The sequence below is a fragment of the Paludibaculum fermentans genome (genome assembly GCF_015277775.1).
Lineage (GTDB): Bacteria > Acidobacteriota > Terriglobia > Bryobacterales > Bryobacteraceae > Paludibaculum > Paludibaculum fermentans.
Map to the genome: position 1 here is coordinate 1,441,406 of NZ_CP063849.1, position 230,686 is coordinate 1,672,091.

Below are 230,686 nucleotides of genomic sequence, written 5' to 3' on the forward strand. Positions count from 1 at the left end.
GACAGCATGACGGCACTAGAACGGTTTCGGAGTTATCTGGAAGCGGTCGAGAAGCGCTTGCGTTGGAAAGCCCTGGCCCGGGGTGGCGCACTGCTGGCGGTGCTGGCGCTGGCCGCCACCGTGAGCCTGGCCTACATTGCAGACCGCTTTGCGTTCTCCGACAACAGCCTGTTCTACACGCGGCTCACGCTGTTTCTGGCGGTCGCGCTGGGTCTCGCGTTCTGGCTCGTCGTGCCCCTGTTGCGCTTGAATCGCAGGGAAGCGGCGCGAGCGGTAGAGGGCGGGGAAGCGGGCTTTGAACAGCGCGCCCTGACGCTGGAACAGAGTCAGGACGACAATCCTTTCTCGGAATTGCTGGCCGAAGAGGCCCTGCGGCGAGCGGAACAGGCGCCGCCGTGGCACCTGGTGAGCGGCCGTCTATTGGGCGGCCTGGCCCTGGGCTGTGCGCTCGGCATAGGCGTGCTGGTGTGGTTGACCGTCGCGGGTCCCGGCACGCTGGGTTACGGCGCGCATCTGCTGTGGGCCGGAGCGCCGCGTCCGGGCGCGGGTCCCATCTACCAGATTCAGGTGAAGCCCGGCGACGCCAAGGTGCGGCGCGGCGGCGACCAGGTGATCGAGGCGCTGCTGCTCGGGTTCGACACACCCGAAGTGACGCTGCGTGCCCGGCCGGCTGGATCGGCCAAATGGGAGACGCTCCGCATGGAGCCGAAGCCCAGCGGCGGCGGCTATTCATTCCTGTTCGCAGGCCTGGCGGAGAACCTCGAGTACATGGTGGAGACCTCGAAGATGCGGTCGGCCATCCATCGGCTCACGGTGATCGACCTGCCTGCCGTGAAGCAGCTCCGCGCGGTTTTCCACTATCCCAGCTTCCTTGGCATCCCGGTCGCAACGGTGGAGCCCGCGGGCGACCTGCGTGCCGTGGAAGGCACGGATGTTGATTTGCATGTGACGACCGACCGGCCGTTGACCAACGGCGTGCTGATCATCGACGACGGCTCTCGCATCTCCCTGGAGGCCGAATCCGGTAATACGCTGATCGCGAAGGTGCCCATCCGCAAGGACGGCATGTACTATGTCGCCGCCATCGAGGACGGAACTCCGGTGCGCCTGACCGAGGACTACTTCATCGAAGCCAAAGCCGAGCGCCCGCCCGAGGTGAAGATCTCGAAGCCGGGCCGCGACGCCAAGGTCAGCCCGATTGAAGAAGTCACCGTGGAACTCGAGTCGTCTGACGATTTCGGCCTGAATGACATGGAGCTGCGCTACTCCGTCAACGGGGGCGCTGAAAAGAGCGTACCGCTGCTGCGGCAGAAGGGCGTGAAGGACGCCCACGGCTCGACGACCATTTCGCTGGAAGACTTCAAGCTTTCGCCCGGAGACGTGGTGGGCATCTACGCCGTGGCTCGCGACGCCAAGACCACTACGCAGACGGACATCTTCTTCCTGGAGGCGCAGCCCTTCGAGAAGGAGTATCAGCAGTCGCAGACCGGTGGCGGAGGCGGCGGCGGGGGCGGGGAAGACCAGCAGGGCGAGATCGCCCAGCGCCAGAAAGAGATCATCGCCGCGACCTGGAATCAGATCAAGAACGGCGGCTCCCGGGCTCAGGCGCAGGAGAACGCTCAGTTTCTCTCGGGTGTTCAACAGAAGCTGTCCGACCAGGCGAAGTCCCTGGCGCAGCGCATGCGCAGCCGCGAGTTGGCCGGCACGAACGAGGAGTTCCAGAAGTTCTCGAAAGAGATGGACCTCGCCTCGGCCGCGATGAATGAGGCCACTGGCCAGTTGAAGAGCCAGAAGTGGAAAGATTCGCTGTCGCCCGAGCAGAAGGCCCTGCAGCACCTGCTGCGCGCCGAGAGCATGTTCCGCCAGATCCAGGTGGCCTTCGGCCAGCGTGGCGGCGGGGGCGGAGGGGGCGGCGGCCAGATGCGCGACCTCGAGAGCCTGTTCGACCTGGAACTCGATACGGAGAAAAACCAGTACGAGACGGCGCAATCGCGCAACTCGCAGGAGCAGCGCGAGAAGGAAGTCGACGAAGCGCTGAAGAAGCTGGAAGAGCTGGCGCGGCGGCAGCAGGAACTTGCCCAGCAGCAACAACAGCAGAAGCAGCAGGCGTTCCAGCAGCGCTGGGCGCAGGAGATGCTGCGGCGCGAAGCCGAGGAGCTGCGCAAGAAGATGGAGCAGTTGCAGCGCGGCGAATCGCAGCAGGGGCAGCAGGGTCAGCAGAGCCAGTCGCAACAGGGTCAATCGCAGCAAGGCCAACCGCAGCAGGGCGGATCCTCGGGTCAGGCGCAGCAGGGCCGTTCGCAGGGCCAACCGCAGCGCGGCCAGCAGGGGTCCAGCGGACAGCAGCAGCAGAATGACCAGCGCATGGCGCGGGCGCAGCAGCAATTGGATCGAGCCCTGGACGACATGCGGAAAGCGCAGTCGGAGCAGGGGCAGAACAGCACCGAAAGTGCGCAGCGCGCGGCGGAGCGCATGAAGGAAGCGCGCGACATGGTGGGCGGCATGCGGCAGCAGCAGTCCGGCCAGCGCATGGACGACCTGACCAACCGCTCACAGCAATTGGCCGAGCGCCAGAAGCAGTATGAGAACCAGATCCGGCAGATGTACCCGGATGGGGTGCCCGCTCCGGGCGCGCGGCCGCAGCCGGGGCAGAACGCTCCGACTCCGCAGACCATCGAACGCCTGGCCCAGGAAAAAGAGGCCATGGAGCGCGAATACAAGCGCTTGGAACAGCAGATGAAGGATACCGCTCGCGCGATGGACGGCTCGCAGAAGGGTGCGGCCTCGCGGCTGCGGGATGCCTTGGGCGAAGCGCAGCAGAGCGAGTTGGGCCTGCGGTTGAAGTTCGGCTCAGAATGGGTGCGCCGCGGCCTGGGTCCCTACCTGCCGCCGCGCGAAAAGGTAGTGACGGATTCGCTCGATAAGCTCAGCCGGCAGGTGCAGGAAGCGCGGGATCTGGCGCAGCGCGGCCAGCAGGCCGGCGAAGGGCGTGATCGTACAGAGCAGGCCCTGAATCAACTGGAGCAACTGCGCGGCCGGATGCAGGGCCAGTTGCAGCGCGGCCAGCAGGGGCAGCAAGGGCAGGGCCAGCAGCAGGGGCAGCAAGGACAACAGGGTCAGGGTCAGCAAGGCCAGCAGGGACAACAGGGTCAGGGGCAAGGCCAACAGGGACAACAAGGCCAGGGTCAAGGTCAGGGCCAACAGGGCGGCGGCCAGCGTGGTGGCGAGGGTCAGGCGGGCGGCGGCCCCGGCACCCGCCAGATGGGCCGCGGCTCATTTGGCGGGATTGACCGCGGGCATCAGCCCATGGGTGTGCAGGACGAGTATGGCGCCATCAACGACGGCCGGCGGCAATTCGATCCAGGACCCCGTTCCAGCCAGCAGGGTCTGGAAGGGACGTACGACGAGGCCCTCCGTCAATTGCGCCAACTGCGCCAGGACGATGGCGCCGACGACGAAACGAAGGCCGATGTCGACCGGCTGATCCGCGACATGCAGCGGTTGGATCCCCGGAAACTGGGCGACAACCCAACCCTGATGGGCCGCATTGAACTCGGACATCGTGCCGCAGATGGAGCAGTTGGAGCTGCGGCTGCGCAAGCAGTTGGAGAACGGTCCGTCAGGCGGTCAGGTGCGCAGCGGATCCCAGGCGAAAGCGCCGGCCGGCTACGGAGACGCCGTGGCGGAGTACTTCCGCAAGTTGAGCCGCGGCAAGTAAAGCGCCGACGTCCTGATCGAGCCCGCTGGGGGCTGTGCGGCGATGCCGTGCAGCCTCGGGGCTGAGGCACCTCGTCTCCTTGGGTAGGCCGAACCTCGATCGTGCGTGCACGCCGCTGACAGGTCCACACGGCTCTTCGCCGCATGGCCACGAGCCACAATCGCAAGCATCAATAACAGGATTGGAATGGAAGAGGGGCGTGCGGCCAGCGGCTACTTGCTGACCGTCACGTAGAACGCCGGCGAGGTCCGTCCGTCGATCGAGACCACCAGGGGCAGGGAACTCGAGACCGGTGTTGATGTCGACAGCGAGAACTGCACCAGATAGCTGCCCAGCACGGCGGGATTCACGATCACGGACTGTACGCTGTGATCGGCGATCCCAGGGGAAGTCACCGTGATCCGGCTGGGATCGATGGCCGAAACGCCGTCGCCCAGGTTCAGCACCAGCAACTGCAGCGTGTCGCCCGGATGGGCACCAGCCGAAGCGGCCACCATGGTGCCGAGAATCGATTGCACCGCCAAAATGCTAGGCGGCTGCTGATCCACTTGCACCACTGTGGGCAACGCGCTGACGCCGTCCACAACCAGTTTCACGATGGCCGGACCCAGCGGGAAGCCGTCGGGAATCTGTACCGTAATCGTATTATTCGGAGTGACGTAAGCTTGCGCGATCCGGTCGTTGCCTGTGCGGTCAGTCAGCACAGCCGTGACCGTCGTCGGTCTCGCATTCGCGAGATTGACCATCGGGAGCACGGCCTGCCCGCCGGAGTAGATGCCACCCGTCATCGCGGATGCGGCCACGTACAGGGGCTTGGAGTTCGGCAGAATCTGGAACCCGCCAGTCACATTGCTCAGCAACAGGCCGCTGCTCACCGTGAGCGCTGCCGGACCCGCCGTCGCCTGCGGGGAAATGGTGATCGTGGCCACCGCTTTGGTCCCATTCATCGTGTAGACCTGGCGTACCGTCACATCGCTCGAACCAATGCCCAAGCTGGGCAGCCAGTTGTCGAAACTGGTGTTCACGCCATTGATTTCGACGATCGTCTCAGTGCCCGCGGGGACTGCGGTGGGTGCCACGTTGATCTGGGCAAGTGCCGGTGTGTCATACACATAGGCAGGAGAGTCGACGCCGTAGATGAACAGCGAGCTCTGGCCGTCGGGATTGAAAGCCGCCAACACTGCACGGTAGCCGGCCTGCGCCGGCGGCGGAGCGATGACCAGCTTGCCATCCTGGGCCGATACAATCTTCGCACTCACGCCATCCACCCAAACCGTTGTCGAGGCGCCCAGGTTGGCGCCGGTCAGGGTGAGAGTCCTGTCGGCATTCTGGGTCACGCTTTGGATGGCCGGCGGCAGTTGCTGCATAAACTGGACGCCTGAGGGAAGAATATAGCTCTCCCCGTTGTAGTCGAAGCGAAGATGACGGGGGCCCTCGGACGAGGCGGGATTCAACCGCAGGTCGGCGATGAGGAACTGCGAGGTGTACGGCGACGTAGTGACCGTTTCGAACCCGTTGATGGACGAGACGGTGAGGCCCACTCCATTCATCGGCAACCCATTGCCGGCTAGAACAGTGCGGCCGATCGTCTTGCCCAACAGCAGCGTCGCCGGCTTAACCGCCGTGTACTTGCTGTTGTTCTCGCCGTAGTAGAAGTAGCTGTAAGTCTGTACGCCGAAGAGGGTTACACTGGGTCGCGGATTCACTGCGACGTTCACGCCATCGGTCGACTGGCCGGCGGCCACCTGATAGGGCTGCTGCGGGTTGGAGGTGCCGGGCGCGAAAGCGAGGTCGAAGGCGCCCACCGGCATCAGGGACCCGGAAGGATCCGTCGGCAGAATCACGTTGACGGGCTGGATCTCGCCCTGGACGGCTGGCGGCAGGCTATGCGCGTAGACATAGTAGGTGCCGGCCGGCACGCCCTCAATCCGGTAAGTTCCGTCGGGATACGTCAAGGCGCTGATGGCCTGGCGGTTCGGAGCCAGGGCGACGACCGAAGCCAGATTCACGCCGGCTCCGCCCATGCTCACGCGGCCCGTGATCACGCCTGTGGTCGCTTTAAACTTGTCGTTGGGGTACAGGACCGAGATGCCCGCTATGTCATCCAACCCGAGCGGCTTGCTCTTGGTCGTGGTGCGCGTCACTTCGGTCGACATCACGCTGGAGGTCCAGGTGTGTTGCAGGCCGAGCGTATGTCCAAACTCGTGGACGACCGGCAGGAAGAACGATTCGGCCCAACTCGGACGGTCGGCCGACATGGATTTGCGCAGCATCAGGACAGCGCCGGTGATCGGGTAGAACGGCCCGTTGGGGCTCTGCACCGCATCATTGGCGATGGTCGGGACGCCGTAAGCGATCATCCCTGGAGGAATCTCGTCGGAGAACTGCACCTGGATGCCCGGTGCGTTCATCTGTGTCCCCGCCGTGAAGAGCCCGCCGAAGGAGAGTTTGATGTCGGACGTGCCGACTCCGTTCCAGACAGCCGCGGCGGAGCGGATCTGGCTGATGACGGCCGCAAAACTGTCTCCGCTGGCCATCTGAGTCGGGCCATTGTCAGAGATAAAGAACGGAACCGTCTTGTTTTGTAGAGCGTTCAGGTCGTAGTGCGCGTAGACCGGGGTATAAGGAGCGCCGCCCGCCTGGAACCGGACCCAATGGTAGTAGGCCGGTGCCAACGTACCGAAGATCAGGGCCAAACCCGCCGCTGCCGCCCAACTCCGCATTCTCATCGGGTCACCGCCTGGCGCGCCCGTAACCGCAGGTTGCTCAAGCTCAGCTTGAGCCCCGAGTCGGTGCTGGGTTGACCATTGGCATCAACCACTTGCGCGTCTTCGATGGGCCCGCGCAACAGCACCGCCTCCGCAGTGGTTGCGCTCATTCGAACAGAAAGGACACCCTGGCTCAAACCGATGATGTACGGCGTGCCGCTGGGGCTCACCCAGACAAACACGACATACTCCCCACCCACTTCCAGGGCAGGGGCGCCAGCAATGCTCTGCCGCCGGCCATTGATCACTCCGCCGGGCACATAGACTTCCGTCGTCGAGGTGGTGGAAACGCCCTTGATCCATTCCGCCACCTGGACACGGTAGACGGTATAGATCAGGCTGCCGCGCTGGACCGGAGCCGCGGAAAGAACCTTGCCGCGCACAATGGACGTCGACTTCTCGACCATCTGATCGACGGTCAGCCGTTCCAGCGTCGTGGCGCCCAAGCCGGTGGCCACAAGCAGAGCCAACACGGATTGGAGAATTCTTGCCATAGGTTACGTCTCACTACCAGCAAGCCACATGCCAACGGGTAGATCAATCAAATCAATTGCTTAGGAGAGGCCTTCCCAGGCACCTGAGTCTGGAGGACACAGCGGGCGGGCCAGCTTGTCTCAACTTTGGACGGCTATGCGCCATCCTGGACCACCAGCACCGGAACACCGACAGCGTGGCGGACCTCGTTGATGGTGGCTCCAAAGACCAGATCCTTCAAGCCTTTATGGCCGTGCGCGCCCATTACGATGAGATCGGGTTTGCATTCCCGCGAGAAGCGGACAATGGCCGACTTCGGGTCGGTCGCATGCACAACGGTCAGCTCCACTTCCAACCCCAGTTGCTCCACTGAAGACCTGAGTTGCATGAAATACTCACGGCCTTTCTCCACCTCGGCCGTCTCCGCCAGGGCGCCATAGACCTGGCTGGTGACACCTTCTTCCACGTGCAGCAGGTGGACTTTGGCGTGATGGGCTTTGGCCAGCGCCGTGGCATGAGACAGCGCGACACGGTCGAGGCGGGAATGGTCCAGGGGGACCAGGATATTGCGGTACACCGGCGGCTTCAGCAGGTCGAGCGAAGCCTCCGGCAATTGGACGGAGGAGCCTTGGCGGAACGGGGCAAAGGCAACCCAGCCCAACAAGCCCACCAAGCCCAGGGCGAGGGGCAGCGAGATGTACCAGGGCCAATCCTGCAAGGTATTCCAAGCCAGCCAGAGGTTCAATCCAATAATGATCACCGCGCACGACCAGGCAAGGGCTTTCACCCAGCCGGGGCTCGTGAAATTCCCCATCTGCCGCTTGTCCGAGGTGAAGCGGATGAGCGGAATCACCGCGAACGGCAGTTGCAGGCTGAGCACCACCTGGCTCAGAATCAACAACTTATAGGCGCCATGGTCGCCGGTCCACCAGATGGTGAAGACCGCGGGCACAACGGCTGCCGAGCGCGTGATGAAGCGCCGCAGCCAGGGCCGCATGCGGAAGTCGAGAAAGCCCTCCATCACGATCTGGCCGGCCATGGTGCCGGTGATGGTCGAGGACTGGCCGGAGCAGATGAGCGCCACCGCAAAGACTACACCCGCGACGGTCGTGCCCAACAGCGGAGCCAGCATCTGGTGGGCCTGTTGGATTTCGGTCACCACGACGCCGTTCTTAAAGAAGGTAGCCGCCGCCATGATGAGGATCGCCGCGTTCACCAGCAACGCGCCATTCAGCGCGACGACGGAGTCGATCAGGTTGTATTTGCAGGCGGAGCGCTTGTCCCGATCGCGTTTGCCGATCGTGCGTGTCTGCACCAGTGACGAATGCAGATAGAGATTGTGGGGCATCACCGTCGCCCCCAGAATGCCGATGGCGACGTAGAGGCTCTGGTCATTTAGGCGCGGGATCAAACCCAACGCGACTTCGTGGAAATTCGGCTTGGCCAGCAGGACCTCAAACAGGAAGCAGCCGCCGATGATGGTGACAAAGGCGAGGATGATGCTCTCAATCACCCGGATGCCGTAGCGGTTGAACCACAGGACGAGGAGGGTATCCAGGGTGGAAAGCAGCACGCCTGCAATCAACGGCAGTTTGAACAGCAGGCTGAGGCCGATGGCCGCGCCCAGCAGTTCGGCCAGGTCACAGGCGGCGATGGCAATCTCACACAGGATCCAGAGGGCATACGAAATGCGCTTGGGATACGCCTCGCGGCAAGCTTGGGCCAAGTCCCGGCCGGTGACGATCCCGAGCCGTGCACTGAGGGTCTGCAGCAGGATCGCCATCGCGTTCGACAGCAACAGTACCCACAGCAACTGATAGCCGAAGCGGGCGCCGCCTTCGATGTCCGTTGCCCAATTGCCCGGATCCATGTAGCCCACGCTGACCAGGTAGGCCGGTCCTGCAAAGGCGAACATGCGCCGCCAAATCGACGGGTGCGCCGTCGTGACCGATGAATGAACTTCAGAGAGAGACTGTGTCCCGGACGAGTCCATGATGAAATTTAGTCTAGCCTAAAACTAACCTCCACGCAGCAGGCACGTTACCGCTTGCGTTTGGAAATAACCAGCGCGGCCAGCGCCGCCAGCAGCGACCCGAAGGACAGCGCGCCCCCCAAAATGACGCTCATGGGACGGTAAACGAACTCGATGTTATGTGTGCCGCTGTCGCAGACGACGCCTCGGACCAGGCCATCCACCTCATGGATGGGTGTTGTCTTGCCATCCACTTTCGCCACCCAGCCGGGGAAATAGGTATCGGCCAGGACGACCATTCCGCGGCAGCGCAAAGTCGCGGCCAGTTCGATACGGCCGGAGTTGTAGGAACGAACCCAGACTTCATCCTCGCCGCCGCACTCGGCCACCTGCGGCGGGGCCTCGAAAACAAAGGCCTTCCTGCCCAGGTCCGGAGACAACTTGTTCAGTTCGGCCAGAGTTTGAGTCCGGTCGGTCAACTGGGTAACCTGATGCACGGCGAAGGCGCGCGGCAGCACGTCCGGGTTGTGGAAGACCTTCAGGCCGGAGGAGCCGGTGAAGACCTCGTCCTTTTGAAATTGCGTTGGAGCTTTGCCCACTGCGTACGAGATGCCCATCAGGCGCTTCACCACGGGTTCGTGCGTTCCGAGATTCTGGACGTTCTGGGTCAGGCTGGCGAGGTAGCCGCCTGCCTGCGGAATGCCGTACCAGTCGCCAAAATTGTAGGCGATCGCCTCGCTGTCGATGTCGACTCGGGGCAGTCCCGGCTGCTGACGCAGGAAGCGGGCGATGTCGCCGTGCTCCCGCATCGAGTTCAGCCGGGCCATGCGTTCCTTTTCAAACACATGCGGCTGATAGAAACTGTTCTGGCTGCTGACCTCCACCACGAAAAGGAGCAACGCGCAGAGTGCGGCGGCACGCCAGCCGATCTGTTGCTGGCGCAGGCCCTGCAGCCACAGGGCGAGCAGCAGGGCGGCCAGCCCGGTCATCAGGCTGCGTTGTTCGCCGTTCGCGCCCGGCATCCCCTGGACACTGATCAGGGCGAAACGGGTAGCGAAGACAAGGACGCCCAAACCCACTGCGGTGAGGGCGGCGCGGCGCAGCCAGGGGCTGGCCTGTTCACTGAAAAGAGCATTCAAACCCAATGCCGAGAGGATGGAAGCTCCGAAGCCGAACAGGAAGATGGCCATCGAAGCGCTGCGCGCCTTGTCGACCACAGGCAGCAGGCTGTAGAGTAAGCCGTGCAGCGCGTTGTAGTTAGCCAGTGAGTAGAGCAACCCGCCCAGGGCGATGGCGGCGAACAGGCGCGTCTCCCAACGCTTCCAGACCAGCGCGATGGCCAGCAGGGCCAGGCAGAGCGCGGCGACGCCCACGAACGGATCGGAGTGAACGTTCCAGCCTGGAAAGATCACGCCCAGGAGGGCCGCCGGGTTCAGGCTGTACTGCATATGGACGGTGTAAGGAACCTTCTGGTCCCAGGTGACGACATCGGGCGCGCCCACCCAGCGGACCGAGAGTTTTCCATACTCCTGCGCCGGCAGAATCTGTACCGCGGCCGTCGACACCGCCAGGCCCCAGAAGAGGACAAACGCGGCGGCCCACTGGCGCGGATTCAGCCGCAACCGGGAGGACAGGAACCAGATCCACGAGGCGGCGCAGCTCAGTGAGACGAAGATGGGGATCTGGTGATGCCCGCTGAGCCAGGCCATGCCCAGGAAGAAGCCGGCCAGGATCGAGTGGACCCAGGGACGGCGGCCGCGCATCGCGCGGATCATATATAGATAGACCAGCGGCGCCCAGACGGCTCCGTTGATCATTTGAGGCCACTCCGTCACGCCCAGCCAGCCGGAGAGCGAGAAGACGGCGGCCCCAAAGACGGAGGCGGCGCGGCGGCACGAGAGTTCGCGGCACAGTTTGTAGGCGAACCAGGCCGCCATCAGGTGAATGATGACGAAGTACCAGTGGAGGTGGATCTGCTTGATCCAGCCGTCGCGCAGGGGCAGGGAAAAGAGGAGCCAATTCAGGGGGTAGGCAACCCCGGGCTGAGCCTGGGCCAGCAGCGGCTGTCCGCCGAACAGGTTGGGATCCCAAAGCGGGATGTGGCCTTTGTGCCATTCACCGGCCTCGAATTGGAACCACGGCAACACCTGCGAAGCCGTATCCTCGCCCCCCAGCCAGGTGTACTGATCAGTGAAAACCAGCCTCCAGTAGAAGCCGGTAATGACGGCGATGAGCAGCACAGCGGCGGCCCAGCGGCTCAAATCCGGGGCAGCACTGAATGGAAGTGGTGGTTCTGGATCAAGGTGGTGGTTTTCGGCCATGCCGCGGACTCCGGCGCGTCGGGGTAATTATAGCGAAATCAGTGAGTTGTGTTTTGGATGGCAGATTGCATATGGTGAAAATGAGGGCGAAGGAACCTCAGGCGATGAAACGCTGGTTGCTGGCACTGATCATACCGGGCATATTGCTCAGTGGAACCGCACTGGCTCAGCAGGAAGGCCCGCCTCCGGGGCAGCAGGAAGACGAAACGGCGGAAGGTCCAGGCCGGGGTGTGGCGCGCGTCAGCCTGCTGAATGGAGACGTATCGGTACGCCGTGGAGATTCCGGCGACTGGGTGGCGGCCGCGATCAACGCTCCGTTGCTGGCGGAAGATCGCGTGATGACGGGCCCGGGCGCCCGCGCCGAGGTTCAGCTCGACTTCTATAACCGGATCCGCCTGGCGGCCGATACGGAAATCCGTCTCTCGCAGTTGGACCAGGGACAGTATCAGATCCAGGTGGCTCGTGGCTTGGTCACCTTCAGCGCCTTGAAAGGCAGCGATGCCCAGATCGAGATCTCCACGCCGGGCGCCGCGTTGCGGCCGTTGGCCAACGGCAACTATCGCATCACGGTGAATCCTGACGGGATGGCCGAGTTTACGGTCCGGAGCGGGGAAGCCGACATCGCTTCCGTCAAGGGTGTGCAGCGCCTGCGTCCCGGCCGCACCATGCAGGTGCGTGGGGATGCGAACGACAGTGAGTATCAGTTGATTGGTGCGATTCCGAAGGACGATTGGGATCAGTTCAATGAGCAGCGGGATCGGGACCTGGCGCGTACCTCGAACAATACGTATCAGTACGTGAGCCGTGACGTGTACGGCGCCGAAGATCTGGATGGCTATGGGGAATGGGTGGATATCGCCCCCTATGGCTGGTCGTGGAGACCGTATGTGGCTCCCGGCTGGGCGCCCTATCGCTACGGCCGGTGGGGCTGGATGGATTACTACGGCTGGTCGTGGGTCAGCTACGATCCTTGGGGCTGGGCTCCTTATCACTATGGCCGCTGGTACAATGCCGGCGGACGCTGGTGCTGGTATCCGGGTGCGCGCGTGGGCGCCCGTCATTATTGGAGCCCTGCGCTGGTTGGGTTTGTGGGTTGGAACAGCTACGGCGGTTTCAATGCCGGCGTCGGCTTCGGGTGGGGCGCGGTGGGCTGGATCCCGCTGGCTCCGTTTGAGCCGGTGCATCGCTGGTGGGGCCGCGGTTACTACGGCAACTACCGCAATCCGGTCAATTTCTACAATCGGTCGACTTACGTGACGAACGTCAATGTGACGAACATCTACCGCAATTCGCGGATCGAGAACGGCGTCACGGTAGTGAATGGCAGCGACTTCAGCCGCGGCTATGCCGGACGGCCGATGCGCGCCGGGGCCGCGGAGTTGAGCCGCGCTGATATGGCGCGGGGCGCGGTGCCCGTGGCCCCGACACGGGAAAGCCTGCGGTGGAGCGACCGTGAAGTGAACTCCGGCTATGTCCAGGGCCGGGCGGCCTCTACAAACCAGGAGCGGTTCTACACCAGGAGGGCAGCTCCGCGAGTAGACCGGGTGCCCTTTGAGACGCAACGCCAGACGCTGGAACATGTTGCGACGCGTGGTATGGAATCGCGCTCGAATGCCGGACGGTCTGCAACGGCAGCGGAGCCCGCACGGGGCGGAGCGAACCAGGAGCCGCGGTCTGGCGCGGGGGAGGGTCGTGGTTGGCGGCAAACGACTGAGTCCAATGGCTCCGGCCAGAAGTCGCAGGGCGCCGGGAATGAGTGGCAGCGGTTTGGCGATCCGAGGATGAGCTCGCATACGGCGGCGGAAACCACGGGCGGCGCAAGCCGCACGGCGGAGCCCTCGAATACCCGGCCGGCGGAGCAGGAATCGAACCGGACCAATACGGGCGGGTGGCAGCGCTTTGGGGATCCGGGCAGCCGGACGGGTGCAGCGCGTTCCGAGCAGTCGACGGGCCGGACTTCAGACTCTGGCGGTGCGTCGCGCAGCACGGATTCGTCGAGACAGGCCTCGCCGTCACCACGTTGGTCGACGGGCGGCGGATCGACGCGGACAGAATCGCCCAGGGCGGATACGCCTCGGAACAGTGATCCGGGCCGGTCGTCCGGCGGTGGAGCCCGTAGTGAATCGCCCCGGGTGGAGACCGCACGGCCCTCGAGCGGCGGCGGTGGTGGACGGAGCGAGTCGCCGCGCACGGAAGCTCCTCGCAGCGCGCCGTCTTCGTCAGGGGATCGCGGCGGTGGCGAATCCAGGCAGGCTTCGCCCAGCCGGAGCGGCGGTAAGGGCAACTCCGATTCCGAACCGATGGCGAGCGGCAACTCGGCCTTCGGATCTGGCTCGACGGCGGTAGCCGGAGGCGGGTCGTTTAGCGGGAACAGCGGCGGCTTCGGGATGAGCTCGACACCCCGTTCCGAAGCGGAGCCGCAGAGTAGCGGCTTTAGCGGGAACAGCGGCGGGTTTGGGTCGGGTGCGACTCGGCAGTCGATGGACAACTCCAGCGCTTATAGTGGCAACAGCGGCGGGTTTGGCATGGGGTCGATGCGGCAGTCGTCGAGTTCGCCCAGCTTCGGTTCGTCCCGCGGCGGCAGCAGCACCTCGCATAGCGGCGGCGGGTTCAGCGGAAACAGCGGCAGCTTTGGCCGGAGCAGCGGCGGAGGCGGGGGCATTTCCCGGAGCAGTGGTGGTGGAGGCGGCGGACGCAGTGGCGGCGGCGGCCGTGGCCGGTAGATTTTAATCAGACTGATTGCGAGATTCCCTCAGGGGCCGGCGGCGGGCGCAACCTGCGGGACCGGCCCATTTTTTTTTGGTTGCTGATTCTGTCCGTCTAGGCCAAGGTCCTTTCGGAGGCGGGCCCATCCTGGGCGATCTCCGTCTATCGTTAGTTGACATAATAACGTTTATCGGAAGTTGAGTATCAAGTGGGATAGCCCCTACTCACTTCGTAGAGTTTCGGCCGGATCGATCCTGGACGCACGGAGGGCTGGGGGGAGTCCGGCGGCTGCGGCGGTTGCGGCTAGGATCAGGATGGGTGCCGCTAGCGACGCCGGGTCTGTCCCCTTTACGTTGAACAGCAGCTTCTCGATCAGCCTTGAACTCGCTATTCCGGCTAACAGCCCGGCTGCTCCTCCCAGCGTCAGCATCCACGCCGCGCTGCCGGTGACCGATTTCACTACTTCACCCGTTTGGGCTCCTAAGGTGATGCGGATGCCGATCTCGCGGCGCTGCAGCGTTACCGATGAGTTCAGGGTGCCGTAGAGGCCGATGGCCGCCAGCACCAGCGCGATCAGCGCGAAGAACGCTGACAGACTGGCCAGCAGCCGTTCACGCACCAGGTGCCAGCGCACGAAGTTCTCCTGGACTTCGATGTTGCGGACCCGCAGGCCGGAGGACGCACCCTGAAGGGCTCGCCGCAGGCCCGGTGCCTGGGCCAACGGGTCGGACGCCGTCCGGACCAGCAGCGCCGCGTTGTCTCGCGAGCCTATGGGGACAAAAACTGTCGGGCGAAGGGGTTCCCGCAGATCGCCATACGCCGTGTCCCGAACGACCCCGATGATCTCCACCGGCACGCGTTTGTCCTTACCCTGCAACATATGGACGACTTGGCCCGTCGCGTTGGCACCATGGAAATAGACGCGGGCGAACATTTCATTCACGATGCCGGTCCCAGCGACAACCTGACCTGCTTCGTCCAGGCGGGGCGCCTCGTCGCCCGGGCGGAAATCCCTGCCGCTGATCATGCCTATGCGCATGGTGTCGAAGAAACCAGGGCTGACACCCAGGAAGTAGGGCGATTTTCTGTTGTCGTCCGCACGGCCCGGCACGCGGACGGCCGCCGTCCAGTGGTTTTGCGAGAGCAGCGGCCAGCCTGCGGCCGTGGCGGAAACGACGCCCGGCTGCTCGCGGAGCCGGCCGGCGGCCTGCGCCCAATCCTGGCGCGTGGCGGCACTCGTGTTCAACACCAGTACATGCTCGGGCGAGAAGCCAAGGGGCAGGTTCGAGAGTTTCTGGAACGTGGCGGCAAAGAGCCCGGCGATGAATAACACCAACACGCTGAACGCCGCCTGGGCCGCCAGCAGCGTGTTCATCGCCGGCCGCCGCGTTTGCGTGGCCCGGATGCCTTTGAGTGCCTGGATGGGATCGGCCGCGGAGGCACGCAATGCCGGAATGAGACCGAACAATACACTGACGGCCAGCGCCAAGGCGAGACTGAACGCGAAGTCCCTCCACCCGGTATGCAGGACCATGCGCACCGGATCGGCCGGAACCCGCAACAGGCCCGTGACGGCGGGTGCACCCCATTCGGCGAAAAGCAGCCCCAGGCCGGCGGCAGCCACGGCGATCATCAAACTCTCGATGAGCAGCAGTTGCAACAACCGGCCGCGGCCGGCTCCGATGGAAACCCGCAACGCCAATTCCCTGGCCCGGGCTTCCGCCTGGGCCATCAGCAGGCCGGCGACGTTGGCGCAGGCCACCAACAGGACGAGCACTACCAGCGTGCTGAGAATGAGCAGCGGCCGCCGGTATTGCCTCTGCAGATGAGACGCGCCGGCGGCGGCGGGCTGCAGGAGAACCCGCTGGTTGAGCATGTTGTCGATGACACTCTGCGGTGTCCCGGTGTGGAGGGTCTTGATACGCTCCTGCTGCTCCGCGGCGAAAACCTGTTGCAGCGGCTGCCGGATCTGTTCGGCGGTCAAGCCCGGACGCGGACGAAGCCAGGTTCGGAACCAGCTCCAGCCGGGCTGTTCAAGGCTGTACGTTCATGGTCGCGGGGACAAAGAGATCAGTGACTTCGCCGGGTTCGGTGCCGGTGAAGCCCTCCGGGGCGACCCCGATGATTTCGTACTGCCCGCCGGCCATGCGGAAGGTGTTGCCGACGGCTTTCGGATCGCGCGAAAAGCGGCGGGTCCAATAATCGTACGAGATCACCACTACCGGGCCCGCGCCAGGGGCTCGATCATCGTCCGGCATCAGCAACCGGCCCGCTGCCGGCTGTAGCCCCATGATGGTGAAGAAGTTGCCGGAGACGAACTGGCGCCATGCCTTTTCCGCATCCTGGTCCGCGCCGAACTGGAGGTCCTGGCGTGAGGTCATTCCGACCACCATGAGATCCGCCTGATTCTTCAGGGTTTCTCGGTAGCGGAGGAAGGTGGGATAGTCGAAATCGTCCATCGTGTCCGGACGGCCCTCGCGGTCAACAAAGGTGGTCTCGAGGTAGAAGAGCCGGTTCGGTTCGGAGACGGGCAAGTTCCTCAGGAAGAGAGCGTCCACCAGACGGAATGATGTGGTGGTCGCGCCGGCGGCCAAGGCGAGCGACAGGATCGCGGCGGTGCTTGCCAGGGGGTGCTTCTTCAGTTGCCGCCAGCCAAAGACGATGTCCGACCCGATGGCGGATATCGCCGGAAGTCCGAACTGGTCGCGGTACGATTCCTTGACGGATTCGATGGGGCCGAAGTCGATTCGGGCCTGCCGGCGGGCTTCCTCCGGAGACAGGCCGCTGAGGATGTAGTCCTCGGTCGACTCTTCGAGGTGAGCCTCGAATTCCCGGCGCATGCGCTGCTCCTGGCGGTGAGCGGACAGGAACCCGGAGACGCGAGAGAACCAGCGGCGGAGCGGCCTCATGACAGGTCTCCGGCCGTCACCTTACAGAAGCGGCTGATGATGGCCGCAGTCTGGTCCCAGTGTTCGGTCTCGGCCTGCAGTTGCCGGCGGCCGGCTTCGGTCAGTTCGTAGTAGCGGGCTTTGCGGTTGTTCTCCGACGTGCCCCAGGCGGAAGCGATTGCGCCTTCCTGTTCGAGTTTCAGGAGCAAGGGATAGAGTGTTCCCTGGTTGACGAAGAGCAACTCGCCGCTGATCTGGCTGATGCGGCGCGAGAGGCCGTAACCGTGCAGCGGCCCCAGGACTTCGAGTGTCTTGAGGACCATCAAGGCGAGGCTGCCTTGCGGAACGTCGGTCCGGTTTTGTGATTTCGGGTCTCCATTGGGTAACCAACAAGAAGCTTATTGCTTCTCTATTGGGAAAGCAACAGGAGACGTTGTAACAAGTTTCCGGCGAGCCGAACGGGCTATCCCAGCTGGCCGTTGAGCCGGGCGCGGAGCAAGCCTGGCACATCGCTGGCGTGTTTCACTTCAATCACTTCGCAGCCGGCGGCGCGGCCGCTGGCCATGCCCGGACCGGAATCCTCCAGCACGATGGCCGAGTTGACGCCTAGCCGCTGCATGGCGGTCAGGTAGGGTTCAGGATGTGGTTTAAGGTTCGTGACCTCGTCGCCGTAGACAGTGGCCTGGAAGCAGTCTAAGATCTTCTCTGCCTTCAAGATCGCGCTGATCTCTGATGTAGCACTGGAAGTAACGACAGCAAGTGGAATGCCGCTAAGATCTTGCAGCAGCGCTTTGGTCTCGTCCGAGACGATATTTCCGCTGGTCGCCCGTTCCGCAAATAGCTTTTTTTTCAATGGATAAGTGGGCCACAGTTCATCCAATGGCCGAGGTGGAATCGAGACTCGCCCCAGCGCTTCGAGGAAGGCTCGGTCCGAGATGCCGATGCAGTTGGCGCTGTAGGCTTCCCACGAGATGGAGACGCCCAGTAGTCTGCAGGGCCTCGTTCCAGCAGGCCCAGTGGAGCGGTTCAGTGTCAGCCAAAACCCCATCGAAATCGAAGAGGATAGCTTCTATTTGTGAATGCATTTCATGAAGCACTATTGGAAGCGGATCGACCGAGTCATCTGCTGGAAGACCGGCTCCAATTTCGCATAATCCGGTTCTGGGGCAACAAAGACCAGGTAGAAGAGCGACGTGCCCCGGTCGATGGTCACCACGATGTCAACTTCCCTGGTGCCCGCGTACGGCGAGTCCGAGCCGAGCTTGGTCACCAGCGCCTTGGATCCGCCGATGGTCACCTGTTGCGGCTGCTCGACCACTTTCATGCCCGCGTTCTGTTGCGCCATGCTTTGGAGCAGTTTTTGGGTGTCCTGCTGGAGATCCACTTTCTGACCCGAAGGCGCCTGGGCGAGGTTCACCATCACGCCGTATCCGATGAACGACTGGACGCGGCCTTCCGCCGGCGCCAGGGTGAGTGAGTTCTGTTCGGTGGTCTCCTGCCAGTTGGACGGGTAAGAAAGCGTGAGGCCGTTCGACTGGGCGGTTTTCATGGAGGACGAGACCGGGACGCTGGCCGGCTTTTGGGCGTTGGGCAACTGGGCAGGGGCCGTCGCACCTGCGCTGCTTCCCTGCCCCTTGGCGGCCTTCTTGGGGGCGGCCGGCAGTCCATCGACGAAGGCCTGCATGCGCTTCAGGTCGCCCATCTGGGAGCTGTAGGGGCCGCGGGCCATGTAGGGCAACTGGTCCTCGATCGCCTTGACGCGATTGCCCGGATTCGGGTGGTCGGACATGAACTGGGCGAACTTGCTGCTGCCGGACTTCCCCATTTCGGCTTCGAGCTTCTCGAAGAAGCGAGCCAGTTCCAGGGGGTTGTAGCCGGCTTTGGCCATGGTGTGCGCGCCGAGCAGATCGGCGTCACTTTCGGCGCCCCGGGAGAATTTCAGAAGCACGGAGTTGGCGCCGAGGCCGATGCCCAACTGGGCGAGCTGACCGGCCAGGGTTCCGCCAGCCACCGCGCCCGCGAGCATCGCCGGCAACTGAATGAGCTGGGCCTTGGAGGCCTGGTTCGTACCGTGACGCAGCACCACGTGAGAGAGCTCGTGGGCGAGCACGCCGGCGATCTGGGCTTCGTTATCGGCCGCCTTGATCAGGCCGGTGTGCACGAACATGGGTCCGCCGGGCAGAGCGAAGGCGTTGATGCTGGGTTCCTGCACCACTTTGAAGAAGTAGGGGTAGTCGTCCAGGCCGCCCTGTTTCACCAGGCGTTCGCCGATCTTGTTGATGTAGTCGGTCAGTTCCTTGTTCTGCACAACGGTCATCTGCTGCTCGACCTGTTGCGCGTACTCGCGGCCCATCTGGACATCCTGCTCTTTGCTGAAGAAGTTCGGCCAACTCGGCTTGGGTAACTTCCTTTGATTGGCAGCCAGTAGGACCACTGCGGTGAACAGGGATACAACCATCAAACGTCTACGCATCGGCACCCTCTCCTTTCGATGCTGGCATAATGATTCTATGACGCCTACAGAAAAAATATGGCACAACGGGCGCTTCATTGGCTGGGATGAAGCGAAGATTCACGTCCTGTCGCATGTCGTTAGCTACGGCAGCTCGGTATTCGAGGGTGTTCGTTGCTATGAGACTCAGAACGGACCTGCCATATTCCGACTTCGTGAGCACACCCGCCGCCTATTGGATTCAGCCAGGATCTACAGGGTTCCAGTCGACTTCTCTCTGGAACTTCTGGTTGAGGCTCAAATCGAGCTTGTACGCGTCAATAAGCTTCGTTCCTGCTACATCCGTCCCATTATCCTGCGCGGCTACGGCGGCGTGGGGGTGCTGCCCGTGAACAATCCCACGGAGGTCTATCTGGCCTGCTGGGAATGGGGCAAGTACCTGGGCGAAGACGCCATGGCGCAGGGCGTGGATGTCTGCATCTCGTCCTGGAACCGGATTGCGCCCAACACCTTGCCAACACTGGCCAAGGCCGGCGCGAACTACATGAACTCGCAGTTGATCCGCATGGAGGCGCACCACAACGGGTACGCCGAAGGCATCGCGCTCGACAGCGAGGGCCGCGTGAGCGAAAGGCTCGGGTGAAAAATATCTTTCGTGATCCGCGACGGCAAGATTCACACGCCGCCGCTGGGCTCCAGCGTCCTGCCGGGCATCACACGGGACACCGTGGTGACTATCGCGCAGGATCTGGGCCTCCCGATCGTGGAGACCGTCATCCCCCGGGAGATGCTCTACATTGCCGACGAAGTGTTCTTCACGGGCACGGCCGCCGAGGTCACGCCCATCCGTTCGGTCGACCGCATCCAGATTGGCGCAGGCCATCGCGGACCGATCACGGAGAAGATCCAGCGGGCTTTCTTTGAGCTCGTCGAAGGCAAGTCGGAAGACAAGCACGGCTGGCTCACTCCGGTGCCCCAGCCCGTGGAAGCACAGTAGCCAAACATGATTCGGGCCGCGAACCCGATCCCAATGTCAACCTCCCCCGAGATTTTCTTTTGTGGACTTGGCTCGCGGCCGAACAGTCTTCACTCTAGTGGGTTCACCCCCCTTGTGGGAAGGCTTTTCCACCTGCCTCCGAACCCTTTTCAACAAGAAAATCCGCTTTTGTTTTCAGGTGGTTGCAGGAGCGGCCGTGTGGACAATCTGTGGATAATACAAAACAGCCATGAAATGTTCCGGGTTTGACGCCAACCGGGGCGCCGCTGTCGAGATCACGGGCAGCGCAGTCCTGCAGAGTGTGGAAGAGTTCGTCCGTACACCGGAGGGACTGAACCATGTGGCTCCGGGGTTTATCGACATCCAGGTGAACGGCTTCGCCGGGGTCGATTACTGCTCGCCCACCGCTTCGATGGAAGAGATCGGACGGTCGCTGGACCTGATCTTCTCGACGGGTACGACGCGCATCTTTCCTACCGTCATCACGGGCGGACGGGAGGAGATGCTGGGTGCGATCCGGAACCTTGCCAAGGCAAAGCGTAGTTTGAAGTACGGGCGAGCGCTGGAAGGCTTCCATATTGAAGGTCCGCACATTTCACCGCACGAAGGAGCACGGGGCGCGCATCCCCTGCGCCAGGTGCGGCCTCCGGACACGGAAGAGTTCGACCGCTGGCAGGACGCCGCGGAAGGCAACGTACGGCTGGTGACGGTATCGCCGGAGTGGCTCGAGGCTCCGAAATATATCGAACATGTCGTAGGCACGGGCGTGGTGGTGAGCATTGGTCACCTGGACGCCAACGCCGAACAGATCGATGCGGCGGTGCGTGCCGGAGCGACGCTTTCCACCCACCTGGGCAATGGCGCCCACGGCATGCTGCCGCGCCATCCGAACTATCTGTGGCACCAGATGGCTGACGACCGTCTGGCGGCTTCGTTCATTGTCGATGGGATTCATCTGGATAAGAGCTTTCTCACCGTGGCGTTGCGGTCGAAAGGACTGGAGCGCGCCATCCTGATCACCGACGCGGTGATGCCCGCGATGTGCGAGCCCGGACCTTACATGCTGGGCGAGGTGGAAGTGCAGTTGCACCCAGAGGGCAAAGTGACGCTGCGCGACGATACGAACCGCCTGGCGGGCAGCGCGCTGCGGATGGACGCCGGAGTCGGCAACCTGATGAAGATGTGCGGGGTGACGCTGAGCGAGGCGATCACCCTGGCCACCCGCAATCCGGCGCGAGTGGGGCGCGTGCCTTTGCGGCAGCGCGGCCTGCAGCCCGGTGAGCGGGCCGACGTGGTGGAGTATTCGTACGACAAAACGGCCAAGTCGATCCGGGTGTTGAAGACCTGGCTCGACGGAGAATTGGTTTTTTCGGCGTGATTCGGCTGGCTTGGAGTTTCGGGCTATTGGCGGCGGCGCAGGGGGTATTCCTCCTGTGGCGCGGATCGCCCATTGTTCGTTCGGACGTGGGACCTGGCGGGGACCTGCGCTATGGGCTGGCGGTGACACTGCTGGCCATCCCGGCCCTGCTGCTGATGCAGTATTTCCGGCTGCCATTGCTCGCCGGCGGCGTCTTCAGTGGCTTCTGGCTGTTGCTGATTGCCTTGCTGGTTTTGGAAGCCTTGGCGGGGAAGCCGCTTATCTATTAGGCGCGGCGTCGCGGATATTCGCCGGGGCGAGAGTCCGCATTAATTCGTCAAGCTGGATGAGGTCCGCCCGATCCTACTATTGACCGCTGCTCTTTTCATGTGGTACTCCTCGGTCGGTCTTCGCCAGGGCCTGGTGGTTTCATGCCTGAATTAGGGAACCGCTGCTGCAGTCCGAAATATCGCAGATTCACTGGACACCTTCTCATCGCGCTGTTGGCAGCGAGTTGCGGAGGGGCGCCTTCCCGAAAATCATTGACGGTTGCATACGGCAGTGCTCCGCCGATGGTCGGCATCGACGCCGCGGGCAAGCCGACCGGGTTTGCGGTGGAGATGCTGCAGGAAGCTGCGCGCCGCGAAGGAATTGCTCTGGTCTGGAAGCTTGGCGGTTCGCGTACAAAGAACGAAGAAGACCTGACACAGGGCTCCCTCGACCTGATTCTTACGGGGTATTCCACGCCCGAGCGGCGTAAGCGCTTCTTTGTTTCGTCGTCCTGGTGGTCGACGGAAATCGTCATTCTGACCCCGACCTCGAGCAACATCCGCACGACCGGCGATTTGAAGGGCAAGCGGCTGGCCATGCCGTCAGGCCCATTGCCGACCCTGGCGGCCGTCTTCCAGGGCTCTGAGATGATGCCGGAAGGATCGGCGGTCAAAGCAGTGGAAGCGGCGTGTCAAGGCCGGGCGGACGCCGCCATCATTGCCAATATCTTTGTCCGCGATCTGTTGTATGCCGGTGATTCGGCGTGCCGGGGCATCAGTTTACAGACCATCGATACGAAACTGCAATGGGAGTACGCGCTGGTTGCCCGGCATGCCGTGGCGCCGGAGGTCCAGGCTCTACGCGACCGGTTTGAGGAGATGACCTCGGATGGGACGATGGCGGCGCTGGCTGCCAGCTATCCCGTGATCTCCAGTCGCTATGCGGCGCGCATGGCCGGGGCCATGCGGGACCGCTACTACCTGACGGTGCAGCGGATCCTGATCGGTGCGGCACTGTTGATCCTGGTGCTGGCCGCGATCGCCATTATCCGGTTGAATGATTCGCGGCGAAAGCTCGAGCTCGCCAATCAGGCGCTGCAGCGGGACCTGGAGATGCGCATGCGCGTCGAGCGGGCACTGCGGGAAAGCGAGTCCCGCTTCCGGACATTGTTCGAGAACGCTCCGCAGGGCGTGATCGAGTTCGGGCAATCGGGCGCCATTCTGTTCGCCAATCCGCGGGCCGCCACGATCTTTGGCCGGTCGTCCGAGAATTTGGCACGGATCAAGTTTGAGGAGCTGTTTCCGGAGCGGTTCCGGCCGGCGCTGCCGCGGCTTGCCAGCGGTGCTGTCCAGCCTCGTGACCTGCAGGGACTCACGATTCTGCGCCAGGACGGCACGGAGTTGCCCGTGGAGCTTTCGGCTGCGCCCATTCGTGCGAATGACGAGGACCTCACGTTGGTATTCCTCCTGGATATCTCCGATCGAATGTCACTGGAGGCCCAACTGCGGCAGGCACAGAAACTGGAGAGCATCGGCCAACTCGCGGGCGGCGTGGCGCACGACTTCAACAATCTGCTGACCGTGATCGGCGGGAACACCGACCTGGCGCGGATGTGTATGGAATCGAACGAGCCCGCCGGCCCCTACCTGGACCAGATCGCGCGGGCGGCCACTCGCGCGACTTCCCTCACCCGGCAACTGCTGTCGTTTGCGCGGCGGCAGAAGGTTCAGCCAGCGAAGATGAACGTCAACGACGGGCTGCGGGATGTGGCGAAGATGCTGCGCCGGCTGATCGGTGAAGACGTTTCACTCGAAATGCTTCTTGAGGCCCGCAAGGCGCTGACGTACGCCGATCCCGGACAGTTCGAACAGGTGATTGTGAATCTGGCGATCAATGCCCGTGACGCCATGCCGAACGGCGGACGGCTGGTGTTGCGGACTTCGGACTTCCATCTGGACCCAGGCAATCTACACGAGCTGGCCGGACTCTCCGCGGGCGACTACCTGTTGTTGGCCGTCAGCGATACAGGCGAAGGCATGACGCCCGAGGTGATGACGCACATCTTTGAGCCCTTCTTCACGACGAAGGATGTCGGCAAAGGCACGGGACTGGGGCTCTCGACCGTCTATGGCATCGTGAAGCAGTGCGGCGGCTTGATCTCCGTGTATAGCGAACCGGGGCAAGGTACCTCGTTCAAGATCCTGTTGCCGGTGCTGGAGACTGACGTGGGAGAGGATGAGCGTGCGCCGGAGGCCCACCGGATTCTCAAGGGCAGCGAGACGATCCTGCTGGCTGAGGACGATGAAGCAGTCAGGAAGTTTGTTTGCGGTCTGCTGCGGCTGCATGGATATCAGGTGGTGGAGACGGCAGACCCGAATTCGGCGCTGGAAGCGGCACGCCAGGCAACCGGGCCCATCCACCTGCTGCTGACGGATGTCGTGATGCCGCACATGAGCGGGTTGGAGCTGCGGGCGCGGTTCAGCGACTTGTACCCGGGCGTCCCGGTGTTGCTCATGTCGGGCTACTCGGCGCGCCTGCGGACACAGCCGTTGGACGCACCTTCCATCGAGAAGCCTTTCTCTCCGGCGGCGCTGCTGGGCAGGATCCGCGATCTGCTGGATGGCGTGCCGGAGTCCAGTTCCGGGCATTAACCTTGCCAACTGCGCCAGTAATCAGGATCCTCCACCGCCTGCCCGCCTTCCAGCACACGGATCGGATTCAGGCCATCCAGCATGACCGCGTACTCGTCGGTATGAGTCTTCTGCCTCTGATTGGCTAGAGCCTTGGGGTGGGGCCCATGGTGAATGCCACGCGGATGCAGCGTCGCCATGCCGGCGCGGATGTTGTCGCGCGAGAAGAAGTCGCCGTCGTGATAGAAGAGGAACTCATCGTAGTCGGTATTGCGATGGAAGAACGGTACGCGCAGGGCGTCGGCGTCCTCCTCCAGGGGCCTTGGAACAAAGCTGCAGACGACGGCGCCGCTCGTCACAAAGGTTGTGTGGACACTCGGCGGCAGGTGGGCCCGGTGGCTCATCACCGGACGAATGTCGCGCAGGTTGATCTTCCAGGCGGTCAAGTCGCCCTTCCACCCGACCACGTCGATGGGATTCCAGGGGTAGAAGACGCTGGAGTATTCGCCGTCGGCGAGAATGCGGACCTCCCATTCGCGGTTGTCGTCTAGCTGCGGAGCGGGCTCGGGCACGACGATCACACCGGGGTCGTAGAGGGCGTGCTGTCCGATGAGCCCCTTCTCGGGCTGCTCAAATTCTCCTTTGGACTCGACCAGCAGGAAGAAGTTGTCCGTGGACTCCGGCACCATGCGGTAGGTGACGGCCCGTGGGATGACCAGGTAGTCGCCGCGCTCGAACGGCAGGGGGCCGAAGTCGGTTTCGACTGTGCCCTGCCCCCGATGGACAAACCACAGCTCGTCCCAGTCGGCGTTGCGGCAGTAGTACGGCATGGGCGCGGGCCGGCGGGAGACGGAGAGGCGGACATCGGCATTGCCCAGGAACGGCAGTGGGACGCCGCGCGGGTCCGTCAGGTCGCTAGGCTTGGCCTCGTTGAGATCGAACTTGTGGGGCCGCAGCGAACCTTCGAAGCGGATCCAGCCCGTGGGGGGATGGGCGTGGTAGAGGTGGGCGGTCTTGCCGAAGAAGCCCTTGCGTCCGTGCTCCTCTTCGAATGTGCCCTCGGGGATTCCGACATGCGCCTGGTTGGGGACTTTGCCCTTTTTGAGTGGATACATGGCTCAGTGGCAGCGGTCAGGCGCCGGTTTTCGGCGGTCAGTGCTGGAACACGTCGATGACTGCCCAGGCTGACAGCCGGTAGCGGAAGGCTGATCGCTGTTTCCGCCCCTCCTTTGTGAAAATCCTAGCACTCTCCAATTGACACCACAATGAGGTGGTGCTACTTTCAAGTCAACAGAGAGGTGCTCGGGATGCTCACCACGACCGCTGCTCCGTTCATCGAAGATGCTCGTGCCCGCGACCAGCTCTTCATCCGTCAACCGTACGAACTGTATAGCGAAGAGAATCACGCGGCGTGGCGGTCTCTGTATGCCCGCATGCAGCCCAGGTGGGCGCGGTATGCGAATCCGCACTTCCTGGAGGGGCAGGCGTCACTCCGGCTGGATGCGTCCCGAGTCCCTCGTTTGGAGGACGTGAACCAGTTCCTGGCGCCCTTGACGGGGTTTCAGGCTCGCGCCGTCAGCGGCTACGTTCCTCCGTTCCTGTTCTTCGACTGCCTGCGGCGGCGGGAGTTCCCGACCACCGTGACCATCCGGTCGCTGGACTCGCTCGACTACCTGCCTGAGCCGGACATCTTCCACGACATCGCGGGCCACGTGCCGATGCACACGCATCGGGACTTTGCCGAGACGCTGGTGCGGTTCGGAGACTGCGCCCATACGGCCGCCGGGATTGCGGCTGGGATCCATGACGAGAATCTGCGCCTGGAGCGCCTGTCGTCGATTGTGAAGGCCATGGCGCGGTTCTTCTGGTTCACGGTGGAATTCGGACTGTTGCGCACACCCGGCGGCCTGCGCGCCTACGGCAGCGGACTGCTGAGCTCCCACAGCGAGCTGCCGCATGCCCTCGAGTCCCCCGAAGTGCAGCGGAGCGAGGCCTGCCTGGAGTGGATGATCCACCAATCGTTTGCGATCGATCACTTCCAGCCTTTGCTGTTCGTGGTCGAAGGATTTGAGCATCTGTACGAGCTAGTGGGTAAGCTCGAAGAATGGATGCTGGCCGGCAAGCTGGATCACGTGGCTCCTGGCGAACCCGCGCTCTCGCTCGAGGATTTGCGCAGCTTCTACTGGGCCTGACCACGGCGGCGGCCCAGTTCCGCCTGTCTGACCAGACGCTGGAGGTCAAGTTCCAGAGCAACCACATCGTTTCGCTGGAATCGTCGCCGAAAGGCGGCCATCTGGTGGTGCGGACCCGGGATGGCCAACTGGAGCGCACAGTGGAGGCGGGTTCCGGTTTGAAGGATATGCGGCGGGTGGAGGTGCACGATTTCGCGTTGACTGGCGACGGCACGCTGCTGGTTTCAATGGCCGCGCTGTATCCGCTGGGCGCGAGTTCGCGGGTCCTGGCGCTATATCCCCTGCAAGGGGAGCCGGGCTTCCTGACACTGGATGCCGTGTTGTGTTTCCGGCTGGCGTCGGACCCGGCGACGGGGATCTGGTGCCTGGGTCCTGGCCTGGAAGAGTCGCTGTTCCACCGTCTATCGGGACCGGCTTCCGGGCCGTGGGGGATCCTGCCTCGCAAGAGGGTGCGGCTGATCGGCTCGGATGCGGACGAGCCCCGGCAGGCGCATGAGACGGGCCCCGCCGGTTCGCCCGCGATGCTGGCGGAGGCGGCCGGGCACATGGCCGCCTGGGTCCCGAATGCGGCAGCTGTGCTGGAGTTCGACACGAAAACTTCGGAAGTGGTGACGTGGCCTGTTCCGCTGGCGCAGCAGGGCAAGTCGCAGATGTCGTTTGCGGCGGCGCCGGACGGAGCGATCTACGGGCTCATGCCGCAACGCGGCCGGAATGAGCTGGAGCAGTTGGATACACCCTACCGGCTGATGCGGCTGAAGCGGGACTCGGGGACGTGGGTGGTGGTGCCGGGCACGCCGGTGGTCCCGCGAGGGGCTGTCCTGGCGGGCGTGGACGGGCCTCGGGCGGTGATCTGGAAAAGGCCAACGCGGACGGTGGAGTGGGTGCAGATCCGGTAATCTCGCCGCGATCCGCGATTTATGCCCTACCGCGCGCCCTGGTGCGCCGCTTCCACCGAGATGTTGTAGTCCGCCAGGATCGTGCCCGTGGCGCGCTGGAGGGCCGCCCGGGCCTTCACATACGCTCCTCTGGCCGCCACTTCCGTCGACCGGGCCTGCGCCAGGAAGCTCTGGAACTGGATCACCAGGTAGCTGGTCGAGGCGCCCACCTCAAACTTCGCCTGCTCCGCCTTCAGTGACTCTTCCTGGTAGACGCGGGCCTGGATCGCCGCTTCATAGGCCGCCTTGGCGCGGCGCTGGGCAATTAGAGCGTCTTCCACTTCCAGCCGGGCCTGATTGCGCAGTTGCTGTTCACGGATCTTCGTCTGCTTGAACTGGATCTCGTCGCGAGCCACATCGGCCTGCGCCACACGGTTGCGCATCGGCAGGTCGATCTGGAGGCCGGCTCCGTAGGACGGGTAATCCCGACGAAAGATCTGTCCCAGCGCGCTGGCGTAGCTGCCGATGAAGGTCGAATCGGGTGTGACGGCCACAGGATTCACGTCGCCGGCCAAACCGTTGTTGGTGGCGAAGGCGACGATGTCCACCTGCGGCTTCAGCGCATTGCGCGAGCCTTTCAGGGAGAGTTCCGAGTTGGCGATCTGCAGCGCGGCAGTGGAAAGATCGGGGCGGTTTTGCGCCGCGATGCTCACCAGCTCCGGCGATTCGCGGTTCTCTTCCGGCGGCAGGGCGAGCGTACCCATAGGGATGATGCGGGCCTTGCGGACGATGTCGTCTTCCGACCCGCGGCGCGTCAGGACCGTCTTGACGATCACTTCCTGTTCTTCCAACAAACCGCGGGCGCGTTCGAGATCGAGACGTGTGGAGAAGACCTGCGCGTTGGCACGAGCCATTTCCACCGTCGCCAGCGCGCCTTCGTCCACTTGCGCCTTCGTGTCGTCGAAGAGCTTCTGGGCGAGGCGCAGTGTCTCTTCCTTCACCTTCACGTCTTCATACAACGCGACAAAGTCGTAGTAGAGACGGGATACGCCGTAAACCGTGTTGATGAGTTGCTGTCGAAAGAGCAGGTCTGCGATCTTCTGCTCGTTCTCGGCCTGGCGCTGGAAGCGGCGGTTCACGCTGAAGCCGGCTCCGCGCAGCAGGGGCTGGGTGACGTTCAAGGTGAGGGCCGAGGCGGTGTAGGGGCTATAGCTGCCGCGAATGGAATTGGTGGTCTGGCGCAGGTTCGTGAACGCCGCACTGACGGCCGCGCCGGAGCCGAAGCCTTGCCGGTAGCCCAGGCCCGCTGAAGTGTTGCCAGTGATCAGATTGGGCGCACCCGCCACGGCCAGGTTGGTCTGCGGAGTGCTGAGATGCGAATAGTTGAAATTGCCGCTGAGGAACGGATCGAAGACCGGGATCGCGCTGCCGGTGGAGAGCGCGGTCGCGCCCGTAATGCTGAGGTTGGTCTGAACCACGCCCAGCGCCCCCACTTCCAACGGATTCGTGGAAACCGAGGTGCCGGGAATAATGCGCGACGAACTGGTCAGCAACTGGCTGGTGGGGCCGCCTACGCCGGCGGGCATCTCTGAGAGGTTCAGGGAGAGGCCGCGCGTCAGTCCCCCGCCCCGCGTGCGCAGCAGGTCCGTATCCGCCGTGGCCCGGGCATAGCGCTGGATCTCTACGTCCAGATTGTTCTCGATGGCCAGTTGAACCGCGTCCTCGAGCGTCAGGTAGAGATTCCCGGCTCGCAGCAGCTGTTCAAAGCGCGGTGAGTTAGTGAGGACAGGAGCTTGCCGCACCGGTGCGAGATAAGGCCGTTTGAAGGTCTGCAGCACACCACCGTCGCCGGCGAACAAGGTGCTTTGCGCCAGCAGGCACACGGCGAGCCAAACTGTCGATTGCCTGGGGAGTTGCATGCGTTTGATGGCCACCTGCTCAGCGCTTGGCGCCGTCCTCTTTCAGCTTCACGGTCTTCACCTTGACGCCCTCCTGCACGGAGTCGTTGGCGTTGACGACCAGCGCCTGGCCCTCTTCCAGACCCTTGATGACTTCGAGCTCCTTGCCGAAGTCGCGGCCCACCAGGATCTTCTGGAAGTGGATGCTGTTGTCCGGGCGGACGACGGCCACCATGGTCCCTTGGGGCCGGATGAGCAGCGTGTCGCCGGGGATGATCAGCGGAGGATTGACGCGGCGGATGCTGAGCGTCACCTGCGCGTACATACCGGGCAGCAGGGCTGCATCCTGGTTGGGGATCTGCACCTCAGTGAGCAGCGTGCGGCTGGAGGCATCCAGCGCGCTGGAGGAGCGGGCGACCTTGCCGTGGAAGACGCGGCCGGGCAGGTCGGCTACCGCGACCTCCGCCTCGACACCGGGCTTGATCACGTCGGCATACGCCTGGGGCACGTTGACGAAGGTGCGGAGCGTGCCCATCTGGGCGACACGATAGAGGAGCGTCTGGCCGGTGCTGATCAGGGCTCCGACATCCACATTGCGAAGCGTGATGATGCCGGCGAACGGAGCGCGCACCTGGCGGTAGCCCTGCACCTGGTTCAGGCGCTCGAGATTGGCCTTGGAGGCTTCGATATTGCTGCGGGCGGCGGCCACGGCTCGCTCCTGGGCACGGGCGAACGCGCTTTGTGCCTGGAACTGCGCCTGATAGTTGTCGTTGTCCTGGCGGGAGACGGCGCCTTTGCCCAACAGGTTGCTCCAGCGCTGGGCCGTGATGCGGGCCAGTTGTTCATTGGCGCGGGACTGCTCCAGGCTGGCGGTGGCCTGTTCCAATGCGGCATACGACTGCTGCAGCGCGGCCTTGGCCTGCTGCACCTGGTTGTCCAGCTCCGGAGCTTCGATCTCGGCCAGCAACTGGCCTGCGGACACGCGGTCTCCGATGTCGACCAGACGGCGCTTCAAGTATCCATCTGCGCGAGCCAGGATCGGCGCCTCGGTGACCGCCTGGATGCTGCCGGGCAGGTCGAGATCGATCGCGGTGTCGCTACGCTTCGCCAAGGCGGTGCTCACGGTGGGGCGGGCTTCCGTGTCGGCCTTGGTCTCGGCGGTGATCGATTCGGTGCGGCGGACCTTGGGCAAATAGCCTGTCGTGAAGCCGACCCCGAGGAGGATGGCGGCCAGGATGGCAATTCCAAGTACGGCTTTGGAGGACGGACGGCGGCCGGGGCGCACGTTGTGATCGGTGGCGTCGGCGGCGCGGGCCGCGCGCTCTTTCAGCTTTGCGATCTCGGCTCGCAGCAGGGCTTCACGCTCGGCTGCGACGGGGTCGTGGCCGTGGTGTGCGGTCTTCTGTTCGCTGTCGGGCATAACTCTTCGCTTCAGGCTTGGCCGGATTCCGCCGGCAGCTCGCCTTCGTGCTCCTCAAAGAAAATCGTCTCGTCGTAGTTCACGGGCGGGGTCTTGCGCAGGGCGCTGTAGATGACCGGGACCACCACCAGGGTCGCAATTGTTGCCACCGTCAGGCCGCCGATCACCGCGCGGCCAAGCGGTGCATTCTGTTCGCCGCCTTCGCCGATGCCCAGCGCCATGGGCAGCATGCCGATGATCATGGCCAGGGCGGTCATCAGCACAGGCCGGACGCGGGTCGCACCGGCGGAGAGAGCGGCCTCGCGGGCGTTCTTACCCACCAGGCGTTCATCATTGGCGAAGACCACCATCAGGATGCTGTTCGCCGTGGCCACACCGATACACATGATGGCGCCCATCAGCGAGGGGACATTGAACGTGGTCTGCGTCAGGAACAAGGCCCACACGATGCCGGCGAACGCACCCGGGATGGCCATCAGGATGATCATGGGATCCAACCAGGACTGGAAGTTGACGACCATCAGCAGGTAGACCAGGGCGACCGCGCCCAACAGGCCCACGCCCAGGCGGAAGAACGAGTCCTGCATGGTCTTGTACTGCCCGCGCACGTTGATGCCCATGGCCTTCGGCAACTTCTTTGCCTCTTCCTCGACCACTTTCATCACCTGGTCGCCGACCCCGCCCAGGTCGCGCCGGTCGACGTTCACGAAGACGTCGACGACAGGCTGCACGTTGTAGTGGTTGACGATGCCGTAGGTACGGCCCCGTTCGACGGTCGCCAGGTTCGAGAGCAACTGCGTGCGATCGGCCTGGGCACCCGGATTGCCGTAAGCCAGGGTGTTCTTGCCCGGGCTGGCGCCCAGGGAACCGGGCGTCAGGGCGGATGCGCCCGCCAGCGAATCGGTTGTCGTAAACGCCACGCTGTTGGTGGCCGACCCAATAGGCGTCCGCATCAGGTCGTCAAGCGACAGGAAGCGGTAGATCGGCGTCTGCACGGCGACATTGTAATTGATGCCGTTGGCAAAATTAAGCCACTGGTTGGGCGCCACCTGGCCGCTGGAGCTCAGAGAGATGAGCAGGCTGCTGGAAACGTCGCGCTGCGTCAGCCCCATCTGTCCGGCCTTGGTGCGATCGACGTTGACCCGAATCTCGGGGCTGTCGTCCGTCTGGTGCAGGTGGACGTCGGCGCTGCCTGGAATGCGCTCGATCCGCTTGGCGATCTGGCGCGCTACCTGGAAGCTCTTGACGGGATCGCGGCCTGTCACCTGGATATCGATCGGCGCCGGCAGGCCGAAGTTCAGAATCTGGTTGGTGATGTTCGCCGCCTCAAAGAAAAAGACCACGTCGGGGAAGCGTTCGGTCAGGCGCTTGCGGAGCTTCTCCGTGTACAACTCCACCGGTTCATGCTTCTCCTGGTTCAAGGAGATGAGGATTTCGCCGTCGTTCGTCCCGATAGTGGGGTTGTCCCCAAAGGCCAGGTTGAAGCCGCCATTGGGCAGTCCGATGTTGTCGACGATGGTGGTGAGTTCCTGCGGCGGGATCACCTTGCGGATCTCTTCCTCGATGTTGGCGAAGATCAGTTCGGTCTGCTCCAGCCGCGTGCCGGAAGGTGCCCGGGCATGCAGCCGCATCTGGCCCGAGTCGATGCTCGGGAAGAAGTCCCGGCCCACCATCGGCGACAGGGACAGCGAGAGCACGACAAAGACCGCGAAGACCGCGCCGACGATCTTCTTGTGATCCAGGGACCAGTCCAGGAACCCCGTGTAGCGTTCGCGGAAGCTCTCGAAGCGTTGGTTGAAGGCGTGGTGGACGCTCCAGATGATGCCCTTGCCGCCCGTGGCGTGCTCACCATGCTGGTAGAGATGCGCTTCCTGGCCAAGCAGGTGGTGCACCATGGTGGGCACCAGCGTCCGGGAAAGCAGGTAGGACGCCATCATCGCGAAGACCACCGCCAGCGCCAGCGGCGTAAAGAGGAACTTGGCGACGCCGGTGAGCAGCAGGACAGGCACGAAGACTACGCAAATGGACAGGGTGGATACAAATGTCGGGGCCGCAATCTGCATGGCGCCGTCCAGCACTGCGCGCGTCAGAGGCTTCTTCATCGCGAGGTTTCGATGCGTATTCTCGATCTCCACCGTGGCGTCGTCGACCAGGATGCCGACAGCCAGCGCGAGGCCGCCCAAGGTCATGACGTTGATCGTCTGGCCCATCAGGGACAGCATCGTCAGGGACGACAGGATGGAGAGCGGGATGGAGATGGAGACGATGAGCGTACTGCGCCAACTGCCCAGGAAGATCAGGATCATCAGGCCGGTGAGGATGGCCGCCATCAGCCCTTCCTTGAGCACTCCGTCGATGGCGGCGCGCACGAACACCGACTGATCGAAGAATTCGCGGACCTCCAGCTCCTTCGGCAGCCCCGCAAGGATCTTGGGCAGCGCGGTCTTCACTCCCTTGACGATATCCAGTGTGGACGCCTGGCCGTTCTTCATCACGATGAGCAGCGCGCCGCGCGTACCGTTGGTGCGCACGATGCTGGTCTGGACGGCATAACCGTCGCGGACATGGGCGACGTCCTTCATGTAGACCGTGGCGCCGTTCACGGTGCGGATGGGCAGGTCGTTCAGTTCCTCCAGCACGCGCGGGCTGGAGTTCAGTCGGACCTGGTATTCGCGCTGGTCCAGCTTGATATTGCCGGACGGCAGGATGAGGTTCTGCAGGTTCAGGGCGTTTGAAACGTCGAGTGCCGAAAGATTCTTAGCGTAGAGAGACTGCGGGTCCAGATCGACCATCACCTGCCGGAACCGTCCGCCGTAGGGCAGCGGCACGGACGCGCCTTGCACCGTCGCCAGCTGCGTGCGGATAAAATTCAGCCCGAGATCGAATAGTTCCTGCTCGCTGAGGGTTTTACTACCCAGACCCAACTGGAGGACGGGCACGATGGAGGCGTCGTACTTGAGAATGCTGGGCGGGAAGATGCCGGGCGGCAGCCCGCGCAGCAGGGTCTGTGAGATGGCCGTCACCTGTGCAATCGCCAGGTCGATCTTCACGTTCGGCTGAAAGAAGATGCGCGTGACGGAGACACCGCTGTAGCTCTGCGACTCGATATGCTCAATATCGTTGACAGTCGTGGTAAGGGACCGCTCAAAGATGGTGACGATCCGCTTCTCCATCTCCTCCGGCGGGATGCCGTTGTAGGTCCACACGACACTGACGACGGGAATGTCCACCGCGGGGAAGATGTCGACGGGCATCGACACGATGGCAGAGCAGCCCAGCAGCACGATCAGCATCGCAAGGGCGACGAAGGTATACGGACGACGGAGCGCGAGCCGAACAATCCACATTTAGGTTGCTAATCCGACGGAAGAATCTCCGGAACGATACTGCCGGATCTGGCAATACCTATCTGGTTAGATACTAGTCTCCCGTCCCGGGTGCTGAATGTCATGACACCCAGGAGCTAGGCACCTCTAGCCAATTCGAGCTATCAGGATAAGTGGATGATTCCGCGCTGCAGGGCAGAGGTGGCCGCCTGGGTGCGGTCATCCACTCCTAACTTGTTGAGAACATTCTTCACATGATTCTTTACGGTGTACTCCGCAATGCGCAGCTCGTAGGCGATCTGCTTATTGCTGAGCCCCTGGACAATCAGCCGCAGGACCTCGGTTTCCCGGACACTCAGGTCCGCTCTGGGGAACTGGGCGGCAAGTGCCGCCGCCACCGAAGCCGGCAGGTAGGTCTGCCCGGCGTGGACGGCCCGGATGGCCTTCAGCAACTCGTCGTGCAGCACTTCCTTGGTCAGGTAAGCCTGCGCGCCGCACTGCAGCGCGCGGCGGATGTCTTCGTCCCCGCCGTAGGTGGAGAGCGCCACGAAGCGCGCGTTCGGCCACTCACTGCGGATGGAGGACATGGCCTCGAAGCCGGTCATGCCGGGCATGCGGATGTCCATCAGGGTGATATCCGGCCGGAACTGCCGGTGGAGTTGGACGGCGTGCGTTCCATTCAGCGCCTCGGCCACGACGGTCATGTCGGATTGCATGGCGACAATGGTCGAGATGCCGACCCTGGCAATGAGGTGGTCTTCGGCAATCAGGATGCCGATCCGTTTCGGATTGGGGCTCTCGGCAGGGTTCATGTGAGGGGAACTGTCACTTCGATTGTAGTGCCCGCGCCGGGCGCCGTTTCCAGCCGCAGGGTGCCACCGGCGCGCTGGGCACGTTCCTGCATGCCGAGCAGGCCGAAATGTCCGCCCGCCGAGAGAAAGGCGTTATTGGGGTCGAACCCGCTGCCATCGTCGGAAATACGGAGCCTCAACGAATTCCCTTCCCGCCTCAGCGCAATGGTGGCGTGCGTGGCTTCCGAGTGCTTCAGGGCGTTGTTCAACGCTTCCTGGGCAATCCGCAACAGTTGCTGCTCGGTCTCCTTGGGGACCACCGGCAGATTCGCTTCAGCCTGTACGGTGGCCTTCAGGCCGCGGCCGGCGGTCATCATGCGCGAGGTCTGGGCCATGGCCTCGGCGAGGGTTTGCCCTTCGAGCGCCTGGTCACGGAGATCCATGACAGAGCGGCGCGCCTCGGTCAGGCTATGGTGGGCCATCTTCTGGGCGAGGTTCAGGTATTGCGCGGCCTGGGCGGGATCCTTGGGCAGCAGCATCGAGACCGCCTCCAGTTGGGAGGAGATGCCGACATAACCCTGGGCGAGGGTGTCGTGGATCTCACGCGCCAGGCGGGCCCGTTCCGCCAGGACCAGCGAGAACCGGTGGCGCTCCTGCAGGATGCGCCAACGGCTGATGAGCCACAGCACCAGTGCGATGCCGGCCGCCAGGGACCAGCGGAACCACATGGTCTCCCAGGGATGCGGCGTGCGGCGGAATGAGAACGAGGCCATTTCTCCAAGCACCGCCCCGCGGCTGTCGCTGGCACTCACCACGAAGCGGTAGCTGCCCGAGGGCAGCGTGTTGTAGTTGGCGACACGCCGGGCGCCGGCCTCAATCCACTGCGCGTCCAACCCCTCCAGCTTGTAGCGGTAGCGCACCGACTCAGGCGCGGCCAGGCGCACGGCGGCATAGCGGAACTCGATGCGGTGACTGGTAGGCGGCAGGATCGCAAACGCCGTGGGCACGAGATCGGCTCCATCCACGCGAACTTCCACCACATGCGCGGGCGGGGGCGCCGGTTCCGATTGCAGCCGTTCCGGACGCACCGCGGCCAGCCCGGCTACCGTGGGGAACCACATCCGGCCGTCACGGCTGCGCCCTCCTCCGCTGGAGGCCGGCCAACCCGGAGCGCAATTCATGCTCTTCAAGCCTTCACTGATCCCGAAGACGGCCACCGGCAGGCGCGCCGCCGGGTTGTGCACCAGTTCCTTGATCTTGGCCTTCTCGACTCGGGCCAGTCCGCGCGTGGTCGCCAGCCATAGCCAGCCGGAGCCGTCGTCCGTCACGTGGGCGACGTTGTCGCTGGGCAGGCCATTGACGGCGGAGCAGCGCCAGAAGCGGCCGTCGCGGAAGAAGGCGAGTCCGCCGCCGGCCGTTCCAATCCAGATCGTGCCGTCGTCATCCTCGGCCATCGAACGGATCTGGTTGCTCGACAGGCCCTGTTCGACGGTGATGAGTTCCGCGTGGCCATCCCGCCAGCGCCAAAGACCGCTGCCGAACGTGCCGGCCCAGCGGGAACCGTCGCGGGCGGCCAGCAGCGTAATGACGGCGTCATTGAGCAGTGGTCCACCGGCGATGGGGTTCGCTTCCTTCCCCTTCGCCAGCTCCACGACACCTTTGTTGGTGCCCAGCCACACCGTGCCTGGGGCCACCTCGATGGCGTCGAAGACGTTATGCCGGCCAACCGTATCGCTCGGCATGTAGGAACTGGCCACCCTGCCGCCCCGGATCCGCGTCAGGCCGGCGCGCGTGCCCACCAGCACCTCGCCATCGCTGGTTTCCCGCAGGCAGAAGACTTCGTTGCTGGGCAGGCCCTGGACCGGCGTATATCGCGATTCCACCAACCGACCCGCGCCGCCATCATGGAACCCTACCCAGATCGCGCCATCCCGAGTCTGCATCACCGTCGTCGGCTGGTCGCTGGGCAGCCCCTCGTTCTTCCCAAAAACGGCGAAGCTCTGGTCCCGGAAGAGATGCAGCCCGCTGTTCGTGCCCACCCAGAGATTCCCGTCGCGGTCTTCATAGAGGCACCAGACCCATTCGCCTGAGCGGAAGACGGGTTCTCCGACACTGTCGATGCGGCTGCCCACCCGGCGGCAAAGCCCGCTGTTCGTGCCAATCCATACGGACCCGTCGCGATCGTGCACCAGGGCTCGGACAAAGGTCGCCGGCAGCCCGTCGGCGGTGGTCAGCAGGCGCCGGCGCCCGCCTTCGTTCAGCAGGACCCCGTTGGTCCCGCCCGCCATCAACTGGCCGGAAGCATCCAGCGCCAGGCACAGCGTGATGCCACCGGAGAGCGAACCGCCCTCAGTGGTCTCCTGAAACCGGTCGTTCTCAAAAACACCGATCGAACCGAAGCCCGCCACCCACACGCGGCCCGCTGCGTCGACAATCGCCGCCCGGACGCCCTGGGCCGGGATCCCGTTCTCCTGGCCGAAGCGCGTGAACTTGCCGTCGCGATACCGGCAAAGCGAGAGACCCGCCGCCACCCAGACCGTACCGCGGCCATCTTCGTGAATCGAGGTGATGAACGCGGCAGGAACGCCGTCCTTGGCTCCGAAGATGGTGAAGCGGCCCGCATGGTAGCGCGCCAGTCCGCCCGCCGTGCCGATCCACACTGAGCCGTCGCGCGAGGCCCACAGCGCAGTGACGAGATTGTTGGGCAATTGACCCGCATCGCGCGTGTAGATCGTAAACTCGATGCCATCGAAGCGCGCCAGCCCCTCTTCCGTGCCGATCCACAGGTAGCCGTCGCGCGACTGCGCCAGCGCGCGGATCGTGTCCTGCGGCAGCCCTTCCGCCTGGCTCCACTGGCGGTGCGCGTACTGGCTCATGTGGCGCTGCGGGTTGAGCCCGGATACCGCCGGCAGTATGCACAGCAGAAGCAGCGTGAGGCGAGTCAGGACCATCTCCCTAAGAGTGTACCGTCCCTATGCCTTCCCTCCAGCCCTCCGCCGTGATAGTTTGACGGCATGATCGTGACTGCACGTGCGGATATCGATGAGTTCCTGGCGCTGCCGCGCATCGCCCTGGTCGGGCTTTCCCGCGAAGAAAAGCACTTCAGCCGGATGGTCTACAAGGAACTGCTCAGCCGGGGTCGCGACGTGGTGCCGGTGAATCCGGAGGCGACCGAAATCGCGGGTGTCGCCTGTTTTCCTGACGTCACCAGCATCCTTCCCGCCGTCCAGGGTGCCCTCATCATGACAGCCCCCGCGGTATCGGCCTCGGTCGTCGAGGATTGCGCCGCGGCCGGGGTCCACTTTGTCTGGCTCTACCGCAGCGTCGGAGCCGGTTCCGTCAGCAACGACGCGCTGGCTGCCTGCGAGGAACTGGGCATGCGCGTGGTCAATGGCGAATGCCCGTTCATGTTCCTGCCCAACTCGGGCTGGATCCACGGTTTCCACCGCGGCATCCGGGGCCTCATCGGTCACCTGCCCAATTGAGCAGCCGTGCAACGCAGCCGCTGGTTACTCCGCCACCTGTGCGCCCACCAGTGCGCTGAGGTGGATTGAGATCTCGTGAAGCGTGGACGATTGCGCGGTGAGTTCCTCGGAGGCCGAAGCGCCCTCCTCCGCACTGGCCGCCGTCGATTGCGTCACCCGCTCCATCTGGCTAATGGCCTTGCTGATCTGCTGCACGCCGCGAGCCTGCTCCGCGCTGCCCTGGTTCACCTCGTCGATCAGCGTCTGCACGCTTTGCGATTCCGTCGTAATCTCCTGAATCGAACGGACCACTTCATCCACTTTGGATTTGCCGCTGGTGGATTTGTGGATCGAGTCCTCAATCAGCGCCGCCGTCTCCTTGGCCGCCTGCGCGCAACGTTGCGCCAGGCTGCGGACTTCGTCAGCCACCACCGCGAAACCCATGCCCGCTTCCCCTGCACGCGCCGCTTCCACCGCCGCATTCAGGGCCAGGATGTTCGTCTGGAAAGCAATCTCGTCGATCACCTTGTTGATGCGCGAGATCTTGCCGCTGGAATCACCGATCTCTCCGATCGCCTTTACCATCTCGTCCAGGGACCGGTTGGTCAGCTTGAACTTCTCCTGCGACTTCAGGGCCAGTCCCGCCGCGGAGCGGGTATTCTCGCTGTTCCTGATGGCCATTGCACTGATCTGCTCGCTGGTGGCCGAGGTCTCCTCCAGCGACGCGGCCTGCTCCGAGGCGCCCTGCGCCAACGTCTGGCTCGTCGACGACACCTGTGAGGCGGCACTCGCCACCTGGCTCGCGCCGGCCGCAAGCCGACCGATGAGCTCCTTCAATTGCCGGGTGATGCCGCGCACGATGAGAAAGGCCGCCAACACCCCAAGCCCGACGGTCAGCAAGCCCATCGTGAACGTGATGCTCCGTTCGCTGGCCGCCCCCGCTACCGCGCTACTCGCAGTTCTATCGCCGTACGCCTGGTTCCACTGCGTTCTTTCGGCGATCGTTTTGTGCAACTGCTGGAACTTGGGGTCCGCAATCCGCATGTAGAGGTCGTGGGCCTCGGCGTTCTTCCCCGTCCTGCTGATGACCTGAACCTGAGACCAGCTCTCCAGATAGCTCTCGACGACCGGCCCGATCTGACTCCAGGCGGCCCGGTCTTCCTCCTGGGTGATCGCACGCGCGTAGGCTGCCGTGGCCTTCGCGATATCCCGCTTCACTTCCTCGTTGCGTGCTTCCACCGCGCTCATCATTTCAGGCGACGAGGTGGCTATATGCTTCCAACAGTTGCCCCGGAATTCGAACAACGCCGATTCCAGTGCGAGGGACTGGCTGATCCCCGGGATCGAATCATCGCGCAGCGATCGGATGCTCGCCTCGGTTAGGTCCAATCCCCACAATGAGACGGCCGCCGTCAGGACGGTGGCGCCGATCAAACCGGCACATGTCCATCCGATCTTCTTTCCAATGGTCATGGTGTTCCTCTTACCTACCCCGCAGTTCGCAGCACTGGGCCGAGCCTGGCCTGGCGGAGCATCCAGCTCCGCCGCCTGACAAAGCGCCCAATGTCCACTTCGGCGGGAAGACGCGAGGTCTGAGCGAAAATGCTCAGCCAGCGGAACAAAAACGCGCCCGAACCCCGATCGGCCTCAATCGGGCCGTCTTTCGATATGGCTATGTGTAGGTTTGCTTACTTCGCGGCCCGCAGGCCCGCTGCCGTCTTCTCAACGTCTCTCATCACGCGCAGCAGGTTGCCGCCGTAGATCTTGCGGATCTCTTCCGCCGAATAGCCCTTCTCCAGCAGCTTGCGCGTCAGGTTGGGCCACTTCGAGACGTCCTCCAACCCCTCAGGCACACAGCCCACCCCGTCGAAGTCGCTGCCCAACCCGACATAGTCCGCGCCCACCAGGGTCTTCACGTGATCGATTTGCGCCACCACGTCGTCAATCGTGGCGCGCACCGTCTTGCTGCTCAGCTCGGCGAAGACCTTCTGCGCCGCGGCCTGCCGCTCCTTGGGATCCTGGATGTCGGCAATCTTCTTCTGGATCTCCGAAACCTGCGCCGCATCCAGCTTCGGAGTCGTATTCGCCGACTTCTGCGACAGGAAGTCGCACGCGAAGTTGATCTGCACGACGCCGCCGCGCTTGGCCAGCGCCTTGATCATGTCATCGGTCATATTGCGCGGCACATTCGACAGCGCCCGGCACGACGAATGCGAACTGAACACCGGAGCCTTGCTCGCCGCCAGAGCGTCATAGAACGTCTGGTCGGACACGTGCGCGATGTCGACCATCATGCCCAGGCGGTTCATCTCCCCCACCACCTGCTTGCCGAACTCCGATAGCCCCTTGTTGTCGGTCTCGCCCGATGACCCGGCCCAACTGAGGTTCTTGCTGTGCGTCAGGGTCATGTAGCGGACTCCGAGGTCGTAGTACGTCCGCAACAGCCTGACATCATCCTCAATCGCGTGTCCGCCCTCAATCCCGATCAGGGCGGCAATCCGGCCTTTCTTGCGGGCCGCGACGATCTCGTCCGCCGTCGTGGCAAACACGAAATCGTTGGGGTGTTTGCCGATGATGTCGAACCGGATGGTATCGATCATCTGCAGCGCGCGGTGGGCCGACTGGTGGCCCTCCATGAAATTGGTGCCGACATAGGCGGCGAAGAACTGCGCCCCCATGCCGCCCTTCTTCATGCGCGGTACATCGGTGTGTCCGTCGGTGGAGGCCAGGCCGATGTCGAAGCCTTCCACGGTCCTGCTGGTGACGTCGTTGTGGGAATCGATGAGGAGCGCCGAGTTGTGAACTTTCATCACTTCGGCGTCGGTGAAGGACTTCTGCTGCGCCGCGGCCGTGCCCGTCCCGAAGGACAGGCACAGCGCGGCGATCGGTAGGAACTGCGTCGATCGCATCAGTTCATCTTAGAAGATGAACTTGAGGGCCAGCTGCACATTGCGGGGTTCGCCGAAGCCGAGGCCAGGCGCGCCCGAACCGTTACGCGTGTTCGTGATCAGGCCGAAGCTGGTCGAAGAGCCCAGCGACGAACCCGGATTGGCATAGTTCGCGCGGTTGAAGAGATTGAAGATCTCGACGCGGAACTGGGTGCTGATGCGCTCGGTGATCGAAGTGTTCTTGAACACCGAGAAGTCGAAGCTGCCGAAGCCCGGTCCGCGAATCGCGTCGCGGCCGATGTTGCCGAAGGTGCCGTTCGCCGGACGGGCGAAGGCGGCGGGATTGAACCAACGGACAGCCGTGCCGCTGGTGGGCTGCACGACATTCGCGAAGGGATCGCCGACGACGTCGACACGGTCGCGCGAATCGGCGCTGCCGCTGACGTTGGTGCCGGCCAGGATGTCCAGCGGTTCGCCCGTGTGGGCCGTAATCAGGCCGTTCACCTGCCAGCCCTTGCTCAGGCGCTGGAGGCGCTGGCCGAACTGCGGCACATCGTAGGTGACATAAGCGGTGAAGATGTGGCTGATGTCGAAGCTGGCCGGACCGCGCTCCTTCGAAAGGTCATAGCTGTTGGCCGGCAGCGCGTTGCGGACGTTCGACCCGTTGTCGATCGCCTTGCCAAACGTGTAGTTCGCCACAGCCGTGATGTGCTTCAGGCGCGTCACCCGCAGCTGGCTCTGGAAGGAGTGGTAGTTCGAGTTGCCGATGGAGTTCAGCTCGTTGATCGAGGCCAGCGTGGGATACGCGCCGTTATAGGGGCGGCGTTCCTGGGTGGTACCGGTCGTGCCGGGCACCGGAGCGTTGATGTTGCGCAGCAGCGACAGGTGATGACCGGCGCTGCCCACATAACCGCCCTGCACCATGATGTCGCGGCTCAACTGGTGCTGCACGTTCAGGTTGAAGTTCTGCACGTACGGCACGCGGAAGTCCTGGCTCACCGAGAAGACACCGAACGGAGGACGCGGGTTGGTAGCGCCAAAGATCGGGTCATCCTTCACCAGCGTGAAGCCGCTGCGGATGATCGAGTACACCGGATTCGGGCCGCCCGGATTGGCATGCACGCCGGCCGCGCCGCCATTCGGCACGCCCGTGTTGGCCACGATGAAGTTCAGTGGCGGAACGTCGTAGAAGAATCCGTAGCTGCCGCGGATCACCGTCTTGGCGCTCTTGCCCGGCGTATAGGCGAAGCCGAAGCGCGGAGCGAAGTTATTCAGGTCCTTCGGATACAGGCTGCCGAAATCGACGCCAGGCGTCACGAAGCCCTTCCCGGGGATGAAGTTCGTGATCGTATTCTTCTCGTCGGAAAGCACGCCGTGGTAGGTGTAGCGCACGCCGAAGTTGAGGTTCAGCTTCGAGTTCACCTGCCAGTTGTCGTGCACCCACCAGTCGAAGGAGTTCTGCCAATAGTCGCGCTGCAGTTGGCCGCGCACAATCTGTGCGCCGTTGTTGCCCGTCACATAGCCGGCCAGGAAATCGGCCAGCGCCTTCTGGCTGGTGCTCAGGGTGCCATCGGAGGCCCAGGGACCGGCGGTGCCGTCAAAGCTGAAGGAGCCGCGCTTGTTCGTGTCATAGAACACGTCCAGCCGCGCCCGGCGGTATTCGCCGCCCACCTTGAGCTGGTGTGCGCCCAACGAGAGGTTCAGGTTGGAAGTGATGTGGCCCGTGGAGTCGATGCGGCCCAGGGGCTGCGTGGCGCTGGCGCCGGCAAAGCCGCTGATGCGCATCGTGGGCGAGCCCTGCAGCGTCGATTCCGTCACGCCGGTGTTCAGGCCGAGCGCGATGGGGTTAGCGCTGGTGTCCAGATCATTGAACACCTGCAGGAAGTAATTCACACCCAGCGTGGTCTGCAGCACGGCGCGCGGCGAGAAGATGTCGTTCAACACCACCGACATGTTGTGCATGTGGCTGGGCGCCACCTGGAAGTATTCGCGGTACGGCACACCGGAATCGGCGATCTGCGTACCCGTGCCGCCAAAGTAGCGGCCCGCGATCGTGTGGTTCGACGTAAAGCGGTGGTCGATCTTGATGATCCCGTTGTAGCTGTTGTAGTCCGCCGAATCGGCGGCCACGAAGTTGTTGGCGGTCGCCGGAGCGTTGTTGTAGCGCGACGGCCACAGTGAACGCAGGCTCGTCGACACCGGATTCACCGCCACGCCATAGCGGTTCAGGATGCTGGTGGCGTCCGCAATCCACGCGTTCGAGGGATGCGTGTTCAGGAACGACAGGCCGGCCACGGCCTTCTGCGCTTCACCCGTGACGAAGAAGAACGTCTTGTCCTTGATCACCGGGCCGCCGGCCGAGAAGCCGTACTGGTCGTTGCGGATCTTGCGCTTTGCACTGCCCGGCGTGGCGAAAGGCGAGTTCGCCGCGAAAAACTCGTTGCGGTTGAAGTAATAGGCGCTGCCGTGGATGTCGTTGGTGCCGGACTTGATCACCAGGTTCACCGACGCGCCGCCGTTGCGGCCGGATTCGGCGCTTGCGTTCGACTGCACCGCGAACTGGTCAATCGCTTCGATCGGCAGCAGCGTACCGGCGATGCCGGCGACGCCGCCCTGGTTCACGGCGCTGGCGTTGTGGAACGCATCGTTGTTGTCGGCGCCGTCAATCTGGTAGTTGTTGCCGGAGGTGCGCATGCCGTTCACTGAACCGGACGAAGGCGACACACCCGGAGCCAGCTTCAGCATCTGGCGGAAGTCGCGGCCCATCATCGGGACCTCGGCGACAATCTTCGGACCCACCACGCCGGTCAGCGCGGAGGAGGTGGTTTCCAGCGTGGCTGCATCGGCCGAAACTTCCACTACGGCGGCCTGCGTGGCGACGCTCATTTGCAGTGTAAGATTCGTTACTTTCGAGACACTGACTTCGATGTTGGCCACCTTGACCGTGGAGAAGCCGGCCTTGGTCGCGGTGAGTTCATAGATGCCCAGGGGCAGGTCGGGCAGCGAAAAGTCGCCGGCCTGGGAAGAGAGTGTGGTGCGCTTCAAACCCGTCGACGGGCTGTTCAACTGCACCGAAGCATCGGGCACTGCGGCTCCAGAGGCGTCTGTCAACGTCCCGGAGATGGCTCCTCGGAATGTCTGTGCAGGCATCAGCGCGGCGAGCGCCAACGCCAGAGAAAATACACCCTTGGCGTACTTGGGAAGACTCATGCGGTAAACCCCTCAGCAAATTCAGTCGGTGTGGTTTAGCCTGCGTGGCTCAACGGAGACAGCGCTGGGGGGCGCCTCGTGGCGCAAATCCCGGAAGCAGGGCAAGACTGCCTGTTTCCAAAGATTAACATCCCGCAGGCGGCTGGGGGTATTAAAAATTTCTATTGGGCGAATGTGAAGCGTCCCGACCAGATGCGTTGATTTTCATCGACTTCTGGTTGATACATGTAAACCTGAACGGGGACGATTCGCCCGTCCCGCAGCGTCGCGGTGCGGCGCAGCCGGACAAATTCGTCACCCTCATAGGCGTCCAGATCGGCCAGCAAGGCAGGCGAATCCGGCAGTTGAGCCAGTTGTCCGTGGACCCAGGCCGCTTCGCCGTCCAGCGGATCCTTCATGCCCGGATATCCACCCAGCGTGTACAACCGGCCAGGTACTTTGGCCTCTGAAGGCTGGCCGCACGCCCGCCAAAGCCGCAGCGACCATTGATTATCGACCCCGGACATCAGCGTGCCGTAGACGAACAGGAACTCGGTCTCGAACGTAGCCATTTCTCTTGGAATGCGGACCCCCTGGCCCGCGGCCGATCCCCTGACCGGCTCTGCACTTCATTTGACAGGTACCACAAACCGCACACCCCGCCCAACCCGCCATTTCTTCCTGTTTCGCAACAAATGTAATTCAGACCATTTCGGATCCTTCATTTTCCAGCTATCATAGTCCTCCGGATGCATAGTCGACGAGCCTTTTGTTTCATCGGGGTAAGCCTCGTCCATGCACGCGCTTTCACGCCGCCCCTGAACCCGTCCGACCGCAAATCCTTCCGCTCCTGGTTCACCTGGCTGGCCGAAGCCCTCTATCAGATGCCGGAGGCCCGCCGCCCTCGCGAGGTGGCCGACTGCTCCGCCCTGCTCCGTTTCTCTTACCGGGAAGCGCAGCGGCCCCACACCGCCCAATGGGCCTCGGAGATCGGCCTCGACTGGATGCCCCCGTTGCCGGAGCTCAAGCACCCCACCCGCGAATCCGCCTTGTTTCAGGTGGCCTCCGGAGCCATGCGGCAGTTCGCCGACGCCGAGCACCTGATGCGCTATAACACGCGCCTCATCACGCGCGACATCCATCTCGCCCAGCCCGGCGACCTGCTCTTCTACCGTCAACTGGTGCCCAGCCAACCCTGGCACAGTATGGTTTTTTTGGGCCCCAGCAGCTTCGAAACGCTGCGGGAGCCTTGTATCGTCTATCACACCGGACCGTCGCGCAACGATCGCGGCGAGATCCGGCGTCCTACGCTCTCGCAGCTGCTAGGACATCCCGAGCCGCGCTGGCGGCCGTTAGCTGGCAACAGCAATTTCCTGGGTGTGTTCCGTTGGAACGTTTTGTGTGAATCGGATTGAATCTATGCGTCTCGGTTATTGCCTGGTCCCGTTAGCCCTTCTGGTTTGTAGCGCTCCGGCGCAGGAGGACGAAGGGCGCATCTATTTCTCGTTGAACTCCGACCATCCCGTGCGGGCTGGCGAGTCCATCCCGGTCCGCGTGCAGGCACAAGGCATTCGCAGCCTCGACTTCCGCCTGTACCGCGTGAACGATCCCGTCAAATTCTTCCGTCAACTCGACGAGCCGCACCGCTTCGGGGGCGCCATCCGCCCCACGCCCAAAGCGCGCACGCCCATCGAAAAGTTCGCCGCCTGGAAACACCGCTGGCATGCCCGGGCCCGCGATGTCGTCCGGCAGCAGTTCACGCCCGACAACCGCCACAGCATCCGCGCCGCCATGCTCAAGGAGCCGGCGCCCGCCGAAAAGAAGAAGGCCGGCGCGAACAAGGGCGAGGAGTTCGCCGGAGTCTCCGTGCTGAACCCCCAGCAACTGGTTCGCTCCTGGACCCAACCCATTCAGACGCCCAACCGCTGGGAAGCCGCCACCGTTCCGGTGGAATTGAAGGACAAGGGTCTTTACGTCCTGGAAGCCACCAACGGCAAGCTCCAGGCCTATACGATTCTCTCCGTCACTGACCTCGCGATCATCACCAAGACCACCCCCGGAAAACTACTCGTCCGGGCGGTCGACCGCGTCACCGGAGCGCCGCTGGCCAATATCCCCATTCAGGTGTATGACAGCGGCACCCGCCAGGATATCGCGCGTTCCTCCACCGATCCTGACGGGCTCCTCTCCGTGGACGTTAAAGAGGTGTCCGAAGAGGGCGCCGTCGTGCTGGCCCACCGCGAGAAGGATTTTGCCGTCACCACCGTGGGCGGTTACAGCCTCTCCACCGAACGTGGACGCAACTTCATGGGCTACGTGTACACTGACCGGCCGGTGTATCGCCCCGGCCACCCGGTGCACTTCAAAGCCATCGTCCGCAACACCATCGGCGCTGGCTACCAGATCCCCGACCAGTCCGATGTCCAGGTCCAGGTGGAAGACCCCGAGGGCAAGACGCTGCTGAAGAAGAAGGCGTCCCTGACGAAATACGGCTCGGTCTCGGGCGACCTCACCCTGCCGGCCGATGCCGCCATCGGCTACTACAGCGTGAACGTCAGCCTCAGCGGCGACGACCACGAGATGAAGGCGTTCGGCGGCTTCAACGTCGAGGAGTACCGTAAACCCGAATACGAAGTAAAGGTGACCTCCGAGACGCCGCGCACCATCCAGGGCGGGCACGTCAAAATGAACGTCGACGTCAAGTACTACTACGGAGAACCCGTAGCCGGCGCCAGCGTCAAGTACACCGTCCACCGCTACCGCTGGTGGGCGCCCTGGTACGAGACCGACGAAGACATGGGCGACGAGGACGAAGAGGGCGGCGGCTACGGCGGCGAGCAGGTGGCCGAAGAAACCGCGAAACTCGACAGCCAGGGCCATCTCACCATCGATGTCCCCACCACAGCGAATCCCTACGACTCCGCTTACCGCGTCGAGGCCCGCGTCACCGATTCGTCGAACCGCGAAGTGGCCGGCTCCGGCAACTTCGTGGCGACCCGCGGCTCGTTCTTCATCACCGCTGAACCGGAGCGCTATGTCTACGGTCCGGGCGACCCGGCCCGCATGCGGGTGGAGACTCGGGATTACGCCGGCGCCATGGTCCCCAATGTCTCCTTCCATGTGGAAGTAGCTCCGCACGCCAGGAAGGGCGGCACCGAACCCGCCATCCTGAAACTGGAAGGCAAGACCGGGCCGGACGGCAAGGGCCAGGTCGAGTTCCCCGCCCCGGTCAGCGCGTCCTATCAGGTGAAGGTCTCCGCCGCCGATACGGCCGGCCGGGCCATCGACGATATCAGCTGGCTGTGGGTCTCGGGTGCCTGGGCCGAAAGCGGCACAGCCGACCAGCGCATCGAAATCATCCCCGACAAGAAGTCCTATAAGTCGGGCGACAAAGCGAAGATTCTCCTGGTCACCAATGTCCCGGACGCCGATGTCTGGCTCACGCTCGAGGGCAAGACGCTCTACTGGTCGAAGTTCGTCCACGCCAAGGGCGGGACGGCGACCGTCGAGATCCCCATCGAGAGTTCGCACGCGCCCAACGTCTTCGTCGACGCCACGTTCCTCAGCAACAACACCCTCTATCGCGGGTCGAAGTCGCTGAAGGTGCCGCCGGTCGAGAAGCAGATCCAGGTGGAGGTGCAGTCCAGCAAGGCCGAGTACAAGCCGGGCGAGCCCGCGCAATTCACGGTCACAGCCAAGGACAACCAGGGCAAACCCGTCGCCGCCGAGTTCAGCCTCGGGGTGGTCGACGAAGCCATCTACGCCATCAAGAAGGAAGCGCAGCCGGATATCCTGAACGTCTTCTATGGACGCACCTGGAACCGGGTGGGCACCGACACGTCGATGGAGTATTACTTCTACGGCGAGGCCGGCAAGCGCCGCATGCAACTGGCGCAGATCCGCGACCGCAAGTCGCGTGCCCAGCTCAAACCAGACAAACTCGTAGAGCCGAAGATCCGCAAGAACTTCCCCGATACCGCCTACTGGATCGCCGATCTCAAGACCGGCAATGACGGGCGGGCTTCCACCGAAGTGACCTTTCCCGATTCGCTCACCACCTGGCGGGCGACGGCACGCGGCGTCACCGAGGATACGAAGGTCGGCGGAGCCGTTCAGCGCACCATCGTCCGCAAGAACCTGATGGTCACCATGGCCACGCCGCGCTTCTTTACGGAAGCCGACGAGGTCACTGTGCCGGTTCTGGTTCGCAACTACACGGCGGGCGAACTAAAGGTGAGAGTGTCGCTCGACGCACAAGGCGTCCAGATCCTCGCCGGAGCCACGTCGGAGATCACGGTCGCGCCCAAGGGCGAAGGCCGGGTCGACTACAAGTTGAGGGCCAACGCCGTCGACAAAGTCGTGCTCACCGCCAAAGCGCTCACCACCCAGGAGAGCGACGCCCTGGAACTCACCTTCCCGGTCGAGCCGTATGGCCTGAAGCTGATCGATCCGCTGCAGACCAAGCTCCAGCAGAAGAGCCAGTCGTATGACTTCGCCGGCAAGTTCCCGAGCGATGCCCAGCAGAACTGGCGGGCCGTCACGGTCCACCTGACGCCCTCCGCCGCCGGAGCCGTCTTCGGCGCTTTGGAGTACCTCATCACTTACCCCTATGGCTGCACCGAGCAGACCATGTCCAGCTTCCTGCCCAACGTGGTCGTCAGCCAGGCCCTCAAGGAGCTGAAGCTGCCCGCCAACATCGACCAGAAGGATCTTGCCAAAAAGGTCAAGGCCGGGCTGGAACGCCTCTACGACTACCAGCACGAAGACGGCGGTTGGGGCTGGTGGAAGGACGACGCCAGTGACCCGTTCATGACCGCCTACGTCACCAGCGGCCTCAAACTGGCCGCCGACGCCGGCTACAGCATCGACCTGTGGCGGGTGAACAACTCCTCCACGGCTCTCGCTAAGATGCTGGAAGGCAAGGCCAAGATTGCGCCCGATACGCGGGCGTACATGGTCTATGCCTTGACCCTGGCCGGCCACCAGACGAAACCGCAAATCGAAGCCATCTGGAACGGCCGCGATGAGATGACGAACTTCGGCCGGGCCCTGTTGGGCCTCACGCTCTACCAGGCCAAGGACGCGCGCGCCGCTGAGGTCGCCACGAACCTGGCCGGCCGCATCAGCAAGACCACCGACGGCTCCTTCTGGGAGTCGAACCGGGATCCGATGCTCGACTTCGACTCCGAGAACTCGCTGGAGGCCACGGCCTTCGTCGTCAAGTTCCTCTCGAAGCAGCAGCCCACCAGCCCGCTGATCGACGAGGCCACCCAGTGGCTGGTCAACCATCGCGACCAGGGCTACTACTGGGCGTCGACGAAACGAACCGCTTTCGTCATCTTCGGCCTCACCGACGTGCTGAAGCGCAGCGGCGAGCTGAAGCCTGACTACCAGGTCAAGGTGACCGTCAACGGGGCCGAAGTGCTCTCCAAGCGCTTCACTGCCGAAGACGCGCTCAGCCCGCAACCCGTCAAGATCCGCGTCCCGCTGAAGGGCAACGACGCGAATCCCAAGGTCACGGTCACCAAGAACGGCGACGGCGTCCTGTTCGCCTCCGCCCGCTGGGAGTACCGCTCGAACGGCACCGAAAGCCGGCTGCGCGGCGACACTCCGCTCAAGATCAACCGCAACTACTACCGGCTCAACCCGGTGAACGAGGGCGGCAAGATCATCTACAACATGGAGCCGCTGAACGGCGAAGCCAGGCTGGGCGACCTGGTGGCGGTCCGGTTGTCGGTCTCCGGCCAGGAGAACCAGCGCTACCTGCTGGTGGAGGATCCGCTCCCCACCGGCGCCGAAGTGGTGGCTCGCGACGATCTCTATCAGGTTCGGGGCCAACCCGCGTGGTGGACCACCTGGTGGTCGCGCCGCGAAGTCCGCGACAACCGCGTCTCCTACTTCCCGTGGCGTATGCCCAAGGACGGACTGGAGTATGTCTACTTGATCCGCTTCACCAACGCCGGCGCCTTCAAGGTGACCCCGGCCCGAGTGGAGCCCATGTATAAGCCCGGCCATCTCGGCTGGAGCCTGCCCGCTACTTTCGAGGTGCACCAATGATCGCGTTCCGCCGTTTGCTCTCCCAGAAGCTGCTCTGGATTGAGGAGACCGCCCTGGTGGGCGCGATCCTCGGTTCCGCCTACGGCTGGCTGGCGCTGCCGGTCGCGACCACCCTGCACCTCGTGGAGCATGCCCTTTTGTTTCTGCTGATTGTGGGGCTCGTCTGGCTGGCCTTCCGGCTCGCCAACCGGGCCCTCGGTCCGGTGCAATGGGGCAAGGCCATGACCGTGCCGGCGTTCTGGATCGCCGCCGTGGTCACGCTGGTGATTGGCTTCGTTCTGCCGTACTACCTGATCTGGTGGATCCCCGAGTTGGGGTCCATGACGGCGCAGGCAGTGAGCGCCGGCATCCGGTTCGTGATCGCCGGGTTGCTGTTCACCGGGTCGATGCTGTGGCTGCACTGCACAGCGACGGCTACTTAATCTGTTCGCGGTTGTCCAGTACCCACTGGAGGCTGTTCTTCTTGACGAGCGCGTCAACCCTGGCGCGCTCGGCAGGATGAGTGAGGCCGTTCCCCAGGTAATCGGCCAGGCCTTCGTCGAGCCACAAGGCCAGCGGGGTCCTGCTGTTGAGCCCCAGCGCCACGTGTAGCATTTCGTGTTTGAGGGCGCTCTCGCTGCGCGGCTGCATGTGGATCACCCGGCCGCGAGTCACGGCGGCGACTTTGCCCGACTCTCCGGTGGAATCGCGATAAACGACAACTGTTGGGTAGACTCTAACTATAGGTCTTTTCAGGACTTTCAAGCCGGTCAGGCGTTCCGCCTCGGCCAGGGCGCGGTCTGCCTTGGCCGGCAAAGCCTCATCGCCCGGCGTTCCGGCCGACCAAATGTCCACGCGTTCCCCGCGTAGAATCTGCCATTGGATGTCGGTGGCGGCGATGCCGGCCCGGGTTCCGGGGAAGTACGCCTGGAGGATCTGCTCCCACTTCATGCCGGCCTTGCCACGTTGCTCGGCGCCGATCTGGCATAGGCCTACGCCATGACCGGTGCCATAACCACGGAATACCGCCTGCTTCCCAGAGACTTCCACGTCATAGTTGCGGCTGCGGAGCAGATTCCAGCCCAACTCGCGCCCCACCAGCAGATGGAGCCGCTCCGCGTTCACTAAGCCGCGGTTGGTCCGGAGGGCGAGGGCACGGCCGGAGGCGGTCCGGGTCTGGACCTCCATCTCCTGCAGCCCCGGCAGGCCGAGCATTCTGGACAGATCCGTCCAGGCGATCTTGGCGGTCCAGGGGTTCCGGCCGGCTGACAGGCAGTAAGTGTCCTCCTGGCTGGGCAGGTAGGAGCGCCGGGCGGTGGGCCAGATCTCCGCGGCGGCCGCGGTTTTTCCACCGCAATGTCCGGTGTAAAACACCGTGGCCGGACGGCCGTTGCTCCACAAAATGACGCCCTCGGTCGCCTCGACCGCGGCGCGGAGCCGGGCGGTGACGGCACCCACCCGCGCATCCTGGCAGTGGGTGGTTTCGCAGTAGTCGAATCCTTCCGAATTGTGACGGTTTCGATTGACCCGGGCGTAAGTACGGATGACGACCGCCATCGCCTTGAGCGCCTCGTCGGACTTCATTCCGCCGGCTTCCCCGGCAATCACCCAACCGACATACTCCTCCAGGTTGACGTGGACTATTCCCTTGTCGGCCAGGCGGACCCGTGCCGTCTGGGCCACCACGGGCCAGACGAGCAGGATTAGCGCGAGGATGCGAAGCGCTGCCACCATTCGAAGATCTCACGAGCGGCGGGGGCCGCGTCGGTCGCGCCATGGCCCAGCCGTGTATGGGCGACCACGATGACCTTGGGCTGGCGGGCCGGAGCAAAGCCGGCGAACCAGGATCCTTCACTGGTCGTTCCGGTTTTGCCGGCGACCTGGAGATTGGACAGGGCGGCGAGCTGGCCGGTCCCTTCGGTGACAGCGCGCTCGAGGCCCTTCCGCAGGATCGGGTCCGGGGAAGCAACCACCTGGAGGTAAGCCTTGGCCAAGCCCATCACCGTGAATTCTACGCCTTCCAGCCCCAGCGCCTGCAACTGCAGATCCTCGACGCTGCCGGCCAGCCGGGCGCGAGCGCCATATTGCTGCAGTTTGTGCTGGAAGAGACGCGCGTCGAGGCTCCTCGCCATCGCCGCGAACCAAGCGTTGCAACTGGCGGCGAGCGCCACCTCCCCGTCCACCTGGGTCAGGACCGGAACGTGCGTGCAGTCGACGCGATGGCCGCCCAGGAAGAACGGGGTGGTGCAGCGGGCCGGCACGCGCCGGGGCAGGTTCATCCACGTCAGTGGCTTGATGGCGGAGCCGGGCGGAGCCCACTGTTCCCGGGCGCGCAGCGGGTCGTCGCAGCGCAGCACTGCTCCGTCCGGGACTCGGATGGCGACGGTGCAGGCCGCGGGCGGCACGAGCAGGCTCAGTAGTGCCCGGCGGGTGATCATGACAAGCCGAAGAGCTGGAAGTACTTGGCGGGCACCTTCACGGGGCGTCCGTCCTTGAGGAACAGGTGGCGGGTCTCGCCGGTGGCGAGCAGGGCTCCGTCGGAGGCGTTGGTGATTCTATACGCAAAAGTGATCATGCGCGGGTGAGCGTGCTTGATGACGGCATGCGAAATGACTTCGTCGTCATAGCGGGCGGGTTGGTGATAGCGGCAGTTGGCCTCGGCCACGACCATGATGAGGCCGTCGTTCTTTTCGATGTCGCGGTAGCGCACGCCGCGCACCCGGCACAGCTCCGTGCGAGCCATCTCCATCCAAATCAAATAGTTCGCGTGGTAGACCACGCCCATCTGGTCTGTTTCCGCATAGCGTACGCGGAAGTGTACTTCAGAAGCTTCAGGAACCGTTGTGTCCACATCTTATAGTAGCCATGGCGGAAACCGGGAGTGTCCTACAGGCGTCTGGTACCATGGCGCTTAGCGTGACAATTCGCGTTCTTTTCTTCGGACAACTCAAGGACATAGCGGGGCTTCGCGAGGAGCATCTGCTGGTGGAGGAGGGCCTGCGGCTGGACGATCTGTTCGCCCAGTATGCGGCCCGCTTCCCGTCCATTCTCAAGATGCGTGCCAGCATTGTGCTGGCCGTGAACCAGCAATTCGCGCTGGACAACCCCGAACTGCGCGACGGCGACGAAGTGGCGTTTCTGCCGCCCGTGAGCGGCGGGACGGGCCAGTTCTCGCACGTCATTGAAGACCAGGCAGGGCATTTCTTTGCCTTGACCCGCGACCCCATCGACACAGCGGTCTTGCGGCGGCGCGTGCTGCAGGGCTCCGACGGCGGGATTGTCCTGTTTGAAGGAGTGGTCCGGAACAACTCGGACGGCCGGCGCACTCTTTACCTGGACTATGAATGCTATGAAGCGATGGCAATCCGGGTGATGGCGGACCTGGGGCGCGAGATCGCGGGCAAGTATGAAGTGGGCTGCATGGCGATGGTCCACCGCTTGGGCCGCATGGAGATTGGGGAAGCGAGCGTGGTGGTGCTGGTGTGCGCTCCGCACCGCAAGCCCGCCTTCGACGCGGCGCTGGAAGGCATCAACCGGCTGAAGAAGCTGGTGCCGGTTTGGAAGAAAGAGTATTTCGAGGACGGCGCGGTATGGGTGGAGGGCGATTGGGACTCATCAGTCGCCGGGCGCTGATCGCTGGTTTGCCGGCGGTCACGGCACTGGCACAAGACCCGGTCATCAAGGTCGACGTCAAACTGGTTCGCATGCTGGTGACAGTGAAGAACCGGATGGGCGAGCTTGTCGGCGGGCTGACGAAGAACGATTTCCAGATCACGGATAACGGCGTGGAGCAGGAAGTGGCTCTGTTTGAGCGCAACACCGTGCAGCCGCTGTCGATCGCCATGCTGGTGGACCGGTCGCGCTCGACGCAGCGCGAGAAGGCGTATGAAATCGAGTCGGTCAGGAAGTTCTTCAAGGCGCTGTTCAAGGAAGGCAACGAGCGGGACCAGACGGCTCTGTACAGCTTCAATTACGAAGTGCGGTTGCAGACGGACTATACGCGCCGCATGGACAAGCTGAACAGCGGCCTGAATGCCCTGCGCAGCGAAGGCGCCACGGCGATGTACGACGCCATCTACCTGGCCAGCGAGGATCTGGACCGGCGGGAAGGCCGCCGCGTGGTGGTGGTGGTGAGCGACGGCGGCGACACGTTCAGCAAGATCAAGTTCCAGCAGGCGCTGGAAGCGCTGCACCGCGCCAATGCGGTGATGTATGCCGTGCTGATCGTGCCGGTGGCGAACGACGCCGGGCGGAACCTGGGCGGCGAGAACTCGCTGACGACGCTGACCAACTGGACCGGCGGCAAGATCTTCTTCCCCTCCCTGGGGCTTTCGCTGGACCAGGCGTTTGAGGACATCCTGCGCGACCTGCGCACGCAATACCTGATCGGCTACTATCCGAAAAACGTGCCGCCCGGCAAGCAGCGTTTCCATCGTGTGGCGGTGGCGGTGGACAAACCGGGCTTCTCGGTCTCGGCCCGAAACGGCTATTTCGCCGACCCGACTCCGTGAGCCGCGCTGGGTTACCATAGAAATTCTAGGAGCCTTCCCCACTTGCCCAAGTCGAAAGCGCCCGCGCAAACCTTTGTGGAGCCGCAGTATCTGACGGAACTGGTTCAGAGCAAGGCCCCGGTGCGTGTGAAGCTGCTGACCGACGAGGAATACGAAGGCTACATCGAGTATTGGGACGCCGGCTTCATCCGCCTGACGCGGACCGATGGACCGAATCTGTTCATCTTCAAGGACCAGATCAAGTACATCGCGGAACTGAAGGACTGACGCGCGCCCGTTCGAGACAATGGCCAGCTACCTGGAAACCGCTATCGATATCGCCCGTGAAGCGGGCGCGCTGCTTTCCCAACACTTCAACCGGGGCATCGCCTACGATCTCAAGGGTGAATACGACCTGGTGACCGAGGCCGACCGGGCCAGCGAAAAGCTGGTGGTGGAGCGGCTGAAGAACCACTTCCCGACGCACAGCGTGCTGGGCGAAGAGGGCGGCCTGCGAGAGAGCAGCAGCGAATACATCTGGTATGTCGACCCGCTGGACGGCACCACGAACTTCGCGCACAGCTACCCCGCGTTCAACGTGACACTGGGGCTGGAGCGCGCCGGCGAGCTGATTGCGGGCGTGATCTTCGACCCGGTGCGGCAGGAGATGTTCGCGGCGGAACTGGGCGGCGGCGCGTTTTTGAACGGCCGGCGGATTCACGCCAGCAAGGCGGCGACACTGGACGTTTCGCTGCTGGCCACGGGGTTTCCGTCGAGGAAGCGGCACCAGAGCGTGAACGTTCATTTCTTCCACCAGGCATCGATGGTGACGCACGGCATGCGGCGCAGCGGATCGGCTGCGATCGACCTGGCGTACGTGGCCTGCGGACGGCTGGAAGGCTTCTGGGAATTCGGACTGAATCCGTGGGATATCGCGGCCGGATTATTGCTCGTTCGAGAGGCGGGCGGCCGGACGACAGATATGCACGGTGGTCCGGCGGAATTGCACGGGCCGCACATCGCTGTCTCCAATTCGTTGATTCATGACGAGTTACTCGCGCTGTTCAGCGATGTGTTCGCGGGCCGCTACCGCTATCCGATGCCGCCCGTAACGGGTTAAACCTCTTTCGCTTCCTTTACTTATCGATTGCGAAGGTGATACGCTAAGCGATTGATAATGCGAACCGTCGACCTCATTCAGCGCAAGCGGAACGGCGAAGAGCTGTCGCCCGAAGAAATCACCTGGCTTGTCGAGAGCTACACTCGCGGCGAGATCCCCGATTACCAGGTCTCGGCCTTTTTGATGGCCGTCTATTTTCAGAGCATGACCGACGTCGAAGTGGGCGCCATGGTGGAATCCATGATTGCCTCCGGCGAACGTCTCGACCTCTCCTCCGTGCCGGGTCCGAAGGTGGACAAACACTCCACCGGCGGCGTGGGTGACAAGACCAGCCTGATCTGCGCACCGCTGGCAGCGGCCGCGGGCGTGAAGGTTCCGATGGTTTCGGGCCGCGCTCTTGGCCACACCGGCGGCACCCTGGACAAGCTGGAATCGATCCCCGGGTTCCGCACCAACCTGAGTGTCGACGAGTTCCGCGACGTCCTGAACCGCGTCGGTTTCGCCGTCATGGGCCAGAGTGACGAGATCACTCCGGCTGACGGCAAGCTGTACGCGCTGAGGGATGCCACGGCCACGGTCGAATCCATCCCGCTGATCGCGGCGTCCATCATGTCGAAGAAGCTGGCGGCCTCGCTCGACGGCCTCGTTCTCGACGTGAAAGTCGGCGCCGGCGCGTTCATGAAGCGCCAGGTGGATGCCCGCAAGCTGGCCCAGTTGATGACGACCATCGCCCGCCGCGCCGACCTGCGCGCCCAGGCGCTGATCACCGACATGAACCAGCCGCTGGGCTATGCCATCGGCAACGCTCTCGAAATCATGGAAGTGTCGCAGACGCTGCAGTTCTCCGGTCCCGACGATCTGACGAAGATCTCGCTGGAGCTGGCGGCGCGCATGATCTACCTCGCCAAGGTCACCGCGACCATGGAAGAGGCTCGCGACCTGGCGACGGCCAAGCTGCGCGACGGTTCCGGTTACGCCAAGTTCAAGGACATGATTGCGGCGCAGGGCGGCAATCCGCAGGTTCTCGACCGTTTCGACCTGCTGCCGAACGCCACGGGCGCCATGGAGATCACTTCGCCGCGCGGCGGCTACATCTCCCACATCGACGCCGAAGAGATCGGCATTGCCTCGGCCATGATCGGCGCGGGCCGCGATACGAAGGAAGACTCCATCGATCCGGCCGTCGGCGTGATTCTCGAAGTGAAGGTCGGCCAGAAGGTGGAAGCCGGCGGTGTTCTGTGCCGCCTGTACTTCACCAAGGAAGACCGCATCGGCGAAGCCGCAGAGCGCGTGGAAGACGCCTTCCGCATCTCCTCCACCGCGCCAGAGCCGCGTGAACTGATCCTCGAAGTCGTCAGCTAAAGAAGTTCGAACAAGAGAGGGCCGGTCCCCACAGGCCGGTGCGTTACCATGGACCGCTTTACGGGACTGCTGGGCCTGATCGCCATCCTGGCCCTCTGCTATTCGATGTCGACGGACCGGAAAGCCATCAAGCCCCGGTTGTTGTTGTGGGGGCTGGGGCTGCAATTCAGCTTCGCCTTCCTGGTGCTGAAGACCGATGTCGGGATGATCTTCCAGGCAGCCAGCGTCGCGGTCAACGCATTGCTGGAGTATGCCGAACAGGGCAGCAGTTTCCTGTTTGGCCCATTAGGAATCAAAAGCGGCCCCTTTGGGGTCGTTTTTGCGTTTCAGGTGCTGCCGATCGTGATTTTCATCGCCAGCCTGTTCTCAATCCTCTACTACTTCGGGGTGATGCAGGTGGTGATCAAGGCGATGGCGTGGGGCATGCATCGCGTGATGCGCTGTTCCGGCGCGGAGTCGACCAACGTCGCGGCCAGCATCTTCATGGGCCAGACGGAAGCCCCGCTCACCATCCGGCCGTTCCTGGCCAACCTGACTCCCTCTGAACTGTTCACGGTGATGACCTGCGGCATGGCGCACGTATCGGGCGCCGTCATGGCGGCGTATGTGAAGATCGCCGGGGTCGACATCAAGCACCTGCTGACGGCCGTGATTATGACGGCTCCGGCGACGCTGCTGCTGGCGAAGATGCTGGTGCCCGAGACCGGCCATCCCGAGACCGAAGGCGACGTCAAAGTTGAAATTGAGCGGCCCGGCGTGAACGTGATCGACGCGGCGGCGCGCGGCGCGGGCGATGGCCTGCAACTGGCGTTGAACATCGGCGGCATGCTGATCGCGTTCATTTCGCTCATCGCGCTGGTGAACGGCGGCATGAGCTGGCTGCACTCCATCGCGGGCTGGATCCCGGAATCGCTGCAGAAGCTGTTCGGCATCATCTTCGCGCCCATCGCCTGGCTGCTGGGCGTGAGCTGGAAAGACGCGGCCTCAGTGGGCGACATGCTGGGCACGCGCATGGTGTTGAACGAATTCATTGCGTTCCTGCGGCTGGGTGAGTTGAAGAGCACGCTGGATCCGCGGTCGTTCGTCATCACGACGTTCGCGCTGTGCGGCTTCGCGAACTTCAGCTCGATTGCGATCCAGATCGGCGGCATCGGGGCGCTGGCGCCCAGCCGCAAGTCGGACCTGGCGCGCATGGGCCTGAAGGCGATGATGGCGGGTACGCTGGCGAACTTCATGTCGGCCTGCATTGCGGGGGTGCTGCTGTGATCCGCGAGGCGGCCGGGTTCCTCAAGACGAAGCTGGCGCAGTGGCCCGAGACGGCCGTGGTGCTGGGCAGCGCGCAGGCGGCATTTGCGGATGCGCTGACGGACCGCGTGGAGATCGAGTACAAGGACATCCCCCACTGGCCGGTGCCCACCGTGCAGGGCCATGCGGGCAAGCTGATCGTCGGTAAGATCGGCGCGACGCCGGTGACCGTGATGAGCGGCCGCGTGCATCTGTACGAGGGCTGGACTCCGCAGCAGGTGACATTCGGTGTGCGCGTACTGGGCCTGCTGGGCCTGAAGAACCTGGTGCTGACGAACGCCGCGGGCGGCATCAATCCGGCATATCACCGGGGCCTGCTGGTGGCGATCACGGATCACCTGAACCTGCAGGGCTCGAACCCGCTCACGGGTCCGAATGATGCGGAACTGGGTCCGCGGTTTCCGGACATGTCGCATGCGTACTGCCCGGAACTGCTGGCGAAGCTGAAGGCTGTGGCCGTGCAGTCCGGCATCGAGCTGGGCGAAGGCGTGTATGCCGCGCTGCTGGGTCCGAATTTCGAGACTCCGGCGGAGATCCGCTATCTGCGGACCATCGGAGCCGACCTGGCCGGCATGTCGACCGTGCCCGAGACGATCGTGGCCAACCACATGGGCATCCGGGTCCTGGCGATCTCGACGGTGACGAACATGGCGGCGGGCATGCAGAAGGAGCTGAGCCACCAGGAGGTGCTGGAGACCGGCATCGCCTCGGCCGGCCAGTTGATCACGCTGCTCACGAATCTGCTCAAATCGGAGTAGGGTCACTCAGCCATGGAACTGGACGCACTCAAAGAAGCAGCCTTGCAGGCGCGTCTGCGCGCGCACGCTCCGTTCTCCAATTTCCAGGTGGGCGCGGCGCTGCAGGCGCAGGACGGCCGGATCTTCGGCGGCTGCAATGTGGAGAATTCGTCCTACGGCCTGACGATGTGCGCCGAGCGCACGGCGATTTTCCGGGCCGTGGCCGAGGGCGCCAAGCGCTTCACGCGCATCGCCATCGTGGCCGACACGGAGAAGCTGACACCGCCCTGCGGCGCCTGCCGCCAGGTGTTGTGGGATCTGTGCGGCGACCTGGAAGTGATTCTGTTCAATCCGCAGGGCGAGACGGAGACCTGCCGTCTGCGCGACCTGCTTCCGCGAGCTTTTGATGCGACTTTCCTCGATTAGCCTCTCTCTTCTCTTCTGCTCCCTGCTCTCCGCCGCGCCTGCCGACCTGATTGTGTCGGCCGGCCGTGTGGTGACGATGGACGCGCAACGCACGGTGATCATCAATGGCGCCGTGGCGATGGCCAAGGGCCGCATTCTGGCCGTGGGTCCCAAGGCCGAGATCGACCAGAAGTACCAGGCGGCCAAACGGATCGACCGGCCGGATGCGATTCTGGCTCCGGGCCTGATCAACACCCACACGCATGCGCCCATGTCGCTGCTGCGCGGCATCGCCGACGACCTGACGCTGCAGAAGTGGCTGGAGAAGTTCATCTTCCCGGCCGAAGCCAAGAACGTCAATGAGCAGTTTGTGCGCGTGGGCACGCGGCTGGCCGTGCTGGAGATGATGCTGGGCGGTACGACGACGTATGTCGATATGTACTACTTCGAAGGCGCCATCGCCGAGGAGACGAAGAAGGCCGGCATGCGCGCCGTCTTGGGGCAGACCATCATCGGCTTCCCCGCCCCGGATTATAAGACGCCGGAGCTGGCGCTGGCCGGGACGGAGAAGTTCATTCAACGCTTCCAGAACGATCCGCTGATCATGCCGACGGCGGCTCCGCACGCCATCTACACGAACTCGCCGGAGACGCTGAAGGCGGCGCGGGCGCTGGCGGACAAGTACAAGACGCTGTTCGTTATACACGTGTCGGAGACGCAGAAAGAGAACTCCGATTGCGGGCGTGACCACAACAACATGACGCCCACGGCTTATCTGGAGTCGCTGGGCGCGCTGAGCGGCCGCACGTTGTTCGCGCATGCGGTTTGGACGCGCGCCAACGACATCCTCACCATCAAGCGCCACAACGTGGGCATCGCGCACTGCCCGTCGAGCAACATGAAACTGGGCAGCGGCACGGCCAACGTGATGGGGCTGCTGCGTACGGGGATTCCGGTGGGCCTGGGCACGGACGGTCCGGCGGGTTCGAACAACGACTTCGACATGTTCGAGGAGATGGACCTGGCGTCGAAGCTGGCCAAGGTGTCGGCGCAGGATCCGACGGTGCTGCCGGCCACGCAGGCGTTCGCCATGGCGACGATCGGCGGCGCGCAGGCGTTGGGGCTGGAGAAGGAGATCGGGTCGCTGGAAGCGGGCAAGAAGGCCGACCTGATCACGGTGTCGACCAGCGCTCCGAACGGCTGGCCGATGCACGATGTGTACTCGATGCTGGTCTACAGCCTGAAGGCGAGCGATGTGCAGGACGTGGTGATTGAAGGCAAGGCGACGGTGGAGAACCGCAAGGCGCTGACGCTGAATCCGCTGGAGATCCGGCGCGAGGTGAAGGTGCTGCGCGACAAGGTGGATGCGTCGCTGAAGTAGACGCCGCCGACACGAGAAAAGGGCCGCCCCGCGCGATGGCGAGGCGGCCCTTTTCCATTGGTGATCGCGGCTTACGGAGCGGGCGTGGCGGGCGGAGGCGCGATGGTCACGGGCGGGATGCAGCGCAGGTACTCATAGATGGCGCGAATGTCGTAGTCGGTCATCTGTGCGTAGGCGGGCCACGGCATCACCTGCAGCAGCGGACCCATCTGCGGGTGCAGATTGTCGTGATCCATGCCGGTCCGCATCGTCATCAGGAACTCGTCGAAGGTCATGCCGGCCGGCCGGTTGTACTTGTCCACTTCCGGAGTCAGGTTACGCGAAGTGAAGGGGCCGAACGTCTGGCCGCCGCCGAGATAGCCGGCCGCGTTCACGACCATCTTCTGGCCCTTGAACGGATCGCCGCCGGTGGCGTACGACGGGCTGGTGTGGCAGTCGTTGCAGCCGCCCACGGCATTGACGAGGTAGCTGCCATAGCCGATCAGGCTCGGGTCCTTGCCTTCCAGCGCCAGCGGCACCGGAGCCATTTTGAGCCCCTGATTGGCGCGGACCTGCTGATAGATCGCGTCGGGCGATTGAGCCGTCAGGCCGGCCGCGGCGATCAACAGGATCGCTACCGCAACCACCGCGAATAGATGTTTTTTGGACATAGTTAAGTTGCTCCTCTGAACGGCTCAGGCTGCCGCACGGCCAGACCACAGGCTATGCTGAGCCGGCAGAGAATACGGTCCGGCAGCCTGGCGAGATTTATGTTTTTTCGACTTCCCCAGTAGTCTCCAGCATTACGTATGCTTCATGCGGAGCTTCGGTCATGGTACGGCCATGGTGCTGATCTGTCAAGGGGATTCGACCGGCTGAGGGGATTGCCGTATGGCGGCAATGAGGGCTTGACAGACCGCCCTAAAGTGTAAATAATTACACTATGACTCTCACAGACAGACAGCGTGAGATCTACGACTATATTGTCGCGTTCCGCCGGGAGAATGGCTGTTCGCCGTCAATCCCGGAGATCCAGCGGCAATTCGACATCAGGAGCCCCAATGGCGTGGCCGGGCATCTGGCCGCGCTGGAGGCGAAGGGCGTGATCCGGATGGCGGAGCGCATCGGGTCGCGGCGCATTGAAGTGGTGGCCGAGAAGCAGGTGCCGTCCGAACTGCTGCACGCGCTGCCGGTATTTGGCCATATCCCGGCCGGTCCGCCGCAGGAGTTCCATTTGTCCTCGCCGGAGTCGACGGCGATCTTCGACGAGACGATGCTGGGCTTCAAGCCGCGCGAAGGCTGCTTCCTGTTGAAGGTGCGCGGCGAGTCGATGAAGGACGCGGGCATCCTGAACGGCGACATGGTGGTGATTGAGCCGACGCCCTCGCCGGCGGCGGGCCAGATTGTGGCGGCGCTGATCGATGGAGAGAGTACGCTGAAGCGGCTGGTGCGCGTGAAGGGCCGGTGGTTCCTGAAGGCCGAGAACGCGGACTATCCGGAACTGTATCCACGGGCGGACCTAGTGGTGCAGGGTGTGGTGCGGACCGTCGTCCGGAAACTGGGCTAGGAAGCTCTCAGCTCACGACACGGCCCAGCCCGCATCGATGCCCAGCACTTGTCCGGTGATCATCTGCGAGCCGGGCCCCAGAAGGAACACCGCGGCCCGCGCCACCTCTTCGGGTTCGATGAACGTGCCCGAAAGCGGCTGTTTCGTTTTCAACATCTGGAGAATGCGCTCGTCGGTCTGCGCCCGCAGGCTCATCGGCGAACGGACGGAACCGGGTGCGATGGCGTTCACGCGGATGCCGTGCGGGGCATAGTAAGCCGCCATCGACTTCGTCAATGAGATCACCGCGCCTTTGGCCGCCGCATAGGCGTGCGTGTCGAAATGATGAGGCTCCGGCGCATAGGCGGCGACCGAGGTCATGTTCAGGATCGCGCCCTGGCCCCGGGGCAGCATGCGGCGCAGCACGGTTCGCGAGACATGGAACATCGTTTTGAGGTTCATGTCGAACGTGCGCTCCCAGCCGTTGTCGGTGACCAGATGCAGCGGGCCGTCGCCGAATTTGCGGCCGCTCATGCCCGCTACATTGAAGAGCGCGTCGATGGGCCCGAGTTCGCTGATGCAGCGCGCCACTGCCTTTTCCGCTTCCGCGGTATCGGAGAGGTCTCCACAATGGAAGCCGCCGCAGCACTCGGCGGCGAGTTGGCGGCAGTCGGCTTCCTCCAAGCCGCACACAAAGACCTTGGCGCCGTAGATGGCGGCCAGGCGGGCCGTGGCCGCACCCATGCCGCTGGCGCCCGTGATGAGCCAGACCTGGCCGTCGAGTACCAACTTGAGCCTCTCTTCCCGCGCGGACTAATACTTCACCTTGACCCAACGTTTGGAGGCCATGGACTGGTAGCCCGCATCCAGCACGCAGTTGACGGCGTAACCGTCCACATAGGTCTCCCGGGGCTCCACGCCGTCGCGAACACATTCGACGAAGTGGCGCATCTCGGCCTGGTAGCCGTAGGTGAACGCCTCTTCCGGCAGCGGCCGGGTCCAGCCGAAGTCGATGTCGGCCTTTTCGACGACATAGCCGGCGGGCTGCGAAACGAAGGAGGAGATCGGCGTGCCGCGGGTGACATCGGTGAAGATGGATCCTTCGCTGCCGTGGATCTCGTTGCGCAGGTCGAGACCGCCCTTGCAGGTCCAGCTCATCTCGCAGTGGGCGATGCCGCCGGAGCTGAACTTCAGCACCAGCAGCGCATTGTCCTCGCCCTTGGTCTTCTTGCTGTGGACCAGCGTGTCGCCCCAGGCCATCACTTCCACGATGGCGTTTTCCTTGCCGTGGAAGTAGCGCGCGGCCTCGATGCAGTGGCAGGCGAGGTCGTTCATGGCGCCGCCGCCGGTGCGTTCAATGTCCCAGAAATGCGCGCTGTGCGGGCCGGAGTGGGATTCGCGCGAACGAACCCACAGCACCTTGCCGATGCCGCCGCTCTCGATGGTCTGGCGGGCCTTCACCACGGCCGGGGCGAACACCTCGGTTTCGGCGTAGCCGTGCAGCTTATCGGACTCGACGGCGGCCTTCAGCATGCGGCCCGCTTCCTCCGGCGTACGAGCCAGAGGCTTGGTGCAGACCTGGTTGCGGCCCGCCTGCGACAGCAGGACGGACACCGGCATGTGGGCGTCGTTGGGCAGGGCGATGATGTAGAGGTCGATGTCGTCGCGCTCAATGAGCTTGGCCAGATTGGTGGTGTGCTCCGGGATATTCCAGGTGGCGGCGAACTTCTTCGCCCGCTTCTTGTCGAGCGAGAAGTTGACGACCACCTCCTGGCCATTCACGTTGGCCAGGCCCTGCATGTAGAAGCCGGCCACGAAACCGGAGCCCAACATGGCGATGCGAACGGTTTTTGGCATGAGTCACTCGCTCCTTATTCGAAACAGATCGCCTGGTGGCCGATAACCTTCTCGACACGGCAAACCGCATATCCATTCTCGAAACGGAACGGGAGGGGTTTGTTCTGGGGCACGAGGGTCACTCTTCTGGGCGGCGCGGCCAGACGGAGCCGGATCTCCTGGTCGAGCAGCAGTCCGGGTTCCTCAATGATATCGATGTCGGGCGCGCGGCGTGTCATGGGGTAGTGGAGTAGATGCACGATGCGGCGCTTGGATTCGGGCTGTTCCAGCAGGGTGACCTGGGCGGTGGAGGGCAGTTTGGGCGCCGTCAGCGCGGGCTGCGGCATGAGCCGTTGCAACAGGTCGCCGACAACCAGCTTATAGGCGCCCACGCCATCGAGGGCGTAGCTGCGGAAGAGGGGATTGGCGATGTAGCAGACCTTGCCGCGCAGGGTGATGAGCGGCTCCTCGGTACGCTGGCCCAGGGGCGTCTGTTTGTGGGAGCTGAAGTGCTCCGGCGTACGGTCGAAGTAAGGATGGCCGTAGGTGGCCAGCACCTCGGTGCCTTCGTCGACGGCCACGGAATGGCCGGGCTGATACAGGAAGTAGGCGCTCTCGTCGAGCGACGGGAACGCACCCGGCCTGGCCAGCATGTACTCGCCGCGGAACTTCGCCTTGCCCTGGTAGCGGATGCCGAGCGGCTTCCAGTAGAACCAGTACATGCGCGGGTCCAGCAGGCTCTCGGCCGAGGCGATGACGCTGCCGCCGGCGGTGACAAACTCGTCGAGCTTGGCCAGCAGCTCCTTGGACGGCCGGATCTCGTCGGGCAGGATCAGCAGCTTGTAGCGGCGGAAGTCCTCGGCCAGATCGATGACATTGAACTGCTGGTGCAACTCCACCAGCATGTTGGTGAAGCCCTGGTCGGCCGGCGTGATCTTCTGCGTGGTTTCCGTATTGAAGAGCGCGGTGGAGACGACTCCGATGTCCGCCACGGCCTTCGCGCCGCGGGCCCAGGGCTCCAGCGCTTCCACCTTGGTATAGGTCTTGCCGATGCGGGCGTAGGTCGTCTTGTCCAGCCGGCCGCGCGGGTGCAACTGGTCGCCGACGCAGGCCTTGGCGCCGTTGGCGAGGAAGTTCAGGCACTCGAAGTCGAGCGCGGCCTGATTCTTCAAGCCGCCGAAGTCGCCCCAGCTTTTGTGGAAGCGGCCGGTCATGCCCACCATGTCCTTGCCCAGCGTACGCATATAGCGGACCCGCTGCTGGAAGTGGGTATAGCCCCAGCCGCCCGTGGGCAGCGATTCGATCTCGATGTGCGAGTAGTAGTCGAGCTCGTCACGTACGCCCACGACGAGGCGGCTGTTGTAGAACGTCAGTCCGTTGGGGAAACGCTTGTGGACGACCTTGTTCAGCCCCTCTTCCACGCGTTTGGCCACCAGTTTGTTGTGCGTGCGGATGGATTCGGGGTCGTCCTTCAGGCCGAGCTTCTTGCGGTCGGCCGTACACCAGTGGCAGAAGCAGCCGTCCGGGTGCTGCTTGAGGATGTCGAACCACGCGCCGTCGGCGTCGTATTTCGTGACGAGCTCTTCATTCTCGGCCAGCACCTGGTCGAGATAGGGCGTGTTCATGCAGATCCACGGCCAGGCGTCGGTGGGCGAGCCGCCGATGTTCTGCCCGTCGCGCGTCACCACCATCCAGTCAGGATGCTTGCGCGAGGTGGCCACGTCCCACACCAGCGAATAGTAGTAGAGCACGTGGATGCCGGCGGCTCTGCAGGCGGTGACCATCTGGCCCAGCAGGTCGATCTTGAGCGCCGGGTGCCGCGTGGCGATGGCGGTGTCGTAATAGGCCAGGCCGTGGTGGCACTTCGCGAAGACGTTGATCGAGTTGACGTGCGCCGCTTTCAGCGTGGCGGCGAACTCGCGGGCGTCGAAGTCGGCGGCAACGTCGGGGATCAGTTCGCTGGTATGAAAGTCGAGGTGGACCTGGCGGAACGGCAGTTCGGAGTGCGCCGAAGTGGGCGCGGCGGCGAGTCCGGCGGCGGCGCTGGTGAGCAGAAACTCACGCCGGTTCAAGAAAGGCATGCGGGCATGGTATCGAAGCCGCGAGGGCAAGCCAAGTGCCGCATGCGAGAGAATGAAATTTGATGGATGCGATCTCGCGAGCGGACGGCCGCAAGCGCACGGCGGCCGTCGTGCTGGCGGGCTTCTGCGCCTTCCTCGACCTCTACGCGCCCCAGCCCCTGTTGCCGATGCTCGCCCGGCATTTTCAGATCTCCGCCGCCGGAGCGGGCCTGGTCGTCAGCGCCGCCACCATTGCCGTGGCGCTGGCCGCGCCGTTTGTCGGACTCATCGCCGACCGCCATGGCCGCAAGCAGGTGATCGTGCCCGCCACCCTGCTGCTGGTGATCCCCACACTGATGGCCGCCTTGGCCCAGAACCTGCCGCAACTCCTGTTCTGGCGGTTCCTGCAGGGCGTGCTGACGCCCGGCATCTTCGCCGTCACCATCGCGTATATCAATGAAGAGTGGAGGTCGAACGTCGGCGCGGCCATGGCTGCCTATGTCACGGGTACGGTGCTGGGTGGCTTCACCGGACGCACGCTCGCCGCGCTGGTGGCGACGGTCACTTCGTGGCAGTGGGCCTTTGTCTGGCTGGCGGTGCTGAACCTGGCCGGCGGCCTCGCGATCAGGGCCTGGATGCCGGAGGGCAAGCGGTTCCGGCCCGTCACCTCGGAAGGCGGCCATGCGGCCCAGATCCTGCGGCACCTGAGGAATCCGCAACTGCTGGCAACCTACGGAGCAGGCTTCTGCGTCCTGTTTTCGATGGTTGCCTTGTTCACGTACGTGAACTTCCATCTGGAGGCCGCGCCGTACCATCTGTCCACGGCCGCACTGGGGTTCCTGTTCACGGTTTACCTGGTGGGCGCGGTGATCACGCCCATTGCTGGACGCTGGATCGACCGGTTGGGCCACCGGACCGCGTTGAGCGGCGCGCTGAGCCTGAGCCTGCTGGGCACGGCCCTGACTTTGCTGGTTCCTCTGCCGGCCATCATCACCGGCCTGGCGTTCTGCTGTACCGGCGTCTTCATCGCGCAGTCGGCCGCCAGCAGCTACATCGGCAAGGTGACGAAGGAAGGACGGGCCGCGGCCGTGGGGCTCTATGTCACCTTCTACTATGTAGGCGGCAGCGCCGGAGCCGTATTGCCCGGAGCACTGTGGTCCCGCTGGGGCTGGCCAGCCTGCGTCGCGCTGATCGCCCTGGTGCAGGCGCTGACCATTGGCTTGGCCCTGGTGTTCTGGCGTCCGGTGACCAGTGCCCTGCCCCTGGAAGCGGCCATCACGACCGAGCGCGGTTCCTTGTAAAAAATTGTAAGCGTTTCCCTGCGCGCCCCGATCGCCGCACACTTCGGTATAGGATATAGGCCGATGAAGCCCCTAGCCGTGCTTACTCTCTTCGCTTTCCCATGCCTGGCCGCCGATCTCACCGGCAGTTGGGTGGCCCAACGCCAGGGCCCGGGCGGGCGCGTCATGGAAACCCAACTCAACTTCAAACAGGAGGGCTCGGCGTTCACCGGCGCGATGCTCTCGTCGATGGGCGAGCAGAAGATCCTGAACGGCAAGATCGAGGGCGATGCGTTCTCGTTCGAGGTCGTTCAAAACATGATGGGCCAGGAACGCCGTGTGAAGTGGGAAGGCAAGGTCGAGGGCGACCAGCTCAAGCTGACGATGAACATGCCGGCCATGGGGCCTGGCGGTCCCCCGCCCGGCGGCGCCATGGGTCCTGGCGGACCTCCGGCCGGAGGCGGTGGGATGCGCGGCATGCGCGAGATGACCGCCAAACGCGGCGAAAGCGAAGTCCTCAAAAAGGAACTGGCGGCCGAGGCGAAACGCCCCAAGCCGGTGCTGCCCGAACGGAAGGCCCTGCCGCTCAATGGACTGGCCAAGACTCCGCCGATGGGCTGGAACAGTTGGAACAAGTTCCATGCCGCCATCAGCGACAAGCTCATCCGCGAGGTGGCCGATGCCATGGCCTCCAGCGGGCTGCGCGACGCCGGCTACGTCTACCTGACCATCGACGACGGCTGGATCGCGGGCCGCGACGAGTCGGGCAAGCCCAGGCCGAATGAGCGGTTTCCCGACATGAAGGCGCTGGGCGACTACGTCCACTCCAAAGGGCTGAAGTTCGGCATCTACTCCTCGCCTGGCTCGCGCACCTGCCAGCAATTGGAGGGCAGCCTGGGCTACGAGGCCATCGACGCCAAGGTGTATGCCTCTTGGGGTGTCGACTATTTGAAGTACGACTGGTGCGGCGCTGCGCGGACGTTCACGGTCGACCAGCAGCCCGTGGTCTACCAGTTGATGGCGCAGGAGTTGCGGGCGACCGGCCGGCCTATTCTCTACAGCATTAGCCAGTATGGCCAGGGCACGGTGCTGGAGTGGGCGTCGACCATCGGCGCGAACATGTGGCGGACGACCGGCGACATCCGCGACACCTACGAGTCGATGGCGCAGATCGGCTTTGGGCAGAACGGCAAGGAGAAATCGGCCGGACCGGGCCACTGGAACGATCCGGACATGCTCGAGATCGGCAATGGCGGGCTGAATCCGGACGAGAGCCGGACGCACATGAGCCTGTGGGCGATTCTGGCGGCTCCGCTGATCGCCGGCAACGACGTTCGTAGTATGGACAAGGACACGCTCGACGTCCTGACGAATCGGGACGTGCTGGCAGTGAGCCAGGATCCGCTGGGCAAGCAGGGCTACCGCCTGCAACAGAACGGCGACATCGACATTTGGGTTCGTCCGTTACAAAAGGGCGAGTGGGCGGTGGGCCTCTTCAACCGGGGCAAGGCTCCGGCGCCGGCGTCCATCACCTGGCAGGCACTGGGGGTGAAAGGGACCCCGAGAGTCCGCGATCTTTGGACGCATGCGGCGGTGCAGCCCACGGCCGATGGCTACACCGCCACAGTGCCGGCACATGGCGTGGCGATGCTGCGTGTCAGGCCGTGATGGCCGCATCGGGACAGCGTGTCGCCTGGAGTAGGACAAGTTGTCCCGTTTTGGGGAGAGCCTGGACTGAATTTGTTGAAACAACAGGACTTGCCGTTTGGCACAAGCCTTGCTTATTAATTAGTCGGAATACGAAAGCGAACCGGAGGTCGTAGCAGCCTTCGGGTCGACCGTTCAAATTCTCCAAAAATAAGCGATCCTGATCCTCGCGGGCCGCCATTCACTCCACGGCGGCCCCCTTTTTTTGCCCACTTGCGTCCAGATTCCCCTTGCACCCAAAACCGGACGTGACGCGTCTATGAGTTAGAGCGATCTGACTGGCTGGGCCTGATATACTTCCTATCAGGGAGATTGCACCCGGCCGGAAGTACCCGGAGGGGCTACAACACATGAGCAACGGATTCAAGTACTCGGTGGTGAGCGTTTCCACCGTGCTGGTGGCACTGCTGCTGATCGGGGCTGTCCTGGGCCAAAGCCCGGAAACCAATCCCGCGGACCCCTACCGCCATCTGAACGTGTTCACCGAGGTTTTCGCCAAGGTGAAGGCAGACTACGTGGAAGAGCCCGACATGAAGAATGTCACCCTGGGCGCCGTGAATGGTCTGCTGGTCTCCCTGGACCCGTTCGCCAGCTACTTGAACGCCGAGCAGTACAAACAATATCTGAAAGTGAAGTCCACCCCGAAGGCCGACATCGGCCTGGTGCTCAGCCGCAAGTACGGCTATGAGCTCGGCGTGGTGGACGCCATTCCTGGTTCCCCGGCCGACAAAGCGGGCCTCTCCACGGGCGACATCCTGGAAGCGATCAACGGTATTTCGACGCGCGACATGCCGCTCGCCTACGCCGATGTCCTGCTGCATGGCGACGCTGGTTCCACCCTCGAACTGACGGTGTTGCGGCTGCGCAAGCCTGAGCCCACCAAGATGACCCTGACCCGTGCACAGGTGCAGGCGCCGGCGATGGTCTCGAAGATGCTCGACAAGGAAGTCGGCTACGTTAGCGTCGAAGATCTCGGTAAGGGCAAGACCCAGTCGGTACAGACCGCCATCGCCGCGCTGGAGAAGCAAGGCGCGAAGAAGATCATTCTGGACCTGCGGCACTCGGCCGTGAATGTGCCCGAAGAGGGCGTCTCGCTGGCTAACCTGTTCCTGGACAAGGGCACCATCGGCTCGCTGAGCGGACAGAAAGTCCCCAAGCAGACATTCCAGGCCGATCCGGCCAAAGCGACATACAAAGGACCGCTGGTGGTGCTGACCAATCGCGGTACGTCAGGTGCGGCCGAAATCGTGGCCGCCGCCCTGCTGGACAACAAGCGCGCCTCCGTTGTCGGTGAGCGCACCTATGGCGACGCGGCCATGCGCAAGGCCGTCACGACGGAAGACGGCGGTGCGGTACTGCTGGCCGTGGCCAAGTACTACTCGCCCGGCGGCAAGGCCATCCAGGACACCTCCGTGGTGCCCAACTACCCCGTGACGGATACTGAGCCCGAAGCGACCACGGACGAAGACGACGCGACACCCGCGCCGGCGACGCCTAAGGAGCCTAAGGAGCCGAAGTCGTCCGAGGATGCCATTCTGAAAAAGGCGTTGGAAGTGGTGAACGGTAAGGTTCAGGCCTCCAACACGGTCGATGTGAAGCCCGGCGATGCCAGCGTGATGCGTCCGCTGAACATCCCGGCGCCCAAGAATTAACACTGCTATGCCACTGTACGAATACAAATGTGATCGCTGCCATAAGACGATTGAGGTCCTGCAGAAGTTCTCCGATACCCCCTTGTCCGTTCACGAGGGCTGTGGCGGAGCACTGGCTCGCCTGATCTCCACGTCGGCTCTTCAGTTCAAGGGCAGCGGCTTTTACATCACGGACTATTCCAAGTCCAAGTCTTCGGGCAGCAGCGGTTCGAACGGCAAGAGCGCGAGCGGCAAAGAGAGCTCCTCGACCTCCGAGTCCGCCCCGGCCAAGACGGAATCGACGCCCAAGCCCGCAGCCAGTGAATCCAGCAAGTAAGGCCGGAACCCGCCGGTTTGTCGCCTTCGATCGCGACGGCACTCTCATTGTAGAGAAGAACTATCTCGCTGACCCCGAGCAGATCGAACTGCTCCCCGGAGCCCGCGAGGCCGTAGACCGTCTGCGCGCCGCCGGCTACGGCCTGGTCGTCGTCACCAACCAGTCCGGTGTCGGACGCGGCTACTTCGGCATGGACGCGGTGCAGGCGATGAACCACAGGCTGGAGGAATTGCTGGGCTCATTCGACGGGATCTATGTGTGCCCGCACGCGCCGGCCGAACAGTGCGACTGCCGCAAACCGAAGCCCACGCTGCTGCTGCGCGCCGCAGCCGAACTTGGGTTCGATCCGGCGGAGAGTGTCGTAGTGGGCGACAAGGATGTAGACGTGAGTCTCGGCCAAAATGCCGGTGGCCGCGGGATCCTGGTCACCACCGGCTACGGTGCGAGGCATCTGGCCGAAGGGCGGACGCAGCCGGACTTCGTCGCGGAAACGCTGGAGCAGGCGGTGGACTGGATCCTGAATCGGGGCTAGGCCTCGCAAGGCGCCGGCCCAAAGGACGCCCGGAGTGTCCTGGTGTCGACCTGCAGGAGCCAGCCGGACCCCGGCTCGTCAAGGATAGCTGGGAGCTTCCGGGCCACCTCTTCTACTCCGTCGCGCAAGCTCTCATCGAGCGAAGGGACCAGCAGGCGGATTAGCCGCTCTGAAGCGCGGCCGACCGGGTCCTGTCCTGATTCCCACTTCGAGACTTTGGTCTTGTCTGTATGCAGGTAACGTCCTAGCTGCTCACCGTTCAAACCAAGATATTTGCGCAGGAACCTCACCTGTTCACCGGTCAGCCGGCATGGACTTGTGACAAGGGCACGGGCAACCGTGCGGTGCAATTCAGTCAGCCGCGAGAGCCGGACTTCACCATGCCCGCAAGCTGCACATTCGGCCACCTGGGCTCCCGTCAGATAGACATTGCTCATTCCGCTTTCCAGATAGCGGTACCTGCGGCGCTGGAACGTGATGCGCTCCCCACAGTTCGGGCACAAAGGGTCGGATCTACGGCGCAGGATCATTGTTGGTATATTACCAACAGCGCCAACCCGAGTCAGCGACCATTGTGCTGAGCAAACGGGACCAATCTTTACCTATGATTGAGGCGTGGACCTTCCAGACGACGACTTCGAACCGGCACCGCCTTCTCCAGAGCGCACCGCTGCGAGAGCACTCGTGCTGGCAGCTATCGCGACACGCGCACTGGACGAGCCCGATGCCGGTGAATTGCGGGAGAACGACGAACCGGCGCGGCAACGTTTCCTGCGATGGTTCAATGAATGCGGACTGCGCGACGAGGCGGAACCACAGGAACTCGAACTGCTGGAGGCATCCTTCAGTGGGCTCGAACAAAAAGCAAGAGTCAATGCGAGCTGGCGCATGGAAGGTGCTGCCGTTCTTGCATGGGCGCTCGGCCGTGCACCCCTACCGTCCATTCTCCTGCAATGCGACATCGATGAAACTCTCAGCGCAGTCGGACTCTTGCGCCCGAGGGAAGAAACGGCTCTCGCCGAGCCGCGCCTGCGAGCACAGGAGGAGTTGGATCTCTGCTCCAGCCTGTATCTGACTCTGCACTGGCGATTGCGGCAGTTCTTTCTCCAGCCGGAGAGAATGAACTTCGTAGAGTTTGCGGCGCAATGCGATTGGGCGGAGATGCGTCTCGACGGCCTGCAGATGATAGACAACGATGTGGCGGTCAACGGCGTTCCCCTGACCCAAGTGGAGCAAGGCCGGCTCAGGGAACTTCACAGCATTGTCCAGGAGCGGCGCCTCGCCCTGGAATGGCTTGCCGGCTTCGAATCACTCTATTCCGATGTAACGACCGACACCTAATCCAAGCGCCAGCACAATCCGCGCCCCGCATACGCGATGATTGTGGCATGTCCAAGATCGTTCGTTACGAGTTCATGGGTAGCTGGCTCTTCTTCTGGGCGCTCTGCATCACCGTCATCGGAATCCCGCTCGGGATCCTCTATCTCATCAGCGGCATGCTGAAAGTGGAGCATGAGATGGACGACCCCGAGCAGTTCATCGCGGCCTATCGCAGCGGCCGCCTGGGACACAAGCCATGAGCCGGCGCGCCTCTCCATTCCCGACGGCCGGGCGCTGACCGCTTAGCCAACCTACGGCTCCAGAAACATCTCCCCCATCACCTTGTCCCAGTTCGCGCCCGGCTGCGCCTTGCTGAGATCCTCCATCAGGACGCCGCCATCAGCCAGCGACGGCCCCGTCGCTTCCGGCGACAGCAGCATCTGCAGGCGATCCAGCTCATCCCGCAGCCAGCCGCTCACCTCGTGGCCATGCAGCAAATGCCGCAGATCCGTTGGCTTGTTCGCCACCGGACGCAGACGCAGATACCAGCCCTTGTCAGGCCCGCCCGTCTCGACGACCTCCCCTTCAATGGGCGCCAGCACGCGGAACGGCACGCCATTGCGATCGCCACGCCAGCCCACACCGTTGTTCTCGAGATGCGTTCCCGGCGCAGGCAACTCCACATGATCCGGCGGCCCAATCAGGCGCCGGCCCAGGTCGTCGAGCCCCACCACCAGGGTCCCGTTCGCCTCCGGCCTCACCCACGCATGACCGCGGTGATAGTAATTCTCAGCCGGGAAATCCAACCCATAGGTCTCTACGGGCACGCTCTCGTCAACCACCGGCGCCAGTTCGACGAACTTCGGATGGGTGATGCAATCGCGGCAATCAAACGCGTTCGGGCAGAGGCGCGACTTCGTCTCGCCGGAGAGCGTGTGGCGGCAGCGGCGCTCGCGATCGCTGAGGTCATGAAACTCGCTCTGCCAGCGGATCCGCGGCTCGCGCTGGAGCTTTGCATCCCGCCAGCTTCTCCACACAGCCACGAGAGCCGCCGTAAGAATCACCAGGCCCACCGTGCAGAAGATGGAGACGAACAGGATGTGTCCGAACGTCCAGTGGAAGCCATTAATTCCGGGAAACATATTCCAACTCCTCTACTTCAACGGGCGCTGTCAGTTGTTTTTCATCGGGGAAGAGCGGCAGATAGCGGAACGAGAACGCGTACACCAGAACGCCATAGGCGAGAACGGCGGCAAACACGCCGAACTCCTGCCAACTCGGGAAATAAGACAGAAACTCATCAAACGGCAGCGTGGGCAGCGCCAGTGTCTGAATCGTCAGCACAAAGCGGTTGAGAGCCACACCACAGCAAGCCAGAATGGCCGCGCAGGTCAACACAACCGGTTTCGCACGCAACCGGGCAGACAGCAGCAGCAGGGCCGGGATCATGCCCAGCAGGACGATCTCAGTGAACAGGATCCACGTCCCAAAGGGCTTAAAAGTGTAGAACTCCCAGGGCGTGAAGCCGGCCGCGGGCGAGGTCCTGTTGAGCCAGATCAGCGTATCCACGCTCTTCAGCGCGACATACACCGTGAGCAGTACGCCCGACGTCTTGCCCAGCATCTCATAGACTCCGCCGCGCACCAGCGGCTTGTTGCTCAGCTTCTCGGCCAGCTTCGTCGTGAGCAGAATGAAGCTGGGCCCGGCGGCAATCGCGGAGAGGATGAAGAGGAAGAACGTCGAGGGCCAGATGGCGAAGCCCTCGCGGTAAGCAAACGGCCGTCCGCGCAGCACGCCGTACAAGCCGCCCAAAGAGCCCTGGTGGAAGAAGGAAAGCAGCGTGCCGACGGCAGCCAGCACGGGGATGATCCGGTGCAACTCGAATTCAAAGACCAGGAACGAGGGGATCTGTTTCAGCTTCCGGTGTTTCAGCAGGATCGGAATGTACTCCACCGCCAGGACGGTGAGGTAGCAGGTGATGCAGAAGGTCACCTCAGTCAGCATCGAGTGCACATTGGGGTGCCAGAAGGTGAACCAGGCGCGCGCCGGCTGCCCGACGTCCACGGCCAGCGCCACCATGGCTCCGCTATAGCAGACGAAGCCGATGATGACAGCGCTGTTGATGACGGACTTCAGCGCCTTCCACTTCATGAGATAGAGCAGGAAGCCGGTAAAGAACGCACCCGCGCCGAGCGCGATCACCGTGAGGTCGAGGAAGATCCACAAACCGAACGCGAACCGGTTGTCCATGTTGGTCTGGTTCAGGCCATAGCGCAGGCACAGATAGATGGAGTAGGCGCCAAAGGCGAACAGCAGCAGCCAGGGCGCGATGCGGAGTGCGAAGCCGCGCGGGGAGCAGCGCTCCAACCCGCGTGGAATCATGTTGCGGTCGTCGAAGCTAGGCATTGGCTTGCTCCTTTGCGCTACGCTCCGCCAGGCTCCGGACCCAGGGCCGGCTGGAATGATAGTGAACCTTGGGGCCCGTACCCAGCTTGGCCAGCAGTTGGAACGTACCCTCGGCATGCGCCAGCTTCTGAGCCTCAGTGGTGGGATCATCGAGATCGCCCAGCACCATGGCGCCGGTCGGACACGCTTCCACGCAAGCCGAAACGTAGGTGGCCGGCGGCGGCTGCCCGTCCGCTGTCGCCTGATCCTCGGCGGCGTGCAGCCGCGACGCGCAGAGATTGCACTTCTCCACCACACCGCGCATGCGGGGCGCGACGGTCGGATTCAGCGTCGCCTCCATGCCCACCGGCCACTGCGGATCCCACCAGTTGAAATAGCGGGCATGATAGGGGCACGCGGTCATGCAGTAGCGGCAACCCAGGCAGCGCTGCGGCATCTGCGTAACGATGCCGGTGGCTTCGTCCAGTTCGACCGCCTGCTGCGGGCAGACCGATTCGCAGGGCGGCTCGCTGCAGTGCATGCACAGCAACGGGAGGAACGCGGTTTGACGCTTGTCGGCCGGCGCGCCGTTGTGCACCGGATACACGCGCATCGGAGTGATGCCGGTGCGATCAGTCGCTTTCTCCGGAGCCGGAGCCACATTGTTCTCAGCCGCGCAGGCCACCATGCAGGCGCCGCAACCCGTACAGAGGTCAACGTCCACGATCATGCCGTAACGGCGGTTTTTCTTCGTGACAGCCATCTCAAATCTCCCTCGTCGGACGGAGCGTGGATTCCTGATAGATCTTCGTCGCCAGCGGCGGCAACACGGCGGCTGTCCAGTTGCTGCCCTGCACAGCCGCCGCTTTTGCCGGCGTGGCCGGCACGGTGCACTTCAGCACCCTGGGGGCGGCCGCGTCATCCTGCCAGCAGCCGCCCTGCTGCAGGGCTTCCTGCAGTTTGGCGGCGTCTTTGAACTCACTGACGGCGGTGGTGGATCCGGCCGCCGGATCGAAGAGGGATCCGCGTTTCGCCGCATGGATCGCGGCCACCCGCTTGGCCTGCGTCGTCGCGTACTCGTCTTCCGCCCAGCCGGCCAGGCGCCCGAGGAAGGCATGCGCCGCAGTCACGCCCTGCGGCGCCGGCAGCAGGGCCTGGGCTACTGAGTAGGACGCCGTGAGCGCGTCGAAGGGCTCCGCGGCATCGTCCACTGTCTCCAGATTCGCGGGCACCGGAATCACGCAGGGCGCGTGATTGGCCAGGCCGGCGTGATACGCCGAGAAGCAGACCAGGTAGCCGGTCGGGCTCAGCTTCTTCTGAACCACATTCCACGGCGCTGCGTCGTCTTCCACGAAGAGCAGTTCCAGCGAACCATCGGGCACGGCTTCCAGTTGCATCGCCGGCACGGAACTGCCGCGGCGGCTGACATACCCTCCGGCACGGCCCACATTCTGCAGCTGGACGTTCAAGGCTGCTATTGCCGGATCGTCGCCCAGTACCAGAGCCGGACCGGCCGAGGCCAGTTCCCGAGCGGTATCCTGGATCAGTGCGGCGGACAACCCCGTGACCTTGGCGGCCGCTTCGACGGGCATCGTCCCAGCCAGGGCCTGCGCCAAGGCGGCCTCGGTCCCCGGCTCAATCAGCAGCCAGCGATCGGCCAGCCCGGCCGTCGGGGTGGCGATGGAATCGACCTGAATCAGCCGGAAGCTCTTCCTCTTCCAGGCCGTCAGCACGCGCCCCGGAGTCGCCCAGCCGTCCAGCACCGGCACCCCGAAGCTCAGAATCGTTTTCGCGTTTTCAATATCGATACCCAGTGGTTCAGGGGAGCCGCTCCACTGCCGCAGCAGGTGGCCCGTGCTTTCGCCCGGCCGCGCGACGGTCAGATAGCGAACGCTGTGATTCTCCTGCAGGAACCGGCGATAGAGCATTGATGCGGTTCTGCCCGGACGCGCATCCAGGAACGCAACGCTGGCGCCGGCGCGCTTCAACTCAGCGGCCACCGCGGCTTGCGCTTGGTCCATCGTCACCAACTGTCCGCGCAGCAGCGGCTGCTTCAGGCGCAGGGGATGCCACGGCAACTGATGCGCTCCGAAGGCCAGCGCGCACAGGCCGCCGCGGCTCACCGGATGCGCGGCCACCGGGGCAATGCCCACCGGCTTGCCGGCAATGCAGCGCACTTTCAGGCCGCAGGCGGCGGGGCACAGCGTACAGGCCGTGAACTTCGTGCTCGGCTCACCGCGAGCCGGAGTCGGAATCCACGGCCAATTCTGGGTCCAGATGGCCGAATCGTCCAAGAGCTTCCAAGGAATTGGAGTGAAGGGCAGCGCGACGACCGCGCCCGCACTCAAGGTGATCAGATCTCGCCTGGTGGGTTTCATGACAGGCTCCTATTGATGGCAACCGAGGCAACCGGCGGAGACACCGCGCTGGGCATGGCAGTTTTCACAGTCCGACATCTTCATGCCTTCATCGGGGCGGACATTGACGCGCAGCATCTTCGCGCCCCAGATGTGCCGGCTGTAACCGCTGATCCGGTTCTCCTCATAGGGCGGCAGGCTGGACGATTTGCCGTGATCTCCATGGCAGGTCTCGCACTTCAGCTTGCCGGCCTTCACGTGCCGGACATGCGAAAACCGCGCATTCATCGGCTGACGGTAGTATCCGTGCCAAGGAATCTCGCGGTTGGGTTTGACGTACTTTTCGACCAGCGTTTTTTCGGCCAGGCTGGTGCCCTGCGGCTCGGGATGACACCCGGCGCAATTGGAGATGCCCGGGATCCCGCTGAAGGAACCATCGGCCCGGATCTCGTGGCAGGAGTTGCACTCGCTGCCTGCCTTTTCGGCGTGAACTTTATGATTGAACTGAAGGGGCTGAGGACTGCTCTTGTATAAAGCCCGCGGAAAAACCGTCCAACCCGCGGTGAGCACCGATACCAAGCCCGCCAGGAAGAGGATGGCGGAGCGCATGAACGTGTATCTCCTTGTTATTGAGCAGGCCAGGCTGCATGCGGGTCGAAGAACTCGTGCAGCAGGCGGAACATCTCGTCGCGGGTCAGATGGTCGAGCAGGCCCGGCACACAGGTGCCGCCGTCGCACAATGTGGAATCCAGGCCGGTCCCGCGCCGGCTGGCACACTGCTGGACGAACTCCGAGAGCCTCGAGACTTCCTGCCGGATCCAGTGGATCGCCTGCCGGCCATGCATCAGGCCATGGCGCGACGGAGAACCGGATGGCGGCTCCCAACCTTCAAACAGGTAGCCTGAACCATAGGGATCGGCTGCCAGCCGCGCGGGATTGCCGCGCAGGTAGAGGTTGGCTGAACTGATCAATACCTGGTTGGGGAACACCAGCGGCCAGTCGGCCCCATGCAGGTTCAATACCGCGCTGGGCCGATTCACCCCGCGCTGTGTCGCAAAATTGACTCCATCCAGCCGGCCAATCAGGCGGGCCAGGAATCCGTCAATCCCGATGTGGCAGGCGCCGCTCTCATGCGTGTCGATCCACATATGGTTGGCGGTGTAATACAGTTTGGACGGCACCGGAATGCCTTCCACCTGCCACTCATCCGCCGCATGCGAGCCATTGGGATGCGCCATCTGCAGGTAGGTTTCGCAGTACTCAAAGCTGTCCGAACCGCACTTGCCCAACTGCGACTCGCTGTACGGGACCATCTTCGGCACCGACTGCGCCGCGCAGTACTGCATGAGCGATTCGTGCAGAAACGGGCACCGGCCCGGATCTTCCGAAATGGCGCGCTGTTCGACGAAAATGGAGCACTGCTGATGGCCGGCCGACGAGCACTTCTCTCCGGAAGTGTCGGTGCGGCCTTCCACTATCAGCTTCCGTAACGGCGCAGCCTGGCAGCTGCGGGCTCGTGCTTCCCTCAGAAACGGGCAGCTCACGGCAACCTCCTCCCTACTGCTTCTTCTCGCGCGGCGTCGGCGGGCGCTTGAACACCGGCGGGGGCACCGGCTCGCCACCATCGGCCATCGTCCAACCCAGGCCCGGAATCTCCATCGCATGGCCCTGCGCCGACAACATGTCCTTCAACTCGCGATCCATCGCATTGTGCTTCTGGCGCTGCTCGAGAAGCTCTTTCACGATGTTGTAGCCCACGGCTGCAAAGCAGATGAGCGTCACCACGCCCAACGCCAGATTCGTGTAGTTGAGCCACATCGTTTGCGGATTGTTCCAATCGATACCGAACATCGGAATCTCCTTTGTCTCTTGGCGGCGTTTCCCCTACCAGTCGGATTCGCCTACACTGTCCCCTGCAGTTGCCGTGCCAACTGAGGAGATGTTGACAACAAAGGAGATCGCTCCCTTCTTAAAGACGATGAGGTCTTCTTGTGCCGGAATCCCCTACACGGTGTTTCCGAAATTCCAACACGGCCGTTGGGAACCGCCCGCTCCAGGCCGGAGTCTATCCCTCCACTGGGCATAGCTATGTGGAAACCCGCTCTCCGCTCCTTCCTCCGGACGCCTGCGTTCACGGCCTCCGCCATCCTCGCACTGGCGCTCGGCGTCGGTTCCGCCACCGCCGTCTTCAGCGTTGTCGATCGAATCCTCATCCGGTCCCTGCCGTATGCCGATGAGCAGCAGTTGGTCTGGCTCGGCATGGGCACACCCCTGGCCGAAGAAGAGTTCCTGCTCGGGCCCGACTACCTCGATTGGCGCGACCAGCAAACCGTCTTCAGCGCAATTACTTCGTCCAGCATGGTGGGCGACTGCGACCTCTTCGAGAACAACCCGGCGCGCCTGCGCTGCGGCCGCGTCGAATCCAACTTCCTGGCGACCCTCGGCGTCACGCCGCTGCTGGGACGCGACCTCACCCGCGAAGACGACCGGCCCGGCGTCGCCCCAAACGCCCTGATCTCCTACCAGATGTGGCGCGGCCGCTTCGGCAGCGATCCGGCCGTCCTGGGCCGCACCCTCAACCTGGACGGCCGCCCCACCCGCATCGCCGGTGTCCTGCCGGCGAACTTCGAATACCCCAACCTGGCGCAGGTCGACATCCTGCTGCCGCAGCAGTTGGACGCGGCCGTCCAGCGCGCCCGCGACCGCATGGCCCTGCTCGTCGTCTTCGGCCGCATGAAACCGGGCCTCACCCTGCCGCAAGCGCGAGCCGGGCTGCTGCCGCTCTACCAGCAGTCGCTCAAACTGGTGCCGGCCCAGTTCCGCAAAGAGATCTCTTTGAAGCTGTCGGGACTCCGTGACCGCCAGTCGCGCGACGCCCGGCTCGCCGCCCAGCTCATCACCGGAGCCGTCTTCTGCGTCCTGCTCATCGCCTGCGCCAACGTCGCAAATCTGCTGTTGGCGCGCGCCTCCGGCCAAACCCAGGAGCGCGCCGTACGCGCCGCCCTCGGGGCCACCCGCTGGCAACTGGTCCGCGAATCGCTCACCGGCACCCTGCTGCTCGCCTCGGCCGGTGGTGTGGCCGGCGTGGGCCTCGCGTGGTGGCTGCTGCATCTCCTGCGCAGCCTCGCTCCAGAGGGCATCGCGCGGCTGCGTGAGGCGCAGATCGACTGGCGGGTCGCCGTCTTCGCGGTGCTCCTCACCCTTGCCGCCGGACTCCTTTCGGGACTCGCGCCGGCCCTGATCCGCGTCTCCCTCGAGGATCTCTCCGGAACCCGCGCCACCGAACGCCGCGGCCTCTGGCTCAAGCCGATGCTGGTGACCTCGCAGTTCGCCATCACCGTCGTCCTGCTCAGCGGCGCAGGCCTGCTGCTCCACAGCCTGTGGAAGCTGCAGAACGTCCCCCTCGGGTTTCAAGGCGGTCACGTCCTGACGGCCGCCTTGCGCGTCGACGCCCAGCATGCGCTGGAAGCCCAGCAGCGCCTGCGCCGCCTGCCCGGCGTCTCGCAGGTTGCCCTGGCCGATTCCGTACCACCCTCCGGCCGTACGCAGGCGATGATCTATTCCCGCATCCAACTGGAAGGAGAGCCCCCGGAAACCCGCCAGGGCACCGGAGGCATGGTGGTCTACCGCTGGGTCACCCCCGACTACTTCCCTGCCCTCGGCATTCCGCTGTTGCGCGGCCGCGGTTTCCAGGCGCAGGACAAGGATGCCGTGGTCCTCAGCAGCTCACTGGCCGCGCGGCTGTTTGGCAAGCAGGACCCTCTCGGCCGCCGTCTGCGCGCAGGTCTCGATAATCCCTGGTTGACGGTGATCGGCATCGCCGGCGAAGTCCGCAACGCCCCCCCCGGACAGAAGCAGGATTCCGAGTACTACCTCCAGCGTCCTGAAGTCATCCCGGGAGCGCCCCGCCGTTGGATCGCCGTGATCCGCGGCGCCCTGCCCGCCGCCTCGATGACGGCCCTGGTGCGCGGCGAGATGCTGGCCATGGATCCACATCTGCCGGTGGAGGTCGCGGCCATGGAGGACAAGGTCTCCGGCCTCTACCAGCGGCCCCGCTTCCAGACCCTGGTGCTCACCGTGTTTGCCCTGGTGGGGATCCTGCTGGCAAGCATCGGCCTCTATGCCGTGGTCAGCTTCTTCGTCAACCAGAGAACACGCGAAATCGGCGTCCGGCTCTGCCTGGGGGCGACACCTTCCGGCATCGTCTCGCTGGTGTTGGGCCGCGCCCTGGGCTGGACCGTGGCCGGCGCCATCCTCGGTTTAGGGCTTTCCCTGGCCTCGGCCCGCTACCTGCAGGGCCTGCTCTTCCAGACAGAATCCCGGTCCCCCTGGATCTACGCCTCCGTCATCGCCCTGCTGGTGGCAGTGGGGATGGCGGCCGCCCTGCAGCCCGGCCTCCAGGCGGCGAAGCTCGAGCCCATGTCCGCCCTGCGCCGAGACTGACATGCGCAAAAAGAGACGCCCGCGTTGCCGCGGGCGACTCTTCGACTGCAACTTGAAGATTAGGGGTGAGTTACGCCTTGCGCTTGCGGAGCATGGCGAGGGCGCCGAGACCGAGGCCCATCAGGGCGTAGGTGCCGGGTTCAGGAACCTGGGTAGCTTCAATCTGAACCAGGAAGGTCTGCTTCTTCGTGCCGGACAGCCGGCCACCGGAGGAGACTCCACTCACGACGGCCCAGGAGCCAAACCCGTAGTCCGCGTGGGACTGAACATAGGCGATGGCGGCATTCAGCGGAGCCGGGTTCAGAACCGCCGGGCTCGCATTCGAGGGCAGGCCGAGGTTCAGGATCTTCCAGATGGAGCGCTGCAGGTCCTCATCGGTTGCCTTGGTCGGGTTCGTGGTCTGCTTGGTCGACGTTTGGAAGGTGGTCATCTGGCTCAGCAGGTAGGCGGCCACCTGGTAGCGCTGCAACGCGCTCAGGGTCGGCGAACTCACTGCCCAGTTGGTGTTGGTACCCTTCCGAACCTCGGACTTTTCCGTGGCGGTCCAATCGCCGAGGGCGACGACATTCGCCTTGTAGCTATCCGGCGGGCCGGCAATGTAGTTCTCCCAGTCTGCGCACCAGAAATAGGTGTCCAGACCTTCGAGGGTTCCTCCAAAGCCCCCACCAGTGAGAACCTTCAGGTTCTCATTGCTAATCACGACCGCTTTGTCAGTCCCCAGTACGGATTGCGGCAGAGGCGCCGCGGAGACTGAAGAGATTGCCGCCAGCAAAGCCGCGGCGCCGAACAGCATTGAGTTGAGTTTCATTCTTATTGTTCTCCAGTTGTTCTGCCGGCCATCCGGAGCGGTTAGGCGCCGGGCTCAGCAAGCAGTCACACAGGTAACCTACCGGCCCTGCGTGTGCGGCCATAGAACCTGGAATCCTAGAACCGAAAACCAGGGAGGCGCCGAAATACGGCCGTGGAACCGCAAAACCACGCTCGTTTGGGACTGGGGTGGGGGGAAACGGTACTTCTCAGGTGAACCTTAGCAGCGAGAGTGGGCCCGGAGACTGGAACTTAGTCCTAAAACCGCGTTAGTACTATCGAGCACGAAACACCCAAAAAATAGTCAGAATCGATAGGACGGCGGCTGGATCCCCTTCCATCGCAGGTGAACCTGGGCCTGGCCGCGATGGCCCGGCGTCGGCGAACAGGGCCACCACCAGCCGGCCGCCTGCTCCCGAGGGGTTCTCCTACCAGTCGACTGTATAAAGGATGCCGGCATACTCCGCGCGGCAGCGGCCCGCCGGCGAGACACCTGTCACATTCGTGGACAGGGCTGCGGAGCATCCGGGGCGCTTGATTGCTGCGAATTTACCGTGTATTTGCCTACCCACCGCAAACATACACGTTGTCATCCTGTATCAACTCCTGTAGACTGCCAGAAAATCCCACTGGGAGGGGTTCCTTGTTCATTAGAAAAATCACATACCAAGTTGTGTGCCTGCTCGCCTTGCCGTTGGCCCTCGTCTATGGCCAAACCGGTTCAGGCGCTATTTCAGGCCAGGTGACCGACCCTGCCGGTGCAGCCGTGCCGGGCGCCGCCGTCAGGCTGATTCAGGAGGCGACCAACCGCGAGTTGGCGACGGTGAGTTCCGATTCCGGAATTTACTCATTCCCCGCTTTGGAGGTCGGTGCTTACACGCTCAACGTGGAAGTAGCCGGATTCAAGAAGGTGTCCCGCACGGGCATCATTGTAGCCACGGCCACGCGCGTCAATATTGATGCACGCATGGAAGTCGGTGATGTCACGCAGACCGTCGACGTCAAGGACGAAGCGCCTTTGCTCTCGGCGGCCAGCAGCGATCTCGGCACCAGCTTTCAGCCAAAGTTCATGAAAGACGCGCCTCTTTTCGTCAGCGGCGGTTTTCGCAATCCGGAAAACTTCATCTCGTATCTGCCCGGCGTCAACAACGGCGTGCAGGACTCCAGCATCAACGGCGGCCCGCGCCGCGGCAAGGAGATCCTCATCGACGGCGCCTCGCACACCAACCCCGAAAGCGGCGGGGTCGCCTTCTCCGCCAACGGCGGCATCGGTTCCGTCGAGCAGTACGGCGAATTCAAACTACTGAACTCGAATTTCTCGGCCGAGTACGGCCGCACGGCGGGGGGCATTGAAGTCTTCGTCACCAAGTCGGGCACCAACCAGTTCCATGGCGGCGTGTTCGAATACAACCGCAACGACGCCTACGACGCAGCCGGCTGGTCCATCAACCGCCAGCGTAAGTTCCCCGATGGCGATACTCGCAATCCGAACAAAGCCAAGGTGCGCCAGAACGAGTACGGCCTCAACATCGGCGGACCCGTCTGGATCCCCGGCGTCTACAACGGGAAGAATAAGTCGTTCTTCTACTTCACCCGCAACTGGTATCGCCAGGCCAACGCCTCCAGCACGGCCATCGCCAGCATCGCCACACAGGCCATGCGCGGCGGCGACTTCTCGGAGCTGGGCTCGAAGTTGATCTACGATCCCGACAGCACCCAGACCGTCAACGGCGTCGTCACGCGCACACCGTTCGCCAACAACCAGATCCCCACCAACCGCTTCAGCAGCGTGTCGAAGAACATGCTGGGCCTCATCCCGAATCCGACAGGCCCCGGCATCTCGTCCAACTTCTCCGTCACCAACCTGGGCATCCGCGATCTGGACATCTGGAGCATCAAGGCCGACCACGTCTTCAACGACACCAACCGCGTCAGTTTCTTTCTCAGCAAGCAGAACATCACGCAGTTGGCCGAAGGCGGACTGCCCGGTCCCCTGGCCAACGGCCTCTACACCCTGGACAAGCCGGACACCTGGCGCGCCACCTACGACGCCAGCATCTCACCCACCTTCTTCAACCACTTCGTCTTCGGCTTGTCGCGGTATAACAACTACTTCGACCAACTGCCGCAGCACAAGCAGGGCTGGCCTGAGAAGCTCGGGCTGAAGGGCGTCGCCACCGACGGCTCCAGCTCGTTCCCCATCGTCACCTTCACCGACGGTCTCACCGGCTTCGGCAACGACCCCAAGAACCGCGGCAACCAGTCCAACTGGACCTACACCCTCTCCGACACGGCCAGCAAAGTGCTGGGCCGCCACGACCTGAAGTTCGGCTTCGAGTACCATCGCGGCCGCACCTTCCAGGAACCGCTGGACGATGCCTATGCCCACGGCCGCTTCAACTACACTAACTTCCAAACAGCCGCCCCCGGAGCCTCACGCGCCACCACCGGCTACTCCTTCGCCAGCTTCCTGCTGGGCGGACCCGACAGCGCCCGCCGCGACTTCAACACCAAGGGCGTCAACATCCTCTATGTCACCGACTCCGCGTTCCTCACCGACAACATCAAGGTGACGTCGCGCCTGACGCTGAACATCGGCATCCGCTACGAGCTCTATTTCCCCCGGTTCGACCAGAACTACACGATCTCGAGCTTCGATCCCTCCGTCCCGAACCCCGGAGCCGGCGGCCTGCCCGGCGCCCTGACGTTCCTCGGCGAAGGGCCCGGCCGCAACGGCAAGAAGCGTTTCGGCAACATCTATCCCACCAACTTCGGGCCGCGCCTCGGCGCCGCCTACCAGTTGAACCAGAAGACCGTGCTGCGCGGCGGCTACGGCCTCTACTACTCGGCGGCCAACGGCAACACGGGCGGCGGCTGCTTCCCCTGCGGCTGGGGCACCAGCTACAGCAGCGCTCCGCAGTCGCTCGACGGCCTCGCCCCGGTCTTCAACTGGGACAACGGCTTCACCCCTGGACCGCCCCGTCCGCTGCCCGTCGTGGATCCCTCGTTCGCCAACGGCCAGAGCGTCCTCATCCTCACCGGCGAAGACGGCCTGCCCGGCAAGATCCAGAACTGGAGCTTCAACGTCCAGCGCGAGCTGCCCGGTAGCTGGTTCCTGGATGTCGCCTACGTCGGCATGAAGAGCACTCACCTGAACTCGGCCACGCCGTACAACCAGGTGACCCCGGGCCAGCTCAAGTACGGCGACCTGCTGTCGCTGAACATCAACGACGCGCGCGTCGTCAACGCCGGCTTCAGCAAGCCGTTCCCGTCGTTCACGGGCACCCTCGCCCAGGCGCTGCGGCCCTATCCGCAGTACCTCAACATCACCCACACCTACCTCGGCAACGCGGGCAGCACCTACAACGCCCTGCAGGCCAAGGTGGAGCGCCGCTACAAGTCGCTCAGCGTCCTCATGGGCTATACCTGGTCCAAGGGCCTGTCCAACGTCGGCGCGGAGACCCAGACCGGCTCCGGCATCGCCGTCCAGGATCAGTACAACCTCGGCAACGAGAAGAGCTACCAGCGCTTCGACACGCCGCAGGTGCTGAACCTCATCTACACCTGGGATCTGCCCTTCGGCAAGAAAGGCAGCAACCTGGTGAAGAAAGTGACCGGTGGCTGGACGGTCTCCGGCATCCACCAGTACCGCTCCGGCACGCTGCTGCAGCCCACCGTCCCCAACACGCTGGCCGCTTCGCTCTTCAACCCGGTGCTGCGCGCCAACCTGTCCGGTTCGTCAATCCGCACGGGCACTAACCGCACGGATCTCGATCCCGACAACCCGGGCGTCCGCTGGTTCGACCGCAACGCCTTCACGCTGCCCGGCCCGCTCCAGTTTGGCACGGCCGCCGCTTTCCTCAACGACCTGCGCACCCCGCCGGTCCTGTCGGAGAGCTTCTCCATCGTCAAGCGCACGATCCTGTTCGCCTATAAGGATCAGCCGGTAGATCTCGAACTGCGAGCCGACGCGTCGAACGTCCTGAACCGGACGCTCTTCGGAGGCATCAACGTGAACCTGACGGATCCCAACTTCGGCCGCGCCACCGCGGTCCAGGTAGGCCCCAGGTTCATGCAGTTGGGCATCAAGGTGAACTTCTAGGGTTCACCCCAAACCATCGAGTCGGAGGAATGAGGGCCCGCGGCGTCAGGCTGCGGGCCCTTATCTGCTTTCTGCGATCTCGCCAGCCTTACCGTCAGCAAATGCGATAAATTGCAAGTTATATGTGGACCGGTGGACATTCCGTCAGGGTAGTTTCGCGGTCCAATTGTGCCGTCGTCGTAGAGGAGACCGCGACGAAGCCGGTCGCCTGGGGGTTTATTCTCTTCGGTGGCCTGGCACTCCCTCTATACCGAAGCATTCTGGGAGCAGCCATCGGCACCTGTTTTGTGATGTTCGGAATCTATGCGTCCGTCGCCTCGTCCTTTGTGGCCGACCGGGACCGCCGGTTGCTGGTTGTCACGCGTCGACTGGGCCGCTTGGAATTCACAAAACGATACGAAGCCAGCGACATTGAAGAGGTCTTCGTTCGATTCACACTCAAGGGCAGCGGGCTTGCCTTGAGATTCCGTTCCGGTCGAACAAAATGGCTGACCATGTCATTAGGCCGCCTCGACAACCTTGACCAGGCCGCCGCAATACTAACCGCGTACTTGTTCGTTCCAAGCCGAGGCCACATTGGAAAGAGAAGGAGCGCGACAGGCAACGCAGTCTCGCAGGATCCGCCAGCCCGCCGCAGAGGAGAAAGCCGCAAATTGAGCCGCGAACGTGAGTGAGCGGATAGCCCCCGAAACACTCCACTCAGTCCAGCAGGGCAAGCCTCTTCGCCGGCCCGGAACTGTACTCGGCCGCCGGGCCTCCCTCACTTCGGCCCACTCTCCGCACGCCCTTGCGCCGCCACCCTCTCGGCCACCGCCCGAAGTGGAAACTCCTCCGAGATCTCAACCGACTCCATCGAGAACGCCGCGTGAGCCGTAATCACGCCAATCGACACCACCCCATTCGGCAAACCCCGCACGTCGCACCCGCTCCCGTCGCACCGAACGTATTTCGTCAGCCCGTCTCGTGAGTGGTAGCCGATCCGCAGGTCCCACGGCAAATCCGGCGCCTCCTTCAGCAGTCCGGCGCCAGGCAGAAGAACGCCCCCGTACACAAAACGGATCGCGTCGCGATGCGGCCACTCCTCCGCCGTCCAGGCATACACGTCCAAGCTGACGCGCCCTTGAGCCTTTGCCAGGAACTCGGCAAACTTCTTCGTGATCCGTACGGTGATGCGGCCATCCCTGGCTGCGCAGTCGCCAGTCAGGTCGTACTGCGCGCTACTCCTGTCATCCGTGGCAGTGACCGAGGTGAAGCCGTCCAGCACGGCAATGCGCCCATCCTCATCGAACGCGAACCCGACATGGAAGGAGTCGAGACCTCCAGGCAGCACGCCATCCTGAAGTTCATCGATAAAGGGATGACTGTACGCGGCGATCTCTTTTCCGGAATCCAGCGTCATTCGCACCCGGGTCTTCTCGCCGCTGGCCACGGCAACAGTGGCATCCGAGGCGTAATAGGGGAACCGCATCGCCTGCACCACGTGCGAACCGGCAGGATACGGGAACTCGGCCACTCCGTCCCTCCCGGTCCGAGCCACCTGGACCTCCCCCACAAACAGCATCGTCCCCTCAGCCGGAATCTGAGCCTCCTGCCTGGAATCCGGTGCGCCCTCTGGAGTAATAAACACCTCCGCCCGCACCGTGCCCCAACCACGCCGAACCGCCGGGTCGCTCACCCAGTTCGAACACGCCGCCAGGGCCTGCACGGCAGCCTCGAGATCCAGTCGTTCCGCCACCGGCACCGCGCCGCGGCTCCCATCCAGCCAGCGCCGCAACCTTACACCCGCCGGGCGAACCAGATCCTGCCGCTGCAGCCGCAGCCCCTCGCGCGCGAACCGCAAAACCAGCGCGGCCTCCACTCGCGAGGACTCGCCCGCATGCGAACCGACCAGCAGCGCTTCAAAGTCCGCCAGGGCGCCGGAACACTCCTTCGTTCCAGGCACCTCCGCGCGCAGGGCAAAAGCGCCGAGCCCAAGAATCAACGGAAAGCGCCACAAAGCACGCATGCGCGAACCCCTCAAACCAGCAACGCCACTCGGAACAACAGCAGTGAATCTTCCGCCCATAGCGGACTCGGCCGGCCACCTGTGCAGCCGGCCATCGTTTTCATGCGCCCGGCTTCAGCCGCTGACCTGGAACCGGCTGATGTATCGCGGGAACTCGTCACGCTCGCAATTCACCGCCGACGCCACGGCCAGCTGCTCGCGCGTGATCGTCAGGTCATCGGCCGCCCTGGGGAAAGGCAAACTCGCCCGGTAACCGTCCACCAACACAAACCCATACTCCTTTACGAACGACGCTCCATACCAGAGCTCGATCTGTGTGGCCCGCGCATCCTGGTCCGGATACTCGCGCGCCCACTTCTCCGCGAACGGGCGGAGTTCCCCATCGGTGGGGGTCTGCGTTTCACGCAGCGTAATGTTCAGGTCTGGTTTGAACGTCCAGATCGAACGGGGATCGTTCCAAAGCCAATCCGCTTTGGACGATTCCATCAGCACTTGAATCAAATGGTCGTAATCCATGAGAGTTCCCTCTCATTTATACAACCTAAAACACCCGGCCCAACCGGAAAAACATGCGCCGGTCTCCACGATCCCCAATCCCCGCCCCAAAATACACCACCCCGAACGTCGTCTCGCCCAGCAATCCGAACGATCCGCTATACCGCGGCATTGCCCCCACCGCCGGAGTCCACGCCTTGCCGCTCTCCAGTCCGGCCGTCAGATAGAACCGCCCGAACAGCGACAGCGAATCACTCGCCAACGTCCGCAATACCCGCGCGCCGCCGTAGTAGTAGTGGTTGCCCAACATGCGGCCGCGGCCCAAGGCATCAATGCGTCCCACTCCGCCCAACGCAAATACCGTCGATAGCGCCTCTTCGTTTACCGTCGAGCCGCCTGCGAAATTCGTCAAAAATGAATAATTCTTATTGAACGGCCGGGCGTAGCCGAAAGCGATGTCGGCCATCGGATACGTCCTGTTCACGCCGGGATGGTCGATCACCCACGCACCCTGCACCGAGGCACGCACCCCGCGCCGCGGCACCAGCGCACTGTCCTGTCCCTCAAAGACCCACTTCACGTGGAAGTCCGTGTAGCGGCCCTTGATCGGGTCAAAGGAGTTGACGCCCTTGGTCACCGCCAACCGGTCGTGGCTCAGCGTGTACCCCATCCTCAGTTCCTGAAAACGCCCAAAGGCATAACCCGCATCCACCGTGCTGCCCGTCTGGCGCGTCGTGAAATCCGATACCTGCTGGTCGCCCTGGTACAACGGCAGGCTGTCTTCGAGATAAAACAGCCGCGGCGCCACAAACCACTTGCCGCCGGCAATGCGGTAGTAGTATTCGGTCGTCGCCCGGTTGAACTGGCCAATGCTCAAGTCAGACCGCCACTCCGACGCCGGACCGCCCAGGTCCAACACCGTGAACCGGCCTCCAATGCCGAAACGGAAACCCTCCTGGCGCGACGCATCCAGCAGAAACGCCACCTTCAGAAACGGCGGACCGTAATCCTTCTCATGCACGCTCACCCGGATGCCCGGCAGGTCACCGCGATGGACAAACGAGTAATTCGCCGTATCGAAGCGCCCCATGCCCGTGATCTTCGTCAGCTCGTTTTCCAGCTTGCCCCGATCCAGCGACTCGTTCGGATTCGCGGCAATCGCGTCGATCAGCGCTTCGGTTCGTTTCGGAGCGATGTCCCCATCCACCTCCACAAACGCCGGCTTTAACTCATCGCTGCGGCGCTTGGCCTGCCGCTGGGTGCTGTAGGCCGCGTACTCCTCGGGACTCAGGCTCAGCTTCTGCAGCATCGCCTTCTTCGCCGAGGCCGCCGCGTAGCCTCGCTCTTCCAGGTCTTTCCACTTCAGGTAGTCGTTGGTGCCGAAGCCGCTCAGGTCGGGCATCAACACCATATCGGCCATGCCCAGGCTGCGCCGTTCGTTCGCCGTGATCATCACGCTGATGCTGCGCGCCGCCACCCCCAGCAACGATCGGAACTGCGCCTCTTCCGGCGGCTTGTCCAGGGCGACAGCGATCACGATATCGGCCCCCATCTTCCTGACCACATCCACCGGGATGTTGTTGAGCAGGCCGCCATCCACCAGCGTCAGGTCGCCCATGCGGACAGGAGCGAACAAACCGGGCAAGGACATCGAAGCCCGCAGGGCGTCGAACAACGGACCCTTCTCGAAGACGACTTCCCGGCCCTTCTTCAAATCCGTAGCCACGCAGCGGAACGGCGTCGGCAGGTCGTCAAACTTCTGAATGTCGCCGTAAGGCGCCGCGAACCGGCTGATCACCAGCCCGACGCCCTGGCCGCCCGAAAGTCCAGACGGAAGCCGGATGCCGCCCTTCAAGCCAAACTCCACCGCCGAGGGGTACTCCCGCTGGTCTTCCTTGCGCCGGTAGGCCATCTGGCGGAATGCAATCGACGGCGACAGGACGCCGCTCCAATCGATCCCCTCGACGTAGTTCTCGATCTCCTTCGGCGAATGGGCGGTGGCGTACAACGCGCCCACCAGGCTGCCCATGCTGGTGCCCGCCACATAATCGACGGGGATCCGGTTCTCTTCCAGCCACTTCAGGACGCCGATGTGGGCCAGGCCGAACGCGCTGCCGCCCGACAGCGCCAGCCCGATCCTGGGCCGCTTGGGTTTCTGCGGATCCGCCGCCTCCTGCGCCGGAATCAACCGGCTGGCCAGCAGGCACGGGAGCAGGAAGCGCAGGGCAACTCTCATTGGGTTCGTTACCCCATGCTACCCTGTAACTCCATGCATGTTGAAATGGAGAGAGCCATGGTTGCCTCTCGCCGACAGTGGGCTCCGGATTCCTGGAGCGGTCATTCCGCCCTCCAGCAGCCCGAATACCCCAATCTCCCCGTGCTCCAGCGTGCGCTGGCGGAACTCTCCAACCTCCCTCCCCTGGTTACCAGTTGGGAAGTGGTGGCCCTGAAGGAGCAGCTCGCCCGCGCCGCGGCCGGCCAGTGCTTTGTTCTCCAGGGCGGCGATTGCGCCGAGCGTTTCGCCGACTGTTCGTCCCAGCGCATCGCCAATCAGCTCAAGATTCTCATTCAGATGAGCCTCGTCCTCGTGCAGGGCGCGCGCAAGCCGGTCGTCCGCATCGGACGCTTCGCCGGTCAGTACGCCAAACCCCGCTCCGCTGACTACGAGGATGTCCAGGGCGTCCGCCTGCCCTCCTATCGCGGCGACCTCATCAACCGCCCCGAGCCCACGCTCGAAGCCCGCACGCCGGATCCCAACCTGCTGCTGCGTGGCTACGAACGCGCCGCCCTTACCCTCAACTTCATCCGGGCGCTGGTCAAAGGCGGCTTTGCCGACCTGCATCACCCCGAATACTGGGATCTCGACTGGACCAAGCATTCGCCCCAGGCCGAGGAGTACCACAACCTCCTGCGCTCCATCACCGACAGCCTGCGCTTCATGGAGAACATCCTGGGCGCGCCGGCCGGCGGCAGCGACCGCATCGACTTCTATACCTCCCACGAGGCCCTGCACCTGGGCTACGAACAGGCCCAGACCCGCCAGGTGCCGCACCGCACCGGCTGGTACAACCTGTCCACCCACTTCCCCTGGATCGGCATCCGCACCATCGCCCCCGACGGCGCCCATGTCGAGTATATGCGCGGCATCGACAACCCCATCGGCATGAAGGTCGGCCAGGCCACCCCGCCCGATATGCTGTTGAAGCTGATGGACATCCTGGATCCTGACCGCGAGCCGGGCCGCCTGACCCTCATCCACCGTTTCGGGGCTGAGAAGATCGCCGCCGGGCTGCCGCCGCTGGTCGAAGCGGTGACGGCCGCCGGACGGCGCGTGCTGTGGATCTGCGATCCCATGCACGGCAATACGAAGTCCACCAGCAGCGGCTACAAAACGCGAGACTTCGGCGAGATCGAGAGCGAACTCAGCCAGGCCTTCGACATCCACGCCCGGCTGGGCTCCCACCTGGGCGGCGTCCACATTGAACTGACCGGCGAGAACGTGACGGAATGCACCGGCGGGGCTCGCGGCCTGAACGAGCACGACCTGCACCGCGCGTACGAGACCGAGGTCGATCCGCGGCTGAACTACGAACAGTCGCTGGAACTGGCGCTGCTGGTGGCCAACAAACTCCGGGCCGAATCGCGCTAATCCGCCCGGCCGGTCCAGCCGCGCACTTCAGAAGGAATAAGACTGGAAGAAGTAGACATAGACCGGCGCGATGCCGGGCGTAGCCTTGCGGATGAACTCGCCCTTCACGAAGACCCCGCAGCCTGCCCCGAACAACAGCGGTTTCACCGGCCGCCAGGTGGCGAAGAAGTCGAAGTCTTCCCCCACATGCCGGCCCGCTGAGCCGCTGGCGGAACGCGCGATCTGGCGCCCGGCTCCCGTGTAGAGGCCGTCCCGGGCCTGCGCCAGCCAGTAGTCGTCGAACATCGCATTCAGCGTGACCTTCGGCCGCACGCGCCACACGGCTAAGCCACGGATATTGTGGAGGTTGCGCCAGCCAAACAGATCCTGGTGCCCGAACTTGTCGTGGTTCGCGGCGTACATCTGGTCAAACGTGGAACTGCGTGTCGAATCCTCGGGGTGGGCTGTGCCCGAGGCGTACTTATACTCCACGGAAGCATCCACCTTGCCGATCGTCTTCGAGAGAACGGAAGACCAGGCCCCGGCCCGATGTGACGCGCTGCCCACATGCCCGCCTTGGACTACGCCTTCGACCGCATACTTCCACCCCGCCGCGATGGGCCCGGTCCAGCGGGAGCCAAACGAATTCACTCCGAGCGTGCCCTGCCCCGTGAAGCCGCCGGCCGCGTCCTGGTCATGGCGCAGGAGGTACACTTCGGCCCGGTGGCCGTGGGCCAGTTCGGGCAGCACGTTATAGGTACCCCAGACGCGATCGGACAGATTCATCCGGTTGAACTCACCGGGCCGGACCCGAGGCGGAGACACCATCAGAAATTCGATACGGGCTTGGCCCGCCTGCCACCAGACCCGCGCGTGATCGAACGTGCGGGCCACGTTGCTCCAGTCCGGCACGCCGATCAGCCGGCTATCGCCGAAGTTGAACATCCGGCGGCCTGCGCTGAGCCCGAAACCGCGCTTCGCATCGCCGTTGATTTCCAGGTAGGCCTCCTGCAGATCCGCGGGATCCCGTACCGTATTGGGCGCATTCAGGCCGTAAAGCGGGGCCCGCGAGTCCTGCATCCTGGCCGCGAACTTAAGCCAGCCGGCCGGCTTCCAGGCGATGCCGACGCGCGTCCGGATAAAGTCGGCGCTACGGTCGGGATCAAAGCCAAAACTCTGGCCTTCGCGGTGCTCCAAACGGCTGCGGACCTCGAAGGAGAGCGACAGCGTGCCCCCGCTGGACTTACCAATCGCTTGATTCAGAAGGTCGCCGGCAGCCCACCATTGCGCGCCCAGGGGTGCCTGGCTGAAACAGGTGGCCGCCGCCAACGGCCAAAGCCAACGGCGGAACTGCATCAGCGGAACATATCACAGCCAGGCGCGCTAATGCCGCCGCCAGGCGATCACCTGGAACTGGGGCACGGTGTTGACCACCATTTTGCCTTCCAGCAGAAACTCAAAGTGCGGCACCGGTTCGTCTCCCTTGAGGCCCAGGGTACTGCGGAAAGCCTCCACCCAATGCTCGTTCGTCACGAACTCACCGCCCGCTTCGGTGGCCTGGACATCGGTGCCCGAGATCAGCAGGACGCTCCCGTTGCCCTTCGGATTCGGCAGGTAAGCCACGCGGCAGTAGCTCAGCGTGCTCCACTGCCCGCGATAATCCGCCTGCTCGCCCGCCTTCGGCGAGACATTCTGGAAGTAGGCGAGTTTGGGCGATTCCTCGAAGATCGTGCGGAAGTTCAGCTTCTCCTCAAACAAACCCACCCAGGGGTTGGCGCGGCGGCTGCCCATCAGGATCGTGTTGTGCGTGGACACCTGCGGCATCGAGACATCCCGGGCCAGCACAACGTCGAGCCCCAGCCCGTTGGACGCCCCCACCAGGCCCATGCGCACGGCCAACGCCGCATCCGCGATGCCGGTGAAGCGGCGGTAGGCCACGTTGAGCGTCAGGGCCCGCAGGGCGGGATCCTCGATCGACTTGGTGGCCATCCGCTCGAACGCCTTGCTCTCATACTCCTGCACCGAGATCTGGTGTTTGATCTGGTCCTGCAGCACCAGGATGTTGCCATCGGCCAGCACCAGGTAGGTGTGCAGGCCGTTCTGAAACATCTGCTGCCAGAATTTGTCCACCATGGGCTTGTTGCCCAGGCCCAGTTGAGCGCGGTGGCGCAGGTCGTAGTTCTGCAGGGCGAGCAGCCCGCAAGCCAGGATGAGCACGGCCACCACGCCGGCCAGGATGTAGCCGCGGCGGGTGCGGCGGCCCAGCAGTTCCAACGGGTCCTGTTCGGCTTCGGCGGAGCGCGGATGAAAGACGATCGAGTACGATCCCTTCGGCAGCTCGAGCCCCAGCGCTTCGTCCTTCCCCTCTTCGGCGAAATACTGGTGAATCTTCTTGCGGAGTTGGGAGATCTGAACTCTTACCAGCGTATCCTGGCTGGTGTCGTACGACTGCGGCCGCCCGAACACGGACACACCGATCTCCTGCTCACGAATCACGTGATTCGGATCCCGCAGAGAGCGTTCTCCCACAAACAGTAGGAGCTCCCGGCAGCGATTCGATTTCTGGAAGGCGGAACTGGCTGCCACCCGGTGCAGTAACGCCCACCTCTCGTCTTGTAACGGGAGCGGGACCACTGGGCGCGGATGCGGGTCGGAGGCCATCTTCAGCAGCAGAGGGCAGCAGGGCGTTAACCCCGCCGCAACTCTGACGGAAGTATAACATTTCAGATGCTTACCGCAAGCGGAAAGGGCCTCCAGGGATAGCCTCCGGAGACGGCCTGAAATGCGCTTGGCCGGGGCGAGAGGACCGCCATTTCACGGAGAATTCGCCGAGAATACACTTGTTCCGCAAGGACCAATCTGACAACCCTGTACTAGTTAGTCTAATGCTGCAGGGTAAAGTGGGTCACAACGCCAATCTGAGGGGTCCGCGCGGCGTGGCGCTCCCGAGTCTCAAAGCTCCCTGTTTCCGGATTGACTGGTATCCCGATGCACGTGTCGAAGATTTAGTGAGACGTTCTCCAGCGCCTGGTTCCATCTCTTCCGCCGAACCAAGGCCTCGTTCTTAGGAGTTCAATTTATGCACCAATTCCGAACCAGCCTAGCGCGCGCCCTTCCGCTAGTCCTACTCCTGATTTCCGCCATCCTGCCGCTCAGCGCGCAGGATCCTCGCGGCACGATCCTCGGACGTGTCGTTGACGGTACAGGCGCTGTCGTCCCCAACGCAGAGGTCCGGGCCATCAATGACAGCACTGGCGTTGCTGTGTCGGGCAAGACAAACAACTCCGGCAACTATGTCCTCCCTTACCTGATTACCGGCAACTACACCATCACCTGCGAGCTGACCGGTTTCAAGAAGTTCCTGCGCCAGGCTGTCCAGGTGCGCATTAACGATAGCGTCGAGGTCGATATCGATCTCCAGGTTGGCGCGACTTCCGAGACCATGGAGGTCAAGGACACGACCCCGCTGTTGTCGACCGCGGAAGCATCCCTCGGTCAGGTCATCGACGAACGCCGTGTTCTCGAACTGCCCCAGTTCGCCGGCAACGCGATGGACCTGGTCCACCTCGCCCCGGGTACCGTAAACGGCACCAACATGCGCCTGCGCAAAGCGGGCTTCAACAGCGCCCCTTCCACCTTCTCAACGGACGGCGGCGGCAACAACCAGAACGAGTTCTCGATCGACGGTGTGTCCAATACATATAGTGATGGCACCGCCCCCCGCGTCGCCTTCTCGCCGCCGCAGACCGCCATCGCCGAATTCAAGGTGCAGACGTCGGCGTTCGACGCCTCGCTGGGCCACACCATGGGCAGCACGGTGAACGTCTCGACGAAGTCGGGCACGAACACGCTGCACGGCGAAGCGCACGAGTGGTTCCGCCACTCCGCCCTGGACGCCCCCACCATCTTCCAGAACAAGTCGGGCCAACCCATTTCGATCTACCAGGACAACCGCTACGGCGCCTCGGCCGGAGCTCCTGTGTACATCCCGAAGTTGTACAACGGCAAGAACCGCACCTTCTGGTTCTTTGCGTACGAAGCCAACAAGTTCGGCAACCCCGATTCCGGCGGCAACATCCTGTCCACGGTGCCGACGGCCAAGATGCACGAAGGCGACCTGTCGGAGTACCTGGGCCTCGGCGCTGCGTACCAGTTCTACGATCCCAAGTCGACTACCCTAACGGGCGGCAAGTATGTGCGGACGCCGGTTCCCAACAACATCATCCCGAAAAGCCAACTGGACAAGGTGGGTGTAAACTTCATCAATCTTTACCCGCTGCCGAACCAGCAGGGCACCCTTGATTTCCGGAACAACTACTATCGCTCCGGCAAGGCGCTGGAAGATTACTGGGTCTGGATCACCCGCCTCGACCACGCGTTCAGCGAGAATCACCGCGTATTCCTGCGCCTGCACCGCGACTACTGGCAGGAAGACAAGAACCGCAATTTCAACAACGACGTGAACGGCGTCATCCTGAACCGCAACAACAAGGGCATCGCCTTCGACGACGTGTATGTGTTCAGCCCCAGCTTCCTGCTGAACTTCCGCTATGGCCTGACGTTCCAGGATTTCCCTGAGCGCCGCACCTCGCAGGGCTATGATCTGGCCTCGCTCGGCTTGTCCTCCAACCTGATCAGCCAGCTGCCGGATAAGAAGATCGCGCCGATTCCGAATATTCAAGTCACGCCGTTCAGCCAGATCTCCCAGTGGGAGTCGCAGGACGGAGTCACCGCGTCGACGACCAACTCGTTCGTCGGCAACTTCACCAAGATGAAGGGCAACCACACGCTGCGCTTCGGTCCGGAATTCCGCGTTTACCGGGAGAGCCGCAACCGCTACGGTTCAGGCCTGTCTCCTCAGTACATCTACGACGCCACGTATACGAAGGCCAACGATACGGCGGGCAACCCGACACTCGGCGGCCAGCTCGCCTCGATGCTCTATGGCATCCCGGGCAACAGCCCCAACTCGATCAGCAACATGAACAGGACGGCGTCTTACGTGGAGCAGGATAAGTATTTCGCTGTCTATCTCCAGGACGACTGGAAGTTGTCGCGGAAGCTGACGGTGAACCTGGGCCTGCGGTACGAGTATGAATCGCCGATGACCGAGCGCTTCGATCGTGGGGCCATCCACTATGACTCCTCCACCCCCAATCCGGTGAATGAGGCGGCCAAGGCCAACTACGCGAAGAATCCTATCCCCGAGTTGGCCGTCACGCAGTTCGCAGCTATCGGCGGCCTGACCTTCGCGAACGTCGGCCGCAATCCGCGCACCTTCTGGGAGCCCGAGAAACTCAACTTCCAGCCCCGCGCCGGCTTCGCCTACCAGTACAGGCCCAAGACCATCATCCGCGGCGGATATGGAATCTACACCGCGTCCATCGGGGTCAATTACACAAACACGAACCAGACCGGTTTCTCCCAGTCGACGCAGATGCTGCCTTCGCTGGACAACGGACTGACCTTCTTCGCAACGAACGCGAATCCCTTCCCGAACGGGCTCATTTCGCCCGCGGGCGCATCGGGCGGGCTGAGCACGAACCTCGGCCAGCAGGTGCAATTCTTCAGCGATCGCCGCAGCCATCCTTACTCGCAGCGCTGGAGCTTTGGCATTCAGCAGGAGTTCCCCCAGAAGTTCCTCGTTGAGGCGGCGTATGTGGGCAACCGCAATACACGTCTGGGTATTAACCGCGAACTCAGCTACACACCGGCCCAGTATCTCAGCACCTCTCCGGTGCGCGATCAGGCCACCATCGACTATCTCGGCAAGACCTTCCCGAATCCCTATTTCGGCTTGAGCCCCACCTACACCGCCAACACGACCCGCGGCAGCCTGCTGCGCAATTACAGCCAGTTCAGTAGCGTTCAGATCCTCGCCGATCAGGCCGGCTACTCCTGGTATCACTCACTGCAGTCCCGCATTGAGCGCCGCTTCGCCAATGCCTGGACCGTGCAGGCCTCCTACACCTGGTCAAAGGCCATGGAAGCCACCGAGTTCATGAACTCGCAGGACCCCATGCCCTACGAGAGCATCGCCAGTCTTGACCGCACGCACCGCCTCACCGGCTCCGGCATCTGGGAAATCCCGTTCGGCCGCGGCCGCCACTTCGGCTCCGGCATGAACAAGGCTGTCGACTTCGTAGCCGGCGGCTGGCAGTTGGGCGGCATCTATCAGCACCAGAGCGGCGCGCCGCTCGGCTTCGGCAACCGCATCTTCAACGGCGACGTGAAGAACTTTGTGAAGCCCGAGAATGAACGCAATGTGGACGCCTGGTTCACGCCCGCCAAGACCGTCGGTTTCGAGACCAATGGCACCCTGCAGTTGGCCTCGAACCTGCGCCGCTTCCCACTGCGCTTCAGCTCCGCCCGCGGCCCCAATCAGGATCGGTGGGACTTCTCGCTGATCAAGAACTTCCGCCTCAGTGAGCGCTGGAACACGCAGTTCCGCGCTGAGACCTTCAACGCCCTCAACCATCCGAACCTCTACGATCCCAACACGGATCCGACCAGCCCCTCGTATGGCAGCATCACCGGCCAGGACACACCCCGATCCTGGCAGATGTCGCTGAAACTGACGTTCTAGGCAACGGTCAGCCCGTTCAAGGGTCCCCTGGTCCGGCAAATCCTGCCGGGCCAGGGGTTTTCCGTTTCTGGACCCGCAAACCCCCTTGTCACCACCCTGCGAAAGTTGCATCGTCATAGCGGAGGCTCCTCTGCGATGTCGACACCCGCTTTCGACTCGATTCTCTGCCCCATCGATTTCAGCGATTGCTCGGCCAACGCGCTGCGTTGGGCTGCCTGGCTGGCCGGGTCGCTGGGCAAGCCCTTGCGCTTGCTGCACGCTGTCCATCTCGACATGCCGGCCTACATCAGCACCGTGCAGAAGGAGGAGATCCTCGATCAGTGGGGGCAGGTGCAGGCGCAGGCCGAAACGCACCTAAAGGAGTGGGCGGCCAGGAATCTGCCGGCCGGAGTGGAGGTGCACTATGAGATCAGCGATGCTCCGCCGGTGGAGGCGATCATTGCCTCGGCGCACCGCGACAACTCCTGCGTGGTGATGGGCACGCATGGGCGGACGGGCTGGCGCCAGGTGTGGATGGGTTCCGTCACCACCCGCACCATAGAACTGGCCAAAGTGCCGATCCTGGCCATTCCGCCTGATAAGTCTGTATGCTGAAAGGGATATATGCCTGAATGGCTGGTGATGGTCCTGTTCGTGGCCGGCTACTTCGCAGTGATGAAGTTCGTCCTGCCGAAGCTGGGAGTCCCCACTTGAATGTCGGCCTCCTGCGACGCCGGGTCCCGGCGTCCTCCCACGACCGGCCAGAATGCGGGCACGCCGCCCGTGGCAGGCGAATTACGGAAGGGCCACCAGGGCGCTGAACGCCCCTCGTAGTTCCCCCGCTTTGTAGCCCGTGGCTTTGTCCCGGGGATAGTGCGCGTCCAGGGCTTCCTTCACTTCCGGCGCGATTTGATCCCGTGGTCCATGACAGCCCAGGCAGACCGCCTGTATCGCAATGGGCTTCATCACGCGCAGGAACCGGCGGCCGTTCTCAGTGACTGTCTCTTCCACGGGCGCGACCGGCTGGCCTGCTTCCATCTGTTTCGCCCACGCCCGCAGATGTTGGGCTTCCCACTCATCCGGCTGATCCTTGGTATTGCGGTACTTGAGGCTGATTCGCCGCAATTCCAGGCCGCGTTCGTGGGCGAACTCCTCGGTGACGACTTGCGCGTTCTCGGCACAGGACTTCACCGCTCCGGCGTAGCTGCCCTGCTTCATCTCTTCACTTAGCAACTGCTGCAGCACCCGGCCCAGGTCGTTGATGGCCGTCGTGGCGCGCTGCCGCGGCGTGGGTTCCTGCGCCCACACCGCGACAGCCAGGAGGAGAATCGCCGCCCGCGCCTTCATGGTGGTTAGTCCGTCACGTCCGGTTTCGGAGTCTGGGGACCCGAGGCCGGCAGCTTCGGCTTGGTGGTCAGGCTGGCCGGGACTTCACCGGTCAGGGATTTCAGCCAGGTGACAATCGCGGTTACGTCCGCGGGCGCCATTTTCTGGCCCAGTTGGAACTCCGCCATGCGGTTCACGGCTTCGTCCAGGGTCTTGACCGAGCCATCGTGATAGTAAGGCGCGGTCTTGTCGATGTTGCGCAGCGAGGGGACCTTGAAGTAGAACTTCTCGCCCTCGTTCTTGGAGATCTTGGACCGGCCTTCGTCCTTCAGACCGGGGTACGGGTGAGCAGCGCCCAGTTTCTGGTAGGAGGATCCGCCCAGCAGGGTGCCGGAGTGGCAACCGGCGCAGCCGGCGTCCAGGAACTTCGCGAGGCCGGCCTGCTCCTGCGCAGTCAGGGCTGTCTTGTCGCCAGCCAGGAACTTGTCCCAGCGCGAGGGAGTCACCAGCTTGCGTTCAAATACGCCGATGGCCTTAGCCATGTTGTTGTAGGTCACCGGATCCTTCTCTCCGGGAAATGCCTTGGCAAACAGTGCGACGTACTCCGGCATGGACTTCAAGGTCTTGACGACAGTGCCCTCGTCCGGCATGGCCATCTCCACGGGATTCAGCACCGGGCCCTTTGCCTGGGCTTCGACATCGGCCGCGCGTCCGTCCCAGAACTGGGCCATGTGGAGGGCGGCATTGAACACGGTGGGCGAATTGCGGTTGCCGCGCTGGCCCTTGTGGCCCTCTGAGGTGGCCTCGTTGTCCACTCCGAACTTGTCCAGCCGATGGCAGGAGTTGCAGGAGAACTTCTGGCTCTTGGACAGCCGGTTTTCGAAGTACAGCATCCGGCCGAGTTCAATCTTGGCCTGGGTGGGCGGATTGGCGGTGGAATCCATTGCCGCCGGCAGCGGTTGGAAGACCTTCAGCTTGTAGGCGGGCACCTCGGCAGCCATGGCGCACAGGCCAGTTAACCCGATCGCAATCAATACTTTAGAATACATTATGACACCTCCCTGCACAGAATCTATCACGACTACCGGCTGGTGGGAACCACGCGCCTCGAGTGTGAGAGCGTACTCTTCGATCTTGTCGTTTTCCTCCATAATCCGTCAACATTCGAACACATCTTGTCAAAATGAACGCCGTTCAGTATGCTGGGACCGGAACGGTATTTGATATATGGGCACCGCTGAACGACGCGCCAGAGAGAAGGATGAGCTCCGCCGCAGGATTCTGGAGGCGGCGACGGCCCTCTTCCTGGAGCAAGGGTATGAGAGCGTCTCGATGCGCAAGATCGCCGATCGCATCGAGTACGCGCCCTCCACGATCTACCTGTACTTCAAGGACAAAGTGGAGCTGGTTTCCAGCATCTGCTTTGAGACGTTCGCTGAGCTCGACCGGCGCCTGGAAGCCATTCTCAGCCTGAGGCTGACTCCGCTCGAAACGCTGCGCCGCAGCCTGGTCGACTACATCTACTTTGGCTTGGAGCATCCCAGCCACTACACCTTCGTCTTCTGTACGCCTCCGGCTGTCTTCCGGGACATGGGCCCGGAGCAGCATTCGGATATCAACGGCATGGCGATGGCTTCCTTCGATCGCCTCCGGGTAGGCATCAAGGCGTGCATGGAAGACGGTTCCATCCGGGTGGATGACGTGGAGACCACCGCGCAGTCGGCCTGGCTCTTCGTCCACGGCGTCACCACAGGCCTGGTGGTCGACTGCGGCTTCCCGTTTGTCGACCGGACGATGCTGATCGAGACTTCCATCGACCGCCTGATCCGCGGACTAAATTAACAAGTATTCCTATTGACTCGGGAGAACACTAACCGTATAGTGAACAGTGTTCAGTAACAGATGGTTCGTTACTGAGCGGACACTGTTATGGTTACTCTAGCCTGGAAGAATCTCATTCACGACAAGGTGCGGCTGGTGGTCACGCTGGTCGGCATTGTCTTTGCGCTGGTCCTCATCCTGGTCCAGTTCGGGTTGTTCCTGAGCTTCATGGACACCAGTGCCAACATCGTCGAGCGGAGTGGGGCCAGCCTTTGGATTTCGGCTCCGCAACTGCCCTACGTCAACGGCGCCTCGCCGATCCAGGAATCGAAGCGCTGGAAGGCGATGGAAGTGCCCGGGGTGGAGCGGGTGGATCGCTACATCCTGGCCTGGGTGCCCTGGAAGCTGCCCTCTGGCGCGATAGAGAACGTCCAGATCACCGGATTCTCGCTGGAGAGCAGGCTGGGCGGACCCTGGAACCTGACGGCCGGCAACGTCGAGGACCTGCGGGGCGAGGACACGGTGATCGTCGATGAGCTCTATAAGGAGAAGCTCGGCGTCACCCACCTGGGACAGACGGTGGAGATCAGCAACCACCGGGCGCGCGTTGTCGGGTTCACCCGGGGGATTCGCAGCTTCACGACGGCTCCCTTCGTGTTCTGCTCGTTCAAGAACGCGCAGAACTACGCGGGCGGGGTCTTGAAAGAGAACCAGACGATGTTCCTGCTGGTGCGGGCGGCCGCTGGAGTCGACATCGAGCAGCTCAAGGCCGCGATGAAGGCGAAGCTGGGCGACTTCGACGTGCTGTCGAACGCCGAGATGCACAAGCGGACCCAGATTTACTGGGTCTTCCAGACAGGCGCAGGCATTACGACGTTGCTGGGCGCGATTCTCGGCCTGATCGTCGGCATTGTGGTGGTGGCCCAAACGATCTATGCGGCGACTGTCGACCATATCCGCGAGTTCGGCACCTTGAAGGCGATGGGCGCCACCAACTCGCGAATCTACCAGGTGATTCTGGCCCAGGCGGCCATGAGCGGCATCTTCGGCTACATCCTGGCGATGGCGATTGCCGCGCCGATCTCGCAATCCAGCCAGAACGGCAATGCGCCCATCGCGCTGCCGCCGGAAGTGGCCGCGGGCACCCTGGCCCTGGCCATTGCGATGTGCGCGGGGGCTTCCATCATTTCGATTCGCAAAGCAACGCGGATCGACCCAGCCATGGTCTTTCGAGGCTAATAAGGACACAGCAATGATTGAAATCCGGAACGTAGTCAAAACCTACGGGAGAGGGAGTGCGGCCGTGCACGCCCTGAACGGGGTCGACCTGGATGTCAGCCCGGGTGAAGTGCTGATGCTGATGGGGCCGTCGGGCAGCGGCAAGACGACGCTGCTGTCCATCATGGGCTGCATCCTGCAAGCGACTTCGGGCAGTGTCAGGATCGCCGGGCAGGAGATCGTTGGGCTGGCGGAGAAGAAGCTGCCCAAGGTGCGGCTGGATCACTTCGGCTTCATCTTCCAGGGCTTCAATCTGTTCCCTGCCCTGACGGCGAGGGAGAACGTCGAGCTCACATTGAAGTTGAAGGGCATCTCGGGCTCGGCCGGACGGAAGCGGGCCGAACACCTGTTGGAACAGGTGGGCCTGGCGGACAAGTTCAAGTCGTATCCGGCGGATCTGAGCGGCGGCCAGAAGCAGCGCATTGCGATTGCGCGGGCGCTGGCCGGGGATCCGCCCATCATCCTGGCCGACGAACCGACGGCAGCGCTGGATTCGCACTCGGGCCTGACCGTGATGGAGATTCTCACCAGCCTGGCCCGCGAACGCGATCGCGCGGTGGTGGTGGTGACACACGATAGCCGCGTGCTGCACTACGCAGACCGCATTGTTCACATCGCCGACGGCAGGATCGCCGGATCGGAAGAAGACGCAAAGGAGGAGGCCGCATGAAGAAGACATGGAGTGTCGTGACGATCCTGCTGGCGGGCGCCGCAGTGGCACTGACGATCAGCAGCCGGCGGCAGGTGCAGGCGGCTCCGGCGAATGTGCCAGCGGCGGCCGCGAAGCAAGGCAACTTCATCTCAGCCGCTGGCCGGGTGGAACCGGCGGGCGAAGAGATTAAGGTTGGCAGCGAAATGGACGGCAAGCTGGCCCGGGTGGTGGTGGAAGAGGGCGACAGCGTGAAGCGCGGGCAGGTGCTGGCGGTGCTGACCAACAGCGACTACCAGGCTCGGGTGGAGTTGGCGAAGGCGACAGTGAGTGAGCGGCGGGCGTCGCTGGACCGGCTGCGGAACGGGGCTCGCGAGGAAGAGAAACGCGAGAGCGAAGCGCAGTTGCGGGAAGCGATGGCGCAGATGCAGACGGCGTTGTCGGAGCGCGACCGGCGGCAGACGCTGCTGGACCGCGGGGCGATTTCGAGGAGTGAGTACGACCTGACGGCCCGGGATTACGAGACGGCGCGGGCGCGGGTGGATGCGGCGCGGGAGCGGCTGGCGGTGGTCCGGCAGCAGTCGCGTGTCGAGGACATCCGGCGGGCGGAGGCGGAGCTGGCGCAGTCCGAGGCGAACGTGGCGGAGTCGCAGGCGCTGCTGGAGAAGACGTATGTCCGGTCGCCCATCGATGGCCGCGTGCTGCGGAAATACCGCAAGAGCGGCGAGAGCGTGTCAGGCAAGGGGGACACGCCCATCGTGTCGCTGGGCGACCTGGACCGGCTGCGGGTGCGGGTGGATGTCGATGAAGTGGATGTCGCGAAACTGCACGTGGGGCAGTCCGCCTGGGTGACGGCGGATGCGTATAGCGGCCGGAAGTTCACGGGGAAAGTCGTGCGGATCGGGCAGGCGCTGGGCCGCAAGAACGTGCGGACGGATGAGCCGAGCGAGCGCGTGGATACGAAGATCCTGGAGACGCTGGTGGAACTGGATGCCGGCCAGCAGTTGCCGGTGGGGCTGCGCGTCGATGCCTTCCTGGAGGTCCAGAAGTGAAACGGTATCTGTGGGCGCTGCTACTGACGGCGCCGGTTTGGGCGGAGCGGCTGACGCTGGAACAGGCGCTGGCGACCGCGGAGAAGGCGAGTCCGGAGGTGCAGGAGGCGCGGCTTCGCGCCTTGGAGGGCGAGGCGCAGGCCCTGGCGCAGAAGGCGGCGCTGTTGCCGCAACTGGGTGTGAACCTGGGGTTGAGCTATCAGACGACGAACCTGCAGGGGATCGGGGTGATTGCTCCGGGGTTCCCGTCACGGGTCGGTCCTTACCGCGTGTTTGACGCCAGGCCGAGGTTGACGCAGCAGGTGCTGGATCTGTCGCTGCTGGCACAGTATCGCGCGGCCAAGGCGCGAGCCGGGCAAGCGAAGTTCGAGGCGGAGACGACGGCGGAGCGGACGCGGCTGGCGGTGATCCAGATCTACCTGCAGACGCTGGCATCGGACTCGCGGGCGCGGGCGGCGGAGTCGCGGGTGGAGACGGCCCAGGCGGTGTTGCGGCAGGTGGGCGACGCGGAGAAGGCCGGGACGTCGAGCAAGCTGGATGTGGCGCGAGCGACACAGCGGATCGAGTCCGAACAGGCGACGCTGATTCTGGCGCGGCGCGATCGGGACTCGCTGCTGACGACCTTGAAGAAGACGATCGGCGTGGCGCAGAGCACGGACATGGAGGTGGTGGAGTTCACTCCGAATGCGGCGGAACCGGGCGCGGGCGTGAGGCCCGAGTCGCTGGCGTTGGAGGCGAAGCGCAAGGTGCTGGATGAAGAGAAGCGCCAGGCGGAGAAGCAGCGGTACCCGAAGATTGGAGCGTTCGGCGACTATGGCGTGCTGGGCCAGGATCCGTCGAACTCGCTGAGTACGTATACGGTGGGCGTGACGGTGGCGGTGCCGGTGTGGACCAGCGGCCGGATCGAGAACGAGATCAAAGCGGCGCGGCTGCGGTTGCAGCAATTGGATCAGCAGAAGCGGGCGCTGGACCTGGCGATCGACCAGGAGTCGGCACAGGCTCGGTTGGAGCGCGATGCGGCGCGGCTGGCGCTGGAGTCGGCGTCGAAGGCAACGGCGGCGGCGCGGGAGTCGTTGGAACTGGCGCGGCTGCGCTATGGCGCGGGCCTGACGACCAACCTGGATGTGATCACGGCGCAGGGTAACCTGGCGCAGACCGAAGAGGAAGAGATCCGCACGAGGTATGAGGGGCTGCTCGCGTCGGCCAATCTGGCGCGCGCCCGCGGAGATGTGATGTCGTTTGTGCGGACGCGCTGAAGAGGCTGCATTAGACTAAGTAGATGGAACTCCCCATCTACCAGGTAGACGCCTTTTCCAGCGGCGTGTTTGCAGGAAATCCCGCGGCGATATGCCCGCTGGAGTCCTGGCTGCCGGCAGAGACGATGCAGTCGATTGCGGCGGAGAACAACCTGGCCGAGACCGCGTACTTTGTGAAGACGGGCGACCGGTATCATTTGCGCTGGTTCACGCCCGCCGTGGAGGTGGACCTGTGCGGGCACGCTACGCTGGCCTCGGCGTATGTCATTTTCCGGCTCCTGGATACGGCGGCGGACGTTGTGCGGTTCGACACGTTGAGCGGCGAACTGGTGGTGACGAAGGAGGGCGAGCGGTTGTCGATGGACTTCCCTGCCCGGCCGGCGGAAGCGGTGCGGCCCTGTCCCGGCCTGGTGCAGGCGTTGGGCGGATCACCGAAACAGGTGCTGGCCTCGCGGGACTACCTGGTGGTCTACGAGACGGAGGAAGAGATCCACGCCCTGACGCCGGACATGACGGCGCTGTGTTCGATCGACCGGTTTGCGGTAATTGTGACCGCTCCGTCGTCGACCCCGGGCGTGGACTTCGTGTCGCGCTTTTTCGCGCCTTCGCAGGGTGTGCCGGAGGATCCGGTCACGGGGTCGGCGCACTGCACGCTGATCCCGTATTGGGCGCAGCGGCTGGGCAAGACGGAATTAGTGGCTCGACAAGTGTCAAAGCGCGGCGGGACGCTGTTTTGCGCGTTGCGCGGCGAACGGGTGGGCATCGCCGGAGAGGCGGCACTGTATCTTCGCGGCAGCATAGAGTTTTGAGCAGCGCGGCCGCGTTGGCCGGAGTGGCTTCGCCTTCCAGGTTGATTACGCGGCGGCGCAGGTTCTCGCTCACTCCCTTGAGGTCGGAGACCGGCAGGATGATGGACTGACCTTCGTCCAGTCCATGGGCGCCGGCGCGGCCCATGCCGAATTCACTTGGCTTGCGCTGGAAGGTGACGACGGTGGGCCCCAGGACGAGGCTGCGGTCAATGAGCCGGTGCAGGGCGCCATGGCTGGCAAAGGCGAACGGCGAGATATTGGGACGGAGCAGGGTGAGGGTAGCGAGGATCGGCTCAATGCAGGACACGGTGGCGGCGGCGGCCACGTGGGCACCCGCTCCGTAACCAGCCAGGTGGATCCGAGTGCGGGGCAAGGCAAGGCGGATGTACTGGAGCAGCAGCGCCAGGCTGCGCGCGGCGGGTGCGACGCTCTGTTCCCAGCGGACGACGCCGACGGGCATCCAGAGCAACTCCTGGGCAATTCCGGAGATCATCTCCTCCGGTGTGGTCCCGTCGATGGCAAACAGCATCAGGTCGGGAATCTCATAGCGCTGAATCTCCGCCAGTAGCGGGTCGCGCTCTTCGGCATCGGGCATCCGCCCGCTCGCATTCAAGGTCAAGGGGTACAAATTCACGTGGAATCTCCTTCGCGACAAAGTGTCCCTGACCCGGCCAAGCGATTTCGGGGCTGTTTCTCCTAAATCATTGATTCCAGGCGTACAATTTATTTTGAAATCCGGAACTGCTTTGGCGGACTGAGCCGAAATGGGCTGGAAGTGTTTGGCTGGAGGGCCTGGGACTGGCTGGCGCTTGCTTCCGCCGAGCCGCCAGTGGCTGGCGAGGAAAAGGGGAAGAAATGGCTTTGATCCCTCAGGAGTGGTGGATTGCGGAGAGATAGGGCGGGTTGGTCCTGGGTGCCGCCGGGGGAGTTCGTTTCTCCGGCGAAGGGGAAGACAGGGGGAAGGAATGGGTTTGATCGCTCAAAGGCGGCGGATTGTGAGGATCTAGAGTTGGTCGATGCCGGGCGGGCGCGCCGGGGCTGCGGCGCTCCCGGCAGGGGAAGAAAACGGGAATAAATGGCTTTGATCGCTCAAAATCCGTGGATTCTCTTCCCCATTCAGCCGAGGCGATAGACTCCTCCGGCGGAGGTGTGGAGGTTCTGAAGTCAAAGACCGGCTGGAGGCGGATAGACCGCGGGTCCAGTGTGGAGAGTGTAGCTGCATGTCCGTGGGCTGCCGGGCGGGCGGCCCGCAAGTGATTGCAACAGCGCGAAAGAAATATCCCCAGCGGCGGTGAATGAAGGGGGGTTAATGGTGGAATTGGTGGAGAAGTGGGGTTGGGGACGGCCGGATCCGCACCAGTTCCATCAGGCAGGTCCCTTCGGCTGATTGCAGACCGCCGAATACTGTTTGCGGGCTGTGGCGCAGAGTAAAACCTATTGGATTGGAGGGGCTGCGGCTATGGCTCGGTGTCTGGCAGCATGCCGGAATTGCAGAGAGGGACTGGTGGTTTTCGGTGAGTTCCTGGGTCGTTGGCTCCAATTAGAGACCACGTTTTGGTGGTTCACGGTAGCCTGATCAGGCTAAGGGGCATCCCCGCACTGCCTGGGTGCCTAAGCAGGATCAATCTCGATCTGCCAGCTTCATTCCGCTTCCGTACAATTGTTAGCGGCAAGCGTCACATGGCTAATGACTTACCCGCACTTCGAATCACCGTGAGGTCCTCACCCGAGACCAATGACCACGAGGTCTGTCTGTTCGCTGACGGAATGAATCTGATCGAGCTGATTGCCCCTGACCTAATGGGACTGGACCCCGATGATCTCCTGATCGAACCGTGCGTCCTGCTCGCCGGAACCTCTCCTCATCCTGCGGTTATCGGGAGGTGCGGTTGTGGAATCACTGAGTGTGGCAGCGTAGCCGTCAACATCCACGCGGAAGGCAATCGAGTCATCTGGACAGCCAACGGTTCAGCAAAAAGGATCCAGTTTGATGCGACCCAGTATGCTCTCGAGATTGAAAGAGCTCTTCATGACTTGAGCTGGGAGCCCCCGGATCGAACGGCTGCACGTCTCATCGCTCACGCCCTCGACCGAACTTCGCTAGCGAAGCGAGGCTTCGAATTTTCCTGGGCATCAGGACGGTGTCCTGAAGGAATGATGACAGCGTCACTTCTGCTTACGCCGGGGCCCTATCAGATTCTCGTGCGCCTGCCTTGGGACGGAGAGGATGTTGATGAAATCGTCCGCCAATTCGCAACCGTTCTGAGCCGAGCGCCTGAAGAGTGGCCGAACGTAGACTGTAATCCGCAAGCGCAGGATCTCGGTCCTCCGCCGATTACTGGTCCAGGCTGGAACTGACTCGGTTTCGGTGAGCGGCCGACTGGGGAACACGACGACTTCGTGCCCGCCATCCTGTTCGTGAATCGAAGCCCAGGTAGGATTCAAAGCACAAACATCCCGAACACCGTCGAAGACGGTGGGCTGCCGGACCGCCCAACTGCAGAAGGTTCTCCACGAGTGCGGTCGGATTACCTTCACCCTTGCCGACGTCGCGAGCATCACGAGTTTGCCGGCTGCGTCGGCCCCGAGTCTGATCCGGCATGCCATCACCCGCGGAATTGTGTCCGGAATGCAGTCGGGCCTTGTGCCGGTGTCATCGGAACACGACCGAGCCACGGAATTCGTCGGCAATTCATATGTCATCGCCCGGCAACTGGCAACCAATTCGGATTATTTCATGTCCAACGTCTCGGCCATGGAGCTGCACCGGATGGTCAAGCAGCCGCAATTTGTCATCTTCACCAGCACGACAAGAGGCCTACGTAGTAGGACGATTAATGACTTGGAGTTTGGGGTTATTCTCGTGCGCGACGAGGATTCATTCAGGGCAACGGCATACTGGGTCTCGAAACAGGAGCGCGTCAAGGTGAGCGATCCTGAGCGCACTGTGATCGACGGCATGCATCTGTCGGCGTATTGCGGCGGTATCACCGAGGTCGCGAAGGGCCTCCGGATGCGACGCCATGACATGGAACCGGGGCGTTTGATCGACTACGCCCTGCGCCTGCAGAACGGGGCCGTCGCACGGCGACGCGGTTACCTGCTTGATATCTATCAGCTCGCAGCACCCGGCGAACTGGACCGCCTCAGGCTAATCGTCACCGTGACGTACACCGTGCTGGCCTGACGCTACCGGCCGACGACGCATACATTACCGGCTGGCGTCTCCGCGTGAACGTGTCCCCCGACGAACTCGAAGCAGTCCGGAGAAGGTGAATTCATATCGCAGCGCAATAACTCGCTGCTTGCCAACCGCCTCGCGCAGGCCGGCGGCCGTCGCATTCCCGAGATCGTGCTCGAACGCGACTACTGTTTGGCCTGGTTTCTGGCCGGTCTAGCTGAGCGCGATCTCCGGCAGAGCCTTGCCTTCAAGAGCGGCGCGGCACTCAGGCGTTGCTACTATGGCGACTACCGAGTGCCGGGCGAGAACTTGAGGAAAAGAGGGTACGCACGGACATGGCGACGACAAAAGTGCACCAGGGAACGATAGAGACGAGCCGGACAAATGTGAGCGCGCTTGAGAGTGACCAAGCGCCAAATGCCCAACACCAATGAACTGCTGCCGAGATCGCCGATACGCTGACGCAAAGGCACGCCAATGCCACGCCAGCCAGGACGCCAATGAGCCACGGTTTCGGACGGATTTGCCTACGGAAGGCTCCGCGGTCGATCGAGGCTCCGATGCTGAACCAAAGCAGAATGGTGGCGGCTAGAAGAACCGGTAGTTGTTCTCTGAACGCATGAAGGCCCACGAGGCTGCTCCCCGCGCGCCCGGCAAGAACCGCCGGAGCATTGATGATTGCGAAGATGATCCACGGGGTCTCGTAAGGCCACAGCGGCGCACCCGTATCCCAGGCCATTCCCATCGCCGTTATGACCTGTTCGTTCTGCTGCTGCCAGACCAGGAGGATAGCAGCAACAATCCCGTGAAACACAGCGAGAATCCATGTCCAGCGGAAACGCTGCATACGGGATTTGACGGCGCTCACGTCTCATGAGTTCCCAACACCAGGATTAAGCGCCCAACTCCAGTATGAGGAACCTCGTCGTTTCTTCCGGCAATCCAATTGCGCGCGTTACGCTGGATGGTATGGGCAAGATCCGTTGTAAACCCAAGCGGCCGACATGAAATTACGCCCGGTCATTCCGGAGGAAATGAACAATCCCGCTCAAACAGTAGCCTGGGTCAGCGGAGGCCCGGCGGCATCCCATCGGGCGCAGTTGGCCGGTTTGAGCATGCCCGGGTCGCCGGCTTCCCCTTCGCACCAGGTCGTTGCGCCGGCCCATTGATCAACGTCGTCAAGGAGGTTTTTCCCAGAGGAAGCTCCGGTTGGTGGTGGTTGGCCTGGTGCTCATCGCGCTTCCCTGCTGCGCGCAGCGCGAACGGATCAGTTCTAGGCTCCACTCCATGGAGAACGGCGGACCGGTGCCCAGCGAGAAGGTTTTCTGGGAGACGGTGGACGAGGAGTACGTCAAGAAACTCCCTCCGGATCGTGTGAGAGAGTTTCTGCTTCCAGCCGGTCGACTGCTCCGCGATCCCCGGCCGGAAGCTCGAAAATATGCCCTGATGTGTTTTATCCCGGTTGTCTTGCGGCCCTCATTTGACAGCCAAGCCCTGCTGGAACCTTATGTTCCTGATCTCCTTAAGTTGTTGAATGATCGCGCGGACCCGCTCCGCGAGATGCCCAAGGCAATTTTGAGCTACTCGCTGCCAAAGATCTCCAGCCAGACCGTCGACTACCTGAAGGCTCACCTCGCCGATCAGGAGAATGACACGAGGGATACAGGCTGGATGGCATGGATGTTGCTTGACACTCGAAACGTCACCCTGACCCAGGACGTGATTGCGTTCGTGCGGAAGCAGGACAAGCCCGAGGTCATCGGGGAAGTCCTGAGGTGCGTGCACGTGCGCCACATCCCGAAGACCGCTGAGGTTCTCTCGTTGATCGGCTATGGCCTCGATAGTCCGGCTGAGTGGACGCGCCGAATGGCCGTGGAGGCAGCCACTGATATGCCCCTGGGGGAACGATCTCCTTTCCTGGCACAGTTGAACCGCCTGGCTACCGACCCGAAGGAGACTCCCGAAATTAGAGGGGCGGCGGTGAAGGCGCTGAAGAATTGACGTCACGACTCGCGGAGCTCCAGCCTCCTGTGGCAGAAGTCGCGGCTAACGGGACTTCTGCCATTGATTGCTTGGCCGTGTTCGGGTTCTGACATCAATCGATATCGGCGGGCTCGGTCTCCGGCCCGGCGGAGGCGTCACGAGCGTCAACAGGAGCCTCGGCGGGCCGATTCAGGTAACGGGCGTGACGTAGGTTGAGTTCACGGTGAACCGCTCGAAATCTACCAACTCCTATCCAACTGGCTTGGACAAACCCCGTTCCTCCACGAAGCCCATCTGCGATCGCTCCGGTGCAAATTCGTCCACAGCTACCTGCGTGAGGTGTAGCAGCACGGTGGACCACCCTTTGGCAGGTTGGCGCAGGCTTCCGGTAAGGGTGTCCGCCAAAAGCTATCCCTGCCGGTCAGCGACACGCCGCCCGATCCGGGTTGTGTGGAGCCATCTCGTTTGGTAGTTTTGGGTGATGCTGCGCGTTGTGCCCAACTCAGCATGACCGTCGAGGACCTTCAGCAGTTCCAATCGGGCCCGACAGAACGATCGTGATTTGGATCTGGCACCGTCGCTTCGCGGATACATATCGAAGCTGCCTGCGATTCCTGTGTTGATGATCGAAGGAATTCCGATGAAGGTCGCCCCAATACTTTCGATCTACACCTTCCTTCTTCTGCTCGTACCCAGCGCCAGGGCTCTCAATCCGGAGCGCGACATCCACCAACTCGCGCACCGATCCTGGAGCGAAAAGGATGGGTATCCGGGCAGAGCGCAGGCTTTGGCACAGACCACGGACGGATTTCTCTGGATCGGCACGGATAACGGTCTGTTTCGATTCGACGGCGTCCGTTTCGAGCGCTATGTGCCGAAATCGGGAGACAGGCTTTCAGACGGCCCGGTGCGTGGCTTGCGGGCGCTGAAGGATGGCAGTTTGTGGATCGCTTATCGGCTCGAGACCAAGATCTGTGTCCTGCGTAGCGGCGACGTCAAAGGATATGACACCTCTGATGGTGTCACGTCAAACCCTACCAACATCGTCCAGGACCTCGAAGGCACCATTTGGGCAAACACCGAGACTGGAGTTATTCGATTCAACGGTACGAGATGGGAGCGCATTGGTAAGAACTGGAACTTTCCGGAGGATGTGCCACACATCACTTCCGATGTATTGTTCGTCGATAGCCACGGAATTCTCTGGGCAGGCGTCAACAACACGGTACTGTACCTAAAACAAGGATCGAAGCGATTTGAAACGACAGGCGCCTATGCCGGTTTCTCGGCCTCCATCGGGGAGGCACGAGACGGAACAATATGGTTATCGGACATCCTAAGCTATGTACGGGCCATTAGTACATCCGTGAGTCCGAGATCCGCCGCGATTGCCAAATGCGAGGTGGAGACCCCTAAAGGGACACCACCCAGGTGTCTTAGCGAAGATCGGTTAGTAGTGAAGGTTAGGACCGCGGCCCATCTTCTTTTCGACCGTGATGGAAGTCTTTGGATGTCGACGGATACTTCCGGAGTGGTCCGCGTCCCACACCGCGCACTGCACACGCAGGGGCCACTTTCGAGGACCAGCGATGTCGTGCAGACGTTCACGTCGAGGGACGGTTTGAGTGCCGACAGCAGTACGCCCATACTCGAAGACCGGGAAGGAAACATCTGGGTAGGAACGCGGGATGGACTGGACCAGTTCCGCGACACTGCCTTGGTTCCGGTTGTCCTGCCAACATCTCTATATCGGGTCGCAGTGGCGCCGGCTGACGGCGGTTCTGTCTGGGTTGTAGGCAGTTGGGCTTATGCCGGCAAGACCCACGGCGACTACGGTGAAGTATCATTTGTCCCTTCCGGCGCCTTCAAACCCTATCGAGATCCCAGCGCTGTTAACTGGTTCTTGAGTGACGCGCTTGAACAATGGAAGAACGGCGGCTTCCGAAGGGCGGCCACGGCTCCATCTGGTCACGGCGGGGGCGGGTCAGGCTCATGGCAGGTTGCGGGTGACGGGTCAGGAACGCTGTGGGCGTTTTCCAACGGTCAGGGGTTCTTCTCTCTGGAGCACGACCATTGGAGGCCCTGGGCGACTCCGCCTGAAGTGGCGAAGCAGCGAGTCGTGAACATGTTTTCCGACAGCTCGGGCCGAATCTGGGTATCAACCTACGAGGGCGACATCATCACGATGGATAAAGGCACGGTTGTGGACTATCCCGTCAAGCCGGATACGCCCCTGCGCTATGTCAAGGCCTTCGCCGAGCATGCTCCCCAGCAGATCTGGGCGGGCGGTGCAGGTGGTCTGGTTATGATCGACCGAGGCCGCTTTCGCCCTATGAAACCGGCCGCCATGGATTCATTGGAAGACATTACCGGAATTGTCGATGCAGGGAGCAATGGTCTTTGGCTCACCACCGTAACTGGTGTCATTCACGCCTCCAAAGATGAGGTGGATCGGGCTTTGCGTGATGCCTCCTATCGCTTTCAGTGGGAGCAATTCGGCTTTTTTGATGGCCTTCCGGGACAGACAGAGAGTATCTACCCATATCCAAAGGCAATACAAGGAACAGACGGCCGGATATGGTTCACGGCAACAAAAGGCCTCGCCTGGATTGACCCGAAAGTGAGTCCAAAGAGAAATACGCTCCCGCCGACAGTCTCGATTACCTCTTTATCGGCGGATGGTTCACCCTATCCGCGCTTTGCCGATATGCGGCTCCCCGCGCTTACCTCGAACGTTCAAATTGATTACACAGCGTTGAGCTTATCCGTACCCGAGCGCGTTCGTTTTCGTTACAAACTGGATGGAGCCGATAAGGGATGGCACGACGCCGGTACGCGGCGCGAGGCTTACTACAGCAATCTGGGGCCTGGTTCGTATCAATTTCGCGTGATCGCCTGCAATAACGATGGCGTGTGGAACGAGGCGGGCGCCTCCCTCGATTTCGCCATTGCTCCCGCATATTTTCAGACTCGTTGGTTCCTGGCGTCGTGCGCGGCGGCTCTTATGGGCTTGCTGTGGGGCCTGCATCTGTTCCGGCTGCGTCAGATTGCCCGGCAATTCAGCGTGCGTCTTGGGCTGCGTGTGGATGAGCGAACCCGCCTCGCCCGCGATCTGCATGACTCCCTGTTGCAGGGTTTTCAGGGGCTGATGCTCCGGTTTCAAGCGCTCTATGAGTCGCTGCCGCCGGGGGAAGCAAAGGAAGAACTGGAACAAGCCCTCGACCGCGCGGATCAGGTGGTCGCTGAGGGTCGCAAGGCCGTTCATGATTTACGCTTATCAACTGTCCTCAGCAACGACCTGGCGCCCGCGGTGAGAGCCATGGGCGACGAACTGTCCGGTGAAAGCCCGGCGACGTTCGGGCTCTTAGTCGAAGGCCGAGTTCACGAACTCCACCCGATCGTCCGCGACGAGGTTTATCGCATTACGCGCGAGGCGCTTCGAAATGCCTTCCGCCATGCCCAGGCGCGTCATATTGAAGTGGAGATCATCTACGACGAACGCTGCTTTCGATTGCGAGTTCGTGATGACGGAGCAGGTATTCCACCCGCAATTCTCGAAGAAGGTCGTCCCGGCCACTACGGGGTGGCCGGCATGCGTGAACGCGCCGCCGGGATCGGTGCAAAACTGGATATCTGGAGCGGAGTGGGAACCGGGACGGAGATCGAGTTGGCTATCGCAGGCTCGATCGCTTATGGCAAACGGTCAAGTCCCTCCGGTTAAAGGGATTCCTGGAAAGGGCGAATGACTTTATGATCCGAATTCTGTCAGTAGACGACCATCCCGTCGTCCGCGAAGGCATCGCCGCGCTGATCGGGAGGCAAGCGGATATGGAATTGGTCGCGGAAGCTTCGAACGGACGTGAAGCGGTCGAGCAGTTCCGAATACACCGTCCAGATGTTACGTTGATGGACTTACAAATGCCGGAAATGAGCGGCATTGATGCGTTGAGTGCGATTCGCGGAGAGTTCCCGGAAGCGCGAATCGTCGTATTGACAAGCTACGCCGGTGATGTCCAGGTTTCCCGCGCTTTGAAAAGCGGCGCGCGAGGGTACCTGTTAAAGGACATGTTGAGAAAGGAACTACTCGAGACGATTCGCGCGGTTCATGCCGGCCATAAGCGAATGTCATCAGAGAGTGCGGCCGAAATTGCAGAGCATGCCACGGACGACGCCTTGACCCCACGGGAAACAGACGTGTTGCGGCTGATCTCCGCTGGGAATGCCAATAAGGAGATCGCTAAGCTATTAGGGCTTACCGAGGAAACCGTTAAGCATCACGTGAAAAACATTCTACCCAAGCTTGGTGCAAACGATCGGACTCATGCCGTGACAATAGCACTCAGGCGCGGAATCATAGCGTTATAGGCGATTATATCCCTCGAATGGGGGATGGCCCGCAGCCATTCCGGGCGTATCGGCCCACGGTGCAGGTTCCATACCATGAGGTTGGGATCTACTCTGCAACGTCTATTTTCGACCTTTCCTAACAGCTGGCCCGGGTTCGGCCTTTTGCTGCTGAGGCTTGGCGTCGGGATCGCCCTGATCTATCTTGGCATCAGGCCCTTCTTTGTCACGCCCGGAGCACCAAGCATTGTCGCTCGAGGCACTATCGAGGGAGTCGGCGGCATCTTTCTAGCCGCCGGCCTGTGGACGCCCATTGTGGGGACAGTCATCACTCTTGACGAGCTATGGATCGCATTCTCACCTAGTCCTTCAGAGCTGGACAGCCGCTTGATTCACGTCATATTGGCCGTGGTAACCGCTGGCGTGGCGATGCTCGGCCCTGGTGCATGGTCTATCGACGCTCGCCTTTTCGGTAGAAAGCGCTTCAAGATGGCGAACCGTACTCGGGGTAGGAACTCATCCCTCTAGAGAGGGACCGGGGCTGCAAAACCGAGGGACCCGATCGAGAACGATTGGGGGGTGAACCCGTCCGGGATTGCCGCCAGAATGAATGACAGAAAAACGGTGACCTGGAGATACTGGGAGTTTTCTTGATCCAGGTCATGTTCCTCGGGATGTCATGACGACAGCGGAAGGGGGAAAGGCGCCCTCTCACTGGCGGTCCATTCCATTATTGATCCAAAGAGGAGAAGACGATGGCCACTTTAGATTTGATCGGTTCCAGTCTGTTGCGCGCGCGATTTCTTGGACAGTAAATTCACCATAATCATGCGGCATGCTGGAGCGCAAGGAGGCGCTCGCGAGCCTGTCGCGGAGACTGAAAGCTGAGACGTTCGATCAGCCACTCGCGGTTGTAGCGATCGCGGAACTCGCGCAGTGCGGCCTGCAATTCTTCGAGGTCCTGGAAGTGCCGCACCCAGAGAAGCTGCTCTTTGAGAGTGCGGAAGAAACGCTCAATGCAGCCATTGCATTCGGGTTCACGGACAAAGGCAGGCGAGGAATCCATGCCGAGAAAGCGGAGCTCGTTTTGAAAGTGGTCGCTCATGTATTGCGAGCCGTGGTCGTGGCGGATCTGCAAGCCGGCGGCGGCTTTGGGGCCGAAGGCGCCGAAGTGCTCACGCACGCCCTGTCGCAATGGTTCCAGTGCCTCAAAGCGGGTGGCGCGCTTGACGGCGTGAATGCCCACGCACTCGGCGGTGCAGTGGTCGATGGCGGCGAAGACAGTGACCTGGCCATCGGCGAGGGTAACGGTAGCGGTGGCATCGGTGCCCCACATCTGGTTGGGCTGGCTGGTCACGATGGAACCGTCATGCAACTTCTCCTCCACCGGCACGAGCTGCCGTTGCGGCGCCAGCAGTTCGTTCTCTCGCGTCAGGCGCAGGACGCGTGGCTTGGAGGTGCGGACCGCTTGGGCTCGCAGTCTCGCCCAGATCTTGCGATGCCCCTCGCCATGGAAGGGCGAAGCCGCCAGGACGGCGCGGATCTGCTCCAACAACTCGGCATCTGTGTACTTCGTCTTCGGACCGCGCCGCTGCAAAGCCGCGGGTTGGCGTGCTCTCTGCTGCCTGGCATAGAACGTCGAGCGCGGCTGGCCCCACACGGTCAGAACACGAGCCCGCCCGTACTTGCGGCCAGTGGAGGGCGACTGGGCTTGGCTCATCGCTTCGACCTCCACTTCAGAGAAGGGTTGGCGTTCTCCAGTTGCTGGATGCGCTCGCGTTGCAGTTCGACGGTCATGGCGAGTTCGGCGATGACGGACTTCATGCGCCGGCCCTGCTCATCGACCAGATCGTCTTCGCGGATCTTCAGGCCAGCCTCGCCGCTGGCGAGAAACGCGTCCCGCCAATCGGACAGCGTGGCGGCGGTGACCGCGTATTTGCGGCTCAAGCTCTCCAGATCCTCGCCTCGGAGGAACTCAAGAACGACCGCCATCTTGCGCTTGGCCGACCAGCGGCCCTTGCCTCGGCGGCCGGTCCCGGGGGCCTCGGAGGTCGCCCTTCGGGCTCCCTCCGAGGCCCCCGGGACCGATTGCTTGTTGCTGGACATGCTGACTCTCCTTTCTTCAAATCAGTGTCCAAGAAAATCGCGGGGCGGGAGAGATCGGTTCCAGTCCGAGATTTCGGGCATTACTGACAGAAGTCGAGAGGGTTGCACCGGTAGACTCCGCTGTCTTAATCCAGGGTGAAACCGGCACTGGCAAAGAAGTGATCGCGAAGGCGATTCACGAGGCCAGTCCTCGCCGTAACAACCGTTTTGTTGCCCTTAACTGTGCGGCCATTCCGAGCGCGTTGTTGGAGAGCGAACTGTTCGGTTACGAGAAAGGCGCATTCACGGGAGCTTGGGCGCCAACGAGGGGAAGATTCCAAGCGGCCGATGGGGGAACGCTCTTCCTGGACGAGATTGGGGACATGCCCCTGGAGCTTCAGCCTAAACTGCTGCGCGTCCTGCAAGAGCAGGAGTTCGAGCGATTGGGCAGTGCACAGACGGTTCGGGTGAATGTCCGTGTAGTTGCGGCGACCAACCAGGACCTAGCCGAACTCGTGAGCAAAAAGCTGTTTCGGGCGGACCTATTCTACCGGCTAAATGTGATTCCAATCTGCCTTCCCCCGTTACGTGAACGCGCCCAGGACATTCTGGCGCTGACAGAATTCTTTGTAGCGAAGTTCGCGGCGCGTCTCAACAGACCCATCGATCTGATTCCCGATGAAGTGGTGGCGGCACTCAAGGCTCATGATTGGCCGGGCAATATCCGGGAGCTGCAAAACGTCATCGAACGCGCGGTACTGTTTTCGCCTGGCTCCGTGTTGCGTCTGCCTCTAGGCCTGAAGCAGACCGTGAAGCAGCCTTCGGAGAGTGCTGCACGGACGCTTGCCGACGCTGATCGAGAGCATATTCTGGAGACGTTGAAGCAAACCGATTGGATGATCGGCGGGCAGGACGGAGCGGCGAACCGGCTCGGATTGGCCCGAACGACGCTGATTTATAAGATGCGGAAGCTGGGGATCGAACCCCGCCGATCGGCGCGGGCGCGCGGCGTTGGGACGTTGACCGACCAGCAATGCTATGCTGCCGCGAACTGTTGAACTGGCGGCGCGCGTGGTCAACCGTCGTTCGCGGCAGGCGGGCACGCGGTTTCGTCGTGACGGCCTCTCTCGAGCTTCGGGTCAAGAGAATTCCGTACCATCAAGGTGCCGGACTGAAGCTGGTGCTCGGGTTCGGGACCCTCATCGCTGAGTATGAAAGGCTCACGTCAGGCGGTCACAGCTCATGGCTAACTATCGTACTGCGCGTTCTCCCGTCGCTGGAAAAACGAAAAGGCCGCCCCGGTTGGAGGCGGCCTTTTCTGTTTGCGATGGCGGCGCGCGGGAGGGTTGCGCGGCGCCTGCGTTCGGACTAGAAGCGGTAGTACATACCGAACTGGACGATACGGGCCGCATTGAGCGTCGAGGCAATGCGACCGAACGTGGTCTGGTTGATGTTGAAGCGGGTCGTGCTGCTCGTCTCGTTGCCTGCGTAGAACGACGGGTGGTTGGGCAGGTTGTAAACGTCCATGCGGAGGTCCACCGAATGCCGTTCCGCGAAGACGACGCGCTTGGCGATGGAGGCGTCGAAGTTGAAGAGCCAGGGGCCCGAGAACATGCGGCGCTGCAGGTTGCCGAGCGTGCCGGCGGCCGGGTTGTAGAAGATCTGCCCGGTGTAGGTGCCAGAACCGTCGCTGTTGACGCCGCGGCCGTCGGAGCCGATGAGCGAGGGCGACACGAAGAACGGGCCATTGCCGTTCATGAACAGACCGCCGACCGAGGAATCCAACTGGTCCTTCGTCAGGCCGGCGATGCTGGCCGTGTTGGTGCCGGTGGAACGGGCTCCACGGTTCAGGGTGCCGCGATTCGAGAAGATGGAGAACGGCGTACCTGACTGGTAAGTCATAATGCCGCTCAGCGACCATCCGCCGAAGATCTGATTCATCATGTGGCTGCCGCTGAAAGTCTTGCCTGCGCCATAGGGGAGTTCGTAGTAGAAGTTGCCCTTGATGACGTGGGTGATGTCGAACGGCGCGCGGGCGCGCTCCAGCTTGCCATTGTTCTCATCCAGGTAGGATTCGAATCGGGTCTGGCCGTCACCAGTGGTGTCGCTCATCACCTTAGAGAATGTGTAGTTCCCCTGGACCTGGAGGCCCCGGCTGATGCGGCGGCGGACATCCACCTGGGCCGCATTGTAAGTGGAATTCGACGCGTTCGCGATCGTGTTCGCACCGAGAGCGTTCGGGTTGCGGAAGAAGCTGAACGGGCCATTTAACTTATTGGTTTGATAGACCTCGGCCAAAGTTCCGGGTTCACCCTGACGGATGTAGGCGATGACGGTGGAATTGGTCAGCAGCCCCTTGCTGCCGAGTTGATCGAAGAACGGCAGCGGCTGACTACCAGCAACCGTGGCGTCGTAGCGCGGATCGAATTTACCAGTGGAAGACAGCGCCGCAAAGCCATTTGCCTGGGCGCGCTTGAAGTCGGCGAGGAAGCCATTCGGACCGATCTGCACCTGATTGTAGTCATAGGCGCGGAAGAGCTTCACGCCATGGTTGCCCAGGTACCGAGCTTCGATGACCGTGCCTTTGATTTCGTGCTGAATGCCCAAAGTGAACTGCTGAACGTAGGGCGTACGCAGGTTCGGATCGGGCATGCCGATGGCGGCCGAGGTGCTGAGGGCGTAGTTGTCCACCTGCGTGCGAGGCACTTTGTAGACCGCGACGGGAACGGAAGGCGCGGTGGCAAGAGTGGCCACGACATTGGGGTTGGTCACCGTGGAGGAGAGGCCAACATTGGTGGTGATGTTGTTGCGGACTGCAGTGATCGTATCGTCGTTGACGTAGCTGATGCTGTAGCCGCCGCGCAGGACGGTCTTCTGATGGCCAGTGAGGTCATACGCGAAGCCGATGCTGGGCGCGAAGTTATTCAGGTCCTTGTTGTAGTAAGGACGGCCCACGCTGTTGCCGGCAAAATCGAACGAGGCATTCGGGTTCAGCAGCGTGCCGCGTACGTCGTTATTGATGAGCGTGGGCAGCAGGAAGAGGGAATTCTTCTCGTTCAGGCGAGCCCAGTATTCGTAACGCAGGCCGAGGTTGAGGGTCAACCGCGGCAGCACCCGCCATTTGTCGCTGACGTAGCCGGCATAGGTGTCGTAGCTCAACTGGCGCAGGTTGGTGGCGCCATTCACGAAACCGGAGTCGCGACCGGTCACGTTGAAAGTCTGGTCGTAGCGGCTGACAATACCGCCCAGTGAAGTGTAGAGCGAGTTGGCCGTGTTCAAATCAGAGGAGCGAATGCCGGGGAGCTCGGAGGCCAGGAAGCCCGTGGTATTCCCGGTACTGATGCCCAGCGTGTACTGGGGCAGGATGCCAGCATCGTTGAAGGGCGAGGTACGGATGTATTGGGACTGGAAGCCAAAAGCGACTTCGTGCTTACCCTTCAGCCAGGTTGCATTGTCCTGGAGGGTGTAGGTATTCGTATCGCGGCCCTGTTTGAGGAACGTATTCGAGGGGTTGCTGAAGATCAGACCCGCTACGACGTACTTCGAATAGTCGTTGCTGACATTGAAGGTGCCCGGTCCGAGATTGAAGCCGCCACGGAGTTCGTTGGTCAGGGTCGGAGTGGCCATCCAACGCCATGCCGCGCTGAGCAGGTGGTTGTGGTTGTCGTTGAAGACCGGCGGAACCGTGGTGAAGAAATCACCAAGGTCGGGGCGATCCACCTTGTCACTAGTGTAGTTGTAGGTACCAGTGAAGCTGTGTTTCGCAGACAGGTAGTAGTCACCCTTGTAGATGAAGTGGTTGCGGTCTTCGTTGGAACGCGCATTGAACAGATAGCCGGACGTATTCAGGCCGTCGCCGGCGTCAACGCTGTTGGCCGTGGGCAATTGGCCTAGCATGCTCTTGATAGCGGGATCAATCTGAATACCGCGCATGCTGAGCAGATTGGCCGTCTTCGTCACGCCGCCGGTGTCTTTGTATGTAAAGATGCCGTTGCGGGCGTCGCCAAGCAGGGTGGTGCGGAGTGTGGAGGTCTGCTGGCGCAGACGGTAGGCTTCGTAGTTGGTGTAAAAGAACAGCTTGTCGCGGATGATGCGGCCGCCGATTGAGCCTCCGGGCTGATTGAGGTTCAGGAACGGGACGCCGACACCGGCGCGGTTGTTAAACCAGTCATTCGCCGACAGAGCGCTGTTGCGGTTGTACCAGTACAAAGCACCATGCCAATCGTTCGAGCCGGAACGCGTGACGAGCACCATCTGTGCGCCGCCGCCGCCAATGGTGGTGGAGGCATTCGAGGTCGCGATGGTAATTTCCGCAATTTGGTCAATCGTGGTCTTTGTGGGGATGTAGTCCAACGAGTTGGTACGGATGAAATTGTCCTGGATATTGATACCGTCCAGGGTGACGTTCGCGAACGACGTACGCATACCGTTGACAACGGTCGAGCCACGGCCCGAGCTGACTCCGGGCTGAGTGAGGAAAAGGGAGCTCACCTGGCGATCGAGAACAGGCAGGTTCTGAACCTGGCTGGAAGTGACCGTAGAGGAGATCTCGCTGTTGGCGGTCTGCACTCCCTGCACGATGGCGGCAACTTCAACGGTGACCTGCGTGGTTTTTACTTCCAGGGTGAACGGGGGAAGGTTGGTTTCCTGAATCGGATTGACCTTGACGCCAGTGGCACGCGAGGCCGCGAAACCGCTGGCGGTAACTTCCACTTCATAGGATTCTGGCCGAACCGCGACGAAGGAGAACAGGCCTGCGCTGTTGGTGGTGGTTTCCATCACAGCGTCCTTGCCGCCGGACAGGAAGACGCGGACCTGGGCGTTGGGCACCGAAGCACCTGTGGAATCAACGACGCTCCCGCTCAGCCGGCCGGCGACCTGGGCAAGCAAAGCGCCCTGTGTGAACAATGTAACAAAAACTAAAGTTGTAACGAATGTGAATAAGCGGGTAGAGCTTACATGTCTTCGTGGCACGTTTTGGGACTCCTGAAGAGACAGAAGTCAGGACTATCAGTCTTGACTTGTTACCAATCAGTTTAACACTGGTAACCCTTATTGACTACGGTTAGCGCTGCTTTTCTAAAGCATCCTTAAGCTGCGTAATTCGCTGAAAGCAAGGAGGGCGCCCACCATAGCCCGGCCGGACGTGTCAAGCGATGTGTGGCCAAAATGACTCAAAGCGCCTGTCAATTGCGATTCGCAAGTGTTGGGTGGATGGCTCCCATGCTGAGCGGCGGTTAGCTTCCCGCGAATCGGAACCAGAGCGATTCTTGATCGTTAACCCATTGTTATTAGTAGATTTACGTGACGCTTCCAGTTCGAAGGAATACAGTACGCCAGTTGGCGGAATCACGGACGGCCAGACCGGCTTCCGCCCTCATCTCTCGACAAGTCCTCAGGCCACCCCGTGCCGCGTTCGAGGCCGCAGCCGGCGCAAACCGTTGCGCAACCTACACCACACAATCCACATTCATTGCGGACGCATGTTCGACGTGCAGTGGCCGAAGTTTACATTACCCGGCGAGCGCGCTGAACAAATCAACGGCGCACCCTAATGCTCATTACATGATTTGCAGATGCCGACCTAAGGTCTTATCCCTACCTGCAGGCGGCTCGCATCCAGGTGAGATCACTGGCCGCCAACCGAAATCAGCTTGACGGACGTCGCATGCTTGTTTACTCTAGGCCTTGTGCGAACAAGTATGCCGGGCAGCCACACATGAAGAACACCGAGCGAAAAGACCTGTTTCCCGGGGCACTGGAGATGATGGTGCTCCAGACCCTGAGCGGACAGCCGCTGCACGGCTATGCCCTGGTGCAGCACATTCAGCGGAACTCGAACGACCTGCTGCAGGTGGAGGAGGGGTCCCTCTACCCCGCCCTGCAGAGAATGTTGAAGAGCGGCCTCGTCAAAGCGGACTGGGGCGTCTCGTCGACCGGCCGGCGGGTGCGCATCTATGAGATCTCAGAGGCCGGCGCAAAACACCTCGCGCAGGAGGTGCGCAGTTTTGAGCGCATGCTGGAAGGGATTCGCCTTGTCCTGTCCCCGGTGAAGCCATGAACTGGATCCAACAGCTATTCTCGCGGCGCCAATTGGACCGTGATCTGGCGGAGGAGATCCGCCAGCACATGGAAGAGAAGGTGGAGGAGCTCATGGCGGGCGGGCTGCCGCGCAAGGACGCGGAGTTGGCGGCCCGGCGGGCCTTTGGCAATCCGGCCAGCCTGGAAGAGCAGGGCCGCGACGTCTGGCGCTGGGCGGCGGTTGAGGATTTCCTGACCGACGTCCGCTTTGCGCTGCGGCAGTTGCGGAAGTCGCCTTCCTTCACCCTCGCCTGTATCCTGACGTTGGCGCTCGGCATCGGGGCCAACACGGTTGTGTTCAGCGTGGTGAACGCGGTGGTACTGCGCCCGTTGCCGTTCGCCCAACCGGAGCGGCTGGCCGTGGTGGGGGCGATTGACGCCCGCCGCCCGGAGGAGATCTCCGACTTCTCCTATCCCAATTTCTTCGACCTCCGCAAGGACAACACGGTCTTTGAACACCTGGTGAGCTTCCGTTCGACGGATGCCACGCTCACCGGCTCTTCGCGGCCTGTTCACGTACGGGCGCAGATCGTCTCCTGGGATCTCTTCCCGCTGCTGGGCATCCAGCCGGCGCTGGGCCGGGGCTTTGTGCGGCAGGAGGAGGAATCCGGTCAACGAGCCGTGGTGCTGAGTCACGAAGTGTGGCGCGACGAGTTCGGCGGCGACCCCGGCATTGTGGGCCGCAGCGTGACGGTCGACAGCCAGCCGCATACAGTGGTCGGAATCGCACCACGGGACTTTGCGTTCCCGCCTGGCGACCGGACGGTGGGCGTCTGGCTGACCCTGGGCCGGGATGCCGACTCCTCCACCATTACCCCGATCACGAAGCAACGGGGCGCCCGTCTGTTGAGCGCGCTCGCCCGGCTGAAACCCGGCGTGTCGATGCGGCAGGCGCGGGCACAACTCGATGTAGTGGCGGCATCGCTGGCGCGCGCCTATCCGGATTCCAACAAGAACATGGCCAAGACGCAGGTACTGCCGGCGGCCTCAGCCCTGGCGGGTGAGGCGAAAGGCCCGTTGTTCCTGCTGTTGGGCGCCGTGGGCCTGGTGCTGCTGATCGCCTGCGCCAATATTGCGAATCTGCTGCTGTCACGAACCGCTGAACGCTCAAGGGAATTCGCCCTGCGGGCGGCGATCGGGGCGGGCCAGGGCCGCATCGTCCGGCAACTGATTACGGAGAGCCTTACACTCTCGGTCATCGGCTGCGGTCTCGGGATCGCGGCCGCGATGTGGACCGCCCAGTTCCTGCTGCCTCTTGTGGGCGACGCCGTGCCCAGGATCCAGGAGACCAGTATCGACGGCCGCGTCCTGGGTTTCTCAGTGGCGCTGGCAATTCTCACGACCGTTCTGTTCGGCCTGGCGCCGGCGATTCGCGTGGCGAAGTCCGATTTCCAGGCCGGCCTGCGGGAGGGCGGCCGCAGTGTCACGGACAACTCCGACGGGCTCCGCGGGGCACTTTGCGTTGGACAGATCGCGTTGGGCCTCGTGCTGCTCAGCGCGGCGAGCCTGCTGATCGCGAGCTTCGTCCAACTGCTGCGCCGGGACCTGGGCCTGCAGCCGGAGCGCGTCCTGAGCTTCAGTGTCGACCTGCCCGGCAAGGCGTATCCGAAGCCCCGCCAGCTCAGCTTCCATTCCGAACTGCTGGACCGCCTGGCGAGCCTGCCTGGAGTGGAAGCGGCCGCCCTGGCCATGCCCCTGCCGCTGACCGGCAGCCAGATGCACATCGCCTTCAACATCCAGGAGCGGCCCGCACGGCCGTCCGAGCGGCCTTCGTCGGACATGGCGCTCGTCACGCCTGGCTACTTCAAAACGATAGGCGCCCCGCTGCTGCAGGGCCGCGGCTTCACGGAACGGGACGACGACAGTGCGCCGCCGGTGCTGGTGGTGAATCGCGCCTTCGCCGACCGCTTCTTTCCGGGCGAGGACGCAGTGGGCAAGTGGATCCAACCGGGCGCCTCCACCGGACCGGGCGACCCCAAGATGCGCCAGATTATCGGCATCGTCGGCAATGCCCGGCAGTCCATGCTGAAGGCCGCCGCCGATCCCATTTATTACTTCCCGTATAAACAGCTGCCCTGGTGCTGCGCGTCGGTTGTGGTGCGCAGCGCGGCGGCTCCAGGATTGCTGGAGCCGGAGATCCGCCGAACGGTGTCGGCGCTCGACAAGCAACTCCCGGTCTTCGACGTCGTCACGCTCGACACGATCCTCACGAAAGGCTTCGCACAGGCGCGCGTGCCGGTCTACCTGCTGGGCGGCTTTGCCGGCATTGCGCTGCTGCTCACGGTGGTCGGACTGTACGGCGTGCTGGCCTATTCGGTGGTGCGGCGGACGCGGGAGTTCGGGGTGCGCATCGCGCTGGGCGCAAGCCGTCACGAGGTGTTGGGACTCGTTCTCAGGCGGGCCACGCGGCTGGTGCTCACCGGAATCGTCCTGGGCCTGGCGGGCGCACTGGCGGTGGGCCGGCTCATCAGCCAGTTGCTCATCGGAGTCTCGTCCACCAGCCCGCTGCTGCTGACGGCGGCGTGCGTGGTGCTGGCCCTGACGGCTGCCTCGGCGGCCTACTTCCCTGCGCGGCGCGCGGCGTCCATCGATCCGGTGCGGGCGCTGCGGGCGGAGTAGCGCACGTTCATTCGCCCGCGGCGCGCCCGAGAAATTCTCGCATTCGCTATACAACCGTCATGCGGTTGCAATCGGCCCGGGGAACAATGGACAGCCAACCATGAACTTCAAGCCTCTGTTGCTGACACTCTGGGCGTGTCTCCCTCTCGCGGTCTGCGCCCAATCCGCCTATGACGTTGCGTTGATCGGGGATGTGCCCTACGGCGCCTCGGCCGAGCCGAAGTACGAGCGGATGATCGCCGATATCAATAAATCCGGCGTCGACCTCACCGTGCATATCGGGGATACGAAGAGCGGCTCCACGCGCTGCGACGATTCGCACTACGTCAAGACCTTGAACTGGTTCAACTCCTTCGACAAGCCGCTGATGTACTCTGTCGGCGACAACGAGTGGACCGACTGTATGCGCGCCAACAACGGCGGCTACGATCCGCTGGACCGCCTGGCGCTGGTCCGCAAGACCTACTTCTCGTCGAACATGAGCCTGGGCCGCAATCCCGTGCAGTTGATGGTGCAGAGCGACGATCCGCAGTATGCCCTGTATTCGGAGAACCGGATGCTGGTGAAGGCGCCCGTGGTGTTCGCCACCATTCACATGCCGGGCAGCAACAATAACTACGAGTACCGGACCTCGCAGGGCGCGCCGAATCCTTTCTATGACAATGACAAGGAGTACACGGCCCGCAGCGCGGCCAATCTGGCCTGGTTGCACAAGGCGTTCCAGACGGCGCGTGAGACCAAGGCCCTGGGCCTGATGCTGCTGATACAGGCCAACATCTTCGAGACGTTCATGGATACCGGCACGGGCAGTACGCACTCCGGCTTCGCCGACTTCGTAGCCGCGCTGCGCGAGGAGACCAAGGCGTTCAATGGCGAGGTGGTGATGGTGTCGGGCGACAGCCACTACATGCGCGTGGACAAGCCGTTGACCGAGAATTGGCCCGCCTGCACCTCGGCCACCGGCAACTGTGTTGCGTATGATGCCGCCCTGGATGCCCGCGGCAACCGCATCATCAACTTCACGCGGCTGGAAGTCCCCGGCTCGGCCGATGTCCACTGGGCCGTGGCGCACATCCGCCCGAACAGCCGCAACGTGTTTCAGTTCGAGTTCATGATCCTGCCGGCGACGGCCACCACCACGGGCGTCACCGCGGTCGCCACCGCGCAGGGCACGAAGATCGACGCAAACACGGTGGAAACGCAGAGCCCGCAGATTGTTGTGGATGGATCCGCTTCCACCTCCACCAACGGGGGCGTGTTGAACTATGTATGGACTTCAGCGCCGGGCTATGCGGTACCCGCGATTCTGGGCAATGGGAAGGCCGCGCCCCTGGTGCAGTTCAGCGGGAAGGGGATCTACCGGCTCGTCCTGACCGTCACTGACCGGACTGGCGCCAGTGCACAGTCGACGGTCACCATTCGCGTGGTCTAAACAGGAGGGGACGCCTGCGCGCATCGGGCGTCCCCTGCCTCAATCGCCAACGATGGTCCCTCCGGCTACAATCGACTATGCGCTCCCTGCTGGCCGCCATGTTTTCCGTTGCGACGGGCTTTGCCGCCGTCATCGCGGGCGGCTTCTGGATTCACGAAAAGACCCGGGCGATTCCGGATCAGCTATTCGGCTTCCTCGCGGCAGTGACCCTGGCAATCATCACAGGAACCGTGTACTGCCTCCTGATGCGCATTGTGCCGTGGAGACATCTGCCGGGGCGGGCTGCATTCCCGATCCTGTGGACGCGCAATCGGGAGCTTCCGCCTCCAAAGCCCTATGTCCGGCCGCTGACTCCCGCGCAGAGCGCGTACAAGACGGATCCCTTCGCACTGGCCACCTGCCTGCATCTGCAACCCATTGAACGAGCCATGCGCACGGCAGGCCTGGCGGTACAACTGGAGCAGCTCAGCGTGCACGGCCCCACTGTCTCCGCCCGCTGCCGGATCAACCAGGCGGAGCTCATCCGGTACTTCAACCTGCCTGATTGGATTTACTATCGCGAGGGGTATGAGCCGGAGCGCTCGCAGTGGGACAATCCGCGCGCCGATATCTTCTGCCGCGAGTGCATCAAGGGTGACCCCGGCCGCTGCGACATCCTGGTGCTGCACCCCGACGAATGCCGGCCGGACACGCCTTGGTTCCCGTCGGCTCCTGCGCCTGGCGGCGCGTGATTGGAAACAAAGGGGGCGCGGTGGTGTCCAACCGGAATATGGAGCCACTTTCCCGGTCACTCGTCATTGAAGCGGTGGTGCGAGCCATGGATCGGGCGGCCACCGTCGTTCAGGCAAGGTTTCGAAGGAGAGTAGACAGCCTGGCCACCATCGCGGTGATCGCGCCGCTTCTGGGTATTTTCATCACTCTGCCGGGCATCATTGGCTCGTTCGGCAGCTACGGCGGAGAAAAGTCGGGAATCCTCGCCGGGATCGCTATCCATCTGTCCTACGCGATCGCGCGCTCAGCCGCTGGCCTGATGGTGGGCCTGATCAGCTACTGGATCTACCGGTATCTCTGCCAGGAGCTCGACGAACTCGCCCTCGAAATGAAATCCGCAACCCTCGAACTCGCCAACGCGCTCTGCCTGCTTCCGCTCCGAAAATAATCGCGCAACATTCCACCCATCTCCTGATCCCGTTTCCGCCTCGAACACGCGTCCTATCCAGAGGCTGAAACCAAACAAGATGCTGGATTCGCGACGCTGCGGCTTGCCCTGCCCGATCTCTGCCCTGATCTTCCTGACTCTGGCTACCTGCTGGCCCGCCGGCGCGCAGTCGTGGACCCGCTTCCGCAATGTGACCGGGTGGGCGGGCACCTACTCCGTGCACGCCAGCGCCAAGGGGAGTGGCAGCTATCTGGGCCTCACTTTCACCTGGGACATCGTGCATTCCGGCGAAGGCACGGTCCGGCTCACGCGCTGGGATCCTGAACTGCAGGGTTGGGTCGGCACCATCGAAGGTAAGGCCGCGGTGGATGAAACCTACACGGAGTTCAACCCCGGCACCGGCTGCACCGCCGTCACCACGAATAAGGGCGGCGGCTCCATCACGACCGACTTCGAAGGCAAACCGCGCCAGTTCTACTTCTACCTGAACGACAACGGCACCTATAACATCTTTCCCGCCGATAGCAGCATCGACGGCATCGGTAAGGTCACCATCTGCGGCAATCCTTTCCTGACGCTGCCCTCTTACTACACGTGGGGGCCGGCGGGCCGCATGTTCCAGGAGAAGTTGCCGGCCACCGGGCTCGCCCTGCAGGGGACGAAGACGGTGAAGGGGATCTTCCCGGGACCCGCCCTGGGCACGGGTGTGCCGGCCTTCGACTACGAGGTGACCTGGAACCTTCAGCCGTTGGGGGCGGAAGACGTCGAGCTCACCTTCGAGCCTCAGAACTATCACGACTGGGTCCCCGAGGGCACACGCTCAGAGCGGCAGTGGGGCAACAGCATCCAGATCCGGGCCGAGCTCCAAAAGAAAGGGGGCGGAACTCCCAAGGCGAGGGTCACGAAGTTCCTGTTCAACCTGGAATCCTCCACCGTGCCGGGTGTCGCGATGAACTTTCCGGTGAAGGACGCCTCGCGCCGGCCCGATCTTGCCTTCGGCCAGGATCTCAACCCGGATCTCAGCGTCTCGAACCAAGGTTTGCACGCGGAAGGACCGGGCGACGGCTTGATCGGCATGGCCACTGCCGGCGCCTATGACTGGGGTGCCTGGGGCCAGATCCGTGTCAGCGCGGTGCTCGACGATGGCCGCACGGTCACAGGCACCTATAAAGGCGAATCCGCGGCCCGCCTGCCGCGCCGTTCCTCCGACTCCAAGATCGCCGACGCCTGGAAGGAGCAAACGGGCTTCAGCGGCGCAGATGATGTGGACGAAGACGACCGGCCCACCGGCGATGGGCACGCGGGCGACGGCCTCACGTTGTATGAGGAGTATCGCGGCTTCTACGAGAACGGCAAACACCTGCGCACACGGCCCGACCAGAAGGACCTGTTCATCCTCGACCAGATCGGCGCGCGAGCCAAGCCGGCGATTGCGCTCTTCGCGCAACTAACCGGGCTCACAGTGCACCACCGGCTGAAGGACGACGAACTGCTGGTCTATCCCGAGTCGCACGTCATCAACAAGAACCACGAATCCGCGCCGCATGTTGTGGACCAGCACGGTGTCGTGCTGCTGGAAACCGGAGAGACGCCGCACCCTCAAGCATGGTCGAAGTCGTATACCGACATTGGCACGCCAAAGACCGTGGACCTTGTCGTGATCCCGCCAAAGCTGCCGGACACCCGCGGCAAAGGCCCCATCGACTATCTGCACAAAGCCATCGCGCATGAACTGATGCATTCAGTGAATGTGTGGCATCACGGCGAGAGCGACTACAAGCAGAGCTGGCGGTTGAAGCTGGCGCCGGGGGCGGAAGTCCCTTCCCTCTACGAGCGGTACTCCGGCGCCTTCCTGCACGTCATCAATGAATCCGGCGAGGATGCCGGCGGCCCCATCGCTGCGGAGCTCCATCGCCTCTTCAGCGATCCGACGGTCTGGCCGCAGAAGGATCTGGACAACTACTACGAAGACCTGAAGTCCGAAACAGGTTTCTCCTTCCTCGCCTTCCCGCTGGTCGGCGAGAAAGGCGGCCAGCATAGCGGAAACGACGACTGCCTGATGCGCTATGAAAACGCGATGCTGTCGGAATCCGTCTCCCAGCCGGACACGTTCTATGTGATCCCGGAGCAGCGCCGCGGCCGGCAGCTCTGCGACAGTCCGGTGGGCACGGGCAACAACGACGCTACTCGTCAGCCGCAGTCGCGCCACGGCGATGCGTCGCCGAATCGCGGAGGCTGCCGCAACATGATCTGCGTGAACGATGCCCACGATCATCCGGCCCGCTGACAGGAGATCCCCATGAAGACTCGAATCGCTTTGCTGACGACGGTGATGGCCGCTATCTGCGGCGCGCAGTCCGCGACGCCCGAGCTCTCGCTGAGCGCCAACGGCCGCGCCAGGACCCAGCTACGGAGTGGACAGCCGCTGATCCTGGAGTTGTCTGTGATGCACCCCCAAATGGTGGAGCCACTGGAGGGAGAAGAGCGGCAACCGGTGGTCCTGCCGGCCCTGGACGAATCCTGGGCGAAGGCAGTGCGGGTCGCGCTGTACAACTCCACTGGGGAAGCCGTGGACGTAGCATTCACACTGCACACGCCCCCGGAGCAGCGTCTGGTGCTGAATCCGGCCGAGCAGGCCGAAGCTGCCTGGAGCCTTTCGCCCGAGCAGACGGCCGCGCTGCCTGAAGGCGCGTATGTCGTGCGCGCCACGCTCGACACCAGCACCATCGCGCTGGGTGACGAGTGGAACGGCACGCTGGAGGCGGGCGAGGTCCCTGTCGATCTCAGGGCCATGCCGGCGGAACCTACCAGCAGCGAGCGAGCGGAGCATCTGCGGCTGCTGGCGGAGTATGCCGCGTTGCGCAACGCCCTCGACGAAGCGATTGCTCATACAGAGGATTGGATCCGGTTGCAGCCTGAGAACGCGCAGGCCCACGGCATGAAGGCCGAACTGCTGGAACGAGCCGGGCGGACCGGCGAGGCGTTCCAGTTCTATGGGCAAGCCATCGCCATCAGCGAGGCGCAACAGCAGGCGGCGGAGATGCACGCCCGGGAGCAGCATGGAGTCCTGAACCAGCGCATCGCCGATTTGATGCGCCGTCTCGTTGCCCCGCGTTGACCGCAGATTGAGACAGCCCTGGCACTTCAGGTGATAGGATCGGGGTTGATTCTCGCCTGAAATCCAATGCACCTGAAGACCTGTTCTCTGCTGGCCGCCCTCTGCCTGGTTCCCGCCATCCACGCCCAGGGAGTGATCGACATCTCCGCGTTTGGGGCGAAGCCCGGCAGCGGCGCGGATGCCACGCCGGCCGTTCGCGCCGCACTCGACGCCTGCCGCAAGACTAAGGCCGCCAAGCTCGTCTTCAGCGAGGGCCAGTATGACTTCTGGCCCACACACGCCTCTGAGAAGTACCTCTTTGTCAGCAACAACGACGAGGGCCTGAAGCGCATCGTGTTCGATCTCAGCGGATTCAATGGCCTAGAGATCGACGGCCGCGGAGCACGCTTCGTCTTTCACCGCGGCGTGAATCCGTTCCTACTCGATCACTCGCGCAACATCACCATTCGGAACCTCTCCATCGACTGGAAGCGCACGTTTCACAGCGAAGCGAAGATCGTGGCCGTCGGGAAGGACACGGCTGACCTCTCCATTACCGACGCGTTCCCCTTCAAACTCGAGAACGGACTGCTGGTCTTCACAGGCGAGGACAAAGAAGTCGTGCCGTTCCAGAATGTTCTCGAGTTCGATCCTGTCAAGCGGGAGACCGCCTACATGGCTCGCGACTACTGGACCGGACAGAACCTGCCGGCGACGGCCCTTGGGCCAGGGCAGGTGCGCGTGCGCATCTCCAAGTTTGAAGGCACGCCGGGCAACACGCTCGTCTTCGGTGCCGCCTACCGGAACTTCCCGGCCTTCACGGTCACCGACAGCGAGAACTTCAAGCTGCTGTCGGTGAGTATCTATCACTGCGGAGCCATGGGCGTGATCGCGCAGCGCAGCCGGGATATCGATCTCGACCACGTACGCGTGACGCCTGCCCCGGGCAGCGGCCGCGTGGTCAGCATTACGGCCGACGCAACGCATTTCGTGAACTGCTCCGGGCGCATCGTGATGACCAACTGCCTGTTCGAGAACCAGAAGGACGACGCCACCAACATCCACGGCATCTATGCGCAGATCACGGCTAAGTTGCCCGATGGGGAACTGGAAGCAAAACTGGTCCACCCGCAGCAGCGCGGCTTCGATTTCCTGGTTGCGGGCATGAAGGTGGAACTGGTCCACGGGCCGAGCATGATCACTTATTCCGAAGCTGTGGTCCAAACGGTCGACCGGCGCAACAGCGAGTACACGCGCTTCCGTCTGACCACGCCACTGCCTGCTGAGCTGAAGGTAGGCGATGCCGTGGCGGCCGCCGGTCCGTACCCGGATGTCGTCATCCGGAACTGCACGATTCGAGGGAATCGGGCTCGGGGGCTGCTGCTGGGCTCACGCGGCAAGATCCTGATCGAAGACAACACGTTCCACACGGCCGGCGCGGCCATCCTGCTGGAGGGCGACGCGCGGTACTGGTTTGAACAGGCCGGCGTGCGCGACCTGGTGATTCGCCGCAACCGCTTCGAGGACTGCAACTACGGAGTCTGGGGCAAGGCGGTGATCGAAGTGGCGGCGGGGATCGACCCCAAGGAACGAGCCCATAACGGCTACAACCGGAACATCGTCGTGGAAGAGAACCTCTTCCGCCAGTTCGATACGAACCCAATCGTCTCGGCGTACTCCGTGGATGGGCTCAAGGTGCGAAAGAACCGGCTCGAGAAATCGACGGCCTACCCGGCGCGCAATCCCGGCTCGAAGCCGTTCGAGATTACCGACTCCGTCCACGTTGAGATTGAGGATCAGTAAAGCGAAGGTTCGCCCGGCGGACGGGTCTTCCAGCGGCGGTGGATCCACAGCCACTGTTCGGGGTGCTGGCGAATGGCGGCTTCCAGCGCGGCGTGGACCCGCTGCGTGTCGTCCTGTACATCGCCGTGCATCTCGACGATCGGATCGAAGTGCAGCACGTGCTGCTGCTCGGCCTCCGACCACAGCGCGTAGCCCGGGATGACGGCCGCCCCGGTTCTGGCGGCAAGGCGTGCAAAACCAGCATCGACACAGGCTTTGTGGCCGAAGAAGTCGATGAAGAGGCCGCGGTCGGGCGTCACGTTTTGGTCGATGAGAATCCCTACGGCTTCGTTGTGTTTTAAAGTCTCGATCAGGGGACGCAGGAAGTCCTTGCCGCGGCCCAGCAGCCGGTTGCCCGATAGAGTGCGGTAGTGAGTTGCGAGATCGTCGAGCAACGGGTTGTCCAAGGGCCGGACGACGAAGCTCATCGGCTCCGCCATCAGGGCATGGGCGAAAGCCGAGAACTCCCAGTTGCCCAGGTGCGCGGTGGCGAAGAGGATGCCCTTCCCGCGCCGCTTGGCTTCCTCGAAGTGCTCGAACCCTTCATACCGGATGTACTGGTGTACGTTCGACCGGTCGATCCTGGGAAACTGCGCCACGGTCGCGATGACTCGGGCCAGCGACCACCAGCAGCCGTCGATGATCCGGGCCCGGTCGGCTTCGGTCGTTCCCGGCAAGGCGAACTCCAGGTTGCGGCGGGCGGTCCGGCTCAACCTCGGAGCGGCGCGGTCGAAGATCGCGAAGGCAAATCTGGACAGGCGCGTAGGGTTGGGGAACGTCCGGAAGGCGGCCAACAGGCAACGAACCAGCGCGTATTCCAGCCGATTGCGGAGTGGAGAGTGACGCGCCAAATGGCTATTCTATCCAGCCGCCGGCCAGAACGAGATCTCCATCGTAAATAACGGCCGCCTGGCCCGGCGTGACGGCCCGTTGCGCGGTGAGAAAGCGGACTTCCACACGGTCTGGAGTGCCGGTGGGATACAGCACGGCTTCGGCCGGCTCGTGCCGGTTCCGGATCTTGACCTGCGCGGCCCGGGGCTCGGTGATGGCTGCGATGGACACCCAGTTCACATCCTTGGCTACCAGGGATTCCCGATAGAGATCGGTGCCCTGCCCCACGATCACCTGCTGGGTTTGCGGATTGGTGGCGATGACATACAGCGGCTCCGGCGCGGCGATGCGCAGGCCCTTCCGCTGGCCCACCGTGTAATGGTGGACGCCTTCGTGCTCCGCCAGAACCTGGCCGTCTTTGTCCACGATCTCGCCGTGGGTGGCTTCGCGAGCGATACCGCGTTCCTTGAAGTAAGCGTCAATGAAGCCGGCGTAGTCGCCATTGGGGACGAAGCAGATCTCCTGGGAATCGTGCTTGGCCGCGGTGGGAATCCCCAACTCCGCTGCCAGCGCACGCACTTGCGGCTTGGTCATACCGCCCAGGGGGAAGAGGGTCCGCGCAAGTTGATGCTGCTTGAGGCCGAACAGGAAGTAAGTCTGGTCCTTGCCGGAATCCATGCCGGTGCGCATTTCGTAGCGGCCGGAATCCGGATTAAAGGCTACGCGCGCGTAGTGGCCGGTGGCGATGTACTCGGCTCCGACGCCGTCGGCCATGTCCAGAAACTGGTCGAACTTGACGTGGTTGTTGCAAAGAGTGCACGGGATGGGCGTCCGGCCGGCGAGGTACTCGTCGACAAACGGCTTCACCACGGTCTCTTCAAACCGGTCCTCGAAATTGACGACGTAGTAAGGAATGCCCAGGACATTGGCGACCGCGCGGGCGTCGTAGACATCGTCTAGCGAGCAGCAGCGGCCAGTGGCTCCTTCCACCTGCATTTCGGGCAGGCGGCGCTGGTTCCAAAGCTGCATGGTCATGCCGACCAGGCGGTGGCCATCGCGCTGCAGCATGGCGGCTACGGCGGAGGAATCCACACCGCCGGACATGGCCACGGCGATTAACGAGTTGGGGGCTGGCTCAGGCATGGGCGGGCGCAAGCTTGCGCAAACGGGCGGTGGCCTTCTCCACGGCGGCGATCAGGGCGTCCACCTGCTCTTCCGTGTTGGTACGGCCCAGGGAGAAGCGGATGGAGGCGCGGGCTTCGGCGGTTGAAAGACCCATGGCGGTGAGGACATGGGAAGGGGTGACGGCACCGGAGGAACAGGCCGCTCCAGAGGAGACGGCGAATCCGGCGAGATCCAGGGCGATGACCAGAGCTTCGCCTTCCAAGCCCGGGAACCGGATGTTGGTGGTATTCGGGGTGCGCGGGGCGCCGGCTGAATTGACGTGGGCGTCAGGAATACGAGTGAGCAGGCCTTGCTCCAGACGGTCGCGGAGCGCGCCGAGGTCGGGCTTCGGCAGGGCGGCCGCGGCGCCCAGTGCCGCGATACCGGCGACGTTTTCCGTGCCCGCGCGGCGTTCGCGCTCATGCCGTCCGCCAAACTGGCGCGGGTTCAGCTTCACGCCGTCGCGGACGTAGAGCGCGCCGATCCCCTTGGGACCGGAGAACTTATGGGCGGTCAGGGAGTAGAGGTCGACACCCAATGCGCGGACGTCCACCGGAATCTTGGCAGTCGCCTGAACTCCATCGGAATGGAAGAGTATGCCAGCTTCGCGGGCGATGGCGGCAATGCCTTCGATTGGTTGAATCACGCCGGTTTCGTTATTGGCGTGCATCACGGAGAGGATGGTGGTGTCTGGCCTTAGCGCTTTGCGGATGTCCTCGGGATCCACCAAACCGTTGGAATCGACGGGTACGATTGTGCAGTCTGCCTGATGCTTGGCGGCGCTGAGGATGGCCGGGTGTTCAATCGCCGTGGTCACGACGCGACCGGCGGGCGCACCCAGGACGGCCAGGTTATCGCTCTCCGTCCCGCCGGAGGTGAACACGATCTCTTTCGGGTCGCAGTTCAGCAGTTGCGCCACTTGAGACCGTGCAGTTTCCACGCATTGCCGGGCGCGCTGCCCGGGCGTGTGAATGGAAGAGGGGTTGCCCCACACCTCGGCCTGGACCTTTTGGAGAAGATCCAAAACGGCCGGCGCAATGGGAGTTGTCGCGTTGTGATCGAAGTAGTGCACGTAAGCCCGTTATTCTAATTGTAGCCATGCCGCTCATCACTCTGTTGACCGACTTCGGATTGCACGACCACTTCGTCGGCGTGATGAAGGGCGTCATTGCGGGGATCGCCCCGAAGACTCAGGTCATCGATATCAGCCACGAGGTCGAGCCGTATCACATTGGACAGGCTCGGTTTCTGCTGTCGCAAAGCTGGCCTTTCTTTCCAAAGCGTACGGTTCATGTCTGTATTGTCGATCCGGGCGTGGGGACCGCTCGCCGGCCCATCCTGGTTGAAGTCGATGGACATCGCTTCGTCGGACCGGATAACGGTTTATTCAGTGATCTCGTCGTGCGCGAAGGCGCGAAAGTCCGGCACATTACGAGCACAAAGCTATTCTTGAACAATATTTCGCAAACCTTTCATGGCAGGGATGTATTCTCTCCGGTGGCAGCTCATTTGACAGCCGGAGTGACCCCCTCCAAGACGGGGCCGCTCATCAGTGACGCGCTGAGGCAGACGACGTCGGAACCGGTCCGAATCGGCCGCCGTTTCTGGCAGGGCGAGATTGTCCACATCGACCGGTTCGGCAACCTGATCACGAACCTGCCGGCCTCTGAGTTCAAGGAGATGCGGCCCAAAGGCATGGCGCTGAAGGTAGGGTTGCGGCTGCTGACGACATTGGTAGAGAGCTACGCCTCGGCTCCGGATGACGAGCCGTTCCTGATTGAAGGAAGCTCCGGGAATCTGGAGGCCGCCGTCAATCAAGGTTCCGCCGCCAAGGTACTGGGTGTCGGCCTGGGCGCTCCGGTGGAACTGGAGCTCTGGTAAATGCCGGAACTTCCAGAAGTTGAGGCGGTTACCAGGAAACTCCGGGTGGCCTCCCCATGGGCGGAGATCGTCGCCACCGGCCAGTTCCGGCCCACCACGGCGACCGGCCTGGAGCGCGCCATTGGCCTGCGGGTGGAAGGCGCCTCGCGCCGCGGGAAGCACATCCTGCTATCCCTTTCCGGCGGACCCGTCGTTCGCGTGCACCTCAAGATGACCGGGAACCTTGTGGTCATTCCGGATGTGCGGCTCCGGACGGCCACTGTCCGGGCGTGGCTGGCGCTGAACGACGGGCGCGGCATTGTACTGGAAGATCCGCGGGCGTTGGGCCGTCTCACGTTTCACGAAACGATCGACGGTCTGTTCGACGATCTGGGTCCGGAGCCGTTCTCCGCCGAGTTCACCGCCCAGCATTTCGTAGCCGAGGCGCAGCGCACCAAGAAGCCCATCAAGCTGCTCTTAATGGAGCAGCGGGCAGTTGTAGGATTAGGCAATATTTATGCTGCCGAGGCGCTGTTCCAGGCAGGCATTCATCCGGCGAAACCCTCCAATGAAATCAGCGTAGTGCGGCTGAAGCGGCTGCGTGGCCACATTGTTGACGTGTTGACTGCTGCGCTAGACTCAGCAATAGCTGCCTATGAACAACCGGGTGCGTTCACAGAGGGTGAGAACTTCCCGGTAGCCGTTTACGGGCGAGAGGGCGAAGCCTGCTGGCGATGCCGTGCGGCGATTCGCCGGATGCCTCAGGGTGGGCGTTCCACCTACTATTGCCCGAAATGCCAGAGGTAGGCGGGGATCCGCAAACATAACTACAATGAGCGACACCACACAAAAGACCTCCCGGGCTGCCGAGTTCCGGCAGTTGATCGGCCAGAGAGCCGTTATCGCGGATGGGGCGATGGGCACGATGCTCTACACCCGTGGTGTCTTCATCAACCGCTGCTTCGACGAGCTGAACCTGAGCGCGGGCCAGATGGTGCGGGAGATTCACCAGGAATATGTCCGCGCCGGCGCGGAAGTCCTGGAAACCAATACGTTTGGCGCGACCCGCGCGCGGCTGGCGACGTTTGGCATCGCGGACAAAGTGGAAGCGATCAACCGGGCCGGGGTCCGGCTGGCCAGGGAAGCCGCGGCCGAGAGGAGCGATGTCTTCGTGGCCGGGGCGATCGGTCCGCTGGGCGTTCACCTGGAGCCGCTGGGTCCGACCTCGTATGCGGAAGCGCGCGAGATGTTCCGGGAGCAGATTGCGGTCTTCCTGGACGAGGGCGTGGATCTGCTGATTTTTGAGACGTTTTCGCAGTTGAGCGAGCTGCGGGAGGGTCTGGCGGCGGCGCGGGACCTGGCCGGGCCGGAGATGGTGATTGTGGCGCAGGTCACGATCGACGACGACGGCAATATGCCGGACGGCACCACCACCGAGACGTTTACGCAGTTCCTCGACTCCTCGCCCGCCGATGTCGTGGGTCTGAATTGCTCAGTCGGGCCGAAAGCCACGCTCGAGACGCTGGAGCGGATGATGACGTTCACCGGCAAGCCGGTCTCCGGCATGCCGAACGCCGGCCACCCGACCCAGGTGGAAGGCCGCGCCATCTACCTGAGTTCGCCGGAGTACCTGGCGCAGTATGCGCGCCGGATGCTGTGGGCCGGGGTCAAGATGGTGGGCGGCTGCTGCGGCACCACGCCGGAGCACATCAAGAGCATCAAGAGCGAAGCGCGCTCGCTGCAGCCAGGCATCCACAAGCTCAGCGTCACCGTGGAAGAGCCCAAGGCTAAGGCCAAGTCGATGGAGAAGGTACCGGTGGCGCAGAAGTCGTCGCTGGGCGCCAAACTGGCCGCCGGTAAATTTGTTGCTTTCGTAGAGATTCTGCCGCCGCGCGGAGTGGATCCAGCGAAGGAAGTGGCGGGCGCCAGGCTGTGCAAGGACGCCGGCATCGACGTGATCAACGTGCCGGACGGGCCGCGAGCCAGCGCCCGCATGTCCGCGCAGGTCACATGCCAATTGATTGAACGGGATGCGGGTATCGAGTCGGTGCTCCATTTCTGCTGCCGGGACCGGAATATCCTGGGCATCCAGAGCGAGTTACTGGGCGCGCATGCGGCCGGCATCCGGAACCTGATCTGCATCACGGGCGATCCACCGCGCATGGGTTCGTATCCGGAGGCCACGGCTGTTTTTGACGTGGATTCCATCGGCCTGGCGAACATCGTCAATAATTTGAACCATGGGCTGGATATAGGTGGGAATCCGATAGGTTCGCAGACGGCGCTGCTGCTCGGAGTGGGGGCGAATCCCGGCGCTTTGAACATTGAGGAAGAGATCCGGAGAACCGAGTGGAAGGTGCAGGCGGGCGCCGAGTACATCGTCACCCAGCCGGTCTTCGACATCCGCCAGGTGGAACGATTCCTGAGAAAGATCGAGGGTTTCCGGATCCCGGTGATCACGGGGATCTGGCCATTGACCTCGTTCCGGAATGCGGAGTTCATGGTGAACGAACTGCGTGTGCCGGTTCCGGACGAATACATGGACAGGATGCGCGGCGTGGAGGATCCTGAGCGGGCGCGCGCCGAGGGCGTGAAGATCGCGCAGGAGATGGTTGCCAACGTGAGGCCGATGGTGGATGGCGTGCAGTTGAGCGCGCCGTTTGGGCGGTACGCCATGGCGGTAGAGGTTGCCCAGGCCATCGGGTCGCGCTAGACTGACGGCTTCCACGGACAGGTGAACGAGTGGCAACAGATCTGATCGAAATCAATTCCGAACAACCGAGCGTTGAAGCGATTGAACGCGCGGCGGTAGCTCTGCGGCGGGGCGAGATTGTGGCGATTCCCACGGATGCGCTCTACACGCTGGTGGCGGATCCATTCAACCTGCACGCCGTGGGCAGGGTGTTTGCGGCGAAAGGCCGCGAGCCGCAGCGGTCGCTGCCGCTGCTGGTGAGTGATTTCCTGATGGCGGAGGACCTGGTCACCGAGCTCCCTGCCCGGTTCTACCTGCTGGCACGGAGATTCTGGCCGGGGCCGCTGACCATCATTGTGCAGGCATCTGCCAAGGTTCCCCTGAAAGTAACTGGAAACACAGGGCGCCTGGCCTTGCGGCAATCACGCTCGCGAGTGGCGCAGGCATTGATCGACTGGATGGGCCAACCCCTCATCTCGACCAGCGCGAATGTCAGCGGACAGCCGACCTGCCAGACCGGCATTGAGGTCTTCGGGACGATGGACGGGCGCGTGGACCTGGTGCTGGATGGCGGTGGATGCATTGGTACGGGTTCCACCACGGTGGACATCACGGAACCTTACTGGCGCCTCATCAAGTCTGGCAGCATCCAGGAAAAAGAGATTGCGGAATGCCTGAAAGGCGCATGAGGACTAACAGTTAAAGATGAGAAGGATTGCGCGCTGCTGGCTCGGTTTTCTGATTGGAATGTGTGGATTAGGAGCGCAGCCGAGCACGGCGCCCACCAATCTGGGCCAGATGTGGAAGGTCCACCAATGGATTCTGCCCGCGGCGGACCTGGACGGCCGGTGGTCGAGAATCGGCAACACGAATACGTTCAACGTCGACTACACAAACAAGATCACCAAGCTGCCCGTCACCTCGAAAGTCACGGTGGTGTCGAAGTCGGGGAGTAAGATTGTCATCTCGATCCCCGGGTCGAATGCCAAGCTGATCGGGAATATCGGGATGGACGGCCGTTCGATTCGAGGAACGATGGATCCGTGCCCTGCCGGCAGCACCTGCGGCTGGACCGCGCAAACGGATATGGAACCTCCGAAAGCAGAGGTGGCCAGGAAGGCAGCGGCGACCAGGCCGCTGTCGATGGACGATCTGGGCACGAACTGGCGGGTCCACGACTTCACCAACGAAGGCTACGACTACTACGGAACGTGGAAACTGCCGAAGCCGGGCTTTGACGCGATCGAGTTTTCCTACAAGAACAAGTCGGACGGGGCGGTGGCGAAGGGCTCGTTCGTGCTGGGACCGCTCTCGGGCCGGGTGCTGCTGATCTTCCACCAGGGGCGGCGCAAGTACATGCGTGGCACGGTGCAGGCGGACGGGAAGACGATTAAGGGCACAGCGGACTGGTGCCGGAATCCCACGCTCTGTGGCTGGGAAGCCACGGTTGTGAATTAGGCACACGGGCCGGGCAGGCAAAGGAATTGCTTGGAGGATCCACCCACGCCAGGGTATCCTTGCATCTAGGGAGCGTTCCTGCGGAACGCGTGCTGGCTTCTATAATTGATCCGTATCAAGCGAATCTGGAGCTCTACTCGAACAACGACGCCGGTGAGCATGCTCTGCAAGGAGAAGCCTAAAGGTGTCCGGAGGGCTCCCCCCATGTTAGGCATCGGGGTCGATTCCGTGGCTGGGACGGTTACTGTGGTGCGCTCCCTACTTCCCTCATGAAAATTCTCTTCATCGGCGACATTTTTGCGTCGCCAGGACGCAGAATCGTCGCCGAGCATCTGCAACAGATTATTTCCGACGAGCATATCGATCTGGCCATCGCCAATGCGGAGAATTCCGCGGGTGGTTTCGGAGTGACTCCGAATGTGGCGCAGGAGCTGTTCTCCTTCGGGCTGGATGTTCTGACAACCGGCAACCACGTCTGGGACAAGCGGGAAGTCTACGACTACCTGAATCGCGAACCACGGCTGCTGCGCCCCGGCAATTACGCGGCTTCCCTGCCCGGAACCGGGCTGTACATGGGGAAAGCGCGCAATGGAGTGCAGTATGCGGTGATGAATCTGCAGGGGCGGGTGCATCTGCCGCCAATCGAGTGTCCGTTCCGCAAAGCGGACGAACTGCTCGCCTCCATTCCCGCGGACGTGAAGGTGAAGTTTCTCGACTTCCATGCCGAAGTGACCAGCGAGAAGATCGCCCTGGGTTGGTATCTGGACGGCCGGATCACCGGAATGGTGGGCACGCACACGCATATTCCGACGGGCGATGCCCGCGTATTGCCGAAGGGCACGGCTTACCAGACGGATTGCGGCATGACGGGGCCCTACGATTCGGTGATCGGGGTGGAGAAGGACACAGTGATCCAGCGCTTCCTGACCCAGTTGCCCATGCGCTTCGAGGCGGCCAAGAACATGGTGGAATTACACGCGGTGATCATCACCCTGGATGAGACCACGGGCCGCGCCACCGCAATTCAGCCTTACGCAATCAGCGAAGAGTGAACCCAGGTGGTGTACCGGGTGCGGCGGACGACGCAGCGGTAGAAAACACCTGAACCGAGCCCGGGCACGATGGCAAGCATCGCGGCCGCGAAACGGGTGAGTGCGTCTTCATACCAGGTGAACATCGGGTTGTAGCCCGCAACGGCGTGTGCAAACGCATTGACGGCGGGCGCGCCGGCGGCGAGGATCAGGCACCAGGCCCAAACCGGCCGCGGCCAGCGAAGGCCGAGCATCATGGAGAAGCCGAAGAGCATTCCAGCGTAGGCAAGGAACCAGGACGAGTGGTCCAGAATGCCAATCAGCACGCTGGCGATGGCAAGCGGGACAAACGGACGGACGTCCGGGTTTTTCATGAACTACCTCCTTGGTGGATTGATCGGCAGTTTGGTGAAAGCCTTATAGGGGGAAGATTACCTATCCTTCATATTAAGGGCTTCGCCCGGGCAAGAAAGGCGTTCGGCGGCTGTTTGTGCAACTTCGGACATCGCAATGCTTAGGACCTTGGTCCCTTGTCGACGAGTGCAGGAATTCAGACATTATGGGCAACTATGGAACCGGGATTCCCATTGGGCCAACTTCTTTCGTAGTCTGTAAAGATGAATAGTCCCAGCAGTACTATGGGCCCTACGGAATGGCGCATTGAGACGCCAAGTCTGGTGATTGGCGCGCCGGCCTACCTGTTGGCGGAATTGGGTGAAAGTGCGATGGCGGGGCGAGCCGCCGCAGGCCGCGAGATCAGGGAGATTGGCGGGGTCCTGTTCGGCCGGCGAAGTCCCGAGGGCGTTCGGGTGGAGGCATACCGGGCAGTCACTTGCGAGCACGCAGAGGGACCCGGTTTCCGCCTTTCCGCGCGCGACCGGGAGGGATTAGCAGAGGTGCTGGAGGCGGCCAGCCGGGAAGAAGCGATATCGGATCTGGAACCTGTGGGTTGGTATCGCACAGAGTACCGGGACATGTTCTTCTCAGAGAACGATCAGAAGCTGTACCAGCAGTTCTTCCCGCATCCGTGGCAAATCGCCCTGATTCTGCGCTGGAGCAAAACGGAACCCGTGCAGGCCGGTGTCTACACGAGAGACCTGAATGGCCGGGCGAAGTTCCGGTGTTCCCTGCTGACGGAAGTCCCGGTGCAAGCGCCTGGGCTGAGCGGAGTCGAAGCGCAGGCTGAAGCGGCTCCCTTGGGCGAGACACGGAAGCCGAGTGAGGCCACGCCCGCTTGGGAGAGCCTGGGGCTGACGCACGACCCGTTTCCCGCGCGCCTGGATACGAGTTTTGTGCGGGTGAGCACGCAGCACCGGGAGGCGGTGGCGGAGCTCTATTATGGCGTCAAGAAGCGCGCGGGGCTGATGTTGCTGACTGGGGAACCGGGGAGCGGCCGCCGCGAGGTACTGGAGAGTCTTGGCGATCTGTTCAACCAGCAGCGCATCGAGTTCGCATACCTGCTGGAAGCGCCCAAGACCCTCGAGCGATTCTATGAGCTGATCAGCTATGACCTGGCGCTGCCGTGCGCCTCTCCGTCCAAGATGGAAGTTCTTGCCAAGCTGACGGAACTGGCGGCCCGGCAGAACGCGGCGCAGAGCACCCTGGTGTTGATCCTGGACGAGGCCGACCCGATGCCGGTCGAGGTAATGGCGGACATCGGCCTTTTGGACCACATGCAGAACCGCCACGGGAAGCTGCTGCAGGTGATTCTGGCGGGTTCGCCCGAGTTGGAGGCCCGCCTGTCGGCGCCGGAACTGCGCGACCTGAACCTGCTGATCTCGCAGAGGCTGCGGCTTCACCGCATGGATGAGGCCGAAGTGGCGGAGTATGCCGAAGGCCGGCTGCAGCGGGCCGGAGCGGCAAAGGTAGGAATCATCCCAGCGGCGCGACTGGCCGTCATCGCGTCCCAGAGCAAAGGCCTGCCCCTGGAGGTGCACCGGCTGTGCGGGGCGTACCTGGAGGCGCTGGTGGCGGGGGCGAGTTCTACCAGTTCCACACTAAGGCTGCAGGGTATGCTGAACCAACTCCGGGACAATGGGGCGGAGTAGAGTCTACGTTGTGAACTGAAGTTCGAGCAGCAGCGGAGACAATGGGCCACGCTTGAATGACTTACCGGTGAGCGGCGGGTGGAAGTCGCACGGGCGCCACTCGCGGCAAGCTTCGAGGTGCAGGCCGAGCGCCACAATCGCCTGGAGGTAGTCCGCAAATTGGTGCGGGAAGGCCGGCATGCGAATCTCCTCCTCACCGTCCTGAAAATGCGCAGCCACGCCGCTGAGCGAGAGGAAGGGATGGATCTCGAGGATGGCGATGCGGCCGCCGGGCTTGAGAATGCGGCGGGCTTCGCGCAAGGGCGCGTCGAGGGATTCCATGTGTTCCAGCGAGAGGCAGAAGAGGGCGAGATCGAACGTCCCGGCCTCAAGCGGCAGCGGGTGGGTCATGTCGTGTTGCAGCAGTTCGAAGCACGAGTGGCGCTGCCGGGCCTGTTCCAGCATTCCCGATGACAGATCGCAACCAGTTACGCGAGCAGCACCCAGGTCCAGCAAAGCGGCCAGATTGCGGCCGGTACCGCAACCGAACTCGAAGACGGACGAGCCCTGGACACCGCCGATACCTTGCGCCACTACCCTGGCCGCGGCCGCGACCATGGGGTTGTCGTAGGTGTCATAGAAGCGAGACCAGCGGTCGTAGGCGTCGTTGACGGAGAGGTGGATTAGATTCGCCGGCATGGGTTCACTCCCTCCCGAATCCAACCGCCGGGATCTTCATGAGCAGGTAGTCCTTGAACTTGGGCAGGGCTGTCAATAGCGGGGCGGAGGACATTACCATTCCAGAGTAAATCGAAGTTGAACGAGCCGGAAGTCCGCAAATTTTGCATTGTTTTCCGCAAGTCCTGTCTTACACTCTGTAGATCCCCAATGCCTTCGACTCAACCACCGGCCTTTCTCTATCCGACGACTCTGTGCCTGCTTGCCGCGTATGCCTTAGGAGTGCTGTATGGGCTCGTGTCGCCTTCGAGCGATCCGCAGCGCGGCATGGCGCAGGGATTCCTGATCTTTATGCTGTTGGTAGTTCTCGGATTCGCCGGGCTGAGTTGGCTGGGCACGCATCCCTACCGGCCGTGGCTGGCCTGGGCTGTGTTTGTGATCTGCGTGTTCCCCGCGGTGAGCCTGTCGGCGCAGGGCATCTACTGGGTGATCCGGATGCTGCGCAAAGAGTAGCCCGGGCCGGCGGCATGCGACCGGTGTGTCAGTGGCGGTTGTGAATCGCCTCGACGACAGAGCCCAGGAGCCCCGGGAACCTGGTGTTCAAGTCGTCGCTTCGCAATGAGTTGTAGTGGCGCGTGCCCTCAATGCGCGTCGAGATCACCCCGGTCTCGCGCAACACCTTGTAGTGATGCGAAAGGCTTGATTTCGGCATATCCACGCAACACGTGCTGCACGGCTGCTCGCCGCGTTGCGCGAGGAACGCTACGATTTCCAGCCGGACAGGATCGCTCAGGGCGTACATGACCTCGCTGAGCTCGATTTGATCTCTCGCCGGTTCCTTACCCGCTCTCATACAAAAACCACCTCTCTACTCTACTCAATTGATGCTTGAAACATGCGGCACGGTTGAATCGTTCGAGAACTGTCGAACATCAATCTGGATGACACCGTCAGGCTCTGAACGCCAGCGTGTCTGAGGAGCACAAGAATGTGGATCGTCAGACTTGCTCTCGACCGGCCGCACACCTTTGTCGTGGTGGCCATTCTCATCCTCCTGCTGGGAGGATTCTCCGTAGCGAAGATGCCCACAGACATCTTCCCGGTGATTGATATTCCGGTCGTGAGCATCATTTGGACCTATCAGGGGCTGCCTACGCCCGAGATGGAGAAGCGTGTAACAACATTCAGTGAATTTGTTTTAGCACTTGTCAACGATGTGAAGTCGATCGAGTCGCAAACCTTGAATGGCGTCAGCGTCATCAAGATCTACTTCCACCCGCAGGTGCACATCGATGCGGCCATGGCGCAGGTATCCACGGCCGTGCAGGGCATCCGGTTCCGCATGCCTCCGGGCATCAATCCGCCCTGGATTCTGCGTTTTGGCGCCGATACCGTGCCAGTGATCCAATTGAGCCTATCGTCCAAGACGCTCTCGGAAGCGGCGCTTTACGACTACGGCATATTCCGGGTGCGCCAACAGCTCTCGACCGTGCCGGGCACGCTGCTGCCGGCTCCGTATGGCGGCAAGCCGCGCCAGATCATGGTCGACATCGATCAGAACCGCCTGCTTTCGAAGGGTCTGACGTCGATTGACGTTTCGAATGCGATCAACACGCAGAACCTGATGCTGCCCAGCGGTACGCAGAAGATCGGCAATCGCGACTACACGGTGAGCCTGAATGGCAATCCGACCTCCGCGCTGGAGTTGAACGACGTGCCGTTGAAGTATGTCAACGGCGCTACGGTGTACATGCGCGATGTAGCGAACGTCCGCGACGGCTATGCCGTGCAGACGAACGTCGTCCGTTCGAACGGCGAACCGGCGGCGCTGTTGAGCATCATGAAGACCGGCGCGGTTTCGACGCTCGATATCGTCGATGAGGTGAAGAACCGGGTGCTGCCGGCGAGCCGCGCCGCCGCCCCGAAGGGACTGAAGATCAACGAGCTGTTCGACCAGTCGTTCTTCGTGCGTGCCTCTATTCAGGGCGTCCTCAAGGAGGGCCTGATTGCGGCGTGCCTGACGGCGGCGATGATCCTCCTGTTCCTGGGCAGTTGGCGCAGCACGCTGATCATCACCATCTCGATTCCGCTGTCGATTCTGTCCTCGATCATCATCCTCAGCGCGATGGGCCACACGTTGAACATCATGACCCTGGGTGGACTGGCCTTGGCCATCGGCATCCTGGTGGACGATGCGACGGTGGAGATTGAGAACACCCATCGCAACCTGGCGATGGGCAAGCCGCTGCGGCAGGCCGTGCTGGACGGCGCGGCGCAGATCGCGGTGCCGACCTTTGTGTCGACATTGACCATCTGTATCGTCTTCGTCTCCGTGCTGTTCCTGACGGGTCCCGCGAAGTACCTGTTCACGCCGATGGCGCTGGCGGTGGTCTTCGCGATGGCGTCGTCTTACTTCCTGTCGCGGACGCTGGTGCCGCTGATGGTGAACTTCCTGCTTGCCAAGGAAGATCACAGCACCCTGCACGAAGGCCCCATCGGCCGGGCCCATCAGCGCTTCAACAGGATCTATGAGGTGTGGCGCGTCCGCTACGAGGCGGCGCTGCAGTGGGTACTGGCCAGACGCCGTACGGCGTTCTACGCGATGGGCGGCGCCGTTGCTCTGGCTGTCGTGCTGATCCCGTTTGTCGGGCGCGACTTCTTCCCGTCGATCGACGCGGCGCAGATCCGCATGCACATTCGCGGTCCGGCCGGCCTGCGGGTGGAAGAGACGCAGAACCTGTTCGCACAGGTGGAGCATGAGGTGCGTCGCACGATCCCGGGCGATGAAGTGGAGCTTGTGCTGCAAAACATCGGCAAGTCGCCGGACTCCTTCAACCTGGCATTTGGCGATGGCGCGATGATCGGAACGTTTGACGGCGAGATGTCGATCTCGCTGAATCCCGAGCATCACGGGAGCGCGGCGGCTTACATCCGTAAATTCCGCGAAGAGCTGCCGAAACGGTTTCCGGGTGTTACGTTCTATTTCCAGCCGGCGGACATTGTGACGCAGGTGCTGAATTTCGGCCTGCCGGCCCCGATCAACATCCAGGTGGCAGGTTACGATCCGAACAACTATCAGATTGCACGGCAGATGTCGGAGCGGCTGAAGGGCGTGCCTGGAGCCGTGGACGTGCATCTGCACCAGGTGGTGGACGGGCCCGACATCCGAATCGATGTCGACCGCACCCGCGCCGCCGAATTTGGTTTGACGCATCAGGATGTCTCGAACAACCTGTTTGTGTCGTTGGCATCCAGCGGCCAGGTTCAACCGAACTTCTGGCTGGATCCGCGCATGGGCATCACCTACCTGGTGGCGGCCCAGACACCGCAGCGTGATCTGCAATCGATCAACGATCTGCAGAACACGCCGGTGTACGCGGGGCGCAATGCGGCGCAGCCCCAGTTGCTGAGCAACCTGGCGAACCTGCGGCGCGGCGTGACACCGGTGAACGCGAACCACACAAACGTGCAACCGGTGTTCGATGTGTACGCGAATATTCAGGACAGCGACCTTGGGTCAGTCGCGACGGACGTGCAAAAGATTGTGAAGGAGTTCACGCCGAAGCTCTCGCCGGGCAGCACGATCAAGGTGCGCGGGCAGGTGCAGAGCATGAACGAGGCGTTTACGCGCCTCGCGCTGGGCCTGGTGTTTGCCGCGATCATGGTCTACCTGCTGATGGTGGTGAACTTCCAGAGCTGGCGCGATCCGTTCATCATTGTGACCGCGCTGCCGGGCGCCTTTGTCGGCGTGGTGGTGGCGTTATTCCTGACACAGAGCACGTTCAATGTACCCAGCCTGATGGGCGCCATCATGTCGATTGGCGTTGCGACGGCGAACAGCATCCTGCTGGTGACGTTCGCCAAGGAGCGGCTGGATGCGGGGGAGACTCCGCTGCAAGCCGCGATTCAGGCGGGTTCGGCGCGTTTGCGTCCGATCTTCATGACGGCCTGCGCCATGATCATCGGCATGCTGCCAATGGCGTTGGGATTGGGGGAGGGCGGCGAACAGAACGCTCCGCTGGCGCGTGCGCTGGTGGGCGGCTTGACGATGGCCACGGTCGCCACGCTGTTCTTCGTGCCCGTGATGTTTACGAGTCTGAGCAGGAATCAATCCGTGGGAGAGGCTCAATGAGTACCGACAACAATTCGTCCTATACGAAAGAAATTTCCCTGAAGCCGGGCAACCGGCGGCGGCCGGGGGTGGCCGCCACGATACTGCTGGTCATCGTGGTCTTTGGCGCGGTGGCCGCCGCGAAGTTCCAGAAGCGGGAATCCGCGGTTCACTTTTCGCAGGAGGCTACTGGGGCGAAACCGCTGGTCAATACCGCGGTGGTGTCCGCGGCTCCGCCCACCACGGAATTGACGCTGCCGGGCAATACGGAAGCAGTGGTGGTGGCTGACATCTACGCACGAGCCACCGGCTATGTGCGGACGCGGTCGGCCAACATCGGCGACCAGGTGAAACGGGGCCAGGTGCTGGCGACGATTGAATCGCCGGAACTGGACCAGGAACTGGCGCGGGCCCGGGCGACGGTGGAAGAGTCGAGGGCGTCGTGGCGGCAGGCGCAGGCCAATGTCGCGAGGGCTGAAGCGAGTGTCGTGGAAGCTCGGGCTCGGTTGGAGCAGACGAAGGCGAACGAGGCGCTGGCTTCGGCTACGTCCGATCGCTGGACGCGGCTGGTGGACAAGGGTGTCCTGCCCAAGCAGGAAGGTGATGAGCGGCAGTATGCGCATAGCGCCCGCAAGGCGGAAGTCGCGGCGGCGGAGGCGTCGATCCACACGGCCACGGCGTCTGTGAATGCAGCGCGGGCCAGCGTGGTGTCGGCCGAGGCCAATATCCGCGCGAATGAAGCCAACGTGTCGCGGCTCGAACGGCTGGTGGGCTTTGAGCGGGTGGTAGCTCCTTATGACGGCATCATCACCGAGCGGCTGGTGGAGCAGGGCGACCTGATCTCCTCCACCGGCGGCCTGGATGGCGGCAAGAAGCTTTTCGCCATTGCCCAGCCCAGCACCCTGAGAGTGCAGGTGAATGTGCCGCAGACGTTTGCGCCGGACATCCAGGCGGGTCAGGATGCCCGGCTCGTGGTGAAGGAGCGGTCGGGCACGGAGTTCGCGGGCAAGGTGGTGCGGACGGCCAGTTCGTTGAATGCGTCATCGCGCACGATGCTGGTGGAAGTGCAGGTGGACAACCGTGACGGCGGACTGCTGCCGGGCATGTTCTCCGAGGTGAAGTTCGCCTTGCCGAGGAGCCATCCGGCGACAGTGGTGCCGGCCGAGGCGCTGCTGGCCAATGCCAAGGGGACGCGGGTGGCGACAGTCGATCCGAGTGGCAAGATCCGTTTCCGCACCATCGAGGTGTCGCGCGACCTGGGTACGCAGATCGAAATCGCGTCGGGCCTCAACCCGAATGAAGTGGTGATTTTGAATCCGGGCGAAATGCTGGCCGAGGGGCAGGAGGTCCAGGCCGCCGGCCCGGTGAGTCACCAGGAAAGAGCAAGAAGATGACTTTGAGGTTTGTCCTTGCCGGTTTGTTGACCGCGCCGATGTGGGCCCAGCCCGCGGCGCCGCGGCTGGAGAATTCAGGCCGGATCGATCAGTTGGTGCAGGATGGCAAGCTGCGGCTGTCGCTGCAGGACGCCATTGCGCTGGCGCTGGAGAACAACCTGGACGTCGAGTTGCAGCGCTACAACCGCCGGCTGGCGGAGACCGATGTTTTACGGTCGAAGGCCGGCGGAGCGTTGCGGGGCATTCCGCTGTCCGTGCATGAGGGACCGAACAGCCTGGGTGTGCCGGTGGTAACGGGCTCAGGCCTGGGCGGCGGCGACACGCCCACGCTGGACCGGTTCTCGGGGACAGGCGCGCAGATCGACCTGTCGCTGCTGGGCTCCCTGCCCCTCTCTACCGGACCGGTGGTGCCGAACCTGGATCCGACGCTGACGGGCACGCTCGGGTGGAATCACACATCGTCGCCGCAGAACAGCACGTTCCTGGCGCCGCTGCGGTCGTTGAATGCGGATACGACGACGGCGAATGTCGGGATTGAGAAGGGTCTCAATACAGGCGGCACCATCGGCCTGAGCTTTCTGAACCAGCATCAGGACATCAACAATCCGCTGCTGAGTTTTAGCCCGTATTCGACTTCGACGCTGAGGCTGGACTTCCGGCAGCCGCTGCTGCGCGGTTTCGGCCCGGCGGTGACGACGCGCTATATCCGAATCGCCAAGAACAACCAGAAGGTCTCGGACCTGGTCTTCCGGCAGCAGGTGATCAGCACGATCCACGCAGTCATCCGGCTGTACTGGGACCTGGCGAGCCTGACGGAAGACGTTCGTGTGCGGCAGGATGCGGTCGTCTCGGCGGAGCAGTTGTTGAGGGACACGCAGGAGTCGGCCAAGCTGGGCGTACGGGCGTCCATCGATGTGACACGCGCCCAGGCTGAGGTGGCGCGGCGGCAGCGCGATATCGTCATCGCACGGAGCCTGGCCCGGCAGCAGAGCGAGTTGCTGAAGGACTACCTGGTGCGGGCGTCGGAAAGTAAGCTGCAGGAAGTGGTGATCGAACCCGTGGACGCGATGGGGCTGCCGGCGGAGTCTCCGCGGGAGCCTTTGGAGCAACTGGTGGGCCAGGCGTTGAAGGAGCGTCCCGACCTGGCGCAGGCACGCATCCAGTTGGAGAATTCGCAGATCAGCCTGAAGGGGTCGAGGAGCGCCCTGCTGCCTTCGCTCGACCTGGTTGCCTCGGCGGCCAACAACGGGCTGGGCGGGTCAGCCAATGGAACGCAACTGGCCAATCTGGCGCCCTCGACTCCGAATCCGTTCTTCATCGGCGGGTACGGCGATGCCCTGGGGCAGGTGTTCCAGCGCAACTTCCCGGATTATGGGGTGGCGGTGCAGTTTAGTGTCCCGATTCTCAACCGGGCGGCGCGAGCCGATGTGACGCGCGACCAGATTCAGGTGCGGCAGCAGGAGATCCGGCTGAAGCAACTGGAGAAGCAGGCGCGGCTGGAGATCCGCAACGCGCAGATTGCGGTGGAAGAGGCGCGGGCGAGCTATGAATCCGCCCGGCAGGAGCGCATTCTGGAGGAACAGACCCTGGATGCGGAAAAGGAGAAGCTGGGCGTGGGCGCCTCGACCACGTTCCTGGTGATCCAGTATCAGCGCGATCTCACGCAGGCGCGCTCGTCGGAGGCGACGGCGCAGAGCAGCTATTGGAAGGCTCGCGCGGCACTCGACCGGGCGATGGGGACGATGCTGACGGTCCACAATGTGGAGTTCGACGAAGTCGTAGCGGGCACGGTTTCGAAGGTTCGCTGAGAACTGTGACGTGACACGCAGCCACTCGCGGCCAGGACTCCTGGTTGCGGGTGGCTGTTTTGCGTCCGGGCCGGCCTATCGCGGGTGAAACGGTTTGAGGGTTTCCCTCACTACTGGTAAGGCAGCCCTGGGGAGAGACGCGGCTCGGGACGCGTTGAGCGGATCCCGCTGGCAACTCCCGATGAGCGGAGGCCTTGGATTCCATGGCGAACACAAGGCAAAGCAGCACGGGAGGAGGGATTGCCACGGCTCCTCTAGCTGGACCGGCCGCACCCTGTGGCGGAACAATCCCGCTCCGGTCTGGAATGGGCTGTCTTGGAGGGGGATGGGCTATGCCTACACAACTGAGCAATGAATCGCTGCTGTTCACCGCTCGCGGCGCATTTCCGAAGGTCCCTGGCTACCGGATGCTGGCGCTGCTGGGGCGTGGAGCAATGGGTGTGGTGTATGCCGCCGTCCGGGCGGAATCCGGGCATTTGGTCGCCATCAAGCTGCTGCGGAGCGACATCGCAAGCACTGCGAATCTGGCCCGCATCGACCGGGAGCGCAGAATACTGGAGCAGTTGAACCACGCGCACATCGCGCGGATACTCGACTCCGGCGAGACGCCTGACGGGTCAGCCTACCTCGCCATAGAGTACATCGAGGGTCCTACCATCGCCGACTACTGCGAGGAGCATGCCCTGGACACTCGCGGCCGTGTACGGCTGTTGCAGGAGGTTTGCCGGGTGGTGGCCGCGGCCCACGACCGGGCGATGATCCACGGCGACCTGAAACCGGGCAATATCCTCGTAGACCTGGATGGGCATCCGAAGCTGCTGGATTTCGGCATCGCCAGGCTGTTGACGGGCGGAGAGGAGCCGCTCGCAGAGACCGGCGGCGGCCCCCTCACGCCGGCGTCCGACGTCTATTCTCTGGGGGCAATCCTCTCGGAACTGACCGGCGGCGCGGATGCGGTGCTGGACGCCATCATCCGGCACGCCATGGCCAAGATGCCGGAGGACCGCTATCAGAATGCGCGGGCGCTGGCGGACGATCTGGCCGCCTATCTGTCGGGACGCCCGCTGAGTATCGACACCCGTCCGCAACGGCTGCGGTGGCAGGCCATCGTGGTCGCGCTGGGGCTCGCCCTGCTGCCGACACTGATGGTGCACGTCTCGAATTCGCCAGCGGTGCCCAGCGAAGCTGAACGCGCTTCCCTGGCGGCCCGTCACCTTTGGAGCCAGCTTTCACAGCCCGAACTGCGGAGGGCGGAGTCCTGGTTCCGCAAATCCGTCGAAACGAACCCGCATTCGGCCACGGCCCATGCCGGCCTGGCGGATGCCCTTTCCTTCAAAGGAGAGTTCGACAGGGTCAATCCCTCAGCGGCATTCAGCGAAGCCAGGACGCAGGCACGCCGGGCGATCGAACTCGACGACCGCCTGCCGTTAGCGCATGCGGTGCTGGGCAGCGTGTTATTCGCTTCCGACCGCAAGTGGACCTACGCCGAAGCGGAGTTCCAGCAGGCCCTGAAACTCGATGCCAAGTGCGTGCGGGCCATGCAGGGCTACGCAAGCATGCTGATGCGCCTGGGGCGCTTGGGCGAGGCTGGGGCGCTGATGAAGCGAGCGCGGCTGCTGGATCCGGCTTCACCGATCCTGGCCTTGCAGGAGGCCCAGGTACCGTTCTATGGCCGGCGGTTCGAGGTGGCTCGGGATCTGCTGCGCGGCGTGCTGGCTCGAGACCCGTCCTGCTCGCTGGCCCACTACTACCTGGCACTGTGCTACCGCTTTCTGGGCCAGCCCGGCGCAGCGGAGGCGGAGATGAGGATGGCGCGTCTCAGCGAACAGGAGATGTCCGCGGAAGTGGCCTGGATTCGCGGCCGGAGCGCCGCCCGTGAGCAGCTGCAGCGCCTGCTCGACGCGGATCAGGGAAATCCCAACATCGTGTTTGTCGCGATTGAACTGGGCAAGAACGACATCGCGTTTGAACTTCTGGAGAAGGCCATCCGCCAGAGGGTGACGCTGATGCTCGGCGTGAAGGTGGATCCTCGCTATGACGGACTGAGGAGCGACCCGCGGTACGAAGGTCTCTTGAGGCAGGCCGGCCTGGCCAACCTGCCTTAATGGGAGACGCAGCGTTCAGCCCAGCACGGCAAGGAACTGCTTGAGCCACTCGACATGCGCCGTCCAGGCAGGACCCGTCACCAGGTTGCCATCGGTGATTGCGCCTTCGAAAGGCAGGCTGACGTACTCGCCCCCGACCGCCGTAATTTCGGGCGCGCACGCCGGGTAGGCATTCACCTTCCGATTACGCACCACGCCGGCGGCCGTCAGGATTTGCGCACCGTGACAGATGGAGCCTATGGGCTTCCTGGCGCCGGCGAAATGCCTGACGATCTCCAGGACGCTCTCGTGCAAGCGCAGATACTCTGGCGCACGGCCGCCCGGAATTACCAGCGCGTCGTAGTCTTCCGCGCGCACTTCGGCAAACGTGGCATTCAGGGTGAAGTTGTGGCCGCGCTTTTCCGTGTAGGTCTGATCGCCTTCGAAGTCGTGGATGGCGGTTCTGACCGTCTGGCCGGCCTTCTTGTCAGGGCAGATTGCGTCCACCTGGTGCCCGGCGATTTGCAGCGCCTGGAACGGCACCATGACCTCGTAGTCCTCCACGAAGTCACCTACGAGCATCAGGATCTTTTTCGACATGAGTGATTCCTTCCCCGGGCCGGAGTGAGGGAGCGGCCCGAATGAAGCGTTGACCGCGATCGACGCAGAGCGAGTCGCGCGGCCAGTGACGCCCTAGCACCACTTTAGCTGCCCGCGACACGGCGAGGGGAGGCAGGAATCTGTCGTAACAGGCGGACGGCTACTGATAGAACATCACGTCGGTGCGGACTTCCTTCTCGATCAGGAAGCACGGGCCGCAGATGGCCTTATAACCGGATTTGAACTGATCCACCTGGGCGGTGAGCGAGGCGGGGTCCTCCGGCGGCTCTTCGGTGGCCAGCGCCAGGTGAGGATGATACTTCGCGATCATCAGCTTACCGCCGGTCAAGGCCCGGCTGGTGGCGCCTTTGACGTCCATCTTCACCAGGGCTACGGAAGTGAGCTGTTGCTCGGCCATGATGGTGTCCAGCGTGGTGACGGGTACAATTGTCTTCTTCGAGCTGTCCCCATGCGTGACAAAGCTATCGGCGGCGTCCCCGTTTCCATTCAGGAAGAAGGTGAGTTCTCCGTCCTTGTCCCAGATTCCTTTGGGTACGATGACGACACGCCCATCGGCGATCTCAGACTTGAGATTCCGGCGGAAGCACTCCAGAGCCTCGGGAGCGGGTTCCACTGCAATCACCTTCGCCGCCTCTTTGGCCAACGCGGCCTTGGTGAACACCCCGACATGCGCCCCGCAATCAATAACGGTTCCACCCTTGGGGACGAGCCCGTAGATCAGCCGTTCCTGCTGGGCCAACAGAGTGAACAGGACGGTGGACGAGCCACCGGGGATCCAATACTCTCCATGAGGGGTTTGCCACAGTTCCAGCTTGGCGTCCGTACGCAGCAGCTTGCTGCCGGCGCCGATGCGCTGAGCGGCGGCACCCTGCGACAGCAGGATGCGCTCATCCGTCGCCGCCTTCCAGCGGGAACAGTAGGCGCTGGTCACACGCACGCCCGGAGCAACCAGGACGATCCACTCCGGCCGCCAACTGAGCATACCCAGCGTCAGAACGAGGCCGGTGCATACCACCCAGAGGCTGATTCGAAACCCACGTCGCTTTGCCACATCCCCTTGATCGGCCCTTGGGGCCAATCGCTGTAGCTCGGCGCGGAAATTATCCTAGAAAACTCAGCGCGCTGAATCTGCCGTACCGCGGACTTTCCCGCTGTGACCCGGGCGGGTCAGCTCGAAACCGGAATGTGGCCCGCAGCGGCATTTCTGTCCCGAATCCCACGCACGAGCAGGAAGGCGATCGGGTGCAGAACCCCCATCACAATGAAAACAGGGGCATAAGACCAGTAAGTTACAGCGCGTCCAATCAGATTAGTGGAAAGCATCCCGCCGAAGCCGGATCCGGCCGCGACCAGTCCGAAGACGGTTCCAACGACAGGTTTCGGGTAGAGATCGACGATCAGCGCTCCGAGGGAGATCTGCCAGGCGAGGTGGGCAAAGGCCGCCGTAGCGGCGATGCCGACGGCCATCAACGGAGAAGAGGCGGAGTTGATGAGCGGGCTGAGAGGCAGGAACAGGGCCGCGCCGGCCATCACCCAGATGCGGCTGCGGGCAGGGGCGACACCACGCTTGATGAGCAGGCCCGAGAGATAGCCGCCGGTGATGCAGCCGATGTCCGCAGCCAGGTAGACCAGCCACGCAATCTTGCCGACCTCCGCCAGGCTCAGGTGGCGCGCATCCGTGAGGTACTTCGGAAACCAGAAGAGGTAGAAATACCAGACCGGGTCAGTGATCATGCGGCTGACCATCAGCAGCCAGGTTTCCTTACGGCCCAGGATATGGCGCCAGCGGCCTTCCGGCGGCATGGCCTCCGATTCCGGAGAGGCGTTGCCGCCGTCCAGGATCAACTGCCGCTCGTCGTCGCCCAGGCGTGGGTGCTCGGATGGCTTGCGATAGAGCCACAGCCAGGGCACGACCCAGATGAGGCCGAGCGACCCGGTGAACAGGAACACCGAGCGCCAATGAAAGTGCGCCGACAGGTAGGCAATCAGGGGCGGCGCGATGGTTGCGCCGAGAGTAGCCCCAGCGGTGTAGATGCCGATGACGAGACCGCGCTCGCGGGCCGGGAACCATTCGGAGACCGCCTTGGGCGCGGCGGTGTAATTCCCTGGTTCGCCGATGCCCAAGAGGAAACGGAAAACGCCCAGCGACACGACGCTGCGGCTGAACGACGTGAGCATATCGGCCAGCGACCACCAAATCACGAAGCAGGCCATCGAGACCCGCGTGCCCAGCTTGTCGGTCAACCGGCCGGCGAAGAGATAGGAGATGGTATAGGCGAGCAGGAACGCCTGGACGACGTATCCGTACTGCATATCCGTGATGTGCAGGTCGTTCTGGATCGTCCGGGCGAGGATCGACAGATTCTGCCGGTCCATGTAATTGATGACCGTGGAAAAGAACAGCAGGGCTGTGATCCACCAGCGCAGGTTGGACCAGGTGCGCGGCGCATCCGGAGCACGGGCGGGCGGCGGCGCGAACTGCGCCTCATTGGATTTCATAGTTCTCGCCAGGCCGGATGGGGAACTCAAAGGCGTGCCGCTGCCAGGTGCCGGTGCAACTGGCGCCGGTGGAACACTTCACGGTGACTCGCTTCCAATCGGAGACCTGGACTCGCAGGTTGGACACTGAAGTGCCGTCGGGGTGGATGAAGCGCGACTCGGCGCGATCAGTGACGGGATAGATTCGAGCCACCAGCCCATCGCCCTTCTTTTCAACAACGATGCCGGTACCGCCAACAAAGAGCGGAGTCTGGCCAACGGGCAGCGCGAAGTTCTTCAGGACAACCGGCCCCTGATGGCGCTGGCCCGAGTCGTACTCCATCCAAGCGCCAGCCGGCAGGTAGACGTCGCGAGAAGTCGCGGTCTCGTAGTCATCCCCGTACAGGGGCGTGGCCAGCAGCGAATCGCCGACCATCCACTCATACCCGCGCACCTTGTCATTCTCGCGGCCGTAGACCTGCGGATCGTTCGGAAACGCAACGGGCAGCGGAGTGAAAGACCAGGGATACCCGTCCAGGTAGAACCGCACAGCCTGCGAGTAGAAGTACGGTTGCAGCCGGTCGTGGAGCTGCGCGGCCTGCAGGAGGACGGCTTCGACCTCAGGGTCGCCGAAGGTCCAGGGCCCCTGCCCCATGCTCATCGAAGGATGCAGGGCCGCCCACATGGCATTGCGCTTCATGTACTGCCGCATGCGGGGCGTCACTTTCAGGTCGAAGTGCCCTTCCCCGAAGGTGCCGCCGACGATGTCGGGGTACACCAGCGGGAAGCCCGAGTAGCCGTAGGCCAAGGCATTCACGGGCCCGCGATCCTGATTCTGATTGAAGTTGAAATCGTTCAGGCGGTGCAGGTCGGCCGGCGAAGCGAGATAGGCATTGCGGCCCATGATGAAGAGGCCTTCGCGCATCAGCGCCGCATTGACGGGATCCAGTTTGTCATCGCCCAGCGTGTACTTGCCATACCCGAAGACATCTTCCTTATAGCCGTCGACGCCATAGGCGGTCCATTTACGAGTCAGGTCAGCGAACCAGGCGACCGCCTGCGGCTTGCGCCAGTCCAGGAAATAAGTTGGGCTCTTGGGCCAACCGAATTGATACACCTTGGGGCGGCCATTCTCTTCGACGAAATAACCGTTGCGAACACCCTCTTCGCTGTACGGCCCGTCGACGATGAAGGTGGTGCGCAGGCCCTGGAAGAACTTCAGCCCCTTGGCGTGGAACTGCGCAATGAAGGCGCGTGGATCCGGGTAAAGGGTCTTGTCGTACATGCCAAAGCTGGTGGTCTCGTGGAAGCGCTTGTCGTCGCGCGGCCAGAAGCCCGAACCCACAACCATCCATTTCAGCGGGAATCCCAGGGACAGATACTGCCCGACATTCTCAGCCACGGTCTTGTAGTTCGTATCCCAGGCGAGCGCTCCAAAGGCCTCCCAGCCTACGCCGAAGAAATCGTACTTGGGCTTCATCACCGGATAGCCGTACAGGTTGCGCGATTCCAGGAACTGGCGGTAGATCTCGGCCGGCGAACCAGTGAACAGGGAGAAGCGAACCTCCGAGGTCACATTCCGGACGCCCTGCAGGCACTCTTCCGACGTGCTGCGGACCATCTTGATGCCGGGATCCCAGACCAGGAAGCCGAAGCGCTGCTTCGGGTAGAAGGTGAAGTTCGAGATGAGACGGGTGAGTCCTGTACCGGAGAGATAACGATCGTTGCGATAGCCCGTAATGTCCGTATCGAACGAGTCCCGATGGGTGACCGCATGATCGGCCAGTCCGAAGCCGGGGCTGAGAGGCGCGAAGCGCAGCAGCACCGCTCCGGGGATCGTGGGCCGCACGATGAGGTCCGCCTGATTCGGCGTGAGCGCGATGGTCACCGTAGCAGTCAGGCCGGATGCCGTACGCACGGACAGCACGCGGTGGCCCTGCTGGTTGTACGCTTCGGAGACGACGGAGGCGGGCTCGGGTTTATCGGGGTCGCCGAGCAGCAGGCTGCCGGTGGGATGTGAGGCCGCGATGGTCGCGCCGCCTCGTTCCAGAGAAATGCGCACCGGGTCCGGCGTGATGGTGAGCTTGGTGTCTCCGGCGGTCAGGACTAGCAGGGAAAGCAGCAGGATCATGGATTACTCTTTCGGACATCCGGAGGCGCGGTCTTGATTGCGGTTCATCTGGAGTAGCACCTCACCTCGAAGACGGCCGCGGGCGCGCCGTGCGTGGAAATGATCTCCAACTGCAGGGCGGTCGTCGTCACGGGAGCATCAAGAGTGACGGAGTTTCGCGTCTGATGGTTCTCCGTACACTCGTGCAGTACTGTCCCCCCCGCCTCCAGCAGCCGGTAGTGGCGGATGCAAAACGGAATGTCACGCTCAGGGTGGCCCCAGAGGACAGACTCAAGTGGATGATCAAAGTCGGTGTCGAACGCGAGCTCGACCCGGGCGATCGTCCGGGGTTCCGGCCACGTGAGGGTCAACCGTGGCGCAGGGTCCGACGGCTCCGCAACCCACGCATTGGGCTGCCTCTCCGGCCGGGCGATGCCGTTCTTCACATTGGAGGCTCCGAAGGCTGCCAACGGCGGCTCGGCCCGTAAGGCCAGATTCAAGCCGCCAGGCCTGCGCGCCGGCAGCCAGAACTCGAAGGAGTCGATGCCGCTGTCTTCCGGCGGTTCCTGGCGCGTCCCCTTGGCCACGGCCGCGTTCATCGACTGCGCCAGGCTGAGGACGCCGGTCACGCGGGCCGACGAAAGCCGCACGGAAACAGCGGGGTTCCGCAGCAGCGTGTAGAACAGGTAGGCCGGTGCTTCCAGTTGGGTGTCCGGTGCAATGGTGACCGGCTGGCTTGCGCCGGGCGGCAGTTCGATGGATTGCCGGAACAGCACCTGGTCCGGGGTGAAGTTCCCTGCCCGGGCACTGCACCTCAACTCGACTTCGAGCGTAGTCGCCTGTGCGGCATCCACGAAGAAGGTGATGTCCGGAGCCCTGCCTGCCTGGACAGGCAGCAGCATGGCGCGCGACAGCTCCAGCGTCGCGGTCTCCCCATTCGGCGGGAGCTCCGCCAGTTGGAAAGAACTGGATGCCTCCACCGACGCACTCTGCGCCAAGTCTTCCGGATCCTGCAGCGCCACGCCTGGAATATACTGCCCGGCCCGCAGCAACTCGCGCTGCAATGAGGGAATCTCCACCTCTGCCGGGTTCACGCCCGTCCGCTTGCAGAGCGCCGCGGCCATGCCGACCGCCTGGGCGGTGTGGGCGCAGGTGGCCATCACGCGCGTCGAGCCGAAGGCCACATGGGACACGCTGATGATCCGCCCGGCCAGAAACAGGTTGCGGATGTTGCGCGAATACAGGCAACGATAGGGGATCTGATACACACCCTTGGAGTGCCACTGCGTACACGGTGACAGCGGACTGTACACGCCGTCGGCCGGATGGAGATCCATGGCCCAGCCGCCCGCCGCCACGGCGTCCGCATGAATCCGCTGCTCGACGAGATCCTGCTGGGTGAGGATGTAGTCGCCCTCAAACCGGCGGCTCTCGCGTTTTCCAGGAATCGTCCCGACCCACTCCAGCGTCATGTTCCCGGCCTCGGGAAACCGGCCGGAGTTCTTGATGTAATCCCACGCGCCATAGATGACGCGCCACAGCTCCCACTTGATCTTCTCCGTCTCGTGGACCGTGTCGAGCCGTCCGCCATACTCGAACCACCAGAAGCGGCAGCCCGAATCGCTGGCCTTGATATCCCGATACCGGGGAATCGTCGTAATGTCCTTCAACGCGAACGACGGAGCCGTGTACTTCACCGGACGCCCCGTATCCTTCGAATAGAAGTACATCGAGTGCCCCAGCAGTTCGCCATAGCCGGCGTCCGGCGCGAACCCCTCGCCGAACTCGGAACGCGGCTCGGCGCCCATGCGGAATGCAGCGCCGGACAGGAACCCCACAATGCCGTCGCCCGAGGCGTCACAGAACAGCGGCGCTGTCACGACATAAGCGGTACTGTTCTGGCTGCACCAGGCACGCACGGTCGAGATCGTATCCGGCCCGGACTTCTCCACCTCATGCACAGCCGTGTTCAACAGCAGCGTGATGCCCGGTTCGCTGACCACCTTCTCCAGCAGGATCGTGTCCAGGATCAGGGCGTTGCCTTCCGGGTTGCGGTGCAGGTTCTCGACAAGAATCTCGTCGATCACGCCGCCTTCGCGCGCCCAGCGGTTGTTGTTGCCCATGTGCGAGGTGGCGCCGAGAACCCAGAGCCGCACTTCGCTGGAGGCATTGCCGCCCAGCACCGGACGATCCTGAATCAGCACCACGCGCAGGCCGGCCCGCGCCGCCGTGATGGCCGCGCACGTCCCGGCCAGGCCGCCGCCAATGATGGCCAGATCCGCCTCCAGCGGAATGGTGAGTTCCACGCGCGTACCCGGTACGCCGTCTTCGCGTTGCATGGTCACTTGCCCTTTTCGTAGAAGCGAACGTATTCGTACTCGACACGGCCCGGCAGCTTCGAGTCATCCACGGCATCGGTCTTGCCCAATTGCGAAGCAATGGAGGTGAGCCAGATACTCAGGTCGCTGTGCGGCAGTCCGGCCAGGTCCACGGTCTGCACCAGCGTGCCATCCAGGAAGTACTTCACTGAGGTCTCGCTGTATTCGCATCCAAATACGTGGAAATCGGCCAGCGTGGAGAGCGCCACCTTCTTGTGGCCGTGGCTGGTGTGCTGGCCCTGCCACTTGTGGGTGGTCGTGCCGTAGGAGGTCAGGTCGATGGAGTCGTTCTCAATCACATCGAGCTCCAGCGCCGTCGCCGTCGTGGCCGTGCTGCCGGAACCGTCGTGGCCCATCATCCAGAACGAGGAGTGCCAGCCCTTGCCGGCGAGCACGCGAAACTTGCTCTCGTAATAGCCGAAGCGGAAGTTGGGTTTGGAGATCACGCCGGCGCCCGTGTAGTGCATCCCGCCGGCCTCTTCTTTCTTCAGGAGCAGAACCAGCCGACCCTTTTCCTGGATCACATTCTCGGGGCGTTGGGTGCTCCAGTGCTTGGAGTCCGTCCGGTACACCCACTTCGAGAGATCCACTTTTGAGCCCTCGAATTCGTCGGCCCATTTCAACTGGTAGCCCTCAGGCGGAGCGGCCCAGGCGCCTGCCGGCAGCAGGCTGAGGATCGAGAGGAAGACAAACGCGGAAGATTTCATGGGAGCAGCGGTCCTTTGGCCGTTCGCGCTCTGGGCGAGGCCCACAAGCTCAATTCAAAACAAAGGCTGGAGAGGGGATAGAAGCCCGGTTCAATCGGGGCAGGCAGGTTCAAGGAAACGGGCCGCGGCATCGTTCTCGAACTGAGAGAACAGTTCATGGCGGCTTAACGGGCCACTCTCACGGAGAAATGCGCCGCCAGGCGGCTACCGCTGTGGCGGCACCCAGCCCGTGGCGGAGCCAGTGTGCGAAGCGGGGTCAAATCGGATTTCCACATGGATTCAGACCTCATGGTCCCGGTCGTCCAATAACACCCTTGACACTGACAGATGGCGAAAATTCATTCAACTGACCAATGGACTATGGGTGTCTAGTCATTTTGGACTATGCGGCCCGGAGCCATAACTGGCCGCCTAATCCACGTGGACGATGCCGCGCTGGATGGCCGCAATGACAGCCTGCGTCCGGTCTTCCACGCCCAACTTCTGCAGGATATGCGTCACGTGGATGCGCGCCGTGTTCTCTGAGATGCCCAGCGACTCGGCCACCCCTCGATTGCTGGCGCCTTTGGCCAGCAGCCGCAGGACATCCTGCTCCCGTTCAGTCAACTCGGAGCCGGGCATACGCTCAGCCAGCAGGGCCCCCACGGACGACGGCAGATAACGCTTGCCGCGCGAAACAGCCAGAATCGCCTGGATCAGCTCTTCCTTGCCCGTGTCCTTGGTCAGGTACGCCATCGCCCCGGCCTGCAGCACGCGATGGACGTCCTCGCTGCCTTCGTAGTTCGTCAGGACGAGAATCCGCGCCGTCGCATGTTTCTTGCGGATGATGCGGATGGCCTCAAACCCCGATTGGCCCGGCAGCCGCAGATCCATGATCACTACATCCGGCAGGTGCAGATCGAAGAGATCGGCCGCTTCATTGCCTCGTCCCGTCTCGGCGACAATCTTCATATCCGGGCGGGGATCGATGATGGTGTGCAACGCGAGACGCGCGATGGATTGATCTTCGACCAGCAGAATGCGGACCGCTTCAGTCATTTCAGGGTGCCGGCGGTCGTCGTGGGGATGACCGCTTCTACGATGGTACCCTGTCCTGGTTCACTGGTCAGTTTCAACCTTCCGCCGAATCGCTCGGCCCGCTCCGCCATGACGGCCAGTCCAAAGTGGCCGCGCGAGAGCCCGATCACTTCACTGGGAATGAACCCGGCGCCGTCATCCTCAATCCTCACCTGGAGTTCGCCGGCCCGATACACCAGTTCGACGCTGATCCGCCGCGGGCGCCCGTGGCGTTTCGCATTCGAGGCCGCCTCCTGGCAGATCCGCAGGACGTTCCGCTCCAGCTCATCCTTGAGTTTCGTGACCGTGCCCTGCGTCTCAACCGAGATCGCCACCGGTGATCCAGCCGCGATCTGCTCCAGCGCCCCCTGGACGGCACTGGCCAGCGTCTCGGAATCCAGCCGGCTTTCCCGCAGATCCCAGATCACGCTGCGTGCCTCGGCCCGGTAGTGCTGCACCATCTTTAGGGCCAGTTCCACCGTCGCCTCGGCCTGGGCGGGCATCTCCTTCAGTCGCGACAGAGTCTCCTCCAATTGCCAGGTGATGGCGGCGAATCCGGCCAGCAGCGTGTCGTGCCACTCCCGCGCGATTCGATTCCTCTCCGCCAACACCGCGGAGTAGCGTCCGCGAATGATGTGGATCCGCCAGCGGTAGAGCGCCGAGGCGACACCAATCGAGAACAGGAGCAGCAACGCGGTGAACCAGCCGGTCTGATAGAACCGCGGAGCCTGCTCCACCGCGAGTTCGGCGGCCTGCGTACTCCATTCCCCGCCCGGCATGCGCGCCTGCACTAGAAAGCGGTAATGGCCCGGAGGCACGCGGCCATAGCGGGCTGACCGCAGTTGCCCCGTCTCGATCCAATCCGGATCCAGGCCTTCCATGCGGTAGCGGAAGCGGATCTTCTCCGCCCAGGCGAATCGCAGGGCCGTGAAGTGAATCTCCAGCGGATGCGAGCCTGGATCCAGGCGTAAGGAACCGCCAGGGGGCACAGCGTGGTTGTCCCAGATCGCCTCTTCCACTCGAGCCTTCGGCGGCGGAGTGCGGCCCATTCTGCGGCTCACCGCGAGAACGAAACCGCGGGTCGTGGGAAACCAGGCGCCGCCCCGCGGATCGGCCCAGCCCGCCGGTTGGGAGACATGGTGGCACTCCGGCGTGCGCATTCCATCATCCTGGTCGAAGAGGGCGACCTCCAGCCGTTTGCGCTGCCCAGCCAGCAGCTCAGTCATCTGTGCCGATTCAATGCGCAGAATCCCTTTGGCCGAACTCACCCATAGCCCACCGGCCCCGTCGTCCAGCAGGCGGTAGAGGGGCGACCCTGGCAGCCCCTGCGCCTCGCCAATCACCACGGGGGAGCCTGGTGCAACGCGATAGAGCGAACCGCCGAGCGACGTCGCCCAGATGCGGCCTTTGGCGTCCTCGGTAATGGCCGACACGCCTTCGACGGGCACTCCGGTGACGGGAGCGACGTTCGGCGCGGCACCCAACGTCAGGGCACCGGGCCCCTGCGGAGTCCCGTACCAGATGCGCCCCTGAGAATCCTCGAACAGGCTGAGAATTTCAGTACCCGGCAGAAACGAAGCCAGCGGCCTTGATGCGTCGCCGGCCGGGAACAGGTAGACGCCGTTGTTCGATGTCGCTAGCCACAAACGGCCCTGGCGATCGAACAGCATCGCGCTCACCAGGTGGTAGGGGGACCCCGTGGGAGCGTAGTTCACATAGCGTTTGCCATCGAAACCGAACAGTCCCTCCCAGTTGCCGATCCATTGATGACCGGCGGGGTCGATCGCCAGCGCCCGCACGGAACAGTACAGCGCCGGCACCGGCGTCGCCTGGGCCTCGAAGCGGTTCCCTTTCAGCCGGTAGAGCCCGCCCCGCCAGGTCCCGAACCAAAGGTGCCCATCGGGCGCTTTCACCACGGTGGTGGCGTAGTTGCCGCCCAACCCCTCCGGCAGGCCATAAGGAACCATAGGCGTATCCTTGCAGCGCACCAGGCCGCCGCCGCGGGTGCCGATCCACAGGTTTCCTTCCGCGTCCTCGTGCAGGGTGCGGATGAAGTCGTCCGGCAATCCATCGCGCGCCGACCAGGAGTCCACGCGGCTGCCGCGCACTCGAAAGACGCCCAGGCCCCAGGATCCAACCCAAACCACGCCATCGCGGTCTTCCAGAATGCTGACGACAGGCCCCGGAACGCCAGCCACCGGGGTGCGCACGCCGTCGTCAATGCGACTCAAGCCGCGCGACGTCCCTACCCAGACGACGCCCGAATGGTCCGCTTCCACAGCCAACGGCTCGCCCGAGATCCTGGCATCAAACAGCACCTGGGAGACGGTATTGTTGCGGACACAAAACAACCCATCGAGGGTGACCGCCCAGACCGCGCCGGCACCGTCCTGCGTCAGGACATTCCATGCCGTTTCGGGCGGACGCGTGAGTCCGGCCACGGCATGAAACTGCCCCGCATCGGACCGGATTACCCCGGTCCGGGTGCTCGCCCAGATCCGTCCTGTCCGATCCTCCAGCAGCGCGAAAACCGTGCCGCCCGCATGGAACTTCGTCTGGATCCGGCCGTCCCGATACTCGTAAATCCAGCCGTCAAACGTGCCCACCCAGAGGCTGCCATCGCGAGCGCTGGCCAGCGCGCCAATCCAGCGCCGTGCCAGCCCAAGACCAGGCTGCGGATCGAAGGGAACGAACCGGACGCCGTCAAAGCGCGCCAGCCCTTCGTCCGTACCCACCAGCAGGTAACCATCGGACGAGGGCTCGACGGACATGACGTAGTTCCGGGGCAGGCCGTCCTGCACCTGCCAGTTGCGCTTGTGATATTGCGAAAGGGCGTAAGTGGGATCCAACGCCCAGGCCACGGGGAGCAGGGTCCACAAAACGGCCAGAGATCGGAAGCCCCATTGCATGTTGGTTCAAGCGCCGCCACAATTCTCGCACTTACAACAGGCCGCTCGAACGCGAGGAGCCTCATCCGGCTGAAAACTGCCGCGGCGGGGGATCAGCGCCCATCGCGCTGAGAGGGAATTCCAGGACGAGTAAAATGATAACTTCTTGACTCGTTTGGTCCATCGAGACCTATCTCCATCGCGCCATGAAACACATTGAGGTCGAGTACAACCGGGAACTGCAGCCCCTTGAGGCCATCCTGTCGGGCGTTAGGCGCCCGGGTGAGTTCTTCGTAGCCGGAACGCTCGAGATCCCCATGCCACGAGTGGAGGTGGAGGGTGCAGGCGCGCTATCTTTCCCGATACCCGTCCCGCAAATCCAGGCGATGCTGCAACACGCGGTCCGGGCGCCTTACGGACGTGGCGCGGACACAATTGTCGACACTTCCGTGCGCAAGGTCTGGCAGATTGCTCCAGACGCGGTAAAGGTTAGCGGCAAATCCTGGGCCGCCAGTTTCGACAGCATTCTTGCGAAGGTCATTGACGGGCTTGGCTGCCACGGCAAATCCGTCTCAGCCGAACTCTACAAGATGCTTGTCTATGACCGCGGCGGGTTCTTCCTCCCTCACCGTGATACCGAAAAGACAACCGGGATGTTCGGGACCCTGGTTGTGACACTGCCCACCTTCCATCGCGGCGGGGCCCTCCGGATCCGTCACGCGGACCGGCAAGTCACGCTCGAGACCCATGCCACTGATCCTTCCGAAGTCTCCTTCGCCGCCTTCTATTCCGATTGCGAACATGAAGTCCTGCCGGTTCAGGCCGGTCATCGGGTTTGCCTGCTCTACAACCTGATTCACGAGGGGTCCAAGGGCAAGCGGCAGCTTCTGAAGGCACCGAACTACGAGCCGCAGGTCGCCGATGCGGCGATGATCCTCGAAGCGTATTGGAAGTCACCCGCGGCGCCCTTCAAGATCGCATGGCTCCTGGAACACCACTACAGCCCGGCAGGCCTTGCCTTCGCTTCACTGAAGGGCGCGGACGCCGCCAGAGCGCAAGCGCTGGTGCAAGCGGCGGGCCGCGCGAATTGCGTCGCACATCTTGGGGTCGTCCACATTGTGGAAACGGGGGCCGCCGAGTTGGAGGGCGGGTATTTCCACGACCAGTGGGACGACGAACAGGAGGATGAGGATGAGCCCGAAGACTTCGAGTCTGTCTGCGTCGATGACACCTGGCAATTCCTGGATGAGTGGCGCGACACGGAGGACAGGGCCGTTGAGTTTGGCCCCATTCCGCTCAGTGCCGGTGAACTGCTGCCCGCCGGCGCACTCGATAACGAATCTCCGGATGAGAGGCGCCTCACAGAGGCCACCGGCAACGAGGGAGCAAGCTATGAGCTGTCTTATCATCGAGCGGCGCTCGTAATCTGGCCTGCCAAACGCACGATCGACGTGCTGCTGCAAGCGGGCGCCGTCGCGGCCCTCCCGTACTTGAAGCAATTGGTGGCGGAAGGCCAGACAGCCCACGCCAAGGCTGTCGCGGCAGCGCGGCGGATTGTACGTGCCTGGCCCACCCCCGCACAGCCGCAACCCTACATCCCAGCGGCTCGGGAGCCGCAATCGGCCGACCGAATAACGGTAATCTCCGCACTCGCCCAACTGAAGGCTCCGGCGCTGCTTGAGCAATTCATAGTCGAGGCGGTCTTCCCCACCTTCGACGGATCGGAAAACACAGTCTTGCTGACAGCGGCCGCCGCATTGGGAGCCAGGAAGGCCACCGAGGTCCTGGCGGCCCTGATCAAGATGCGCATCCGCGATCGGCCGGACGAGTGCGCGGAGTTGCTACTCGCGCTTGGCGCAAGCGATCCCCCGCCATCGTTTCGGAAGGTGGCCAAGGCCGCGCTTGAGGGGCTCGACACGATTGGAACTCGTGGCGTCAATCCCTTTGAGCGAGGGGATCAGGGCCGCTACTGGCCAAGGACGGACGGGGTCAAAGCGGGGCATCTGAAGCCGCAATTCGTCACAAACCTGTTCGGGGCGCTGTCACTTTTCGGGGGGCGGACGCTGCACGACGAAGCTGCAGCCAAGCTCGCCTCGCGCCTGGAGGTCTTCCACCCCGTCACCCTACTCGTCCCTGCGATCGAACAACTTTGCTCGGATCAGGATCCCATGCCCCCGGCCGTTGCGCGAGTCATCCAACAACTATGGACCAGCGCCGCGGAATACCTCCTTTTGCGCAGCGAGGTTCCGCCTCCTCCTCCGACAGACTGGCGTTTTGAGGTCAACCTCCCCTGCACCTGCATGGACTGCCGCGAGCTTCGCGCCTTTGCTCGCGATCCCAGCGAGAGTCTTCATCGTTTTCGTGTCAACAAGGATCGCCGCCGCCACCTGCATCAGATGATCGACCGGCACCGGCTCGATATGACCCACGTGACCGTGCGCACAGGTTCACCCCAGACGCTGGTCTGCACCAAGGACCGCCGGACCTTCAAGGCGCGAATGCAGGAATACCATGACGAGCTCGCCGCCATGCGCAAGCTCTTGAAGCTGGCGCGTCATTCCGCCGTGGACGCGGACCTATCGATAAGAATGGAGGCGGCCGTGAAGGCTGGCAGGATTTGAGCTTCTCGACGTCCACGATCACTGCTGGCGCTGAAGTCGTTCCGTGGCTCGCCTCGGCTGGGCCACTCGCCTACTCACCAATGTCGCCGCCGGAGCGGGACTATTTTTTCCAGTACTCCTGGATCGTTCCTGACATCTTTAATCCCGGCGTAAACAAACGGCGACACTACTGGTTTGGCAATCCTTCGAAGGACTGTCCACGGGTGAAGCTGCTGTTCAGATTCTGGAACGAGGCCAGGCGCGGCAATCTGGCCCCTCTCTACTTATCAAACGGGGTGGCCTGCTCATCTGCGGATGTGCTTGCGCCGATCGCCGCTTACCGCCACGCGGACGCCTATACCGCCGCCCTTGGAGCCGAACGCCTCATTCTGATCCAACACGGCAGCTACCACCTCGGCGACCTCGAGACTCAGCCATTTGTGGAACAAGGCGAGGCCGTGCTCTACAGAGGAATTCAGAATGCCGAAACGTACCGGCTCCACCGCCTGACAACGGAGGACATCCGACGGCGATTGTTGGCGGTACACGCCCGAAGCCTGACGGATTCCGTCGTGTCTTTCAACACCGTGCACTGCAATCTGGTCCGATCCGAAACGACCTTCCTGAACGACCGCAGCTTCGTGTTCAATAGCCATTGTCGGGAAGCAGGCCTTCAACCGGAAGACCCATGGATTCGTTCGGACCTCTATTCCGGATATGCCCTGGAGGAATGGTGCGCCTCCGGCAAGTTTGGACCCAACTACGTGAAACTGCGAACACCGCTGAGGAACATTCGCATCACGACTTTCGTGGGCAACGAAACAGAGGTCAAAGTGATCGACCCGAACAAACTCGAGGTCATCGAAGCGGTCGGCTGCAAGGTGCGCGAAGTATGCACATGAGGCCTTGACCGGCCCTTGCCGGGACCATCCCCCAAAAACAGAAATGCCCTCCGATGGAGGGCGTCTGAATCTCTGTAGTTTGCGATCGTTTTATGGTGCGGATGAGAGGACTTGAACCTCCACACCCTTGCGAGTACTAGAACCTGAATCTAGCGCGTCTGCCAATTCCGCCACATCCGCACGATGTGCTTACAACAGTCTTAGTATCTTCAACTCAGGGCCCAAATGTCAACTCCGCGGAGCACTTGCCGTGCCGGTCGGCCACGACTCCCGGTGGTTGCGCATTTCCAGAATCAAAGCCATCACCAGCTTCTCCAACTCGTCCCGGATCTGGCGATGGAACGACTCCTTCTGACCCACCGGATCCTTCACCTTCCAGTCCCTGGAACGAGTGATCGGCAGGCCTCTCAGCGCGACACCCGAAAGGTTCACCACCAGATCCACGTCATGCAGCTTCAGCTCCATTACGTCTTTCGGAAACTGATCGTCCATCTTGATGCCCTTCTCCAGCATGACCTTGCGCGTCACCTCGGGAATCATCGACGCCGGACTCAGCCCCGCGCTCTCCACTTCCAGCACATCAGACCCATAAGACCGGACAAAGGCTTCCGCCATCTGGCTGCGGCAGGCGTTGCCGATACATACGAACAGGACTTTCATGCGTCGCACGGGTAGCTCTTAATCTCCACTCAACTTAGCTGCGGACTACCCCAGTTTCGCAAGAAAGTGACTGTGGATGCGTAAATCGTTGCTCAACTCCGGGTGGAACGTCGCCACCATATGGCGGCCATAGTCCACCAGCACGGGATCGTCCTGATAGGTTGCCAGAATCTTGCCGCCTTCGCCCACCCGGCGGATGATGGGCGCCCGGATGAAGACGGCTTCCAGTTCCGGATCCCCTTCCAATCCATGGCCGCTCAGCTTCACCACCCGGCTATCCAACTGGCGGCCGTAGGCGTTGCGCTCAATCGCCAGATCGATCAGGTTCAGCGAAGCCTGCGCAGGATTCATGACCTCGCTGGCCAGAAGGATCGCGCCCGCACACGTTCCGAAGATCGGCTTGCTGGCCCCGAACTCGCGCAGTGGTTCGAATAAGTCGTAGTAACCCATCAGCTTGAGCATCGTCGTGCTCTCGCCGCCCGGAATCACCAGACCATCCACCCGCGCCAAATCCGCTTTGGTTCGAACTTCCAGCACCTCAGCGCCCGCACGCCGCAGCGCCGCGCCATGTGCCTCGAAGTCGCCCTGCAGGGCCAGCACTCCAATCAGCATCGTGAACGTTCCTCTTTCTTGCCTTGGCCAGTTACCAGCCGCGCGTCTGCATCAGGTCGCCTTCCGCCATCTGGCGGATATCGAGACCCGGCATCGCATCGCCCAGCTCTTCACTCGCCTCCAGCACGGCCAGGGGCTCGTTGTAGTGGGTGTTGGCCTTCACAATCGCCTTGGCGCGGGTTTCGGGATCGGAGGACTTGAAGATGCCGCTGCCGACAAACACGGCCTCGGCGCCCAACAGACGGGCCAGGGCCGCATCCGCCGGAGTCGCAATGCCGCCCGCGGAGAAGTTCGGCACCGGCAGCTTGCCGTTGTCGTGGACATACTGGATGAGCTCGAGCGGCGCCTGGTGCTTCTTCGACTCGGCTACCAGTTCTTCCTGCCCCAGCACCGTCAACTGCTTCATTTCCTTGACGATTGTCCGCATGTGCCGCACGGCCTCGACAATGTTGCCGCTGCCGGCTTCACCCTTGGTGCGGATCATGGCCGCGCCTTCGGCAATCCGGCGCAGCGCTTCGCCCAGGTTGCGGCAGCCGCAGACAAAGGGCACCTTGAAGTCGCGTTTCCAGACATGGTGCTCTTCGTCGGCCGGAGTCAGCACCTCGCTCTCGTCGATGTAGTCGACTTCCAGGGCCTCCAGGACCCGCGCTTCCGCAAAGTGGCCGATGCGGACCTTGGCCATCACCGGGATGCTGGTGTTCGCCATGATCTCGCGGATCTTGCTGATCGCCGCCATGCGCGCCACGCCGCCTTCCTTGCGGATGTCCGACGGGACACGTTCCAGCGCCATCACCGCGCAGGCGCCGGCCTTTTCGGCGATTTCAGCCTGCTTGGCATCCGTCACGTCCATGATCACGCCGCCCTTGAGCATTTCGGCCAGGCCGACTTTCACGCGGAAAGCTTCGTCGAGATACATCATGTTAAGGTCTCCTTCCAAGACTCTGTGCCCACACCCGCCAATACTGTACGGGGCTTATACGATTACCGGAGCCAGGCCGGCTGACTGCGCGGCCCGGGCCGCCGTCAACTCTTCCTGACACACCCGGCCGAGAATCGCCAATCCGGTCTCAATCTGCTCCGGCGGCAATCCGGCAAAACTCAGACGCAAGGCGCCGGGCTCCTGTCGCGAAACCGCGAAGTAGCGACCGGGCAAAAAACTCATTCCGGCCCGCTGCGCCTTCGGCAACAACTCCGAGGCATCCAGCGGATCCGGCAGACGAACCCAAAGATTCATGCCGCCCTGGGGACGCGTAAACCGCGCGCCCTGCGGCAGATACCGTTCACAGGCGGACAACACGGCGTGCAGCCGCGCCCGGCCCGCTTCCACCATGCGCTGGCGGTGGCTTTCCAGGCTGCCTGACTGCGCAAACCGCAGCAGCACCGCCTGGGACAACTGGTCGGAATGCAGGTCCGTCCACTGCTTCAGTTCCGCCAGCCGGCCGATGACTGGCCGCGGACCGGTCACCCAACCCACTCGCAGACCGGGGAACGCCAGCTTGGAAAAGCTCTTCATCTGGATGGTGTCGCCCGAATCGTCCATCTGTTTCAGCGACGGCAGCTCCGCGCCCTGATAGCGCAACTCGGCGTAGATGTCGTTCTCGACAACCACCAACCGGTTCTCGCGAGCGATTCGCAGCAGCGCCTGGCGGGCGGCCAGCGGCATGGTCGCGCCGGTGGGATTCTGGAAACTCGGGGTCACGACGATGAGACGCGGCCGCTCCCTGGCGATCAGCCGAGGCAGCGCCTCAACATCCAGGCCATCCGGGCCAACCGGCACACCGACAATCCGTACTCCCGCGTGCGCAAAGACGTTGCGGAGACCCGGGTAAATGGGATCTTCCACCAGGACACAATCGCCCTGCCGGGTGAAAAGCCGTTGCAGCAGGTCCAGCGCCTGCTGGCAGCCGTTGGTAATTAAGAGGTCCTCGTCCGGGCGCTTCTGGCCCTGCAGGTAGGCGCGCAACGGGGCATAACCCAACGGCGAGCCCAACTGCAGAATTTCAACAGCTTCCGGCCCGTCAATCACTTCGCGGCAGGCGTTGCGGAACTCGGTGAGAGGGAAGAGTTCGGCTGCGGGCCGGGCGGAAGTGAAGCTGATCAGATCGGTACCCGGAGCCGCCACGGGCACGGGCGGATCCGGTGCCCGGTTCGCGACAAACCGGTCTTCCCACTCCATAGCTCCAGAGGCCGCCGGACCGGGATCATTGGGACCCGCGACAAAACTGCCCCGTCCGACATGGCCGCGAATCAGCCCCTCGGCTTCGAGCAATTCGTACGCCGCCGCCACGGTTGTCCGGTTCAGGCCAAGTAGGCCAGCCAATTCCCGAGTGGGCGGGATGCGTTCCCCGGGAGCCAGACTGCCATCCCGGATGGAAGCCTTGATCCTGGCGTGCAACTGCCGGTAGATAGGCTCATCCGAATTTGCGTCGAGCTGGGGCAGATGAATCATCGCCGAAGTCGAAGAATACCAGATTGGCCTGCCGGCAGCAAGCCAAGATCCTTACATTGGATGGCTTGGATGATCGCTGGACCTTCACTCAGCCGGAGGCGGATCGAAGGGGACGGTCCGAATGGTCACTCCGGCTTCCTGGAACAAGTCCATAGTGCGTTGAAAATGCTCGTTGTATTGCACGCTGGAGTACTGCTGGAAGCGCGTCTCGTCAGTGACCACGGCGATGATGCCGGCCTGGACGATAGCGCGAGCGCAGTCCATGCAGGGCATCAGGTCGGTATAAATGGTGCAACCCTCCAGCGCCGTACCGGCACGGGCCGCATTGTAGATGGCATTGCGCTCGGCGTGTTCAATCCAAAGGTACTTCTCCGGCCGTTCCAACCGGGCCGGCACGTCGTCCCGGACGTGGCGTGGCAGGCTATTGTAGCCGGTGGACCGGATCTCATGCGCCGGCCCCACGATCACGCACCCGACTTTGGTGGAAGGATCCTTGCTCCGCTTGGAGACAACGCGGCAGATTTCCAGGTAGTAACGATCCCAGTCGGGAACAGGCATTCCATTAAGGTAATGCATGAACCCAGTCGACTGCATGAACTATACGGTGGATAGGCCGCGGCGGCGCGCAAACTCACTTCCCAGCTCTTCCAGTTTCCGCTTCCCCAGCACCTTCCGGGCGAGTTCGAAGAGGACGCGCTCTTCCACGGCGAAGTGCTCGCGGGTCAGTTCCATCACCTGGCTCAGAAGCTTCCGTACGGCTTGGGTTGTCTTTGCGGAACGCAGCTCTTCCATCAGCCGGCGCTGCTCGTTGTGTTCGCCGAACATCGCGTCCAGAGTCCTCTTCACGCTGTCGCGCTTCTCCGGAAGCGAATGAAAAAGAAGCGCATCTTCCTCGATGGCGTGGGCCATCAATAAGGCTTCGACGGAATAGCCGGCCCCCTGCATCTCGCGCAGGCCCATCTCCGGCAGCCGTTGCTCCAGGCTGCGAAACAGAGCCAAGATGGCCGCGTGTTCACCCAGGAGCAACTCAATCAGGTCGAGGTGTAGATTCTGGACTAAAGCAGACATAATGCTCTAATTGTCTTATTGTGCCAGACACCGCAACAGAAGCGAAGCAATTTGTTGAAAAACGTACATCATCACGATCGCTAATGCAGACTCCGCCGTACAGAATCAGGGGCATTCCAATACCGTGGAAAACTGGGCTCCGCACGGTGACGCTGCGCTGAGGCCGTTCGCTAGAATGGCCCAAGATGCTCATCAAGCTGTCGTACAACCTGTCTGAGCACACCCCGTTCTACACCACGCTGCCCAAACCGAAACTCGACCAGATCTACGACCTGGCGAAGGGGCATCCCTGCAACTCGTTTTATTTCACGGCCAGCAACCACGCCGGCACGCACGTGGACGCGCCGCGCCACTTCAACCCTTCCGGGCGTGCCATCACGGATTACGCCCTGGATGAGTTTTTATTCCGATCTCCCGCCATTCTGGACGTGCCACTCCTGGATGAGGAACTGATCCTGCCGGATCACCTGCAACCCGCGCTCTCAAAGGCCTCGCCCGGCACGGACATCCTTCTGCTTCGAACTGGCTGGGGCGGGCACAGGCAGGACGAGCGCCGTTATGTCGACCACGGTCCCGGCTTTGGACCGGCAGCGGCCGAACTTCTGATGGAGCGCTTCCCTGCCCTGCGCGCCCTCGCCATGGACTTCCCTTCCGTCTCCGCCCTGACCCATGACGCGGAAGGTGCCGAGGCACACCGGGTCTTCCTGGGCTGCACGACCTATGCCCACCGGCCCATCCTGTTGATAGAGGATGCTCATTTGCCGGCGGACCTGCCGGCGCTCCAGCGCGTCACGCTGATGCCCTGGTTGTTCGATGGTCTGGACAGCGCACCCTGCACACTGTTCGCGGAAACTGCCAATCATGACTGAATCACCGATATTGCTGCACGACCTCTCGGCCGTCGATTTCGACACCCCCGGCAAGCGCCACTACCAGTTGGGCTTCCACCTGGACTCAGCCTGGGGCTATTCGCTTGTGCCGCTGACTGTGGTACGCGGAGCGGCTGGCGACGCTCCGGGGGTGGCGGTGAACGGCGGGACGCACGGCAATGAGTACGAAGGCCAGGTCGCGGTGAAACGGCTCTGCGCGGATCTTGATCCCGCCGCGATGTCCGGGCTGGTGGTACTGATCCCGCAGTTGAGCGAAAGCGCCTGCCGGGCCGGCACACGCCTCTCTCCCCTCGACAACGTGAACATGAACCGGGCGTTCCCGGGGAATGCAAAGGGCACAATTTCGTACCGAATCGCTAACTTTCTGAAGACCCAGGTTTTCCCCCGCGTGAAGGTCGTCATCGACATCCACTCCGGCGGCCGGGAGGCGGTCTTCCCGCTCTGCACCTCGTTTCACCGGCTTCCGGACGCCGCGCAGTTCGCTGAGATCGCCAAAGCGGCTCGCCTGTTTGATACACCATTCTTATTTGTCTACTCGCGGCAGATGAGCTCCGGGCTGCTGACCGACGAGGCCGAAGACGACGGCAAAATCGCCATCGGCGGAGAGTTCGGCTCCGGCGAACTCGTCAGCCCCGAGGGCGTCCAACACGCCTACGAGGGGTCGCTCAACGTGATGCGGGAGTACGGCTTGCTGCCGGGGCCGGTCCGGCCCAGCACCCGGAAGCAGCGCCTGATCCAGGCTCCGGATCTGGACGATTACCGCCCCTGCCCTCGTGACGGCATCTGGGAGGCTCTCGCCGTACCGGGCGAAGAGGTGGCCCAGGGTCAACTGCTCGGCCGCCTGCACGATTTCTCTGACCACACGGCGCCGGCGCTCGAGATCCGGGCGCATCGGGCCGGGGTGCTGATCGCCCGTTACGCGGCGGCGGTCTGCCCGAAGGGTTTGACGCTATTCGTGATCGGTGAAGAGACGGAGTTCCCCGCATGAAGATTACAAATGTCGAAGTGCTGGTGCTGAAATCGCCCGGACTCTACCGGTCGCCGGAGGCCGATGAAGAGGCAATTGGCCCGACCTACATGGGCCTGGTGAAGGTCACGACCGACGCCGGCATCGTCGGGTATTCGGACATGGAGACCTCGGCTCCGGTGGCCAAAGCCGCGGTGGAGGCTCCGCGGTGGAGCGAACCCGGCATGGAGTGCTTCGAGGGACTCGCCTCGCTGCTGGTGGGCGAGAATCCTCTCGAGGTCGAGCGGCTCTGGTACAAGATGTACCGCGGTTCGATCTACTACGGCCGTCGCGGAGTGGCCATCCAGGCGATCTCCGCCATCGACATTGCGCTGTGGGACATCTGCGGCAAGTTCTATGGCCAGCCGGTGTGCGTCCTGATGGGCGCCCGCTGGCACGAGAAGATCCGGGCTTACGCGAGCACGCTGTTCCGGCCGACGCCGGACGCCATGCGAGCGGCCACCCAGCGCTATCTGGACCAGGGCTTCACGGCCATCAAGTTTGGCTGGGGCGTGTTTGGCGAGGATCCCCGCCGCGATGTGGAACTCGTGGCCGCCGCCCGCCAGACGATGGGCGACCGCAACGACCTGCTGGTGGACACGGGCTGGTTTGTCGACCGGACGCCCAAACAGGCGATCAATGTGGTGCGCTCACTGGAGCCCTACCGGCCGTTCTTTATCGAAGAGATCCTGAACCCCGAAGACTACGACGGCTACCGGACCGTGGCCGAAGCGGTGACGACGCCGATCGCCTGCGGCGAGCAGGAGGCCACGGAGTGGGGCTTCCGCGAGCTGATTGAACGCGCCAAGGTGGACATCCTGCAGCCCGACCTGACGCGCTGCGGCGGCCTGACCGTCGCCCGCAAGATCGTTCACATGGCGGAGCGGGCCAACATCCACGTGATCCCGCACTCGTGGTCGTCGGACCTGCTCACCGCGGCTTCCCTGCACCTGAATGCGTTCCAGAGGCGTGCGGTGCTGATCGAGTTCAACACGGCCAGCGGACCGCTGAGCCGGGAGCTCGGGAAGGATCCGATCCGGCTGGAAGATGGCTACCTGAGAGTGCCGAGCGGGCCGGGCCTGGGCGTGGAAGTGAACGAAGAGGTGATCGCGAAGTATCGAATTGCGTAGCGGACCCGCGGGGGTCCGCTACCTCAGCCGAGCCCGAGCAGATCGAGCGTGTCCCGGTGGATCATGCCCTCGATCGCCTTCTCCGGGATCCTGGGCAGGTTGGTGTTCTCCGCCATGCGATTGACGGACCGCAGCGCGTCCATCGTGCCCTGCGGCGTGGTGAACGGGTAGTCGGACCCCAGCAGCAGGCGGTCCAGCACCCCATATTCCATGGCCGCCACCAGCGCGTTGTAGAACTGCCACGGGCGGTAGAACAACGCCGAGATGTCCGCGTACATGTTGCGGTTCTTGCGAATCAGCACCAGCGTCTCGTTGATCCAGGGATGGCCCATGTGCGCGATCACGGTGACCAACTTCGGGAACTCCAGCGCCAGCGGCTGCAGCAGGATCGGGTTGGCGATCTCCAGCGACACGTTCTCGCAAAACGTCGTGCCCTGATGGATCAGCATCGGGATGCGCAGCTCTTCCGCCCGCTTCAGAATACGGCGGAAGCGCGAATCAGTGGGCGCAACGTTCTGGTAGATGGGCCCCATTTTGAGGCCCCTCAGTCCCAGCGTCTGCACGCAGTGATCGAGCTGTTCCACCGAATCCGGGTCCTGCGGATCGATGGAACAGAAGCCGATCAGTTTCTCCGGGTGCTGGCCGACATACTCGGCCACATACTCGTTCGGGACCAGCACGCCGACGTGGCGCGCCCGGAAGCCGAGCACGATGGCGCGATCCACCGGTTCCATTGCTGCCCAATGCTTGTCCAGATCGACGTGAATGTCCTTGTAGCCCGCTCCGGCCGTCACCTTGGCGTCATGAACAAAACGCTCGCCGATGTGACACGGGCATTCCCAGACATGCGTGTGGACGTCAACGATCACTAAAGCACCCCGTACTTATCGTAAACCTGGCGCAGCAGCATGCCGTTCATGAGCTCGGCCCGGCTGTGATTCTCCCGGGAAACTTTGTCGGTGGCCATGCTCACCGCCTCAGTCACCACCGCGGCCGGCACGACGACGACGCCGTCGAAGTCGGCCACCACCAGATCACCGGGTGTCACCAGCACGCCCTGGCATTCGACGGGGATGTTGTAGTCCACCACCAGGCCGCGTCCGCGCGAATCCACAGGCTTGATGCCCGTGGCGAAGACCGGGAAGCCCAGCGACTGGATCTTCTTCACATCGCGCACCAGGCCGTCGATGACGGCGCCGCGCGCACCGCGGCTCAGCGCCGCCGTGGAGAGCAGTTCCCCCCATGGAGCGTTCCGTTTCGAATCGCCCGTGGCGACCACCGCGATCTCACCGGGCAGCAGGCTATCGACAGCCTCGATCTCGATGTCGTATGGGTTCTCGCCCAGGTGATAGACATCCATGCACAAGATGGTTCGAGCCCATCCGGCGAAGACCAGGTCCGGCGACAACGGCCGGATGGTCTCCCTCATCGCCTGTTGGCGGAAGCCCAGTTCATCCAGGGCATCGGCCAGCACGGCCGTATAGAGGTTCTGTTCTACATGTTCGAAGAGCTCCACATCCGCCGTCTGCAGTACCCTGCCCGGCGCTCTTCCGTTGCTTTGCTGTTCAGTGGCCAACTTGCACCTTCCTTCGCCGTCAGGCAACGCTCAACATGACTAACGACGCGATTCCTAACACCACACCGCAAAATCCATAAGGGCCGATGCGCTCCTTGAAGAGCAGCAACCCGGCCGTCGCGACCAGAAAGAGCGAGCCGCCGGTGGTGAGCGGGAACGCTATGTGTCCCGGCACCCCGCTCGACAGCGCCATGGCCGTGAAACTCTGGCCCGCCAGGCTGCAGCCGCCCATGGCCGCGCCCAGCAACACTTCCCGCCGGTTGACACCGTCGCGGCTCACCAGCAACGCCGCCAGCGCGAAGATGAACCCGCCCAGGTACCAGAAGAGAAGATACTGCTGCTGATAAGCAGCCAGTCCACGCTCGGTGAGAATCTTCAGCCCGAACGGGCCGAGGCCGTTCGCCACGAAGGCGACTAGCATCAACCGGAGCCAGATGTTGGTCTTACTCATGACGCCGCTCCGCATCACGCTTGTCCTTCCACAGCAGCGCCATGGAGACAGGGATCAGGCTCAGTGCGATGGCGCGCTTCAGCCCCACCGGCTCGTGATAGATCAGGATCGAGGCCAGGGTGGGCAGCCCCGAGGAGAGATTGATGGCCAACCAGCTGGTGGCGATATCGCCGTAGCGGATACCGGCCTGGAACGACAGGATCGCAATGGACGCGCTGACTCCGAAAGGCAGGGCGAGCGACCAGGCGCCGGCGGGCCCATGCCACTCGCCTCCGCGCATCGTGATCGTGATGATGACAAAGACCAGCGACCAGCCGTACATCAGCGCATTCACCGGACTGGGGCGGCACTTCAACGTGTCGGCCAGTTTGTGGAAGATGCCCAGCGCACTGAATGCCAGCAGCCCCAACAGCGTGTATAGGTAGCCTTCGTTCATCTTTCCTCAGATACCACAGGCCCGCTTGCGCTCTCGGGACTCAGCACCATTACAACCTACAAATCGACGGTTCACGGCCAATCTGGAGGGCCTCCGGAATTACATTCCCATTAGCAGGAAACATCAGTAGCTCACCACGATCGCATAGCTTTGCTCGGCCGGAGCCGGCAGGCGGACCCATTCTTTGGCAGGATCAAAATCAGTCCAGTCGCGCCCGTTGACCGTGACGCTGGTCATACGGCTGCCAGCCGGATGGCGAAAGCGAACCAGCAACGAAGAGGGCTTGGCGCGGCCCTCCAACTCAACGTCAGCGGACAACTGCCGGCCGCCCTTGTTCTGCACGGTCATCGAAATGGCGCCGAAACGGCTGGGGGCGCGCTTCACGGAAATCGTCTTGCCCGGCGCCAGCCACGCTCGCGGCGTAAAGCCCGCCAGCAACAGGGAGTCGTCGTCCCGTTCGAGGATCAGCATGTTGCGATACAGCTCGAACCAGGCGCCGTCGGTGGAAGGCGGGCCGAAGTATTGGCCATGCGTCGAGCGATGCTCCACCGGCTCCAAGGCCGATTGGCTGAACGCGCTCGCCATGTAGCTGTAGAAGGTGCGGATGACGGCTTTCGGATCGTCGCGCCAGAGGTAGGCCGTGGCGTGCTGGTTGTAGACAGGTTCGTTCGCAATGCCCCAGCCGCGAATGAGCAAGTTGTCCTCGTGATCGTTCAGGAGCCAGTTACCCAGGTCACTGGCCGGTGCGACAGCTTTCAGGCGCAGCATGTGCGCGGCTCCGGTGTCGACGTCAGTGGGGTACCAGTCGTCGAGGATGCGCCGGAAGGTGTTGGCTTCGCAAGGCACATAGGGGGATCCAGGTATGATCTCGCAATTGGACGAGCGGCGAGTTGGCACTGGCGGTGCGGAAGCCGTGATCCACGGCAGCCGCCAACTGCTTTGCCGCGAGGCGGGCGGCCGGTCCTTGCGGATGCCCGATCTGCTCAAGGGCCCTGCCGAAGAGTTCCAGGCCGGCGTACATATAGGCCTGGTTGAAGGCCCACAGTCCTTCGCCGGTGAGGTCGTTCAAGGGGCCGGAAACCAGCCCTTTCGTCGGGCCTTCGCGGTGTTGCGCGGCATTCACCTGCGCCAGGCACCATTCCAGGGCCTTGAGCGATTGCGGCATGACGCGCTGCAGGGCCGCTTTGTCGCCAGAGAGGAAGTAGTTCTGCGCCGTCGCGTAGAGCATGCCGGGCGTGTACACCAGCCAGTTCGCATAGCCGCTGACGTGACCGTTGATCTCCTGGTTGTTGCGGTACTGCGCCTTCAGTTCCTCAGCCGCGACGTCACCGTAGCCGCGCAGGCCGAACAGCATGTAGTCGATGTACACCGCCTGATTCACGGGCCACGGAGTGCCGGTCTGGTCGTAGGCAAAGTTGGAATACGGCAGGTCGATGCGGGCGTCGTCGCCCACGCCATGGCGGCGTGGCAGGCGCAGCGCGTGCCACAGGCTGGCGCGGAAGAGATCGTTGACCACCTTCTCCGGCACCTGGAACTGAGCGCCTTTGTCGATCCATGCCGTCCAGAAGCCCAGCGTGGCGGTTCGGGCCTGCTCGTAGTCGAGCTTGGCGAGCAGCGCCGCGCCAGCGTCGTCCACCATGGGCGAGGGTAGCTTGACCACCAGTTCACGAGCGCCTCCGGCGGGGATTTCCAGAGGAATGGAAATGTTGACGCGCCTCATCCTCTGGTCGTCGTAGTCCTGCACGCCCGACCAGACAGCGCGGCCGTCGCCGCCGTCGATCTCCAGCAGGGTCTGGCCGAAGCTGCGGTTGCGGACGGTGGTCTTCGCGCCGGACTGTTCGACATCAAAGATGGAGCTCAGGCCGCCCGGCATCGCCCGGCGGTGGCTCAGATTGATGGGCACGCGCCGCGGCTTGCCGTCGAGGGTCGAGACCCGCAGGCGCTGCATCAGCACCATGCGCATGTCGCCGCGGCGCTCCGCAGGGGGGCCTTCCAGCGGATATGCGAACTGCTCGATCTCATAGCGGATGCCTTCGCGCTCGAAGACCGTGGTGACGACGGGCAGGCCGTCGTGCAGTCCCTGCTTCTTCCACGTCCTGGCAATGCCCTTGGTGATGTCGCCGACTTCGAACCAGAACCGGAAGCGGTCGGGGTTGCCGAAGTCGTTGCGGACGCCGGCGCCGCGATCGATGCCGAACTTGTGGATCGAACTGTCCCACGCCAGGCCGATGATGTGGCCGGCTCCGGTCTGCTGGGGGTTGACGTACGTGGGGCTGCCCATATCCTCCCAGCGGCCGGTGTACTCTTCATAGCTCGCCTCGGGCTCGGCCTGGATCCGATCGAGGATCCGCTGGCCCTTCCAGGCTTCGAGAGACTTCCGATGTTCGGCAAAGGGGACGAAGGGCTCGCCCGCCGTGATGTAGATGTCGAGCGAAGGGACCCAGATCGCGCGTTCCCTCTTTAGTTGCTCGATCGTGACGGCGAAACCGCCGGTGCCGTCGGCGCGTGTTTTCACATAGAGCCTGGGGGCATGCGGATCCATGGAGGCGTCGTCACCGAGACGGCGAGCGGTGTCGGCATCGGCGGCCGCCAGCAGGTCGGCCCAGATGACCTGGAGTTTCTGCAGCTTTGGTTCGGTCCTCGCGGGACTGTCCAGCAAGAAACTCAGGCCATCGGCGGCACCGTCAATGGCACCGGTTTTGACCTGATTTCGAAGCGTCATTCCGCCGTCGGTGGAGACTTGCAGGGGTGACGCCGAGGCGGCCTGGGCGCCATGGCCCCAGGTGACGCGCACTGGTAATGGTTCAGCCCAACAGGCGGCCAGCGTGATCGACAGGAGGAAGGCGCATCGATTCATCAACTGCGATTATACGGACCACTGCCCGCGGCGCCATGCCCCTTCGACTGCAATCCGGCCTGTCATTCCAGCTAATCGGAAAGCGGCTAGCGTGCCGTCCAGCCGCCATCCACGGGCAGAGTGGCGCCGGTGATGTAGGAAGCTTCGTCGGAGGCCAGGAAGAGTGCCGCCTGGGCCACCTCGCCCGGTTGACCGACGCGGCCCAGCAGAGTCTGCGCGCACTGCCACTCATAAGCGGCCTCGCCGGGCTTGGGCGAGATGCGGGTCTGGATGGGTCCGGGACACAGCGAGTTGACGCGGATATTGTTCTTGCCATAGTCGTAGGCCGCGCTGAGCGTAAACCCGAGCAGCGCGGCCTTGGCTGCGGTATAGGCAACGGAGGTGGGACAGCCCACCATGGCCTGGATCGAGACCACATTGACGATGGATCCGGCGTGCTGGGCGATCATGTACGGCAGTACGGCGCGGGTGCAGTTGTTGGTCCCCAGGAGCTGCACGCGCAGGCATTTGTCCCACTCGTCGTCGGTGGCTTCCAACACGCCATGGAACTCGCCCAGGTAGGCTGCGTTGTTGCACAACACGTCGATCCGTCCGGTCCAGCGGGCCGCGATCTCAACCGCTTCCGTCACTGCTGTTTTTGAACTCACATCCGTCGGCCAGAACTCGGCACGTCCGCCGGCGGAGCGCATCGACTCGGCCAGTGATCCGCCCGCCTCGACATCCAAGTCCGCAATCAGGACGGCGGCGCCTTGCTCGGCGAACGCTTCAGCAATTGCACGGCCAATTCCGTGGGCTCCGCCCGTTACAATCGCAACTTTATCCTTGAGACGCATATCGCACCATTCTCCCGCGCCCTCCGGCGAGCGCCAACCCGCAATCCACGGTATTGGAAACTAGTTCAGCTTTCGCGGCTGGAAGGCGCCCACCCTAAGCGGCGGGACATCTCGAAAGCCGCTTCCTGGACCAGGGCGCCCATCCGCGCCACATCCTCGGTCCGGATCTGCTCCACGGTCCCCGACACGCTCACGGCGGCCTCCACTTCGCCGGAGACGCCCAGGACGGGCGCCCCGATGCAGCGGATGCCAATCTCTTCCTCCTCGTCATCAACGGAGTAGCCAGCCTGGCGCGTGCGCATCAACTCCTGCTTGAGGCGGGTCAGGGTCGAGATGGTATTCTCGTTGTGACGCAGCATGCGGCGCTCCTTGACGAGCCTGTTGATCTCTTCCTCCCGCCGCCACGCGATCAAGGCTTTGCCCAGGCTCGTGCAGTGGTAGTCGATTCGCTTCCCGATCCATGTCGCTACAGGCATGATTCCGGATGGCTCCACCTTCGCTACCAGCAGGGCTTCGTTGTTCTCCAGAATCGCGATGTGAGCGGTCAAGCCTGTCCGTTGTGTCAACTCGCAAAGGAGCGGACCGGCCTTCTGCCGCAGGGTGATGCCGTAAGAGGCCACAGTGGCGATCCGCACCAGGTTGAGGCCGGCGACGTAACGGCCCGACGACTCCAGTTTCTGCAGGTAGCCCAGGCGCTCGAACGTCACCAGAATGCTATGTATCGAACTCTTTGGAAACTCCAGTTGGGACGCCAGTTGCGAGAAGGTGAAGCCGTTCTTGGACTTCGCCACCAGCTCAAGAATCGTGAGGCCTCTTTCCAGTGCCGGAACGGTGGGGGTCTTGTCAGCAGGCATCGAATTCTCCTCAATCAATCCAACCTGCTGGATTCTAGCAGCAAACCAGCGCCCCGGAAACCAACTTTCCAATACACAGGAATGTGGGGCCCAACTTCAATTGACTCAATCCGCTTCCACCCCGAAGATTGACCCAAAGGAGCCACCAATGCGAATTGTGAGTCTCGCATGTATTTTTTTGTTTCTAACCGGATTTCTGCTGCCGGCGCAGATCGGTACCGAAGGCGCGTTCTTCGGTACGGTCACCGACAGTTCCGGTAGTGCCGTACCTGGGGCGGAAGTCGCAGCGCTGCATGTTGGAACTGGCCTGTTAAAGCGCGCAACAACCGATGCTGATGGCAGCTTCAGCATTCTCTCGCTGCCCATCGGGCAGTACACGGTCACTGTCAAGGCGAAAGGCTTCAAGACCTGGGAGATCGCCAAAGCTGAACTGACGGTGGGCGACCGCAACCGTCTGTCCCCCGTCCTGACTGTCGGCGAAATTACTGAATCGGTCTCAGTCACCGGCAATGCCGAGCTGCTGCAGACTGAGAAGACCAGCGCCGAGACCGTTGTGCAGATGCGTCAGATCAGGGAGTTGCCGCTGGACACGCGCAACCCGCTCGCCCTGGTATCGCTGGTGCCCGGCATGCGCTGGGCCAGCACGCAATCGGGCGGCGAGCGCGCCACCTATGTCCAAGGCCAGGGGCTGCGCAGCAACAAAGCCGCATTCCAGCTGGATGGATTGGTCTCCAATGCGCCCATGGACGAAGGCGGCACCGGCATGCCGAACGTCGACACGGTGGCCGAGTTTACCGTCGAGACTCTGAACTTCAGCGCCGAGAACGGCCGCGATCCCATTCAGGTGAAGGTGGCCACCAAGTCGGGCACCAACGAACTGCACGGCGCGGCCTGGGAGTTCCTGCAGAACGACGCCTTCAACTCCCGCAACACCTTCGCGACCAAACCGCCGCGCGTCCGCCGCAACCAGTTCGGCGCGGCCGTCGGCGGCCCGGTGATCAAGAACCGGACCTTCTTCTTCGGCAGCTTTGAAGGCACCGTGATCCACAACGAACAGATCTGGAACACGCAGGCCGTGACCTCGGCCATGAAGACCGGTGACTTCTCAGGGCTTGGGCGGACCATCATCGACCCGCTGACGAAGTCGCCTTTCCCCAACAACGTCATTCCCACCAATCGCATCTCGAATGCCTCGAAGTACTTCCTGCCGAAGCTGCTCGAAGCCAACTCCCCGGGCGGCCTGTTCAAGGCCAACACCGGCACCGTGAACAACACCTGGGAAGGCACGGGCCGCGTCGATCACCAGATCAACGATGCCCAGCGGATCTACGCCCGTTACGTCACGATCCGGCAGCCCAGCACGCAGCTTGGCTACAAGCCCAGCGCCGTCACCGACGATACGGTGAGCCAGCACAACATCGGCGTCAACTACACCTGGACGATGTCCAGCAACACGGTGCTCACGCTGCTGGGCGGCATGCTGCGGACCCGCGAGAACTACACCAACGCGGAGCTCGGCGTGAACAACGACGCCCTCTCCGCCGGCATTCAGGGTTTCCCGACGGCCGGCCGCGAGAAGTGGATCGGGCCGCCGAACCTGAACATTGGCGGCGGCTACCAGGGCATCTCCTACTCCGGCTGGGGCGCCCCCGGCTCGCTCTGGGGCAGCGTGTACAACGCCAAGGCCGACCTGCGGCATTTCCGCGGCGCGCACACCATGTCCGCCGGCTTCGAATATGGCGATTCGCATACGTACGGGGATCACGGCAGCTGCTGTGTCCGCGGTACCTACAATTTCGGCAATCTCTACACGAACGACGGGTTCGCCGACTACCTGCTGGGCCTCACCTCGTCCAGCTCACGCAACGCTCCTCTGGCGGAGTTCGGCACCAATCGCGCTCCTTACGCCGGCTTCTACGTCAACGACAGCTGGCGCCTGAAGCAGAACTTCACCATCGAGCTGGGCCTGCGCTATGAGCGCTGGTTCGCCCGCCACAACATGCGCCAGGCCACCAGCACCTGGGATCCGAAGCTGCAGAAGGTCGTCGCCGCGGTCCAGGGCGACGGCAATATCAACACCTCCGCGTTCCTGAATACGCCAAACGTCGCGGCAGCCACCGCCGGACTGTGGACGACCGCGCGCCAGGCCGGGTATAGCGACAATCTGCTGGAAGGCAATGGGAATTGGGCTCCGCGCATCGGCGCCGTCTACCGTCCCTTCGCCCAGCGCCAGATCGTGCTGCGTGCCGCGTACGGCTTGTTCTACAACAGCTTCACCGGCAACCGGTCGGCCTCCTCGGCCGCCAATCTCCCCTTCTGGGGTGTGGAATCCCTGGGCTTCGGGCTCTCGCAGCTCCAGCCCTGGGAAACGGTGTGGAGTTCGGATCCCAACGCCTTCGGCATCTTCGGAATCGGCGAAGCCGTCGATCCCCGCCTGAAGGCCGCCCGCACGCACGAGTGGAACATGACCGTCCAGACGGCACTGCCCTGGAAGTCCGCCCTGACGCTGAGCTATGTCGGCACCAAGGTGGACCGCGAAGTCATCTTCATGCCGTACAACGCACCGACTGTCGGTCCGCACACCAACCTCCAGGCCGACCGCCCGAATCCGCTCATCAGCAGCGTGCAGCGCATGGAGAACTACGGCCGCAACTGGTACAACGCGCTGCAGGCGAAGGCCGAACGCCGGTTCGCCAACGGCGTCTCGTTCACCTTCTCCTACTCTTTCTCCCGGTCGATGGGTGAAGCTTCGAACGGCTCGGACGAGGGCACTTCGATCCTTGCTTTCTCCCCGGCCTGGTACAACCGCGGCCGCACCTCGTTCGACTTCCGCCACGTCGAGTTCGCCACCCTGGTGTGGGAACTGCCCTTCGGCAACGGCCGGCACTACCTGTCCTCCGTCAACCGGCTGACGGATGCCGCCCTGGGCGGCTGGGACTTCTCGTTCACCCAGCAGGGCCGCTCCGGCGCGCCGTTCTCCATCGGAGGCGGCTACTCGAACCTCGGCAACGGCGATGGCTCGCGCGCCAACCTGGTGGGCGATCCTCACATCTCCAACCCGACGCCCGACCGGTGGTTCAACACCGCCGCGTTCGCCAGCCCGGCTCTCTACACCTTCGGCAGCGCGCCGCTGGGAATCCTGGAAGGCCCCGGAGCCATCCAGTTCAACACCTCCCTCTCCAAGCGATTCCGCGTCGCTGAGAAGAAGGACCTGCAGTTCCGCTGGGAGGCGTTCAACGCGCTCAACCGCGTGAACTACAACACTCCCAACACCAATGTGGCCAGCACCCAGCTGGGCCGCATCACCGGAGCCGGCAGCGCCCGCTACATGCAGCTGGCCCTGAAGTTCCTCTTCTAGTCCGTGACCCCTTAGTCGGAACAAGTGCGGCACCCCCGTGGTGCCGCATTTTTTTGTGCCTGCCCGCCTGAGTTTTTACCGTAAAATCCCTACCGTAAGCTAACCCCGCATTACTCCGAATCCACCCCGCTACTGCCTCACTATGCAGATAAGGAGAGGCAATGAATTCCACCTGGGTTTCGCAATCCGCCACGTCGCAGCCGCTGCCAGCGTCCCTGCAGCGGCTGGCCCGCGGCCTCACCATCTCGTTCATCCTGCTGGCAAGTTTGAAAGCTTCCGGTCCCATGCTGGACGACGATTTCACGCGCGCCGCCCTGGCGCACAATCAGGGCCGCCATGCCGAAGCAGAGGGCATCTACCGCAAAGTGCTGGCTCGGATGGATCAAAGCGGGCACGAGGAGCCTCGTCTCGCGCTACTGCTGAACAATCTTGGGGCTGAGTGCCACCTGCAGTCCAAGACCGCCGATGCCGAGGCGTTCTACCGCCGGGCAGCCAGGGAGTGGCCGAAGAGCACGCTGACGCCCAGCGGCCTGGGTACGACACTGGTCAACCTCGCCGGCATCCTGCGGCGCCGGGGTCAACTCGACGAAGCCGCCACCCTTTATCGCGATGCCCTGAGGGCGCTGCTGCCCGTCCAGGGACCAGACAGCCTGGAGTACGCCGGTGCGCTGGCCAACCTGGCCGACCTGCTGCGCGACCAGAACAAGATTCAGGAAGCCCTGCAGTTCGCGGAACAGTCGGTCCTGATCGCGGACCACTGGCTGGGCTCGGCTGACCCGCATCTCGGCCACAAACTGCGCGTGCTGGCCAGCATCTACCTCGTGCTGGGCCGGCTGGACGAGGCGCAGGCCCTGTGCGAACGGATCCTGGCCGGGTCCACCGGCAATGGCAATTCGGCCCGGGCCGATGTGGCGGCGACATGGAATGAACTGGGCGAGATTGCGGTGAGGTCGGGCCGGTACGATGAGGCGGACCGGTGTTTTCGGAAGTCAGTCGAGTTGTGGCAGCAGCACCCTGCCCCGACCCCGCACATGATGGCAATCGCCACGAATAACCTGGCGCAGACCTACCGCCGCCAGAAGCGCTATGACGAGGCGGGTCCGCTGTTCGCCCAGGCGCTACAGTTGCTGGAAGGGTCCAGCTCCGACCATCAAAGGGAACTGGCCAGTATCCTCGGCAACCAGGCCGGCTTCCAGGCGGAGACCGGTCACTATCCCCTGGCGGTCGCCACCTTCCGCAAAGCGATCGAGCTGTCTGTCCAGGCCAGGGGCGAGGAGAGTGCCGACGTGGCGTTGCTGCGGCTGGAATTTGCGGCCTTGCGCCGAGCGCAGGGCCACTACGTCGAGTCAGTGGACCTCTATCAGAAGGCAATGCCGGTGCTGGCCCACACCTTTGGTCCGGATGACCAGCGCGTGCAGCAGTCGGCCGCGGACTACAAACGCTGCCTCAAAGAGGCACAGGCGCATGTCGTGATGTTGAAGTAATGGGGCGGGTTGGGCCTCAGCCGCGCAGGCCCAACCTGCGGACCATCGCCTGGTAGCGCGGTTCGCCGTGCAGAGCGTCGTAGCCTGGGTGCACTCCCAGCGAACACACTGGCAGTTCCCGCCGATCGCAAGCCCCCTCCAGCCAGTCCAGCGCGAGCTCTATCTCGCCCAGTCCCAAATGGGCCAGCGCCCGCGCCGTGGAAGGGACATAGCGGTGTTTTGCCGTCTCCTCCAGCTCAGACAGTAGCGCCCGTGCCCGGTCCGGTTGGCCCGCCAAACCATAGGTCTGCGCCATCGCACCCAACAGGCTTGGCAGACTGCCCGACATGGAGCGGCCCTCCTCAAATAGGGCCAGCGCCTCATCGTAGCGGCCCGTGTGCGTGAAGACCCGGCCCATGCCCGTAACGAACTTGTAGTGGCGGCCGTGGATCTCGAGCCCTCGCTGGTACTCCTCCAGTGCTTCCTCGTAGCGGCGCGCCAAAAGGTAAGTCAAGGCCATGGAATCCTGAATCGCGATGGACAGGGGATCCAGTTGTACCGCCAGCTTCACCCGGTCAATCGCTTCGTCGAACCGGCCCAGCATCGCCAGGTAGTCGCAGGCATACCAGTGCTGGGCGGTGGCATAGCCGGGATGGAGTTCCAATGCACGCCGGTAGCGTACGCCCGCCTCCTTCCAGCGCCATTCGTAGAGAGACTCAATCAGGCCCAGCGAGGTGTGCGCCTCGGCGAGTTCCGGATCGAGCTCCAGCGCCCGCAAAGCCGCAGTCTTGGCCATGGGCATAGTGTCCTTGGTGGAAGCAAAACCCAGCTCCGCCATGACGCTGTAGCTGTCGGCAAGACCCGCATAAGCCGGCGCGAATCCGGCGTCGATCGTGACGGCCTGCGAGAACAACTGGATGGCGGACTGGAAACCCTCCCGGGTCCGCTTGTTCCACTGGTAACGGCCCTGCAGGTAGCGGTCGTAGGCATCTACGTTCCAGCGCCGGCGGGCACTATCCGGCGGCGCCGGGCAGCCCAGCAACTGGACGCGCAGGCTGTCCGCGATCTCGCGCGCAATGTCTTCCTGGATATCGAACAAGTCCGCCATCCAGCGGTCGTAGGTTTCGGCCCAGAGGTATTGCCCAGACTCTGTCAGCACCAGGCGCACCGTAATGCGGATCCGCTCTCCAGACCGGCGTACACTGCCCTGAAGCACCGAGCCGACCATCAGGCGGCGGCCCACCGCGGCGTAGTCGTCGCGGCCTTCCTTCAATTGAGCGGCGGTGGTCCAGGCGACCACGCGCAGGCCGCGCACCTTTGTCAGTGCATGGATCAGCTCTTCGGTCAGGCCGTCGCTGAAGTACTCGCCATCGGGCTCCGGACTGAGGTTCGAGAACGGGAGTACGGCGATGCTGGTGGCCGGATTCTCTTCCGCCGCCGGCTCGGGTCGGGTTTCGCCGCGCATGCGGAATGCTGCCGCGTAACAGCCAGTGGGGATCTCGATGACCAGGTCGTCGTCCAGGCCTTCGCCCTCGTAGTAAGACTTGAGCTTTGCGCGCAGCCGGCGTGCTTCCACGCGCACAATCGGATCGGTTCTGGGATCGAACGCGCTGGTCCGGTCGAAAACCTCCACGCCCAGCAGATACTCTTTCAGTTCCGAGCCCTGGCCGGCGAGTGAGCGTTGAACCACGAAGCGCAACAACCGGCTCATTCGCTCGGAAGTGCGAAAGGTCTTACTGGATGCTATTTTCTCCGCCTGGATGCGCACTGCCTGGGGATTGGCGGAGATCAGGAACCCTTGGAACTGTCCACTTGGATCAGTGCCCTCTCTACCCTCTGGCGCCATGGTCTATTATCTAACCACCGCACCCTCATCGGCAACGCCGGGACCGGTTCGTTACATACCCGATGTTCGCCTGGCGGAGCCCGCGTGGGGCCCCGCCACGGTATCGAGCTAAGCCAGGGCGTCCTGACAGAACTTCACGCAGGTCTTCATTTCGGCCATCACGCTGGAGTTCGCCGGAACGTTATACTCGAGCTCGATATTGGCCGGCCACTTGTACTTCTCTTTCTTCATCAACTGCAGGACTTCCTTCAAAGGAGTGTCGCCCTGTCCCCAGGGCGTGTTGCCGCCGCCCTTTGTGCCAAACTTCTTGTCCTTGAAATGGAAGCTGGTAATCCGGTCGTGGTGTTCCTTGATGAACGGGATCGGGGATGCGCTGATCGCCTCGGTGAAGTGCCCCACATCCAGGTTGATCGAGTTGTACTTGGACTGCGACAGCGCCGCGTCCCAGCTATGCGCATCCACGTGCGTGTGGTTGTGATAGCCGATGTAGATCTTGTGCCTGGTGGCGAATTCGCCTACGCGTTTGGAGTGCTCCGGCTTGGTGGGCAGCTCCATCGTGATGCAGTTCGCCCCCAGCGTTTTCGCCACTGTGCAGATGTATTCGTACTCGTCATCCGACATCGTCTCAGCCAGGGGCAGCTTGAAGATATCGATCTTGACGCCGGCCGCGTTGTAGAGCTTCCGGAACTCCTTGTACTTGTCCATGGAGGCCGACAGCCGCCACTTCTTGCGCTCTTCCTCGAACTGCTTCAGTGCCTCGCGGCGCTCCGGCGTCATCTGGCGGCCGGCGCCGGCGGGCAACTGCGGCGGCGCGGGCGCGCCGGCAAAGGATTCGGCGGGATCGGACATGAGCTCGATGGAGCTCAGTCCCAGTTCCACGCAATATTTGAGGACGTCCTGCGCCGTGCTCGGCAGGGCCCGGAAGCTGTAGGTGATCGCGCCGATCTGCACGCCCCCGAACTTCGAATTCACCGCGCCCAGCAGCGTGGAGGCCGGAATTGCGGCCAAAGCCGCCTTACCCAGTTCCCTGCGTGTCATCATACTTTCACCTCCCAGCCCTTTCTGTAGGCGGGCTTCACCCATTGATTGGCTGCCTTATTGTTGCTGAACTCGCCTTTGGCGTTGTCCCACAGCAGCTTGCCGTCGCAATGAACCGCGGCCGAGCCCAGTACGAGCCACTCGGTGTAGGGCGCCGCGATCGAGAAGTTCGAACAGGCCGGAGCTCCGCCTTTGCAGGCCCGCACCCAGTCGTGCAGGTGGGCGGCGTGGTTACTGCCCGTGCTCGCACCCGGCGAGCGCGCGAGGTAGGAGTTGGGCAGTTTGTACTCGCTCCAGCGCGCACCCGGCAGCAGTCCGACGCCCTCGCCGCGACCGCTGGTGCCCATGTAGCCCTTGGAGCCGGCGAAGATCAGGTTGTACCCGCTGCGATTGGCAGGACCCGCGGGCCGTGCCGCGGGACGAGGCGCCTGCGCCGGCGCGACTCCGCCGGTGCCCATGCGGAAGCCGCCCTGCCCCTGCACCGGCCCAACCTGGGGGCCTTCGCCCGGAACTTTACGCGCCTCGTCCAGTGTCATGCCCGGAGGCAGGTACGCGTCGCCGTCCGCGTGGTGGTACCAGTAAACGGTCACCGGCGGCATGCCTGGACGCTCCGCGAACTCGTATTTGATGGTGAGCTCATCCGGGAAGGTGAAGGGCGGCAGGTCGCTCTTCTTGATGCACTCCACGCTCACCAGGTATTTCGGGCTGAGTTGCAGCGCCCAGTTCGCCGGACCAAGGATGTGAACACCCCAGTCGCCGATCAGGCTGCTGCCGAAGTCGTAGAAGCCGCGCCAGTTGAACGGCAGGTAGAACCCGAACCCGTCGGTGGAGTTCGGCCTGCCCGCCTTGGCATTGCGGTCGGCCACAAACGCGGTGTAGTCGGCATCACCGGCGGTGAAAGGCCGCGAAGGCGCGGTACCCAGCCACAGGTCCCAACTCAAGGTATCGGGGACGGGCGTCGCGGCGGGCACCTTCGTCATGCCCTGCGGCCAGCTCGGTTTGCCGGTCCAGGCGTGAACCTCCTTCACTTCGCCGATCTCGCCGGACCAGAAGATCTCGCAGGCCACGCGCGTCGCGTCGTGCGAGTACCCCTGGTTGCCCATCTGCGTGGCGACCTTGTACCGCTCCGCGGCGGCCGCCATCATCCGCGCTTCGCCCGAGAGCCGGGTGAGCGGCTTCTCGACATAGACGTGCTTACCCGCGGACATGCAGTGAATCGCGCAGTAGGCGTGCATGTGGTCGGGTGTGCCGATGACGACAGCATCAATATCCTTGCCGGACTTGTCCAGCATTTCCCGGAAATCCTTATAGCGTTTGGCATCGGGAAACCGCTCAAAAGACTCCTTGCCGCGCGCCCAGTCGACATCGGCCAGGGCCACCACGTTCTCGACGCCGGAATGAGCCAGTTTCAAGTCGGCGGCAGGTTGGCCGCCCGCACCGATCGCAGCCAGATTCAGCTTTTCGTTGGGAGACTTGTATCCCATCGCCTTGAGGGAAGCGACGCTGCCGAAACCGCCGATGGGAATGGCGCCGGCCAGCAGCGCGCCGTGGAAGAAATGACGGCGGGAAAAGTGGGATGAAGACACTGGAAAGAACCTCTAGAAGAGCCTATCGTAATTGGTGCGATGGACGCACCTGCGCATGCCCGGCCGTTGCCAGCGGGTGTGCAGGGGAAACCCGCCGGATTCGCATTCCTCGACGAGCCCGGTGCGGTGTCTATAATAGGGGACGACCGAATGCCTCTCGTCCCGCCGTATATCGAAGCCCTCCGCCCCTACGTGGCGGGCATGAGCCCGGAGGAGGCCCGGCGTCGTTACAACCTGGAGCACGTCGATAAACTCGCCTCCAACGAGAACCCGCTGGGACCGTCGCCACTGGCCATCGAGGCGATGCAGCGGAGCCTGGCCGGGCTCAACTTCTACCCCAGCGGAGGGGTGGAGCTGCGCCGCCGCCTGGCCGAACTGTATGAAGTAAAGATCGAAAACGTCATTGCGGGCAGCGGAAGCGAAGGCATCATGGCGAATATTATTCGCACCTTCCTGCTGGACGATGATGAGGTGCTGACGACCGAGAACGCGTTTATCGGCTTCCGTGTCCTGGCCCAGTCGCGTGGAATCGCTTACCGGACAGTGCCTTATCAGGACTGGCGGTACGACTTGCCGGCGCTCGCCGCCGCCATCACTGAAAAGACGAAGATCGTCTACCTGGCGAACCCCAACAACCCGACCGGTACCATCTTCACCCGCCACGAGTTTGACGAATTCTACCGGCACGTCCCGGAGCGGGTGCTCATTATTCTGGATGAGGCCTACTTCGAATACGCCAAAGACCACCCGAAGTACCCGGATTCGATGCACTACCGGTACGACAACGTCATCACACTGCGGACTTTCTCGAAAATCTATGGCCTGGCCGGGATCCGCATCGGGTATGGTTTCGCCCACGAAAACCTGATTGCCAATCTGCTGAAGGTGAAACTGCCTTTCGAACCCAGCACCGTCGCGCAGGCCGCCGGCATCGCCGCCCTGGACGACCGTGAATTTCTGCACCGTTCACTGGAACTGAATGCCCGCGGGCTGCGAATGATGACGCAAGCGTTTCAAGAGATGCAGCTTGATGTCGTCCAGAGCCAGGCTAATTTTGTAATGCTGCCCATGTCCACGCCGGAGCAAGCTGACCGCATCGCCACCAGCCTGCTGAGCCAAGGCACCATTGTCCGTCCGCTCAAGGCTTTCGGCCTGCCCGCCTGCCTGCGGATCTCGACGGGCGCCATGGATGCGAATGAACGGTGCGTCGAACACATGCGCCGGGCCGTTATGGAGGAGAAATCATGTCCGAGTCCGACCTCTTCCCGCTAAGCGGGATCGACCATATTCACTTCCTGGTGGCCAATGCCAAACAGGCGGCATACTACTACCGCGCCGCCTTCGGGTTTCGCATCACGGCTTACCGCGGCCCGGAAACAGGCACTCGCGAAGCCGTAAGTTACGTCCTGGAACAGGACCGGATCCGCTTTGTCCTCTCCACGCCGCTGAGCAGCGACAATCCGATGTACGACCACATCCGGCGTCACGGCGACGGGGTGCGCGACGTGGCTTTTCTCGTGGAAGACGCGGCCGGAGCGTGGCGCGGCGCGGTCGAACGCGGCTCCGAATCAGCCTACGAGCCTTCGGTCCTTGAGGACGAGAACGGTGTGGTCCGGATGGCGGGCATCCGCACCTATGGCGACACGATTCACTCGTTCATCAGCCGTCACGGTTATAAGGGTGTCTTCCGTCCCGGTTTTGTTGCCGTGCCCCAGGAAGATGAAGCTGCGCGGCCCGTCGGCCTGCGTCAGCTCGACCACATCGTCGGCAATGTTCCGCTGGGGGAAATGACGCGGTGGGTCTCGCATTACCAGAGCACGTTGGGATTCTCGCTGTTCCAGAGCTTCGACGACCGGGACATCAGCACGGAATACACGGCGCTCATGTCCAAGGTGATGGCCAACGGCAATGGCCGCATCAAATTCCCCATCAACGAGCCGGCGCCGGGCAAGCGCAAGTCCCAGATCGAAGAGTACCTCGAAGCCTATGAGGGCGCCGGAGTCCAGCACATCGCCATGACCACGGGCAACATCGTGGACACGGTGAGCCGCCTGAAGGCGCAGGGTGTGGAATTCTTGCATGTGCCTGCCTCGTATTACGAGCAGTTGAAGAGCAGGGTGGGCTCGATCGACGAACCGCTGGACGAACTTGCCCGCCTGGGCATCCTGGTCGACCGCGATGAAGAGGGCTATCTGCTGCAGATCTTCACCAAACCCGTAGTGGACCGCCCGACGCTGTTCTACGAGATCATCCAGCGCAAAGGCAGCCGCAGCTTCGGCAAAGGCAACTTCAAGGCGTTGTTCGAAGCGATCGAACGAGAGCAGGAATTAAGGGGAAACCTCTAGGAGCACTAGAACCCCACCTTAGGGTGTGACAAGATACCGTGCGATTGCGTTATGGTTAAGGCGTCCATGTCTGAAATTGAGGAGTAACTGCGTGGTCAGTCACTCTTTGGAGCCGAACCATGAACGATCGGGAACCGTGCTCTGCCCGCCATATCGTTCTGGTCGTTGACGACGACCAGCAGATCCGGCAGCTTCTGTCGGATCGACTGTCGAGGGATGGTTACGATGTCAGAACCGCGCAGGATGCGGCCGAAGCGCTCCAGATCACTTCCCGCGACCTGCCCTGTGTGATCCTGCTGGATATTCTCATGCCGGGCGGTGTGACTGGGATTGAGTTGTGCCGCCACTTCAAGTCGGACCCGCGCGTCACGCATGTTCCGGTGATTTTCCTGACTGGCATGGTGTCGGAGGAGGATGTTGAAGCCGGGTCGGACGCGGGCGCTTCGGATTACATCAAAAAGCCCTTCGACATAGATGAAGTCCGGTTCCGGGTTCGGACCCAGGTCAGGCTGCATGAAGCAATTCGGAAGCAGAGCAGGACGCAGGACCGGCTCAGCCTGATCAGCAAGGCCGCCAAGGACGCCATCATCCTGCTGGATGATGAGGGCCGCGTGGTGCATTGGAATGAGGCGGCCGCGGCGATGTTTGGCTATCCGGCTTCAGAAGTGATGGGCCGCAACATGCATTCGCTGCTGGCGCCCAGCAGATTTCTCGAAGCCCACCGCGCCGCGTTCTCCCTGTTCCGCAAGACCGGACTCGGCGCCGCCGTCGGCGTCACGCTGGAATTGACGGCACTCCGCCAATCCGGCGAGGAGTTCCCCATTGAACTCTCACTCACGGCCACACCGGTGGACGGCAAATGGTGGGCTCTTGGCATTGTCAGGGACATCAGCCAGCGCAAGCAGGTGGAAAAGACGCTGCGCGAGAGCGAAGAGCGATTCCGGCGCCTGTTCGAAGAGGGTCCGCTGGGTATTGCGCTGATTACGCCCGATTTTCGAGTTCATCGCGCCAACGCCGCCCTCGTCAGAATGCTTGGCTACACCGAAGCCGAAATGCAGGATCTCTCGGTGATTGAGTTGACCGCTCCGGAGGACATCGACGTCACCCTAAAACAGGCGGACGGGCTGCTGCGCGGCGAAATGCCGCACTACCAACTGCAAAAGCGGTATGTGACAAAGAGCGGGGCCGTCATTTGGGCGAATACCTCAGTCTCCCTGATTCGGGACGAACAGGGAGCCCCCCTCTACGGCTTGGTCATGGTGGAGGACATCACGGCCAGAGTGGTGTTCGATCAGAATCAGCGGCTGGCCGAAACCCGGCTGAGAGAGAGCGAGAACCGCCTGACCAAGATCCTCGAGAACGTGCCGGTCGGCATTGCGATCGTCAGCCTCGACAAACGCGTCCGATGGGCGAACCAGGCGGCTCTAAGCATGATCGGCGCGCCGGAGTTGGACATCATCGTGGGCCAGCCGTGCAACCAGGTTCTCTGTCAGTTCTCTGACACGAATTGCCCTTTTTGCGATGGGCAGGATTCGGTCATGAGTGCCGAAACGACGATGTCGCGCTCCGACGGCGCGCTGCTGCCGGTGCTCAAGAGTGCCCATACGGTCGAGTTCGACAACGAGATTGTGCGGCTCGAAACCTTCATGGACCTCCGCGACCGCAAACGGCTGGAGACGGAGCTAGGCCACTCGCGCAAGCTGGAGGCGGTGGGCCAATTGGCCGCCGGAGTCGCCCACGAGATCAACACACCCATCCAATATGTGGGCGACAGCGTTCAGTTCCTCAAAGAGGCATTCGACAGCTTTGTCCAACTTCTTCCGAATTACCGGAAGCTGCTGATCACACCCGCCGGTTCGGACGAGTACGCTGCGCTGACCGCGGAGACCAAGCGACTGGAAGAAGAGATGGATCTCGAATGGTTGCTGAATGAGATCCCATCCTCTTTCAGCCGCTGCCTGGATGGTGTGGACCGGGTGGCTCGAATCGTACGGGCGATGAAGGAATTTGCCCATCCGGACCAGCGCGAAAAGGGGCCGGCCGACCTGAATCACGCCATCCAGAGCACGCTCACCATTGCCCACAACGAGTATAAGTATGTGGCCGACATCGAGACTCATTTCGGTGACATTCCCAATGTGATCTGTCACGTCTCGGAATTGAACCAGGTGTTCCTGAACCTCATCGTGAACGCCGCGCACGCCATTGCGGGGCATCTGGCGAACACGGGCCTTCGCGGCGCCATCGGCATCACCACCTCGCGCCAGGGCGACAACGTCCGAATCGACATCGAGGACACAGGGGGCGGCATCCCCGACGAGATCCAAAACCGGATTTTCGACCCCTTCTTCACGACCAAACCAGTGGGCAAGGGTACCGGGCAGGGGCTGGCGATCGCCAGGTCAGTGGTGGTGGACAAACACGGCGGGACGCTGACGTTCCGGTCCAAGCACGGGCTAGGCACTACGTTTACAGTGCTGCTGCCCATCGACGGCAAGCATCCGGAGCAAAGTGAGGCGGTCAGATGAGCAAGAAAACAGTCCTGTTCGTCGATGATGAATTGAACGTCCTGGAAGGTCTCAGGACGCGTCTTCATCGTCAGCGCGGGAAGTGGGAGATGGTGTTCGTCCAGAGCGGCAGGGAGGCACTGGAGCGCCTCGCGATTGGCGATGTCGATGTCCTGGTAACCGACATGCGCATGCCGGAAATGGACGGCGTGACGCTGCTGAAGCGAGCCCAGGAAGAGTATCCCCGGGTCGTCCGCATTGTCCTGTCGGGCCATGCCGAACTGGAAGCCGCGCTGCGCGCGATTCACGTGGCGCATCAGTTCCTCAGCAAGCCCTGCGAACCCGGTGTCATCGAGAATGTGGTGGAACGGGCCTGCAACCTGCAGTCCCTGCTCCACAATGAGGTGCTGGAGAAGACAGTAGGCCGGATCGAGAACCTGCCCTCACCGCCGGTGATCTACTCGCAACTGATGGTTGCGCTGAATAACGAATTCGCCAGCCCCATCACCGTGGCCTCCATCCTGAAGCAGGATATGGCGATGTGCGCCAAGACACTGCAGCTCGTCAACTCCGCCTTCTTCGGCTTCACCCACAAGATCACCGAGGTGCAGGACGCGGTCACTTACCTGGGCTACAACACGATCCGCCAGATAGTGCTCACGGTGGAGGTGTTCCACCGGCCCAAGAGCAAAACAATTCCGGCCATTACGCTGGAGGCGCTCCAGACGCACGCCGGCCTGGTGGGCGCCCTGGCCTCGAATCTCCTGACAGATAAGCGGGACAAGGAAGATGCGTTCATCTCCGGCCTTCTGCATGACATCGGCAAGCTGGTGGTTGCTACGGAGATGCCCGAGGAGAATAAGAAACTGCAGATGCTGGCCTTGAAACCGGAGCTTACTTCCCTCGAGGCTGAGAAGCAGGTGCTGGGCGTCACGCACGCCGAGATCGGCGGCTATCTGCTGGGGTTGTGGGGACTTCCCTACTCCGTGGTGGAGGCGGTAGCGAACCACCACACGCCGGCCAACGTGGAGATTCCCGGCCTGAGCGTCCTGGCGGCCATTCACGTGGCCGATGCGCTGCTGCACGAGGAGATGCGGATCCGGCGTCCTTCTTCCAAGCCGCACCGGTCCCTGCTGGACTATGCCTTCATTGAGCAACAGGGACTGACCAAGAGCCTGCCCATCTGGCGCGACAAGGCACGCCAGCAGATGGACCTCGGCGCTCGCGGCATGTCGAAGGCGCTCAGCTAGACGCCAGGCCAGGATGCGCTGGCTGCCCGCCAGCCGATACACTTTGAGTTCATGTTGAGAACAGTCCAGGCGACCCGCTATGTCACGCCGCTGCGTGAAGGCGGATCGCTGCCGGCCATCGTAGAGGCGGACGACCTCGGCTTGTACGTGGTGAAGTTCCGCGGCGCCGGCCAGGGCCCGCTCGCGTTGGTCGCCGAACTCATCGCCGGCGAGATCGGCCGGGCATTGGGTTTGAATGTGCCGGAGCTCGTGTTTATCGAGGTAGACGCCGGGCTGGGGCGCAACGATCCGGATTACGAGATCCGGCAGTTACTCCAAGCCAGCGTGGGTTTGAACCTCGCCCTGGATTACCTGCCCGGCTCGACCATGTTCGATCCCGCCGCCCGGGACAAGGCCCCGGCGGACCAGGCCTCCATGGCGGTCTGGTTCGACTCTTTTGTCACCAACATCGACCGGACGGCCAGTAACCCGAACCTTCTCCTCTGGCACAAGGCGCTCTATTTCATTGATCACGGGGCGGCCTTGTATTTTCACCACAACTGGCAGAGTCTCGACCAGATGGCGCAATCGGCCTTTCCCGCCGTGAAAAAGCACCTGCTATTGCGCTGGGCGTCCGCGATCCGGCAGGCGGAGACGGAAGCGAAGCTGAAACTGAACGAAAGCGTCTTTGCGGCGATCCTCGATCAGGTGCCCGATGCCTGGCTGGTGCCCAATGCTGGAGACGGCGATGCCGCCACCCGCCGTGCCGGCTACCTGCGGTTCCTGACGGAACGGCTGACCGCGTCCGCGAGCTTTACAGAGGAGGCCCTGCGTGCCCGATCAGAGCTCGTATGATTATGCGGTCCTGCGCCTGGTGCCTCGCGTGGAGCGCGAAGAGTTCATCAACGCGGGCGTGATCGTGTACTGCCGGCAACTGCGCTTTCTTGGTGTTTTCATTCATATGGATGCAGCTCGACTGCAAGCACTGTGGCCGGAGGCCGATGTGGAGGAGTTCCGGACGCGCCTGGAAGCCTTTCAACGCATTGCCGCTGGCGATCCCGAGGCGGGTCCCATCGCCCAACTCACACAAAGCGAACGGTTTTACTGGCTGGCGGCGCCGCGCAGCACGGTGATCCAGGTCTCGCCCATCCACAGCGGGTTGTGCACTTCGCCCAAAGAGGGATTGGAGTCGCTTTGCCACCGACTGCTGGCCGCCACAACGATCGCGTGAGCAGGGACTGGGCGCGGAGGGGGCAGGCTAAGGGAGACCTCGGGGGAGCCCGTCGCTTACGCTCCGGGACTGGGAGAGGGGATGGTGGCCGGGTGCGAGGCGCGGCTACACCCGGGACCGGGGGCAGGCACACGGAGGGCGCGATGGTTGCTGGCAGCGGCGCCCTTACACGGGGCTCGACGGTGAAATTGTCAAAGAGCAGGGCCGGATGGAGTCCGACTGGGGTTGCGACCGGCGGCGGAGCCTGATGGCGGCTTCGTTTTGTGAATCCCCGGCGGCTTCGTTTTGTTCATCTCCGGCGACTGCGCCGGGACGTGGTTCTCAGCGCTTGGAAACGTTGTAGAAGTCGGGTGGCAACCCGCCTTCGGAGGCCAGGCCGACTTCGTTTCGTGGAATGCGGATCGGCTGGAGGCCGCCGAGCGGGTCCTGGTTGTCGGGGTGGTTCGTGTCGATGCCGGTGGTGAGGTGTTCGAGGGCGCGCCTTGGGCGGCCATAGCCTTCGTAGAAGAAGAGTTCATCGGTGTTGCTGGTCAGGCGGGTGACTTCGGCCAAGGGGACGTTCTCACGGACGCCTTTGACGACATCGGGGTGTTGCTGGGCGAGGGCGGCTCGCTCGGTTTGGAGTTTGCTGAGTTCCTTGATGGCTCGGTAGAGGCCGCGTTCGAGGTCGCGGCGGTAACGGGCATAGCGGTCGAGTTGGGCGCCGTGCGGGTCGGTTTCGGCCAATGGGTCCGTTTCGGCGAGGATCAAGCATTCGAAGGATTCGATGCGGCGGAGGTTCCAGGTGTGAGTGAGGATGCGGTGGAAGATCTCCTCCTCGAGGCAGTTCGCGGGCCGGGTATCGAGGCGCAGGGACGCTTCGAGGGCGGTGAACGAGGCGCGGTCTTCGGGCGTGATGCTGAGGTGCTGGGCGGTGAAGCCGTGGCGACGGGCGTTCTGGGATGAGCGGGCCTTGCCTTGGATGGAGACGGGTCCGGTGGACTGTTTTGCGTTGGCCTGATTGGCGGTGATCTGAGCGGCGGTAGCCATGATGTCAAACTCCTTGTAAATGAAAATGGCCGGCGTAGGGGCCGGCGCGATTCCAGGGTAACTGGGAGTGTCAAGGGAAATTGGCCCATTTCTGGAAGCTTTTGTTGAAAAGAAACGAAATAAAGAGTTTCGGATGCGGTGACGGCCAATCGCTCAATACCGGAATTGGGGGAAAAGTGCGTTGGCTTGGAGGTGCCGGACGGCTGCCTGAGGGACTGCAGGGGTGCGACCGACTCCGCGCTTGCCAGGTTTGCGTCACAGGCTGGTTGGCGGCCTTTGGCTTCGTTTGGAGCGGCCAGGGTGATGGGGCGGCTGGAGCCGGCCGCTGCGGCGAGGACGGCCGGAATGCTGGCGGCCTGGCGGGCGCGCTCCTGGGCGTGGAAGGGGCGGAGGGCCTTCTGGACGGCGGTGATTCGGGCACAGATCCAGGCGTGGTAGCGGCCCAGGATTTGGAGGACCTCGGCGTGGTTCTGGTGAATCCAGAGCACGGCTTGGCGACGGGCTCCGTTGCTGACGCGGAGGGCTTCGGCCCAGAGTTTGGCTTCGAGTTGGAACAGGCGGCGCTCGTGGCCTCGGAGCATCAGGCGTTGGACGAACAGGGTGCGGAAGCGCGGGTCGGCGATGTCCTCCGTCTGCTCCAACGACTGTTGGTAGAGGCTGGCTTCGATGCCGGCAGGCAGGAGGTAGAGGCTGTCCTGTCGTCTCGGCCGGCTGGTGGCGCGTGGCGTGCGGCGGTGGCAACGGGTTCGTTTCGTCATGGCGTTGGATTTCAGTTTCAGGCGTCAGCGGGGTTTCGTCCTGGAGGTGCGGAGGGTGGCGAGATCGGCGCGGCTGCGGCGCCAGGAGCGGGTTTCAAAGTCCTGGCTCATGCGGATACAAGCGGCATCGCGGGCGCTCCGGTCTCGAATGGCGACGTAGGTAAGCGGGATCGGCGTTGGGGCACTCCTTCGTCACCGAATCCCAATCGCGCTCGATGGCCACGCAGAGGGCCGTCGTCTCGATGAGCGAGTACCGGGAGTTGCGCCAAAGTTCCTCGGCAATGGAGTCGGCCATGTGCTGTTCGAGGCGGGTGGTGGGGGCGACGTGCTGGTGGACGTCGTCGCGGAGGGCTTTGAAGAGGCCCTGGTCCTCGATGCAGGTGATGACGCTGGTCGAGTCGTCGCCCATGAGGAGAGCGTTCTCGGCGCTGGTGGTTGGCAGAAAGTGGCGCGAGGGCGTGAAGCCGTCGGCCGCCGGTTTGAAGATTTCCATGTGGTTGCTCCTTGGCGGAAGTTGTACTCCATAAGAGAAAGCGATTCTGGGGGCTGCGGCTGTAAGCGATTGGATGGAAAGCGAAGATAAATCCCGAGCGGCGGGCAATGAAGCTCGCTTAATGCTGGAATTGGGGGAGAAGTGGGGTAAGTGGAGGTAGATTCGCCTGGGCGAGGGTTGCCTTTGGAAGGCCGGGATTGGCCTTGGCCGGGCGTTGCCCTGCGACGTATTTGGAGATGGCCGGCGTGGCGGGCGATGCTGAGGACTGCTGGGGCGATGGTGAGAAAGTTGGGGACAGTTGCACCCGTCCCAAAGGGGTTTTCCTTGTGCTGATTGCAGACTCTCAGGTACTTTTTGTGGGATATGGCGCAGAGTTCGGCCTTCTGAGCGGATTGGGGGTGCCGTCGTGGGCTCGGCGACTGGCGGAGCAGTGGAAATGCGGAGGAGATCTGGCGTCGTTCAGCGAGTTCCCGAGTGATTTGCCCCAACCGGAGGCAGGGTTTTGCTGATTCGCGGTGGGACGGGTCAGGCTGTCGACGGCTCCGTCGACGGCTCCTGCGCAACCGCTCGGTCAACCGTTCGTTTTCGCGCAGGAGCCGCTGCACCTCCTTGGTGGAGGAGTCGATCCGCGGTTTGGGCCCGCGAGTTCGAGGGGTGAGACCTTGGGTAATGCCTGCGTTTCGTTCCCGACGCCAATTGGTGAGGTGAGACGAGTAGAGGCCTTCCCTGCGCAGGAGCGCGCCGATGCTTCCACTGTCGGTGGCAGCGTCGGCCTCGGCCAGAATCTTCCGTTTGTAGGCAGCCGGGAAGCTGCGGCGTTTGGCGCGCGGTCTCACCTCGGGGTTGGCGTGGCGTTCGGCGCCGGCCTTGGGGGCCGCTACACTGCGCGTCGAGTAGGCACGGCAGGTTGCCCCGCCGCGCCTCTCACAGAACCGGACTTGCGGGTCTCGCATCCGGCTCTTTGGATCAATGTGTCACCATGCCAGACTGAGCTGGCTGGGAACTTGCGGTAGAGGATTGGCCACGCGCCAGCGGTCGTACAGCGACCCGATCTGACCGTGAAACCAATCGTTGGGGTATGCCTTGGTCATCCCCCGCCGGTTGCTACGAGACCAGACACCTTGCCGGTAATAGGCAACTCCGGCAGCTTGCCCGGAGCTGGCGCCTCGTTTCACCAAGTGCCGGTACAGAAAGCGAGGCCGCTTCTTCTGGCAGATCACGATAGCCCGCAACCTGCGGCGTGCGTGCGCGTCATACCGTCGAAACTCGTCCGCTCCTGCTCGGGTACAAATCCGGAAATAGGCGATCCAGCCCTGGAAATATTTGTTCAGTCCTTCCATGCAGGCCCGCAGCGAGCTACCCCAGCGCCTTGGAGTCAACTCCAAGATCCTAGCGTTGAGCTTCGCCTTCGTCTTGGCCGATATCAGCACCTCGACATTCGGGCCCCCGTCCGTCCCAAACCGAAAACCCAGGAAATGAACCTTCTCCGGTTGAGTCACAGAACTCTTCGCCTCGTTGATCTGAAGCCGCAACCGGTTCTCCAGATACCGACGCGTCGAAGCCATGACCCTTTCTCCGGCTCGTTGGCTCCGCACGAAGATATTGCAGTCATCGGCGTAGCGCACAAACCGGAGCCCACGGCGCTCCAACTCCCAGTCCCATTCGTCCAGGACGATGTTGGACAGTAGTGGAGATAGAGGACCCCCTTGCGGAGTGCCCTCCTCCGTGGAAACCTTTGTGCCGTCCGGCAACACCACCTTCGCTTTCAGCATCCGCCGCACCAGGTTGAGAATCCGGACGTCGCCCACCTGCTGCCCCAAACGGTTGAGCAAGCGTTGATGATGGACTCGATCGAAAAATTTCGATAAATCCAAATCGACCACGACCCGGTACCCTTCCCCCAAATACTGCTTCGCCTCTGCAATGGCGGTGTGAGCACCCCGCTTCGCGCGGAATCCGTGACTGCTGTGATGAAACCGTGGCTCGAAGATCGGCTCCAGAACCTGGAGTACGGCCTGTTGAACCCACCGGTCCACCACATTCGGAATACCCAAGCCGCGCTCGCCTCCGCCCGGTTTCGGGATCCATACCCGTCGGATATCACCCGGTCGATACGTTCCGTCGAGAAGAGACTTCTGCAACTCAGGCAGCAGAGCCGGGGCCTCATCGACCACCTGCTCCACACTCCGCCCGTCTACGCCGGGCGCACCCTTGTTTCGCAACACATTCAGCAACGCCTGCGCCAGATTGCTCGCCGACGCCACCGCCTCCATCAGCCGCCCTTCGGCGGCCGTGCAAGTGGCAGGTTCCATCCGGCCGCTACCCTTCGCTGTGTGCACCAAGAATCGCTTCCCATAGGACTCGTCCTGCGGGCCGCGAGCCTTGTCCCCTTGCGGGCTATCGGCGAACACGAAGGCCAACTGCCGTTGTTCTGCGCTTTTCAATCCATCTCCCCCTTGGCTCTACTGGCTTTCACCAGCTTCATCGCTACTACGAGGAGATCCGACTTCTCCCTGGGCATCGGACGGTCGTTCTCAATACCTTCCGCCCTACCGCTTTCGCGGTCCCAAAGAGATCTCTTGGAGTAAGAACAATCAATGTCCTGCCGCTCCCATCCCCCACACCGTCCTGACACCGGTTGAATATAGGGCGTCGCGTTTCCGAGCACGCTTGCCTCCACCAGGCCGGCCTCACGGGGCTTCACTTTCGTTTGGTGCTGCAGTTCGCCTCCGACTTCTTCCCCACGCGCCCTCGCGGTGCCGCGCAGTTGCCCTTGGCTCACAGTTGCCTCCAACAGGCCCTGTAGGGGACTTGCACCCCCAATCGATCGTTCATGTCCAACACACTCGGTCGCCCTTCGGGCTCCCTCCGAGCCCCCCGGGACCGCTTGCTTGTTGCTGGACATGCTGACTCTCCTTCCTTCAAATCAGTGTCCAAGAAAATCGCGGGGCGGGAGAACTTCAGACTGGCTTCGCTTGGCCGGGTCACGCAAAAGATCACAATCGCCCACTTGCCGTCATCGCTGGCGGCACACATGGGCAACTGGATTTCCTAGCCCGGCGATCCCAACGGGCCCCCTTCGTTTGCGATCCAGTAGAGTCCAGGTCATTGCTTCCCGTGACGGTCACCTGCAGACTGATGCTCGCGTTCAAGTACATTGGGCGGGTCGTCGTGTTCTATTTTCAGAACAATTTTCATTTCAGGGTGGGCCAGTTGGCATTCACTCGCCATTTCCGCTCATTACGTTAGGAGAAGTTGTTCCGTTTACGGAACGCCTTTGTTGTTGTGGACACTCCAAGAATAGGGATGAACCGAGAACTCCATGATCCGCCTCCGGCTTCGCCGAGGGTAATGCTGGAGCAGCGCTAGCAGGTGGTTGGAGCCAGCCGGCGTTGGGTTGGTGGAGGTTTTCGTTGGGATTGCGGCGGGCCCCCGGCTTCGCCGAGGGTAATGCTGGAGCAGCGCTAGCAGGTGGTTGGAGCCAGCCGGCGTTGGGTTGGTGGAGGTTTTCGTTGGGATTGCGGCGGGCCCCCGGCTTCGCCGAGGGTAATGCTGGAGCAGCGCTAGCAGGTGGTTGGAGCCAGCCGGCGTTGGGTTGGTGGAGGCTTTCGTTGGGATTGCGGCGGGCCTCCGGCAATGCCGGAGGGAATGCTGGGGCGGGTTTTCGTTTGAGTTGCGGGTTTTGGTGAGTTGGGACGGTTGGGGTGGGCTGAGAGAGTGGACCGGTGGAGACCCCTCCCTGACGGTCGGGGTTCGTTGTTGCGATTGAGGCGGTGGTCCCCACGCAGGGGGACCGGCGATGACGGGCCGGGAGTGGGGCTCCCGTGGCACGCTCCGTTGAAGACGCCCTGGCTAGCCCGTCGCTATCTCCGGGACTGGCGTTTGGGTCGCCGCTTCGTCTCGTTTAGCGGCGCGCAGGGCCATGAGGGACTCCTTTCCAGTTGCGGTTCGCATCTATCGTCCCTGAACGGAGAAGCGGGCTGGGGACCGTTGTGCCTGTTACGACCCGGTGACAGCCGCGGGAGAGTCATAAGGAAGGCAGTCTGCCGCCCAAGATGTGCGAAAATAAGGGAGTCAGCCCTCTGATTCCAATCCCTTGAGAGAAGACATCCTTATGACCGAAATCGTAGATATCGTCGCACGTGAGATTCTGGATTCCCGCGGCAATCCGACCGTTGAAGCAGACGTTTACCTTTCCAGCGGCAGCATGGGCCGCGCGGCCGTCCCGTCGGGCGCGTCCACGGGCGAAAACGAAGCCTGCGAACTGCGCGATGGCGACAAGTCGCGGTACCTGGGCAAGGGTACGCTGAATGCCGTCCACAACATCGGCGAAGAGATCCTGCCCGCAGTGCTCGGCATGGATGCCGGCCGCCAGCAGGACCTCGATGCCAAGATGATCGAGGTGGATGGCACCCCGAACAAGAGCCGTCTGGGCGCTAACGCCATTCTGGCTGTGTCGATGGCCGCCGCCCGCGCCGCCGCCGACGCCTACGGCCTGCCCCTTTACCGTTACCTGGGCGGCGTAAACGCCCGCACGCTCCCCGTGCCGAACATGAACATCATCAATGGCGGCGCGCACGCTGACAACAGCGTCGACTTCCAGGAGTTCATGATCAGCCCCCACGGCGCCGACACCTTCTCGAACGCCATCCGCATGGGCGCCGAAGTGTTCCACACGCTGAAGGGCGTGCTGAAGAAGCGCGGCTACTCCACGGCGGTCGGTGACGAAGGCGGCTTTGCGCCGAACCTGAAGTCGAACGACGAAGCGGTGGAAGTGATCCTGGAAGCCATCGAGAAGGCCGGCTATAAGCCCGGCGAGCAGATCTCGATCTCCCTCGACCCCGCGTCCAGCGAATTCTACGATCGCGAGAAGGCGAAGTATGTCTTCAAGAAGAGCGACAAGCGCGAACTGTCCAGCGACGAAATGATCGCCTTCTGGGCCAACTGGGTTGCCCAGTACCCGATCCTCTCGATCGAAGACGGCATGGCCGAATTCGATTGGGACGGCTGGAAGAAGATCACCGATCAGCTCGGTTCGAAGATCCAGCTGGTGGGCGACGATCTGTTCGTCACCAACCCCGAGATCCTGGCCAAGGGCATTGCCACCGGCACCGCCAATTCGATCCTGATCAAGGTGAACCAGATCGGCACGCTCAGCGAGACCCTGGATGCGATGGAGATGGCGTTCAAGGCGCACTACACCTGCATGACCTCGCACCGCTCGGGCGAAACCGAAGACTCCTTCATCGCCGACCTCGCCGTCGCCACCGGCTGCGGCCAGATCAAGACCGGTTCCGCCAGCCGTACCGACCGTATGGCGAAGTACAACCAACTGCTCCGGATTGAGCAGGAGCTGGGCGCCACCGCCCGCTACGCCGGTCGCAAGGCGTTCAACCAGTAAGGATCCAGCATGTATAAACTCGTCCTCATCCGCCACGGCGAAAGCACGTGGAATAAGGAGAACCGCTTCACGGGCTGGACGGACGTCGATCTCAGCGAGAAGGGCGTTCTGGAGGCCGTGGAAGCGGGTCAGGTACTGGCCAAGGAAGGCTTCCAGTTCGATCTGGCGTACACGTCGGTGCTGAAGCGTGCGATCAAGACGCTGAACACCGTGCTGGACCAGATGGACCAGTTGTGGATCCCGGTGGAACGCTCGTGGCGGCTGAATGAGCGCCACTACGGCGGCCTGCAGGGCCTCAACAAGTCGGAGACGGCGGACAAGTATGGCGAGGCCCAGGTCAAAATCTGGCGCCGCAGCTACGACGTTCCTCCGCCGGCCCTGACGGCCGACGACGAACGGTTCCCGGGCCGCGACCGCCGCTATGCGGATGTCGCTGCGGCCGACCTGCCTCTCACCGAATGCCTCAAGGACACCGTCGCCCGGTTCCTGCCGCTGTGGCACGAATCCATCGCGCCGGCCGTCAAGAGCGGCAAGCGAGTAGTCATCGGCGCCCACGGCAACAGCCTGCGGGCCCTGGTGAAGTACCTGGACAACGTCAGTGAAGCCGACATCCTCGAGCTCAACATTCCGACGGCCATGCCGCTGGTCTATGAGCTGGATGCCGACCTGAAGCCCATCAAGTCTTACTATCTCGGCGATCCCGAGAAGGTAAAGGCAGCCATGGACGCAGTCGCCAAGCAGGGCCAGAAGAAGGCCTGACCGGCGGTTCCATTCGAGTGCGAAAAAAGCGGGTCCGGTTCCCTCAGTGGAGCCGGACCCGCTTTTCCGTTCCAGGCAGCCGTTCCCTGTCTACTTCGTTGAAGAGATCCCTGTTTCAGACCCTGCCGGCGAGATCGGTCACTTGCGCAACGCCCTGGACCGCGGAGGCCAGTTTAGCCGGCCCCTCCGCCAGGGGCGGAGCAACACCCGTGCCTTCCGGGCGTGCGGCGACTATCCGTTCTCCTGCCGAGCGGATGAGTTCATTGGTCATCTCGGGCGTCTGGCACTGTCCCCAAAGATGCAGGGTGCGGCGCAACTCCTCGAACGCGATGGGTTTGCTCAGATAGTCGTTCATGCCCGCCGCCAGGCAGGCGGTTCTATCTTCATTGGTCGCGGCGGCGGTCAGCGCCACCACGGGCACGCAGGATTGAGCGGAAGGCATCTTCCTGATTCTTCTGGTCGCTTCCAGGCCGTCCACCGACGGCATGTGCACATCCATCAAGACGATGTCGTATGAGTTTGCCTCCACCCGGCTCACCGCGGCCCTGCCGTCACTGGCGAAATCAGCGTGGCACCCCAGCTTCTGCAGCATCCGCAGGATGACCATCTGATTCACCATGTTGTCTTCGGCCACGAGGATCTTCAGTGCTTTGAGGTGGCCGCTGTCGTCCGGTTGTACCGGTTTCCTGGCCGCCTCAGCGATCCCGACGGAGATGGTGAACTCGAAGGTCGCACCTTCTCCAGGCCGGCTCTCCACATGGATCTCCCCGCCCATCATCTCGACGAGACTCTTGGAGATAGCCAGGCCCAGCCCAGTACCGCCATAGCACCGGCTGATGGAGGCATCCACCTGGCTGAAAGAGTGGAACAGGCGATCCAGCCGGTCCTCGGCGATCCCGATGCCCGTGTCCTTCACGGTAACGCGGATCAACTGCCGGCCCTCCATCGGCCCCGGACCCTCCAGAACAGCCTCCATCCGGATTGAGCCGCTGTGTGTGAACTTCACCGCGTTGCTCATCAGATTGGCCGTGACCTGGCGCAACCTTGTCGCATCGCCCAACACGACCGCCGGCAGCGATTCATCCAGGCGCAGTGAGTATTTGAGATTCTTCTCCTCGGCGCCTTTGCGGAACAGTTCAAAGCTCCAATCCAGGCAACCCCGGATGTCGAAGGGCTCCTCCTCCAGTTCCAGCCGCCCGGACTCGATCTTGCTGAAGTCGAGCACATCGTCGAGTACGCGCCGCAGCACCTCGCCCGAGGTGCGAATGAGTCCCATCATCGGGCGCAGATCGTCGGCATTGGGCTCTTCCTCCAGCAGGAAACTCAGCCCCAGAATGCCGTTGAGCGGGGTACGGATTTCGTGGCTCATGTTGGCCAGGAACTCGCTTTTGGCCCTGGCGGCCGCATCGGCGCCCTGGCGCGCCCGTACCAGTTCCTCCTCCATCCTTTTGCGTTCGCTGATGTCGAGCACGAAGCACAGCGAGTAGCCCACGCCCGCAATGACAACCCGCCTCGCCCACAGCAAGCCCGTTCGATGGCCCAGAAGAGGATTGATGTAAGTCAGCTCACGCGAGTCGATATCGCGCCCTTCGGCCAACTTTGCGCGGATATCCTCGTATTCCGCGGGATCCTTCAACCACTCGAGATCCATCGCGCGCCGGCCAATGAAGCGCGACTTCCCAATGCCGACCAGCTCCTCCATGGCGCGGTTCACATCCACGTAGCAGCCTGATAGGTCGGATAGCGTGATGCCGATCGGACTGGATTCGAAGACCGTGCGAAAAGCCACTTCAGCCGCGGCTTTTTCCTCCAGCTGACGCTGGATGCGATCGTTGGCGTCTCGCAATTCAGCCGTGCGCCGCGCCACCATCAGGTCCAGGTCCTCCAACCGGGCTTGCGCCTGGCGGCTCACCAACCATTTGCGGGTGAGCGCATGCGCCAACTGGATCACTTCAATATTGTCGAAGGGCTTCTTCAGAATGAGGAGATTCTCAGACTGCCCCAAGTGACGCTGGATCTCATTCCAGGAGTAATCGGAGTAGGCCGTGCAGACAACAACCTGCAGGCTGGGGTAGGCGTGCCAAAGATGAGTGATGGTTTCGACACCATCCCAGCCGGGCGGCATACGGACATCCACAAACGCGAGTGCGTAAGGACGGCCCTCGGCCAGCGACTGTTCCAGCTTCCGCAACCCCTGCTGTCCCTGAAACGCCGAGTCGATCTCAAACCGCGTCAGCGGGACCGGGTCAGCCCCGAACAGAATACTCTCATCCTCCTGGAGATTCTCCTGCGCCTCGATCTCACCCAGCAGGATCTTCTTCAGATCGTCGTGAATCGCCCTGTTGTCGTCAATAACCAGAATCCTGTGATTCGGCTCCAAAAGACCTGCTGTTGTCATGTCAGCATCCCCTTCATGTCGTCGGCGAGCTTCATCGGAAGTTCCAGCGTAAAGGTCGCGCCCTTGCCCGGCCCGTCACTCTCGGCTCTCAACGATCCGCCCATTTCACTGGCCGCCAGTGCGCACGAATGCAAGCCAAAACCATGGCCATCCGCCTTGGTTGTAAACCCATGTCCGAAGATGCGGGTGAGGTTCTCAGCGGGTAGCCCGGCACCGTTGTCCTGCACGCTGAGAATGATGCGCCGCTCCCCTTTGCGCCTCACACAGACCCGGATCGTCTTGCCATCCGCAACGTCGACCTCCTTGAGAGCCTGTTTAGCGTTGCGCAGGAGATTCAGCAGGATCTGCAGGATCTTGTGCTTCTCCGCGGCGATCTCAGGAACTGTCTCGAAATCCCGCTCCACCTTAATACCGTGACGGCCAAACCCCGGATCCAGGATCCGAATCGCGTCGTCCAGCATCTCGGAAAGCTTGACGTTCTCCACCAGCCCGGAGACTTTGGCATAACTCTGTTGAGTGGCTACAATCTGTTTGATGTGGCCGACATGCGAGCTCAACATCTCCAGTTCCTGCAGGATTCCATCCCGCTCCGACTTGAAGTGCCCGCCGAGTTTGACCAGGTACGGCAGCACTCGCTGTCCTTTCGGATCACTGGCCAGGAAGCTCGAAACATCAGTGGAGTGCTGTTCCAGCATGCCGATGAGCGCCACAAGGTTGTCGACCCGCGATTCGCGGATCTTACCCGCGACCAGCGAGGTGGACACATTCACGCTATTCAGCACATTGCCTACGTTGTGGAGAACCCCCGTGGCGATTTCGGCCATGCCTGCCTCGCGCGATAACTCCATCAAGCGCTGTTGTGCGGCGGCCAGTTCCGAGTGCGCCCGGTCCTTGGCCGCAATCTGCTCCTGCAGTTCCCTGGTGCGTTCAATCACACGCTGCTCCAGGGTCTGCTTGGCGTCGATGAGGGCTGTCCGGACGCGGTGCCTGGCGATGGCGGCGCCCAGCATGTCAGCCACAGCCCGCAGGCTGTCCTTCTCGGCCTCGCCCCACTCCCGCGTCTGCTCGAAATCGTCGATGCAGACCACGCCCCACCATTCCCCGGCGACCACCACCGGCACCAGAATGGCCGACTGGATGCGCTGATCCAATTGATCCCGGAAAGCGGCCGGCAGACTGGACGGGATCACGGTGACAATGCGGCCCTCCCGGAAGGAGTCGATCCAGGGTTGCGCGTCCGGGCCGGACCAGTCGAAAGCTTCCCAGCCTTCCTGCCGTGCGGCGCCGCCCGCGGCAACCCACTCTTTCCGCAGAACCGCGCGAATTGCCTCATCGTGGTGGAAGATCCGCACAACCGCGGCCCGGCTCGTTCCGGCGGCCTGCCCTACCCTCTCCAGGACCTTCCCAATAATGGTGTCGCCATCGCCGTCCGTGAGAAACTCTTTCGCGGCGAAGCTGACGCTATCCAGAATCTGGTTGCGGGCCAGAATCGTGCGGGCCATGTCGTTAAAGGCGCCCGCCAGACGCTGGATTTCGTCCCGGCTGCGTACGTCGGCCCGTGCCCGCAAATCGCCCTGCGCCACCTTCTCCACGGCGGCGTGCAAGATCTGAATCGGCCGCACCAGGTGGGCCGCGTACACGAGGGAGATCAGCAGGCTGAGGCACCCGCAAAGCACCGCCAGCCCGGCCGTTCGCGTGTATGTGCGCCGGACGCTCTGGTCATAGGAGTCCAGTGACAGGCCAACATGGATCCAGCCCCATTGAATGCCGCTATAGTCAAACGGGAACGCATACTGGAACACACGCCGGCCGAACAGCGGCACCACTCCGATGGAACTGGCCGGGATGCGCGCCGCGGGGCGCCACGTCTCGCCCAGTTTGTCGATCTTCCAGGTGGAGCGGTCCACTACGATGGAGAAACCATCGTTCTTCGTGACGACTACGTAGTCGATTGCCGTGTCGCCGGAGAGTACCTGCATCGCCTGATCGACGACCGAAGAGTAGTCCTCCGATACCGCCGCGCCCGCCGCGACACCTCGAATCGAAACAGCTACGCCCCTCGCCTTCGATTCCAAGCCCAACTCGAATTCACGCTTCTGTTCCGGCACGATCACCATTACAAAGACCGCAAGCGTCACGAGGGTCACCAACCAACCCAGCAGTGTGATGCGAAGCGTGATGCCCTTGGGCATGTGCATGGCGTTAGTTCCTCCCCTTCCCGCGATCCGGCAACCCGCTCTCGACGACGGGGACCGGTGGGGGCATTCGAACCGTTGATGCGCCTGGCAGGCGGTAGTACTCTTTCCAGAGGTCTCTAACAGGATCCAGGTCGCTGGCCTGAAGCCGCAGAATCCGATCGGTCTTGAAGACCATCAGCAACTGGCGGTGACGGACGTCCTCATTCAGGGACAGAATGGCGTCGAGGAGTTCCGCGTGATACGGGTGAGGCTCCACCGGCATGGCGATCACGCTCTCCACCATTGGTCGCGAACGCACCAGCACTTTGAGCCGGGACAGCTGCGGATTCATCTCCTTGGCCAGATTGAGATTCACCTCGTCCACGACGCAGGCATCCACCGTGCCGAAGAACAGGGGCAAGATACACGTCTGCGCTTTGGCCGCTTCCTTGATCGAGCCGAAGAACGTACTGGCGCGCCCTAGCCTCTCCCGGTTGAGGAGGACATCCGTCCACGCCAGAGCTGTGTTCGATCCCCCTCGCGACGAGACGAGAATGTTCTTTCCACGCAGGCCGGCGATGGAGGCGAGGTTGCTGTCCGGATTCACGAGCAGAACATACGGATACGCCGCGCCGCCGCTCGAGTTCAGGGCCAGTGTGAGGATCGGCACCATGAGGTGGCTGCTCTCCAGTTCCAGATACTCGGCAATCCCGGGGATGATCACATCCACCGATTTCTCCTGCAGGCGTGCTTTCAGACTGGAGATGTTGTCGATGATGTCCACCCGGCAATCCAGCAGGAAGCCCCTTTGCCGGCCCACTGTTTCAAACCAGAGTCTCAGGGCCGCACGGATGTCGTTCGGGTTCACGTTGTTCAGCATTCTGTTGCTGGCGACGACGTTCAAATGGGTGCGGCGAAGGCCTCGCCCGTCCGGGCTGTCGGCGCCCGCCGAAGACGCGGTCTGGGCCATGGACAGTTGAAGGGAAAGCAGCACGGCGAGCATCCACCAGCGCGATAGCGCGTGCAGAAAATGGACAACGCTCTTCCTGTGGCAGGGCCTGCGCATTTAGGGATGGCCCTTTCCCGCCGCGTCTTCCAGCCTGACCAGCGCCGGTCCCAATCCGGAGGAGGATGCCTCCACGATGTGGCGGTACTTATTGCGCAGCACCCGAACCGATTCGAACTGCGCTTTACTGGCGCGGACCAGCGGCCCAATCCTGAAGACAATGCCTAACTGCTCACCCGCCGGGGTCTTGTGCAGGTTCAGCAGCGACGCGACCAACTCGTCCTGGTGCGGGTGCGGCTGCAGGGGCATCGCCACCACGCCCTCCAGGTAAGGTTCAGAGCGGGCAACAACGCGGAGCCGTCCCAATTGCGGATTGAGCTCCTTCATCGCCTCCCAGTTGCCCGAATCGACCACACACGCGTCGATTCTGCGGAAGAACAAAGGCATTACGCACTGCGAGGAGCGATAGTTGATTTCCACGCTGCTGAAGAAGGCGCCAGCCCTGCCCAGGCGGCTATCCCCCAGCAGCGTCTCCAGCCACATCAGTCCCAGGTTCGATTTGGTGCGGGAGGAGATGACAACGCGCTTCTGGCGAAGGCCAGGGAGAGTCACCGCTCCGGAGGAGTCGTTGGTCAGCAGCAAATACTGATACACCGCGAGTTGCCCTCTTTCGGTGCCGGCAAACACGGCGTCGAGAAGGTTCGTTTCAGAAAGGACCAGGTAGTCAGGCGTATCCAGCACCAGCAAATCCACCATGTGGTCCTTCAAACTCTGGCGCATCTGTGGAATGGACAGTGCGATCGCCACCTTGGCATCCAACTGGAAGCCACGCAGTTTTCCCAGTTGCTCCGACCAGACCTTCATCGAAGCGATAGCGTCAGCCTGGTTGACAGTGGCGAACACCGATTCGCTGGCCGAAACCCGCAGATAAGTGCGGGTCAGACCCGCTGCGCCGGTCCCGTCGCCCGCACACATACGCACGTTCATCCCTGGCAAGGCGACGACGAGGAGGAGCAGTGACTTCTGGCGCAGTGTCATGGATCACCCCTTCCTGGCCGCCGAACCCCGCTGCGCGCGCACCCGGTCTGCCGCATCCAGAATGGCCAAGGCAGAAGTCAGGCAGCCTGCGTCCCGGAGGGTCAATTCATCGAACTGGAAAAGCGTCGCCAGTTGCTGGCCAGCCGTCGTGTTCCGCAGACCGGAGATCGCTTTTATGACCTTCTGCCGGTTCAACCCCTGATAGTTCTTGCGGAAGATATAGAAACTCAACACCATCTGAGGAGAACTGGCGATCACCCTCAAGTCGCGCGCCACCTGTGGATTCAACTCGCACATCGTCTCGAACCCGCGCTTGGATGTCAGGCAGGCATCGGACTGACCGAAGAAGACCGGCAGCACAACCCGTGAGAACTTTGCATCCACCGACATGGACGAGAAAAACTGGTCAGCGGGACCTCGATGCCCCTCCTCCAGCATCGTGGCCAGCCAGTCCGCGGCAAGGCACATCCGCGGCGATTTCAGTGTGCAGAAGCGCTTGCCCTTCAAGTCGCTCAACTGCCGGAAGCCGCCGCCCTTCTTCACCAGAATCAAATACTGTTCAAGCCCGGCCGGCCCGCCAGCGGCCACGATTTGGGTGGAGTCCAGCAGGTCAGCGATCTGACGGTACTCGAGAATATTCAGCGCGACCGCATCCAGGTCGCCGTGATGCATCCTGTCGTAGATTTCCTGGGTGGTTGAGAAAAGCTTCGGATCGATCAGGACATTCAGTTCCTTGGTGATGAGCGAGATCCACACCTTCATCGCGGCCCGGGCGTCGTTCAGATTGACGTCACCCACGACGCTCTCGGAAAGAGCCAGCCGCACGGGTACGCCATCCTGGGACAGCGCGAGTACGCCCGAAAAGGTTGGGTTTGCGCCCAGCGCCAGCGAAATGGCCCGGCGGCGCGAAAGCCGTTCGATCCAACCGCCCGCCGAGTCTGTCCTATAGTCCGGCTTCGACATATTGCGTCCTACAGCGAGGCGCCTTTCCGCCCGGCAACGCCGTGGCGATTCCGAATCCGGTCCGCGGCGTCCAGCAAACTGAGTGCGCTGGCAAAACAACTGGCATCCCGCAGCGTCAGCTCCTCGAACTGGAACAAAATCGCGATCTGCCGCCCCGCGACGGTCGAGCGCAATCCAGATAGCGCCTTGACGAACCGGTCCCGGTAGACCGACTGATAGTTTTTACGGAAGACATAGCCGTTGACGACCATGCTGGGCGAGGCAGCAATGGTTCTCAGCTCCTTCGCAACCTGGGGATTCAGTTCGCACATGGAATCGAAGCCGCGCCGCGTTGCCACACATGCATCCGCCTGCCCAAAGAAAACGGGTAGAACCACGCGTCCGACCTTGCTGTCGCTGCCCACCGTCGCGAAGAACTTGTCCCATGGCCCGGAATAGCCGCCGTCCAGGATGGTGGAGAGCCAGGCGGGAGCGACGCACATCCGCGGATTCTTGAGCATCATCAACCGGGCGCCCCGCAGGTCGAGCGGTTTCTGGAAACTACTGTTGTTCTTCACGAGAATGAGATACTGCTCAGGCCCGACGGAGCCACCCTCGGCGACCACCTGGCTGGCGTCCAGGTTATCGGCGACCTGGCGATACTCGAGGACATTCAACGCCACGGCATCCAGCAACCCCTTGCGAGCCCGGCTGAGAATCTCCTGAGTCGGGTCAAAGGCCTTGGCGTTGTAGTCCACCACAATGTTCATCTCTTGCGCGAGCCGCTTCACCCAGATCGACATCGCGGCGCTGGCGTCATTCGTATTCACGTCTGTCACCAGACTCTCCGAGACCGCGAGCCGCAGCGGGGCCACGGGCTCGGCAGCAGCAGGCATCGCAGGCGCAGCCGCTCCGCTCACCAGAAGAGCCAGCGCCTGGCGGCGCGAACACATTCCGTGCCAGGCCTCGCTCATCGATCGTGGTGAATGGTGTGTCATGGCGCAACTCAAGCCCAGGCCTAAGGCTTCGACGTGATCCTCTCCCTGACTTCCTTGCCGATCACCACGGATAGCTGCGACTCAATCGCGACATGGTCATAGCGCGTCTTATAGAACTGAGCGCTCATCAGCGCCTCGAAGAGCTGAGCCCGGATCACCTTTTCCGTATCGACGAGTTCGTTCTGATAGGCCCGCGAGGTCAGTTCCCGGTTCTCGCGGGCCGCGACCATGGCGCGTTCCGCTGCCTGATAGGTCTTCGAGGCCGCCTCCAGGCTCAAAAACAGCTCGCGAACCTGCAGTCCGATGCCTTCGCGCAGCAGCAACTTCTCTTCCTTCAACTTCGCGACCCGCGCCAGCGCCTCGCTCACCCTGTTCTTCGTCAGGAAGCCGTCGAAGATCGGGATCTCCGCACCCGCGCCAATCGTCCAGCCCGTCTTGTTCCGGGTTGTGGCTGTACCCGTCGTGTAGTCGTTCCACCAGCGATGAACCTCACCGGTCAGTGCGATCTTCGGGTAGTAGCCGCTGCGCGCCGTAGACACGGCCCCGTCCAGGGCCTTGAGCCCGGCCTCAACCTTGGCCCAGTCCGGATTGAACTCATAGGCCGAGCTCACCAGTTCCGCCGCATTGCCCGCGAAGGGCCGGTGCGGCACCTCCTCGCTGGAGGGCACCACCGTGGCATCCCACGGCAAGCCCATGGTGTAGGCAAGCGCGGCTTGGGCCGCGGCTTCGTTCTTTGCCAGTTCGGCCACCGTGGACCGGATGGTCTCCACCATCACGACGTTGTCCAAATAGTCGGTCTTGTTCACCCGGCCCGCGCCGTTCTTGTACAGCGACTCAGTCAACTCCAGCGTGACTTCCATGCGCGCCAGCGTGTCCTGCCCCAACTGATGCAACTGCCGGGCGAGTACCGCGCCGTAGTAGAGCCGGACGACACTATCGGTGAGCTCCAGGTCAGTGCGCCTCAGTTCCGCCTGCGCCGCCATCTTCCCGCCCAGGGCCTGCTGACGGTAGCCGCTGCGCATGCCGCCGTCGAAGAGCAGCCAGGTGAAGTTGCCTGTCGCGGTCACGCTCTGCGGATCCATCAACTTCACGTCCTGCTCAGGTACTGGAAACACCTGCGCATTGGTGGTGATGCTCTGGCCAGGGAACGACACAGGCATCTGCACAGCTACCGGTGGGAATCCGGGACCAAACGCGTTGGCCGGAATGGTGACCGAAGTGGAACCGCCAGGCACCGTCACGGTCTGCGACGGAATGTACATATTGCTCGCCGGGAAGACGAAGTTCGGGGCTTCGTCCATCCGGAACCACCCGGCTTTTGCGTTCACCTGCGGCCAGTAACCGGCCAGGGCCTGCCTGTGCTGTGCCTCCGCTATCGCCACTGCAAAGCGTGACGCGGGCCGCCGGTGGTTCTTCTCGAACGTGATCCGGAGGCAGTCGTCCAGCGAAAGGACCTGCGGCGCGCTCGCTGACGTTGCGGGCGCGGGCGCCGCAGCCGGCTGAGCGGCGAGGCTCGTCATCCAAAGAGCGGTGGTGCTCAGAGAGACACAAAGAATCCGTACACAAGCATATGACATACAGAGCTCAATATCCGTTTCAAAACATAGAGGGATGCGCGAGAGTGAAGCCGTCCTCATGGAATTATCGGGACGAAGACTGTGTGTCTTTAGTGTTAATTCAGGAAACCCTGATGTAGCGACCCTTACATTCAAATAGATGGAGGTCTTCCAATGCACCCATACCGAGAAGTCATGAATCGGATTGAATTGGCTTCGTCCGTTCAAAGTGGGCGCAGCGAGGTGAAGCGCATGCCCAGGAGGATGACACCGCTCGCCGTCCGGGGCGGGACGCATCAACGGCGGTCCAGTCCACGCTGGTTGTGCTGGAATGGAACTTCATGCAGTTGCTCCAAGGCCGCCAGTCCCTGTGGTTCTGGGCGGGATTAGTCCTCATCCTGGGTTACTTTTTCTACTTTGCCGGCGACGGGCTCAGCGCCGGTTTTTTCCCCGACCTGATGATGAACATCAGCGGCGCCCTGGAGCGCCCCGTACCGCGTCTGCTCCTCGATCTGGTCTGGCCCGACGACTCCGCTTACCGGCCCGTGGGCGCCCTTGCTTACCGCGGCCTCTACCAGGCCTTTGGGCTCGTCCCGGCCCCGTACAGGATCGCCTGCTTTGTCCTTCTGGCCGGCAATCTGCTGCTGGCCGGTTGGCTCACCCGCCTGTTGAGCGGTTCGCGCTGGGCCGCACTCTGGGCGATGGCACTATTTTCGTATCACGCCTACCTGTCTGATCTCTACTACAGTTCGGCCACGCTTTACGATCTGCTCTGCGGCACCTTTGGCATTGCGTACCTGGCCCTGTACGCGCACTGGCGCGGGAACGGAAGCACCATACGGCCCTGGCACAGCCTGGCCCTCGTCTGCTTGCTTCTGGGCGCCATCGGGTCCAAGGAACTGGGCCTGCTGTTGCCGCTATGCCTGCTTCTGTTCGAGGCCTGCTTCCTGGGAGTGTGGCCACGTCCCCACGTCAAGACGCTGGTCCCGCTGGGATTGTGCGTGCTGACGGGCCTGTTCTCGGCTGTCGCGCGCTTTGCGATTACGACGACGTTCGGCAGAAACCCGGCTTATCAGGTGGGGCTTTCGGCCGAACGGGTGATCGGCAACCTCCAGCACTACGGCGGCATGCTGTTCTACCTCCACCGCGATCTCACGCACCGGGACCTCGCCTACTGCGCCCTCGCAGCCGTGCTGCTGACGGTGCTGGCCCGCAGCCGCCAGGCCGTGTTGTGTCTCGTCCTGTTCTTCCTGTTACTCGCGCCGGTGCTGGTGATCGAGCCGCGCAGCCTGTATGTGATCTACGTGCCCTTCGTCTTCCTCTGTGCGTTCCTGGCCATCGTGCTGCACCGCGTCACCTGCCTGCGCTGCTGCCCCGAGCGCGTGATGGGCCCCTTGCTGCTCGCGGCCCTGCTGTCCGGACTCGCGCCGCTGCACGCCTACCGGAAGCCCTTCGGCAACGCATGGATCCGCAACGATGAGTCGCAGGTCGACACCATCCTGGACCAGTTCCATCGCGCCTGCCCTGCCCTGCCACATGCCGCCCGTCTCTATATCAATTCCGACTCCATCCCGGAAGACGACTACCTGCTCACGTTTACCTTGCGCCTGCTTTACCACGACCGCGACCTGGAAGTGCTCCGGCGCAAACAGATCCATCACTGCCCGACGCAAGAGGAGTGGAGCGGCTACACGCGGGCTTTCGACTTTGAGGGGTGGCGGCTGAAGGAGATCCGGAACCGGGCGGAGGCTTGCAAGGAGGGCGCCGGGGCGACAAGCACCCCGGCGCATTGAGGAGGAGAGAGAACTACAACTACGCGATCTTCGGAACTTCGAAACCCTTGCGATACGGGCGCGTGAACATGGCGTTCGCCTCGGCGTCGCCTTTCACTTCACACTTCACCGGATCCACCGTCAGGCTGCGGCCCAGGCGGTAGCTGATGTTGGCCAGGTGCATGAGGGTAGCACTGAGGGCGCCTTCCTCGATCGGGCCATTCAGCTTCGAGTAATCGTTGGCACGCACCGCGTCAATGAAGTTGACCCAGTTCGAACCGCCCGCGCTCTTGGCCGGACCCGGCTCCGCTTCGCGGCCCAGGAAGGTCTTATACGAGGCGTAGCCCTCGATGGCCATGTAGCCCTTCGAGCCGTAAAAGACATTGCCGACCGTGTTGCTGTCCTTGCGCTTGCCGCCTTCGCCGATGCCCGCTTCGTGGTTCGACATCCAGTGCCGCACCTCGAACACCATCATCTTCGTCTTGCCTGCTTCGTTGAACTCGTAGGTAGCCGTGAGGACGTTCGGCGTCTCCTGGTCGTCGTCGAACATGAAGTGCCCGCCCATGGCATGCACCTTGGTGGGCAGCTTCACACCCAGCAGCCAGCGGCAGATATCCACTTCGTGGATGCCCTGGTTGCCGAAGTCGCCGTTGCCCGTATCCCAGAACCAATGCCAGTTGTAATGGAAGCGGTTCTTGGTGAACTCACGCTTGGGCGCGGGGCCCAGCCAGAGGTCGTAATTCACACCGGCGGGCACCGGTTCCGGCTTCGCCCGGCCGATGGTATCGCGCCACTTGTAGCACAGGCCGCGGGCCATGTAGACATCACCGATCAGCCCGTCCTTGATCTGCTGTGCCGCCTCGCGCAGCCCTTCGGTGGAGCGTGCGTTCACGCCATGCTGCACGATCTTGCCGTACTTCTTCGTGGCCGCCACAATCTGCTTCGACTCATAGATATTGTGCGAAGCGGGCTTCTCGACGTACACATGCTTGCCGGCCTGCAGCGCCCAGATGGTCTGCATCGTATGGTTGTGGTTGGGCGTGGCAATGGAGATCGCGTCGATAGACTTGTCTTCCAACAGCTTCCGCAGGTCGACATAGCGCTCAGGCTTCTTGCCGGTGACCGTCGAAACTTCACCCAGCCGCTTGTCGAGAATGCTCTCGTCGATATCGCAAAGCGCGGCGATTTCGACGTTCTTCATGCCTTCGTAAGCCTTGATGTGGCTGTTTCCCTGTCCTCGAAGACCCACGCACGCGATGCGGATTGTGTCGTTCGGGCTAGCCAGTGCGCTGGCCGTCAACGGGGCCGCGGCGGCTGCGCTCATCAGGAAGTGGCGGCGGTTCATCTGATCTCCTTTTCGGGCTGCCAATACTATATAACAGGATGGATGGATCCTGAGGTTACTGATATGCCATTCAGTCATGACGAAGCCAAACTGATCGCTGGTTACACCCTCGCCAACTACGAGCGGGAAAGAAATACCACCAAATCCGTGATCGCGGCGATCCCGGCCGGCCAGGAAGAGTACAAACCGCATGGCAACTGCATGGGCGCGCTCAAGTTGGCGTTCCACATCGTGGCCAGCGAGCGCTTTTTCCTGAACGGTGTGGCCAACGGCAAGTTCGGCCCTGGCGGAGAGATGCCGGAATCGATCAAGACGCCCGCCGACGTCATCGCCTGGTATGACGCCAATGTGCCTCCAGCGATCGATGAGGTGAAATCCCTGTCAGGCGAGTCGATCAGCCAGACCATCGACTTCTTCGGGATGATGCAGGCGCAGGCGATTTTTTATCTGACGCTGATGACGAACCACTCCGTGCACCACCGCGGCCAACTGGCGGCCTATCTTCGCCCCATGGGCGCCAAGGTGCCCAGCATCTACGGCCCCAGCGGCGATGTCGGCGTGAATGGCTGAGACAAACTAGAAGCCTCTCGACGGCGCCTCACCGTCGAGAGGCAGCGTTCCGGCAGCCAGCGGACTCAGGCTATCCTCGCCCGCGGGAGAAAGGCTGCGCACGCTGCTGCGCATGACTCGAATGCAGGTGGAGGCGGCGAATTGCAGGCGCCGTTCCAGGGACAGCGAACCGGCCACGGTCACAAGGGTCAAACCCCACAGGACGGCGGGCGAGCCCGTCAGTACTCCAGCCTGGGTGCGTAATAAGACCAGCCAGCAGACGGTGAGGGCCAAACCGCCCAGAACGCTCTGATACCTCGCCGGCGTTTTCCAGCCCAGGCCCGTCACCCAAAGCCCCAGGAATGTCACGACAAAAGGCAGCGCGACGACCAAGTCGATGACGTAGTGCTCCCCCAAGGCCAAGGTCGCGAAAGCCGTCCAGGAGACGAAGAGCAGGGCGAGGGCACGCACCCACCCGCCATAGTGCTTCAGCAGCCAGTACACGGCTAACGCCGATCCAAAATGCAGCGAGGGCATGCAGTTGCGGGGCGAACCCAACTGGGCGAGTGGACCCAGCGAAAGCGTCGAGATGTCCGGCGGATGGTGGGGGTAGTTGGCGGCAAACGCGTGGATGGGCCCGACTGCCGGAGCCACCCAGTAGATGATGAACCCCGTGAACGCCATGCTGATGAGCAACTGCAGCACCCGGAACGGCGCCTTTGGATCGATCAGGTCCAACCCCACCGCAACCACCGGAGCAAGCGGCAGCAACTGATATACAACAAACGTCAACAGCTTCCAGAGGGGGCTGGCGGCCATCCACGTACCCAGGACAAAACTGGCGTCGAGCCCGTACCCGTGGTCAATCGCAAAGAACAAGGGATCCAGGGTGGTGGGGCTCATCGAATTGCTGAGCGGCAGGGCCAACCCCAGCAGGCTCCACAGGACAAGGAACATCCATCCGCCCGCGAAGGCTCGTGCGGCCTTGCGCTGGGCATCGCCCTTCAAATAGATGGCCCGCGCCGCCAATACGAACAGACCGCCGAGGCCGAGATAACTTCCCAGAACCACGGCAAGCGGCTGCGCGAAAGGCGTGATGGGTTTCGCCAGCCATTCCTGGAGAGAATAAATGGAGGCCGAAACGGCGATACTCCAGGCGATGGCGCGCAGGCCCGGCCGAGTCATCAGGAGGTAGAGGAAGCTGGCGAACAGCATGCCTGCCAGTGCCTGATCAGTCCGCAGGTAGGTGGGGAAACCCAGGAAAAAGCTGCAGATCACAGGCAACGGCGAAAAGACAAGCAGCCGGAGCGCCCATTTGGACTCCAGAAAATCGGTATTCGGGGCCGGGGGCGGCGTCTCCGTTCTCTTATTCGCAGCCAAGGGGCACAATTCTCCTCACGCTGCTATTTCTATCGGCGGGTCGACGCGCGGAGTGTAGATCGGGCGGCCGTGAGCGGGGTCAGCGTGCCCTTGCCGGCTGGTGGGCCGGGCTAACGCCGCATGGCCACCCGGAAATCGCCCACCTTGGGCATCCGGATTATCTTGCACATTTCAAACAGGCGGGACCGCGCCCGCATCCCGATCTTCTCCGCCAGCGTCGTCTTCACATCGAAGCGAGCGGGCGAACCCTCGGGCATGCGTTCAATCAACGTGCCGCCCATCTCGGCATCGGGCAGATTCGTGGTGGCGATGATCGGCTTGCGCTCATTGCAGCGGTAGGTGATGATCGACGTCACCGTATCTTCCACCCAATCCGTCACGCGGTGCGCGCCCAGGTCGTCCAGCAGGAGCACATCGCATTCCAGCGCCATCTCGTAGGCTTCCCGGGGGCTCTCGCCCGACGACGGGTCGTAGCTGGCACGGATCCGTTGCAGCAGGTTCTGGTAGTCCACGAAAATTCCTTCGTGGCCCGATTCGATCAGCCGCTGCAGGACCGCCACGGCCAGGTGCGTCTTGCCGGTACCGGGTTCTCCGATGAACAGCAGGCCCGGAGGATCGACCGCCGGGAACTCCTGGCAATACCGCGACAGCTGCAGTTGCATCATGCGCAGTTCCGAGGAGCCGCGATCTGAGAAGTTATCGAACCGGTCACCCAGGTAGTTGGCGGGGATCCTCGCCCGCTTCCAAAGCGAGTCGGCGCGCGAATCCACCCGGCACTCACAGCGCTGCGCAGCGGTCAGGCCGTCCTTCTCCAGGATCTTCCAACCCAAGCCGCCGCAAATTGGACAGACTTCTTCCGCCATAGGGATCGCAGACCGATTTTAGCAGGCCCAGACACGAAGAAGCCCCCTGGCCCGAGAGGAGTGGTGGGCCAGGGGGTCGGAATAGGCTCAGTTTGTGGCGGCCCGAACGTTTAGGACGGCGTCGAGCCGGGACAACTCTTGGAGTTTATCCAAACTGATGCGTCCTGTGCGAATCTTCGCCACCTTCGACGGCTTCGTCTCCTCGAAGCCAAGCTTCTTCAACTGCTCCAGCACCTCGGGCGTGGCTTCAGTCAGCCAGATTTCCACTTCGACTTTTCCGCCCACGGCCTTTTGCTTCACCTCGGCCGAGAGCAGGTGCGCGTCGATCTTGGAGTCGTTCTCTTTCCTGAGCTCATCGGCAGGAGCCCCAGGCATCGGCTTCGTCGCAGGCATCCACGGAGGAGGAGGAGGCGCAGACGCTTGGCTCCGGGAAGTGATGATGCCCCCGATGACGCCCCCAGGCGCTCCACCAGGCACCCCGCCGGCGGTCCCTGTCGCATACCCTGCACCTTTCGCCATGCCGAGCCGGGCGCGCCCTTGCAACATCATGGCCTCAGCCCTGTCCCCTCTGGCTCCAAACACGCCCTCGTGGCTTACGCCTTCCGGCATCTCCACCGGCACCTCGATCCGCACCGGTTTGCCGTCGCGGGTCACTGTCTTCTCTTCCACTGCCACGAACGACGTGTACTGTGTCATCAGCCGGTACTCCAGTCCAAGCCTCGTCACTTCCTGGACGTCCGGATTCTGAGGGTTCTGATGCATCAGGTCCTCGATCTTCGTCCGCGCCCACAGCGTGGCCAGCACGTCGTGCTCCGGCTGCTGCGCTGGCAGATTCACCTGGATATTGCGCGAGAAAGGCTGCCCCGACATCCGCCCGTGCAGCGTGATCGTTCCGCTGGTGCCGCTCGAATAGCGGCCGCTCAGCACCACCGGCTTCGCGCTGAAGAGATCCGGAATGCGGTTCGGATAGATGTCCGATACGGGCAGCCCATGCCAGTCGATCGTGACATCGGTCAACAGCGGATTGCGAACGCGCTCATGGAAACGCCGCGCCGCCGCGGAGCCATCATCGTTCAGCGCCACATACTCCACTTCGCCGCGCCCGACTTCGGCCATTTTGTCCAGCAGGTAGCGGTTCACCGCACTGCCGATGCCGAAGCTGAACACCCGCGCATTCGAGTTGCGCTGGATCTCCGCGATGATCTCGGGTTCGTTCCCGACATAGCCGTCGGTCATGAAGCAAACGATCCGCACCTTCTCTGGATCGCCGGACGATTGTAGGGCCGCCCGGATCGCCTTCATCATCTCCGTCCCGCCGCTGCCATAAGTCCCAGCCAGGAACCGCCGCGCCTGCCTCAGATTCTCTGGAGTGGCCGGCACCGCCTGAGGGAACAGAATGTGCGTATCACCGGCGAAGGTGATCAGGTTGAACGTGTCGCGCGGGTACAAACCGGCCAG

At 62.9% G+C, this 230,686-nt stretch carries 173 protein-coding genes, 1 tRNA gene and 2 pseudogenes (2 of these 176 cut by a window edge); 83 read left to right on the forward strand and 93 right to left on the reverse strand.

Going from position 1 to position 230,686, the window contains the following annotated elements:
- Both IRI77_RS05715 and IRI77_RS05720 read left to right on the forward strand, forming a co-directional pair.
- Positions 1 to 10 carry the 3' end of a BatA domain-containing protein gene (locus tag IRI77_RS05715; RefSeq protein ID WP_194451111.1) on the forward strand. The gene continues 1,925 nt to the left of window position 1, outside the view, so the window shows 10 of its 1,935 coding nt (coding positions 1,926–1,935); its start codon lies off the left edge, out of view; its stop codon occupies positions 8 to 10.
- The gene (locus IRI77_RS05720; protein WP_194451112.1) at positions 7 to 3,783 is read left to right on the forward strand and encodes a hypothetical protein; all 3,777 of its coding nucleotides are present in this window, start codon (positions 7 to 9) and stop codon (positions 3,781 to 3,783) included. The genes IRI77_RS05715 and IRI77_RS05720 overlap by 4 nt, the downstream gene beginning before the upstream one ends.
- Before the next feature lie 147 nt (positions 3,784 to 3,930).
- Here the strand turns inward: IRI77_RS05720 and IRI77_RS05725 are convergent, their stop codons facing one another.
- From IRI77_RS05725 to IRI77_RS05740, 4 genes are all read right to left on the reverse strand, one after another.
- Positions 3,931 to 6,447, reverse strand: a complete 2,517-nt coding sequence (locus IRI77_RS05725; protein WP_194451113.1) for a matrixin family metalloprotease — start codon at positions 6,445 to 6,447, stop codon at positions 3,931 to 3,933.
- Positions 6,444 to 6,980 (reverse strand): hypothetical protein, encoded by a 537-nt coding sequence (locus IRI77_RS05730; protein ID WP_194451114.1) that lies wholly within the window; start codon positions 6,978 to 6,980, stop codon positions 6,444 to 6,446. Before IRI77_RS05730 ends, IRI77_RS05725 begins: the two co-directional genes overlap by 4 nt.
- Positions 6,981 to 7,114: 134 nt before the next feature.
- A complete protein-coding gene (locus tag IRI77_RS05735; protein WP_194451115.1) occupies positions 7,115 to 8,953 on the reverse strand; it encodes an Nramp family divalent metal transporter in 1,839 nt (612 codons plus the stop codon).
- Positions 8,954 to 9,000: 47 nt separating this feature from the next.
- Positions 9,001 to 11,193, reverse strand: coding sequence for a glycosyltransferase family protein (locus IRI77_RS05740; RefSeq protein ID WP_194451116.1), 2,193 nt, complete (start codon positions 11,191 to 11,193; stop codon positions 9,001 to 9,003).
- Positions 11,194 to 11,357: 164 nt separating this feature from the next.
- Between IRI77_RS05740 and IRI77_RS05745 the strand changes: the two genes are divergently transcribed.
- The gene (locus IRI77_RS05745; RefSeq protein WP_194451117.1) at positions 11,358 to 13,976 is read left to right on the forward strand and encodes a DUF6600 domain-containing protein; all 2,619 of its coding nucleotides are present in this window, start codon (positions 11,358 to 11,360) and stop codon (positions 13,974 to 13,976) included.
- A 203-nt stretch (positions 13,977 to 14,179) separates the two neighbouring features.
- Here the strand turns inward: IRI77_RS05745 and IRI77_RS05750 are convergent, their stop codons facing one another.
- From IRI77_RS05750 to IRI77_RS05775, 6 genes and pseudogenes are all read right to left on the reverse strand, one after another.
- Positions 14,180 to 15,943, reverse strand: a complete 1,764-nt coding sequence (locus tag IRI77_RS05750; RefSeq protein ID WP_194451118.1) for an FtsX-like permease family protein — start codon at positions 15,941 to 15,943, stop codon at positions 14,180 to 14,182.
- Positions 15,944 to 15,992: 49 nt separating this feature from the next.
- Positions 15,993 to 16,868 carry a permease prefix domain 1-containing protein gene (locus IRI77_RS05755; protein ID WP_194451119.1) on the reverse strand — a complete coding sequence of 292 codons (876 nt, stop codon included), beginning with the start codon at positions 16,866 to 16,868 and terminating at the stop codon, positions 15,993 to 15,995.
- Positions 16,865 to 17,203, reverse strand: a pseudogene (locus tag IRI77_RS05760) (PadR family transcriptional regulator); the annotation flags it as partial. The gene IRI77_RS05755 and the pseudogene IRI77_RS05760, both read right to left, overlap by 4 nt.
- Before the next feature lie 107 nt (positions 17,204 to 17,310).
- Positions 17,311 to 17,820, reverse strand: coding sequence for an HAD family hydrolase (locus IRI77_RS05765; RefSeq protein ID WP_407674104.1), 510 nt, complete (start codon positions 17,818 to 17,820; stop codon positions 17,311 to 17,313).
- Entirely contained in the window at positions 17,720 to 17,932 is a 213-nt protein-coding gene (locus IRI77_RS38560) for an HAD hydrolase-like protein (RefSeq protein WP_194451121.1), read from the reverse strand. The genes IRI77_RS05765 and IRI77_RS38560 overlap by 101 nt, the downstream gene beginning before the upstream one ends.
- Positions 17,933 to 17,943: 11 nt before the next feature.
- Positions 17,944 to 19,320, reverse strand: a complete 1,377-nt coding sequence (locus tag IRI77_RS05775) for a M48 family metallopeptidase (protein WP_194451122.1) — start codon at positions 19,318 to 19,320, stop codon at positions 17,944 to 17,946.
- Positions 19,321 to 19,357: 37 nt separating this feature from the next.
- Between IRI77_RS05775 and IRI77_RS05780 the strand changes: the two are divergent.
- The 4 genes and pseudogenes from IRI77_RS05780 (at position 19,358) to IRI77_RS05795 (ending at position 24,574) form a co-directional block, all read left to right on the forward strand.
- A pseudogene (locus IRI77_RS05780) lies at positions 19,358 to 20,296 on the forward strand (branched-chain amino acid transaminase).
- A gap of 229 nt (positions 20,297 to 20,525) precedes the next feature.
- Positions 20,526 to 21,674, forward strand: coding sequence for an N-acetylglucosamine-6-phosphate deacetylase (locus IRI77_RS05785; RefSeq protein WP_194451123.1), 1,149 nt, complete (start codon positions 20,526 to 20,528; stop codon positions 21,672 to 21,674).
- Positions 21,671 to 21,943 carry a hypothetical protein gene (locus IRI77_RS05790; protein ID WP_194451124.1) on the forward strand — a complete coding sequence of 91 codons (273 nt, stop codon included), beginning with the start codon at positions 21,671 to 21,673 and terminating at the stop codon, positions 21,941 to 21,943. The genes IRI77_RS05785 and IRI77_RS05790 overlap by 4 nt, the downstream gene beginning before the upstream one ends.
- Before the next feature lie 252 nt (positions 21,944 to 22,195).
- Positions 22,196 to 24,574 (forward strand): ATP-binding protein, encoded by a 2,379-nt coding sequence (locus IRI77_RS05795; RefSeq protein ID WP_194451125.1) that lies wholly within the window; start codon positions 22,196 to 22,198, stop codon positions 24,572 to 24,574.
- Here the strand turns inward: IRI77_RS05795 and IRI77_RS05800 are convergent.
- Positions 24,571 to 25,668 carry a homogentisate 1,2-dioxygenase gene (locus IRI77_RS05800; protein WP_194451126.1) on the reverse strand — a complete coding sequence of 366 codons (1,098 nt, stop codon included), beginning with the start codon at positions 25,666 to 25,668 and terminating at the stop codon, positions 24,571 to 24,573. The two genes, IRI77_RS05795 and IRI77_RS05800, sit on opposite strands and share 4 nt — an antisense overlap.
- Positions 25,669 to 25,860: 192 nt before the next feature.
- On the opposite strand from IRI77_RS05800, the gene IRI77_RS05805 reads away from it, so the two are divergent.
- Together IRI77_RS05805 and IRI77_RS05810 are read left to right on the forward strand one after the other, a co-directional pair.
- On the forward strand, positions 25,861 to 26,745 hold the full coding sequence (locus IRI77_RS05805; RefSeq protein ID WP_228486616.1) for a phenylalanine 4-monooxygenase: 885 nt from the start codon (positions 25,861 to 25,863) through the stop codon (positions 26,743 to 26,745).
- Positions 26,658 to 27,641 (forward strand): hypothetical protein, encoded by a 984-nt coding sequence (locus IRI77_RS05810; RefSeq protein WP_194451128.1) that lies wholly within the window; start codon positions 26,658 to 26,660, stop codon positions 27,639 to 27,641. The genes IRI77_RS05805 and IRI77_RS05810 overlap by 88 nt, the downstream gene beginning before the upstream one ends.
- A gap of 26 nt (positions 27,642 to 27,667) precedes the next feature.
- On the opposite strand, the gene IRI77_RS05815 is transcribed toward IRI77_RS05810, so the two are convergent.
- The 5 genes from IRI77_RS05815 to IRI77_RS05835 all read right to left on the reverse strand — a co-directional run bounded on the left by IRI77_RS05815 (position 27,668) and on the right by IRI77_RS05835 (position 38,006).
- On the reverse strand, positions 27,668 to 29,539 hold the full coding sequence (locus tag IRI77_RS05815) for a TolC family protein (RefSeq protein ID WP_194451129.1): 1,872 nt from the start codon (positions 29,537 to 29,539) through the stop codon (positions 27,668 to 27,670).
- A gap of 19 nt (positions 29,540 to 29,558) precedes the next feature.
- A complete protein-coding gene (locus tag IRI77_RS05820) occupies positions 29,559 to 30,938 on the reverse strand; it encodes an efflux RND transporter periplasmic adaptor subunit (RefSeq protein ID WP_194451130.1) in 1,380 nt (459 codons plus the stop codon).
- Positions 30,939 to 30,949: 11 nt separating this feature from the next.
- Positions 30,950 to 34,285 carry an efflux RND transporter permease subunit gene (locus IRI77_RS05825; RefSeq protein WP_194451131.1) on the reverse strand — a complete coding sequence of 1,112 codons (3,336 nt, stop codon included), beginning with the start codon at positions 34,283 to 34,285 and terminating at the stop codon, positions 30,950 to 30,952.
- Positions 34,286 to 34,428: 143 nt separating this feature from the next.
- Positions 34,429 to 35,076, reverse strand: coding sequence for a response regulator (locus IRI77_RS05830; protein ID WP_194451132.1), 648 nt, complete (start codon positions 35,074 to 35,076; stop codon positions 34,429 to 34,431).
- Positions 35,073 to 38,006 (reverse strand): sensor histidine kinase, encoded by a 2,934-nt coding sequence (locus tag IRI77_RS05835; protein ID WP_194451133.1) that lies wholly within the window; start codon positions 38,004 to 38,006, stop codon positions 35,073 to 35,075. Before IRI77_RS05835 ends, IRI77_RS05830 begins: the two co-directional genes overlap by 4 nt.
- 63 nt (positions 38,007 to 38,069) lie before the next feature.
- Between IRI77_RS05835 and IRI77_RS05840 the strand changes: the two genes are divergently transcribed.
- A complete protein-coding gene (locus tag IRI77_RS05840; RefSeq protein WP_194451134.1) occupies positions 38,070 to 38,540 on the forward strand; it encodes a CoA-binding protein in 471 nt (156 codons plus the stop codon).
- Between the two features lie 24 nt (positions 38,541 to 38,564).
- Here IRI77_RS05840 and IRI77_RS05845 read toward each other — a convergent pair whose 3' ends face one another.
- The 4 genes from IRI77_RS05845 to IRI77_RS05860 form a co-directional block, all read right to left on the reverse strand.
- Complete coding sequence (locus tag IRI77_RS05845) at positions 38,565 to 39,992, reverse strand: methyl-accepting chemotaxis protein (RefSeq protein ID WP_194451135.1); 1,428 nt, start codon at positions 39,990 to 39,992, stop codon at positions 38,565 to 38,567.
- A gap of 215 nt (positions 39,993 to 40,207) precedes the next feature.
- Positions 40,208 to 41,428, reverse strand: a complete 1,221-nt coding sequence (locus IRI77_RS05850) for a dipeptidase (RefSeq protein ID WP_194451136.1) — start codon at positions 41,426 to 41,428, stop codon at positions 40,208 to 40,210.
- Between the two features lie 9 nt (positions 41,429 to 41,437).
- A complete protein-coding gene (locus tag IRI77_RS05855; protein WP_194451137.1) occupies positions 41,438 to 44,617 on the reverse strand; it encodes a TonB-dependent receptor in 3,180 nt (1,059 codons plus the stop codon).
- A 161-nt stretch (positions 44,618 to 44,778) separates the two neighbouring features.
- Positions 44,779 to 45,168, reverse strand: a complete 390-nt coding sequence (locus tag IRI77_RS05860) for a gamma-glutamylcyclotransferase family protein (RefSeq protein WP_194451138.1) — start codon at positions 45,166 to 45,168, stop codon at positions 44,779 to 44,781.
- 177 nt (positions 45,169 to 45,345) lie between these two features.
- Here IRI77_RS05860 and IRI77_RS05865 point away from each other — a divergent pair, with 177 nt between their 5' ends.
- From IRI77_RS05865 to IRI77_RS05875, 3 genes are read left to right on the forward strand one after another with little or no spacing between them, the layout of a single operon-like run.
- Entirely contained in the window at positions 45,346 to 46,011 is a 666-nt protein-coding gene (locus tag IRI77_RS05865; RefSeq protein WP_194451139.1) for a DUF1175 family protein, read from the forward strand.
- 4 nt (positions 46,012 to 46,015) lie between these two features.
- A complete protein-coding gene (locus tag IRI77_RS05870; protein WP_194451140.1) occupies positions 46,016 to 50,653 on the forward strand; it encodes an alpha-2-macroglobulin family protein in 4,638 nt (1,545 codons plus the stop codon).
- Positions 50,650 to 51,075: a hypothetical protein gene (locus tag IRI77_RS05875; RefSeq protein ID WP_194451141.1), complete on the forward strand. Its 426-nt coding sequence runs from the start codon at positions 50,650 to 50,652 to the stop codon at positions 51,073 to 51,075. Before IRI77_RS05870 ends, IRI77_RS05875 begins: the two co-directional genes overlap by 4 nt.
- On the opposite strand, the gene IRI77_RS05880 is transcribed toward IRI77_RS05875, so the two are convergent.
- From IRI77_RS05880 to IRI77_RS05890, 3 genes are read right to left on the reverse strand one after another with little or no spacing between them, the layout of a single operon-like run.
- Complete coding sequence (locus IRI77_RS05880) at positions 51,068 to 52,366, reverse strand: SpoIID/LytB domain-containing protein (RefSeq protein WP_194451142.1); 1,299 nt, start codon at positions 52,364 to 52,366, stop codon at positions 51,068 to 51,070. The two genes, IRI77_RS05875 and IRI77_RS05880, sit on opposite strands and share 8 nt — an antisense overlap.
- A complete protein-coding gene (locus IRI77_RS05885) occupies positions 52,336 to 53,070 on the reverse strand; it encodes a penicillin-binding transpeptidase domain-containing protein (protein ID WP_194451143.1) in 735 nt (244 codons plus the stop codon). The genes IRI77_RS05880 and IRI77_RS05885 overlap by 31 nt, the downstream gene beginning before the upstream one ends.
- On the reverse strand, positions 53,067 to 53,483 hold the full coding sequence (locus tag IRI77_RS05890) for an acyl-CoA thioesterase (protein ID WP_228486617.1): 417 nt from the start codon (positions 53,481 to 53,483) through the stop codon (positions 53,067 to 53,069). The genes IRI77_RS05885 and IRI77_RS05890 overlap by 4 nt, the downstream gene beginning before the upstream one ends.
- 65 nt (positions 53,484 to 53,548) lie before the next feature.
- Between IRI77_RS05890 and moaD the strand changes: the two genes are divergently transcribed.
- The 9 genes from moaD to IRI77_RS05935 are packed head-to-tail and all read left to right on the forward strand — an operon-like array spanning position 53,549 to position 61,432.
- Positions 53,549 to 54,265: a molybdopterin converting factor subunit 1 gene (gene moaD, locus IRI77_RS05895; protein ID WP_228486618.1), complete on the forward strand. Its 717-nt coding sequence runs from the start codon at positions 53,549 to 53,551 to the stop codon at positions 54,263 to 54,265.
- A complete protein-coding gene (locus IRI77_RS05900) occupies positions 54,238 to 55,143 on the forward strand; it encodes a VWA domain-containing protein (protein WP_194451145.1) in 906 nt (301 codons plus the stop codon). Before moaD ends, IRI77_RS05900 begins: the two co-directional genes overlap by 28 nt.
- Positions 55,144 to 55,185: 42 nt before the next feature.
- Positions 55,186 to 55,410, forward strand: coding sequence for an Hfq-like protein (locus IRI77_RS05905; protein WP_194451146.1), 225 nt, complete (start codon positions 55,186 to 55,188; stop codon positions 55,408 to 55,410).
- 19 nt (positions 55,411 to 55,429) lie between these two features.
- A complete protein-coding gene (locus IRI77_RS05910) occupies positions 55,430 to 56,242 on the forward strand; it encodes an inositol monophosphatase family protein (RefSeq protein WP_194451147.1) in 813 nt (270 codons plus the stop codon).
- A 57-nt stretch (positions 56,243 to 56,299) separates the two neighbouring features.
- Positions 56,300 to 57,604: a thymidine phosphorylase gene (locus IRI77_RS05915; protein ID WP_194451148.1), complete on the forward strand. Its 1,305-nt coding sequence runs from the start codon at positions 56,300 to 56,302 to the stop codon at positions 57,602 to 57,604.
- A 48-nt stretch (positions 57,605 to 57,652) separates the two neighbouring features.
- Complete coding sequence (locus tag IRI77_RS05920; protein WP_194451149.1) at positions 57,653 to 58,870, forward strand: NupC/NupG family nucleoside CNT transporter; 1,218 nt, start codon at positions 57,653 to 57,655, stop codon at positions 58,868 to 58,870.
- The gene (locus IRI77_RS05925; protein WP_228486619.1) at positions 58,867 to 59,667 is read left to right on the forward strand and encodes a purine-nucleoside phosphorylase; all 801 of its coding nucleotides are present in this window, start codon (positions 58,867 to 58,869) and stop codon (positions 59,665 to 59,667) included. Before IRI77_RS05920 ends, IRI77_RS05925 begins: the two co-directional genes overlap by 4 nt.
- Before the next feature lie 12 nt (positions 59,668 to 59,679).
- Positions 59,680 to 60,072 (forward strand): cytidine deaminase, encoded by a 393-nt coding sequence (locus IRI77_RS05930; RefSeq protein WP_194451150.1) that lies wholly within the window; start codon positions 59,680 to 59,682, stop codon positions 60,070 to 60,072.
- Positions 60,053 to 61,432: an amidohydrolase family protein gene (locus IRI77_RS05935; RefSeq protein WP_194451151.1), complete on the forward strand. Its 1,380-nt coding sequence runs from the start codon at positions 60,053 to 60,055 to the stop codon at positions 61,430 to 61,432. The genes IRI77_RS05930 and IRI77_RS05935 overlap by 20 nt, the downstream gene beginning before the upstream one ends.
- A 71-nt stretch (positions 61,433 to 61,503) precedes the next feature.
- Here IRI77_RS05935 and IRI77_RS05940 read toward each other — a convergent pair whose 3' ends face one another.
- Positions 61,504 to 62,082 carry a cytochrome C gene (locus IRI77_RS05940; protein ID WP_194451152.1) on the reverse strand — a complete coding sequence of 193 codons (579 nt, stop codon included), beginning with the start codon at positions 62,080 to 62,082 and terminating at the stop codon, positions 61,504 to 61,506.
- A 272-nt stretch (positions 62,083 to 62,354) separates the two neighbouring features.
- Between IRI77_RS05940 and lexA the strand changes: the two genes are divergently transcribed.
- Positions 62,355 to 62,978, forward strand: coding sequence for a transcriptional repressor LexA (gene lexA / locus IRI77_RS05945; RefSeq protein WP_194451153.1), 624 nt, complete (start codon positions 62,355 to 62,357; stop codon positions 62,976 to 62,978).
- A 12-nt stretch (positions 62,979 to 62,990) separates the two neighbouring features.
- On the opposite strand, the gene IRI77_RS05950 is transcribed toward lexA, so the two are convergent.
- Genes IRI77_RS05950 through IRI77_RS05960 form a run of 3 tightly spaced genes read right to left on the reverse strand, consistent with a single transcriptional unit; the run spans position 62,991 to position 66,874 of the window.
- Complete coding sequence (locus tag IRI77_RS05950; protein WP_194451154.1) at positions 62,991 to 63,746, reverse strand: SDR family NAD(P)-dependent oxidoreductase; 756 nt, start codon at positions 63,744 to 63,746, stop codon at positions 62,991 to 62,993.
- 24 nt (positions 63,747 to 63,770) lie between these two features.
- Positions 63,771 to 64,814 (reverse strand): Gfo/Idh/MocA family protein, encoded by a 1,044-nt coding sequence (locus IRI77_RS05955; RefSeq protein ID WP_194451155.1) that lies wholly within the window; start codon positions 64,812 to 64,814, stop codon positions 63,771 to 63,773.
- A gap of 14 nt (positions 64,815 to 64,828) precedes the next feature.
- Entirely contained in the window at positions 64,829 to 66,874 is a 2,046-nt protein-coding gene (locus tag IRI77_RS05960) for an alpha-amylase family protein (RefSeq protein ID WP_194451156.1), read from the reverse strand.
- Positions 66,875 to 66,936: 62 nt separating this feature from the next.
- Between IRI77_RS05960 and IRI77_RS05965 the strand changes: the two genes are divergently transcribed.
- From IRI77_RS05965 to IRI77_RS05985, 5 genes are all read left to right on the forward strand, one after another.
- On the forward strand, positions 66,937 to 68,154 hold the full coding sequence (locus IRI77_RS05965) for an MFS transporter (protein WP_194451157.1): 1,218 nt from the start codon (positions 66,937 to 66,939) through the stop codon (positions 68,152 to 68,154).
- 63 nt (positions 68,155 to 68,217) lie between these two features.
- The gene (locus IRI77_RS05970) at positions 68,218 to 69,801 is read left to right on the forward strand and encodes a glycoside hydrolase family 27 protein (RefSeq protein WP_194451158.1); all 1,584 of its coding nucleotides are present in this window, start codon (positions 68,218 to 68,220) and stop codon (positions 69,799 to 69,801) included.
- Positions 69,802 to 70,190: 389 nt separating this feature from the next.
- Positions 70,191 to 71,492: a S41 family peptidase gene (locus IRI77_RS05975; RefSeq protein WP_194451159.1), complete on the forward strand. Its 1,302-nt coding sequence runs from the start codon at positions 70,191 to 70,193 to the stop codon at positions 71,490 to 71,492.
- 7 nt (positions 71,493 to 71,499) lie between these two features.
- Positions 71,500 to 71,808, forward strand: a complete 309-nt coding sequence (locus IRI77_RS05980; protein WP_194451160.1) for an FmdB family zinc ribbon protein — start codon at positions 71,500 to 71,502, stop codon at positions 71,806 to 71,808.
- The gene (locus IRI77_RS05985) at positions 71,792 to 72,340 is read left to right on the forward strand and encodes a D-glycero-alpha-D-manno-heptose-1,7-bisphosphate 7-phosphatase (protein ID WP_194451161.1); all 549 of its coding nucleotides are present in this window, start codon (positions 71,792 to 71,794) and stop codon (positions 72,338 to 72,340) included. Before IRI77_RS05980 ends, IRI77_RS05985 begins: the two co-directional genes overlap by 17 nt.
- Here the strand turns inward: IRI77_RS05985 and IRI77_RS05990 are convergent.
- Positions 72,337 to 72,870, reverse strand: a complete 534-nt coding sequence (locus IRI77_RS05990; RefSeq protein WP_194451162.1) for a type II TA system antitoxin MqsA family protein — start codon at positions 72,868 to 72,870, stop codon at positions 72,337 to 72,339. The genes IRI77_RS05985 and IRI77_RS05990 overlap by 4 nt on opposite strands.
- 85 nt (positions 72,871 to 72,955) lie before the next feature.
- Between IRI77_RS05990 and IRI77_RS05995 the strand changes: the two genes are divergently transcribed.
- Entirely contained in the window at positions 72,956 to 73,681 is a 726-nt protein-coding gene (locus IRI77_RS05995) for a DUF4272 domain-containing protein (RefSeq protein ID WP_194451163.1), read from the forward strand.
- 47 nt (positions 73,682 to 73,728) lie between these two features.
- Complete coding sequence (locus tag IRI77_RS06000; RefSeq protein ID WP_194451164.1) at positions 73,729 to 73,920, forward strand: hypothetical protein; 192 nt, start codon at positions 73,729 to 73,731, stop codon at positions 73,918 to 73,920.
- 51 nt (positions 73,921 to 73,971) lie between these two features.
- On the opposite strand, the gene IRI77_RS06005 is transcribed toward IRI77_RS06000, so the two are convergent.
- From IRI77_RS06005 to IRI77_RS06035, 7 genes are read right to left on the reverse strand one after another with little or no spacing between them, the layout of a single operon-like run.
- The gene (locus IRI77_RS06005; RefSeq protein WP_194451165.1) at positions 73,972 to 74,802 is read right to left on the reverse strand and encodes a glycine cleavage system protein H; all 831 of its coding nucleotides are present in this window, start codon (positions 74,800 to 74,802) and stop codon (positions 73,972 to 73,974) included.
- The gene (gene qrcD, locus IRI77_RS06010; RefSeq protein ID WP_194451166.1) at positions 74,786 to 76,066 is read right to left on the reverse strand and encodes a menaquinone reductase integral membrane subunit QrcD; all 1,281 of its coding nucleotides are present in this window, start codon (positions 76,064 to 76,066) and stop codon (positions 74,786 to 74,788) included. The genes IRI77_RS06005 and qrcD overlap by 17 nt, the downstream gene beginning before the upstream one ends.
- On the reverse strand, positions 76,059 to 76,808 hold the full coding sequence (locus tag IRI77_RS06015) for a 4Fe-4S dicluster domain-containing protein (protein ID WP_194451167.1): 750 nt from the start codon (positions 76,806 to 76,808) through the stop codon (positions 76,059 to 76,061). Before IRI77_RS06015 ends, qrcD begins: the two co-directional genes overlap by 8 nt.
- A gap of 1 nt (position 76,809) precedes the next feature.
- Positions 76,810 to 78,423: a molybdopterin-binding domain-containing protein gene (locus tag IRI77_RS06020; RefSeq protein ID WP_194451168.1), complete on the reverse strand. Its 1,614-nt coding sequence runs from the start codon at positions 78,421 to 78,423 to the stop codon at positions 76,810 to 76,812.
- Positions 78,424 to 78,432: 9 nt separating this feature from the next.
- The gene (qrcA, locus tag IRI77_RS06025) at positions 78,433 to 79,011 is read right to left on the reverse strand and encodes a menaquinone reductase multiheme cytochrome c subunit QrcA (RefSeq protein WP_194451169.1); all 579 of its coding nucleotides are present in this window, start codon (positions 79,009 to 79,011) and stop codon (positions 78,433 to 78,435) included.
- A 17-nt stretch (positions 79,012 to 79,028) separates the two neighbouring features.
- The gene (locus tag IRI77_RS06030; RefSeq protein ID WP_194451170.1) at positions 79,029 to 79,946 is read right to left on the reverse strand and encodes a hypothetical protein; all 918 of its coding nucleotides are present in this window, start codon (positions 79,944 to 79,946) and stop codon (positions 79,029 to 79,031) included.
- 13 nt (positions 79,947 to 79,959) lie between these two features.
- Complete coding sequence (locus tag IRI77_RS06035; protein WP_194451171.1) at positions 79,960 to 80,253, reverse strand: hypothetical protein; 294 nt, start codon at positions 80,251 to 80,253, stop codon at positions 79,960 to 79,962.
- Between the two features lie 237 nt (positions 80,254 to 80,490).
- Here IRI77_RS06035 and IRI77_RS06040 point away from each other — a divergent pair, with 237 nt between their 5' ends.
- Positions 80,491 to 82,845: an ABC transporter permease gene (locus IRI77_RS06040; RefSeq protein WP_194451172.1), complete on the forward strand. Its 2,355-nt coding sequence runs from the start codon at positions 80,491 to 80,493 to the stop codon at positions 82,843 to 82,845.
- A gap of 70 nt (positions 82,846 to 82,915) precedes the next feature.
- On the opposite strand, the gene IRI77_RS06045 is transcribed toward IRI77_RS06040, so the two are convergent.
- Positions 82,916 to 83,653, reverse strand: coding sequence for a PEP-CTERM sorting domain-containing protein (locus tag IRI77_RS06045; RefSeq protein WP_194451173.1), 738 nt, complete (start codon positions 83,651 to 83,653; stop codon positions 82,916 to 82,918).
- A 642-nt stretch (positions 83,654 to 84,295) separates the two neighbouring features.
- Between IRI77_RS06045 and IRI77_RS06050 the strand changes: the two genes are divergently transcribed.
- Positions 84,296 to 87,754, forward strand: a complete 3,459-nt coding sequence (locus IRI77_RS06050) for a TonB-dependent receptor (RefSeq protein WP_194451174.1) — start codon at positions 84,296 to 84,298, stop codon at positions 87,752 to 87,754.
- A gap of 760 nt (positions 87,755 to 88,514) precedes the next feature.
- Here the strand turns inward: IRI77_RS06050 and IRI77_RS06055 are convergent.
- The 3 genes from IRI77_RS06055 to IRI77_RS06065 all read right to left on the reverse strand — a co-directional run bounded on the left by IRI77_RS06055 (position 88,515) and on the right by IRI77_RS06065 (position 92,490).
- Entirely contained in the window at positions 88,515 to 89,759 is a 1,245-nt protein-coding gene (locus IRI77_RS06055) for a hypothetical protein (protein WP_194451175.1), read from the reverse strand.
- A gap of 114 nt (positions 89,760 to 89,873) precedes the next feature.
- Positions 89,874 to 90,275, reverse strand: a complete 402-nt coding sequence (locus tag IRI77_RS06060; RefSeq protein ID WP_194451176.1) for a hypothetical protein — start codon at positions 90,273 to 90,275, stop codon at positions 89,874 to 89,876.
- Positions 90,276 to 90,300: 25 nt separating this feature from the next.
- Positions 90,301 to 92,490 carry a patatin-like phospholipase family protein gene (locus IRI77_RS06065; RefSeq protein ID WP_194451177.1) on the reverse strand — a complete coding sequence of 730 codons (2,190 nt, stop codon included), beginning with the start codon at positions 92,488 to 92,490 and terminating at the stop codon, positions 90,301 to 90,303.
- A gap of 57 nt (positions 92,491 to 92,547) precedes the next feature.
- On the opposite strand from IRI77_RS06065, the gene IRI77_RS06070 reads away from it, so the two are divergent.
- The gene (locus IRI77_RS06070; RefSeq protein WP_228486620.1) at positions 92,548 to 93,903 is read left to right on the forward strand and encodes a class II 3-deoxy-7-phosphoheptulonate synthase; all 1,356 of its coding nucleotides are present in this window, start codon (positions 92,548 to 92,550) and stop codon (positions 93,901 to 93,903) included.
- Positions 93,904 to 93,930: 27 nt separating this feature from the next.
- On the opposite strand, the gene IRI77_RS06075 is transcribed toward IRI77_RS06070, so the two are convergent.
- Both IRI77_RS06075 and IRI77_RS06080 read right to left on the reverse strand, forming a co-directional pair.
- The gene (locus IRI77_RS06075) at positions 93,931 to 95,238 is read right to left on the reverse strand and encodes an alginate export family protein (protein WP_194451179.1); all 1,308 of its coding nucleotides are present in this window, start codon (positions 95,236 to 95,238) and stop codon (positions 93,931 to 93,933) included.
- 27 nt (positions 95,239 to 95,265) lie between these two features.
- A complete protein-coding gene (locus IRI77_RS06080) occupies positions 95,266 to 96,411 on the reverse strand; it encodes a hypothetical protein (RefSeq protein WP_194451180.1) in 1,146 nt (381 codons plus the stop codon).
- A gap of 550 nt (positions 96,412 to 96,961) precedes the next feature.
- Between IRI77_RS06080 and IRI77_RS06085 the strand changes: the two genes are divergently transcribed.
- Positions 96,962 to 100,468, forward strand: a complete 3,507-nt coding sequence (locus IRI77_RS06085; RefSeq protein WP_194451181.1) for a TonB-dependent receptor — start codon at positions 96,962 to 96,964, stop codon at positions 100,466 to 100,468.
- Between the two features lie 135 nt (positions 100,469 to 100,603).
- The gene (locus IRI77_RS06090; protein ID WP_194451182.1) at positions 100,604 to 101,062 is read left to right on the forward strand and encodes a universal stress protein; all 459 of its coding nucleotides are present in this window, start codon (positions 100,604 to 100,606) and stop codon (positions 101,060 to 101,062) included.
- Between the two features lie 180 nt (positions 101,063 to 101,242).
- On the opposite strand, the gene IRI77_RS06095 is transcribed toward IRI77_RS06090, so the two are convergent.
- Both IRI77_RS06095 and IRI77_RS06100 read right to left on the reverse strand, forming a co-directional pair.
- Positions 101,243 to 101,794: a Tll0287-like domain-containing protein gene (locus tag IRI77_RS06095; RefSeq protein WP_194451183.1), complete on the reverse strand. Its 552-nt coding sequence runs from the start codon at positions 101,792 to 101,794 to the stop codon at positions 101,243 to 101,245.
- Positions 101,795 to 101,799: 5 nt separating this feature from the next.
- The gene (locus tag IRI77_RS06100; RefSeq protein WP_194451184.1) at positions 101,800 to 102,822 is read right to left on the reverse strand and encodes a cytochrome-c peroxidase; all 1,023 of its coding nucleotides are present in this window, start codon (positions 102,820 to 102,822) and stop codon (positions 101,800 to 101,802) included.
- A gap of 178 nt (positions 102,823 to 103,000) precedes the next feature.
- On the opposite strand from IRI77_RS06100, the gene IRI77_RS06105 reads away from it, so the two are divergent.
- The 7 genes from IRI77_RS06105 (at position 103,001) to IRI77_RS06135 (ending at position 111,825) form a co-directional block, all read left to right on the forward strand.
- On the forward strand, positions 103,001 to 103,615 hold the full coding sequence (locus tag IRI77_RS06105) for a TetR/AcrR family transcriptional regulator (protein WP_194451185.1): 615 nt from the start codon (positions 103,001 to 103,003) through the stop codon (positions 103,613 to 103,615).
- 87 nt (positions 103,616 to 103,702) lie between these two features.
- The gene (locus IRI77_RS06110) at positions 103,703 to 104,833 is read left to right on the forward strand and encodes an FtsX-like permease family protein (protein WP_194451186.1); all 1,131 of its coding nucleotides are present in this window, start codon (positions 103,703 to 103,705) and stop codon (positions 104,831 to 104,833) included.
- A gap of 13 nt (positions 104,834 to 104,846) precedes the next feature.
- On the forward strand, positions 104,847 to 105,542 hold the full coding sequence (locus IRI77_RS06115) for an ABC transporter ATP-binding protein (RefSeq protein WP_194451187.1): 696 nt from the start codon (positions 104,847 to 104,849) through the stop codon (positions 105,540 to 105,542).
- Positions 105,539 to 106,573: an HlyD family secretion protein gene (locus IRI77_RS06120; protein ID WP_194451188.1), complete on the forward strand. Its 1,035-nt coding sequence runs from the start codon at positions 105,539 to 105,541 to the stop codon at positions 106,571 to 106,573. Before IRI77_RS06115 ends, IRI77_RS06120 begins: the two co-directional genes overlap by 4 nt.
- Complete coding sequence (locus tag IRI77_RS06125) at positions 106,570 to 107,829, forward strand: TolC family protein (RefSeq protein WP_194451189.1); 1,260 nt, start codon at positions 106,570 to 106,572, stop codon at positions 107,827 to 107,829. The genes IRI77_RS06120 and IRI77_RS06125 overlap by 4 nt, the downstream gene beginning before the upstream one ends.
- A gap of 23 nt (positions 107,830 to 107,852) precedes the next feature.
- Entirely contained in the window at positions 107,853 to 108,638 is a 786-nt protein-coding gene (locus tag IRI77_RS06130; protein WP_194451190.1) for a PhzF family phenazine biosynthesis protein, read from the forward strand.
- A 2,629-nt stretch (positions 108,639 to 111,267) separates the two neighbouring features.
- The gene (locus IRI77_RS06135; protein ID WP_194451191.1) at positions 111,268 to 111,825 is read left to right on the forward strand and encodes a type IV toxin-antitoxin system AbiEi family antitoxin domain-containing protein; all 558 of its coding nucleotides are present in this window, start codon (positions 111,268 to 111,270) and stop codon (positions 111,823 to 111,825) included.
- Between the two features lie 259 nt (positions 111,826 to 112,084).
- On the opposite strand, the gene IRI77_RS06140 is transcribed toward IRI77_RS06135, so the two are convergent.
- Positions 112,085 to 112,687, reverse strand: coding sequence for a hypothetical protein (locus IRI77_RS06140; protein ID WP_194451192.1), 603 nt, complete (start codon positions 112,685 to 112,687; stop codon positions 112,085 to 112,087).
- 692 nt (positions 112,688 to 113,379) lie between these two features.
- Between IRI77_RS06140 and IRI77_RS06145 the strand changes: the two genes are divergently transcribed.
- From IRI77_RS06145 to IRI77_RS06155, 3 genes are all read left to right on the forward strand, one after another.
- Positions 113,380 to 113,820, forward strand: a complete 441-nt coding sequence (locus IRI77_RS06145) for a hypothetical protein (RefSeq protein WP_194451193.1) — start codon at positions 113,380 to 113,382, stop codon at positions 113,818 to 113,820.
- A gap of 604 nt (positions 113,821 to 114,424) precedes the next feature.
- Positions 114,425 to 117,523, forward strand: a complete 3,099-nt coding sequence (locus IRI77_RS06150; RefSeq protein WP_194451194.1) for a sensor histidine kinase — start codon at positions 114,425 to 114,427, stop codon at positions 117,521 to 117,523.
- Between the two features lie 29 nt (positions 117,524 to 117,552).
- A complete protein-coding gene (locus tag IRI77_RS06155) occupies positions 117,553 to 118,167 on the forward strand; it encodes a response regulator (protein ID WP_194451195.1) in 615 nt (204 codons plus the stop codon).
- Positions 118,168 to 118,972: 805 nt separating this feature from the next.
- On the opposite strand, the gene IRI77_RS06160 is transcribed toward IRI77_RS06155, so the two are convergent.
- Both IRI77_RS06160 and IRI77_RS38565 read right to left on the reverse strand, forming a co-directional pair.
- On the reverse strand, positions 118,973 to 119,866 hold the full coding sequence (locus IRI77_RS06160) for a DDE-type integrase/transposase/recombinase (protein WP_194451196.1): 894 nt from the start codon (positions 119,864 to 119,866) through the stop codon (positions 118,973 to 118,975).
- Complete coding sequence (locus tag IRI77_RS38565; RefSeq protein ID WP_194451197.1) at positions 119,863 to 120,252, reverse strand: helix-turn-helix domain-containing protein; 390 nt, start codon at positions 120,250 to 120,252, stop codon at positions 119,863 to 119,865. The genes IRI77_RS06160 and IRI77_RS38565 overlap by 4 nt, the downstream gene beginning before the upstream one ends.
- Before the next feature lie 20 nt (positions 120,253 to 120,272).
- Here IRI77_RS38565 and IRI77_RS06170 point away from each other — a divergent pair, with 20 nt between their 5' ends.
- Positions 120,273 to 121,289, forward strand: coding sequence for a sigma-54 interaction domain-containing protein (locus IRI77_RS06170; protein WP_194453586.1), 1,017 nt, complete (start codon positions 120,273 to 120,275; stop codon positions 121,287 to 121,289).
- 310 nt (positions 121,290 to 121,599) lie between these two features.
- On the opposite strand, the gene IRI77_RS06175 is transcribed toward IRI77_RS06170, so the two are convergent.
- Positions 121,600 to 125,205 carry a TonB-dependent receptor gene (locus IRI77_RS06175; RefSeq protein ID WP_228486621.1) on the reverse strand — a complete coding sequence of 1,202 codons (3,606 nt, stop codon included), beginning with the start codon at positions 125,203 to 125,205 and terminating at the stop codon, positions 121,600 to 121,602.
- 745 nt (positions 125,206 to 125,950) lie between these two features.
- On the opposite strand from IRI77_RS06175, the gene IRI77_RS06180 reads away from it, so the two are divergent.
- From IRI77_RS06180 to IRI77_RS06215, 8 genes are all read left to right on the forward strand, one after another.
- Positions 125,951 to 126,292, forward strand: a complete 342-nt coding sequence (locus IRI77_RS06180) for a PadR family transcriptional regulator (RefSeq protein WP_194451199.1) — start codon at positions 125,951 to 125,953, stop codon at positions 126,290 to 126,292.
- A complete protein-coding gene (locus tag IRI77_RS06185) occupies positions 126,289 to 128,931 on the forward strand; it encodes an ABC transporter permease (RefSeq protein ID WP_194451200.1) in 2,643 nt (880 codons plus the stop codon). Before IRI77_RS06180 ends, IRI77_RS06185 begins: the two co-directional genes overlap by 4 nt.
- 100 nt (positions 128,932 to 129,031) lie before the next feature.
- Positions 129,032 to 130,363, forward strand: coding sequence for a PKD domain-containing protein (locus tag IRI77_RS06190; protein ID WP_194451201.1), 1,332 nt, complete (start codon positions 129,032 to 129,034; stop codon positions 130,361 to 130,363).
- Positions 130,364 to 130,440: 77 nt separating this feature from the next.
- Positions 130,441 to 131,094: a hypothetical protein gene (locus IRI77_RS06195; RefSeq protein ID WP_194451202.1), complete on the forward strand. Its 654-nt coding sequence runs from the start codon at positions 130,441 to 130,443 to the stop codon at positions 131,092 to 131,094.
- Positions 131,095 to 131,114: 20 nt separating this feature from the next.
- The gene (locus tag IRI77_RS06200; protein ID WP_194451203.1) at positions 131,115 to 131,522 is read left to right on the forward strand and encodes a MotA/TolQ/ExbB proton channel family protein; all 408 of its coding nucleotides are present in this window, start codon (positions 131,115 to 131,117) and stop codon (positions 131,520 to 131,522) included.
- 79 nt (positions 131,523 to 131,601) lie between these two features.
- A complete protein-coding gene (locus IRI77_RS06205; RefSeq protein ID WP_194451204.1) occupies positions 131,602 to 133,809 on the forward strand; it encodes a hypothetical protein in 2,208 nt (735 codons plus the stop codon).
- 12 nt (positions 133,810 to 133,821) lie between these two features.
- Entirely contained in the window at positions 133,822 to 134,640 is an 819-nt protein-coding gene (locus IRI77_RS06210; RefSeq protein ID WP_194451205.1) for a bacterial transcriptional activator domain-containing protein, read from the forward strand.
- A 66-nt stretch (positions 134,641 to 134,706) separates the two neighbouring features.
- The gene (locus tag IRI77_RS06215) at positions 134,707 to 136,422 is read left to right on the forward strand and encodes an alpha-1,3-galactosidase-related protein (protein ID WP_194451206.1); all 1,716 of its coding nucleotides are present in this window, start codon (positions 134,707 to 134,709) and stop codon (positions 136,420 to 136,422) included.
- Here the strand turns inward: IRI77_RS06215 and IRI77_RS06220 are convergent.
- From IRI77_RS06220 to IRI77_RS06230, 3 genes are read right to left on the reverse strand one after another with little or no spacing between them, the layout of a single operon-like run.
- A complete protein-coding gene (locus IRI77_RS06220; protein WP_194451207.1) occupies positions 136,416 to 137,312 on the reverse strand; it encodes a lysophospholipid acyltransferase family protein in 897 nt (298 codons plus the stop codon). The two genes, IRI77_RS06215 and IRI77_RS06220, sit on opposite strands and share 7 nt — an antisense overlap.
- 4 nt (positions 137,313 to 137,316) lie before the next feature.
- Positions 137,317 to 138,435 (reverse strand): tRNA 2-thiouridine(34) synthase MnmA, encoded by a 1,119-nt coding sequence (gene mnmA / locus IRI77_RS06225; RefSeq protein WP_194451208.1) that lies wholly within the window; start codon positions 138,433 to 138,435, stop codon positions 137,317 to 137,319.
- Positions 138,428 to 139,528, reverse strand: coding sequence for a cysteine desulfurase family protein (locus IRI77_RS06230; RefSeq protein ID WP_194451209.1), 1,101 nt, complete (start codon positions 139,526 to 139,528; stop codon positions 138,428 to 138,430). Before IRI77_RS06230 ends, mnmA begins: the two co-directional genes overlap by 8 nt.
- A gap of 26 nt (positions 139,529 to 139,554) precedes the next feature.
- Between IRI77_RS06230 and IRI77_RS06235 the strand changes: the two genes are divergently transcribed.
- The 6 genes from IRI77_RS06235 (at position 139,555) to IRI77_RS06260 (ending at position 145,518) form a co-directional block, all read left to right on the forward strand.
- The gene (locus tag IRI77_RS06235; RefSeq protein ID WP_194451210.1) at positions 139,555 to 140,337 is read left to right on the forward strand and encodes an SAM hydrolase/SAM-dependent halogenase family protein; all 783 of its coding nucleotides are present in this window, start codon (positions 139,555 to 139,557) and stop codon (positions 140,335 to 140,337) included.
- Positions 140,338 to 141,123 carry an Fpg/Nei family DNA glycosylase gene (locus tag IRI77_RS06240; protein WP_194451211.1) on the forward strand — a complete coding sequence of 262 codons (786 nt, stop codon included), beginning with the start codon at positions 140,338 to 140,340 and terminating at the stop codon, positions 141,121 to 141,123.
- Between the two features lie 25 nt (positions 141,124 to 141,148).
- Positions 141,149 to 143,029, forward strand: a complete 1,881-nt coding sequence (locus IRI77_RS06245; RefSeq protein WP_194451212.1) for a bifunctional homocysteine S-methyltransferase/methylenetetrahydrofolate reductase — start codon at positions 141,149 to 141,151, stop codon at positions 143,027 to 143,029.
- 29 nt (positions 143,030 to 143,058) lie between these two features.
- Positions 143,059 to 143,697, forward strand: a complete 639-nt coding sequence (locus tag IRI77_RS06250) for an L-threonylcarbamoyladenylate synthase (protein WP_194451213.1) — start codon at positions 143,059 to 143,061, stop codon at positions 143,695 to 143,697.
- Positions 143,698 to 143,713: 16 nt separating this feature from the next.
- Positions 143,714 to 144,466, forward strand: a complete 753-nt coding sequence (locus IRI77_RS06255; RefSeq protein ID WP_194451214.1) for a hypothetical protein — start codon at positions 143,714 to 143,716, stop codon at positions 144,464 to 144,466.
- Positions 144,467 to 144,735: 269 nt separating this feature from the next.
- Positions 144,736 to 145,518, forward strand: coding sequence for a TIGR00282 family metallophosphoesterase (locus tag IRI77_RS06260; protein ID WP_194451215.1), 783 nt, complete (start codon positions 144,736 to 144,738; stop codon positions 145,516 to 145,518).
- Here IRI77_RS06260 and IRI77_RS06265 read toward each other — a convergent pair.
- Positions 145,497 to 145,871 carry a hypothetical protein gene (locus tag IRI77_RS06265; RefSeq protein WP_194451216.1) on the reverse strand — a complete coding sequence of 125 codons (375 nt, stop codon included), beginning with the start codon at positions 145,869 to 145,871 and terminating at the stop codon, positions 145,497 to 145,499. The two genes, IRI77_RS06260 and IRI77_RS06265, sit on opposite strands and share 22 nt — an antisense overlap.
- Before the next feature lie 264 nt (positions 145,872 to 146,135).
- On the opposite strand from IRI77_RS06265, the gene IRI77_RS06270 reads away from it, so the two are divergent.
- A complete protein-coding gene (locus IRI77_RS06270; protein ID WP_194451217.1) occupies positions 146,136 to 147,545 on the forward strand; it encodes an ExeA family protein in 1,410 nt (469 codons plus the stop codon).
- 3 nt (positions 147,546 to 147,548) lie between these two features.
- On the opposite strand, the gene IRI77_RS06275 is transcribed toward IRI77_RS06270, so the two are convergent.
- Positions 147,549 to 148,223: a class I SAM-dependent methyltransferase gene (locus IRI77_RS06275; protein WP_194451218.1), complete on the reverse strand. Its 675-nt coding sequence runs from the start codon at positions 148,221 to 148,223 to the stop codon at positions 147,549 to 147,551.
- 189 nt (positions 148,224 to 148,412) lie between these two features.
- Between IRI77_RS06275 and IRI77_RS06280 the strand changes: the two genes are divergently transcribed.
- Complete coding sequence (locus tag IRI77_RS06280; RefSeq protein ID WP_194451219.1) at positions 148,413 to 148,715, forward strand: hypothetical protein; 303 nt, start codon at positions 148,413 to 148,415, stop codon at positions 148,713 to 148,715.
- Between the two features lie 28 nt (positions 148,716 to 148,743).
- Here IRI77_RS06280 and IRI77_RS06285 read toward each other — a convergent pair whose 3' ends face one another.
- On the reverse strand, positions 148,744 to 149,055 hold the full coding sequence (locus IRI77_RS06285) for an ArsR/SmtB family transcription factor (protein ID WP_194451220.1): 312 nt from the start codon (positions 149,053 to 149,055) through the stop codon (positions 148,744 to 148,746).
- A 135-nt stretch (positions 149,056 to 149,190) separates the two neighbouring features.
- Here IRI77_RS06285 and IRI77_RS06290 point away from each other — a divergent pair, with 135 nt between their 5' ends.
- The 4 genes from IRI77_RS06290 to IRI77_RS06305 all read left to right on the forward strand — a co-directional run bounded on the left by IRI77_RS06290 (position 149,191) and on the right by IRI77_RS06305 (position 157,620).
- Positions 149,191 to 152,334, forward strand: a complete 3,144-nt coding sequence (locus IRI77_RS06290; protein WP_194451221.1) for an efflux RND transporter permease subunit — start codon at positions 149,191 to 149,193, stop codon at positions 152,332 to 152,334.
- Entirely contained in the window at positions 152,331 to 153,707 is a 1,377-nt protein-coding gene (locus IRI77_RS06295) for an efflux RND transporter periplasmic adaptor subunit (protein WP_194451222.1), read from the forward strand. Before IRI77_RS06290 ends, IRI77_RS06295 begins: the two co-directional genes overlap by 4 nt.
- On the forward strand, positions 153,704 to 155,515 hold the full coding sequence (locus tag IRI77_RS06300; protein WP_194451223.1) for a TolC family protein: 1,812 nt from the start codon (positions 153,704 to 153,706) through the stop codon (positions 155,513 to 155,515). Before IRI77_RS06295 ends, IRI77_RS06300 begins: the two co-directional genes overlap by 4 nt.
- Positions 155,516 to 155,847: 332 nt before the next feature.
- A complete protein-coding gene (locus IRI77_RS06305; protein WP_194451224.1) occupies positions 155,848 to 157,620 on the forward strand; it encodes a protein kinase domain-containing protein in 1,773 nt (590 codons plus the stop codon).
- 15 nt (positions 157,621 to 157,635) lie between these two features.
- On the opposite strand, the gene IRI77_RS06310 is transcribed toward IRI77_RS06305, so the two are convergent.
- From IRI77_RS06310 to IRI77_RS06345, 8 genes are all read right to left on the reverse strand, one after another.
- Positions 157,636 to 158,199: a DJ-1/PfpI family protein gene (locus IRI77_RS06310; RefSeq protein ID WP_194451225.1), complete on the reverse strand. Its 564-nt coding sequence runs from the start codon at positions 158,197 to 158,199 to the stop codon at positions 157,636 to 157,638.
- 160 nt (positions 158,200 to 158,359) lie between these two features.
- Positions 158,360 to 159,271, reverse strand: coding sequence for an FkbM family methyltransferase (locus IRI77_RS06315; protein ID WP_194451226.1), 912 nt, complete (start codon positions 159,269 to 159,271; stop codon positions 158,360 to 158,362).
- A gap of 116 nt (positions 159,272 to 159,387) precedes the next feature.
- Complete coding sequence (locus IRI77_RS06320) at positions 159,388 to 160,719, reverse strand: MFS transporter (RefSeq protein WP_194451227.1); 1,332 nt, start codon at positions 160,717 to 160,719, stop codon at positions 159,388 to 159,390.
- Entirely contained in the window at positions 160,706 to 162,829 is a 2,124-nt protein-coding gene (locus tag IRI77_RS06325; RefSeq protein ID WP_194451228.1) for a TIM-barrel domain-containing protein, read from the reverse strand. The genes IRI77_RS06320 and IRI77_RS06325 overlap by 14 nt, the downstream gene beginning before the upstream one ends.
- Before the next feature lie 44 nt (positions 162,830 to 162,873).
- Entirely contained in the window at positions 162,874 to 165,147 is a 2,274-nt protein-coding gene (locus IRI77_RS06330; protein ID WP_194451229.1) for an FAD-dependent oxidoreductase, read from the reverse strand.
- Positions 165,148 to 165,149: 2 nt separating this feature from the next.
- On the reverse strand, positions 165,150 to 165,893 hold the full coding sequence (locus IRI77_RS06335) for a glycoside hydrolase family 16 protein (RefSeq protein ID WP_194451230.1): 744 nt from the start codon (positions 165,891 to 165,893) through the stop codon (positions 165,150 to 165,152).
- Between the two features lie 411 nt (positions 165,894 to 166,304).
- The gene (locus IRI77_RS06340; RefSeq protein ID WP_194451231.1) at positions 166,305 to 166,931 is read right to left on the reverse strand and encodes a response regulator; all 627 of its coding nucleotides are present in this window, start codon (positions 166,929 to 166,931) and stop codon (positions 166,305 to 166,307) included.
- A complete protein-coding gene (locus tag IRI77_RS06345) occupies positions 166,928 to 169,858 on the reverse strand; it encodes a sensor histidine kinase (RefSeq protein WP_194451232.1) in 2,931 nt (976 codons plus the stop codon). Before IRI77_RS06345 ends, IRI77_RS06340 begins: the two co-directional genes overlap by 4 nt.
- A 185-nt stretch (positions 169,859 to 170,043) precedes the next feature.
- Between IRI77_RS06345 and IRI77_RS06350 the strand changes: the two genes are divergently transcribed.
- Together IRI77_RS06350 and IRI77_RS06355 are read left to right on the forward strand one after the other, a co-directional pair.
- Positions 170,044 to 172,458, forward strand: a complete 2,415-nt coding sequence (locus tag IRI77_RS06350; protein ID WP_194451233.1) for a 2OG-Fe(II) oxygenase — start codon at positions 170,044 to 170,046, stop codon at positions 172,456 to 172,458.
- Complete coding sequence (locus IRI77_RS06355; protein ID WP_194451234.1) at positions 172,455 to 173,339, forward strand: hypothetical protein; 885 nt, start codon at positions 172,455 to 172,457, stop codon at positions 173,337 to 173,339. The genes IRI77_RS06350 and IRI77_RS06355 overlap by 4 nt, the downstream gene beginning before the upstream one ends.
- Before the next feature lie 93 nt (positions 173,340 to 173,432).
- On the opposite strand, the gene IRI77_RS06360 is transcribed toward IRI77_RS06355, so the two are convergent.
- The 7 genes from IRI77_RS06360 to IRI77_RS06390 form a co-directional block, all read right to left on the reverse strand.
- Positions 173,433 to 173,519, reverse strand: a tRNA-Leu gene (locus IRI77_RS06360).
- Positions 173,520 to 173,567: 48 nt separating this feature from the next.
- The gene (locus tag IRI77_RS06365) at positions 173,568 to 173,999 is read right to left on the reverse strand and encodes an arsenate reductase/protein-tyrosine-phosphatase family protein (RefSeq protein WP_194451235.1); all 432 of its coding nucleotides are present in this window, start codon (positions 173,997 to 173,999) and stop codon (positions 173,568 to 173,570) included.
- A 45-nt stretch (positions 174,000 to 174,044) separates the two neighbouring features.
- The gene (gene pdxT / locus IRI77_RS06370; protein WP_194451236.1) at positions 174,045 to 174,611 is read right to left on the reverse strand and encodes a pyridoxal 5'-phosphate synthase glutaminase subunit PdxT; all 567 of its coding nucleotides are present in this window, start codon (positions 174,609 to 174,611) and stop codon (positions 174,045 to 174,047) included.
- A 31-nt stretch (positions 174,612 to 174,642) separates the two neighbouring features.
- Positions 174,643 to 175,530: a pyridoxal 5'-phosphate synthase lyase subunit PdxS gene (pdxS, locus tag IRI77_RS06375; protein WP_194451237.1), complete on the reverse strand. Its 888-nt coding sequence runs from the start codon at positions 175,528 to 175,530 to the stop codon at positions 174,643 to 174,645.
- A 54-nt stretch (positions 175,531 to 175,584) separates the two neighbouring features.
- Complete coding sequence (pdxR, locus tag IRI77_RS06380) at positions 175,585 to 177,060, reverse strand: MocR-like pyridoxine biosynthesis transcription factor PdxR (RefSeq protein WP_194451238.1); 1,476 nt, start codon at positions 177,058 to 177,060, stop codon at positions 175,585 to 175,587.
- Positions 177,061 to 177,144: 84 nt separating this feature from the next.
- Positions 177,145 to 177,618, reverse strand: coding sequence for a deoxycytidylate deaminase (locus IRI77_RS06385; RefSeq protein WP_194451239.1), 474 nt, complete (start codon positions 177,616 to 177,618; stop codon positions 177,145 to 177,147).
- 39 nt (positions 177,619 to 177,657) lie between these two features.
- Complete coding sequence (locus IRI77_RS06390) at positions 177,658 to 178,128, reverse strand: hemerythrin domain-containing protein (protein ID WP_194451240.1); 471 nt, start codon at positions 178,126 to 178,128, stop codon at positions 177,658 to 177,660.
- A gap of 185 nt (positions 178,129 to 178,313) precedes the next feature.
- On the opposite strand from IRI77_RS06390, the gene IRI77_RS06395 reads away from it, so the two are divergent.
- From IRI77_RS06395 to IRI77_RS06405, 3 genes are read left to right on the forward strand one after another with little or no spacing between them, the layout of a single operon-like run.
- Positions 178,314 to 178,997, forward strand: a complete 684-nt coding sequence (locus tag IRI77_RS06395) for a cyclase family protein (protein WP_194451241.1) — start codon at positions 178,314 to 178,316, stop codon at positions 178,995 to 178,997.
- Complete coding sequence (locus tag IRI77_RS06400) at positions 178,990 to 180,006, forward strand: M14 family metallopeptidase (RefSeq protein ID WP_194451242.1); 1,017 nt, start codon at positions 178,990 to 178,992, stop codon at positions 180,004 to 180,006. Before IRI77_RS06395 ends, IRI77_RS06400 begins: the two co-directional genes overlap by 8 nt.
- A complete protein-coding gene (locus IRI77_RS06405) occupies positions 180,003 to 181,154 on the forward strand; it encodes a mandelate racemase/muconate lactonizing enzyme family protein (RefSeq protein WP_194451243.1) in 1,152 nt (383 codons plus the stop codon). Before IRI77_RS06400 ends, IRI77_RS06405 begins: the two co-directional genes overlap by 4 nt.
- A gap of 23 nt (positions 181,155 to 181,177) precedes the next feature.
- Here the strand turns inward: IRI77_RS06405 and IRI77_RS06410 are convergent, their stop codons facing one another.
- The 8 genes from IRI77_RS06410 to IRI77_RS06445 all read right to left on the reverse strand — a co-directional run bounded on the left by IRI77_RS06410 (position 181,178) and on the right by IRI77_RS06445 (position 188,161).
- Positions 181,178 to 182,023 carry an amidohydrolase family protein gene (locus IRI77_RS06410; RefSeq protein ID WP_194451244.1) on the reverse strand — a complete coding sequence of 282 codons (846 nt, stop codon included), beginning with the start codon at positions 182,021 to 182,023 and terminating at the stop codon, positions 181,178 to 181,180.
- Positions 182,023 to 182,730: an RraA family protein gene (locus IRI77_RS06415; RefSeq protein WP_228486622.1), complete on the reverse strand. Its 708-nt coding sequence runs from the start codon at positions 182,728 to 182,730 to the stop codon at positions 182,023 to 182,025. The genes IRI77_RS06410 and IRI77_RS06415 overlap by 1 nt, the downstream gene beginning before the upstream one ends.
- A 19-nt stretch (positions 182,731 to 182,749) precedes the next feature.
- Positions 182,750 to 183,181 (reverse strand): hypothetical protein, encoded by a 432-nt coding sequence (locus IRI77_RS06420; protein ID WP_194451245.1) that lies wholly within the window; start codon positions 183,179 to 183,181, stop codon positions 182,750 to 182,752.
- Positions 183,174 to 183,617 (reverse strand): EamA family transporter, encoded by a 444-nt coding sequence (locus tag IRI77_RS06425; RefSeq protein WP_194451246.1) that lies wholly within the window; start codon positions 183,615 to 183,617, stop codon positions 183,174 to 183,176. Before IRI77_RS06425 ends, IRI77_RS06420 begins: the two co-directional genes overlap by 8 nt.
- Positions 183,618 to 183,740: 123 nt before the next feature.
- The gene (locus IRI77_RS06430) at positions 183,741 to 184,463 is read right to left on the reverse strand and encodes a hypothetical protein (protein ID WP_194451247.1); all 723 of its coding nucleotides are present in this window, start codon (positions 184,461 to 184,463) and stop codon (positions 183,741 to 183,743) included.
- Entirely contained in the window at positions 184,408 to 186,474 is a 2,067-nt protein-coding gene (locus tag IRI77_RS06435; protein ID WP_194451248.1) for a hypothetical protein, read from the reverse strand. Before IRI77_RS06435 ends, IRI77_RS06430 begins: the two co-directional genes overlap by 56 nt.
- A gap of 86 nt (positions 186,475 to 186,560) precedes the next feature.
- Positions 186,561 to 187,307, reverse strand: coding sequence for an SDR family NAD(P)-dependent oxidoreductase (locus tag IRI77_RS06440; protein WP_194451249.1), 747 nt, complete (start codon positions 187,305 to 187,307; stop codon positions 186,561 to 186,563).
- Between the two features lie 65 nt (positions 187,308 to 187,372).
- On the reverse strand, positions 187,373 to 188,161 hold the full coding sequence (locus IRI77_RS06445) for an IclR family transcriptional regulator (protein ID WP_194451250.1): 789 nt from the start codon (positions 188,159 to 188,161) through the stop codon (positions 187,373 to 187,375).
- A 148-nt stretch (positions 188,162 to 188,309) separates the two neighbouring features.
- On the opposite strand from IRI77_RS06445, the gene IRI77_RS06450 reads away from it, so the two are divergent.
- Both IRI77_RS06450 and IRI77_RS06455 read left to right on the forward strand, forming a co-directional pair.
- Positions 188,310 to 191,519 carry a TonB-dependent receptor gene (locus tag IRI77_RS06450; RefSeq protein WP_194451251.1) on the forward strand — a complete coding sequence of 1,070 codons (3,210 nt, stop codon included), beginning with the start codon at positions 188,310 to 188,312 and terminating at the stop codon, positions 191,517 to 191,519.
- Between the two features lie 161 nt (positions 191,520 to 191,680).
- Entirely contained in the window at positions 191,681 to 193,003 is a 1,323-nt protein-coding gene (locus IRI77_RS06455; protein ID WP_194451252.1) for a tetratricopeptide repeat protein, read from the forward strand.
- 16 nt (positions 193,004 to 193,019) lie between these two features.
- On the opposite strand, the gene IRI77_RS06460 is transcribed toward IRI77_RS06455, so the two are convergent.
- From IRI77_RS06460 to IRI77_RS06470, 3 genes are all read right to left on the reverse strand, one after another.
- Positions 193,020 to 194,693 (reverse strand): tetratricopeptide repeat protein, encoded by a 1,674-nt coding sequence (locus tag IRI77_RS06460; protein WP_194451253.1) that lies wholly within the window; start codon positions 194,691 to 194,693, stop codon positions 193,020 to 193,022.
- A 243-nt stretch (positions 194,694 to 194,936) separates the two neighbouring features.
- Entirely contained in the window at positions 194,937 to 195,869 is a 933-nt protein-coding gene (locus IRI77_RS06465) for a sugar phosphate isomerase/epimerase family protein (RefSeq protein WP_194451254.1), read from the reverse strand.
- Entirely contained in the window at positions 195,866 to 197,452 is a 1,587-nt protein-coding gene (locus tag IRI77_RS06470; RefSeq protein ID WP_228486623.1) for a Gfo/Idh/MocA family protein, read from the reverse strand. Before IRI77_RS06470 ends, IRI77_RS06465 begins: the two co-directional genes overlap by 4 nt.
- Positions 197,453 to 197,602: 150 nt before the next feature.
- Between IRI77_RS06470 and hisC the strand changes: the two genes are divergently transcribed.
- The 6 genes from hisC to IRI77_RS06500 all read left to right on the forward strand — a co-directional run bounded on the left by hisC (position 197,603) and on the right by IRI77_RS06500 (position 204,764).
- Positions 197,603 to 198,724, forward strand: a complete 1,122-nt coding sequence (hisC, locus tag IRI77_RS06475; protein WP_194451255.1) for a histidinol-phosphate transaminase — start codon at positions 197,603 to 197,605, stop codon at positions 198,722 to 198,724.
- Entirely contained in the window at positions 198,697 to 199,797 is a 1,101-nt protein-coding gene (gene hppD, locus IRI77_RS06480; RefSeq protein WP_194451256.1) for a 4-hydroxyphenylpyruvate dioxygenase, read from the forward strand. Before hisC ends, hppD begins: the two co-directional genes overlap by 28 nt.
- Positions 199,798 to 199,916: 119 nt before the next feature.
- Positions 199,917 to 202,325, forward strand: coding sequence for a PAS domain S-box protein (locus tag IRI77_RS06485; protein ID WP_194451257.1), 2,409 nt, complete (start codon positions 199,917 to 199,919; stop codon positions 202,323 to 202,325).
- Complete coding sequence (locus IRI77_RS06490) at positions 202,322 to 203,554, forward strand: HDOD domain-containing protein (protein WP_194451258.1); 1,233 nt, start codon at positions 202,322 to 202,324, stop codon at positions 203,552 to 203,554. The genes IRI77_RS06485 and IRI77_RS06490 overlap by 4 nt, the downstream gene beginning before the upstream one ends.
- A gap of 51 nt (positions 203,555 to 203,605) precedes the next feature.
- Entirely contained in the window at positions 203,606 to 204,388 is a 783-nt protein-coding gene (locus IRI77_RS06495) for a HipA family kinase (RefSeq protein WP_194451259.1), read from the forward strand.
- Entirely contained in the window at positions 204,366 to 204,764 is a 399-nt protein-coding gene (locus IRI77_RS06500; RefSeq protein WP_194451260.1) for a DUF3037 domain-containing protein, read from the forward strand. Before IRI77_RS06495 ends, IRI77_RS06500 begins: the two co-directional genes overlap by 23 nt.
- A 321-nt stretch (positions 204,765 to 205,085) precedes the next feature.
- Here the strand turns inward: IRI77_RS06500 and IRI77_RS06505 are convergent, their stop codons facing one another.
- The 3 genes from IRI77_RS06505 to ltrA form a co-directional block, all read right to left on the reverse strand.
- Complete coding sequence (locus IRI77_RS06505) at positions 205,086 to 205,793, reverse strand: hypothetical protein (protein WP_194451261.1); 708 nt, start codon at positions 205,791 to 205,793, stop codon at positions 205,086 to 205,088.
- 852 nt (positions 205,794 to 206,645) lie between these two features.
- Entirely contained in the window at positions 206,646 to 207,044 is a 399-nt protein-coding gene (locus IRI77_RS06510; protein WP_194451262.1) for a hypothetical protein, read from the reverse strand.
- A 974-nt stretch (positions 207,045 to 208,018) separates the two neighbouring features.
- On the reverse strand, positions 208,019 to 209,488 hold the full coding sequence (gene ltrA / locus IRI77_RS06515) for a group II intron reverse transcriptase/maturase (protein ID WP_194451263.1): 1,470 nt from the start codon (positions 209,486 to 209,488) through the stop codon (positions 208,019 to 208,021).
- Positions 209,489 to 211,158: 1,670 nt separating this feature from the next.
- On the opposite strand from ltrA, the gene eno reads away from it, so the two are divergent.
- Positions 211,159 to 212,445, forward strand: a complete 1,287-nt coding sequence (eno, locus tag IRI77_RS06520; protein ID WP_194451264.1) for a phosphopyruvate hydratase — start codon at positions 211,159 to 211,161, stop codon at positions 212,443 to 212,445.
- A 9-nt stretch (positions 212,446 to 212,454) separates the two neighbouring features.
- A complete protein-coding gene (gene gpmA / locus IRI77_RS06525; RefSeq protein WP_194451265.1) occupies positions 212,455 to 213,204 on the forward strand; it encodes a 2,3-diphosphoglycerate-dependent phosphoglycerate mutase in 750 nt (249 codons plus the stop codon).
- A 115-nt stretch (positions 213,205 to 213,319) separates the two neighbouring features.
- Here the strand turns inward: gpmA and IRI77_RS06530 are convergent, their stop codons facing one another.
- The 7 genes from IRI77_RS06530 to IRI77_RS06560 are packed head-to-tail and all read right to left on the reverse strand — an operon-like array spanning position 213,320 to position 223,340.
- Positions 213,320 to 215,602 (reverse strand): hybrid sensor histidine kinase/response regulator, encoded by a 2,283-nt coding sequence (locus IRI77_RS06530; RefSeq protein ID WP_194451266.1) that lies wholly within the window; start codon positions 215,600 to 215,602, stop codon positions 213,320 to 213,322.
- A complete protein-coding gene (locus IRI77_RS06535) occupies positions 215,599 to 217,800 on the reverse strand; it encodes an ATP-binding protein (RefSeq protein ID WP_228486624.1) in 2,202 nt (733 codons plus the stop codon). Before IRI77_RS06535 ends, IRI77_RS06530 begins: the two co-directional genes overlap by 4 nt.
- Positions 217,801 to 217,804: 4 nt before the next feature.
- Positions 217,805 to 218,845: a phosphate/phosphite/phosphonate ABC transporter substrate-binding protein gene (locus IRI77_RS06540; protein ID WP_194451267.1), complete on the reverse strand. Its 1,041-nt coding sequence runs from the start codon at positions 218,843 to 218,845 to the stop codon at positions 217,805 to 217,807.
- Entirely contained in the window at positions 218,846 to 219,823 is a 978-nt protein-coding gene (locus IRI77_RS06545; RefSeq protein ID WP_194451268.1) for a phosphate/phosphite/phosphonate ABC transporter substrate-binding protein, read from the reverse strand. It abuts the gene before it with no gap.
- 3 nt (positions 219,824 to 219,826) lie between these two features.
- Positions 219,827 to 220,786, reverse strand: coding sequence for a phosphate/phosphite/phosphonate ABC transporter substrate-binding protein (locus IRI77_RS06550; RefSeq protein ID WP_194451269.1), 960 nt, complete (start codon positions 220,784 to 220,786; stop codon positions 219,827 to 219,829).
- A gap of 8 nt (positions 220,787 to 220,794) precedes the next feature.
- Positions 220,795 to 221,763, reverse strand: a complete 969-nt coding sequence (locus tag IRI77_RS06555) for a PhnD/SsuA/transferrin family substrate-binding protein (RefSeq protein ID WP_194451270.1) — start codon at positions 221,761 to 221,763, stop codon at positions 220,795 to 220,797.
- A 20-nt stretch (positions 221,764 to 221,783) separates the two neighbouring features.
- A complete protein-coding gene (locus IRI77_RS06560; RefSeq protein WP_228486625.1) occupies positions 221,784 to 223,340 on the reverse strand; it encodes a TolC family protein in 1,557 nt (518 codons plus the stop codon).
- A 320-nt stretch (positions 223,341 to 223,660) separates the two neighbouring features.
- Here IRI77_RS06560 and IRI77_RS06565 point away from each other — a divergent pair, with 320 nt between their 5' ends.
- A complete protein-coding gene (locus tag IRI77_RS06565; protein WP_194451271.1) occupies positions 223,661 to 225,112 on the forward strand; it encodes a hypothetical protein in 1,452 nt (483 codons plus the stop codon).
- A 19-nt stretch (positions 225,113 to 225,131) separates the two neighbouring features.
- Here IRI77_RS06565 and IRI77_RS06570 read toward each other — a convergent pair whose 3' ends face one another.
- Positions 225,132 to 226,436 carry a Gfo/Idh/MocA family protein gene (locus IRI77_RS06570; RefSeq protein ID WP_194451272.1) on the reverse strand — a complete coding sequence of 435 codons (1,305 nt, stop codon included), beginning with the start codon at positions 226,434 to 226,436 and terminating at the stop codon, positions 225,132 to 225,134.
- 63 nt (positions 226,437 to 226,499) lie between these two features.
- Here IRI77_RS06570 and IRI77_RS06575 point away from each other — a divergent pair, with 63 nt between their 5' ends.
- On the forward strand, positions 226,500 to 227,006 hold the full coding sequence (locus tag IRI77_RS06575) for a DinB family protein (protein ID WP_194451273.1): 507 nt from the start codon (positions 226,500 to 226,502) through the stop codon (positions 227,004 to 227,006).
- 6 nt (positions 227,007 to 227,012) lie between these two features.
- Here IRI77_RS06575 and IRI77_RS06580 read toward each other — a convergent pair whose 3' ends face one another.
- From IRI77_RS06580 to IRI77_RS06590, 3 genes are all read right to left on the reverse strand, one after another.
- On the reverse strand, positions 227,013 to 228,365 hold the full coding sequence (locus IRI77_RS06580; protein WP_194451274.1) for a phosphatase PAP2 family protein: 1,353 nt from the start codon (positions 228,363 to 228,365) through the stop codon (positions 227,013 to 227,015).
- Between the two features lie 110 nt (positions 228,366 to 228,475).
- Positions 228,476 to 229,228, reverse strand: coding sequence for an ATP-binding protein (locus IRI77_RS06585; protein WP_194451275.1), 753 nt, complete (start codon positions 229,226 to 229,228; stop codon positions 228,476 to 228,478).
- A gap of 87 nt (positions 229,229 to 229,315) precedes the next feature.
- Positions 229,316 to 230,686, reverse strand: the 3' portion of a protein-coding gene (locus tag IRI77_RS06590; RefSeq protein ID WP_194451276.1) for a VIT and vWA domain-containing protein. Its footprint extends 1,026 nt past the window's final position; 1,371 of the gene's 2,397 nt are visible here — the last part of the coding sequence; the start codon falls outside the window, past its right edge; its stop codon occupies positions 229,316 to 229,318.

What these genes read in the sequence shown, in the direction of transcription:
- IRI77_RS05720 (WP_194451112.1), top strand. Translation starts at nt 7, where the DNA reads ATGACGGCACTAGAACGGTTTCGGAGTTATCTGGAAGCGGTCGAGAAG.
- IRI77_RS05725 (WP_194451113.1), bottom strand. Translation starts at nt 6,447, where the DNA reads ATGAGAATGCGGAGTTGGGCGGCAGCGGCGGGTTTGGCCCTGATCTTC.
- IRI77_RS05730 (WP_194451114.1), bottom strand. Translation starts at nt 6,980, where the DNA reads ATGGCAAGAATTCTCCAATCCGTGTTGGCTCTGCTTGTGGCCACCGGC.
- IRI77_RS05735 (WP_194451115.1), bottom strand. Translation starts at nt 8,953, where the DNA reads ATGGACTCGTCCGGGACACAGTCTCTCTCTGAAGTTCATTCATCGGTC.
- IRI77_RS05745 (WP_194451117.1), top strand. Translation starts at nt 11,358, where the DNA reads ATGAAACGCTGGTTGCTGGCACTGATCATACCGGGCATATTGCTCAGT.
- IRI77_RS05755 (WP_194451119.1), bottom strand. Translation starts at nt 16,868, where the DNA reads ATGAGGCCGCTCCGCCGCTGGTTCTCTCGCGTCTCCGGGTTCCTGTCC.
- IRI77_RS38560 (WP_194451121.1), bottom strand. Translation starts at nt 17,932, where the DNA reads ATGCATTCACAAATAGAAGCTATCCTCTTCGATTTCGATGGGGTTTTG.
- IRI77_RS05775 (WP_194451122.1), bottom strand. Translation starts at nt 19,320, where the DNA reads ATGCGTAGACGTTTGATGGTTGTATCCCTGTTCACCGCAGTGGTCCTA.
- IRI77_RS05785 (WP_194451123.1), top strand. Translation starts at nt 20,526, where the DNA reads ATGAAATGTTCCGGGTTTGACGCCAACCGGGGCGCCGCTGTCGAGATC.
- IRI77_RS05800 (WP_194451126.1), bottom strand. Translation starts at nt 25,668, where the DNA reads ATGTATCCACTCAAAAAGGGCAAAGTCCCCAACCAGGCGCATGTCGGA.
- IRI77_RS05805 (WP_228486616.1), top strand. Translation starts at nt 25,861, where the DNA reads ATGCTCACCACGACCGCTGCTCCGTTCATCGAAGATGCTCGTGCCCGC.
- IRI77_RS05810 (WP_194451128.1), top strand. Translation starts at nt 26,658, where the DNA reads ATGGATGCTGGCCGGCAAGCTGGATCACGTGGCTCCTGGCGAACCCGC.
- IRI77_RS05815 (WP_194451129.1), bottom strand. Translation starts at nt 29,539, where the DNA reads ATGCAACTCCCCAGGCAATCGACAGTTTGGCTCGCCGTGTGCCTGCTG.
- IRI77_RS05820 (WP_194451130.1), bottom strand. Translation starts at nt 30,938, where the DNA reads ATGCCCGACAGCGAACAGAAGACCGCACACCACGGCCACGACCCCGTC.
- IRI77_RS05825 (WP_194451131.1), bottom strand. Translation starts at nt 34,285, where the DNA reads ATGTGGATTGTTCGGCTCGCGCTCCGTCGTCCGTATACCTTCGTCGCC.
- IRI77_RS05830 (WP_194451132.1), bottom strand. Translation starts at nt 35,076, where the DNA reads ATGAACCCTGCCGAGAGCCCCAATCCGAAACGGATCGGCATCCTGATT.
- IRI77_RS05835 (WP_194451133.1), bottom strand. Translation starts at nt 38,006, where the DNA reads ATGGTCCTGACTCGCCTCACGCTGCTTCTGCTGTGCATACTGCCGGCG.
- IRI77_RS05840 (WP_194451134.1), top strand. Translation starts at nt 38,070, where the DNA reads ATGATCGTGACTGCACGTGCGGATATCGATGAGTTCCTGGCGCTGCCG.
- IRI77_RS05845 (WP_194451135.1), bottom strand. Translation starts at nt 39,992, where the DNA reads ATGACCATTGGAAAGAAGATCGGATGGACATGTGCCGGTTTGATCGGC.
- IRI77_RS05850 (WP_194451136.1), bottom strand. Translation starts at nt 41,428, where the DNA reads ATGCGATCGACGCAGTTCCTACCGATCGCCGCGCTGTGCCTGTCCTTC.
- IRI77_RS05855 (WP_194451137.1), bottom strand. Translation starts at nt 44,617, where the DNA reads ATGAGTCTTCCCAAGTACGCCAAGGGTGTATTTTCTCTGGCGTTGGCG.
- IRI77_RS05860 (WP_194451138.1), bottom strand. Translation starts at nt 45,168, where the DNA reads ATGGCTACGTTCGAGACCGAGTTCCTGTTCGTCTACGGCACGCTGATG.
- IRI77_RS05865 (WP_194451139.1), top strand. Translation starts at nt 45,346, where the DNA reads ATGCATAGTCGACGAGCCTTTTGTTTCATCGGGGTAAGCCTCGTCCAT.
- IRI77_RS05870 (WP_194451140.1), top strand. Translation starts at nt 46,016, where the DNA reads ATGCGTCTCGGTTATTGCCTGGTCCCGTTAGCCCTTCTGGTTTGTAGC.
- IRI77_RS05875 (WP_194451141.1), top strand. Translation starts at nt 50,650, where the DNA reads ATGATCGCGTTCCGCCGTTTGCTCTCCCAGAAGCTGCTCTGGATTGAG.
- IRI77_RS05880 (WP_194451142.1), bottom strand. Translation starts at nt 52,366, where the DNA reads ATGGTGGCAGCGCTTCGCATCCTCGCGCTAATCCTGCTCGTCTGGCCC.
- IRI77_RS05885 (WP_194451143.1), bottom strand. Translation starts at nt 53,070, where the DNA reads ATGATCACCCGCCGGGCACTACTGAGCCTGCTCGTGCCGCCCGCGGCC.
- IRI77_RS05910 (WP_194451147.1), top strand. Translation starts at nt 55,430, where the DNA reads ATGGCCAGCTACCTGGAAACCGCTATCGATATCGCCCGTGAAGCGGGC.
- IRI77_RS05915 (WP_194451148.1), top strand. Translation starts at nt 56,300, where the DNA reads ATGCGAACCGTCGACCTCATTCAGCGCAAGCGGAACGGCGAAGAGCTG.
- IRI77_RS05920 (WP_194451149.1), top strand. Translation starts at nt 57,653, where the DNA reads ATGGACCGCTTTACGGGACTGCTGGGCCTGATCGCCATCCTGGCCCTC.
- IRI77_RS05930 (WP_194451150.1), top strand. Translation starts at nt 59,680, where the DNA reads ATGGAACTGGACGCACTCAAAGAAGCAGCCTTGCAGGCGCGTCTGCGC.
- IRI77_RS05935 (WP_194451151.1), top strand. Translation starts at nt 60,053, where the DNA reads ATGCGACTTTCCTCGATTAGCCTCTCTCTTCTCTTCTGCTCCCTGCTC.
- IRI77_RS05940 (WP_194451152.1), bottom strand. Translation starts at nt 62,082, where the DNA reads ATGTCCAAAAAACATCTATTCGCGGTGGTTGCGGTAGCGATCCTGTTG.
- lexA (WP_194451153.1), top strand. Translation starts at nt 62,355, where the DNA reads ATGACTCTCACAGACAGACAGCGTGAGATCTACGACTATATTGTCGCG.
- IRI77_RS05955 (WP_194451155.1), bottom strand. Translation starts at nt 64,814, where the DNA reads ATGCCAAAAACCGTTCGCATCGCCATGTTGGGCTCCGGTTTCGTGGCC.
- IRI77_RS05960 (WP_194451156.1), bottom strand. Translation starts at nt 66,874, where the DNA reads ATGCCTTTCTTGAACCGGCGTGAGTTTCTGCTCACCAGCGCCGCCGCC.
- IRI77_RS05965 (WP_194451157.1), top strand. Translation starts at nt 66,937, where the DNA reads ATGGATGCGATCTCGCGAGCGGACGGCCGCAAGCGCACGGCGGCCGTC.
- IRI77_RS05970 (WP_194451158.1), top strand. Translation starts at nt 68,218, where the DNA reads ATGAAGCCCCTAGCCGTGCTTACTCTCTTCGCTTTCCCATGCCTGGCC.
- IRI77_RS05975 (WP_194451159.1), top strand. Translation starts at nt 70,191, where the DNA reads ATGAGCAACGGATTCAAGTACTCGGTGGTGAGCGTTTCCACCGTGCTG.
- IRI77_RS05980 (WP_194451160.1), top strand. Translation starts at nt 71,500, where the DNA reads ATGCCACTGTACGAATACAAATGTGATCGCTGCCATAAGACGATTGAG.
- IRI77_RS05990 (WP_194451162.1), bottom strand. Translation starts at nt 72,870, where the DNA reads ATGATCCTGCGCCGTAGATCCGACCCTTTGTGCCCGAACTGTGGGGAG.
- IRI77_RS06000 (WP_194451164.1), top strand. Translation starts at nt 73,729, where the DNA reads ATGTCCAAGATCGTTCGTTACGAGTTCATGGGTAGCTGGCTCTTCTTC.
- IRI77_RS06005 (WP_194451165.1), bottom strand. Translation starts at nt 74,802, where the DNA reads ATGTTTCCCGGAATTAATGGCTTCCACTGGACGTTCGGACACATCCTG.
- qrcD (WP_194451166.1), bottom strand. Translation starts at nt 76,066, where the DNA reads ATGCCTAGCTTCGACGACCGCAACATGATTCCACGCGGGTTGGAGCGC.
- IRI77_RS06015 (WP_194451167.1), bottom strand. Translation starts at nt 76,808, where the DNA reads ATGGCTGTCACGAAGAAAAACCGCCGTTACGGCATGATCGTGGACGTT.
- IRI77_RS06020 (WP_194451168.1), bottom strand. Translation starts at nt 78,423, where the DNA reads ATGAAACCCACCAGGCGAGATCTGATCACCTTGAGTGCGGGCGCGGTC.
- qrcA (WP_194451169.1), bottom strand. Translation starts at nt 79,011, where the DNA reads ATGCGCTCCGCCATCCTCTTCCTGGCGGGCTTGGTATCGGTGCTCACC.
- IRI77_RS06035 (WP_194451171.1), bottom strand. Translation starts at nt 80,253, where the DNA reads ATGTTCGGTATCGATTGGAACAATCCGCAAACGATGTGGCTCAACTAC.
- IRI77_RS06040 (WP_194451172.1), top strand. Translation starts at nt 80,491, where the DNA reads ATGTGGAAACCCGCTCTCCGCTCCTTCCTCCGGACGCCTGCGTTCACG.
- IRI77_RS06045 (WP_194451173.1), bottom strand. Translation starts at nt 83,653, where the DNA reads ATGAAACTCAACTCAATGCTGTTCGGCGCCGCGGCTTTGCTGGCGGCA.
- IRI77_RS06055 (WP_194451175.1), bottom strand. Translation starts at nt 89,759, where the DNA reads ATGCGTGCTTTGTGGCGCTTTCCGTTGATTCTTGGGCTCGGCGCTTTT.
- IRI77_RS06060 (WP_194451176.1), bottom strand. Translation starts at nt 90,275, where the DNA reads ATGGATTACGACCATTTGATTCAAGTGCTGATGGAATCGTCCAAAGCG.
- IRI77_RS06065 (WP_194451177.1), bottom strand. Translation starts at nt 92,490, where the DNA reads ATGAGAGTTGCCCTGCGCTTCCTGCTCCCGTGCCTGCTGGCCAGCCGG.
- IRI77_RS06070 (WP_228486620.1), top strand. Translation starts at nt 92,548, where the DNA reads ATGGTTGCCTCTCGCCGACAGTGGGCTCCGGATTCCTGGAGCGGTCAT.
- IRI77_RS06075 (WP_194451179.1), bottom strand. Translation starts at nt 95,238, where the DNA reads ATGCAGTTCCGCCGTTGGCTTTGGCCGTTGGCGGCGGCCACCTGTTTC.
- IRI77_RS06085 (WP_194451181.1), top strand. Translation starts at nt 96,962, where the DNA reads ATGCACCAATTCCGAACCAGCCTAGCGCGCGCCCTTCCGCTAGTCCTA.
- IRI77_RS06090 (WP_194451182.1), top strand. Translation starts at nt 100,604, where the DNA reads ATGTCGACACCCGCTTTCGACTCGATTCTCTGCCCCATCGATTTCAGC.
- IRI77_RS06095 (WP_194451183.1), bottom strand. Translation starts at nt 101,794, where the DNA reads ATGAAGGCGCGGGCGGCGATTCTCCTCCTGGCTGTCGCGGTGTGGGCG.
- IRI77_RS06100 (WP_194451184.1), bottom strand. Translation starts at nt 102,822, where the DNA reads ATGTATTCTAAAGTATTGATTGCGATCGGGTTAACTGGCCTGTGCGCC.
- IRI77_RS06105 (WP_194451185.1), top strand. Translation starts at nt 103,001, where the DNA reads ATGGGCACCGCTGAACGACGCGCCAGAGAGAAGGATGAGCTCCGCCGC.
- IRI77_RS06110 (WP_194451186.1), top strand. Translation starts at nt 103,703, where the DNA reads ATGGTTACTCTAGCCTGGAAGAATCTCATTCACGACAAGGTGCGGCTG.
- IRI77_RS06115 (WP_194451187.1), top strand. Translation starts at nt 104,847, where the DNA reads ATGATTGAAATCCGGAACGTAGTCAAAACCTACGGGAGAGGGAGTGCG.
- IRI77_RS06120 (WP_194451188.1), top strand. Translation starts at nt 105,539, where the DNA reads ATGAAGAAGACATGGAGTGTCGTGACGATCCTGCTGGCGGGCGCCGCA.
- IRI77_RS06130 (WP_194451190.1), top strand. Translation starts at nt 107,853, where the DNA reads ATGGAACTCCCCATCTACCAGGTAGACGCCTTTTCCAGCGGCGTGTTT.
- IRI77_RS06135 (WP_194451191.1), top strand. Translation starts at nt 111,268, where the DNA reads ATGCAGTCGGGCCTTGTGCCGGTGTCATCGGAACACGACCGAGCCACG.
- IRI77_RS06145 (WP_194451193.1), top strand. Translation starts at nt 113,380, where the DNA reads ATGCCCAAGGCAATTTTGAGCTACTCGCTGCCAAAGATCTCCAGCCAG.
- IRI77_RS06150 (WP_194451194.1), top strand. Translation starts at nt 114,425, where the DNA reads ATGATCGAAGGAATTCCGATGAAGGTCGCCCCAATACTTTCGATCTAC.
- IRI77_RS06155 (WP_194451195.1), top strand. Translation starts at nt 117,553, where the DNA reads ATGATCCGAATTCTGTCAGTAGACGACCATCCCGTCGTCCGCGAAGGC.
- IRI77_RS06160 (WP_194451196.1), bottom strand. Translation starts at nt 119,866, where the DNA reads ATGAGCCAAGCCCAGTCGCCCTCCACTGGCCGCAAGTACGGGCGGGCT.
- IRI77_RS38565 (WP_194451197.1), bottom strand. Translation starts at nt 120,252, where the DNA reads ATGTCCAGCAACAAGCAATCGGTCCCGGGGGCCTCGGAGGGAGCCCGA.
- IRI77_RS06180 (WP_194451199.1), top strand. Translation starts at nt 125,951, where the DNA reads ATGAAGAACACCGAGCGAAAAGACCTGTTTCCCGGGGCACTGGAGATG.
- IRI77_RS06185 (WP_194451200.1), top strand. Translation starts at nt 126,289, where the DNA reads ATGAACTGGATCCAACAGCTATTCTCGCGGCGCCAATTGGACCGTGAT.
- IRI77_RS06190 (WP_194451201.1), top strand. Translation starts at nt 129,032, where the DNA reads ATGAACTTCAAGCCTCTGTTGCTGACACTCTGGGCGTGTCTCCCTCTC.
- IRI77_RS06195 (WP_194451202.1), top strand. Translation starts at nt 130,441, where the DNA reads ATGCGCTCCCTGCTGGCCGCCATGTTTTCCGTTGCGACGGGCTTTGCC.
- IRI77_RS06205 (WP_194451204.1), top strand. Translation starts at nt 131,602, where the DNA reads ATGCTGGATTCGCGACGCTGCGGCTTGCCCTGCCCGATCTCTGCCCTG.
- IRI77_RS06210 (WP_194451205.1), top strand. Translation starts at nt 133,822, where the DNA reads ATGAAGACTCGAATCGCTTTGCTGACGACGGTGATGGCCGCTATCTGC.
- IRI77_RS06215 (WP_194451206.1), top strand. Translation starts at nt 134,707, where the DNA reads ATGCACCTGAAGACCTGTTCTCTGCTGGCCGCCCTCTGCCTGGTTCCC.
- mnmA (WP_194451208.1), bottom strand. Translation starts at nt 138,435, where the DNA reads ATGCCTGAGCCAGCCCCCAACTCGTTAATCGCCGTGGCCATGTCCGGC.
- IRI77_RS06235 (WP_194451210.1), top strand. Translation starts at nt 139,555, where the DNA reads ATGCCGCTCATCACTCTGTTGACCGACTTCGGATTGCACGACCACTTC.
- IRI77_RS06240 (WP_194451211.1), top strand. Translation starts at nt 140,338, where the DNA reads ATGCCGGAACTTCCAGAAGTTGAGGCGGTTACCAGGAAACTCCGGGTG.
- IRI77_RS06245 (WP_194451212.1), top strand. Translation starts at nt 141,149, where the DNA reads ATGAGCGACACCACACAAAAGACCTCCCGGGCTGCCGAGTTCCGGCAG.
- IRI77_RS06255 (WP_194451214.1), top strand. Translation starts at nt 143,714, where the DNA reads ATGAGAAGGATTGCGCGCTGCTGGCTCGGTTTTCTGATTGGAATGTGT.
- IRI77_RS06260 (WP_194451215.1), top strand. Translation starts at nt 144,736, where the DNA reads ATGAAAATTCTCTTCATCGGCGACATTTTTGCGTCGCCAGGACGCAGA.
- IRI77_RS06265 (WP_194451216.1), bottom strand. Translation starts at nt 145,871, where the DNA reads ATGAAAAACCCGGACGTCCGTCCGTTTGTCCCGCTTGCCATCGCCAGC.
- IRI77_RS06270 (WP_194451217.1), top strand. Translation starts at nt 146,136, where the DNA reads ATGGGCCCTACGGAATGGCGCATTGAGACGCCAAGTCTGGTGATTGGC.
- IRI77_RS06275 (WP_194451218.1), bottom strand. Translation starts at nt 148,223, where the DNA reads ATGCCGGCGAATCTAATCCACCTCTCCGTCAACGACGCCTACGACCGC.
- IRI77_RS06280 (WP_194451219.1), top strand. Translation starts at nt 148,413, where the DNA reads ATGCCTTCGACTCAACCACCGGCCTTTCTCTATCCGACGACTCTGTGC.
- IRI77_RS06285 (WP_194451220.1), bottom strand. Translation starts at nt 149,055, where the DNA reads ATGAGAGCGGGTAAGGAACCGGCGAGAGATCAAATCGAGCTCAGCGAG.
- IRI77_RS06290 (WP_194451221.1), top strand. Translation starts at nt 149,191, where the DNA reads ATGTGGATCGTCAGACTTGCTCTCGACCGGCCGCACACCTTTGTCGTG.
- IRI77_RS06295 (WP_194451222.1), top strand. Translation starts at nt 152,331, where the DNA reads ATGAGTACCGACAACAATTCGTCCTATACGAAAGAAATTTCCCTGAAG.
- IRI77_RS06300 (WP_194451223.1), top strand. Translation starts at nt 153,704, where the DNA reads ATGACTTTGAGGTTTGTCCTTGCCGGTTTGTTGACCGCGCCGATGTGG.
- IRI77_RS06305 (WP_194451224.1), top strand. Translation starts at nt 155,848, where the DNA reads ATGCCTACACAACTGAGCAATGAATCGCTGCTGTTCACCGCTCGCGGC.
- IRI77_RS06310 (WP_194451225.1), bottom strand. Translation starts at nt 158,199, where the DNA reads ATGTCGAAAAAGATCCTGATGCTCGTAGGTGACTTCGTGGAGGACTAC.
- IRI77_RS06320 (WP_194451227.1), bottom strand. Translation starts at nt 160,719, where the DNA reads ATGAAATCCAATGAGGCGCAGTTCGCGCCGCCGCCCGCCCGTGCTCCG.
- IRI77_RS06325 (WP_194451228.1), bottom strand. Translation starts at nt 162,829, where the DNA reads ATGATCCTGCTGCTTTCCCTGCTAGTCCTGACCGCCGGAGACACCAAG.
- IRI77_RS06330 (WP_194451229.1), bottom strand. Translation starts at nt 165,147, where the DNA reads ATGCAACGCGAAGACGGCGTACCGGGTACGCGCGTGGAACTCACCATT.
- IRI77_RS06335 (WP_194451230.1), bottom strand. Translation starts at nt 165,893, where the DNA reads ATGAAATCTTCCGCGTTTGTCTTCCTCTCGATCCTCAGCCTGCTGCCG.
- IRI77_RS06340 (WP_194451231.1), bottom strand. Translation starts at nt 166,931, where the DNA reads ATGACTGAAGCGGTCCGCATTCTGCTGGTCGAAGATCAATCCATCGCG.
- IRI77_RS06345 (WP_194451232.1), bottom strand. Translation starts at nt 169,858, where the DNA reads ATGCAATGGGGCTTCCGATCTCTGGCCGTTTTGTGGACCCTGCTCCCC.
- IRI77_RS06350 (WP_194451233.1), top strand. Translation starts at nt 170,044, where the DNA reads ATGAAACACATTGAGGTCGAGTACAACCGGGAACTGCAGCCCCTTGAG.
- IRI77_RS06365 (WP_194451235.1), bottom strand. Translation starts at nt 173,999, where the DNA reads ATGAAAGTCCTGTTCGTATGTATCGGCAACGCCTGCCGCAGCCAGATG.
- pdxT (WP_194451236.1), bottom strand. Translation starts at nt 174,611, where the DNA reads ATGCTGATTGGAGTGCTGGCCCTGCAGGGCGACTTCGAGGCACATGGC.
- pdxS (WP_194451237.1), bottom strand. Translation starts at nt 175,530, where the DNA reads ATGATGTATCTCGACGAAGCTTTCCGCGTGAAAGTCGGCCTGGCCGAA.
- pdxR (WP_194451238.1), bottom strand. Translation starts at nt 177,060, where the DNA reads ATGATTCATCTGCCCCAGCTCGACGCAAATTCGGATGAGCCTATCTAC.
- IRI77_RS06385 (WP_194451239.1), bottom strand. Translation starts at nt 177,618, where the DNA reads ATGCCTGTTCCCGACTGGGATCGTTACTACCTGGAAATCTGCCGCGTT.
- IRI77_RS06390 (WP_194451240.1), bottom strand. Translation starts at nt 178,128, where the DNA reads ATGTCTGCTTTAGTCCAGAATCTACACCTCGACCTGATTGAGTTGCTC.
- IRI77_RS06395 (WP_194451241.1), top strand. Translation starts at nt 178,314, where the DNA reads ATGCTCATCAAGCTGTCGTACAACCTGTCTGAGCACACCCCGTTCTAC.
- IRI77_RS06400 (WP_194451242.1), top strand. Translation starts at nt 178,990, where the DNA reads ATGACTGAATCACCGATATTGCTGCACGACCTCTCGGCCGTCGATTTC.
- IRI77_RS06405 (WP_194451243.1), top strand. Translation starts at nt 180,003, where the DNA reads ATGAAGATTACAAATGTCGAAGTGCTGGTGCTGAAATCGCCCGGACTC.
- IRI77_RS06420 (WP_194451245.1), bottom strand. Translation starts at nt 183,181, where the DNA reads ATGAGTAAGACCAACATCTGGCTCCGGTTGATGCTAGTCGCCTTCGTG.
- IRI77_RS06425 (WP_194451246.1), bottom strand. Translation starts at nt 183,617, where the DNA reads ATGAACGAAGGCTACCTATACACGCTGTTGGGGCTGCTGGCATTCAGT.
- IRI77_RS06435 (WP_194451248.1), bottom strand. Translation starts at nt 186,474, where the DNA reads ATGAATCGATGCGCCTTCCTCCTGTCGATCACGCTGGCCGCCTGTTGG.
- IRI77_RS06440 (WP_194451249.1), bottom strand. Translation starts at nt 187,307, where the DNA reads ATGCGTCTCAAGGATAAAGTTGCGATTGTAACGGGCGGAGCCCACGGA.
- IRI77_RS06445 (WP_194451250.1), bottom strand. Translation starts at nt 188,161, where the DNA reads ATGCCTGCTGACAAGACCCCCACCGTTCCGGCACTGGAAAGAGGCCTC.
- IRI77_RS06450 (WP_194451251.1), top strand. Translation starts at nt 188,310, where the DNA reads ATGCGAATTGTGAGTCTCGCATGTATTTTTTTGTTTCTAACCGGATTT.
- IRI77_RS06455 (WP_194451252.1), top strand. Translation starts at nt 191,681, where the DNA reads ATGAATTCCACCTGGGTTTCGCAATCCGCCACGTCGCAGCCGCTGCCA.
- IRI77_RS06460 (WP_194451253.1), bottom strand. Translation starts at nt 194,693, where the DNA reads ATGAGCCGGTTGTTGCGCTTCGTGGTTCAACGCTCACTCGCCGGCCAG.
- IRI77_RS06465 (WP_194451254.1), bottom strand. Translation starts at nt 195,869, where the DNA reads ATGATGACACGCAGGGAACTGGGTAAGGCGGCTTTGGCCGCAATTCCG.
- hisC (WP_194451255.1), top strand. Translation starts at nt 197,603, where the DNA reads ATGCCTCTCGTCCCGCCGTATATCGAAGCCCTCCGCCCCTACGTGGCG.
- hppD (WP_194451256.1), top strand. Translation starts at nt 198,697, where the DNA reads ATGTCCGAGTCCGACCTCTTCCCGCTAAGCGGGATCGACCATATTCAC.
- IRI77_RS06485 (WP_194451257.1), top strand. Translation starts at nt 199,917, where the DNA reads ATGAACGATCGGGAACCGTGCTCTGCCCGCCATATCGTTCTGGTCGTT.
- IRI77_RS06490 (WP_194451258.1), top strand. Translation starts at nt 202,322, where the DNA reads ATGAGCAAGAAAACAGTCCTGTTCGTCGATGATGAATTGAACGTCCTG.
- IRI77_RS06495 (WP_194451259.1), top strand. Translation starts at nt 203,606, where the DNA reads ATGTTGAGAACAGTCCAGGCGACCCGCTATGTCACGCCGCTGCGTGAA.
- IRI77_RS06505 (WP_194451261.1), bottom strand. Translation starts at nt 205,793, where the DNA reads ATGGCTACCGCCGCTCAGATCACCGCCAATCAGGCCAACGCAAAACAG.
- IRI77_RS06510 (WP_194451262.1), bottom strand. Translation starts at nt 207,044, where the DNA reads ATGGAAATCTTCAAACCGGCGGCCGACGGCTTCACGCCCTCGCGCCAC.
- eno (WP_194451264.1), top strand. Translation starts at nt 211,159, where the DNA reads ATGACCGAAATCGTAGATATCGTCGCACGTGAGATTCTGGATTCCCGC.
- gpmA (WP_194451265.1), top strand. Translation starts at nt 212,455, where the DNA reads ATGTATAAACTCGTCCTCATCCGCCACGGCGAAAGCACGTGGAATAAG.
- IRI77_RS06530 (WP_194451266.1), bottom strand. Translation starts at nt 215,602, where the DNA reads ATGACAACAGCAGGTCTTTTGGAGCCGAATCACAGGATTCTGGTTATT.
- IRI77_RS06535 (WP_228486624.1), bottom strand. Translation starts at nt 217,800, where the DNA reads ATGCACATGCCCAAGGGCATCACGCTTCGCATCACACTGCTGGGTTGG.
- IRI77_RS06540 (WP_194451267.1), bottom strand. Translation starts at nt 218,845, where the DNA reads ATGCGCAGGCCCTGCCACAGGAAGAGCGTTGTCCATTTTCTGCACGCG.
- IRI77_RS06545 (WP_194451268.1), bottom strand. Translation starts at nt 219,823, where the DNA reads ATGACACTGCGCCAGAAGTCACTGCTCCTCCTCGTCGTCGCCTTGCCA.
- IRI77_RS06550 (WP_194451269.1), bottom strand. Translation starts at nt 220,786, where the DNA reads ATGTCGAAGCCGGACTATAGGACAGACTCGGCGGGCGGTTGGATCGAA.
- IRI77_RS06555 (WP_194451270.1), bottom strand. Translation starts at nt 221,763, where the DNA reads ATGACACACCATTCACCACGATCGATGAGCGAGGCCTGGCACGGAATG.
- IRI77_RS06560 (WP_228486625.1), bottom strand. Translation starts at nt 223,340, where the DNA reads ATGTCATATGCTTGTGTACGGATTCTTTGTGTCTCTCTGAGCACCACC.
- IRI77_RS06565 (WP_194451271.1), top strand. Translation starts at nt 223,661, where the DNA reads ATGCAGTTGCTCCAAGGCCGCCAGTCCCTGTGGTTCTGGGCGGGATTA.
- IRI77_RS06570 (WP_194451272.1), bottom strand. Translation starts at nt 226,436, where the DNA reads ATGAACCGCCGCCACTTCCTGATGAGCGCAGCCGCCGCGGCCCCGTTG.
- IRI77_RS06575 (WP_194451273.1), top strand. Translation starts at nt 226,500, where the DNA reads ATGCCATTCAGTCATGACGAAGCCAAACTGATCGCTGGTTACACCCTC.
- IRI77_RS06585 (WP_194451275.1), bottom strand. Translation starts at nt 229,228, where the DNA reads ATGGCGGAAGAAGTCTGTCCAATTTGCGGCGGCTTGGGTTGGAAGATC.